This is a genomic window from Anoxybacillus eryuanensis (assembly GCF_051200995.1).
Lineage (GTDB): Bacteria > Bacillota > Bacilli > Bacillales > Anoxybacillaceae > Anoxybacillus > Anoxybacillus tengchongensis.
Window position 1 is genome coordinate 57,672 of sequence record NZ_JBPODS010000003.1, and the last position, 230,686, is coordinate 288,357.

Consider the following 230,686-nt stretch of genomic DNA (forward strand, 5'->3'; position numbering starts at 1 on the left):
TCTTGCATGCGGACACCGACTTCAACCGTCCGCTTTAATTTTTCATAATCGACAACTTTCTTTTCTTTATCGACCATATTCGCCAAATTAATCGCAGCTAAATTGCACACAGAATAAGGTGCGAGTGGTTGTTCTCCACACGGATTTGTTGCGACTACTTTTTGTCCGTACGCTCTGGCATTCGTCATGTCGTTGGCGTTGTCGATAAAGAAAATGCCTGGTTCTGCGGAATACGTTGCGCAAATGTTAATGAGCTTCCATAGCTCGCGCGCACGAATTTTTCGATAAACACGAACGCGATAGCCCATTTTCTCCCATTCGCGCACATCTCCAACTTCATGCCATTTTTCGTTGTAGATGCGCATTTCTTCTTCCGAGTACGTTTCAACATCTGGGAAGCGCAATTCGTATTCTTCATCGTTTTCTACTGCCTGCATAAACTCTTTCGTTAAGCAAACAGAAATGTTCGCCCCTGTTAAAAAGTCTGGGTTGTGCACACTATACGTGCCACCTGTTCGCAACTTTTCTTCTGCCTCTTGAATTATTTTTTCCGTGAAACCGCCGTAACCTGGGATGTTTTTGTAATTGACAATCCCTTGATACATCGCACGTTCTTGCTCGGTGAGCGGGGTAAACTTTAATTTCTCTTTCGCTGCTTTTTGAATGCCTTCATCTTCTGTATTTTCCAGCAAATAGCGCAAAATGCGCGGATTTTGCATTTTGGAAATAATGAATTCAATAATGTCCGGATGCCAATCGGCTAGCATAATCATTTGAGCGCCACGGCGCGAACCACCTTGTTCGACAAGATGGGTCAGTTTTGCAATGTCGTCTAGCCATGACACTGAACCGGACGATTTTCCGTTCACTCCGCGCGCGAGTGTATTGCGTGGGCGAAGGGTAGAACCGTTCGTTCCGACACCGCCACCGCGGCTCATAATTTCCATCACTTGTTTGCGATGTTCGGAAATGCCCTCGCGAGAGTCTTTCACAAACGGCATGACGTAACAGTTAAAGTACGTCACTTCTGTCCCAGAACCTGCCCCGTACAATACGCGTCCAGCTGGCACAAAATTTAGGCTGACGAGCTGTTCATAAAACTTTTCAAACCACTCTTGTCGTTTTTCTTCTGTTTGCTCCACAGCGGCTAGTCCGGTTGCGTTCCGCTTTGCAATTTGCTCATAAAAAATTTCAAGTGGCTTTTCAATGACATCGAGGGAACGAACAACAATGCCTGTTTTCGCTTCCTCTCCTTCCAACACATGACGATATTCTTCTTCAACAAGCACGTGTGCTTTTTTATTTTCCCAGTCCAACTCAACGATAAATCCAAGTCCACGCGCTGGAAACTTCGGATCTTCCTTTACGGTTAAAACGACAAAATCTCCGACGCTTAACGTCAACTTTTCCGTATCTTTAAACGAATAGCGATCAAGCATCACTAAACGCGACACACCCTTATATGTAATGTGCATCTCAGAAGTAATCGGGTGCACTTGTGGAAACAGGCGAATGTCTTCATTTAGTTTGTCCACATTCACCGTCATTTTTTCAGAAAACGCAACCGTCATTTTTACCTCTCCTCTACCAACATAATCTTACTACATTAAACTACCATATATCGACAACAAGAATCAATAAAAAAATCAATATGTAGTATGATTTTTTTAAAAACACATACTACATATTGATAATTAAGTCAAGCATTTTTTATTTGTCAAGAGAAAAATTTATCTTTTGAAATTCCATTCATCCGTTTCGTATTTGTTTTTCGCTAGCTGCTGAACGTAAAAAAGCTCATCGTCTGTTAATTCATATCGTTCAAGTTGAATGTTTAAACCTTTTTCAAATCCTTTGAAAAACGCTTCTTTCGCCTCATCGATCGTCACTTTTCGATCGGTTAATTCATTTATTGCGACCGCCTTATTTTTAAAATTTTGTCGTAACCGCTCTTTTACTCGTTCGTTCGGATACTTAAATAAACGAAAAAGCATCTCTTCATCTAAGTCTAATAAAATCGAGCCATGTTGTAAAATGACTCCTTTTTGTCGCGTTTGGGCGCTTCCTGCCACTTTTCTTCCTTCGACAACGAGCTCATACCAAGACGGTGCATCAAAACAAACAGCGGAGCGCGGATTTTTCAAATCTGCTTTTTCTTCTTCTGTTTTTGGCACTGCAAAATACGCATCAAGCCCGAGAAAGCGAAATCCTTCTAAAATGCCTTGCGAAATGACGCGATACGCTTCCGTCACCGTTTGAGGCATAGCTGGATGCGATTCAGACACGATAACGCTATACGTCAACTCTTGATCATGAAGCACACCGCGTCCACCGGTTGGACGTCTCACAAAACCAAGACCATACTTTTTGACCGCTTCCATATCAATTTCTTTTTCGACTTTTTGAAAATAACCAATCGAAAGCGTTGGTGGATTCCAACCATAGAAACGAATGGTTGGCGGAATTTTTCCTTCGCTATGCCATTCTAACAACGCTTCATCAAGCGCCATATTAAACGCTGGGGAACAATTGCCTGAGTCAATAAAACGCCATACTTCTTTTTCCATCTACCCCACCCTTTCCTCTATCATTTTATAGTGTAGCAAACACAATAAGTCAATGGAAAATGCTTTGCTTCTTGCCTAAAACATTTATATAATAGACATGGCAACGATGAAAAAAGGAGGGACACCATGACAATAGCTCTTATTATTCTCGGGGCAATTATTGTGTACGCGGTCATTACATACTTTTACCAGAAACGAGTCGTTCAAACGTTGACGGAAGAAGAGTTCCGTGCAGGCTATCGCAAAGCACAGCTCATCGATGTTCGCGAACCAGATGAATACGCTGCTGGTCACATTTTAGGAGCACGTAACATCCCGCTTTCACAATTACGTTTGCGCATGAAAGAGTTGCGCAAAGATCAACCGATTTACTTATATTGCCAAAGCGGAATACGTAGCGGTCGCGCTGCACAAATGTTGTATCGCAACGGCTATCGAGACTTATACCACTTAAAAGGCGGATTTAAAATGTGGACAGGGAAAGTGAAGAAAAAATAAGGTGCCAAGCAAAAACGCCTGGCACCCTGTTTATTTTTGATAACGTAAAATCGGTTTGCGAGCAGCCGTCGTTTCATCTAAGCGTCTCACGACCGTTGTATGCGGCGCTTCTTGAACGATTTCCGGCGTTTCCTCCGCTTCTTTCGCAATTTGAATCATCGCGTCAATGAACGCATCGAGCGTTTCTTTTGACTCGGTTTCCGTCGGCTCGATCATCATACATTCTTCAACGATTAATGGGAAGTAGATCGTTGGCGGATGGTAGCCGAAATCAAGTAGACGCTTTGCAATATCGAGCGTACGCACTCCTAATTTCTTTTGTCGCTTTCCTGATAACACAAATTCATGTTTACAATGACGGTTGTATGGTAAGTCGTAATATTCCGCTAAGCGACGCATCATGTAGTTAGCATTTAGTACTGCATATTCTGTCACTGCTTTTAAGCCATCTGGACCCATCGAACGAATATACGTGTACGCGCGAACATTAATGCCGAAGTTGCCATAAAACGGCTTGACACGCCCGATCGCTTGCGGTCTGTCATAGTCGAAATAGTAACCGTTTTCTCCCTTTTCTACCGTCGGCTTCGGTAAAAACGGAATGAGATCCGCCTTCACGCCGACAGGACCTGAACCAGGGCCACCGCCACCGTGCGGACCAGTAAACGTTTTATGAAGATTTAAATGAACGACGTCAAAGCCCATATCGCCAGGGCGTGCTTTACTTAACACCGCATTTAAATTCGCGCCGTCATAGTACAGCTTTCCGCCTGCATGATGTACGATTTCTGCCATTTCTAGAATGTTTTCTTCAAAAAGACCGAGCGTATTTGGGTTTGTAAGCATAAGCGCTGCCGTATCTGGACCGACGACGCGGCGTAAATCGTCTAAATCGACAAGCCCTTCTTCTGTCGATTTCACCGTCACCGTCTCAAAACCTGCCACCGTTGCCGACGCTGGGTTTGTTCCATGCGCTGTATCTGGAACGATCACTTTCGTTCGATTGTAGTCGCCATTCGCTTCATGATAGGCGCGAATCATCATGAGCCCTGTCCATTCCCCATGCGCACCAGCGGCTGGCTGTAACGTCACTGCATCCATGCCGGTAATTTCTTTTAAATGCTCTTGTAAGTCATACATTAATTCAAGCGCCCCTTGCACCGTTTCTTCTGGCTGAAATGGATGAATGTGGGCAAATCCAGCAAAACGAGCAACGTTTTCGTTTATTTTCGGATTGTATTTCATTGTGCAAGATCCAAGCGGATAGAAGCCCGAATCGACCCCGTGATTGCGCTTCGATAGCGCTGTATAATGGCGCATAATGTCAAGCTCCGACACTTCTGGGAGTTCTGGCGCTTCTTTTCGAATGTAGTCGGTTGGGATGACTTGTGCAACATCGATAGCTGGCACGTCTAATTCCGGCAAACTATATCCGATTCGCCCCGGCTTGCTTAATTCAAAAATAAGTGGTTGGTCTTTATGCATGACAATCCCCCAATTCTTTCACAAGCGTGTCGATTTCTTCTTTCGTGCGTAATTCCGTCACCGCAATTAACATACAGTTTTGTAGTTCTGGATAATCACACCCGAGATCGTATCCGCCAATGATTTCTTTTTCTAGTAACTTTTTATTTACTTCCGCTACCGGTTTGTTCATACGAACGACAAACTCGTTGAAAAACGGACCTGTAAATACGACATGAAAACCGTTGTTGACAAACGCCTCTTTTGCATAGTGTGCTTTTTGAATATTCATCGTTGCCATTTCTCTTACGCCATTTTTGCCGAGCGCTGTCATTGCGACCGATGCAGCAAGGGCGTTTAACGCTTGGTTGGAGCAAATATTTGATGTCGCTTTGTCACGGCGAATGTGTTGCTCGCGCGCCTGTAATGTCAAGACGAAGCCACGGCGGCCTTCTTCGTCCGTCGTTTGTCCGACAAGACGTCCTGGAATTTTACGCATAAGTGCCGATTTGACCGCAAAATAACCACAATGCGGACCGCCAAATTGCATTGGAATACCAAATGGTTGAGCGTCACCAACAACGATATCTGCACCACACTGTCCTGGCGGTGTTAATACCCCTAACGCGAGCGGATTGCTTGCGACAACGAACATTCCTTTATGCGCATGAGCAATTGGCTCAATCTCTTTTAGCGGCTCGATTTGTCCGAAAAAGTTTGGATATTGCACAATGACGCATGCGACATGTTCATCCATCTCTTTTTGCAATGCATCAACATCCGTCACGCCGTTTTTATACGGGATTTCTACGATTTCAAGCCCGGGACCTTTTGCGTACGTTTTCACCACGTCGCGATATTCGGGATGCACCGCATTTGATAATAGCACCTTTTTCTTTTTCGTATGCGCTGCGCTTAACAACGCTGCTTCTGCTAGCGCTGTTCCACCGTCATACATCGATGAATTCGCCACATCCATGCCTGTTAATTCACAAATCATCGTTTGAAATTCGAAAATAGCTTGCAGTTCTCCTTGCGAAATTTCCGGTTGATACGGTGTATATGCAGTATAAAATTCCGAGCGTGAAATGACATGGTCAACGATCGTCGGAATGTAATGATCGTACACCCCCGCTCCTAAAAACGACGTGTGTGTCTTCATATCCGCATTTTTTGCCGCTAGTGCCATCAACTCTTTCATTAACTCCGGTTCTGATTTTGCTCGTTTAATGTTGTACTCCCCTTGAAAACGAACGCTTTCGGGAATATCGGCAAATAGTTCGTCAATCGATTGTACCCCGATCGTTTGTAACATTTGTTGCTTATCTTCTTCCGTCATTGGCAAATAACGATGAAGCATGACTCTCTCTCCTCACATTATTTTGTGCGCTTATAAAACGGTGTTGCCACCACTTTCGCTTTTAATCGCTTCCCACGAACATCTACTTCTACTTCTGTATCAAGTACCGAAAACGCAGTAGAAATAAGCGCCAATCCAATATTCTTTTTGAGCGTCGGTGATTGTGTCCCGGTCGTGACAACTCCAACTTGCTCATCGTTTCGATATACGGCATATCCGTGACGTGGAATGCCCTTGTCGATCATTTCAATTCCGACAAGCTTCCGTGGCGCTCCTTCTTCTTTTTGTTTTCTCAACACTTCTTTTCCGAAAAAGTCGACATCTTTATTCGTTTTGACCGCAAATGCAAGCCCTGCTTCGATTGGCGTAATGTCTTTGGACAACTCTTGCCCGTAAAGCGGCAAGCATGCTTCAAAACGAAGTGTATCGCGCGCACCAAGCCCGCACGGAAGCACTCCATCTTCTTTTCCTGCCTCTAAAATTGCCCGCCAAAGCTTTTGAGCATCTTCTGCACGACAATATAACTCGAATCCGTCTTCTCCTGTATATCCTGTCCGCGACACGAGCGCTTGAACTCCAGCGACATCCACGTGATCGACAAAAGCAAAAAATTTGATTGCGGATAAATCGATGGTTGTCAATGACTGTAACACTTTTTCCGCAAGTGGTCCTTGCAGTGCTAGTTGTGCGATATCGTTTGACACATTGACTAGCTCGACATCACCGACGACATGCTCACATAGCCAAGCAAAATCCTTTTCAATATTTGCAGCATTTACGACAAGCAAATAATGGTCGTCTGCTTTTTTATAAATTAACAAATCATCAATTGTTCCGCCATCTTCGTAACACATGAGCGTATATTGAGCGCGACCATCTGTTAATTTGGCGACATCGTTTGTCATCATTTTTTGTAAAAAAGCAAGACTATCTTTTCCTTTGATCTCAAACTCACCCATATGGGACACATCAAACAATCCTGCGCGCGTCCGTACAGCTTCATGTTCTTCTTTGATGCTAGAAAATTGCACAGGCAACTCCCAACCGCCGAAATCAATCGTTTTTGCGCCGTACTCTGCATACAGAGGAAATAGCGGCGTTCTTTGTAACATATGCTTCCCTCCTTGTTCATAAAAAAAGACAGACGACTCCCATATTGTCATATGGTAGTCTCTGTCCTTTCACCTGAAAGTTTCCCTATATTGCATAGGTGTCCTCGTGGGTGGTTCACGTCTGTGAACGCTCTCCAGAGCCGCGTCAAACAAGAGTTCTTTTGCCTGAGAGATTCGTGTTGCCACTTGCTCCTTCGGCGCTACATCTCGTAGTCTCTCCCCTTGTTCTCATCCGCCCGTATACAATTGTCGTTCTTGTGCCACACTACATGTAAACATATAATGAAACAATTTTACAAACTTTCTTACGTTTTTTATTATCTTATAACTTCCCATTTGTCGCAATACCTTTTTATAAATAAAATACGTAAATTCATTTCGTTTTAACTAAAAATGTTCGGAAAATGAGGGATACTTTATGAACGTCACAATGCATTGGGAGAGAAGTTGGAAGGATGAATTTGCCACACGTATCGAACGTGACGGTCCGTGGTCAAACTGGGAGCTGTATGAATTAGCGCTTGAAGCAACGAAAGCGTTAACCATCCCTCAATTTGATGGGTTACAAGCGCCAAAACATTTGCCACATATCACTATTTTACCTCATCAATACGACGTTGCCCGTCAAGTGATCGAACAAATGAATGGAAAAGCCATTTTAGCTGATGAAGTCGGGCTAGGAAAAACGATTGAAGCGGGATTGATTTTAAAAGAATATATGATTCGTGGACTCGTGAAAAAAGCGCTTATTCTCGTTCCAGCTTCTCTCGTTTCACAATGGGTGCAAGAATTAAATGAAAAATTTTTTATTCCTGCTGTTGCCCAAAAGAAAAGTTACGTGTGGGAGCAGTGCGATGTTGTCGTTTCATCGATAGATACCGCGAAAAAACAACCACATCGGGACATCATTTATAGCCAAGCATACGACATCGTTATTATTGATGAAGCACACAAGTTGAAAAACAATAAAACGAAAAATTATGAATTTGTTCAAGGGCTGAAAAAGAAGTTTTGTTTATTGTTAACAGCAACGCCAATTCAAAATCGTGTCGAAGAAATTTTTCATCTCGTTTCTCTACTGAAACCGGGACATTTAGGAAATGCCGAACAATTTCAAAGGAGATATGGAAAATTGCGCACATTACACGATGATGCCCATTTAAAAGAGCTCATTCGCAAAGTGATGATTCGTCATCGTCGCCACGATACAGGAATTGAATGGACAAATCGACACGTTCAAACGATTTTCATTGATTTTTCGGAAGCTGAGCGAAATGTATATGAAAAAATTCGACAGCTCAAATCTCCTTTGTTAGATACATCGCTGTCACATATGACGTTATTACGTGAAATATGTAGCAGCAAAGAGGCTCTTTTTTGCACGTTAAAAAATATGCTTGAACGCCAACCTCATATTGAAGCAACAATTGGTGCATTGTTACAAATAATGAATGACATCACCGAACATACAAAAGCGAAAAAAGCGTTAGAGCTCATTCAAACAATAAACGATAAAGTTATTGTATTTACAGAATATCGTGCCACACAGTTATATTTGCAATGGTTTTTTAAACAGCATGGCATCTCTTCCGTACCGTTCCGCGGCGGATTTAAAAGAAGCAAAAAAGATTGGATGAAAGAACTATTTCAACATCGCGCACAAGTGTTGATTGCCACAGAAGCAGGGGGGGAAGGGATTAACTTACAATTTTGCAATCACGTCATTAACTACGATTTGCCTTGGAATCCTATGCGTCTAGAACAGCGAATCGGACGCGTTCATCGTCTCGGACAAACGAAAGATGTCCACATTTATAATTTTGTCGTGCGCAATACGGTCGAAGAACATATATTTACGTTACTGTATGAAAAAATTCGTCTGTTTGAACGGGTCGTCGGTGAACTGGATGATATTTTAATGAATCTACAATCCCCCACATTTTCAAGCCATTTAGAACGCATAATTGCTCAGTCCAAAAGCGAAGGGGAATTAAAAATTAAAATGCAAAATTTTGTGGAGATTTTTACAAACATGGAGGATAGTGCTCATGCAGCAACATGATATCCAATCTTTTCTCGAACGTTTTTTTACAGCTACCCATTGCCATATTTTAGAACGCAGCGACGGACATATACGCGTTCAACTCACCGCCGCAATGGATAAACAATTAATGAATCGTCCATTTTATTGGCATTACATGGAACGCATCGGTGCCGTAGGCGAACCATTGCAATTATCACTTATTACGAAACCATCAGCTACGAAAGAAGGAGAATATATTCATTTTGGTTCACCACGGCTTCACCAAATTTTTTCGATTGCTAAAATGAACGGGCGATTCATTCGCCTGTATGAACAAGTATCCGAACGATCAGTCGCTCTTCATCCATGGCTTCATACGAACATACTGCTTTCATATGAGTGCGATCGGAAACAAGATCGCCTACTATCATTAGGCATTCATCTCATTAGTGGAACGATTGTTGAATCATTTTACAGCATGTTAAAAGAGAAGCAATGGACAGCAACAGTACCTGATTATTGCTTTACCATTTCTCCGCTCATTAAACCGCTCAGCGGACTGGCGCGACTCGAAGCCTTTGTTGAACGTCTGGTCGCATCTGAAACGCATCATTGGGCGGATGAGGCACGAACTCGTTGGGAAGAAGAATTAGCATTACTGAAACATTTTTACGAGGGCATCGAAGAAAAACAAGAGGAGTATGAAAAAGAAAAAGAAGCATTGCGCCAAAGATATGAACCGAGAATTCATATGTCAGTCATCAATGGTGGATTGTTTTATTTGCAAGCGAAATAAGGCTAACACAAGCCTTATTTTCGCTTAAATAAAAGGATAATCGCATAAGGAATGACACCGAACCAACGATATAAAAACGGTTGCTTTTGTTGTTTTTTAAACTCCTTTTTTTGTTGCCTTTGTTTTTTCCGTTCGTCTTTCGGTTGGTCTAAATATTTCACAACTTGTTCGGTCATAAATTTCACATAGTCGTTTCCTGCCATCGTTCATCACCTCGATACTAGTATCGTCAAAAACGGGACGATTTAAGCAACGACACGATGGTTTCTACGATGTCATTAACCGTACGATTTGTTGTATCAATTGTTATATGGGCTTCATGATACCACGGAAGCCTCTGTTCAAATAGCTGTTTCATTTGACTTTTTTTATTTTCCATCAGTAAAGGTCGGGTTGTGTCACCCATTAAGCGACGAAACAATTCATGGAGCTCACAATGTAAATAAATGACGATTCCATGCTTGCGCATAAATTGCCGATTTTCTTCTTGAATAACAATTCCACCACCTGTTGTGATGACGATATGTTCCGTTGGGAGCTTCTTTAATACTTCCCGCTCATACGCACGAAACGCCTCTTCCCCCTCTTCTGCAAAAATGGCCGCTATCGTTTTTCCGACTTGTTGTTCAATATATGCATCCGTATCGATCACAGGTAGCTGTAATACTTCTCCTAATCGTTTTCCAATTGTCGTCTTTCCTGCCCCCATAAATCCTGTTAAGTAAATCGCTTTCATGTTCTCTCTCCTCTCTAGTACAGTTCTTTCCATGCCGATATGCTGTTCGTTAAGGAATGATACTGAAATTGAACGTCATAACGAAATTGTCTACTCGTTACGCATGATACGGTTACAGACCACATCGTAGATCCGATTCGTGTTGCGTGATACGCTGCTTGTCCATGAACAAATAAAATTGTTTGGCTTAATGATGACACGTTTTCTGGTGCGTTGACAAGCGCTTGTTTCACATACATGAGCGTTTGTTTCATTAAATAATCCGCTTCATACCATTTCTCTTCCTCTTCAAAAAACTGTATTTCTGCATCGTACAATGTAACAGAATGAAGAAAAAGAGCGCTAATCAATAATGCACACATAATGGTGAACGGAAAAATAACGCCTTGTTCATTTTTTATGTTAACGAAAAAATGGGATAAACGCTTCATATAATTCTCCTTTATCCGTTAATACACGAATACGAATGCCTGTTTGTTCTTGTTCATACGATACTTGTTGAATAGATTGAAGCATGATTTCATGGCCGGTAGCATTCACACGCCGCCGAATGATCGTTCCATATTTTTCGTACGTCACACGCTCACCTGTCCATTTATCGAATTGAATCGTCGTTCCGTATATACGAACGTCCTTCGATTCCCTTAGCTCAATTTTTGCTTGTTGAATAAAAACAAGCCATTCAAAATAGTGAAAGTTTCCATGCTTTACAGTATAATTCGAAGCTAAATGGAACGATGTGGTCAATAAAAATAAAATGATAAAGAAAACAGTAAGCGACATGAGTACTTCAACTAACGTAAATCCTTTTTCTTTTTGCATCATTGCAACAATGTCTCACATCTTTCTTTTGTTCGTTTCAACCTATCTTCCCAGCGAACACATCGCTTATTTGAACGTATAAATAATGAAAATGTGTGTGCACCTCGTACAATGACCGTTTCGTTTTCAACGCGCTCGTTCATCATTGCCTCATATAACATTTGATTGGCGATCGTTTCTACTTTTTTGTTTTCTCTTTCTATTAAAATCACCGTCCAATGAGCAACGATGACGGCGATTAAACCACTCCATAAACTAAGTGAGACGAGCAGTTCAAAAAATGTAAAGCCGTTACAATTTTTGGACATACAATCTCCCTTTCCCTAATTGAAAAACTATTTTATATTTTTTCCCACCGTATGCGATAAGCAACGTTCCAGCCTTGTTGATATTACCATTTGGATAATAAAACAACGGTGGAGATAGTGTAGCCATTTGAAACTGGAAAGGAGATGGAAAGGAACGAGCGATCAGTTCCTTTCCAAACGTCCCTCCTTCTCTTACTTGATAGCGACACGTATCAAAATAAAACATAATAGCTACCGTCTTTTTCCGACTGATGGCATACTGTTGCGCATATAACATATCGTTACTAAACTGTTCTAAAAAATATTGTAGTTGTCGTTCAGCTAACACTTGTTGAAGTGGTGGAACGGTAAAAATCGTAATAGTTGTCACAATAAAAAGAACGATTAACATTTCTACGAGCGTAAATCCTCGTTCATTCACTCTCTAAAACGTTCCCTTCATTCGTAATGACGATCGTTTTTCCGTTCGGACAACGATTGCTTTCAATATATTTTCCATCTACTAACTGTTGTACAGTCGGGATCGTTCCATGCTCCATTTCATATGCTTTCACCTGAGACTGAACCATTTTGATAAACGCTGAACATCCTTTATTGTTAATCATGCTGTTATGTTTTGTCACATTTGGGATTGTAATTAAAATTAAAATCGTGATCACCATTAACACAATTAACATCTCGATTAATGTAAATCCTTTCTCATTTCGCATATGCATCCCCCATCATATGTGATTTAACAATTGAAAAATAGGCCACAGCATAGCCATATACATAAGAACAACGAAAATACCAATAAAACTAAGCAACAGTGGTTGAATGATATATACAATTTTTTTCAGACGGTTTTCAAGTTTTTGCAATGAAAACTGGCTGTAATGAAATAATTCTTGAACTAATTCCCCATTCGACTGACCGTGACGAATGACGAAAGGTAGTTCTTGTTCGTAATACTTCCGTTGCTGAACGATTTCATCCAACTTTTCGCCTGCACATAACTGCTGTTTCATGATTTTCGCTTCCTCTTTCAGTAGCGGGAGGTGGGATTGGTGTTCAAAAATTTGCAGCGCCTCATAAATAGATAACCCTCCTTTTAACAAATGACTTAATTGCAACGAAAATACTTGTGTATGGAAGGAAACGACCCATGAGCGCACGAGTGGAATTTTCATAAGCGTATTCATTTTTTTATGAATAGGCCATGAACGAATGAAAAAAAAGTAAAACAATCCGAACAAAATGAGCATCGTGAACACAATAGAAAATATACGAGGAAGCCATACAGCAACAGAAAAAATGAAGGTAGAAAAAGCAGAGCGAGCATGAAACGAAGAAAGAAGATGGGAAAACTGCGGAGCTAACACTTGCTGAAATATGAAAAACATTGCCATACAAAAACTAAAGAGAAACAACGGGTAGCGTAACATCCGCTTCACTTGCTCGACGTAACGTGCTCTCATTTGTCCGATTTCCCCGGCCTCAATAAATCCGTGAGCAAGTTGACCGTGTTGTTCAGCAAAAAACACATATCCTAAAAGATGAGAATGAAATTGCATGCGTGAAAAAGCTTCATGAATGGGCACACCAGCTCGCAATGCATGCATACAATCATCTAAATCTTTTTGTTTTGCTGCAGATTGTTGAATTTGTAAAAACTCAATGGCTTGAGCAAGCGAATATCCTTTACTAAGCAATTTCCCTAATTGAATGAAAAACGAACTTTGCTCTTGTAACGACCAATTACAACGTCGCTTCATCTAACAACCAACTTTCAATAACACTCTCATGTAAAAAACCGAGCGCAATCCCTTTTTTCATGACATCTTTTAGCCGAGTGTACACGTATGTCGCTTGCTCTCCTTTTGCTGCTCGCATCGCTTGCGCCAGTTCACTTCCGTATAGTAATTCATAAACACCGACTCGGCGAACAGGTCGATACTGTCGGCAAAAAGACGAGCATTCTCCTACACAGAACGGACATTTCAGTTGCACAAGACGTTGGGCTGTCACAGCGACTAGCGTTTGCGCCATCTCTTGAAATGGTACACCAAACTCAAGAAGACGATAAATGGCTCCAACAGCATCTTTCGTATGCATCGTCGTCAAGACAAGATGTCCCGTTAATGCAGCACGCACAGCAATTCGTGCAGTTTCAGCATCACGAATTTCCCCTACCATAATCACATCTGGATCGTGTCGCAAAATTGCTTTTAACCCTGCAGCATACGTAATCCCAGCTTTTTCATTAACTTGTACTTGCAACACGTCTTCCGCTCGCTTTTCAACCGGATCTTCTAATGTAATGACATTTCGTTGAAAATGATGGCGACATACATTTAACAAACTGTATAACGTCGTCGTTTTACCAGATCCTGTTGGCCCTGTGAAAATAATAAGCCCATGGGAATAATTTAATAACGCGAGCAACTTTTTTACTGTTGAAGGAAATAGCGCGAGTTGGTTGAGCGGAAGAAATGAGTGTAACGGAAGCAAGCGAATGACTAAACTTTCGTCATAAATGGTAGGCAATGTTGACAAACGAAGATGTACAGTGGTGTGGGCAACGTTCATTTCCATCGCTCCGCTTTGTGGGCGGCGACGTTCACCAATATCCATATCAGCCAGAAATTTAAAGTGTGCAAGCAAACGTTCACACGTCTGTTTTGATAACACATGTTTTGTAACGAGCATCCCTCCTAATCGAAATTGAATAAGCGCATCTTGCTTACGCGGAACGATATGAATGTCAGAAGCTTGAAGAATGTAAGCGTCTTCAATTAGTCGATCCGCCAACTGCTCGATTGTTTGCAATGCCATCCTCCTTTCTTTATTTTTCGCCTTCATTATTCAACATTTTTCGTCAAATTCCTTCTTCTTTCGTAAAAAATTCAAAAAAAATATTCACCCATAGGGTGAACGTTACGAGACACAAATACGCCGATATTTTTTTGCGATGTTTTTTAACGCTGACGGATTATAGCCGACAACGAGCCGTTTGCCATCGGTGACGATCGGACGACGAAGAAGACGAGGTTCTTTCACAAGCAACTCAACGACCTTTGATAAAGGCCACTCTTCAACATTTTCACCAAGTTGCTTAAATGACTGGCTGCGGGTAGCTAAAATTTCATCGATTCCTTCCGTTGTTAGCGATAACAAATGTAATAGTTCTTCGCGCGTCGGTGTTTCACGAAATAAATGACGCTCATGAAATTCAATATTGTTTGTACATAACCACTTTTTTGTTTTTCGACACGATGTGCAACTCGGATACATATATACAGTAAGCATAACCACACACTCCTTTCTTCACCTATGTTATACATATTGTATAACTTTTGTTTAATTTTTGTACAGTAATTTGTTTTAAAACTTTGTGAACGTTGCAAAAAGATAGGAATAAAGTTGTATATATGCATTTCCATTGTGAAAATACATGTATTATAATGTAAATGAATGAACATATAGGAGTGAGACATAATGGACCAAGTACTAAAAATTACAAGCGTCCTTGCTGATCCGACTCGTTACGACATTTATCAGTATATCGCTAGAAAACATCAAGAAGTAACCGTTCAAGAAATTGCTGATGCTTTTCATATTCATCCAAACGTTGCTCGTCTCCATTTAACGAAGCTAGAAGATGTAAATATGCTTGTATCCGAAACGAAAAAAACAGGAAAAGGTGGAAGACCGAGCCGATTATACCGTCTATCCGACGATGTCATACAGCTTCACTTTCCGTTTCGGGATTACCAATTATTATCAAAAATCGCTATTCAGGCGATGATGAAACTCGGAGATGCAGGAAAACAAGCATTGTATGAAACAGGGAAGCTATTCGGACAAGAACTTGTACAACAGCACGTGCAATCGATGCAATCACTTGAGCAGTTAAGCGTGGAAGAAAAAATGAACATTTTACAAAAAGCAGCCGAAGCCGCTGGATTTTATCCGACATTCCATTACAGTGAAAATCAAGGGAAAATTTACTTTGAAATTTTCAACTGCCCATTTAAAGAACTTGCTTTTACACATCCAGACTCCGTTTGCTATATGCATAATGCCTTTTTAAAAGGAATGCTAGAAGTATTATTTACAAACGCTGAACTTGTGACAGAAGAAATTATGCCGTCAGGATGTAATTCGTGCACGTATCAAGCCATTCTTAAAAAATAGAACGTTTACACAACCATTTCAATTACATTATAATAAGTAAGGGAAACGGTCAGAAAAGGAGGGATACATATGGATCGTATGTTCCGCGTCTTGTCATTTTGGACAGGGATTTTTGCTGTCATGTTCTATCTTGGCCATATGCATACAACGTCATTATTGTTCCTCGGCCAAACAGGATTCTTTCTTTTGTTAAGCTACTTAAAATTAACAGAAAGAATGTACATTTACATTTTCGGTGCGTACTTAACGGTCTTTTTTGCCGGATTTACGTACTGGACAACATTTATGATGGTTCCTGGCATGGGCGAATAAGAAAAGCGATGAGCATACCTCATCGCTTTTTTATGTAAAAATAGGAATATTCATATTCTTTTGTTGCACCATTACTTGAAACGCTCTGCCGATATCACTCATCACTAGCGAGCGAATGGCGCGATTGTGGCGATGTTGTTCGGAAAACGGATTCGGATCATGATGAGCGATCAAATGATTCAAGATGCCCGCCTCCAATAAAAATTCATCTTGACGCCATAAATGAGTAAATGTCCATCCTGCTTGTTCTCCGTAAAACCGTAACGCATCCCATTGAATATGTGTAGTGATATCCATCTCCCCTGGATAACGAAGCGGATTGTCAATAAACTGATGACGATAATAACCACGCAAACTGCCTTGTTTTCGTTCCGGATGTTTCCATTCTTCATCTGTATATCCATAATCGACCGTAAAAATAATCGCCTGCTCAAGCGCTTGATCAAGCTGAAAAATAAATTTTTTCATCGCTAACGGAATTTCAAATCGTTGACCATCAACGAGCTGAATGTCCCGCTCTTCTAAATAGTGAATGATCTCCTCGTTTTCAAGTACATAACGTTGTTCAACAAGCTGATCGTCTTCTACTACAACGAAACATTCATATATTTGACCGTTTCGTTTCTCAATGACATGAACAGGAAAAGCATCAAATAATTCGTTACTACATACAATACCAGAAAAAGGAGAAGAAAGTTCAGTCAAACTAGAGATGATACGTACGTGATCCATAAACGGAGCGAGTATTTCCGCTTGCTTTTCTCGATGATATGGACTCGTTTCAACAATTATATATTGTCCTTGTGAAAACGTTTGTGGCGATTGACGTTTCCATTGTTCTAAAACAGCATAAGCAAATCGACCTGTCCCTCCGCCGATTTCACATATAAGCGGCGGAACATCATATGTTTCTATGAAACGAATAAACACATTCGCGAATACATGCCCAACGATATGTCCTACGTTGCTCGTTGTAATAAAATCTCCTTCACGTCCAATTTTTTCTTTTCTTCTCATATAATATCCATACTGTTCATCATACAATGCCAATTCCATATATTGTGCATACGATAAACGTTTATTTCTCATTTTTTCTAACATTTTTTTATTCGCACCCTTTTTCACTATTGACATAGTGTTAAATTTGTTATATTGTTAATTTAGTAGCTTAACTATATCCCCTCCCATTATAGGAAATAAAACATCCCCCAAACCCCCTTCTCTGTATAGAGAAGGGAATTTTTTTTGCTTAAAACCCGTTTAAAAATGGATTCGTATCCATCTCCGCTCCTATCGTTGTTTCAGAGCCATGCCCACATAAAACAACTGTTTCTTCAGGAAGAACGAGAAGCTTGCGATGTATACTTTGTAGCAATTGTTCGTAACTTCCTCCAGGTAAATCCGTACGACCTATGCTTCCTGAAAATAGTACATCCCCCGATACGATTACTTGGGCGTCTTCGATATAGTATGACACACTGCCCGGCGAATGCCCTGGTGTTTCAAGCACTTGAATACAAAAAGGACCAATCGTCAACATGTCCTCTCCTTCAAACAACACGTCAGCATCGTTTGTAGTAATCGCTTCCCCCATAAATAATAAAGACCCGTTTTTCATTGGATCAGTTAGCCAATGTTGTTCTTTTTTATGTACATACACAGGAATAGACCAACGATTTCTTACATCATCAACTGCCCCAATATGATCAAAATGAGCATGTGTAAGCAAAACAGCTAGTGGCGTCCAACTGTTTGCTTCAATATGCTGAATAAGCTTTTCCCCTTCACTACCCGGATCAAAAATTAAACATGTCCCATTTTCATGGACAAGCACATACGCGTTTGTTTGCAACGGTCCTAAAGGAATTCGTTCCCACCTCATCACATTTCCTCGCTTTCCACATATATTCTATCTTTATTGTACACGAACAACATACGTTTTGCACCTCGACAAACGTAACAAAAACGATTACAATGGAAAAGGAATAATCGGTATACATAAGGAGGGGAAGTTATGCCAACAGGGATTATTTTAGTTGTGATCTTTACGTTAGTCACGTTGCTTGCAGCTTACGGCGTAGTCCGTTCGTTGCGCGAAAAAAATTTCCTCGGCGTATTGTTCGGCATAGGAACAATTGCTGTATTCGGTTGGTTTACAATTATGACTGTTATTCATCACGGATATCCAGTTGCCCATTAAAAAGACGCCAACGTATTGGCGTCTTTTTACGTACGGGCAAGGGCAGTAATAAAAATACCGATGCTTTCGTTGTAAATAGAAGGAAATTGAGAAAAAGGGAGCGGATTTACCCCTTCACCAAGTTCAATCGTATACCCACATCGCTTCCAATTGAAAATAAACCAATCACGATATCCAGCATGGCTGTCAATATACCGAACTGGTACATAACCACTCCATTTCGCAAATTCATTTACTTCTTCTTCCGCTTCAGGTGGTTCACATTGTTCATATCCCCAATAAATTTCTTTTCCTTGCGTATGAAATGCGAGCACTTTAAAAAAATTCCGTTCTTTTGTCAATGCTACCATCGCTTGCACTTCGGGTTCAGTTAGCGAAAAAAAACCAGGAAAATCACGCGGTGCAGGTGCTTTCGGAATTTTCCTTTCTTTCTCTACTTCCCACTTTACAGGAAATTGATTGTTTAAATCAACCCCTCGAATATTCGCTTTCCATTGTGAAAAATCTTCACTTCCCCCATTTATGCGCACCACTTCATCTTCATAATGTTGTGCCGCTTTTTTTCCATGTAACACAAGATCTACTCCATCTGGATTTACCATCGGAACAACGGATAAAGTTGTTTTTTCATATAATCGTTGTACATCATAGCCAAGAAGATGCTGCTTGTTCTGTAAGGCTTGCACATAGTCACGAACAAGCGCCATCACAACTGCGGAAGTAATCCATTCGTTCGCGTGGAAAGATGCATTCATATGCACATATGTTTCACCTTCACCAATTTGTAATTCCACAAGCGGTTTGTTTAATACACTTCTTCCGATTTCATGTATGCGAACGAGCGAATGATGTTGCAATTGATCAATATCATGCATCAATGTCGAAAAATCGTACATTTCTCTCTCCTCCCTTACTTCATTGTATGAATGATGAATTTGTCTGTATGTATATTCTCCGTCAAGGGATTTCACGAACCCTTTGCATAAAAAAAGCTAGCCCTGTCGTCAGAGCTAGCTTATCGTTTATTTTCCTGTTGTTTATTGTAGAAGCGCAACAAGTCTCCGTATACAATTTTGTCAGAGTAATCAAGCTCCTGGCGCGCCTTTTCCATGTACGGTTCACAGTAAGATCCATCGACTTCTGTTCCTGTTTTCTTATCGTAACATGCGTTTTTTGTGTATACGTAGTCTTTCGTTACGAAGCTACCGTCACGAAGAACGACAAAGTCAAGCTTATCTTTTGAAAATAAATCCTCACCAAAATGAATTTGATTGCGTGTATCAATACCAAGCAAGTGAAGCAGTGTTGGCTTGACATCAATTTGCCCAGACACTTTTGAAATCACTTTCGGATGTTTATCTGTTACACCCGGGATATGAATGATCAATGGAACACGTTGTAATTGAACGTGGTCAAATGGTGTAATTTCATCCTTACCTAAATATTGAGCCATCGCTTTATTATGGTTTTCAGAAATACCATAATGGTCTCCATAAAGAATGATGATCGAGTTTTCATACAATCCTTCTTTTTTGAGCTGCTCAATAAATACTTTTAACGCCTCATCCATATATCGAACCGTCGGGAAATAACGGTTTAACGTCCGGCTATTTGATGTATACTCTGGAACCATTTTATCCTCTTCCCCTAATTCAAATGGGAAGTGGTTCGTTAATGTAATAAACTTTGTATAAAATGGCTGTGGTAACGTTTTTAAATGTTGTACAGATTGCTCAAAAAACGGAATGTCTTTTAAACCCCAACCAACTGAATTTTCTTCTGTAATGTTATAGTCTGTCATCGAGAAGAAACGATCGTATTTCATTGATTGGTACATCACGTCACGGTTCCAAAAACTTTTATTGTTCGCATGGAACACCGCTGAATAGTACCCATAGTTTTTCAATATTTCTGGCGTGGCGTTGTACTCATTTGTCGCGTGTGTGAAAAAGACTGCACCACGACCAAGAGGATACAATGAGTTTTCAATAATAAACTCCGCATCTGATGTTTTTCCTTGTCCTGTTTGATGGTAAAAGTTATCAAAATAATAACTTTGTTTAATAAAGTCATTTAAAAACGGCGTGATTTCTTGTCCATTCACCGTATTATTAATGACGAAGCTTTGTAACGACTCCATCGAAACGATGATTACATTGCGACCTTTTGCAATACCGAACAATTGTTTATTCGGTGCTTTCTCGTTTGCATTAATGTAGTTTTGAATATCCGCTAATTCACTACTATCCGCTAATGCACGTTGCGCTTTTGAACGCGACTGCAAAATAATATCATATACGTGATAGTTGTATATACCTAAGTTTTTAATTAACATTTCACGGTCAAACGTGCGCGTTAACAGCTCTGGACGCTCTGTTTCCGCTAATCCTAGGTTAAATAGAGCAATGGCCAATGTCGCAAGAAAATACGTGCGACGAAAACGTTTTGTCGCTGGCACATATTGTGCAATAGATACTTTTTTATACGCCATCCAAGCAAGCAACGCAACATCAAGGAAAAAGAAAATGTCAGAAACGTTCATCAGTTCAAATACGCTATTTCCTAAATCCCCCATGTTGTTCGTTTGGAACAGCACAGGAATGGTGATAAAGTCACTAAAAAAGCGATAAAACATCACGTTCGCATACAAAACAAAAGAAATAATGAAACTCGTAATGACAATATAGCGATTGCGTCTTTTCTCGCTCATAAACAAAGCAAGCCCAAAAATAAATAACAGGAAGCTTAATGGACTAATGAATAAAATAAACTCCTGCTTCCATGACTCAATTTTTATATCAAAACTATTTTTATACACTAAATATGTCTTCATCCATAAAAGTAATACCGCAAAAAGAATGAAACGGTATTTTTTCATATGTCTCCCTCCTTTAATCCATCCACATCCGATGTTTATTCTATGCTGTGTGAGGTACATCCGTTTTTTTACATTTTTTTATCTTAACCAATGACAATATTAATACTTTCTTAACAAAAAAGCAACTGTTATCTTAAACTATAAACAATATAATAGACAAGTCGCGCATCCACATATGACTGTTTTACACCTTTTCTTACAAAAAGGCAAGACGTTTTTTTCCGACAAATTTTCGACAAAAAAGACAGACGATCTCCTCGTCTGTCTTTATACGATATTTTCTTTCACTAACCATGCTCCACCGATTACACCAGCGTCATTTCCAAGGGTAGCAATGACAATGTCAGCAGCTTCGGCGACACGCGGGAACGCAAAACGTTTAAAATGACGAGCAACCGCTTGCGCTAACATGTCCCCTGCTTTCGACACACCGCCACCGATGACAATTTTCTCTGGATTTAAACCGTTTGCTAAATGAGCGAGGGCTAAACCGAGATGAAACGTCACTTCATCAACAATTTGTAGCGCTAACGTATCATTTTCTTTCGCGGCATCAAATACATCTTTCGCCGTAACGACTCCTGTTTGTTTCCATACGTCGCGCAACCGGCTTGGCTCATCGGTTTGTTGCAAGCGCTCTGTCGCGATACGTGCAATACCCGTCGCTGAAGCAATTGTCTCTAAACACCCTGTTTTGCCACAATTACAAGGAGCCCCTCCTTCTGGAATGGATGTGATATGACCAATTTCACCACCAGCACCGTTTGTTCCATGAACAATTTGACCGTTTACAATCACACCGCCACCAACACCTGTGCCAAGCGTAACGAGAATTAAATTTTTCGCGCCATCGCCTGCCCCTTTCCACATTTCTCCGATCGCTGCAATGTTCGCATCGTTATCAACAACAACAGGAAGTCCTGTTTCCATTTCTAATCGATCTTTCAAAGGGAAGTTTTTCCACCCTAAATTTACTGCTTCATAAATATCCCCTGTCGCCATATTAACAGGTCCTGGGGCACCAATCCCAATACCGATAAGTCGTTCTTTTGATTCATCTAATTCGCGCAATTTCTCATCAATTGCTTTGGCAATATGTGTTATAATATGTTTTCCTTGTTCCGATTTGTCTGTTGGAATTTCCCATTTACAAATGATTTCCCCATACATATTTACAAACGCTAATTTGACTGTCGTTCCACCTAAATCTACACCAACTAACCATTGTTCCATTGTTCCTTCATCCCTTTTCTCTTTTTTCTCGTTCGATTTGTGCTTCATGACGCAAAATGAGAAGCGCCATTTGGTAATCTTTCACGTCGACGAGCTGCGCTTGAAATAATTCTTTCAGTTCGTCTTCCATTAATTCTAAATCTGCAAGGCGATCACCGACATAAATAATCGTTCCGTATTTTTTTAATAATTGTTGTACATCATATACAGATTTCATTTTCTTCACCTGTCGTGTATAAGCGTTTTCAATTTACATATTTTAAATGTATAAGGAAAACAAAAGGTCGTCAAGAACTGAACAATGTCTTTGCGATATTTTTCACATTTTTACCGATCTGGATCTTTTGGATGTAAGACAGTTGGACGACGATTTTTCAATGGAATTGGGGAACGAATAAGTACATCGCGCATCCCACGATATGAAAATGGAATAAAAGGCCATAAATACGGAACGCCAAACGATTGCATGCGTGCAAGCATGACTAACCATGCAGTAATGCCTACAACATAGCCAACAACACCAAATAACGCTGTTACAATCAGCAAAGCAAGGCGAACGAGCCGATTGGCCAATCCAAGCTCATAACTTGGTGTCGCAAACGTCCCAATAGTCGCCATCGCAAAATATAAAATGACTTCATTAGAAAATAGCCCAACTTCAACGGCGATCCCACCGATCATTAATGCAGCAACAAGCCCAAGCGCTGTGGCTAAAGCAGATGGAGTGTGAATGGCTGCCATTCGCAACATATCTAATCCAAATTCAATAAGTAATATTTGACCAAACAACGGAATGTTTCCTTCACTTGATTTTGCAACAAATGATAACGAATGTGGAACAAGCTCTGGTGTTTTCATCCACATATACCAAAGCGGTAATAAAAAAATAGAAAGCCATACAGCAAGAAAGCGAACGAAGCGTAAATATGCACCAACAATTGGCTTATTTCGATATTCTTCTGCGTGTTGTAAATGATGCCAAAATGTTGCTGGTGTAATTAACACACTTGGAGACCCGTCAACAAAAATAAGAACGTGTCCTTCATATAAATGAGCAGCTGCCGTATCTGGTCTTTCTGTATATCGAACGACAGGATACGGATTAAAGTGTCTGCCAGAAATAAATTCCTCTACTGTTTTTTCTCCCATTGGTAAACCATCAGTATCGATTTTCGCCAATGATTGTTTCACTTCTTCGACAATCTGTTCATTGGCAATATCCTCAATATAACAAACACATACATCCGTTTTTGAACGACGACCAATTTGCATATATTCCATTCGTAATGAACGATCACGTACGCGCCGTCTTGTTAGCGCCGTATTAAATACAATTGTTTCTACATACCCATCACGTGCACCTCGAACAACTCGCTCCATGTCTGGCTCTTGAGGTCCACGCACAGGATATGTACGTGCATCAATTAAAATCGCTTTTGCCATGCCATCAACAAATAAAGCTGTCGGTCCTGCCAACACTCCATCAATGATACGTTCAAAATCGTCTGTTTGATCGAGTTCAACATACGGAAGATGCGTCCGTAACAATTTATCTAACGGTTGTTCATCTAACACATCGTTCGGCAATTCGGACAACAATTTCATTAAGTAATGGAGAATATCATCTTTGACAAATCCGTCAATCATAAATAAAGCCATATCTTTTCCTGCATAATGAACATCTAAATAAATAACGTCAAAACTTTTCCCTACTCCAAGCTTTGTTTTCATATATGAAACGTTTTCTGAAAGACGCGAAGATACGCGCTTCATTCCGATCACCTACCTTACATGGACTACCATCCATCTTTGACATATCGATATTCATTCATACATATTTCGGTTTGTATACACATACATTTTTTATAAATGTATGCTTGACCGGAGGAATGAGATGAAACGTTTCATATCGCTATTTATATTGCTATTCGTATTTATCGTCATCGTCCAAGTGTTTGAGCGGCCTGCTCGCGAGACGATTATGTTTTTTCCGATCGATCCGACCGTTCGCTTTACAACTGCCGAAACAAAATTATCACTACAACCCCAGAAAAAAGAAAACAATTATGTAATCGATTGGATCGTCACTTCATCGCTCGATCGAACCGCTTACTTACGGCAAGATATTTCGTTATTGTTTGCTAATGGGAGGCTCATTTCCACGCAATCAAAATGGAAAGAGAATGGGAAAAATCTTATTCAACAAAAACAACTCAAACAAAAGGGAAGTCGATTGTTTCAAGCTATTTCGTATCATCAAGGGGAGTTGCATAACGGAAACAACATTCGAAGCAGTCAAAAAATGAGTGGAGATGTATTATATGTCATCGACTCATCTTTTTCACCTCTTCAATCGTTTCGTAAACCAACGACAAATGAACAAAAAACATGGGCAAATACATTAAATAAACAAACGCAAACGATCGTAAACAAAGTTGCAGATCAAATGGGAGGCATATTGGAAAAAGATGATTATTATCATTTGTATTTACCTGAGCTTGTTCAATATAATGAGCAACCATTTATGGATTTAACGACAAATGAGACGGAAGTGATGGTCGGAAACTTATGGGAAGGTTTGTACAAAAATTATTTTCTAGGCATAAAAAAACAGAACGGTTCGATTGAATCACCAATCGGTAGTACCGTTCCGCTCATTTTAATTAAAAAAGATTACAGTAAACTGTTTGTCGTGACAGAAACAGCAGATGGAGAGCTCGTCATATTAAAACAACTGCTCGAGTTCACGAAATAATTGTTTATATTGTTCATCATTTGGTTTAAGCTGCAACGCACGTTCTGCAGCTTGTTTTGCTTGTTCATAATTTTTTTCTTCTGCATACAACAGTGCTAAATAATAAAAGGCTTCGTGGAAACGGTCGTTTTTATGAAGCGTAGCATATAAATATTGTTTTGCACCGTCGTAATCTTTTTGTTGTATACGAATATAGGCGCGTAGAAAATCTGCTTTATATGCTTCAGCATCTTGTTCATGAATGAGTGTTAACATGTGTTCTGCTTGTTCGTATTCTTGTTCATCAATATACTGCTTGGACAGCGCAAGAATGAGTTGTGCTTGATCTGCTGGCGGTCGTTGAAAGCCGATATATAGGCAAATGAGCGTAACGACCGCTGTAAATAGAGCAGCTAACCATTGTTCGAGACGAACACGTTCTTTTGGAAAATGGACGATGCTTGCAGCTAAAAATCCACCAATTAATCCACCAATATGGCCTGCGTTATCAATATTTGGAACAATGAGACCAAATGCTAAGTTAATCCCAATAACTGTTAGTACATTCATCCCAATCGTTCGAAAAAACACATGCGGATACGCTTTTCCAAAGTAAAGCAAAGCGCCAAAACATCCAAAAATGGCACCGGACGCTCCCGCAGATACGGACGGTGAAAATAAAAAACTAGCGAGCGAGCCTGCAAAACCAGCAAAAAGATAAATAAATAAAAATCGAAACGAACCGTACAATTTTTCAACGAGCGGACCTAAATAATATAGCGCAAACGTATTCATGACCAAGTGTAAAAAGCCAATATGCAAAACGATAGGAGTAAAAAAACGCCACCATTCCCCTTGCAAAATAAGCGGGTTAAATTTTGCACCGTATTGAATGAGCGTTAACGTATTTGTACTTCCACCGTTCCATTCTAAAATAAAAAACATTACCATTTGCAAAGCAATAAATACATATGTAAATCTTGCTTTTCCACGTTCAAATATGCGACGCTCATTTTCGTACATGCGCTCTGCAAACGATAAAACATGTTGTTTAAATACTTGTAACTCATTTTGCAACATCGGGGAATCATCAGGTACATATATTTTCAATGCGTGGTGAAACAACACACTTAGTTCATGTAATGTCTCATACATATTGTTTTTATGCATGATAAATGTTTGCATATGTACTCGTTCAGTCTTAAACGGACGATGAACGTACCATTCCCAATCGTCAACAGGAGGATCCATCATAACATATATGTTGATGACTTGTAATTGGCGGCGAAATTGGCTTTTTCGCCATTCATCAACGGCAATGAGCGCACGCTCCATATCATTTTTTAATGATACGCTCCAATCCATGTCTGCTCGAACGAGACGAATGAGTGGCGCTTTTCGTTCACGTGTAGATTGCAACCAAACTTCTTGTTCATCAGGCGACATATAGACGATAGTATAGTTTTCCTGCAAAAACTGAAATATCATTTGCCAATATACAAAATCGAAGCGAATGCTCAACCTTTCCTCTCCCTTCGCTATCATACCCTTCTTTTACCACACTCTTTTACAAAGTGCAACTATTTGTACTTTTGTAAAAATAATGTGGGCATCAGGCGATGGCGAATAAACGGAATGGACATCCCCCATTGTACAACTCGCTTTTGAATGGCTTCTCGTTTCAATATTTCATTCAATAACCGATAACGAAAGCGGTAGAGAACAAGTCCTACCATCAACGTAAAGATGAATGTTTTTCCATTCAATATGATCACCCTCCTCATTGTTACCGTTCCCTTTTCTCGTTGAATTTATAAAAAGGTTGCCTCATCATGAGACAACCTATTGCAACCCAACGCGTTTCATTACATCTTTTAACACATTGGCAGAGTGAGTAAATTTTTCTTTTTCTTCTTCATTCAATTGCAATTCGACGACTTCACGAATGCCGTTACGATTTACGATCGCTGGTACGCCAATGTACATATCGTTTTGACCATATTGTCCTTCTAAGTAAGCTGAGACAGTAAGGACGCTATTTTCGTTTTGTAAAATCGCCTTTGTTAGGCGAACAAGTCCCATCGCAATACCGTAGTACGTCGCACCTTTTCGTTCAATAATTTGATACGCTGCATCACGTACATTCACAAAAATGTTATCTAAATCTTCTTGCTTATATTGTGGCTTTTCTTTCATCATATCGGCAATTGGACGGCAACCGATAAATGCATGACTCCAAACAGGTAACTCTGTATCGCCATGTTCCCCAATAATATACGCATGTACGTTACGTGTATCGACGTCGAAATATTCACCTAATAAATATCGGAAGCGAGCTGTATCTAAAATCGTTCCTGAACCGATGACGCGCTCTTTCGGTAATCCCGAAAACTTCCATGTTGCATATGTTAAAATGTCAACTGGATTTGTTGCGACGAGAAAGATGCCATTAAATCCACTCGCCATGACTTGATCAATAATGTTTTTGAAAATTTTCGTATTTTTCTCCACTAAATCTAATCGTGTTTCCCCTGGCTTTTGATTTGCCCCTGCTGTTAACACAACAATGTCTGCATCTTTGCAGTCTTCATAATTGCCAAACCAAATTTTTGTTGGGGACGGTGCAAACGGCATGCCGTGGTTTAAGTCCATCGCATCCCCTTCTGATTTTTCTTTATTAATGTCAATAAGAACGAGCTCTTCTGTCACCCCTTGATTTAAAAGAGCAAACGCATAACTCGAGCCGACAAAACCTGTCCCAACTAAAACAACACGATTCACTTTATTTGACATATTTCTTCCACCTTTCGTTTATATTATTTTACAATATGTGCATTGTTTATCTGTTTCACACTTACATTGTACACTGTTTCACAAAGTTTATGAGGCATGAATTATTAACATTTTGTTAATTTTTTCTCCTGTATAATATGAAAACGCTTATGCTGTTTTATGATTCGCTTTCACAAACAATTATTCCTTTATTCGTAATCATCTTTTGAACAGGAATGTCATGTTGTTCAATCGGCAACGTAGAAACAATTTGACAATCATATGCAAGTGAAAGGGTGTCGTTCGGAAAATCGACTAAATAACGATCGTAATATCCTCCACCGTAGCCAAGACGATACCCTTGCCGAACGAAAGCAAGACCTGGAACGAATAGCAAATCGATTTCATGTTTTTGTACTTCTCTCGTTTCTTCTACAATCGGTTCATATAAATCAAAAAAAGTACGTTCTATTTGTTGAAAACAATCAATTTCTCGAAATGTCATTTGTTTCGTTGCTACCTCGCATTTCGGAATTGCAACCTTTTTTCCTTCTTTCCAAGCGCGTTCAATAATACGTATTGTGTCTACTTCTATTTGTCGTGAAATCGTAATGCCAATCATATGGGCCTTTTTCCAATAATGTTGCTGAAATAATATGTCGTGAATAATTCCCGCTTTTTGTGTACGTTCTTCTGTAGTCATATGTAAAATACGTTGTTTCATTTGCTGACGGAATCGTTTCTTATCCATTATCTTTCCCCCTCTTTCGCAAAAAAATAAGCAGCAGGAAAAAAATCCTACTGCTTACTTCGTTTCACGATGAACTGTTGCTTTTTTGTCTCGTGGGCAATACTTTTTCAATTCAAGGCGCTCTGGGTTATTGCGCTTATTTTTTGTTGAAATATAGTTGCGTTCGCCGCATTCTGTGCACGCTAACGTAATATTTACACGCATCGTTCTTTCCCTCCAAACAAAAGTATTGTAATCACACCTTTCCATGATATCATTTTTCTTAAACAATTTCCATATCAATTTTATACGTTTTGATATTGCCGAATTTTCTTTATATAGTATTTTGTATATTCTTTTGCTTTTTGAGCATTTTTTGCTTGAGAATAAATGGTCAACGTCGGTTCATCTACTTTGGGTAAGATGAGCGTCCATTCTCCATCTTCATGATACACTTTCATGCCATCTGTAAAATCTACATGCTTGTCATACGATTCTTCTAACAATTTACGCATAACAGCTGCCCGTTCATGCCATGGGCAATAAACATCACGGCATGATAAATGAATCGTTGGAATGGACGACACAATAGTGCGAAGCGAACAACGTTCAATAGACAACAAATGCAACAGCTGCACACATGCATACAGCCCATCAAAATAAAAATGAAACGGCTCATGATGATGTGCGAGCAAAAACTCTCTTCTCGTATCTTTTACATAAACAATATCGCCATATAGTCGTTCTGCTAACGTGTGTAACACAGACGGCGCCCAAGCAGGAACTGCTACTTTTTTCGTTTCACTACATAAAAGGGACACTAACACATGTAATGAGATCATTTCTTCTTTCGTCAATGCGATCCCTTGCCCATCAAAAATACGAAAACGTTCACCTGAATGATCAAAAACAATCGCAAACTGCGCTTGTTCATGCTTTATTTGCTCCCGAATATGTTCATCATCGCGATTTTCCGTCCAAATCACTTCAATAGCAAACAACTGAAGTGTATGATGAATGATGTCCCGAAATAGAAGAGGGCTAGCGACGACAACTTTCCATTGTTCCGATGCAGAAAAAGCAATCCATTGACGCAATGCGCGAATATACGTTTCATCGTTCTCCTTTTGCTTCATTGCTCCACCCATTTGAATCGCTGACATGTAATGTTCATGTTCCATTTGTTGTTCAATGGCTCGTTCCATCGTTCGATCAATAGGAAATCCGTATTCATCATGTATGTCAATAATAACCTCATCACCACGTTCGCCCATTGTTATAAATACTCCACCGTGATATCGTTTGTGGGGAATGATATAACGAAAAGCAGGCAAATATCCTCCATCGTATATATTCGTGTACATACCATACATATGCAAACATTGAGCAAACAACGTTCCAAGCGCTTTAGAAAACGGATGAGCGTCAAAGCCAATTAATATTCGATTCCCTTTTTCATGTAGACTGCTATACGCCAAAGCCAGTTGTGTGATAAATAGCGGATGGGCATCGACATGTGCACGCATGCTTATCCCGTTTTGACGGAACAATACGTTCGGGCGTTTCCCCCCCCATACGACCGAATCTTTCACTTTTGTTTTTTCTGCGATTGTTTTATTCGGCCAAATTTTAGCAGCATGCCGTACTTTCACTTTATTTTCTAGTCTGCACTTTGCTCCAATGACTGCATAATCAAATATTTCATTTTTTTTACCGATGTACACTTCATTTGCCACAACTGCTCCTCGTAATTCGCTATGCTCGTCAATATACACATCGGACCAAACAATTGATCGCTTTAACGATGCGTATTTACTAATGACTGAACGTGAACCAACTACCGTGTATGGTCCAATCGTTACATGCGCATCAATACGCACATCATCTCCAATAAGAAGCGGCCCTTCTAATTTTACTCCTTGTGCAATGTGAACTCGCTCACCGATCCATACACTAGGAGCTATCTCTTTATAATGAGAAGAAACGAAACGTTGCCGTAATAAATCGATATGTGTTTGATGATATTGTTCAATGACACCAACATCAGACCAATATCCATCCACTTCACATCCGTATATCGGGTGTTCGTGCTGAATGAGATATGGAAAAATATGTTGACTAAAATCGCAAGGCAGGTGTTCGGGAATATAATTAAAAATAGCTGGATGGCAAATGTAAATGCCTGTATTGACTAAATCGCTACACACTTCATTCCATTTTGGTTTTTCAACGAAATGAACGATTTTTCCGTGTCGATCTGTGACAATTCCACCGTATGAAAGAGGAGTAGTTTCGTGGTGCATAAGAACGGTAACTAATGCTTGTTTGGAGAAATGGAAATTGATCGCTTCCTGTAAATGAATTGTCGTCAACGTATCTGCGCTAATGACAACAAACGTATCGTCTAAAAAAGATTGAGCATGTTTTACACTTCCTGCTGTTCCAAGTGGCGTCGTCTCGTCAAAGTAATGAAGATGTACACCAAATCGACGTCCATCCCCAAAATATTCAATAATTTCATCGCTTAAATATTGAACGGTTACAGCAATATCCGTAATTCCATATTGTTTTAACCATTCAATACTATACTCCATTACAGGTTTATTCATAAGTGGTACGATGGGCTTTGGAACATGACAAGTTAACGGACGTAACCGTGTTCCTCTTCCCCCTGCCATAATGACCGCCTTCACAACGTATCCCCCCCAAGTGAAAGCACACTTTTTTCCATCATATCATGACAACTCTATGCGGACAATATACGAAAATTGTCGATTTTACATGAAAATGATGCATGATTGCTACATTCCTATGTATAATAAAGTGGGGTGACGAACATGATCGAATATACATTTATTGGGCTCGTTTCTTTTGCTATCATACTATTGTTGATTTCTTTTTTTCAAAAAGATCGTGTCAAAGAAGTAGAAGAACAAATCGAGCAGTTGACATTATCGACGATGCAGCAAATATACGAAGTAAAAAAGAGAGTCAAAGCGCTTGAAGAAGAATTGCTTGTCGGAATCGAGTCGTTTTCAAATGAAGAGCAAATATGGCACTTATATAAGCAAGGATGGGCAAAAGAGCAAATTGCTCGTAAGCTTAACATGTCGATAGATGAGGTAAACATCATGATCGCGAGGAATGATCGATGAAAAGAACAACACGTGCATTTGCGGCTGGGATGTTGTTTGCTACAACGATACTAGCTATCGTTCATTATACAAATGATGAACAACGACAAAACGATGCCATCAGACAAAAACAATATGAACAACTCATTGCTGAACGAAATGAATTAGCTGAAAAACTAGAAAAATTAAAAAATGAAATGAAAAAAGCAACTCCATCTCAAAAAGAAACGTACATTTATACGTTGACAATCGCTAAAGGTGAAGCAAGTCAAGATATTGCTAGACGTCTTGAACAAGCGCATATTATTGACAATGCTCAATCATTTTTAACGTACCTTGAAACACATCACTTAACGCGCGCATTGCGCCCCGGGACGTACGTTGTGACAAGCGACATGTCATATGAACAAATCGCACGAAACATAACAAAATGAGGATGTCCAACGCCGGACATCCTTTTGCTTCAATCGTTTAAATCATAATGTTTTCCTTTCACTAAATAAAACACGTTTTCGGCAATGTTTGTCGCATGGTCTGCAATGCGCTCGATGTAACGTGCTGTGAACGACAGTTGCGTAATTTGCGACATCGCATCTGGATGTGCTTTAGTACGCTCTAGCAACTCCCGAATCGTTTCACCGTACAAGCGATCGACTTCATCATCCATATCGGCTACCTTTTTAGCCGTAACAACATCTTCTTCGTAATATGCTTTTAGCGTTAACGAAAGCATATTCACTGCCATTTCATGCATTTTTTCTAACTTATTTAATGGCATAACAAACGGCTGTTCCCCGATTCGAATTGCTGATTTTGCGATATTAACAGCAAAGTCCGCCATCCGCTCAACGTCCGTTGCGATTTTAATGGCGACAATGATTCGACGTAAATCGATCGCAACCGGTTGTTGTTTCGCAATTAGTAAAATCGCAAAATCATTAATTTCTTCATCAAGCAAATCAATTTTCGTATCGTTCTCAAGCACTTGTAGAGCTAAATCGTTATTTTTTGTTTTTAATGCTTCAAATGACTGAGTTAATGCAATTTCAGCCAAACTCCCAATCTGTAATAATTGATCGCGCAACGTTTGTAAGTCGTAATCAAATTTTTCACGTACAGACATATTCACTCCCCCTTTTTATCATTTTGAAAAAATCGTGCGAGCGTACCCGCACGATTTTTTATCCGAATCGACCTGTAATGTAGTCTTCTGTTCGTTTATCGTCTGGATTTGAGAATAGTTTATCTGTGTCGCTATACTCGATGACCTCACCGTTTAAGAAAAATGCTGTTTTATCAGAAATACGCGCCGCTTGTTGCATATTATGTGTAACGATAATAATACTGTAGTTTTTCTTTAACTCTTGCACAAGCTCTTCTACTTTTAATGTTGAAATAGGGTCAAGGGCGGATGTCGGTTCGTCCATTAAAATAACATCTGGCTCAATCGCTAAACAGCGTGCAATACATAAACGTTGTTGTTGTCCACCAGACAATCCATATGCATTCGTGTGCAAACGGTCTTTCACCTCATCCCAAATTGCAGCACCACGTAAGCTTCTTTCGACGATCTCGTCTAAAATTTTCTTATCGCGAATACCATGAATACGCGGACCGTATGCAACGTTATCGTAAATTGATTTCGGGAACGGATTCGGCTTTTGGAATACCATACCAACTTGTGTACGCAATTCTTCAACACGGTACGATTTATCAAAAATATTGCGACCACGATACGTAATTTCACCAGATGTACGCACGCTTGGAACAAGCTCAATCATTCGGTTTAACGTTTTAATATACGTTGACTTTCCGCAACCTGACGGACCGATAATAGCTGTAACCTCATTTTCGTAAATATCTAAGTCAATATTTTTTAACGCGTGATGTTCCCCGTACCATAAATTTAAGTTTTTCGTCCGATACACTACATTTTTTTCGCTTCGTTCTTCAACTTGTTTATTTTTACGTTCTTTCACAACAGTTAATTCCATTAATAAGTTCCCCTTTCAACGCGCAATTAATAACGTTTTTGAAACTTGTTGCGAATAAAAATGGCAATCGAGTTCATAAAGATTAGCATAACGAGCAATACGACGATTCCTGCTGCCGCTACGTTTTGGAAGTCCGCTTGTGGACGTGACGTCCAGTTGTAAATTTGCATCGGCATTACAGTAAATGTGTCCAAAATGCCGCGTGGTAAATATGCTAAAAACGTCGGGATACCTAAAACAACAAGCGGTGCCGTTTCACCGATAGCACGGGATAAAGCTAAAATGCTACCTGTCAAAATACCAGGGATCGCCGCTGGGAGAACGATGCGATAAATCGTTTGCCATTTCGTTGCTCCCATACCATACGATGCTTCTCGCAATTGATTTGGCACGGCGCGGATCGCCTCTTGTGCCGCGACAACGATGACAGGTAAAACGAGCAAACTCATCGTTAAGCCGGCCGCGAGAATGCTACGACCTAAATTAAGTTCACGAACGAAAAGGGTCAATCCGAGCAAACCGAATACAATAGACGGAACACCAGCTAGATTTGAAATATTCGTTTGAATAAAATCTGTGAAGCGATTTTTTTTCGCATATTCCTCTAAGTAAATCGCTGTTCCCACTCCAAGAATAAGCGAAACAGGCGCAACGATAACCATCAGCCATAATGAGCCAACTAACCCAGCTTTGATTCCTGCATTTTCCGGACGACGAGACGGGAAGTTATTTAAAAAATCGAGATTTAGCCAGCCAATTGCTTGAGTGAGTATCCGATATAAAAGGATGACGAGAACAATTAATCCGAATACTGTAGCTAGAAAAAACAAAAATTTTAACACGTTATTGCGCAACAGGCGACCGTTCATATGTTGAACAACACGTTGTTTATCAATTAATTTCTCCATGATTAATACTCCTCCCTAAAGCGACGAGAAATGTATTGCGCGAGTAAATTCATGGCCAATGTAAACACAAATAGCGTCATACCGACCGCATAAATGCTGTAGTAAACAGTTGTACCGTATCCTGCATCTCCTGTCGTCACTTGGACAATGTAAGCAGTTAATGTTTGAATCGATTTCGTTACATCGAATGTAAAGACAGGAGATGAGCCACCCGCTACTGCTACAATCATCGTTTCACCAACAGCGCGAGAAATTGCTAGCATAAATGATGCTGCAATACCTGAAGTCGCTGCAGGAAGGACAACTTTTAATGCTACTTCTAGCTTCGTTGAACCGAGACCAAGCGCTCCTTCACGAATGGAGTTTGGCACGGAACTCATCGCATCTTCAGATAAAGAAGCAACCATCGGAATAATCATAATCCCCATCACAATTCCTGGGCTTAACGCATTAAAAATCCCCAAACTCGGAATAAATTTTTGTAAAAGAGGTGTAACAAACGTCAATGCGAAAAATCCGTATACAATCGTCGGAATTCCCGCCAACACTTCTAATATCGGTTTTAATATTTTCCGTGCTCTTTCAGATGCATACTCACTCAAGTAAATCGCTGATGCTAAACCGATCGGGATCGCAACGACCATGGCAATCGTTGTTGTTAAAAGCGTCCCTGTTACAAGAGGAGCAATACCAAATGAACCTGTTTTTTCATCCCATGGAAGCCATTCTTTGCTCGTTAAAAATTCAACGATCGACACTCGCTCAAAGAAAATAAACGTTTCAAATAACAGTGTAAATAAAATACCGATTGTCGTCAAAATTGAAATGATAGCTGTTAACAATAACAATTTTGGCATGAGCCATTCCATAACTTGTTGTCCGTTTTGTTTTTTCTTATTTTCTTTAATCATGTCACGGACGGAATATGAACGATTCCCATCTGTCATCGCCATAATATGAAAACCCCTTTCCAAATTCATGGCAAGATGAGAAGCGACCATTGTGTCGCTTCTCATCTTTACGTTTCGTTATTTTAATCCTTCAAGCTTTTTCAATTGCTCTTGATATTGCTCTTCTGGAAGCGCTACGTAACCAACTTCTTCAGCAAACTCTGCACCGTTCTCTAGCAAAAATTTCGCAAAATCATACACTTGCGCTTTTTCTTTTAACGATTTTACGTTCACGTACGTAAATAATGGTCGAGAAAGTGGCGCGTATTCACCGCTTTGGATCGTTTCATGTGTTGGCTCAACCGGACCATTTCCGTTATCAATTGGTACAGCTTTTAATTTATCTTTATTTTCAATGTAGTATGCGAATCCAAAGTAACCAAGCGCATTTTTATCTCCGGCAATCCCTTGAACAAGGACGTTATCATCTTCAGATAATTGTGCTGTTTTGTTCAACGGTTGTCCATCTAAAATAACTTCATCAAAGTAGTCAAACGTACCGGAGTCATGTCCTGGTGAGAATAATTTAATTTCTTCGTTCGGCCATTCTGGACGAATGTCTGACCATTTGACTTTGTCATCACCGTTCACCGCACCAGATGTAAAAATTTTCTTTAATTCATCAACTGTTAAATAATCGACCCAATCGTTATCCTTATTTACTAACACAGAAAGACCATCAAATGCAATTTGAAATTCTTCAAATTGAATGCCGTTTTGCTCAGCTGCTTTCTTTTCTTCTTCTTTAATTGGACGAGAAGCGTTTGAAAAGTCTGTTTCGCCTTTCGTAAACTTTTCAAACCCGCCACCTGTTCCGGACAAACCAACAGACACTTTCACATCTGGTTGTTCACCCCCATATGCTTCAGCGGCAGCCTCAACAATTGGATAAACAGTAGAAGATCCATCAACAACAACGTTACCACTTAATGCTTCGCCACCATCTTCACCGCCTTGTTGAGCGCCGCCACCACATGCTGTTGTAAATGCTAATACAGCGCTTGTCATTCCTGCGAGTGCAAACCATTTGTTTTTCTTCATCTTTTGATTTCCCCCTACTTTTTTTCAGTAATTTTTGCTTCACGAATTATAGAATAATGGACACGTATTAAATTCGTTTTAAACAAATGTTAAGCTTTTGTAAATTCGCTTTCTTCTATCTTTCCATTGTTTCCTCACCATTATTCAACGATTCAGTAGAAGATGGTTGTCCTAATTGGCGCTGTTTTTTTAATTCAAAATATGCATCTAAAATTTTTCTTCCGATGTAGTTATTGATCGGATAATGGTTTTTTGCATTTTGGTATACCCAAGGCACAACGACGGCAAACGCCACTTCTGGGTTGTTGTAAGGGGCAAACCCAACTAACGTCAAATTGTACGTTGGCGTCATCCGTCTTGATTTGATCGGTCCATCGTAAAACGCCTGTGCGGTTCCTGTTTTTCCTGCTGGATCATAAGGAGCATTTGCGAAAAAGGCACGTGCTGTTCCGTTTGAACCATGCATGACACGATAAAATCCTTCACGTACACGTTCAATGTACTCAGTTTTCATATCTACTCGGTTTAACACTTTCGGTTCAAACGAATAAATGACGTTTCCCATTTGATTTTTCTCGCTAATTGGCTCACGAATTTCTTTCACAACGTGCGGTTGAATGCGATATCCACCGTTAGCAATCGTTGAAACGTATTGCGCCATTTGAATTGGTGTATATACGTCAAACTGTCCAATAGCTAAGTCAAGCAAATGTCCTGGAAGCGTACTTTGTCCAGGCCATCCAATAATTTCACCAGGTAAATCAATACCTGTTTTCACTCCTAAACCGAACTGATTAAAGTATCGTCGCATAATCGAAAACGCTTCTTTTTTAATCGGTAGCGCTTGATGCGGACGATACGTAGAGCCAGCAATCGCAATTGCCGTCTTAAACATATAGACGTTCGACGACATTTCAAGTGCTTTTAAATCGTTCATCGGTCCTGGACGAATACCGCTATGCGATTTTTTCGTCGGCGTTCCTTTAATATACAACGGTTCATCAATAAGTACTGTACCAGGATGGATAACACCGGTTTGAAACCCTGTTAATACAGTAGCCCCCTTTACTGCTGATCCCATCGCATATGCTGATGTAATCGTTCCAAGAGCATAATCTTTTAATACTACTTTTCCATTTTCATCACGTGTATACCGTTTTCCAGCTAACGATAAAATTTCTCCCGTGTTCGGATCCATCATCACGACGAAAGCACGATCGAGTAATTCCGTTCCACCGCGCCGTTTCATTGTCATTAATTCTTCTTCAATAATTTTCTCGACACGTTGTTGTAATTCCATATCGATCGTTAATACGATGTCTTTGCCTCTTTGTCCTTGCGACATTTCAATTGTTTCAATAATATTTCCTGCTTTATCGGTCACATTTTTAATTTTTGCCTTTTGCCCGCGCAACACATCTTCATATTGAGCTTCAATGTAACTTTTTCCTACACGATCATTTCGGTTATAATCGCGCGCCAAATAATAATCAAGCTTTTCACGTGGCAATCCTTCTTCTGACGATGTAATATTTCCGAGCACTGTACGAAATGTATCGCCAAATGCATAATGACGATTCCAATCTGTTGTGACATCTACACCAGGCAGTTCTTCTAAATGTTCGCTAACAACCGCATATTCTTCGTCTGTTACTCCTTCATTTTTAATCATTTGAGGCGTCAGAGCGTATCCGCTATTCATTTCCCGAAAAATAGCAACAACTTCAAGTTCCTTTTCCTTAATCATTTTTACATCTTCTTCTGTAATACGTTCAAGTTGCAGCCGATAAATATCTTTATCTTTTAACTTTTTCGCGTGAAACTGTTTCCACTCTTTTTCTGTAATTTTTTGTTTTGCTTTTTCCTCATTCGTTAAAATCCAATAGTCTTTTATGTCCCGTTCTGTTACACGATCCGTCGGCTTTTCAATGTATGTCGCTAACTTTTTCGCTACTTCAATCATTTCAGAAGGTTTCGTTGTTTGCGTACGCGTATACGTAATCGCATGAAGAGGTTCATTGTCAACAACAACTTGATAGTTCCGGTCATAAATTTTCCCGCGTGGCGCCGGTGTATTGACAGTGACATTTTCCGTACGCTCTACTTCCTTGCGATATTGTTCCCCGTAAACGATTTGGATCACACCTAATCGTAAAATAAGCGCAGAAAATAATAAAAAAACAGCAAAAAATAACACATTTAATCGAAATGGCAACTGCGTTCGTTTTTTCTTTTTCTTTGCTTTTTGAGCTTGTTGTATTTGCTTCAAAACGAGCGAGCACCTCCTTTACTTGCTCCTTCATCATTGTAAAAGAAACGCTCGCAAATTTCTACATTGAAAGTTGAATACGTCGAACAAAAAAATAAATAATGAAATGACCGGCTCCAACAATTAGCATTAATGATGGAATAGCTTCTTTTGCATCAAATAGCGTAATGCCTAATAAAAACAATAGCACAGACGTTGCACGTCCACCGTTCAAAAACAATTCTCGAATGACAATATATTCAATTCGCCACTCTTTCGCCTGATTGCTTTGTCCAATCACGTCAAACGTAAGCGACAAATACGGAACAAGTAAAATCGGATAGCCGATTGCAATAAGCGCTCCATATATGATCAGCTTTGTGTACGATAAATCAAAAACGAGTAAAAAGACAGAGGCATATAACAATAAGCCACCAAATAAAATAGCGCGCAACCGCCATTGTCGTTTCATATATTTGGACGCAAACGAGTACGTAATAAACGAAACAATCGCGTTAATCAACCCAAATACACCAAGCGCTTTTTCTGTTCCTGTCGCCATAAACAAAAAAATGGAAACAATAAACACAAACGTTCCTTCGCGAAATCCTTGAAAAAAATGGGCGTTCGTGATCATTCTCCAGTTTTTATTTTTCTTTCTCTCATCATACACTGAACGAAGCGCAAAGCGCCCTGACGAACCTCTTCGATGCAAAAAAAAGCTAAGTATAACAGCAACAAGAAATAAACATAAGGAAGCTAAAAAAATCGCCATATACCCGGTAAACTTCTCACTTGAAGCGATAACCCATCCTGCCAGTGGTGGACCAATCATTCCAGCCACAGACGTCATCGCTCCAAGTAATCCATTAAATAAATCACGTGTGCTCGGTTCAGTAATTTCAAATGTTAATACGTTAAATGCGAGCCAATAAAAACCGTAACCAACACCTAGCAATCCGCCAAGTAAAAACAAATGGTTCATCGCCTTATTTCCGCTAAACAATACAACTAAAAAAAAGAGAGCTAAAAACGTAACGCCCATTCGTAAAACAATGACGCGATCAATCTTTTTCGCAATTTGCCCAGCAACAATAAACGCCAGTGGCTGCCATGTAACGATTGCTAAATTGTACACACCTAGCGCATGAAAACTGTTTACTTTTTTCCAAACATATACGTTCACAAACGTATTCGATAAAGCGATACTTAAAGAATACAATCCACCAATCGCCAATAGAAGAAACAATTGTCGATGCGCGCGAATATGCGCGATGATTCGTTTCCATCTGTTCATAAGCAAACTCCCTTTCTTGACAAGTAGTTTGCCTACTCTTTTATAGCGATATACAAAAAGAGCCCGACAAAATTTGTCGAGCTCTTCATCATTATTTTGCCGCCGCGTAGCGCTTCGCAACTTCGTCCCAGTTCACGACATTCCAAAACGCTGAAATATAATCTGGACGGCGATTTTGATATTTTAAGTAATACGCATGCTCCCACACGTCTAATCCTAAAATCGGTGTTTTACCTTCCATTAATGGTGTATCTTGGTTTGGTGTACTTGTTACTTCAAGTTGACCGTTATGGACGACAAGCCACGCCCAACCAGAACCGAAGCGCGTAGCTGCAGCTTTTGAAAATTCTTCTTTAAACTTCTCAAAGCTACCGAATGTGGCATTAATCGCTTCAGCTAATTCGCCTGTTGGTTCACCGCCACCATTTGGTGAGAGAATAGTCCAAAAGAGCGAGTGATTTGCATGTCCCCCTCCATTGTTACGAACAGCTGTACGGATGTTTTCCGGTACTGCATCTAAATTAGCCATTAACTCTTCAATTGTTTTGTTTTGCAATTCTGGATGACCTTCAAGCGCTGCGTTTAAGTTTGTTACATACGCGTTATGATGTTTTGTGTGATGAATGTTCATTGTTTCCTTATCAATATGTGGTTCTAACGCGTCGTAAGCATAAGGCAATTGTGGTAGTTCAAATGCCATACTTCATTCCTCCTCATTTATTATGTAATTGTTCACAAATGAAACGGATAAATTATATTTAGAAACAGAAAAGTTTCATAAGTGAACCTACTTTAAGAGTACCAAAATAAAACGAATGTTTCAAATTATTTGCAAAAAAACCTCGCTAATTTACTTAGCGAGGCAAATGGACCCTGCAGGACTCGAACCTGCGACCAGACGGTTATGAGCCGTCCGCTCTAACCAGCTGAGCTAAGGGTCCACTATATCCGATGGTAATTTTATCAAAAAAGATACATATCGTCAATACATGTTACACTTGAAACAAAATGGTTGTGTAGCGAACATAAAAAGAAGTAGAATGAGAAATGATGATGCGTAAAGGATGTGAATGATGATGTGGAAACGATTATTACAAAGTCTTTATTCTCCTGTACATATTGCTCGCTTTCGCTTTCATCCGATCGGAAAGGCGATTAGTTACGTGTTCTTTTTATCGCTTATTGCGACGTTGCCGATTGCTATTTACTTTACGATAAGTATAAACAAAATGATCGGCTCAACGCATCAACTATTGACCGAAGAACTTCCTCCTTTTGAAGTCGTTGATGGCGTATTGATAGCTAATGAAAAAGAACCGATTGAGATTATACGTCCTGACGTGACGATGTTATTGGATAGCACAGGTACACTAACAACAGATGATGTAGCACGCTATACAAATGCAGTGGCGTTTTTAAAAGAAGAATTTGCACTTGTGGCAAATGGACACGTTCAATCATATCCGTATAGTGTCATGCAAGTGGAGCGTTTTACAAACAAAGATGTATATGAATTTACGGGCACGCTACAATCGTTACTCCCTATCGTCATTTCGCTATCGTTTTTTGTTTTATACTTTTTCACATGTACGAGCAAATTTCTTTACGTTACCGTCCTAGCATTTATCGGTCTTATTTTTCGCGGCACGTTAAATAAACGTGGCTCATATCGCCACATGTGGAGCCTTTCCGCTTACTCCATCACACTAGCAACGATCTTTTTTACCGTTATGGAAGCATTACAAATTGTCGTTCCATACGCTGTCGCGTTAGATTGGTTCGTTTCTATCACCATTTTGTTCGTTTCCATTAAAGAACTTCCTTCCGTGAAAGAAGCAGGCTAATGAGCCTGCTTCTCACAATTTAAATGCTGTAGTTAGTGTAGATAGCGACTGAGATAATTCGTTTAATCGTTCACCAACACGATACATGTCGTTCATTTGCTTCGTTTGATCATACGAGACCGACATCATTTCTTCCGCGCTTGCTAACGTTTGTTGAGCAACCGAAGCAAACGCCACTGTGACTGTTTCGATCATAGGCAATAATTGCTGAAACTGCTCTAATTCACTTTCCATTTGTGCCACGTTGCGATTGACACGCTGAATCTCTTTTAATAAATGGTCAAACGAACGCTTCGCTTCATTTGCAGAAGCCAACTGATGCTGTAAATGCGTCACCATCCCTTGAAACTGGTTAGTCGCATGAATCGATACTTCTTCCATTGCAAAAATGGATGACGTAATTTCTTCCGTTGCTTTTGAAGCATGTTCCGCCAGTTTTCTCACTTCTGTAGCGACAACTGCAAATCCTTTTCCTGCTTCACCAGCACGAGCGGCTTCAATAGTTGCATTGAGCGCCAACAACTTCGTTTGCTCGGCAATTTGACGAATGACATCGACAACTTTTGTAATTAACATAGAATGATGTTTCACACTTTGAATCGTATCATTTACTTCTTTAAATTGCTCAGCAAATGAATGAATATCAGCAATTAAATGCGCCAGTCGCTTTTCTCCACCTTTCGATGATTCATTCATATCGGTCGCACTTGCTGAAATGTTTTGTACACTTGCTAACACATGTTGCATCCTCTTTTTCATCTCATCCACGTGATGAATGCTTTCATCTGAAGCATTTGCCGTTTCTTCTGCTCCTTGCTTTACAGTTGCAATAGCTGATATGAGTTGATCGTTTGATTCAATGATATGTTCAGAGACGTGCTCTAAGTCCCCTCCTGTAATAGCTAACTGTTTTGTTGTTTCGTTCATTTCACGAATGACCGTTTTCATGCTCGTCAACATTCGTTGAAAACTACGCGCAAGAGAATCGATCTCCGGCGTCGTCGAATACATATGTTCGTCAACCGTTAAATCTCCTCGCGATAATCGGCTCATTGCATGACGAAGTTGAGCAATCGGCTTCGTTAATCCACTAACTAACCATCTAATCATAAATGTTGCAACGATAACGCTAATCACAATGGCCATAAGTGTTAGATTGGCGAGTTGTTGAATAGGTTGCATAAACTGTTCATCAGGTACAGCTACAACGTATGTTCCTTTTAACTCTTGAATCGTTTTATACGCAAATGTATATGTACGTCCGTTCCACTCCAAATGCGACACACCATTTTTTTTCTTCGCAATCGTTTCTTGGATCGATTTCGGTACATGGAGTTGCTCATTTCGCTCAAATGTTTTGACTTTCTCATCTCGAATTAAAAATATATCTACACTTAGACCATCTTGCATAAGTTCTGCTTTTTGCTGTTTGATCGCAGAACGTAAACTTTTTTCAAATAGTTGTTCATTTCCTGCATGAATATACATAAGATTACGTGTCACTTCAAACATCATCGTCGCTTCTCTTTCCAGACGGTTTTCAATCGCTTTTACCGTCGCTTCTTTCGCTTGGTGATAAGCAATCATCCCAACAATGCTCAGCGAAGTAATTAAAACGCTAAAAAATAAAATGAATAAACGGTTTTGTAAACTAATTTTTAATAACCATTGTTTTACTTTTGGTGATAGCTGAGCATGAAATGTTCTCATATGTGTTTTTATATTTTTCAATGGCTGTTTCATTTGTGCACGCACGACACATCCCCCCTTCGACAAATACAGACAAAGAATACCAAAAAAATATAAATGTTACGTTAAGTGAATGTTAAGTGATGTAAAGGGAATGTAATTTTTACTCATATATCATGGGGACAAGCCATATGAATAGAGTAAAGAAGAAACACAGGTGGGGAATGGAATGAAAAACATGTTTATCTTTCTTATGTTCATTGCTATATGTGCCATCGCTTACCATGATCTCACAGACGGAACGATTCATACGATTCGTTCGCAAACAACGGTCAAGCAAACGAACGATTTACCGTATCGCGAAGTAACCGTCCAACGTGGCGATACACTCCTCTCCATTATCGAGCGTGAAATGAATAGTAAATTGCCGGTGTCTATCGATCAACTCATTACCGACTTTCAAGCGCTCAATCCACATGTGAACGCGCACTCACTTCAAGCAGGAAAAACGTATCGCATTCCACACTATAAGCAGAAATAGCAAAAACATTGTCAACAAATACGAAACATTGCTACAATAAAAAATGACTTGATCAATACGTTAAAGGAGCGATTGACGCGTGAGTGAAATCATTCATCGTTCAAAAACCCGTCCTGTTCGTGTAGGGAACATCACCATTGGCGGGAATAATGAAGTCGTCATCCAAAGTATGACGACAACAAAAACACATGATGTCGATGCAACCGTTGCCCAAATCCATCGACTTGAAGAAGCTGGATGCCAAATCGTTCGCGTCGCTTGCCCAGATGAAAGAGCAGCAGATGCGATCGCTGAAATAAAAAAGCGTATTAATATTCCACTCGTTGTTGATATTCATTTTGACTATCGCCTTGCTTTAAAAGCGATTGAAAACGGGGCCGATAAAATTCGCATTAACCCAGGAAACATCGGCAAGCGCGAAAAAGTCGAAGCTGTTGTGAAAGCAGCAAAAGAGCGTGGCGTACCGATTCGCATCGGGGTGAACGCCGGTTCGCTTGAAAAGCGCATTTTAGAAAAATACGGGTATCCTACTGCAGACGGAATGGTCGAAAGTGCTTTGCATCATATCCGTATTTTAGAAGACCTTGATTTTCAAGATATTATCGTGTCATTGAAAGCTTCTGATGTTCGCTTAGCGATTGAAGCATATGAAAAAGCGGCTCGCGCATTCGACTATCCGCTACACCTCGGCATTACGGAATCGGGTACGTTATTTGCAGGAACAGTAAAAAGTGCGGCCGGACTCGGCGCCATTTTAAGCAAAGGAATTGGTAACACGGTGCGTGTATCCCTTAGCGCTGACCCTGTTGAAGAAGTAAAAGTGGCTCGCGAGTTGCTGAAAGCATTCGGTCTTGCAGCGAACGCTGCAACATTAATTTCTTGTCCAACATGCGGACGAATTGAAATTGACTTAATTCGCATCGCAAATGAAATTGAAGAATATATCGCAAAAATTAAAGCACCGATTAAAGTAGCAGTTCTCGGCTGTGCAGTAAATGGGCCTGGAGAAGCGCGTGAAGCTGACATTGGTATTGCAGGGGCTCGCGGAGAAGGATTATTGTTCCGCCATGGACAAATTGTACGCAAAGTACCAGAAGAAACGATGGTTGAAGAATTGAAAAAAGAAATTGATAAATTAGCCGAAGAGTATGCATTGAAAGGAAAGCAAAAATAAGAGGGGGTATTCCCCTCTTATTTTACCAAAATCGGACGAAAAAGCTTAAAATAATGGAAACAGCACCAATTCCAATCGCCCAAGCACCTAGTGTTTCTGCTCCTCGACGGCGGGCGATAAACCCGAAAATAATGCCAGCTGCCCCCATAATGACTGGCATAAGAAAAAGGGAAACAACCGATAAAGCAAGCGCAAGCCACCCTACGCCACGACCGTTTTCTTCATGCTTTACCTCCCGATCAGAAAATCGAATCGGCTCAGCAATTTCACCTGCTGTTTCTTCCATAAAATCTCTTTCAACATTTGGAACAGTGTCGATTCGTGCATTGTCGTACGATTGTTGCTGACGTTCATTGTCCATGACAATTCCCTCGCTTTCGTAAAATGAGGAGCACTATTATTATGTAATAAGCGATACGTCATTATAGATGTTACTTTATGTCAATGTTATAATGGGCAAGAAACACCCACCATAGAAAGGATGAACAAACATGAGCAAGCAACGATTCGGCATCGATATTGACGGAACCGTTACATGTCCAAGCACATTTATCCCATACTTAAACAAGTCGTTCAAAAAAAATTTAACGCTCGATGATATTACCGATTACGATTTAGTCCCTTTTTTAGATACGACGGAAGAAAAATTAAATGAATGGATGGAGCGATATGAGCCGATTATTTACAGTGAAGCCCCTCTTGCGAATGGAGCGTTAGAGGTCATTAATAGCTGGAAAGATGAGTATGAGCTATATTACATTAGTGCACGAGGTCGCCACTTATATGAAGTCACGGAAAAATGGTTTCAACAATACGGTGTTCATTATCATCATATTGAGCTTATCGGTTCGCACAATAAAATTGAAGCCGTAAAAAAATATGGAATCGACATTTTTTTTGAAGATAAATACGATAACGCATGCGACATTGCGGAACAATGCCTTATCCCTGTCATTTTATTTGATACTCCGTACAATCGTGGTCCACTACCAAAAGGGGTCATTCGTGTGTACAACTGGCATGAGGCGAAACAACAAGTAGAAAAATTACTTACAACAACAAGCTGACATTACACGTCAGCTTGTTGTTGGCACATTGGACACGTTCCGTACACTTCGAATTTATGCCCTGAAATAGTATATCCTTGCAAATCTTCTATCAATTCGTTCATCGGACAAGTCACAAGCTCTTTCGTCTTACCGCACGACATACAAATAAAATGGTGATGATGATGGTGCATATTACATGTAAACCGAAAGTGCTTTTCTCCGGATAGCTCCGTCGTTTCTAAAATACCGAGCTCAACAAATAGTGCCAAGTTGCGATAAACCGTATCAAAACTTAGTCCCGGATACCTCTCTTTCATCACATCCAGCACATCTTTGGCTGTTAAATATTTATCTGTTTTTGCAAACAGCTCAAGCATTTCTTCGCGCTTTCCTGTATACTTAAATCCCTTCTCTTTCATTAACCGTAGCGCTTCAGAAACGTTCACGCTTCGTCATCCTCTCTTCCATTTTTTCCACATGATCGCCCCAATTAATATACAAACTGCTAATAAAACGATCGTTCCACCAGGAGCTAAATTCAAATAATAAGAAAGAAACAATCCGACAATAACTGCAAGCTCCCCGAATATAACCGACAACCATAGCGCTTGTTTAAATCCTTTCGCTATTCGAATGCTTGCAGCAACAGGAAGAGTCATGAGTGACGAAACAAGCAAAATGCCGACAATGCGCATCGACGCAGCAATGACAAGAGCTACTAACACAATGAAAACAAAATGGAGCGATTTTACTTTCACTCCCGATGCTTGCGCATATTCTTCGTCAAATGATAAAATAAACCACTCTTTATAAAACAGAAAAATGACAGTAAGCACGATGAAAAAAATGATGCTAATCGTCCATACGTCCGTCGTGCTGACTGCACTGACGCTTCCAAATAAATATGAAAACAAATCGGTATTAAAGCCATCCGCAAGTGAAATAAAAATGACACTTAAACCGATGCCTCCTGATAAAATGATCGGAATCGCTAATTCTTGATAATGCTTATATACCGTACGCAACTTTTCAATAAATAACGAACCTACGACAGAAAATGCCATCCCAATATAAATCGGGTTTAATGTCGCAAACGTTAAAAATTTTTTTTGTACAAGTAAGCTGGCTGCAATTCCCGCAAGTGTTACGTGGCTTAATGCATCAGCAATAAGCGATAGCCTTCTGACGACAATGAACACCCCTAAAAGAGGGGCGATAAATCCGATCAATATACCAACAATAAACGCGTTTTGTAAAAACTCATATTGAAATAAAGCTTCTAACATATACACCCCCCTTTCTACGCATGATCGTGAGCAAGTAAATGAAGATGATGCCCATAAAATGATGCGACATCTTCTGTTTTCAGCTGAGCAAACTGTTGCACACTGCCATGGAAATGTAAATGTTTGTTTAAACATGCGACATGTGTCACTTTTTCTGTAATCGTTCCAATATCGTGTGTCACAAGGAGTAATGTCATGCGATGTTGCTTATTTAACCGCTCAAGCATGTCGTAAAAACTTTGTACATGATGCACATCGACCCCGACAGTCGGTTCATCTAAAATTAAAAATTCTGGTTGTGACACGATGGCACGAGCGATAAATACACGCTGTTGTTGACCGCCCGAAAGTTCCCCGATATTACGACGAATAAACGGGCCCATGCCAACCGCATCGATCGCTTCATATACCGCTCTTTCATCACGTTTGTCTAATCGTCGAAATAAACCTAACTTTCCTGTTAAACCGCTTGCGACAACTTCATACACGGTCGCAGGAAATCCAGTATTAAAACTATTTGCTTTTTGAGATACAAAACCGATTTTATGCCAATCTTTAAACTGCTCAATTGGTGTGCCAAATAAAAAAATTTGTCCTGTTTGTGGTTTTAGCAACCGTAAAATACATTTTAACAATGTCGATTTTCCTGAGCCATTTGGCCCAACTAAACCAACGAACGCTCCTTTTGGAATGTGAAAATTAATATGTTGCAATACATCTTCATCATCATATCGAAACGATACGTTCTCAACACGTAAAATATCGTCCATCGTTTGACCACCTTAATTCAAAATAATTCCGATTCATAGTATAGCGCATTTGTTTTTATTAATGAATAGCGGACTTAAATTTCGCTCCACGTACTTCTTGTGTGTTCATAATGGTAATAAAGGCGTTTTGGTCAATTTCATATACAATCGACTTCAACTTCGTCACTTCCAAGCGAGTAACAACGGCATAAATGACTTCTTTTTGCTCGTCCGTATAACCACCTTTCCCCATCAGCTTCGTTGTCCCGCGTCCGAGTCGATTTAAAATCGCATCTGACACTTCCTCGTAATGGTCTGACACGATCAAAACCGCTTTTGTTTCATCTAATCCTTGAATGACGGTATCAATCGTTTTAAAAGCGATATAATAAGTTAAAACAGAATACATCGCTTGCTTTGGTCCGAATACAAACGCCGCCCAAGTAAAAATAAAAACGTTTGTAAACATAACAAATTCACCAACGGAAAACGGTAATTTTTTCGTCATTAAAATTCCTAAAATTTCCGTCCCATCTAGTGAGCCACCATGGCGAATGACAAGTCCCACGCCTGCACCAAGAATAGCCCCGCCAAACACTGTCGCTAAAATGGAATCTGTTGTAAATGGAGATACATGGTGAAATAACCGTTCCATAACAGCTAACACAACGATGGAATAAAGTGAGGAAAGCATAAACGTTTTCCCGATTTGTTTATAACCAAAATACATAAATGGTGTATTCAACAAAATGACAAGTGTCGCAAAGTTCAACCATGCGTAATTTGGAAGAATGCGATCAAGAATAAGGGAAATACCAATTACCCCACCATCGATAATTTCATTTGGCACTAAGAACAACTCGATGGATAACGCTGCGAGCGTTGCACCAATTGTCATCATGACAAGACGATACAGCAGATGGCTGATCGTCTCTTTTTTATGTTGTCTTTTCATTCCAATCTCTCCCTTCATCTATTTTATTATATCATTGCACATCTTCCTTTTCTTGTTCATATCGTAAACAAGGAGGGATGTGACGTGAACGTATATCATAAAATCGTTCAACATAAAATGAAATCCATCACCGCAAACGAGTTAATGACGTATGCAAAACAATATAACGTTTCGCTTTCTCCAAAAGATGCGGAAACGATTATTCAAATGATGCGCGAAAAGACGATTGATGTGTTTAATGAACAAGCAAGAAAAAACTGGATTCGCGAACTCGCCCATCGCACATCACCACAACTCGCTAAACAAGCCAATGATTTCATTCGCCAATTTATACAGTAAGAAGGCTGCCTACGGACAGCCTTCTTCTACTCAACAATTTTTTCGCGAACGTTCGGATCGAACTGTTGTGCACGCAACATGGCAATTTCAAATTTATATGGTGGCTTCGCAGATGCTTTCTCACCGACATATGGCGTTTCTAAAATCTTCGGCACATGCATAAGCTGCGGATGATGCACAATATAATTTAGCGCATCAAAACCGATATGACCGAAACCGATATTTTCATGACGGTCTTTACGGCTACCACACGGATTTTTACTATCATTAATATGCAATACCTTAAGACGGTCAAGCCCAATGATGCGATCAAATTGCTCTAATACGCCGTCAAAATCATTCACAATATCGTACCCTGCATCGTGCGTATGACACGTATCAAAGCAGACAGACAACTTATCGTTATGTGTCACACCGTCAATGATTTTCGCTAACTCCTCAAAACGACTGCCACATTCCGATCCTTTTCCTGCCATCGTTTCTAAAGCAATTTGTACTTGTTGGTCAGTTGTCATCACTTCATTTAATCCTTCAATAATTTTTTCAATTCCTGCTTCAATACCTGCGCCAACATGCGCCCCTGGATGAAGAACAAGCTGCTTGGCACCAATCGCTTCTGTTCGTTCAATTTCTGAACGTAAAAAAGAAACACCTAGAGAAAATGTATCGGCATTCATTGTATTACCGATATTAATGATGTACGGAGCATGTACGACGATTTCATCAATCCCATGTTCTTTCATATGGGCACGTCCTTTATCAATGTTTAGTTCTTCGATTGGTTTCCGTCTCGTGTTTTGTGGTGCTCCCGTATAAATCATAAACGTATTTGCCCCATACGATACCGCTTCTTTACTCGCAGCTAGCAGCATCTCTTTTCCGCTCATCGATACGTGTGAACCAATTTTTAACACTTTCTTCTCTCCCTTATTTCTTTTTCGCTCTTTGCTTTTGTAGCTGTTCTCGCAATTTTTTCTTATATCCCGGCTTTACTTTCTTTTGTTTTTTCGCTATTTTTTCAACGAGTTGCTCTACTTCATCAACTTTTTTCTCTTTTTTCCGTCCGTTCCATGCATCAAGTTCGATCCATTCGCCGTGGCGCAAATCACGATGGAGAAAATGAATGCCTTTCTTTTCTAACTTGACTAGCGCATGTTGATCTGATGACTCATAAATCGTTGCAGCAATGCCGGCATAACCTGCACGTCCTGTCCGACCAGTGCGATGAACATAAAAATCTACGTCTGACGGCAATTCATAGTTAATGACGTGGCTGACTCCCTCAATATCAATTCCACGCGCCGCTAAATCCGTTGCAACAATATATTGAAATTGCAAATCACGAATCGCTTTCATCATTTTTTTCCGTTCACGTGGCGTTAAATCTCCATGTAACACGCCTACTTTTAATCCTTTATCAATCAAACCGTTTGCTACTTCGTCAGCTGCTTTTCTCGTATTTACAAACGCGATAGCTAAATATGGGTTGTAGGCAACTAATATATCATGTAAAAGTTGCAACCGATCACGATGACGAAGCGGAATTAAAATATGTTCAATCGTTGATGCTGCGACTTGTTTTGGTGCGATATGAATATGAGTCGGATTCTCCATATACTTTTTCAAAAACGGCTTTAACTTTTCTGGAATTGTTGCAGAAAAAACTAACATTTGTAAATCTTCAGGCATACGGCCTGCGATGCGATCAACATCTGCAATAAACCCCATATCGAGCATAACATCTGCTTCGTCAACGACGAGCATGCGGGCTGTATGGACAAATAACGCTTGTTCGCGAACGAGATCATCAATGCGCCCCGGTGTACCAATGACAAGATGAGGCTGTGTTTTCAGTTTTTCAATCGACCGTAACTTATCCGTTCCGCCAACAAAACATCGGGCTGTAATGCGGTGATCATTCGGACAAAATTTTACAATTTTTAATACCTCATGATAAATTTGTGTTGCCAATTCACGCGTCGGTGCAGTAATTACCGCTTGTACTTCGTCTACACGTGGGTCAATACGCTGAATAATTGGCAATAAATAAGCATGTGTCTTCCCTGTTCCTGTTTGCGACTGGCCGATGACACTTTCACCACGCAACACAGCAGGAATGACACGCTCTTGAATAGGTGTCGGCTTATGAAACTTTAAATGTTGAATCGCCTCTATAATAAACGGATGAAACGGAAAACGTTCAAACATCGTTTCTCATCCCCTTTCTCATTCAATAAAAAATAGACCAGTTACATATTATATACGAACATAAACCGTTCATTCAACTATATGAGCTTTCTTGCATATCGTAATATAGATAAAATGAGCAAAAAGCTTTACCATGTAAAGAAAGGAGGAACTTCATTGCGACGTCCATTTATGTTTCCACCTTCGCGTCCACCGATACCACCCATGTGGCAACAACCAATGATGCGACAAGCACAAGGAGGCATGTTTTCGCGATTGTTCGGTAGCCAACTTCCTACACAAGCATTTGGTGCTGGTGGAGCATTGCCGAGTATTGATTCAATGTTAACAAATGTACAAAAAATGTTAAACATGGTTCAAACGATTACACCGATGGTACAACAATACGGTCCACTCATTAAAAGCGTGCCATCGATGATGCGAATTTTTCGTGAACTAAAACAAACTGACAATACAAACGAAACAACTAAAACGTCAAATGAAATAAGTGCGGCAACAACCGAAAAACAAACTGAACAGCAACCATCGAAAAAACAACGTCCTGTTCCAACAGCAAAAGAACGAGAACAAGAAAAAACGTATGAAAAAGGGAAATCCATTCCAAAACTATATATTTAACTTTTGTATGTTCGCTCCTTCTTTTATATAATGAATACGACAAACACGCCAAGAAGGAGCGATCCATTATGGAAGTCATTAAAATTACGCCACGCGGATATTGTTACGGAGTCGTTGATGCGATGGTTATCGCCCGCAACGCCGCGCTCGATCCGACGTTACCAAGACCGATCTACATTTTAGGCATGATCGTTCATAATAAACATGTAACCGATGCATTCGCTGAAGAAGGAATTATTACGCTTGACGGCCCGAATCGACTTGAAATTTTAGAAAGTATCGATCGTGGCACAGTCATTTTTACTGCCCACGGTGTTTCACCTGAGGTGAAACAGCGCGCAAGAGAAAAAGGACTTGTTACAATTGATGCCACATGCCCTGATGTCACGAAAACACATGATTTAATTCGCGAAAAAGTAGCGAACGGCTATGAAGTCATTTACATCGGAAAAAAAGGACATCCTGAACCTGAAGGAGCAATTGGCGTTGCACCACACGCTGTTCATTTAATTGAAAAACTTGAAGATGTAGAACAACTGAATATTCAATCGAAACACATTATTGTGACAAACCAAACGACGATGAGTCAATGGGATGTGGCACATATTATGGAAAAAGTGAAAGAAAAATATCCGCACGTCGAAATGCACCGTGAAATTTGCTTAGCGACACAAGTACGGCAAGAAGCCGTTGCTGAACAAGCAAAAGAAGCAGATGTAACGATCGTTGTCGGTGATCCAAGAAGTAATAATTCCAATCGACTCGCACAAGTATCTGAAGAAATTGCCGGAACGAAAGCGTATCGTGTTGCAGACGTGACTGAAATCGACATCGAATGGATTAAAGACGCCAAAAAAGTCGCAGTGACTGCCGGCGCATCCACACCAACACCCATTACAAAAGAAGTCATCGACTTTTTAGAGCAGTTTGATCCGAACAATCCTGAAACATGGAAGCGTGAACGAAAAGTACCACTAACCAAGATTTTACCAAAAGTGAAAAAAAGAGGCGAATAAGCCTCTTTTTTATATGAACGTAAATGGCTCTGTGTTCGTTTGCGACACGTATATATCGACATCGAATTTTTGTTGTGCACACATCGTTTTTAATACGTTCGCCACTCCTTCTTTCATCACCTTTTCGACATGATGCCCCGGGTCAACGACATTTAAACCGAGCATTAACGCATCATGTGCGACATGATAATATAAGTCACCTGTTACGTACACATCAGCACCGCTCATTTTTGCTTCATGAATATATTTATTTCCGTCACCACCAATGACTGCAACTTTACGAACACGACTCGCCAATTCACCAACGACACGAACAGCCGGTACATGCAATGATGTTTTCACATGTTCCGCAAATTGTTGCAACGTCATCTCTTCGCTTAATGTCCCGATTCGTCCGAGCCCATATGTCGTCCCCTTATTGTCAAGCGGATATACATCATACGCTACTTCTTCATACGGATGAGCTTGTAACATCGCTCGAATGACCTTTCGTTGCAAACGTGCAGGGACGATCGTTTCGATGCGTACTTCTTCTACTGTTTCTAACTTCCCTTGTTGACCGATAAACGGATTTGCTCCTTCTTCTGGTAAAAACGTACCTATGCCTTCGCTATTAAATGTACAATGGCTATAATTTCCGATATGTCCAGCACCGGCATCGCCCATTGCTTTGCGCACCGCATCCGCATGTGTGCGTGGCACATATACGACAAGCTTTTTCAGCGGCTCTTCGTACGTTGGTACGAGAACATCAACATTTTGTAATTGCAGTGCCTCAGCGAGCCAGTCGTTCACCCCGCCCTTAGCGATATCTAAATTCGTGTGCGCAGCGTAAATAGCAATGTTATGTTTGATACACTTTTCAATCATGCGACCATACGGCTGATCGGTAACAATATGTTTAAGCGGACGAAAAATCGGTGGATGATGCGCAATAATTAAATCAATTTCATGTGCAATTGCTTCATCGACAACATGTTCTAATACGTCTAACGTAATCATGACGCGTCGAATTGGCTTGTTTAACGTACCGATTTGTAAACCGATTTTATCCCCTTCCACCGCTAAATGTTTTGGAGCAAACTGTTCGAACAGTTGGATGATTTCATATCCGTTTGGGGTTTTCATCTGTTTAAAGCCTCCTCTACCATATGCAATGTTTCAACAAATTGTTGTTTCTTTTTCATTGCTTCTTCTGTTTTTGCATGTTTCAGTTGCTCGATGACATCCCGCCAATGTTTCATTTCTAGCGCCCATTTTTTTTCAAACACGTCATTTCGCTCTTTCAATAAAAACGGACCGAGCAACAATTCGACATGGAGCTGCGTATATGGCCGATAAGGATTGCCACGCTCCGCAACGAGCACTTCATAAATTTGTCCATCTTCTTCTAAAATGCGTTCATCTATTAGCTCCCACTCATTTTCTAACAGCCATCGCCGTACAATATGCGCACCGACATTTGGTTGTAAAATGAGCCGCTTCACAGCTGTTAATTTTCCTTTTCCTGCTTCTAAAATGTTTGAGATGAGCGTACCCCCCATCCCGGCAATTGTGACACAATTCACCTCATTTGGCGCAACAACTTGTAGTCCGTCCCCTTTACGAACGGAAATGACACGAGAAAGTCCGCATTTTTCCACTTGTTGCTTTGCTGAACGAAACGGCCCATCCGCTACCTCACCCGCAATCGCTTTTGTTATGTATCCGTGCAAATACGCATAGCATGGCAAATAAGCATGGTCTGAACCGATGTCTGCTAGTACGCTTCCTTTTGGAATGAATGAAACAACTGTTTGTAACCGTTTAGATAGCTGTAATTCGTTCAATGATAGTCACCACACTTTTTTCTTCAGTTTATCATGTTTTGCAAAAAACGAAAAATCCCTTCACCGAGGTAAAGGGACTTTTCTACTTCGTTTATTTCAATTCAGCAAGCCATTTTGCCATCTCTTCTGCTTGATCCGCAGGGACTAGTCCAGCTGGCATGCTTCCACGACCGTTTACTAATACATCTTTAATTTGATCAACAGATAGACGGTCACCTACACCTTTTAACGCTGGACCAACACCACCTTCATAGTTCGCACCATGACATGCTACACAGCTTTTTTTGTAAATGTCTTCTGGACCCGCAGCAGCTGTTTCTTCTGTCTTCGCGCCGCCTTCTTTCTCTTTCGCCACTTCTTTCATATCCCCGAGGCCTTTTACAGACAGAAAGAAAATGAGGCCGATTCCCATTACCATAATGAGTGCAAATGGGATTAATGGATTACGATTCATACTTTACCCTCCCTTATGTAATAAAGCATGTTTTTCAAAATGAAAACGTTACAAACAATTTTATTGTACTTTAAATTCCCATAAAGGAAAAGCCCTGTATGTAAATTTTTTTAAATGAAAAATGAAGAAAAAAGAAGAATGATGCCGACAACACCCGAAATGACGAAATACATAAGCGAAAAACGCCAACCGATCAATAGCCAAACAAAACAATTACACATAACTGTTATCGCCAATGCGCTCATATTTCCTGAAAAGTACACATCGCATGCACGAATGGAAAGAAGAAGAAGCGACAAAGCGCCTACAATTAGGGCGATATGGGTAAGCATTTTATGTTGTGCAAAAAAACGGACGGTCATCAAACAAATTATGACAAAAAGTGACAAAATGAGCGTTTGCAAAACGAACGACAATTCAGTAAAATAAATGACAAGAAGAGCAAAAGGTAAAAAGATGCCGATCAAAATCATCGTAAAACGAACGGCCCATGTCGGAACTTGCTTCGTTGGTTGATCAACATCGTCGTTATGGTTCCCTTCGGTATACAACGCAAGCAAAAAATCACAATATTGTTCCGGCAACAATCGCGTTTGTTTCCAATATTTAATTTCGTTAATAATAATTTCTTTTCGTTTTTGTTCCATTGAATACGCATTCCTTCCTAAATAAAGAAATAGCTTACTTCTATTGTAAGAAGTAAACTATTTCTTGTAAACGGTTATTCTAAAAAGTCTTTTAGACGCTTGCTACGGCTTGGGTGACGCAGCTTCCGCAACGCTTTTGCTTCAATTTGGCGAATGCGCTCGCGCGTTACACCGAACACTTTTCCGACTTCTTCAAGCGTTCGTGTACGGCCGTCGTCAAGACCGAAGCGAAGACGAAGAACATTTTCTTCCCGATCTGTTAGCGTATCTAACACGTCTTCAAGCTGTTCTTTCAACAGTTCATACGCCGCATGTTCGGCTGGAGATGTCGCATCTTGGTCTTCAATAAAATCGCCTAAATGGGAGTCGTCTTCTTCACCAATCGGCGTTTCAAGCGATACAGGTTCTTGAGCAATTTTTAAAATTTCACGCACCTTTTCCGGCGTCAAATCCATCTCTTCTGCAATTTCTTCCGGAGATGGCTCGCGACCGAGATCTTGTAAAAGCTGACGCTGAACGCGAATGAGCTTGTTAATCGTTTCAACCATGTGAACAGGAATGCGAATCGTACGTGCTTGGTCAGCAATCGCACGCGTAATCGCTTGTCGAATCCACCATGTTGCATATGTGCTAAATTTATATCCTTTGCGGTAATCGAACTTTTCGACTGCTTTAATTAAACCCATATTTCCTTCTTGAATCAAGTCAAGAAAAAGCATGCCACGACCAACGTAACGTTTGGCGATGCTCACAACAAGGCGAAGGTTCGCTTCAGCAAGACGGCGCTTTGCTTCTTCGTCACCTTGTTCGATCCGTTTCGCTAACTCAATTTCTTCTTCTGCTGACAACAATGGAACGCGCCCAATTTCTTTTAAATACATACGAACAGGGTCGTTAATTTTCACACCTGGCGGGACGCTTAAATCGTTTAAATCGAACTCTTCGTCTTTTAAATCGTCGAAGTCTGGATCATCTAGATCCTCATCATCTAAATCGGACTCACCGACGACTTCGATACCTTGCTCACTTAAATATTCATAATATTCGTCCATTTGATCAGAATCGAGATCAAACGGTGATAATCGTTCTGCGATTTCTTCATAGGTAAGAACACCACGTTTTTTACCTAGTTCAACTAATTGCTCTTTCACTTGCTCTAACGTTAAATCGGAATGTGTTGACTTTTCAGCCATTTATTCCCCTCCTTCCAAAATGCAAAGACTTTCGCATTGCGATGATTTCGCTAGCAATGCGTTTGGCGCGCTCATAATCTTTTTGGCGTTCCGCTTCGCGCAACTGCGTTTCTTTTTGCTTAAGCAACTGTTCTTTCGGATAATTGAGCACGCATTGAATATAATCTTGTAACTCCGCTGATGAAATATCTTCGTTAATCAGCATCATCGACAGCTCTGTCACAATGCGTTTTAGTTGTGGATCATGAATGCGTTCAAGCAACGAGCTTACATCGGGTTCGTGTCCTTCTTCGTAAAATGCATATAAATAAGCGACAATAGCGCGGTGTTCCTCGATGTTAAATGCGCCTTCGATCGCCTCTTGCACAGTTAATGCGATCTCTTTATCGCGCAACATATGAGCAATTAACATCCGTTCTGCTTTTTGAAAAGCAGGTAACAATTTTGTCTTCGCAGGTAGAATGACTGTCTCGCGACGCTCATGTTTTTTCCGTTCCGTTTGTTGCTTTTTCCCATGAAGCGTCATTTGTTCACGTAACGCATCCATAGAAATGGAAAACTCATCCGCTAGTTGTCGCAAGTAATAGTCAGCTTCAATGGCATTAGATAAGCGACTAATTTCTTTGACTGCTTCTTCAATGTAACGAAGTCGCTCGCTTTCATTTTGTAAATGACGCCCGCGCTTCAAATATTCTAACTTAAATGCAGTAAGCGATAAGCTTGCATCAAGCACATGATGACGAAAGCGGTCGGCACCATATTTTCGCACATATTCATCAGGATCGAGCCCATCTGGTATCATCGCCACTTTGACATAACAGCCAGCCTCCATAAGCGTCTCTGAAGCTCTGAGCGCAGCGTCTATTCCAGCTCGGTCGCCATCGTAACAAACGATGACAGAAGATGCGTTTCGCCGTAGCATGCGCGCCTGTTCTTCTGATAAAGCCGTTCCCATCGTTGCTACCGCATGGGAAATGCCAGCTTGCACAGCGGCAATTACATCCGCAAAACCTTCAAACAACACTACTTGCTGTTTTTGGCGCATCGGCACGCGCGCCTCATGAAAATGATATAAAATGTTTCGTTTGTTGAAAATAGGTGTTTCAGGACTATTCAAGTACTTCGGATCTTCGTTTCCGAGCGCTCTCCCTGAGAACGCAACCGTTTCTCCGTGATGGTTATGGATTGGAAACATAATGCGATGACGAAAACGATCAAAATATGAGTCCTCTCCTGATTTTTTTACGATTAATCCTGCTTGCTCCATCAGAGAAAGCGAAAAACCTTTGTTTGTTAAAAATGTAACAGCTGCATTCCAAGATGGCAAAGCGTAGCCAATTTCAAACTGTTCGATGATTTCGCGCGTAAATCCCCGATGAAGTAAGTAGCTTAATGCTTCCTCTCCTTCATTTGTATGCATAAGCAAATGATGATAAAACTTTTTTAGCAGCTCATGCGCAGCAATCATCGTTGCTGTTTCTGTCCGCTCGGCTGTCGGATGATCATCAACGATGTGCGACAGATCTACATTTGCCCGCGGTGCCAATCGCTTCACTGCTTCTATGAATGTAATTCCTTCGATGTCCATCAAAAACGAAAACACATTTCCGCCTGCCCCACAGCCGAAACAGTGGTAAATTTGCTTTTCTGGTGAAACAGAAAAAGAAGGTGTTTTCTCTCCGTGGAAAGGACATAAACCAAAATAGTTGCGTCCTTGTTTTTTAAGCGAGACATACTGTTGGATGATGTCTACAATATCGACTGAGCGACGAATGTGCTCAACCGTTTCTTCAGGAATGCGTTGTCCCATATTTCAACAGCTCCAAACATATTTCGACAAAACGTGTGGCTTTGATCCAATTGTTTTGTATGTTTTTATTCTCCATTGCGCGAAACAATCCTTCTTTTTGAGAAAAAAATATTGTCGAAAATCCCGATGCATTGTCACTTGACAATTAGCTATAAATAGTTTATTCGTCCTATGTTCAGTCTAAACCTGTTTTATCACAATTTTTTATTATAATATAAAAAACGTCAGTTGGCTATACAAATGCACAAACGTTTTTATGAAAAAGGAAAAGCACATATCACTTGTTGTGATTGTGCTTCGTTTGGTTATTTCTCTCTTTTGCGCATAATATTCATAATGACATTCGCTGTTTCTTCGACCGCTTTATTTGTCACATCAATGACTTCACAACCAATTTTCTTTACAACCCCATCAAAATATTGCAATTCTTCTTTAATTCGGTCAATGTTTGCGTAAATGGCGCGGTCATCTAAGCCGAGCGATTTCAAACGCTCCCGACGAATCTCATTTAACTTCTCTGGACTAATTTTTAGACCGAAACATTTTTCAGGCGGCACTTGAAACAATTCTTCTGGCGGATCGACTTCCGGAACGATCGGCACGTTAGCGACTTTAAAACGTTTATGAGCTAAGTATTGCGATAGCGGTGTTTTCGACGTGCGCGATACCCCGATTAAAACGATATCGGCTCGTAAAATGCCACGAGGGTCACGTCCATCATCGTACTTTACTGCAAATTCGATCGCTTCAATTTTTCGGAAATAGTCTTCATCTAACACGCGAATGGGGCCAGGTTCGCAGCGTGGTGCCATTTGAAATAGTTGCTCCATTTGTTCAATGAGCGGTCCAATAATATCGTACACAGGAACTCCTTCACGTGCTGCCTCAGCTAATAAAAATCGACGCATTTCCGGTATAACTAATGTAAAAACGATAATACCTCGGTTCATTTTTGCTAACGCGACAACTTCCGATAGCGTTTCAACATCTTCTACATACGGAACACGACGAAATTGAACGAGCGCCCCTTGGAACTGACTCGCCGCCGCTTTAACAACGAGCTCGGCCGTCTCTCCTGCTGAATCGGATACGACGTATACGATTTGACTCATATTTTTCCCCCTTTAAAGCACGTCTTCTTTTGCTAACGCGACAAGCACCTTTGTCATATTCGTTTTTGTAATACGCCCGATGACTTCATAACCTTTGTCCACTTTTCTGACGACTGGCATCGCATCAATTTGCTTTTCAATTAGCTTTTGGGCGACGTCAATAAGTAAATCATCTTTTTCACAGAACGTAATATTTGGCATTCGCGTCATAATGATATTGACAGGAATGGATGTTAATTCTTGTTTTCCGATGCTGGCGCGCAGCAAATCTTTTCGGGATAGCACACCGACAAGCAGCGACTCCTCATCCACAACAAACAACGTGCCGACATCTTCTAAAAACATCGTAACAATCGCATCATAGACGCTCATGTTTTCATGAATGACAACCGGAATGGACTGATAGTCGCTCACTTTAATTTTTCTAATTTTATCAGCAAGCAGTTGCGTTCCTGTTTTTCCTGTATAAAAATACCCAACACGAGGTCTCGCTTCCAAATACCCCGCCATCGTTAAAATCGCTAAATCCGGCCGTAACGTCGCACGTGTTAAGTTGAGCTTCTCAGCAATATGTTCCCCTGTAATCGGTCCGTGATCTTTGACGATTTGCAAAATTTGTTCTTGACGTTTATTGAGTTCGATTGTCGCTCACCACCTTACAATAGGCTACACTATAAGACCATATTATAATTCATCTTTATATTTTGCAAACAAAAGTGGGAAGCGGACAACATTATATTTGTCCGCTTTCACCTTTTAGCGTATGGAGCTGCTGTAAAAAACGTTTCGTCTTCAGCGAAAGACCCGAATATTCATCGTAATAAGCTGAAATAATCGTTTGTAATTGTTTTTTCGTTTCCTGCTTGACAGCGATTTGACCAATGCGGGACAAATCTACGTAGTAGAAAAGGCGAAGTAATTTTAAAACCGACGGAGTCATCGGGATACAGTGTGGATCGTGCTCAAAACAACGGTGACATAAAAATCCCCCTTGCGCAATCGAAAAAGCAAACGTGCCTTCTTTCTCTTCACAAACAGCACAGCCGTCTAACTTCGGATACAATCCGAATGCCGGAAGCAGCTTCATTTCGTATATGTACGTCAACACTTCCGCATCAAGTCCTTCGTTCATATACGTGAGCGTTTGTAAAAGAAGCTCAAATAAATATGGATTCGGACGTCGTTCTTCCACTGCTTTATCTGTCAATTCAACAATATACGAGGCGTATGCTGTTAAAAAAATGTCCTCACGTATATGGCGCATCGTTGAAAGCAATTCTCCTTGATGTAAACTTCCAACACCGCGACTTTTTTGAATCAAATAAATGCCGTATGTAAACATTTGCGTAACAGAAGAAAGGCGGCTGCTCGGCTTTTTCGCACCTCTTGCCATCGCAGCAACCTTTCCCCATTCGCGTGTAAATATCGTAACGATTTTATTTGTCTCTCCATAGTCAATCGTTCGAATAACAATCCCTTCACACTTTTCAAACATATAACATAACCTTCCAAATTTACAGGACGTGATAATCTCGTTCAGTTAAATGATACGTTGAATCGCTCGCTTGCTCTTGCGTTTCGCGTTCTAGCTCCTTAAATAACAGATACGTGTCAATATTCCCTGTTTGACTAAATAGCTTCCAGGTAAAATCGAGCATCGAACCACACCTTTCTCTCGTTAGTTGACGGTGATTGAGCAGCTCACTTGTAGTTTGCCCGTTTGTCGCTGTTACGATGTCTTTTAAAATTTTACAGTATTAATATTCATCTTCGCGATAGCCAAGGTCTCGCAACTGTGCCATTTTATTTCGCCAGTCTTTTTGTACTTTCACCCATAGTTCTAAAAACACTTTTGAACCGAGTAGTGCTTCAATATCGACGCGCGCTCGCTGGCCGATCTCCTTCAACATTTGACCGCGCTTGCCGATAATAATTCCTTTTTGCGAATCGCGCTCAACGATAATGGTCGCTGCAACATATACGGTATCGTTATTTTCCCGACGTTCAATCGAGTCGATGACAACCGCAATGGAATGTGGTACTTCTTCGCGCGTTAAATGGAGCGCTTTTTCGCGAATAAACTCAGCAATAATAAACCGCTCAGGATGATCCGTCACTTGGTGCGCAGGATAATATTGCGGTCCTTCAGGCAAGTAGTTTTTAATTTGTTGCAACAATGTCTCTACATTGTTGCCTTGCAACGCTGAAATAGGAATGACTTCGGCAAACGAATGGAGTGAGCGATATTGCTCAATCAGCGGCAATAAATCGTCGGGATGTATTTCATCAATTTTATTGATGACTAAAAATACCGGTGTTTGCACTTGTTTTAAACGTTCGATAATAAATTCATCACCGCGACCGAGCCCTTCTACAGCATTCACCATGAATAAAATTAAATCGACTTCTTGCAACGCACTTTGCGCTACTTTGACCATAAAATCGCCAAGCTTATGTTTCGGTTTATGAATGCCTGGCGTATCAATGAAAATAATTTGCGCGTCATCTGTTGTATATACACCTTGAATTTTATTGCGCGTCGTTTGTGGCTTATCGCTCATAATAGCAATTTTTTGCCCGATGACGCGATTTAAAAATGTAGATTTCCCTACATTTGGTCGTCCGATAATTGCTACGAATCCTGATTTATATCCTTCTCGAATCATAAAAACCTCCATCGCATAAATTATGCTTGCTTTTTATTTTACCAAAATATGAACATGATTTCACTACTATTTATGAAAATGTAAAGAATTTTTAAAAAATACATACAAATAAGGCGAGAAAATGGTAATTCCAATAATAACAGAAATAATCGCAAAAACGAGCACTGCGCCTGCCGCTAAATCTTTCGCTTCTTTCGCTAACGGTCGATACTCGTCCGTCACTAAATCGACCGTCCGTTCAATTGCACTATTGACGATTTCTAAGCTAATGACTGCCCCGATCGTCAAAAGCAACACGAGCCATTCCGTTCTCGTAATGCGAAACACCGTTGCAGCAACGATAACAGCAATCGTTGCTGCTAAATGAATGCGCATATTTCGCTCATAACAAACCGCCAGACGAATGCCGTGTAAAGCATATAACACGCTAGCGACAAATCGTTTCCAGCGCATAAGCGATCATCTCGTTAAGCCGAACTGTTGTAATAATTGCTCTTGTTTCGCAAACATCACTTTTTCTTCTTCTTCCGTTTCATGATCATAACCGAGCAAATGTAAAAAACCGTGCACCGCTAAAAAACCAAGTTCGCGCATGAACGAATGACCGTATTGTTCTGCCTGTTCGCGCGCTTTTGGAACGGAAATGATAATATCTCCTAACATCGGCGGAAAATCTGCACCGACAATTTCGATTTCTTCTTCACCCATTTCTTCGAGCGCAAACGAAATGACATCTGTCGGTTGATCTTTTCCGCGATAATCGCGGTTGATTTCGCGAATTTTTTCATTATCAACAAACGTGACGCTCACTTCTGCCCCATCTCGTACGTGTTCTTCCTTTGCAGCATGTTGCAATAACTGTTCAATAAGATCGATTTGTTGTTCTGTTATTTCATTCGTCTCATCAATAAAGTCAATCATTAACATATACTCTTCCCTCTCTTTATTAAAGTGCAAAAAGGACCTACGTGAGCGCAGGTCGCATTTACATTCCGGCATCTTCATATGCAGCGATAATTTTGCCGACAAGCGGATGGCGTACAACATCAGCTTGCTCTAAAAAGACAAATGAAATTCCGCTTACATTCGTTAAAATGTCTTTCGCAATCGCAAGTCCCGAACGAACACCTTTTGGCAAATCCACTTGCGAAATATCGCCGGTAATCACCATTTTCGAGCCAAAGCCAAGGCGCGTTAAAAACATTTTCATTTGCGAAGGCGTTGTATTTTGCGCCTCGTCTAAAATGACAAACGCATCATCTAACGTTCGCCCACGCATATATGCCAGCGGAGCAATTTCAATTGCACCGCGCTCAATTAATCGTTGGGTATGTTCATGACCAAGGACGTCATGAAGGGCATCGTAAAGCGGCCGTAAATACGGATCAACTTTTTCTTTTAAATCCCCCGGCAAAAAACCTAAGTTTTCTCCCGCTTCAACAGCCGGACGCGTTAAAATAATTCGCTTGACTTGTCCGTTTTTTAACGCTTGTACAGCCATAACGACAGCCAAATACGTTTTTCCCGTTCCTGCTGGCCCAATACCGAAAATTAAGTCGTGGCGCTGAATGGCAGAAACGTATTGACGCTGACCAAGCGTTTTGACGCGAATCGTTTTTCCTTTTGCATTTTTTCCAATTTCTTCATTGTACAACTCTACAAAATAAGAAATCGTACCATTCTTCGCCATTTGTAGCGCATAAAGCACATCTCGCTCGCTAATAACGATGCCTTTACGAATAACAAACAACAAATGACGAAGCAATTCATCAACAAGCTCAATATGTTGTTTGCTTCCTGAAACGCTGACTGCCTCTCCGCGCGTCACAATGGAAACACCGAGTTCTTGTTCAATGCGCTTTAAATGAATATCGTGCGCACCAAATAAGGCAAGCGCTTCATCTGCATTTTGTACGTTAGGGTAAATCGTGACAAACTGTTCCGACATTCCTCAATCTCCTTGAATAATTGGTTGTGGTGTCGCAATGTTTTCAATGACTTGGTAATGCATTTCTACTTTTACTTTACCATTCTCCTTCGTCTCATGCAAAACTTTTTCACCTTGGATGATCGCATCCGCAGGTAGCTGTCGCTTTAACTGGTCACGAGCAATTTGTTTTGCGGCCGTTTTTGCCTGTTCATATGAATATTCACGAACAGCAACTTCTTTTTCACGCCACACTACTTTTTCATAGCGAATCGGTAACGTCCACGTCAAGAAACGAAACGTTTTTTCGTCTACTTGTTTCTCAAATTGTGAAAACGGTTCTTTATGATTCCAAAAAACCGGAACTTTCCACGACCAAAAACGAACATAATGTGTTTCGCGCTTTTTCCCTGTCAACATATAAAACGTTGTTTTCATCGGAACGACCACCGTAGACTTGTACCACGTCTCCCCTAAAATTTGACCGCGCGCTGGCACGATCTCTGTTTGTCCTTCTTTCCCAATAAAACCAGAAACAAGCAACTGTCCTGGAACAACATGATCATTCACTTCTACAACCGCTTGACCTTGCTCAACAAACATATACGTAATGACCGCTTTTTTCTTCGCAACAAGATGTTGTGGCGCATTCGCTTTCGTTTGTGTCGGCTTCTTTTTTTCAACGACTTGGCAATATAACGTTGTCCCGCGCCATTCAACACCAATCCACGTAATCGTATCCATATTGTTCATTAACGTTCGCTGAATCGCTTCAGGGGTAGGGATGACAAACTGTAGGGCGCCACGTTCAACCCCTATTTTTTTTAATTGTTGTCTCACGGTATGTTCCACTTCTGGATTCGCCCCAGTTACTTCAATACGCCAAATCATATTAGATAATAAAAAAACGACGCACATAAAGGCAACTAATCCGACAACGATGCCGCTATTTTTCCATGACGTTTTCAACCAAAACGGTGCCCCTCGCCGTTCGAGAACATATAGCTTACATCCACTTTTTCGCATCGCTACTCGCACATGATGAATATCGCGAAGAAACATGTAACACGTGAGCGAGTTTTCATCCTCTCGCCTCACGTTCCATACGTATATTCCACGCCGTGTAAATTCATTTAATAACCGCTCTAATCCTTTTCCAACAATACGTATACGCAAATTTCCGGCCACGCGATACATCCATTCGTTTTTCACACTCGCCCCCCCTTATTCTTCCAAATACAACACTTGGCTAATCTTTCCCTCGAGCAAAATTTCTTCTGGCAAAATCGTTTTAATACTAAACGATTCCCCTTTGACAAGTAGCTGCCCGTTTTTTAACAACAAGCGCAATTCGCGGTCTGTAAACAAAAGTAAACCACGATGGTTTTCTATGTAGATATGAATATGCCCAATCATTGTAATACGGGGGAGGTCAGCGACAACATCTGCGGGTAATTCCATTTGATTTGTTAACCATTGTCGCATGTTGTTTTTCCATTTTCCGATCATAAATAAAACCCCCTTTCATCTCATATGTATGAGCGAAATGGGGGTTATATCACTTATTTTCTACTGTACGGACGCTTTGCTCGCGGTGGACCAAACACTTCTGAAAAAATCACACCTTGCACGAGCGGATGCGTCGGTAATTGTTTTACTTTTGCTTGTTGCTCGATCATTTGCTGTGGCACAATAATTTCTCGCTCTTTCTTCACTTCACGTCTCGTTTCTGGCTCTATTTCTTTCACAACGACGGTCGGTTGTTGTTCTTGCTGTTGTTTTTGTTCAATCGTTTCCTCTACTGTTTTCATTCGTTTTCCAATCCATGAAACAAATGTAACTAAAACAAAGACGACAAATAAGTTGTTAAGGAGCCAATCGATTAGCACCATCATTTATTCCTCACTTTTTCTCATCATCTGGTTGTTGCGTGAGTTTCCCAATCGAATCGCGCATATTCGTATCCGCCATAATGTTTTTTAAGTTCATGTAATCCATCACACCGAGCTTGCCAGAACGAAGCGCTTCCGCCATCGCAAGTGGCACTTGTGCCTCTGCTTCAATAACTTTTGCCTGCATTTCTTGCACGCGTGCTTTCATTTCTTGTTCAAGCGCAACGGCCATTGCACGACGTTCTTCTGCTTTCGCTTGCGCAATTTTCTTATCTGCCTCTGCTTGATCTGTTTGCAATTCTGCACCGATATTTTTTCCGATATCAATGTCCGCAATATCAATCGATAAAATTTCAAACGCTGTTCCTGAGTCTAATCCTTTAGCCAATACCGTTTGAGAAATCATATCTGGGTTTTCAAGCACTTTTTTATGATCGTCTTGAGAGCCGATTGTTGATACAATACCTTCACCTACACGTGCGATAATCGTCTCTTCCCCTGCTCCACCCACTAATCGATCAATATTTGCTCGTACAGTAATACGCGCTTTCGCCTTCACTTCAATACCATCCATTGCGACACCCGAAATAAATGGCGTTTCAATGACTTTTGGATTCACGCTCATTTGGACAGCTTCTAGTACATTTCGTCCTGCTAAATCAATGGCAGCACAACGTTCAAACGTTAAATTAATATTGGCGCGTTGTGCAGCAATTAAAGCATTAACGACGCGGTCGACATTTCCTCCTGCTAAATAATGGCTTTCCAACTGATTAATCGTTACATCTAATCCTGCTTTTTTCGCCTTGATTAACGGATTAATAACGCGCGATGGAATGACGCGACGTAATCGCATACCGATAAGCGTAAAAATGCTAATTGGAACGCCGGAAGCAATAGCTGAAATCCAAAGCATAACTGGAACGAACGAGAAAAACACAGCTAACAACACAAGCCCTAAAGCAAGTGCAATAATGAACAAAAATTGATCTGGTGTCATATGATCTCCTCCTCTTTTTTCCATTCACGAACAACAATTTTTAACCCATCGACATAAACGACTTCAATCGGACGATTTCGCTCTATATATTCTCCTTCTGTGACGACATCTACACGTTCTTCATCAATGAGTGCTGTTCCCGCTGGTCGCAAGACAGTAAGCGACACTCCACGCTTTCCAATTAAATCAACACGCGCTTCGTGAGAAACATACCCTTTTTCATTTCGCTGTTCATCAGTAAGCACGATTTTCTCGAAAAGCATCATCTTCTTTTTACTGACTCGACTTAACCACAATCCCATCATGAGCGCACTAACGACAGCTACGGCTAAAGAAACAGTGATAAAAGGGGAATGTTTGGCGGCTAAAAATAAACTCCAAACAAGCGTCCCGAGCCCAAGCAAGCCAATTACCCCACCCGGAACAAACAACTCAATGACTAACAAAATAAGACCAATAGCAAATAACATGATCGCTCCAAAAGTTGTTAAACCAGCCGCTAAATGCGCTGAGAAAAAAAGCAAAAAGCAAACGAGGCTTCCCGTTCCCTTCCATCCCCAACGCGCATCGTATAGCTGCCAAACAAACAGCACGCTGCCAACGATGAGTAAGAGAGCAGCAAGAAACGGATGCGTAAAAGCAATAATGAAATCGCCCATCGTTTTTCCTCCTTTCACCTTTTATATGTACGTATGAAAAGAAAAAAAGTTTCAAAAACAGAAAAACACCTTACGATGTCGTAAGGTGTTTTAACTCAAATGTTGTTGAACAAGTTTGTTTACGAGCGAGCCGTCTGCTTTTCCTTTCACTTTCGGCATGATCGCTCCCATCACTTTACCCATATCCGCTTTTGAGGAAGCGCCTACCTCGGCAATCGTTTCTTTTACGATTTGCACAAGCTCTTCTTCGCTCAACTGCTTCGGCATGTAAAGTTCAAGAACCGCAATCTCTTCCTTGACTTTATCAACAAGGTCTGTGCGACCAGCTTTTTCAAATTCTTGGAGGGAGTCTTTACGCTGTTTTAATTCGCGAGAAAGTACGGTTAATTCTTCATCCTCGGTCAACGTTTTGCCAAGTTTAATCGCTTCATTTTGTAAAGCGGATTTCACCATGCGAATGACCGATAATTTGTCCTTCTCTTTGTTTTTCATCGCTTGCTTCATATCATTGTTCAAACGTTCGAGAAGACTCATAAATACACCCTCTTTTAATATTTGCGCTTTCTAGCCGCTTCAGACTTTTTCTTGCGTCTTACGCTTGGCTTTTCATAGAATTCGCGCTTTCTTGCTTCTTGTAACGTACCTGTTTTGGAAACCGCACGTTTGAAGCGACGAAGAGCATCTTCAAGCGACTCGTTTTTACGAACGATCGTTTTCGACATCCTACTTCCCTCCCTCCGAACAAAACCGCTAATCCTTGGCACATGTTAGAACATGTACTTTCAAAGTATAATATAACCAAGTTCATAAGTCAACTTCTTTTTATGAGCTTAACCGAATGGCTTCATGGGCATCATCGATGACGCGAACAAATTCCCCTTCGTTATACGGATAGCCTGCTTTTGTAATTTTCACTTTCACAAGTTTACCCACCATTTCTTCTGTTGCTGGGAACTTCACTTTTAAATAGTTATCCGTATAACCGACGTATAATCCGCTCGCTGGATCTTCTTTATAAGGCTCTTCTGGAATGATTTCAAGCACTTGTCCTTCAAACTTTGAAGCGTACTCTTTCGCTAATTGATCGGAAAGTGCGATTAAACGATGTACGCGTTCGTTTTTTATTTCTTCCTCGACCTGATCTGGCATTCTCGCGGCCGGTGTGCCTGTCCGTTTCGAGTACGGGAAGACATGTAACTCAGAAAAACGCTGCTCGCGAATAAATTCGTATGTCTCCATAAATTCTTCTTCGGTCTCACCTGGGAAACCAACGATGACATCTGATGTAACAGCTAAGTCTGGAAATACTTCACGTAAACGTGCTAGTCTCTCCGCGAAAAATTCGGTTGTATATTTGCGACGCATCCGCTTTAACACCGTATTTGAACCAGATTGCAGCGGAATGTGTAAATGACGGACGATTTTATCGGACTGTTTTAATACCGCAATGACCTCATCTGTAATTTGGCTCGCTTCAATCGATGAAATACGCAATCGTTTTAATCCTTTCACTTGTTCATCGATATCGCGCAACAGCATGGCGAAATTGTAATCTTTCATATCTTCACCATATCCGCCTGTATGAATGCCAGTCAATACAATTTCTTTATAGCCTGCATCAACGAGTTGTTGCGCCTGACGAATAACTTCTTTCGGGTCGCGTGAGCGCATTAAACCGCGCGCCCATGGGATAATACAAAACGTACAAAAGTTATTGCATCCTTCTTGAATTTTCAGCGATGCGCGTGTTCGATCCGTAAACGCAGGCACATCAAGCTCTTCATATACGCGTGTTTTCATAATGTTGCGCACACCGTTAATTGGCTGACGTTGTTGTTTAAACTGCTCAATGTACTCTAAAATTTTGCCGCGATCTTGTGTACCGATGACAATATCGACGCCTGGAATCGCCATAACTTCTGCAGGAGACGTTTGCGCATAACAGCCCGTTACACAGACGACCGCATCAGGATTGCGGCGCACTGCACGACGAATCACTTGGCGACTTTTTTTATCCCCTGTATTCGTTACTGTGCACGTATTTATAACGTATACGTCGGCGTGGCTTTCAAAATCTTTTCGCTCGTATCCCGCTTGTTTAAATAACTGCCAAATCGCTTCTGTTTCGTAATGATTCACTTTGCATCCTAACGTATGGAATGCAACCGTTGGCATGTATATCACCTCACTTAAGTTCCCATTCATAAGATACTGCTGATAATGCGTATAACGGCGCCGTCTCCGCCCGTAAAATGCGCGGTCCAAGACTACATGCGACAAACCCATGTTCTTTCAATAGAGCAACTTCTTGCTCAGATAGTCCGCCCTCTGGTCCAAAAACGACGAGGAGAGTGTCCCCATTATTCATCGTTTGAAGAAGATGAGCAAACGAACGATGGTTTCCTTCTTTCGCCTCTTCTTCATATGCGATACATTTTTGATTGATATCGCGCGCCCATGCAACGAGTTCACGAATCGTCATCGGAGCATAAACAGATGGCATATAAGCCCTGTGCGATTGTTCAGCCGCTTCTTTCACGATTTTTTGCCAACGTTCCACTTTTTTATCGCCTTTTTTCTCGTCCCATTTGACGATCGAACGAGAGGTGATGAGCGGAAGAAATCCTTTTGCTCCAAGCTCTGTTCCTTTTTGCAAAACGAGTTCGTATTTATCTCCTTTTAACAATCCGCTTGCGATATATACGTGCACAGGAAGTTCAACGTTTGTCTCTATCCATTGTATAATACGGCATCGAACAAAATCATTGGAAATTTGTTCGATCTCGCAAAGCATCGTTTCACTACGTTCATTACAACAAAGAAGGCGATCACCTTCATTCATGCGCATCACCCGTCCGATATGATGGACGTCATCGCCAGAAATCATGACGTGATCGCCAACGATTTGCTTGTTACGTACAAAATATCGTTGCAACACGAACACCCTTTTTATTGTTTTTTTGCAATAAACGCAACCCAGTCTTCCATCGTTAACGTTTCTTCAATTGTAAAACCAGCGCGAAGAAGCCCTTCCTTTACTTCTTGTTTTTTTGTTTGAATAATACCTGATGTAATAAATACGCCACCTGAGCGCAACAAACGATACGCATCATCGACAAAACGAAGAATAATTTCAGCTAAAATGTTTGCCACGATAACATCTGCTTGTTCATCCATTCGATCAAGTAAATTATTTTGCGAAACGGTCACGACATCGTGTACTTTATTCAACTTCACGTTCAATTTTGCACTTTCTACCGCAACCGGATCTAAATCGAGCGCATGGACACGTTTGGCACCTAGCATCGCAGCAGCAATGCTTAAAATACCGGATCCTGTACCGACATCAACGACTGTATCTCCTTCTTTAACCGTTTTTTCAAGCGCTTGAATACACATGACTGTTGTCGGATGCGTGCCTGTGCCAAACGCCATGCCCGGATCTAGCTCAATAATTAATTCATCGCTTGAAACCGGTTCATACGTTTCCCATGTCGGAACGATCGTGAAGCGTTCAGAAATTTTAACTGGGTTGTAATACTTTTTCCACGCCGTCGCCCATTCTTCTTCATTCACTTCACTAATTGTAATTTTATTTCGTCCGATATCAATGTTATATAACATTAAGTTATTAATTGCTTGTTTAATTTCTTCGACCGTTTCACCTAAAAAACTATTCACCGGTAAATATGCTTTAATAATAACGCCTTCTTCGGGGTAATCGTCAGGATTGAGTTGGTAGATTTCCCCGTAAGTCGTTTCACGCTCTTTCGTTAGTTCAAATGGATCTTCAATGACAACGCCACCTGCACCTGCTTCATGTAAAATATTTGAAATCGCCTCGACCGCTTCGTGTGTTGTATGAATACTTATTTCTGACCATTTCATAATCTACCAACTCCTCCTTTACGTTACTCCCCTTTAAATGCTCGCTTCACTTTTGCAAAAAAGCTGTCTTCTTGGCCATTCCCTTGACTGAGTTGTTCAAATTCACGCAATAATTGTTTTTGACGTTCCGTTAATTTCGTTGGTGTGACGACACGTACGCGAATATGTTGATCTCCTTTTCCATACCCATGCACATTCGGTACTCCTTTTCCTTTTAAACGGAATTTTGTACCTGTTTGCGTACCAGCTGGAATTTTCAACTTTACTTTTCCGTACAACGTCGGCACTTCGATATCTGCACCGAGCGCTGCTTGCGTAAATGTAATTGGCATTTCACAATAAATGTCATCGCCATCGCGTTCGAAAAACTCATGTGGTTCAACATGGAAAACGATGTACAAATCCCCTGATGGTCCACCGTTGATTCCTGGTTCTCCTTGACCTGCTAAACGTAATTGCTGACCATCATCGACACCAGCAGGAATTTTGACATGAATTTTTTTTCGTTTTTTTACACGACCTGTTCCATGACATGTTGTACATTTCTCTTTAATCCACTGCCCTGTGCCGCCGCAATGATGACAAACGCGTCGATTTACGATGCGGCCAAATGGCGTTGCTTGTTCAATCGTTAATTGCCCTGTGCCGTGACAATGTGCGCACGTTTCTTTTTTCGTTCCTGGTTTCGCCCCTGAACCGTGACACATATCACACGTTTCTTCACGTGGAATTTCAATATTTGTTTCTTTTCCGAATACCGCTTCTTCAAACGTCAAACGCATCGTGTATTGCAAGTCTGCCCCTGCACGTGGCGCGTTCGGATCACGTCGGCGCCCACCGCCAAAAAAGCTACTGAAAATATCTTCGAAGCCACCAAACCCACCAAAATCAAAATCAGCACCGCCAAATCCGCCAAACTGCTGGTTCGGATCTGTATGACCAAACTGATCGTAGTGCGCGCGCTTTTGGTCATCGCTTAACACTTCATATGCTTCTTTAATTTCTTTAAACTTTTCTGCTGCATCGGGCGCTTTATTAATATCTGGATGATACTGTTTTGATAACTTCCGATATGCTTTTTTAATTTCTTCCTTTGTTGCGTTTTTGCTTACACCGAGCACTTCATAATAATCTCGTTTACTCATGATCACCCACTCCCGACTCGTTCACATGAACGTAATTTTATCATTGTCTCATCTTATTACGCAATATATTTGATATTTCCATAGCAAAAAAGTCAAAGCCAAGGCAGGCCTGACTTTGACTTTTTGTTTGTTTACTTATCTTCTTTCACTTCTTCAAATTCGGCATCGACGACGTTATCGTCTTTTTTGCCTTCGCTTTGTTGAGTTTGCGCTTGCTTAGCTGCTTGCTCGTATAACTTAATTGAAAGCTGTTGTACAACTTCTTGAAGCGCATTTTTCTTCGTGCGAATGTCTTCGATATCTTTTCCTTCAAGCGCTGCTTTCAACGCATCTTTTGCTTCTTGTGCTTTTTTCACATCCGCTTCGTCTACTTTTCCTTCTAATTCTTTTAATGTCTTTTCTGTTGTAAAAATGAGATGATCGGCTTCGTTGCGAAGTTCTACTTCTTCTTTCCGTTTCCGATCCGCTTCTGCATTTTCTTCTGCTTCTTTAATCATGCGTTGAATTTCTTCTTCAGAAAGACCAGAAGAAGATTTAATTGTAATAGACTGTTCTTTATTTGTACCTAAGTCTTTTGCACGCACGTGCACAATACCGTTTGCGTCAATGTCAAATGTAACCTCAATTTGCGGCACACCGCGCGGAGCTGGCGGAATATCTGTTAATTGGAAGCGACCGAGCGTTTTGTTGTCGGCAGCCATTGGGCGCTCACCTTGTAAAACGTGAATGTCTACCGCTGTTTGGTTGTCTGCTGCCGTCGTGAAAATTTGTGATTTACTTGTTGGAATCGTTGTGTTGCGCTCAATTAATTTTGTGAAGACGCCACCCATTGTTTCAATACCGAGTGAAAGAGGTGTTACGTCTAATAATACGACGTCTTTCACATCACCAGCAATAACGCCACCTTGGATCGCAGCACCAATTGCAACGACTTCATCTGGGTTTACTCCCTTATGCGGTTCTTTACCGATCTCTTTTTTGATCGCTTCTTGAACGGCAGGAATGCGCGTTGAACCACCAACAAGAATGACTTTGTCGATATCCGCAGGCGTCAATCCAGCGTCTTTTAACGCTTGACGAACAGGTCCCATCGTACGTTCAACTAAGTGAGCGGACAATTCTTCAAACTTCGCACGCGTTAACGTCATTTCTAAATGAAGTGGACCGTTTTCGTTTGCGCTAATAAACGGCAACGAAATTTGTGTTTGCATGACGCCTGAAAGTTCTTTTTTCGCTTTTTCTGCTGCATCTTTTAAGCGTTGCAACGCCATTTTGTCTTTCGATAAGTCAATGCCATGTTCTTTTTTGAATTCTTCAACTAAATAATCGATGATGACTTGGTCAAAGTCGTCACCACCGAGATGGTTGTCACCAGCCGTTGCTTTAACTTCGAATACACCATCACCTAATTCAAGAATCGATACGTCAAACGTACCGCCACCTAAGTCGTAGACGAGAATCGTTTGATCTTCATCCATTTTATCTAATCCGTACGCTAATGCTGCCGCTGTCGGCTCGTTAATAATACGCTCGACTTCTAAGCCAGCGATGCGACCCGCATCTTTTGTCGCTTGACGTTGTGCATCGTTAAAGTAAGCTGGAACGGTAATGACCGCACGTGTCACAGGCTCACCTAAATATGCTTCTGCATATGATTTTAAGTATTGTAAAATCATCGCAGAAATTTGTTGAGGTGTATATTCTTTTCCTTCGATTTGTACTTTATAGTCTGTACCCATATGGCGTTTAATTGAAATGATTGTATTTGGGTTTGTGATCGCTTGACGTTTTGCGACTTCACCAACTAAACGCTCACCGTTTTTAAACGCAACGACAGATGGTGTCGTGCGACCTCCCTCTGGGTTTGGAATAACTTTTGGTTCACCGCCTTCTAATACAGCGACGCAAGAGTTTGTTGTACCTAAGTCAATACCGATAATTTTGCTCATACATAATCCCTCCCTATTGATTTACTTTAACCATTGCCGGTCGAATGACACGATCTTTTAGTTTGTAACCTTTTTGAAACTCTTCAACGACGGTGTTTGGTTCATAGTTTTGATCGTCGACTTGCATCACCGCTTGATGCACATGCGGATCAAACGGTTTTCCGACCGATTCAATCGCTTCGACACCTTCTCTTTTTAGCGCTTCAATTAACGCGCGATAAACCATTTCCATTCCTTGCAGTAACGATTTTGCTTTTTCATCTTCTACTTGTACTTGTAATGCGCGTTCAAAGTTATCTAAAATCGGCAACAAATCAGAAACTAAGCTTTGAGCACGATATTTTTCAGCAGCTTCCATATCTAAACGCACACGACGACGATAATTGTCAAAATCAGCATGTAAACGAAGATAACGGTTTTCTGTTTCCGCTAACTTCGCTTCTAATTGAGCAATTTTCTCGTAAGCAAGTGATAACTCGTCTTTTTCTTCTTGTTGTACCTCTTCACTTTGCATTTGCTCTTCTTGCGCTTGCGCATTTTGTGCGTCTTCATTTTGTTGCTCAACCGTTTCATCATATGTACGCTGTTCTTTCTCCATCTTCTCACCTCCCTCAAACACTTGAAAAGCGGATGGGGAAATTCCCCATCCATAATATTGACATCGCTAATCTTTTTGATACCACATCGTTAATACGTTCGATAAGTCGGTCGCAACAAGATTCAACAATGAGATGACGCGCGAATATTCCATACGAGTTGGACCAAGAACAGCAATTGTGCCTAGTTTCTCTCCACCGACAGAATATGTCGCTGTAATCAAACTACAGTTTTCCATTCCTTCGACGTCGTTTTCCGTTCCAATTTTCACTTGGACGCCTTGTTGTTTATGCTTTCTTAACAAACGATAAAACTCTTTTTCTTGCTCAATGACGTTAAATAAAGCACGAAGCTTATCAATGTCATTAAATTCTGGTTGACGAAGCATATTCATTTTTCCGCTTAAAAACATTTGTGCAGGCGCATTTAAATCTAAAGAAGTAGAAATCATACGCAACATGTGGTCGTAGCTTCGGATGTGTTCACGCAGAACATGCGCAACTTCCGTTTGAATTTTATCTGTCAAATCTTCTAAAGGCACGCCCGCCAACCGATCGTTTAAAATGTTTACCATCTTTTCGACATCAGATGTCGGAATAGAAGGTGGGAGCGTGACGACATGCTTTTCGACATACCCTGTATCTGTCACAATGATCGCAACAGCTGTTTCCGCATTCAGTGGAACAATTTGAATTGTTTTTAATTTATGTTCTTTCACTGAGGGACCAAGCACAACCGTTGTATAGTTTGTTAAATCTGATAAAATTTGTGCCGATTTTTGAATAATTTTTTCCAGTTCATATATTTGCTCATTAAAAATCGAGCGAATCGTTTGTACATCTTTTTGTGTTAATCGGAAAGGCGGCAACAAATGATCAACGTAATACCGATACCCTTTCTGAGACGGAACGCGACCAGAGGAAATATGTGTTTTTTCGATAAAGCCAAGTTCCTCTAAATCAGCCATCTCATTGCGAATGGTAGCCGAACTAAACGTAATTTGTTCTTTTTTCGACAACGTTCGCGAACCAACCGGTTGTCCTGAACGAATAAAATCATCGACAATAATTTTTAAAATTAACAATTGGCGATCTGTTAGCAACGCTCATCACCTCTGTTAGCACTCTAATAAAGCGAGTGCTAAATCTACTATTAAGGTATCAAATTGCACTTGTCATGTCAAGATGAAACGCCAAGAAACGACTGAAATACTTCATTTCCTAGCAGTTTGCCGCGATGTGTGAGAAAAATAGCTTCATCTGTCTCCTCAAGTAATCCGTTTTGTTTTTGTAACGCAATCGCTTCATCAAAGACAGCATGTACCGTTTTTCCGTAACGTTGGAAAAATTCGACCTTGTTTATTCCCTCGATTTTCCGCAAACCGAGAAACATATGCTCTTCCATTTCTTCTTCTTTTGACACAACATGTGTATCTACATAAGGGAGTTGGTCTTGTTGAATGAGTTGAATATATTTTTTAATCGGTCCCGCGTTTACATATCTTACGCCGTTCATATAACTATGTGCTCCTGCACCAAATCCATAGTAGTACTCATTATTCCAATATGTCATATTATGACGGCTATAAAACCCGTTTTGTGCATAATTGCTTAATTCGTACTGTTTATACCCATGTTGTTCCATTTGTTCCATAATGATTTCGTACATATATGCTTCTTCTTCTTGACTCGGTAACGGCAATATATTTTTTTTCATTAAATTGTAAAAAACCGTTTTTGGCTCAATAATTAATGAGTAGGCAGAAACGTGTTGAATAGGTAATGAAAACGTCATGTGCAACGTTTTTTTTAGTTGAGCGATCGTTTGTGTTGGCAATCCGTACATTAAATCGATATTTATATTATGAAAGCCGATTTTGTGCGCCCGCTCAATTGTGGCAATTGCCGTTTCCTGCGTATGTGTACGTCCAATGCGTGTTAGCAGCTCATCATCAAACGTCTGCACCCCAAAACTTAGGCGATTGACTCCCCATTGTTTGAGCACATGCAACTGTTCGTCACTCACTCCATCTGGGTTCGCTTCAACGGTAAACTCGACATTCGAAGCGAGCGGAACAATGCGATGAATAGCGCGCAATAATCGATCGAATTGTTTAGCGGTAAGCGACGTCGGCGTTCCTCCACCGATAAATACCGTTTGTAATCGTGACGTCGGGAAACGTTCAAACGTCCGCTCCATTTCGATGATTAACGCATCAATATAAGCATCAACCGGTTGCTGATGTAAAAATACTTTATTGAAATCACAATAATGGCAAATGTGCGTACAAAACGGAATATGAATATATGCTGCTTGAATCACTTGTTTCACCCTTTTCTATATAAAAAACCGCAGAATCGTTCTGCGGTTTATTTTTGATCGTCCATCTTTAATACAGCCATAAACGCTTCTTGTGGCACTTCAACAGAGCCGACTTGCTTCATGCGCTTTTTCCCTTCTTTTTGCTTTTCAAGCAACTTGCGCTTACGAGAAATGTCACCACCGTAACATTTCGCTAATACGTTTTTGCGTAACGCTTTAATCGTCGAACGGGCGATAATTTTATTACCGATCGCCGCTTGAACAGGGACTTCAAACTGTTGACGCGGGATTAAGTCTTTTAATTTTTCAACGATCACTTTTCCTCGATCGTACGCCGAGTCACGATGAACAATAAACGATAAAGCGTCAACTTTTTCACCGTTTAATAAAATGTCCATTTTAACAAGCTTAGATGGCTTATAGCCGATTAATTCATAGTCAAACGATGCATACCCTTTTGTACTCGATTTTAAAATATCAAAGAAATCGTACACGATTTCAGCAAGCGGTAATTCATACATCAATGTGACGCGCCGCTCGTCTAAATATTGCATATCACCAAAAATACCACGTTTCTTTTGACATAATTCCATGACAGGACCAACGTAATCGTTTGGCACCATAATTGTCGCACGAACATACGGTTCTTCCACACGTTCAATTTTTTGCGGATCTGGCATATTTGACGGGTTATCGACAGCTAACTCTGTTCCGTCTGTTAAATATACTTTATATACAACGCTTGGTGCTGTTGCAATAATGTCAATGTTAAATTCGCGCTCTAGACGTTCTTGAATAATTTCCATATGCAAAAGTCCTAAAAAGCCACAGCGGAAACCGAAGCCGAGCGCTTGTGACGTTTCCGGCTCAAACTGCAACGCCGCATCGTTTAATTGTAGCTTTTCTAATGCCTCACGTAAATCATTGTAGCGCGCTGTATCGATTGGATACAACCCGCAAAACACCATCGGATTTAATCGGCGATACCCTGGAAGCGGTTCGCTCGCTGGATTGTCCGCATGCGTAATCGTATCCCCGACGCGCGTATCGCTGACGTTTTTAATCGAAGCCGTTAAATAACCAACATCACCGACCGTTAATTCATCCACAACTTTCGCTTTTGGCGTAAATACGCCAACTTCAACAACTTCAAACTCTTTTCCTGTCGCCATCATTTTAATTTTTTGACCTGCTTTTACCGTTCCTTCGACAACGCGAATATATGCGACAACCCCACGATACGGGTCGTACAACGAATCAAAAATGAGCGCTTTAAGCGGTGCATCTGGATCTCCGGATGGAGCAGGGATTTTTTGAACAATTTGTTCTAAAATTTCGTCGATCCCAATGCCAACTTTTGCTGATGCCAACACCGCTTCGGATGCGTCAAGACCGATGACATCTTCAATTTCTTGTCGAACTCGTTCAGGGTCGGCACTTGGTAAATCAATTTTATTAATCACAGGCAAAATTTCTAAATTGTTATCAATCGCTAAATATACGTTCGCAAGCGTCTGTGCTTCAATACCTTGCGCCGCATCAACGACTAAAATCGCACCTTCACACGCCGCTAAACTACGCGAAACTTCGTACGTAAAATCGACGTGGCCAGGCGTATCAATCAAATGTAAAATGTAATCTTCTCCATCTTTTGCTTTGTAATGAAGCTGAACAGCGTTTAGCTTAATCGTAATGCCACGCTCTCGTTCTAACTCCATTGAATCAAGCGCTTGTTCCTTCATTTCGCGTTCAGATAGCGCACCTGTCTTCTCGAGAATGCGATCAGCAAGCGTTGATTTGCCATGATCGATATGTGCAATAATCGAAAAGTTACGAATGCGATCCCTTCTTTTTAATCTTTCTTCACGATTCATCTATATTCCACTCCTATAATTTCCGAAATACGCTAGCTTTGATTATAACAACAACGTTTGCAATATTCAACGCAAAAAAAGAAAAGGCGGAGTGCTATCCTGCCTTTTGCATAAATGAGAGCATATGTTCAACGAGCGAATGAACGAACATGGCTAGCTTTTGACCTGCCTTTGAAAACATGTTAAACGCCTCAATTTGTTGCAGTTTTTCTTTTTTCTCCTCGATGGATTGACCAAGGACGGTCGTTTCTTCTTTTGATACGTGTACAACCCTCTCAAGCGACGGATCGTTATACCCTTTCATTTTCCGCATTCCTTCGTTCGCTTGTTGCATGCCGAGCAATACCCCGACTAAAAAGATGACGGCGATGAGTAAACTTTGTATCGTGAATTTCACCATCTTACTCACCTACTTTTTTTCTGCTGGTTGTGTCGCATTCACTTTTTCCGCCTGCCAATAATATTCACTAAACACGTCAGCAACAGCCGATACTGTTCGATACAACTCTTGAAACGTGTTATCCACACCACCAAACTCAATTAAAATGGCGTTTTCCGATAAATCTTGATTGAATTTTCCATTTGTACCGACTCCTTTTTTCTCAAACGTGCCACGGCTTAACCCTGGATATTTTTTTTCTAGTAACTCATGCAATTTCGTCACAAGCTGTAAATTTTTTTCATACTTCGCATTTTCCCCGCCGATAATAAACGACACTCGTGCATAGTCCACTCCGTTAATCGTCACCGTCGTATCATTGCGGCGCCGAGAGTCGCGGTGAATATCAATCAAGTATTGCACGTCACGATTGTTTGCCATTGCTTCAATGACTGTTTTACGCGACATATCATATGCTTGATAATATTCCATGTTATTTTTCAATAACTTACCTATAAAATCAGTCGTATCAACAACGGTACCAATGCCGCGCTTTTCTAACTCTTCCCCTAGTTTTTTACCGACTTTCGTCACATTCACAGTCGGATGATGAGCGAAGTTTGGATTCGTGACTCCTTTTAACGCTGGCAAATACGATTCTTGTGTATGTGTATGATAAATGTATACTACTTTTTTTCCTCCCGTCGTTTGAGAAGGAGCAGGCGTCGATGGCGTTTCTTCCTCCTGAAGCTGTTCTTGCGCAGCTTCACGTTCAGCAAGCAACACTTCTAAAGGAGGGGGCGATTCATATGGGATATTTGTAAAGTCCGTTCCTTCCCCAGCTAAAATAATTTCACTATCATACAACGAAAAACCAGGAAGCTCTCGCCCGAGCAAACTGCGCGGATCGTTCAAATTGACACTTGTCGTCATTTGAAAAAAATATTGAGAATACGACAATTGTTGTTTATCTTTCGGCAACGTTTGACGAAAGTACACATTTTCAAAAGAGAGCAAATGTACAAGCGATTCCGTTGAAAACCGATTCGTCACTTCATGAACAGAAGAAGAAGAAAAGCGATATGTCGATGTCGCTGTCATCGTGGCGACAACTGTCAACGTCCCCATAAATGTAAACAAGATAAATACAAGCCACTTTTTTATACTTGTTCCGTGAACGGTCACCATCATTTTCATCACTTCACCCTTTCAAAGCTTGTCTACTCTATCAATATGACAACGCTTTGAAAGATAGAACCGAAAAACTAATGCGTATATGCCCCAACGTTTTCTTGATCAATCCGATGATGCAAAGCAGCGTTCAACCCGCTCGCCAATATGTTCGCCATTTCCTCGATAAATACATCCACTTCTTTTGGTGTAACCATTAAATTATGACCGATCGGAGCAAGCACTTCATAAATCAACCGCCGTTTTTCTTCTTCATCAAGCATACCTACCATGCCTAAAAAAACAGAGCGATCCGCTTCGCTTGGTAAATCTTCTTCCGTTAACTTTTTTTTCTTTCCAAATACGAGACTCGCTGGAGCAAGCGCACGAGCAGCTCGCTCGCCTTCCTTCATCTCGCGACCGAGATGTTTTAATAACAAATCAATCGTATCGCTTGCAATCGATACGGCATCAACAACAGTTGGTACACCGATAGCAATAACAGGAATACCTAACGTTTGTTTACTTAGCTCTTTTCGTTTATTTCCTACTCCTGATCCCGGGTGAATACCTGTATCTGAAATTTGAATCGTGGCGTTTACTCGTTCGATTGAACGGGCAGCTAATGCATCAATAGCAACGATAAAATCCGGTTTAATTTTTTCTACGATACCTGCAATAACATCGCTCGTTTCGATTCCGGTCATTCCCATCACCCCTGGGGCGAGAGCGCTCACCGAGCGAAATCCGTCTTGAACACTTTCAGGTTGTAACTGAAATAAATGACGCGTCACCAATAAGTTAGACACAGCTAGTGGTCCGAGCGCATCAGGGGTGACTTCCGCATTCCCTAACCCAACGACGAGACAACTGGCTTCTTGAGGAATATCAAGCTGCTGTAAAAAAGCATGAAAATGTTTCGCAAATAGTTTTTCTACTTTTTGTTGTAAGTCAGTGTCTTGCGTTCGAATGCCTTGCGCTTCAATTGTTAAATACTTTCCTTCTTTTTTTCCTAACGTTTTTGCGCCTTCTTCCATCACTTCTACAAATGAAAAATGAACACCATCTTCTTCCCAATCGCGAATCAATACCCCTTCAAGTGAAGTTTCCTGCTTGCTTTGCAATCGTTCTTCAATCGCTATTTCATGCGCTTCAATCGCTAAATCCGTTCGTACACTATACGGTCGTAAATCGATCATACGATCCCCTCCATCACTTATCACTTTCATTACTTTTTATCATTTGTTTTATCCATTTTCCTCCTTTTTCATACAATCATACTTTTCCGGCTTTGCCCTATTGCATAATTAAGAGCAGTTTGGTAGAATATCACTTGTTCTTATTGTTCATCGAACTGTCGCGTATTGAACGTATATATTGGCGATCGGTTAACGGAGGTGAAAAAAATGGCAAACATTAAATCAGCAATTAAACGTGCAAAAACAAGCGAAAAGCGTCGCGCTCATAACGCATCTATGAAATCAGCAATGCGCACTGCAATCAAAAAATTTGAAGCGCTTGTTGAATTAAAAGACGTGGAAAAAGCAAAAGAAGCTTTCGCATTTGCAACGAAAAAAATCGACAAAGCGGCTAGCAAAGGCTTAATCCACAAAAACGCTGCAAATCGCTATAAATCACGTTTAGCGAAAAAATTAAACAGCATTACAGCATAATGAAAAAACAGCTTGTCATACGCGGCAAGCTGTTTTTTCCATTTTGGGAGGGGATATATATGTTTCATTGGGTAAAAGAACAGTTAAAAACGATTTCGCTATTTTCTCAACTATCCGATGAGGAATTAGATGCAATTATACATATTGCGACCGTCCGCACATACAAACCGAAAACGCTTGCCTTTATGCAAGGGGATCCGCTCGATCGCGTCTTCTTTATCGCTTCTGGAACAGTAAAAATTTATAAAACTGATGTTAGCGGAAAAGAGCAAATTGTATCCATTTTGCAAGAGGGGGATATGTTTCCGCACACCGGCTTTTTCCGACGTGGCACATACCCAGCACACGCTGAAATGATGAGTGAAACGACCCTCATCATTATTCCAATCGAACAATTTGAACAAACACTTATTTGTTATCCACAACTATGTGTAAAGCTGTTTCGCATCATGGGTGAAAAAATTATTGAATTACAAACACGTTTAGAAGAACTTGTTTTTCACAATACAACTGAACAATTAGCCCGACTTTTCATCCGATTAGCAACAACAAATGGGGTGTATATCAATGGCCGTTATCGGCTAAAAGCAACGCTCACAACTCGCGAATTAGCGAATATGATCGGCACTACACGGGAAACAGTCAGTCGCGTACTCAGCCAATTGAAACAGCAAGGTGTCGTAACAACGGATGACGGGGGCTACTATATTATTGATGTCGATGCGCTGCAACAAAAGCGGTAGATTGTTCTCTACCGCTGTAACTTCAAAAAAAATAACTGCAACAATAACTGTTTATCCATCGCGCTACTTTTTAGTGCATAATCCGTTTCAGCTAAATCATATAAAATGTGCATCAACTGCTGTTCTGAAAATCCGCTCGCATAACTTGCTGCCATTTTTACACGAAACGGATGAACACCTAACATCGAGGCGATTTGTTGTTGTCCGTACCCTGTTTTCATCAATTCTTTCACCTCATAAATAAGCCGAAATTGACTAGCCAATAATGCGACAAGCTTGATCGGCTCTTCATTTTGGCGCAATAAATCTTGCAATGTTTGTAATGCAGCTGAAATGTTGCGCTTAGCGATTTGCTCTACAAGGGTAAATACGTTTTGTTCAAGTGTACGTGATACAAGCAGCCGAACATCGTCAGCTGTAATGGAACGACGCTCAGCAAAAAGCATAAGCTTTTCTATTTCGTTTGCTAATGTCGCTAAGTCGGTACCAGCTAATGTAAGCAATACATCAATTGCATCATCATCAATTTGACATTGCCCTTTCACCCATTGTTTTAATTCTTTTTCATTCAACGGTTTCGCAACGATGACATGCGCTTTTTTTAATAACGCTTTCGTCACTTTTTTTCGTTCGTCGAGTTTTTCATACGAACCGACAAAAATGACGCTTGAAAACGGTGCTGGTTGCTCAATGTAAGCTTCTAACCGTTTCACGTCGTGCTCTACTTTTTCTTTTCCTTTTTCCGTCGTTAAAAAATACGGTTGCTTGACGATCACAACTTTTCGTTCACCGAGAAACGGAAGCGTTTCTGCGTCTTCAAGCGCTACTTCAATCGGCGTTTCTTCGCAATCATATGTACTGACGTTCCATTCACGCTCTTCATCCGATAATGCTCGTCGAATGATTTGCTCATGCGCTTGTTTTATTAAAAAATGCTCCGTACCATATATGACATATAGTTGTTCCATGTTCTCTTCCCCATTCTTCATCGACTTTCTTTAAAGAACATACAATGTTTCGGAGCATTTTACAAGGGAGTTAGCAAACGAAAGTTGCCAACTCCCATTTATTTAAACGTTGGAAAACAAGCCCTAGGAACTCATTTGTCCAACGGGTATCATTATCTTTTCCGATCTGGCGCGAACTATTTGTGACAACTGTTGTCAACGATGTAGATTTTCTTTCATTTTTCCCTTATACTAATGGTGAGAAAATAGGAGGGATGGTCATGAACGAATTTGAAAAAAACGTTCAATGTACGCGCAACGATGCCGTTGACTCGGCAGTTGGCTTCATCGTATCATTCGGCTTTTTCGCCACTATGTTCATTATCGCCACACTTGTAAAATTTTTCGGTGCATAATGGACGTCCAAAAGAGATTGCTTGTTGCAGTCTCTTTTTTCTTGTATGTTATGGTGAAAACGTCTGAATGGTGCTTATCCGCTTATGAAAACGAATCACGATCGCCCCTTGTTCATCCGTTCGAAATATGCGCACGTCATAGTGACGTAAACGTTCGATGACTTCACGATGCGGATGACCATATCGATTGCGTCGTCCGACTGAAATAAGCGCCCATTTCGGACGTATATGTCGTAAAAACGGTTCAGATGTTGACGTTTTACTCCCATGATGCCCTACTTTTAAGATGTGAACAGGCAATGACCGATATGTGCTTATTATTCGCCGCTCCCCTTCCTCTTCCAAATCGCCGGTAAATAGCCAGTATGCTCCCCCCATCAATGCATACAACACAATCGAACCGTCGTTTGTCGTTTCTTCATTTCCAAATGGAGAGAGAATGTAAAATTGCGCTTTCCCAACCGTCCAACGATCACCACTTTTCACCATTTGTACACGTGTTCCTTTATTTATCGCTTGCTTCATCACCGATTGTATGAAATCATTTCGTTGCATGCCAACGATTAATTTTTGCACACGAACGGCATCGAATATATCGTTTGCATCCCCTATATGATCAAAGTCGCCATGTGTTGCAATGAGCGCATCAAGCGTGCGAACTCCTTTTGCCTTTAAAAATGGCACGATCACATCTTCTCCAACACGAAACGATTGTTTCCGTTTTTTCCAATGTTCATCGCTAAACGACATCGTTCCACCCGTATCAATTATATAAACCGCTTTTCGATATGGCAGCTCAATATATATACTATCCCCTTGCCCAACGTCTAACATCACGACTTCACCAGTCGGGCGAAAAAATGGCCAAATAAAATGTGCGATCATAACAAAAATAAATGAAAAACGAAAAATAACCGCGCACTTTCCGTATTCGAAAGAAAGAAAAAAAAGGAAAATCGAGATGATATAAGCAACAAGCAACAATAGTGGCGGACGACCGAGCGTGAGCACGAATGTATCGGCTAGTGCAACAACAAGGGCGTTCGCACGTTCAATGACAATCGCTAGTACATATATGATGAGGGGACTAGCAAATGGCATAAACAAGTGGATGAGCAACGCTAAAAAGGAAAGCGGCAAAATAATAAACGAGTAAAGTGGAACAAAAATGATGTTTAACGGAATAGATAAAAAAGACACTTCGTAAAAATGATAAAGCAAAAGCGGTAATGTACTTATTTGTGCAATAAAGGATGTCATGAACAATTGACGCACAACAGATGGTTCGTTTTGAATGAATGTAGAGCATATGATTAATGCAAAACAAACGAGAAAAGATAATTGAAAACCGAGATGAAATACTGTATACGGGTCTTTTACTAATAAAACGAGGCAAGCGATACTTAACGTATCAAGTGTACGGAGACGAGATGAAAAAAGGAGAAAACAACTTGTCATGATGGCCGCGCGCATCACCGACGGAGCAGCACCAGCTAAAACAGCATATAGCGGAATGCATCCAAGTAATATCATCGTCGCTCGTTCCCTCGGGATGCCGAAGCGAATAAATAAGTAAAAACAACCACCGACGAGCAACGTCATATGCAAACCTGAAATCGCAAGTAAATGAATAAGCCCTAACTTTTGATAACCCGCCAACACCGTTGGCTCTATATCACTCCGTTCACCGTAAATCAACGCTTGCATAAACGCACTTACGCCATCTGGAAAATAATGTTGAATGTAGCGAATGCCTTGTTGTCGAATCATTTGTAATCGTTCTATCCATGTCACATTTGTACGCGTACAACGTTCAAGTGAAGCTGGGCGAACGATCCAATGAATGTGTTGGTAAAACAAATAACGACGATAATTGAAGGCATACGGGTTTGTTGGTAAAGAAGGGCGTTCAATCGTTCCTTTTAATAAGCACGCTGTCCCAATTTGAATGTCTTCCCATTTTCGTTTTTCCTCTTCTGTTCGAAGACGGTAGGCGAGTTGCAATCGTTCCTTTTGCCATTGAACAATCGTTTTCACTTGATCGCCGTCAATATAAATCGGGGCAATAAATCGGACAAAAAATGTCGTTTCATTACCTGAAAGCGTTGTCACATTATGTGCATCGACCCATTTGCTCCATAACGAGAAAAACAAATAACAACATACACAAGCGAAAAACAACTCCCGCTTCCTCCAAAGTAAAAAGAAACTGTACACAAATGATAATACAAAACAAACAGGTGATTTCGTTAGCATAGACAAGACGGCCAAAACGGCCGCCATCGCCACATAAACGATACGTCATCTCCCCTTTGCGTGTAAAAATGTTGGAATCGAGTTAACATCAAACGGAACGTGTTTTACCGTTACCCCCGCTTGTTCGAACAATTGCAAAGCAAACGGGTGGTTTTTATAGTCGTTCGCATAATACACAGCTTTCATCCCGCTTTGAATAATCGCTTTGCAACATTGTAAACAAGGAAAGTGGGTAACGTATATTTCCGCCCCTTCCGTTGGCACACCGAACTTCGCACATTGTAAAATGGCATTCATTTCTGCATGAATGGTGCGCACGCAATGATTGTCGATCACATAACATCCTTCATCGATACAATGCGCTCCACCTGCGATCGAACCGTTATATCCCCCAGCAATAATACGCTTATCGCGCACAATTGTTGCCCCGACAGCTAGCCTCGTACACGTGCTACGCAACGCTAATAAATGGCTTTGGGCCATAAAATATTGATCCCATGTAATTCGCTCCATCTATTTCTCCCCCTTGTCCATTATGCCTTTAGTTTATCGTCAATTTTAACGAACGACAATTTGTTCTTTTATTTTTTCAAGCGATTTTGGGCCGATTCCACTAACATTCAACAAATCTTCGACGTTTTGAAACGGTCCGTGTTCCTCCCGATATGCTATAATCGCGGATGCTTTCACAGGACCAATTCCTTGTAATGTTTGTAGTTGTTCAATCGTTGCTGTGTTAATGTTGATTTTTCCACTTGAACTGCTCGTTTGACTAGCTGTTTCCACAAGGATGTCCTCACCTTTTTTCGGCACGTAAATGACCATTTCATCATGCACTTTCATTGCAAAGTTCACTTTCGTCTCATCTGCTTCGTCTGTTAATCCTCCTGCCAGTTGAATAACGTCATGAATACGACTTGTCGGCGCCACTTCATATACTCCCGCTCGTTTCACTGCTCCTTTCACATCGACAACAACGGATGATTGCTCCTCTACTTGCTTTTCTTGCTGTTCTTGTTGTTCTACCTGTTCGAAAGGAAGTGGTTGTATCGGCGTTTCCTCTTGTTGTTGAACGATCCAAATGATCGCTCCAATAACAATCGAGCCTACATATATCCAACGTTCATATGTTTTTATCCACTTCATGCTTTCATCCTTTCATAAAAAGCATTATTCGCGCATACATATGACGTATAGTGGTGACGGATAAGGGGGGAATGCCGTTGAATATAGGGTTTATTGGAACAGGAAACATGGGAACGATTTTAATTGAATCGTTTATTAACGGAAATGCGGTAAAACCAGAACAACTGTTCATTACAAACCGAACGCTTGAAAAAGCATACAATATACAAAAACGTTACCCGGACGTTCACGTCATGGCGACGAATGAAGAAGTAGCAAAACACGCGACCATCCTTTTCATTTGTACAAAACCGTTGCATATGCCTGCCGTTTTAAAGAAACTACGTCCACACTTGACCGATCATCACTGTATCGTATCGATTACGAGCCCAATTTCCGTGCAGCAACTTGAATCACTCGTGCCATGTCATGTCGTCCGCGTCATTCCGAGCATTACAAATCGAGCACTCGCCGGAAGTACGTTAATTACTGTAAGTGAACGTTGCACAGAGGCAAATCGGACAACGATTGAGCAGCTATTCCGCTCCATTTCTCGTCCAATATACATAGACGAGCCTATTACGCGCATCGCTTCTGATTTAACGAGTTGTGGTCCTGCTTTTTTCAGCTATTTAATTCAAAAGTTTATCGATGCAGCCGTTCAACAAACGTCCATTACGAAAGAACAAGCAACAACGTTAGCGACAGACATGATCATCGGGCTTGGGGCACTACTTGAGCAACAATTATACACCCTACCGACATTACAGGAAAAAGTGTGCGTGAAAGGCGGTATTACAGGAGCGGGCATTGAAGTGTTGGAAAAAGAAGTTGGGGACTTGTTTGTCCATGTTTTTCAAAAAACGCACGAAAAGTTTTATGAAGAAACGGAAAAGGTGCGCCAACAAATCGACAATATTCGCGATTAACAAAAAAAATCCTGCTTATTTGTTAAAGAAAAATCCCAAAAGTAAGGCACTTTTGGGATTTTATTTTTGCGCGATGAAGAAAATGCGCTCGCTTTCTTTTGTCGGTTGCTGTTCTGTAAAATCCGCCCATACATGCAACAGGCGAAACCCTGCTTGTTTTAACCACATCACATATTGATCCACATCATATGTTCGCTGTACGTGCATTTCATCAACTCGCTCATACACGCCTTCTTCTAATTGAACAAAAAACGTGAGCTCATGTTCAACGCTATGCGGCCACTGTCCTTCATAACAATTCCATATGTAACTCACTTGTTCATCGTTGCTCGCAAACGTTCTATGATGTAAAAAGACGTTTTCCATTTTAAATAAAGAATGCACATCAAATAAAAACAAGCCACCCGGACGCAATTGATCATATGCACGCGAAAACGTGGCGATCACGTCTTCTTCCTGTAATAAATAATTGAGCGAATCACAAAAAATAACGATCGTATCAAACGGCTCAAACGGACCAAATTCACGCATATCTTGCTGAAAAAACGAGAGAGCGACCCCGCGCTCTTCTGCTTTCATTTGCGCAATAGCTAGCATTTGTTCTGACAAGTCGACACCGGTCACTTCAAACCCTTTTTCTGCTAACCGAATCGCAAGCTCTCCCGTACCACATCCGAGATCAAGCAACCGTTTTCCAACGTGATAAGAAGCAACTGTTCGTTCAACGAGTGCACACCACGCATCATACGGGGCATCACTCATTAATTGATCATACCAACTCGCAAATCGTTCGTACGTCATGCTCCGAGATCACTCTCAATTTGTTCAAGTGGCGCATCGCCCCATAATCGTTCGAGATTGTAATATTCACGATCTTCTTTATGGAACACATGGACGACAACATCTCCTAAATCGACTAAAATCCAACGTGCTTCATCAAAACCTTCAACACGTTTTACTAAAACGTCATGTTCTTCCGCCTTTTCTTTAATTTCGCGCGCAATGGCTTGCACTTGTTTATCTGAATTGCCATGACAAATCATAAAGTAGTCGGCAACAAGCGAAATGCCTTTCATATTTAATGCCACGATGTTCTCTGCTTTCTTTTCATCAGCTGCTTGTACAGCAATGCGTAAAATATCTCGTTCCGTCATGATGAAACCCCCTTCAATTTTTGTGCTATATCATTATACGTATGAAACGTATCTGGATAAATCGGTTCACGTTTGTCCATTAAAAATTGAATTGTATTTTGCAACGCACGAAAAAGCGCAACATCCAAATGTTCTCGCGCTAACGCTCGCACTTCGTCAACACCTGGAAACGAACGATTTGGCTCAATATAATCGGCGATATATACAATTTTCTCAAGCAACGTCATATGTGGACGTCCTGACGTATGATAACGAATCGCTTGTAAAATGTCTTCATCTTGAATACCGACTTCCGTTTGAACTAAGTATGCCCCGACCGGCGCATGCCATAACTCTGGGCTATATGCTAACAAATCTCGTGGCATTTGTTGTTCAATAATGATGCGCTTCATTTCTTCTTTTGTACGGAATTTAGCATAGTCATGAAAAATCGCAGCTAATTCCGCCTTTTGAACATCCGCGCCATATATTTTCGCAAGTTCAATCGCTGTTTCCATCACGCCTACTGTATGAATGTAACGTTGTTCTTTTAATTGCTTGCGCACGATCGCTAACGCTTCTTCACGTTTCATACAACCGATTCTCCTTTATATATAATTGAACGGCTTCGGGCAACAAGTACGTGACACTTTTCCCACTTTGAATACGTTCACGAATGAGCGAAGAAGAAACCGCAAATACCGGCACATCGACTTCTATTATTGGATACGATGTACGAAGGGAGTAGCCCGGTCGTTTCACTCCAACAAATTGCACAAGCTGAACGAGCTCATCAATACGATACCAATGTGGCAAATATTCGACCATATCCCCGCCAATAATAAAATAAAATATCGTATGAGGATGTTTTTTCTTTAACAAAACGATCGTATCGTACGTATATGACCGTTCTTTTCGTTCAAGTTCGATCGTTTCAATGCGAAAGTGCGGCTGATTGGCAACCGCCGCATGCAACATATTGACGCGATGCACATGATCTGTCACTTTTTTGTCTTTATGTGGCGGAATGTAGTTTGGCATAAACCATATTTCATCGAGTTGCAACTCCGTTCGTACATCGTCCGCAATTAATAAATGCCCGTAATGAGGCGGATCAAACGTCCCACCTAAAATGCCTACTTTTTTCACCGCGTCGCTCCTATTTTGGTAACACAATTTGTTTGTGTTCACGTGATTCTTTATATAACACGATCGTATGTCCGATCAGTTGGACGACTTCCGCCCCTGCACCTTGCGCTAATTGCTCTGCAACAACTTCTTTTTCTTCATCGCAATTTTTTAATACACTTACTTTAATAAGCTCTCTCGCTTCGAGCGCATCCGCAATTTGTTTAATCATGTTTTCATTGACGCCACCTTTTCCTACTTGGAAAATCGGTGTTAAATGATGAGCTAAAGAACGTAAAAACCGTTTTTGCTTTCCTGTTAACATGTTTTTCCTCCTAACTGTTGAATAACAAGTTGTTCCATTCGTTTCGTATCGGGGAAGATGCCTGTCCATTTTTCAAACGCTAGCGCCCCTTGGTAGACAAACATCCCAACGCCGTTTTGCACGCGCGCCCCTTTTTCTTTCGCTTCTTGCAACCATTTCGTCATCAGTGGATTATAAATGATATCGCTGACGATTGTACCTTTTTTTAAATTTCGAAGAGAGATTGGCATCGCATCGACATGCGGATACATGCCTACGGACGTCGTGTTAATGACGATGTCATACTCTCCTAAACGCTCTTCCGCTTGTTCAAGCGAATACACAGCTGACTTTTCTTTTTTAACAAACGCTTCCGCTCTTTCTAATGTGCGATTACATATATCAATAGTGGACGCTTGATGGTTTAAAAGAGTAAAATAAATGCCACGCGCGGCTCCACCTGCACCGACAATGAGTATGCTTGCGCCGGATAATTCCATGTTCATTTGCTCGCATAACGCCCGAACGAATCCTTCACCATCTGTATTATAGCCAACCCATTTCCCATTTTCATTAACAACTGTATTCACTGCCCCTATTTGTGTAGCCGTTTCATCAAGCTCATCCATATATTCCATCACCGCTGTCTTATGCGGGATCGTCACATTAAACCCGGCACATTGTAACGCCTTTAAACCTTCTACCGCCTCTTTTAACATATGTGGCTCGACATGAAACGCATGATAATGCGCATCGATATGTAACGATTGAAACGCATCGTTATGCATAAGCGGCGATAACGAATGATGAACAGGGCAACCGATAAGCCCAAATAGTTTCAAATCCCTCTCCCCCTCTTCTGTTAAATGAGCGATTTGCGCAACATCACACCAACACCTTTTGGGGCATATGCAATGACTTGTGCCCCCGGTTCGTGACATGTCACCCAACCGAGCCCTGAAAAAACGATATCTGTTTTTGGTTCTTTTAACGTAAAATGATGGGCGACAAGTGGCGGCAATTGCTCGCAATAGCTTTTGCGCGGCGGCTGCAACAATTCACCAAGATGTCTCTCATACAATTCATCGGCATGCTCACGTTTCGTTCGATGAATAAATAGTTCATTTGACATATAACATACAAATGGACGTCTTCCCCCGCTCACATAATCTAGCCGCGCAAGTCCGCCGAAAAATAACGTTTGTTGTTCGTTTAATTGATATACTTTTGGTTTAATTTCTTTTTTCGGTGTAATCACTTTTAAATCTTTTTTATCGACAAAATGTGCCATTTGATGATGATTTATAATGCCTGGCGTATCATAAAGCGCTGATCCGTCATCGAGCGGAATTTCAATCATATCTAATGTCGTTCCCGGGAAATATGACGTCGTAATGACGTTTCCTTTTCCTGTCGCTTCTTTAATGATATGATTAATAAACGTTGATTTTCCGACGTTTGTACAGCCGACGACATATACATCTTTTCCATTGCGATACTCATCAATCGCAACCATCACTTCCTTCATTCCATCACCTTTATTGGCGCTGACTAAAAAGACATCGCGTGGCTGCAATCCGAGTTCACGCGCTGTTTGTTTCATCCAACGCGTGACTTTTTCATGTTTCACAGACTTTGGCAACAAATCAACTTTATTGCCGACAAGTAGCACATCTTTTTTTCCGACAAATCGATGTAAGCCCGGCAACCAACTACCATTGAAGTCAAAAATGTCAACAATTTTCACTACAAGTCCATCCGCTTGTCCGATACCATGCAAAATGTTTAAAAAGTCATCATCTGTTAAAGATACATCTTGCACTTCGTTGTAATGTTTTAATCGAAAACAGCGCTGGCAAATAATCGGATCACGTTCAAGCGCTGAAGGAGGCGCATATCCAATTTTCGTTTCATCTTCGGTTTGAATTGTTACTCCACACCCAATACAAATCATTCGTTCACTCATTATCATCACTCCCAATGAATCATACCTTTTTTTCGCATCATATTTAAAATTTTTCGTTCAATATTTCGATTTATACGAGTAAAAAAGCCATCTGTTTGCGCGACAGGAACGACTAAAATCGTATGTAATCCGAGACGATTGCCACCAAATACATCGGTAAGAAGCTGATCACCGATGACGACGACTTCTTCGTTTTTTAACTTCATGTCGCGCAACGCTTGTTGAAACGCCCTCGTTAACGGCTTGCGCGCTTCGAAAATGAACGGGATGCCAAGTGGTTTGGCAAACGCCTCGACCCGTTTTTTATTGTTGTTCGATACAACTGTCACTTGAATGCCGTTTTGTTTCATTTGTTCAAACCAACGGGCAACATCTGGCGTTGCTAGCGGACGATCCCATTCAATTAACGTATTGTCTAAATCGGTAATAATCCCTTTCATTCCTTTTTGTTTCAAATGTTCTGGGGTAATTTCAAAAATACTTTTCGCATGTTCGTTCGGTAAGAAATATTTTAACATACTTCCTCATTCCTTCTTCGTTTTTTACATAAATAAACAAATTGTAAAATTTTTCGACAAAATCCGACGGCTTTCGTATATTGTGGATAACTTTATACACATTACCCACACATATTTATCAACTTTTTCTACACGTTATAAACAATTCATCCACACTTTATCCACGCCACTTGTGGATAATTAGAACAATTGTTCTTATTTTTGATTTATGGTAAAGTGAAGATAAACCTACCATTATATGTATACACGTATTGATGTATACCTTAGGAGGCGAAAAAAATGAAATGTTTGCCTGACGACTTATTAATCGAATCATACTACAAAGCGAAAGAGTTGCAATTAAGTAAAGAGTTTATTCAACTGATTGAACGTGAAATTTTCCGTCGCCGTCTTGAACATAAACTAAAACAATCATCATCGGCTTGAGCCTTTATTGGCTCTTTTTCTTTTGTGTCAAAAAACCGATCCGTTGTCCCATTTTCACTTCAAGTGGCGGAACGATTTGTTCGTCTAACGTAAATACATCTTTTTCAAACAATAACACAACGGTTGAACCGAACGAAAAATATCCGATTTCTTCTCCTTTTTTTACGTAATCATGCTCATGCGTTAATTCAATGCTGTTGACAAACATCGCCCCGACTTTCACAATAGCCGTATACATGCCATTTGTACACAGTTCCGTAATTCTTCTGTAATTTTTAGAAAGGGGCGCCTTGCCATATTTCAATCCAAGGCGGTTTACCGGATATGACTTGTTGCCGAGCTCCCACTGCTTTACAACCTCCCCACATATTGGGCTATGAATGCGATGATAATGACTCGGACTTAAATACAAAATAATAAACGTTCCATGCAAATATTTTTCAGCTATTCGGTCATCGCCGAGCATTTCACGAATGGAGTACGTTTTCCCTTTGACGATGATTTCTTTTTGATCCGTAATGATGCCGACATCTTCGATGACTGCATCGACAGGGCTGACGACGCTATCTGGATGCGCATCAACTGGACGAAGACCTTCTTTTAATGTGCGAACGAACAGTTGTTGGAGCGTTTCGTATTCGTGCAACTTTTTTTCCATTTCTTCTTCATTAACTTTATATACTTTCGCATAAGATGGAATGACTAACCGACTCCATTTCGAACGTGTGAACGAAGCGAGACATTTCGATGTCAATGGCTGATTTGTCAATTCAATAAATAGTCGATATAACCACTTCACCAACGACTTTCCCTCCTAAAGTAAAGAATGTCCTTTACTAGTTTGCTTATTATCAATAAAATATTAGTAACCGAGTGATATTTTTGGCAAGTGGGTCGGCACGATTTTAATAAAGGAGTGAATTTATATGTTTTTATCGGATTATATTGATCATACCATTAAAAAACTTAAAGCGCATACGGCAAACGTATTGACGTTAACAAACTTAAGCTTAGGCGGTTTCGCAATTTTATTTGCGGTGAAAGGCCAGCTGAACGTTTCTGTATTATTTATTTTTTTAGCAGCACTTGCCGATCGTTTTGACGGGACAGTCGCTCGGAAAATGAACATCGAATCGGACTTAGGGAAACAATTGGACTCAATGAGTGATATTATATCATTTGGAGTAGCACCTGCACTATTACTTTATCAAGGATTATTGCACGAATTTGGTGCACCTGGCTCATTTTTTACGATTTTTTATATCGGTTGTGGAGCCTTTCGCCTAGCGCGATTTAACATTACTGAAAGCAACGGATATTTCACCGGTTTGCCGATTACAGCGGCAGGTTGTTTATTGACGCTCAGCTATTTAACGATTCATTACTTCCCGCCTTATGTCTTTATTTTTATTATTTTTACGCTTTCTCTTTTAATGGTTGGTCCATTCAAGCTAAAGAAAATTTAACCCTTGAAGTTTTCCACTTCAAGGGTTTTTTTCGTACAAATTTCCCTTTTCAAACATTCGGATAAATTATATGATAAACTTGGATTTATTTTTCAATCTACAACTACAACTAGAGGTGATATCATGGACCGTACGTCCTTAATCGGGCTCATTCTTGGCATTATCGCTGTCGGTGTCGGAATGGTGTTTAAAGGTGTAAGCCCATCTGTGCTCATTAACCCTGCTGCGATTTTAATCATTTTATTAGGGACAGCGGCAGCCGTTACGATCGCCTTTCCAACGAAAGAAATTTCGAAAGTGCCGAAACTGTTTGGAGTTATTTTTAAAGAATCAAAAACACCAAAAATTGAAGAACTCATCCCGCTGTTTGTCGAGTGGGCAAACATCGCTCGTCGCGAAGGATTGCTCGCTTTAGAGGCAAAAATTGCTGAAATCGATGACCCATTTTTACGCAACGGATTAAGTTTAGCCATTGACGGACAGTCACAAGAATTTATTCGCGATGTCATGACAGAAGAAATTGAAGCGATGGAAGAACGCCACTTAGCGAATGCTACCATTTTTACACAAGCCGGCACATATGCCCCAACGCTCGGGGTACTTGGTGCCGTCGTCGGATTAATCGCTGCGTTGCAAGATATGTCTGATATTGAGCGTCTCGGTCACGCCATTAGTGCGGCGTTCGTTGCGACACTTATGGGGATTTTTACAGGATACGTCCTTTGGCATCCCTTTGCGAACAAATTAAAACGGAAATCAAAAGAAGAAATTAAAGTGCGACAAGTAATGATCGAAGGTGTGCTTTCCATTATTGAAGGACAAGCACCTCGAGCGATTGAGCAAAAATTAGCTTCTTATTTACCGATGAGCGAACGTCAAAAACTTTTAGGACAAGGAGCTCAAAATAATGGCGAAAAAGCATAAAAAACATCATCATGAAGAACATGTCGATGAAAGCTGGCTCATTCCGTACGCCGACTTATTAACATTGTTGCTTGCGCTATTTATCGTATTGTTCGCAAGTAGTCAAATTGATTCAAAAAAGTTTATGGAAATTGCGCGCGCGTTTAATAGCGTATTTACAGGCGGGACAGGGGCGTTACAATATTTAAGCCCGATCGAAAGAGAAGAGATGGACTCTGTCATTAAAGACTCGCCAAATCAAAAGCCGTACGTTAAAATTTCAAAAGAAGAATACGAGGAATTAAAAAAGATTCAAAGTAAATTTAACGAATACGTCAAAACGAATCAATTGAGTGGAGAATTATCTGTAGCGATGACAGAGGAAGGGTTACTTGTTACGATCGCAAACGATGTGCTGTTTGATTCGGGCAGTGCTGACATTAAACCGCAATATCGCGATGTCGCCAAAAAAATATCAAACTTGCTTGTCATGAATCCACCGCGCAACATCGTCATTAGCGGACATACGGACAACGTACCGATCAACAATGCGAAGTTTGCTTCAAACTGGGAATTAAGCGTCATGCGCGCCGTTAACTTTATGAAACTGTTGCTTGAAAATACAAAGTTAAATCCACAATTATTTAGCGCAAAAGGATACGGTGAATTTAAACCGATCGCTTCCAACGCCACACCAGAAGGACGCGCCAAAAACCGACGTGTAGAAATTTTAATTATGCCACAAGAGCCAGCACGATAAAAGCGAGGGACGCTCCCTCGCTTTTATCATCCTGTCAATATATCGCCATTCGGATAACGAATATTTGTTTTTTTCGGTTTCGCAATCGAATACACGAGCGTTAACGGACCTAACTTTCCAAACAACATAACGCCAATAATGAGCATTTTCCCAACCGTTGATAAATGCGGCGTCAAATTCATCGAGAGTCCAACGGTCCCAAATGCAGATACTACTTCAAATAAAAGAGCAAGAAGCGAGGCGTCTTCTGTAAGTGTCAACATCATCGTCACAACAAAAATAAACAACATACTCATCGATGCAATCGCTAACGCACGCAAAATGATCGTATGGCGAATCGTTCTCATCCCAATCACTGTTTCTTCTTTTCCTTTTAGAAAACTCATCACCGCAAACACGATGACCGCAAATGTTGTCAGTTTAATTCCTCCACCGGTCGATGTGCTTCCTGCTCCGATAAACATAAGAAAAATCATAAGCATCGCTGTCGGCTGTTCAAGTGATCCAATATCAATCGTATTAAACCCTGCTGTTCTTGGTGTAATGCCTTGAAAATATGCAGCCCATAACTGTTCAAAAAGCGAAAGTGAACCGAGCGTTTTCGGATTATGACGTTCAAATAAAAATATGGCAACAATCGCCACAACATTCACAACAAGCGTCATGATTAACATGAGTTTCGTATGGAGAGACAGTTTTCTCCAACGCCGTTGATACAATACGTCAAACACAACGGTAAAACCAAGACCTCCGATGATCACGAGCAAAGAAACGGTAACGTTGACGATCGGGTCACCGACAAAACGTGACAAATTATCCGGCCATAATGCAAACCCTGCATTATTAAACGATGCGATGGTGTGAAAAAGACTGTAATACAATCCTTTTGCCCACCCCATTTTCGGAACCCAATCGATCGCTAACAACGCCGCTCCGACAACTTCCATGAATAAAGCAAACAACAATAAATTGCGCGCCAAACGAATGACGCCGCCAAGCGATGGTTGATTTAGGGCTTCCTGCATCAACATGCGCTGCTTCATTCCGATTTTTTTTCCGAGCACAATGACAACGAGCACCGCAAAGGTCATAATCCCAAGCCCACCCACTTGAATGAGCACCATTAAAACGACTTCTCCAAACAACGTGAACGTAGAGCCGGGATCAACTGGCGCTAGTCCAGTTACTGTCGCTGCGGACGTGGATAAAAAGAATGCATCAAGCCAGCTAATATGTTTATTTGTTGCGATCGGCAACTTCAACAACACCCCACCAATAACGACGAGAAAAAGAAACATAAACGCTAATAGTTGCGGCGGTGTCAGTTTTAACGGTTTCATCATCGCCCTTCTCACGATTCATCCTTCTTTCTTATGTATATTTACAGTTTCCAATTATACGTCATTTTCTTTCACAAAACAAAAAAATCGTGTGTCCAAACACGAACAAGTTTTCTAATGCATATACATACATAAGCAACAAATGACCACCTGTGAGGTGAACGATGATGGGCACTATTTTTTCTGCACTTGCTTTGTTTATAAAAGAGCTTGTCTTTTTAGTTTCTTATGTGAAAAACAATGCCTTCCCGCAACCGCTCGATGCAAAAGAAGAAGCGATGTATTTAAAACAGATGGCTAAAGGAGACGAACACGCCCGAAATAAGCTAATCGAACATAATTTACGTCTCGTTGCGCACATTGTAAAGAAGTTTGAAAACACTGGAGAAGATCCAGAAGATTTAATTTCAATCGGCACAATCGGCTTAATTAAAGCGATCGAAAGCTACTCAACCGGAAAAGGGACGAAACTCGCCACTTATGCAGCGCGTTGTATTGAAAATGAAATACTTATGCATTTACGTTCGCTCAAAAAAACAAAAAAAGATGTATCTCTTCATGATCCAATCGGGCAAGATCGCGACGGAAACGAAATTAGCTTGCTAGATGTATTAAAGTCGGAAGATGAGGACATCAGCGATATGATTGAAAAAAATAATGAGCTTGAAAACATCGCCCAACATTTGCACGTCCTTGACGATCGTGAACGCCAAGTCATTGTTAGTCGTTTCGGCTTAAACATGCAACCTGAACGCACCCAACGCGAAATCGCCAAAGAACTCGGCATTTCTCGCAGCTACGTCTCACGTATCGAAAAACGCGCATTAATGAAGCTATTTCATGAATGTTATAAACATGATAAAGGAAAAAAAGGATCATAAACAAAAGGTGTCCCACACAATCGGGACACCTTTTTTCATACACGAACCTGTCGTCTATGACGCATCCGTTTTTCCATGTAGTAAACAGGAACAATAACAACTGCCCAAAATGTAAAGTGACCAAAAATAACAAGTAGCGGATGGCTGCTGCCGTGACGTTCTTTATGAGGAAACTCCCCTTCGCGAAACTTTTCGGGTGGTGGAAATGCTTTGCTCGCTTGTGCTACTTTTTGCTCAAACTTCGGCTTAAACGCCTCCTCATTCGGTTTTACATTGACTGCTAGCCACTGCATGCTTCCGAAAAATAACGCAAGCACCAACGCAGCAGCCACAAGCGCTCCTTTCCGCCAACTTCCTTCTTTTGTTTTAAACATTTTCCGAAACATACCCATAATCCATTGCCAATGTAATGCAATGTGAACGCCGACAAGCACAAGCGTCACATTCGAAAAAACATCATGAAGCTCTCGCAAAACGTGATTCTCCCCACCTGCAATATGCGGAAAAACGACTTTGGAAATAAGAATGCCTGTCACAATAATTCCCGTCATCGATATAAACAACAATATATTTAGCAAAAAACTAAATCTCGTCTTCCCCGAAAGCGAACGATCAAACATTTTTTTCACCGTATGGACAACCCATTTATAGTTTAATGCAACATGAACCAAAACAGCCACACCAATCACTAACCCCGTCACTTCATGAAACGGCAACCCATTAAACACCCTCGGATTCATTAACAACACAAACATAATCGCCAACGATACATCTAATATGATTTTTACAATATTTTTCTTCAACACATATCCCCCGCATTCACATATCATTTACCGTATATCGTAAATGTACTAGCCGATGGTGAAAATTAAGTGAAAGGGGGAGGGTTTATCCCACTACGTTCAAATAAAACAATAAGCATTTTTTCATGCGTTTTCACGATCGCGCGCCCCTTTACATCCCACTACGTTCAAATAAAACTCCGACGTCACATTTGTTGAAACAAAAATCATTAATCTTTACATCCCACTACGTTCAAATAAAACCAAACAGATATGAAGTATATTGAAAAGGCTCGAATTTACTTTACATCCCACTACGTTCAAATAAAACTGCTTAAAGAAGGACAGCAAATTCCAGGATGCGAGCCTTTACATCCCACTACGTTCAAATAAAACATAATAGGCGCTTTTGTACCACTTGTTGTATCGCTCTTTACATCCCACTACGTTCAAATAAAACTGAAACTATCCGCCGAAATATTCGAGCGCAACAGGAGTACTTTACATCCCACTACGTTCAAATAAAACTTTGCAAGTTTTGAAGTAAACGTGCGCTCCAAATTGTCTTTACATCCCACTACGTTCAAATAAAACGCGCTTGCTTTTGTGAATCGCTCGATCTGCCCCCACATGTCTTTACATCCCACTACGTTCAAATAAAACCTCCCATTCGGCTTCGTTCCATTCGGGAAGCAGTTGATCTTTACATCCCACTACGTTCAAATAAAACCCAAAGTTCTTCCGCTTCTCTAGCCGTATAGACAAGGCTTTACATCCCACTACGTTCAAATAAAACTTAATACCTGTCTAACACACTAGGTTAATAGCCATCGTTCTTTACATCCCACTACGTTCAAATAAAACGTAATTCAACACATCCGTGTCATCGTACTCAACAAGTTGCTTTACATCCCACTACGTTCAAATAAAACCACGAACTGTTCCTGCTGTCGTCGTGATGACAGTAAGCTTTACATCCCACTACGTTCAAATAAAACCTGGAAGATTGTCGTAACCATTGTCGTCTACGTTCGTTCTTTACATCCCACTACGTTCAAATAAAACTAGAAAAAATATACAAATAGCACGCCAGCTTGCTTTAGAACTTTACATCCCACTACGTTCAAATAAAACAGGTGGGTCGAATTTTCGAAGTGGCACGGCTAGTTACAGCTTTACATCCCACTACGTTCAAATAAAACTATACATCTTCTTAATGCCATCAGCGCCTTCTTTGTAGCTTTACATCCCACTACGTTCAAATAAAACAAATATAAACAAAAGAAAAATCATGAGATTGTGACGCCTTTACATCCCACTACGTTCAAATAAAACGTTGTCGCTGTTATTGCGTTCACCCACATGATCATGCTTTACATCCCACTACGTTCAAATAAAACTATCAAAGAAACGTCGAACACCATATGAAATCAAGCTTTACATCCCACTACGTTCAAATAAAACGAAGAAGCTATTCGGCTTCTGTATTCCGAGCGGACTTTACATCCCACTACGTTCAAATAAAACACCCACACTTCCTGTCGCATTTCGGATCGCCAAAGCGTCTTTACATCCCACTACGTTCAAATAAAACAAATATTAAATACACTTATATATCTATTCGTATTAAACTTTACATCCCACTACGTTCAAATAAAACCTGCAACAACTGCAGCTACAGCTAAACCAATAGGACCTTTACATCCCACTACGTTCAAATAAAACGTAATTGATTAGCTTTAAACGCATATTCACCTCTTTCGTCTTTACATCCCACTACGTTCAAATAAAACACGTTTGTTTATATTCTTTTAAAAGTTCCTCCATCTTTACATCCCACTACGTTCAAATAAAACTTTTTCATCTTCCAACACCACATCGCTCACATTCAATCTTTACATCCCACTACGTTCAAATAAAACTTGGCACAATTCGGATTTGATGTGACAACAAAGGAACTTTACATCCCACTACGTTCAAATAAAACGAGGAAAAATCAAGTATTTTCTTCAACTCACTCTTGACTTTACATCCCACTACGTTCAAATAAAACGTTGGTCAACAAGTGCGAACATAGGTCGGAATGTGTCTTTACATCCCACTACGTTCAAATAAAACGCCAACTGTGTGACGATACGATCAAGTACGTGTGACTTTACATCCCACTACGTTCAAATAAAACTAAACTTCTTCCCCTCATGCGACGAGTTTCTTCAAAACTTTACATCCCACTACGTTCAAATAAAACCACCCTTGCGCTCACCTCCAATGGCGACCTCTTTGCGCTTTACATCCCACTACGTTCAAATAAAACGTTGGAATGTACACAACCCCTTTAGCTGTACACGACTTTACATCCCACTACGTTCAAATAAAACCAAATCCGCTACTGAAGTGTACGATACAACATCAGCGACTTTACATCCCACTACGTTCAAATAAAACTTACTGGCTCCGTTCCTGGTTCTGTTCCTGGCTCTGTCTTTACATCCCACTACGTTCAAATAAAACTTGGGTTCGTTGTTCTTTTCGAAAGGTGCATTTGACTTTACATCCCACTACGTTCAAATAAAACTTCTCCTTGCCATATCGCTATTTGTTGAGCGACAGGCGCCTTTACATCCCACTACGTTCAAATAAAACGGTTGGCTCGATCCGCTTTACAGTTATGAAGGAGATACTTTACATCCCACTACGTTCAAATAAAACTATCAATATGATTTTTTTTTCTGATGAGTTCATGCTCGACTTTACATCCCACTACGTTCAAATAAAACAAAAGATATAAAATTAAAAAAATCGAAAGGTATAGAAAACTTTACATCCCACTACGTTCAAATAAAACTTACGAGTGGTGCAGAGAGATACAACGTAGGTACGAGGCTTTACATCCCACTACGTTCAAATAAAACTTCATGCACAGAGTAATTGCTAATACTCCAGATGATACTTTACATCCCACTACGTTCAAATAAAACTGCGCCTCCTCCTTTTTTGACCTGCCTCGTCAGCGCGCTTTACATCCCACTACGTTCAAATAAAACTTCTAATGAGATTATCGAAAAATTTGTTTATTATCAGTCTTTACATCCCACTACGTTCAAATAAAACTACACCGTCAAAGCAGAAAGTAAGACTCCTCTATACACTTTACATCCCACTACGTTCAAATAAAACCAACGCTGCGAAGCGACAGGAGAAATTTTAAATGGCTTTACATCCCACTACGTTCAAATAAAACTTTATTTTTTATTTATTTTTTGAGTGGAGCGGGATGGTTCTTTACATCCCACTACGTTCAAATAAAACTTGTTCGCAAATCCGACCGATCCCTTTTTCTTTCCACTTTACATCCCACTACGTTCAAATAAAACCATAGCGGTGTTCGCCCATGAAAGTCTTGCGGAACGCTTTACATCCCACTACGTTCAAATAAAACAAACGCTAACCAAAGAAATTAGTATTGATGAAGCAACTTTACATCCCACTACGTTCAAATAAAACTTGTTTTAATAACTTTCTTGCGACCGCTTCATGACACTTTACATCCCACTACGTTCAAATAAAACATCAAAACAGTATTCAAACGGTTAAAGATTCGATTAAACTTTACATCCCACTACGTTCAAATAAAACTCCATACATATGTACCGCGCTTCGCGAAGACACATCTTTACATCCCACTACGTTCAAATAAAACAATACGGCAAGCCATTAATTGCATTTAACATCGCCTTGTCTTTACATCCCACTACGTTCAAATAAAACCAGGTTTGACTTCTTCTACCAAAAGTTGTTGTGTTCGCTTTACATCCCACTACGTTCAAATAAAACCAAACTCCAACGGGCGCAAGGCTTTCACGCATCCCCCTTTACATCCCACTACGTTCAAATAAAACTTTTTCAGCGCTTTTCGAAAATGATAATGAACAAGTTTCTTTACATCCCACTACGTTCAAATAAAACGTGAACTTCGCCAAGAAAATTCACTTTCCAAACCCATTTCTTTACATCCCACTACGTTCAAATAAAACGTTAGCTGAAAGAAAAGCGGCGGGAAAGCAAATTGCTTTACATCCCACTACGTTCAAATAAAACTTCGATCCAGCCAATAGCTTTTTCAATAGTACGATCCTTTACATCCCACTACGTTCAAATAAAACTTGAAGAGCGTCAAGAAACGCTTTTTGTGAAGGTGCCTTTACATCCCACTACGTTCAAATAAAACGAGGACACCCCCCCTTATGCCCCTTGCGTCGCGTTATCTTTACATCCCACTACGTTCAAATAAAACACTGATTGCCGTATGTACCGAGTGCAAAGCAGAACATGCTTTACATCCCACTACGTTCAAATAAAACCAACTACAAAAACAGTATGCCAATCCATTCTATGTTCAACTTTACATCCCACTACGTTCAAATAAAACGACCTTTGTATACACGCACTTTCCTTTTTCGTTTTTTCTTTACATCCCACTACGTTCAAATAAAACTTGTTTTTTCAACTCTTGCATCAACTCGTCATACGTTTCTTTACATCCCACTACGTTCAAATAAAACAAACAAGAAGATTTTGTTACTGACGCAACGCTGTATTTCTTTACATCCCACTACGTTCAAATAAAACGGGAACTAGACTCATTCGATAACATCTATCCTCTTGAACGTCTTTACATCCCACTACGTTCAAATAAAACACCGAACGAGAACGAGAAGTGTATCTCATGTCACGCTTTACATCCCACTACGTTCAAATAAAACGAAATGAAATTGTATATGCGATTGCTGAGCTGTTAGGGCTTTACATCCCACTACGTTCAAATAAAACTTTGACCGTAAATGGACAGCTTGTCCATGAGTTCTTTCTTTACATCCCACTACGTTCAAATAAAACACGGAACCCTGTCGGTATGCCGTTTATCCCTTGCTTTGCTTTACATCCCACTACGTTCAAATAAAACGCATAATGGAAATTATTTATTCACCGATCGTACCCGACTTTACATCCCACTACGTTCAAATAAAACTATTAGCGACAAATCCAAAAATCCCATACACAGACACCTTTACATCCCACTACGTTCAAATAAAACAAACAACAACTTGGCACAGATAAAGACATTGAACATCTTTACATCCCACTACGTTCAAATAAAACCTTACTCGATTTTTACAGCAAACGCCGTAAAGGACGCTTTACATCCCACTACGTTCAAATAAAACTAGTAATACACGCATTTTTGCGTCGTCGTGCGCCTCTTTACATCCCACTACGTTCAAATAAAACTCAAACTCCATACCTAAGTGTTTCGCTATTTCTTCATCTTTACATCCCACTACGTTCAAATAAAACCCCCTAAAATCAAAAAATAAAAAGTGCTGTCATATCAACGATTTTTAGAAATCGTTGATATGACAATCTTCTGCGTTTTGCAGTAAAGTGCCAGTTGTGTTTTTCTTCTTCTTTAAAAGTACCGCATTTTTCATTGATATATCAAGCGTTTTGACCCATTTTTTAAAATTCGAGGTTCACTGCAAATGTTAAAGAAACAATTCATCAAAGTTTTTTTCTTGTCCAAACACTTGCTTTTTGATGCTCTTCGGATTAGCCACCTCGTAAATATAAATGGAATCCTCATCTTCATCAATGATTTGATCAATTTCATTTAAACATTTCATCAACAAACTTTTAGTAATTTCCCCCTCGAACACGGAGTTTTGCGTCCATGTTAAGTATTCTCTTAATTTTTTGCACACTTTATTTACACGCTTTTCTCCAACATCGTAGGTAATGATTACAAACATAACTACCACCATGCCTTCAATGGTTTATAAGGTTCATCGCCAATGAAATGCTTGATAAGCTTATAACATTCTAGGCGAATAAAATATCGATAACTTACTTTTCGCTTCAGTTTTCGATGTTGTACTGTTGTTGATAGTTTCTCATCCCACTCTTTAATAAAACGCTTTTTGCCTTCTTCATTTAACAAAACCATTCCATCTAGAAAATCAAAATGCTTCTGGGTGATGATACGGTTATTAATACAAGAAATAATCACGACATCAACAAGCAATGGCTTGAAAATCTCCGCCAAATCTAGACATAACGAAAATCTCTTCGTTGACGGTTCGTGCAAAAAGCTAATCGTCGGATCTAATTGTGTTTTATAAATTTCCGACAAAACAGTCGTATAGCAAAGCGAATTTCCAAACGAGATAAGGGCATTAAGTGGGTCTTGCGGTGGTTGTTTCGTTCGTTTTTCAAAGATAAAATTTTGCTTCAAAATCCCATTAAATGACTGATAATAATGCTGGCGAATGCGACCTTCTATCCCCATCAGTTCTTGGATCGTGGTAGCACTATCCATTTTCTTTACTTCTTCTTCGATAGTTTGCACATATGTCTCTGTTTTTTCTTTATACCGCCGAATATTCCGTAACATATGATGAACAGCACTTTGCAAAAATGCCTTCGCCATATATAACCGTTTTTCCAAGTCGAGATAATGGGCGCTTTGTTGTACTACAGTAAATCCTGAAACTTTTTTATTTCTTGGACAAAACGTTCCCGCATAAAAACCATAATAATTAAATACATGAAGGTGAACATCGTGCTGACTCAATAAATTTAATAGCGATGAGTTTAAATCTATTTCTCCAAATACATACAAATTGTCCGTTTGATGAACGGGAAGGCTTTTTTTATTTTCTTCTTCATCGAAGAAGTATAACGTATTGTCTTTTCGCTTCAGCCTCCCGTTAGAAAAAATATAGTGGTCTCTTAGCATTAATCATCACCCTCTAACGCAAAACAAAATTCATAATACGCGCATTTTGTACAATAAGGCAGTTTTTTTAACTTGGGTGGGGAGGACGAATGAACGATTGCATAAATTTCCTTTATCGCCTTTTCAATCGCTTTTTCATCTTTTTCTGTTAGTTCTACCTCTTCGGTTTTCCGCTCTTTCGTATAGCTGATTAGCCCCTTCTTCTCAATGCCCCGCTTCTTCAGCTCATACAAGTAATACAGCATTTGAAATCGATCGGCTTCTGACATTTTACTTGAAAGCTTAATTTCTCGAACGTACTCCCCATCCAAAGCATCTAACTTAAATGAATCGTCTATCAAAATCTCCCTTTCTTCCAACCGTGGATAAGCTCGATCGTGTAAAATCTTTCCCTCAATAACACGTTCATGTTCGTTTTCCATCGCAATTCCTTTGGAAAATAACCATAGCTTCCGTTTACACACTTTGTAATACTGCATTTGCACACCGCTAACCATGAATATAAACTCCCTCTTAATGTTGATTGGAAGAAGGTTTATCCAGTAAAATTCCCTTTCCTTTCAACTGTTCTCGATTAAAGTCGTATTCAACTTCGGCAATATATATGTGATTAAATGGCCTTGGCAGCCGCTCCGACACATATTTTTCTGCTACATATCGCTGAACGCTAACCGTCTTCTTTTCGATTTCCATTCGTAATTGCAATCGCTTTTTCCATTCTTTCTCTTTTTTATATTGCTCAAATAAATGCTCGATTCGATCATACATCGCTCGTGTGATGATTGGAATGTTTTGAATATCACGTAGTTTTTGTTGCGCTTCTCGTTTATCCATTCCGTATGGATCAAGATTGTCAAACATGTATAAAGCATCTTCAAATTCTTTCAAAAATGATGTTCCAGCTAATCGTTTTCGGTCATACAGTTTCGCTACCATCTCTACCTTTGCACGTTCGTCGATAATTTGGTAATTATACCGTCCTAACAGCCGAATACTTTCATTTACAAGATGTTCGTTATACACTCTTGGAATACCAGAGATATTTTCAGTGAAAATATGAATATTGCAACTGTCGTGATCTAGCGCTCTTTTGCGATAGCAGCGCCCAAACCGTTGAAATAAGCTATCTAATGTCGACATTTCCGTAAACAAATAATCAAAATCAATGTCAATGCTCGCTTCGACAAGTTGCGTCGTAATCCAAATTCCTCGTTCATTGTCTTCATTGAATTGTTTAATGCGTTTTTCTAACAACTGACGGTCTTCTTGTGTGAATTGTGAATGAAGTAAGGAAACAGGGACTTGTGCATCACTATCCAAAAATTTATCGTAAAGGCTCATCGCTTTACGAACAGTATTGACAATGACAAGTACTTGTGATGTTTCTCCCAAGTCCAATATCTCCCCAATCGCTTCCTCTATCCCCTCGGCACGCATGCAAATCCGATGACGATAGATGCTCGTATCTATAAACTCCCCAATAGCAATTTTGTCATCAGCAATAACTTTTCGCTGTTTTAGTTCCTCCAAATATAACGTCGGGAGTGTTGCAGTCATAATCATAAATCTTCCGCCTACACGATGGATCATTTCGAGCGACTTAATTAACATCGCCGCAATCCGTGGTTCATATGCTTGTATTTCATCAATGACCACTTTCGCATTTGCCATCGCTGCTAACTCTTTTTCAAAACCTTTATAATAAAATGGGAATTTTAAAATTTGATCGATTGTTGTAAGCAGCAGCTTCTTTGCAAAATGTTCAGACTGTTGCTTCAATTCTTCCCAATTTTCTTCCCCCTTCTCCATCAAATATTGCAAGCTCGTTGAGTGCAGTAACCCAACCGCATCGTAACCCATTTTCTCTTTTATTCTGTCGTATATCGCATTTATGCTTACCCGAAGCGGTAATGTAAAAAATGCTTTATCCTCTCGAATCCATAGCAGTGCCGCTTCGGTTTTCCCCATTCCTGTTTGAGCAATCGCAATGACGTGTTTATCATGATGTTGTTCAGCAAATTGTTGCAAATCGTTTTTATGAAACCTTTGTTTTTGCATATATTCATTTACATTTATGTAGATCGACTTTTCCACATCTCTTTCAACATCAATGTGCGCAGACGCGGCATGGTCTAAACGGTGCAATAACCCTTTCAACATGACATATTTCCAAAATGACTCTCCGTCATGATACGTATATCGATTTAATAGTCGATCCACGAACCGATACGAAAATTTTCCCGTCATCGGTAAACGCATATGCTCACTTAATTGAGGAAGCTGCTGTTTTATATCGTTTTCTAAAACGTGACGAATCATTTCTTTTTCTGGAAGTTGGTCACGCTCATGATGATAACCAACCGCGTGAATGAGTAGTCGCTCTTCTTCTTTCGTGAGGTCTAGCTGCTTTAGTGGGATACATCCTACTGACAAATAATTGTGAGGTACATTTGTTTCTACATCTGTTTCTAACGCGGATTCATGAATCGCCTGACGAATTTTGTTTTGAAATACTGTATTTGCTTTACCGACATCATGGTATTGAACAGCAACTTCTAACAACTTCCACATTTGCTCATCCATTAACATAAATCTATGACCGTAAGCATTTTTTAACAAATTTAAATTATGAAGGAGACGATCCGTATGTTCACGAATCGTCTCTTTTCCTTCTGATTTTGCATAAAAAATCATCGCTGTCCCTCCTGCAGATGATAAAAGACTAATTCCCCGTCTTCATCCATCCATGTCCCTTCTGGAGCTTCAATCCCTTTTTGTACATATCCAACGTTGATTTTTTCCCACTGCCGAATCCCGTTAACAATTTCATATTTCCAGTTGAGTTGATAAGGAATGCTTTTTGTTTCTCGATCAAGAAGATAACTAGGAATATAAGCATTCCATTGTAAAGTTTCCTCTTCCTCAAGCTCTTGCACTTCCACGAGTTTATATTCATCAATCCGAACTAAATCTTCCCAACGACCAAGGCTGTAATGAGTCGCACTATGCTCGATAGCATGAATGATTTTCTCCAAGATGTGTTGCTCTGCTTCGACATGGATTAATAAATGGACGTTGTGCAATAAATGCGTGTACATTGGCATCGTTGTTATTTCGTTTTTATCGTAAGAAAATTCCATTCGCGCCAATCCATCTAGGACAAGTGGGAAGCTTGATAGTTCTTTCTTTTTGAAAAAATAGTATCGCTGATAATCAAGTAGCTTCGCTTCATACGTCCCCTGTACACTCAATCGCATCGGGATAAACTGATTGGCATCAAGCAAAGCATGAATCATTCCTTTTACGGTTGAGTATGGCGGAAGCGGGTATGTTTCCGCCACTTTGGAAGCAAACGGCTTTTTATAGCACGCTGTTTCTTGAAATAGCTTTAATCGTAACGCTTTCATACTTAAACACCGTAATGAGCTTGGATTTGTTTGGAGACATATTGGAAAAACTGTTCGACAGGCATCACTTGTTCGTTAAATAAATCGTAAAGTTCTCCTTCATTAGCAAACACACCACTTAATATGCCAATTCGTGTATCTTTACCGATTGCTTCCCCAGCAAATGTTTGTTCCATCGTTTCTTTAATCTGCTTTGTTTGTATACCCCATCCATTCCCTGTCGCACTCAATTGTACACGTCCAAGGAAAAATGGATTTGCCACGTTATACATTCCACCGATGACGAAAAGCGGAGCTAAATTTTCCTGTCTTCCACGGATGTTGCGGTTTAACACTTTTAACACTTCAAGCAGCTGAAGTACACGATTCGCTTTTTCTTCATTTGGAAGTTCAATCTCTCCATCTACACCGACACGGTTTAAATCAATGGTAAGCGTATATGTGTAAAAACTATGATGTTGTTCAATATTGGCTAAGTTAGCATCTTGTCCAATGCGGTTTGCAAGTCCCATGTTGTTTAAAAATTCCAAATCACTTTTGTACGGCTCAAGCGAAATCGCATGGCTTAATCGAACAACCGCAGGGCGTTTTTGCGAATTTTTATCTGTTTTTAAATACCCGAATAAGTCCATTTCCACAGAATCGTTGATCGATACATCTTTTTTAAATTGAACAACTCCGCTCGCTTTATCGACTGTATCTAAATTCCACCCAAACAGTTCATTTCCAAGGCGAACAATATCATAGCGGATGCTCTGGCGTGATGCGTACGTATATACTTCCCCATCGCCGCGATGAAATTTCTTTAACTCTGAAATATTAGCAATTCCTTCTCCATAGTTTAATGAGTTTGCTTGAAAAACGGTGGTTAACGTTAACGCTTTTTTCATGCTTGAACTTCCTCCTGTTCTTCTTTATATTGATTGGCTAATAACCCAGCAATAAATGCATTTGCCACTGTCGCAAAATCTAAATCCCGTTCGTGTAACGCATTTAAGAAAATAGACGAAATTGGGCGATCTGCCGACATATAAATGCGCAAAAGCGTGTCCATAAAACTTTCTCTATTTCCTGCTTTTGCAGCGTTTAATAAGCGGTACGCAATACTTGTTACTTTTTTCTCCGAACCGCTTGAACGCATAATCGCTTCGCGAATTTCCCGACCTTGCATAAACAACGCCCATACTCTTTTATCTGTCGTGGCCATATCTCTCACTCCCTTTTTAAACTGCAAAATTCGACTCCGTTCCCGCACCGCAATGTACGGACCCATCGTACTTCTTTCATTTTTGATACAATCACGCAAATAGCTATGGATAACATGAATTGGATCTGCCCCACGCAACACATATTGCACAAACTGCTCGCTATAGTCATATGGTTTAATGCGATCTAGTCTATCGGCATATTGTTTGAAATAATGAGCTAAATACATAGGCAGATGATAATAATGTAAATGTGTTTTTTTGCTACTATAATCAGAGAAGAATTCTAAGAAAAACAAATGATCAACTGTATACTCCGATTCTTTTTTTACACTTTGAACAAGTTGGCTAATAATCTTATTGAAAGGCTCTCTTTTTTTCTTTAATTGCTTAAAATGATTGTTTTTCTGTAAAACTTCCGCGAAAGTTGCATCCGTCTGAACAAAACCTGCGTACAACCGTCGTTCTGTTTGTTCATTTATTCCTTCATTTTTAAAGTAAATGGTCGATCCAATAGGTGCGAATAAAAGCACAAGTTTCGCTAATGAAGATAATGGTTTAGGTTGCTGACTATCAAAATGCCAACTGAAGTTAAACGCGTTATCTTTCGCAACACCGATTGGGGAAAATACCATTTCTTCAAAGTTGTAAAAAGCAAAACGTTCATTAAAGAGCAAACACCTATTTATTTTTTTCTTGATATATTCTTGGACTTCTTCTAACTTTTTTTTCTTCCATTCCCGTTTTAATTGTTTAAAGGGCTGATATTCACTCTGTCTCTCTAAAAAAGAAATTATCTTTTCAACCGAGTGGCTATTCTCAAGAACGTATTCCAACTGTAAATCATTAATTACAGGAAAAACATAACTTCTATAAAACTCTTCTACATGACCATTTAAATCCAAACTATTTTTTGTGACATTTAAAAAAGATACTTGTCCAAAAAAGGATTGTAATATAGCTGCTTTAAAATAATTAAAAGTCAATTTTTCGTTAATTTTTTCTTCATTAACAACGTTTTTGAATTCATGAATATGTTCTAAAAGCTGGCTCATATGTTCGTACTTTTTAATTTCCTTCATCTTCTCAATGATGTCTTCTAATTTAGGATTAGGGAAATATTTAAGAACTTTTTTTCCTGTATCTGATATAATTTTCTTTATCATTGACAAATGATTTTTAAACTGCTCTATATTTTTCAATTTCTCTATGTAGTCATCTAATCTTTCACATTCCCTTCTAGCAACACTATACTCCTCCAACAAATACAAAAAATATGCCTTTGGCAATTGCGGAAGTACATCTGTATCAAGTTCAATTCCCCATGGTTTAATAGTCACGCTATCTTTGTACTCATCGCCAATGATTCCGTTTTTTCGTCCATATTCAAATACACGATATAGCCCCACAAGCCCCATGTTGATCATCCATTCGCCCATGTGCAGTTCAATTCTCATTCCTTCACCTCCTCCACTTCGAGCATTCCAAATCCTTGATTGCGTCGTTTTGACAAACCAAGTTGATAAAGCAGTTGTAGATCAACAGGATCTCCGCTTACCTTAAACAGACCATGATAAGCTGTAAAATATAAATGCTTTCCTTCCCCATACTTTTCAGCAAATTGACGATTGGACTCTTTTATAACCATTTTTTTAAATTGAATAGGTCGTATCTCCAATGGTTTGTATAATCCCTTGCCACGATATTCACATAAAATCGTATCGGCTAAGTAATTGATATGTTTTTCATAGTTCGGATCATCTGGCGCGATTGGTACTTTATTTTCATCTTCTATTAACAAAGGGGAGAGCGTTCGAAAAACAACAGTAGATGATGTAATCTTTTTTTCATCCCCCGTGACTATTTTTTTACGAATCAATTCGTATCCTTTGTACTCGAACTTTTTTCTGCTTTGCAAACCATTATAGACATGAAGCAAAAATTCATAATCAGGCGAACTAATAATAACGCGTAGTTCATCTAACTCAATTTCATCACCTTTGAAGCGGAAATTTTTTAAAAAGGGCGAGAAAACGAACGGTTTTGTTACATTTGCCTGTGCATATAACTGCTCGTAATATTCCTCACTGGATGCTCGTATACTTTCTTTAAGGATTGAAACAATTACCATCCGATAATGAACCGGAATTTTTTTTACTTGAAATGAACAAATAATTCTCATAATACACCTCCTTTTGCCCCATTTTATCGAAAAACAAAAGAAAATGTTGTCGTTTTTTGTCAAATAGACTTAAATTTCAAGGAAATTTTACAATTAAAAACATATCACATCCAATCATTATATTGAGCAATTTAAAATTAAAAGCTTACAAATATTCATCTGTTCCCCTCATTTTCTTGACATAATATTTAAATATACAAATAATAGGAACGGGAGCAAAAAATATAGAGGACGAAGGAGGAAGTCATTTTGTTTAGAGCTATATTTTCTTTTCTCATTGCTTTCATTTTTTTATTTACTTCTTCTGCATACGCCCATCCAGGAAAAACAGATGCAAACGGCGGGCATACTTGTCGAACAAATTGTGAAAAATGGGGGCTCAAAACTGGAGAGTATCATTATCATGATAAAAACGGCAACATTATTCGCCAAAAAAGTAAAGCCACGGGTGTTCCTGCTATTCGTGTAAATTCAAAACATATCGTAAAAGTCATTCGTGTAGTAGATGGCGACACGATCGATGTACGCTTCTCTAACGGTGCAACATCGCGTGTTCGTTTCATTGGCGTTAATACACCAGAAACCGTCCATCCTCAAAAACCAGTCGAGAAATATGGGAAAGAAGCGTCTAACTATACGAAAAAACGATTAACTAACAAGACTGTCACACTCGAATTTGATGTCGGGGTAAAAGATAAATACGGTCGATTCCTAGCGTACGTTTGGGTTGGAAAAGAGCTTTACAACGAAACGCTCGTCAAAGACGGATACGCACGCGTGATGACAATTCAACCCAATGTCAAATATCAACAACGCTTTCTTGAGGCTGAACGAAAAGCACGCCAACAAAAGAAAGGTCTCTGGAACGTATAAACAACATAAAAGCTGTTCCGAACAACACTTCGGAACAGCTTTTTAATCCTTATAGGTACGATAAAAACTATCAAAATGTTTTTTGGCTAACATTTTTTTATTGATATTTCAATTCCTCATAGGTACGATACAAACCCCAAAAAGTGTTGATATATCAACACATGGAAAAGCTATACAACATCATTATACATAAATTTGAAAATTCAGTCAATAGTCTATATCCGTTGATACAACTGAAAGAGTGGCAAAATACAAACTGTCGTCGATCCCCCGGGGTTTTTGCAAGATTGGAGGTCGACGACAGTCGTGAAGTTTATCACAAGTGAATTGTATTAAAAACAGTCTCCTGTTTAGAGACTGTTTATGCTTCGGCATTCACTTCCGCGATAATAACAAAACCGATGACGGCTGTAATGACTAGGCCTGTAATCATCCACATCATCATACATTCCCCCTTTGCCCATTTTCTTTTATTTTACACGTTTTTGTTTCATTCGAAAATGGGGTAAAGTAAATTATATATCCTCTTCAACTTTACGTACGTATACGTTTGAGCGGTGGGAGAAAAAAATAGAGGCGAGCATGAGAATAAACACCGCTCCGAGCACAAGTGGTCGCTTTGCTTCGTCGATGGCGTTTGGAATCCATGTTCCGACATATAAAAACGCACTAAGCGCAAATAAAACGAGACTGTATGCTTTATAGTCACGCGCTTTTCCTAACCAATGTCGCTTTTGTTCATCCAACATAACCGTCCCCCTTTCCTTCTTTCAATGTATCATAGAAAAGAAAAAAGGGGACGATGTAATTTATGCCAAAGCTTGTGCTAAGTCTTCCATTAAATCGTCGGCATCTTCTAACCCGACGGAAATGCGAATGAGGCCGTCGGTAATGCCTAGTTCATTGCGGCGCTCTTTCGGAATAGAGGCGTGCGTCATTTTTGCTGGGAGTGAAATTAAACTTTCTACCGCTCCTAAACTTTCCGCTAGCGTAAAATAGCGAACGCGCGTTAATACTTGTTCCGCTTTTTCAGCGCTGCCAACGTCAAATGACACCATGCCGCCAAAGCCGCGCATTTGTTTTTTCGCTACATCATGGTTTGGATGTGACGGAAGCCCAGGGTAATACACGCGCGTAACAGCTGGATGATTCGTTAAAAATTCAACGATTTTGCGCGTATTTTGTTCATGCTCTTCCATGCGGATGCCGAGCGTTTTTATGCCGCGCATCAATAACCACGAATCTTGCGGACCGAGAATGCCGCCTGTCGAGTTTTGAATAAAATGAATATCTTTTGAGAGTTGCTCGTTATTGACGACGACAAGCCCAGCGACAACATCGCTATGGCCACCTAAATATTTTGTCGCGCTATGAATGACGATGTCTGCGCCAAGCGCAATTGGTGTTTGCCAATATGGTGTGCTAAACGTGTTATCGACAATCGTTAACAATCCATGACGTTTCGCAATCGCTGATGCCCCTTGTACGTCTGTAATTTTTAAAAGCGGATTTGTCGGTGTTTCGATATAAATGGCTTTCGTGTTTGGTTGAATGTGCGCCTCAATGTTCGCTAAGTCACTCGTATCGACAAACGTTGATGCAATGCCCAAGCGGTTTAATACTTTCGTCATGACGCGATACGTGCCACCATATACGTCGTCAGTTAAAATGACGTGATCGCCGCTATTGAACAACATCATGACGGCAGTAATGGCTGCCATGCCTGAGCTAAACGCAAAGCCAGCATATCCTTCTTCCACATCTTTAATAAGTTCCTCTAAAGCATGGCGGGTCGGGTTGCCTGTGCGTGAATATTCATATCCTTTATGCACGCCGACCGCTTCTTGTTTATACGTGCTCACTTGATAAATGGGAACAGAGACAGCCCCTGTATGCACATCTCCGGCAATGCCGCCATGAATCAATTTCGTTTTTCTTCTCACATTACATCCCGCCTTCATAAATATGTTTACTTAAATATCGTTCGCTGCTATCTGGAAAAACGACGACGATGTTCGTTCCTTCTTCCGCCTGTTCCGCTTCTAATAAAGCGGCATGAAACGCAGCACCAGACGAGCTACCGACAAGCAGTCCCTCTTTTTGCGCAAGCTCCTTGACGCGACGAAACGCATCGTCATCTAAAATCGTATGGATGGCATCAAAATAGCTCGTATCCATATATGGTGGCAAAAATTCCATGCCGATGCCTTCGGTGCGATGTGGACCCGATGCTCCACCGTTTAAAATCGACCCTTCTGGTTCAACGATGACCGTTTTTATCCGCTCATTTTTTTCTTTTAAAAATTTCGCCGTTCCCATAAATGTGCCACCTGATCCAGCACCAGCAACGAAAATGTCAATTTGTCCGTCTAGTTGCTCCCAAATTTCTGGACCGAGCGTTTTATAGTACGTGCGTGGGTTCGCTGGATTTTCAAACTGTTGCGGACAATAGGAGTTTGGAATTTCAGCGGCGAGCTCTTTCGCTTTCCGAATCGCCCCTGCCATTCCTTCGTTCGTTGGTGTATGGATGATGGTTGCGCCAAGTGCGCGCATCAGTTGTTGCTTTTCGATGCTAAATTTTTCTGGCACGCAAAAAATGACGCGAATGTTTTTCCCGATCGCAGCAAGCGCAAGACCGATTCCTGTATTGCCTGCCGTTGGCTCAATAATTGTTCCGCCTTCTTTTAACTTTCCTGTCGCTAGCGCATCGTTTAACAATTCTTGTCCGAGACGATCTTTCACGCTTCCGCCCGGATTCAAATATTCTAATTTCGCAAATATGCGCACCCCTTTTGGAAGCGGAAATTGTGTAATTTCAACCATTGGGGTACGTCCAATTAATTCATGCACGCTTTTCGCTACTTTCATGCTGTAACCTCCTAAAAGATGAAAAGAAGGAGAGGGGGGCTCTCCTATTTGTTTAATTCATTCACCATTAATTGAACAAGTTCAGATGAATGAAGGGCTGCTTTTTGTAAAAATTGTTCAAACGATATGTTTGACTCTTTGCCAGCGATGTCTGATAACGCGCGAATGACGACAAACGGGACGCCAAATTGGTGGCATACTTGCGCAATCGCAGCCGCTTCCATTTCGACGGCATATAAGTCTGGAAATTGCGTGCGTACAAAATCGACGCGCGCTGGATCGTGCATAAATGAATCGCCTGTCGCAATTAATCCTTTCGCCACTTGAATGTCGCGAATGTGCGCTGCGCTCGTTTCAGCTGCTTGCACTAATCGCTCATCAGCAACATATCGCGCTGGCATGCCTGGCACTTGACCGTAAGCGTAGCCGAATGCGGTGACGTCGACATCATGATGAACAACTTCGGTCGAAATGACGATATCTCCGACGTTTAATGATGGGGCAAAACCGCCAGCAGAGCCTGTATTAATTACAACATCTGGCGCAAAACGTTCTAATAAAATCGTTGTCGACATCGCCGCATTCACTTTCCCGATGCCTGATTTTAATAAAACGACGTTTGCCCCGTCTAACGTACCGCTGTAAAACGCGCAATTCGCTACTGTCGTTTCTGTTCGATTGGCTATTTTTTCGCGCAAAATCGCCACTTCTTCTTCCATTGCTCCAATGATTGCTATTTTCATCGTTTCAACCTCTTTCACTTATTGTTTGACAGCTTCCATCAACCAGACGAAACGATTCATCGGCGTAAAGGTGACGGTAAAACCGTTTGTTGTAAACGCGCGCTCAAGAATAGGAATTGTCGTGTAATATTCGCGCTGTAAGTCCTCTGCTAAGTCAACAAATCCTTTTTGTTTTGCTTCTGCAATCATCGCCTCATACGCTTCGCGATCAATGAACGCTGTATCAGCAAACACTATTTTACCACCTTTCCGAAGAAGTGCGCTATATTTGCCGATCGCTTCTTCTTTTTCCTTATCTGTTAAATGGTGAAATGCATATGTGCTCACGATCGTATCGACCGGTTCATTTGGCAAGGGAAACTGTAAAAAGTCTCCGTCTTCAATCGTCACATCACCGAGTTTTTCTTTGGCGAGCTCACGCATCGGTGCGGACGGTTCAACGCCATATACCGTTTTTTTCGCTTCGATCAATTTTTTTGTTAAATTTCCTGTTCCAACGCCAAACTCTAAAACGACGTTGCCGCTTTTTTCAACGACTGTATTTAAAATCGTCTCATATCCGTCAAATACGTCACGGTATTGTTCATCGTGCCCGTATACAGACGAATCGTACGACTGTGCCCAATTCTCAAAGATGTCTAAAAATTCACGTCCCATGATGTCACACTCCATAAAATATAATAATTCCTATAAGTATAGTATGAATTTAATGTACTGCTGTTCTCAATCTACCACATTTTTTTTAGATGTTCAATGGAAATATGTTAAACTACGTGTAGAAAGGAGGAAGACGATGATTACGTTTGATCTCATTCAAGATAAAGTGGAATTTTTCGAAGCGACGGACTTAGCGACGTTAGAGAAAAAAATTAATGAGCAAATTGAACATAACAAAGCGATTATGCTTGAAGTACATCATGTTTCGTATCACATGCAACTGTTAGAAAACGGACAACGTCTTTATAGTGCGATGGTGCATTTTAAAGCAAAAAAATAGAGCGTCACGGACGGCGCTCTATTTCTTTTAATTGTTGCACTTTTGTTGGCTTCCACCCTTCATTTGTCACCCATTCGATAAACACTTTATAATGTTCCGTTTTATCTTTTTTGGAGACCGTAGCAACAGCATGATTCGGACTTCCGCCATTTCCAATAAACCAAACGATTAAATCAGAAGAAGAAATGCCTGTCGCATAGCTAATCGCATCAATCATTTCTTTCCAGTCAACCGAGTTTTTATCGTACGTTGTTACATGCGGTTCCGATTGCGTTGTACCGATCGGTTGCCATGATGGGTTAACAATTTCACGAATGACATTGGAATTTGGGTCATCGACAACCGTTTCTTCTACTTTCTCATTGTTTTCTTGTTGTTCTGATGGTTGTTCTGACGGTTGTTCATTCGCTTCTGATTCGTTTGTTTCGACTTCAACTGGTTGCGGAGATGTGTTTGTTTCTTTTACTGAACGTTCGTTAGCAAACAACCATTTCCAGCCGAAAAATAAAATAAGCGCAAATACAATCGCAATCAACGTATTCAATATACGATTTACTTTTCTTTGTTTTGAACGTTTCGCAAAACGGCTGCTCACTCTTCGTTCATTCCTTTCTGTTCCAACTCATATGTGGCACGAACGATATCGGCAAAAATGGCGTTCGTGACAGAGGCAGCTGATGCTGTTTCTAATTGTACCACAACGAGCGCATATTTTGGACGGTCAGCTGGAAAATAACCTGCGAACCATTTGTTTACGAGTTTTTCTTTCCCCGTTTCTGCTGTTCCTGACTTTCCTGCTACGGCATAAGGCAATGATTGAAATGCACGACCTGTACCTTCTGGATGCATCACAACAAGTTGTAACAGCTCTTGTAGTTTGTCGATCGTCTCTTGGCGCAAGGAGTCGGTTGTTAATCGCTTTTCGTCAAAAGTGAAAAACGTTGTACCATTTTTATACATCATTTTCCGAGCGATACGCACTTGTTTTGCCTCACCGCCGCGAGCAATGGTTGCCATCATATTCGCTACCGCAAGCGGTGAAACACGGACATCTTTTTGACCGATCGCCGTTTGGGCAACAGCAAGCGGAACGTGTTTATCTCGTTCATCCGTCCAAATTTTCCCTTCTTTCTCTTCGCGAAGTGGACGAAACGATTCGAAATGATATACATTCCCTTCCCAACCAACGCGCGGAAACAAACCGAGCTTTTGAGCATATATATCAAACATATTTTTGTCCATCGCAAGAAGCTGTTTTCCTAACTCTCCAAACGTTCGATTACAACTGATTGCAAAACTCTCTTCAAATGACCGCATGCCTTTCTTTTTTTCTTCCGGCTCACCGTTAATTTTCCGGTCACAGTTAAACGTTTGTCCGTGAATAAGCCCGTTTTCAAGTGCTGCTGCTGCAACGACCACCTTAAACACAGAACCCGGCACTTGAGGAAGGAGCGCTCTGTTTTGTGCCGCTCCGTCTTTATACGGATTTCGTTCATCAATCGCTGGGGCGCTTGCCAGCGCAACAACGTCGTTTGTTTCGACATCGAGCAAAACGACAGCTCCTTTTTCCATCCCATGTTGGGCAATGATTTGTTCGACACGTTGTTGCATGGTACGGTCAATGGTTGTTTGTACGGTAATCGGATAAAATGGATTTGCTTGCTCTGTATATTTTACATCCATGCCAAATAGCGGTTCACCGCGAGCATCTACGTGATACAGTAGCTTCGTTTCCCCATCAGGAATTAAAAACTCGTCAAACGAACTTTGTAAACCTGATACACCTATTTTTTTTGCTGATAACTTTCTATCCCCGTATCGTTCCTTGAGCAACTTCTCATTTTCACCAAGTAAACCGATCACATGTTGGGCGTATTTTTCCTTTAGTTCATATTGTTTATGAACAGCGATGACACCGGGAATATGCAACTCATTAATACGTTCCATTTGCCACGATTGAAGCTGAATGGGCCGTTGTCCGTTATGCAAAATGATTGGACCTTTCGCCTCTTCAAGCTGTCGTTTGATCATCTCTTTTGGCATGGAAACGATCGCAGCAATTTGATCGATTGGCCAGTCCATTTTTCTTAAAAACGGAAATAGGACGAGCGTTGGAATGTACTCGTATGTAAGCGGCTGACCATAGCGATCAACGAACATCCCGCGCCCATCATCGATAATGAGCTGTTCCGTTCGTTGGGCGACGCTCGCTTCAATTAAATTAATCCCATGAAACGACTCGGTGCTTACAAGTTGTAGTTGAACGAGCCGACCGATCAAACTGAATATGGCTAGTTGAATGATTGTTAATATGATGACCATCCGTTTTTTTACCATAAAAAACACCTCGTCTTCATTGTCGACGAGGTGTCGTATTTTAAAACCTATTTCACTGCGATGATTTTTACAACCATGTCTCCGCCAGGCGTGTGAACTGTCACTTCTTCACCAACACGGCGACCGATAAGCGATTTAGCAATTGGAGAGTCGTTTGAAATTTTTCCTTCAAACGGGTCCGCTTCTGCACTACCGACGATCGTATACGACTCTTCTTCCCCATCTGGAAGTTCGACAAATGTCACTGTTCTTCCAAGCGATACGATGTCTGTACTTTCTAAATCTTCTTCAATAATTTTCGCATTGCGAATCATATTTTCAAGCATTTGAATGCGCGATTCAACGAACGCTTGCTCATCTTTTGCCGCATCGTACTCGGAGTTTTCAGATAAGTCCCCGAAGCTGCGCGCAATTTGAATGCGCTCTACGACTTCTTTTCGCTTCACTGTTTTTAAATATTCAAGTTCTTGCTCGAGTTTCTCCTTCCCAGCTTTCGTCATTGGGTATTCTTTTTCCATTGACATGTCATTCACTCCTTTTATTTATGTATGGAAAATGTACGAACGGCTCGTTCGTACAAAGACAAAAAGTTTACATATTATCTATGCTATGGTATTACAAAATAGAATTTTGTTCAAGAATCGTTTGAATTTTTGTAACCATTAAGTCGATGGCAACGTGATTATGGCCGCCTTCTGGGATGATGATGTCGGCATATCGTTTCGTCGGTTCAATAAATTGATTGTGCATCGGACGCACGACATTTACATATTGCTCGATGACCGACTCAAGCGTGCGTCCACGTTCTTTAATGTCGCGCAGTAAACGACGGATGATGCGAATGTCGGCATCCGTATCAACGTACACTTTAATATCCATTAAGTTGCGCAATCGTTCATCTTCTAATACAAGAATGCCTTCTAAAATGATCACGTCTTTCGGTTCAACGCGAATAACTTCGTTTGAGCGCGTATGAAGCGTATAATCGTATACAGGCTTATCAATTGGTTCGTAATTCAACAGTTTATTAATATGTTCAATAAGCAAGTCATTGTCAAAAGCGAGCGGATGATCGTAGTTTGTTTTTAATCGTTCTTCAAACGGTAAATGACTCTGATCTTTATAATAAAAATCTTGTTCAAGCATTAAAATAGAATGTCCTTGAAAATGTTCATAAATCGCTTTTGTAACGGTCGTTTTCCCCGAACCGGAGCCTCCTGCAACTCCGATGACAACCGGTTTCTTCCTCATGTTAGTGCCCCTTTCTCATCATGTTGTATGGGAAAACTTCTCGATCGACTTTAAAACGAACAATTTGGAGCGGATGACGGGCAGCATCAAGCTCGTTCCCTTCTTCATCCCAAATTTTTTCAATAACTTGTGTAAAGTTTTCAATTTCAGGTCCGAAAAATTCAACTTCATCGCCTGGTTTGAAGAAGTTGCGCTGTTGCAACGTCACGATGCCTGTTTGTTTGTCATAATCAAGCACAAGACCGACGAAATCGTACGTTGTTTTTTTGCTATGAACACCAAACATTTGCTCTTTATAGCCTGGAACACCTTCAAAAAAGGCTGGTGCGGTGTCACGATTAGCGCATTTATCGAGCTCATCTAGCCACTCTTTTCGAATGACGAAATTGTCGGGGTCTGCGCAATAAGCATCAATGACTTTGCGATAAACACTAACGACCGTTGCCACATAGTGAATCGACTTCATACGGCCTTCGATTTTTAAACTATCAATACCGAGTTCAATCATTTTTGGAATGGATTGAATTAAGTTTAAATCTTTCGGGCTCATCGCAAACGGATCGTCCGTTTCGTCAAATAACGCCAGCGCTTGATCTCCTTCAAGCTTGTACAAATCGTAATCCCAGCGACACGATTGACAACAGCCACCACGGTTAGAATCACGCGCAGTCATATGATTGCTTAATACACATCGACCGGAATACGCAATACACATCGCACCGTGAATAAACGTTTCAATTTCAATATCGACTTTTTCTTTTATTTCACGAATTTCTTCTGCGCTAGTTTCACGGGCTAAAACGACGCGCTCAAGTCCTTCTTCTTTCCAAAATTGTACCGCTTTCCAGTTCGTAAGCGACTGTTGGGTACTTAAATGCACTTCAAGTTTCGGTGCAACGCGACGCGCGGTTTCAATAATAAGCGGGTCAGCAACGATAATGCCGTGCACACCAACGCGCTCTAAACCGCGCAAATAATCTTCAAGGCCAGGAATGTTTTCGTTATGGGCGTAAATGTTCGTCGTCACGTAAATTTTCGCCCCATATTGTTTCGCAAATTGCACACCTTCTGCCATTTCTTCAAGCGTAAAGTTGTCGGCATTTGAGCGGAGACCGTATTCTTGTCCACCGATAAACACAGCGTCTGCCCCATAATGAACCGCCACTTTTAGCTTTTCTAAGTTGCCAGCTGGGGCAAGTAGCTCTGGTTTTTTCACAATGACACGCTTGCCGTCAATGATTTGTGATATGCTCATATGTCTCCCTCCTTTTTCAATATACCGTTTCTTTAAAGAAAAAGCCGGTGTCTAATGGACGATGCTTCGGTTGAATCGCCTCAATGCGCGCAAGCAGTTCACCTTTTTCTTCTTCGTATTGTTCGCGGTTTTCTGCGCACAAATCGATGGCTCGTCGATATAGTTTCGTTACCTCTGTAATATACTCTGGCTCATGAAGCACACCGTCAATTTTAAAGCTATCGATTTCTGCGTCAATCATGTCCCCTAGCTCGTCAATAATACAAATATCATTTGGGCTCATAATGTGCGTACCGTTTTCATCTTCGAAAATCGGATATTTATTGTCGCGTTCTTTATCGTATAAAAAGAGCCCTTTCGCATACTTCATTTGTTGTACTTCCATAAACTTTCCTTGATATCCAAAATAGTTGCCGATGAGAGAACGTTTCGATTGAAACATGCACGTCATCCCATGCACTTGCACTTCAATTTCCACTTCCGCATGGTGTTTAATATCAATAATTTCTTCCATATTTAATTCTCGGGCAAGAACAGCACGTTTCGCTCCTTTTCGTCCCCAATAGTTGCACGCATACCAGTTTGTTGCTGTCGTTTCTGTATTCCAATGAAGCTTCATATGCGGTGCCACTTCTCGCACCGTCATTAACACCGCTGGGTCGCCAAATACGATGGCATCCACTTGTTGTTCTGCTAAAAAGCGAACATAATCACTCAGTTCATCGACTTTATCGTTATGAAACAACGCATTCATCGCAACATACACGCGCACACCGTGCTTGCGTGCCACATGCATCGCATCTGCCACGTCTTGACGTGAAAACTCGCCTGCTAAACGCAAACCGTACCGTTGTTCACCAATGATGACGGCATTCGCTCCCGCTTGAGCAAGTTGTTCGATATGAGCAACGCTCGTTGGCGTAACAAGCAATTCTGGTTTTTTCATTTTACTCACCTCGTTTTCTCGATATCGCCATTCCGTCACCGATCGGAATGATGATCGTTTCATAGTGCGGATGCGCCATCAACCATTCGTTATATGCTTGAATTTTTTTTACGAGCTGGCGCATCCGTTTTTGTTCAATTGGTTCATTTGTGGCGACAAGTCCTTTAAACAATACGTTATCTGTTATAATGATTCCTTGTTCGCTTAAAAGTGGCTCGTACAACTCAAAAAAGCGGCGATATTGTCCTTTTGCCGCGTCAATAAACAAGACGTCAAACGGAGCATGTTTTTTTACTTCATCGCTCATGTCAAGCGCATCGCCAAACAATAGCGTCATTTGCCCATCCGTATTCGTTTGCGCAACATAACCGAGCGCTTGTTTGTAGCGCTCTTCATCTCGTTCGATCGTAACAATTTTCGCATTCGGCAACGCTTTTGCCATCCGAATAGCAGAGTAGCCAATCGCAGTGCCAATTTCTAAAATGCGCTTCGGTTGGATGAGTTTTAATATATGCAACATCGTTTCGATGCTCAGCGCATCCATAATCGGAACGCCGTGTTCACGCGCATATTGTTCCATCGCTACAATTGCTTCCTCTTTTTTAGGAAGCAATGATTCCATATATTGAATGATTTCCTGATTTACCAACGAACCGTCCTCCTCGCAAAAACAAGAGTTCAAACGAGTTGAACTCTTGTTTCGTCACGATCCATAACTTTATATATACTACCATAAATCAAAACAAAATGCGAACGTTTTATTGCTTTCCGATATATTTTGCCTTTTCCCGATTATGTTCGTCAAGTGTTTTTGTAAAAATCACTTCTCCTGCTGGTGTAGCTAAAAAGTAAAAATAATCTGTCTCCGCTGGATGAAGAGCTGCGTGAAGGGACATTTCTCCTGCATTCGCAATCGGTCCCGGTGGAAGTCCTTTGTGTATATACGTATTGTACGGTGAGTTTACTTCTAAGTCTTTGTAATATACACGTTGCTTATGCTTGCCGAGCGCATATAAAACCGTTGGATCGGTTTGGAGCGGCATACCTTTTTCTAATCGATTGTAAAACACGCTTGCAATTTTTTCACGATCTGCTTTTTCTGTTGCCTCTTCTTCAATGAGTGATGCCATCGTTAACAATTGATGAACCGTCATGCCGCGCGCTTCCATATCTTCTGTATATTGCGCCAACACTTCTTCCGTTTTGGCAATCATCGTTTCAATGATTTCTTCGAGCGCAGGTTTTTCTTCTGTAAAGGAATATGTCGCTGGGAATAAATATCCTTCAAGCGCATAGCGAATGTTTTTATTTAAAATATCCGTTGTTAAAACGGAGGGATATTTTTTTATTAGTTCATCAATATAGACACGATTAGTTAATTTCGCCATAATGTCTTCTGATGAATAGCCTGTTTTTTGCGAAATGATCGTTGCAATTTGCGTCAGCTGTTTTCCTTCTGGAATCGTAATTTTTAATTTCGCTTCTTTGACGACTTTTCCTGTTTTTAGCTTGTCTACAATTTGCGCTAACGTCATGGCTTTTGTAAATGTATAATTGCCCGCTTGAAAGTCAGCGTGGTTTTTAAATTTCACATAATAGCGAAAAATGTTCGCATTTTTAATCAAACCGTTTTTTTCTAATGCATTCGCAATCGTATATACCGATGAACCGATTGGAATTTCTACTTGAATTGGTGTTTTATCGTTTGGATCAACCGGCTGCAAGGCAGAACGAATATATACAAACAAGCCAATGCATGCAGCAATCATCACTAATAACAAAGGCGTGGTAATATACAAGACAATTTTCCGTACCGTTTTCGCTTCGTGTTCTTGTAACATGCGTCATCCTCCCCTCACTTTTGACATTATACTACAAATAATGACATGACATAAATAAAAAAAGAAGCTGACGTATAGCCAGCCTCTTATTCTTCTCCTTCTTCCTCTTCACCGAGAAATGTGTTTAACATTTCTTCGATCATATCCCATTCTTCCTCTGTTTCGATCGGCTGCAATTCTCCTGCTTGCCCATCTTCTCCTGGAATAAAAGAAGATGCATGAATTTCAATTTCTTCGTTGTCATCTTCTTCTGCACCAATTGGATAGTACAGAACGTAAGATTTTCCAAATTCTTCAGATTCGAATGTAAATAATACTTCGCAAAGTTGCTCATTGCCGTCTTCATCAACGACTGTAATGTGTTTTTCACCGTGTTCCATCATGTTCACCTCAATTGTTTATAGTCCAAATACGATTGTAAAATCATCACTGCGGCCATTTTGTCGATCACTTGTTTTCGTTTTTTTCGACTAACGTCCGCAGCGACTAACATGCGCTCTGCCGCCATCGTGGACAATCTTTCGTCCCACAGTACGACAGGAAGTGAAAACGTTTGTTTCACTTGCTCGGCAAAGCGTTTTGTCGCCTCGCCACGCGGTCCGATCGTGCCGTTCATATTTTTCGGAAACCCGATCACGATTTCTTCAACCGCATATTGCTCAATCAATTGCCGCAAACGTTCAAAGCCGTACTCTCCGTGTTCTTCGTCGATGCGAATCGTCTCGATGCCTTGAGCCGTCCACCCTAGCTCGTCGCTCACGGCAACACCGAGCGTTTTTGTTCCAAAGTCTAATCCTAAAATACGCATGTGTCTATTCCTCACGATGTGTTCGTAAATAGAATTTCACTAATTCTTCAATTAATTCGTCGCGATCGACTTTGCGAATTAAGTTTCTGGCATCTTTATGGCGAGGGATGTAAGCTGGATCACCAGACAATAAGTAGCCGACAATTTGGTTAATCGGGTTATACCCTTTTTCCTGCAATGCGTCGTATACGGTAAGCAACACTTCCCGAACATCGACATCCATCGGTTCTTCCGGAAAGTTAAATTGCATTGTATTATCAAACGAACCCACCGTTCTTTTGCACCCCACTCTCACGTTCCACGAAATCTGGCATATCCATCCTTACATCCATTGTACACGATTTCCACCGTTTATTAAACAGATTTTACCCACTGTTCGACAAATTTAAGCGCTTCGTCTACTTTATTCGCATCTTTTCCGCCTGCTTGTGCTAGATCTGCACGGCCACCGCCACCACCGCCGCAACGCGTCGCTACTTCTTTAATGAGTTTCCCTGCGTGATAGCCACGGTCGATTAAATCGTTTGTTACACCAGCAATTAAGTTTACTTTATTTTGTTGTACAGAAGCAAGCACAATGATTGCGGATCCTAATTTTTGTTTTAAATCGTCAACCATTGCACGCAAGCTGTTCATATCTGCGTTATGGACTTTGCTTGCAACAAGTTGAACGCCGTTCACTTCTTTTGCTTCGTTCGCTAAGTTTTCTGCTTCCATGTGGCTTAAACGTGCAGAAAGCGATTCGTTTTCGCGCTGCAATTCGCGCATATCGTTCATGAGCGTATCAATGCGCGTTAATACATCTTTCGGATTTGCTTTTAATTTTTCCGCTGCTTCTTTTAATAATGCAATTTGATCGTTCATTAAACGATACGCCGCTTTTCCTGTGACCGCTTCAATACGTCGTGTACCTGCCCCAATGCCCGATTCAGAAACGATTTTAAATAAACCGATTTCGGCTGTATTTTTCACATGGCAGCCACCGCAAAGTTCTAAACTATAATCACCTACTTGTACAACGCGCACGATGTCGCCATATTTTTCACCAAACAGCGCCATCGCCCCCATTGCTTTCGCTTCGTCAAGTGGTTTATAGTCGATCGCAACAGGGAGATTGCGCCAAATTTGCTCATTGACAATCGCTTCAATTTGTTCAAGCTCTTCTTGTTTTACTTGACCGAAGTGCGTAAAGTCAAAACGTAAACGATCAGGCGCAACAAGCGAACCGGCTTGGTTGACATGTACACCAAGCACATCTTTTAACGCTTGATGCAACAAGTGTGTCGCTGTATGGTTTTTCACGATATCAACGCGCGCTGCCTCATCGACACGTGCTGTATATGTGCCGTTTGTTTGAATGACCCCATGTTCGACGACGATATGATGCAAATGTTGACCGTTTGGTGCTTTTTGTACGTCTTTTACGTACGCTTTTCCTGTTTCTCCTTCAATCCAGCCACGGTCCGCAATTTGTCCACCGCTTTCTGCATAAAACGGCGTTTCACGTAAAATAATTTGCGCTTCTTGTCCTTCGCTTACTTCGTTCACAAGTTGACCGTCTTTCACGATCACTTCGACAACAGACGAAACAGAAAGTTGATCGTAGCCGACAAACATACTTTCTACTTTAATGTCGCCTAATACGCCACCTTGTACTTGCATCGAATCGACATCTTGACGTGCAGCACGCGCTCGTTCACGTTGGCGCTCCATTTCACGCTCAAAACCATCATGGTCGACTTTCATTCCTTCTTCTGCCGCATACTCTTCCGTTAATTCAACAGGGAAGCCGTATGTATCGTACAAGCGGAATACATCTTCACCGCTAATCGTATCGCTACCACGTTGTTTTTCTTTTTCAATGACGCTTGCTAAAATGGCAAGTCCTTCGTTTAACGTTTCGTGGAAGCGCTCTTCTTCATTTTTAATAACCTTTTGAATAAACGCTGCTTTTTCTTTCACTTCCGGATAATAGTCGACCATAATTTCACCGACAACCGGAACGAGCTCATACATAAATGGACGTTGAATGTTTAATTGTTTCGCATAGCGAACGGCACGACGCAATAAGCGGCGCAACACGTAACCGCGTCCTTCGTTTGATGGCAGCGCGCCGTCGCCAATCGCAAATGTTACAGTACGAATATGGTCTGCGATGACTTTAAATGCCACGTCTTTTTCAGCATTTGTACGATATGTTTCACCTGAAATTTGTTCGGTTGCGCGGATGATTGGCATAAATAAATCGGTATCAAAGTTTGTCGGAACGTCTTGTAAAATTGAGCACATCCGCTCTAATCCCATGCCTGTATCAATGTTTTTCTTCGGAAGCGGCGTATACGTACCGTCAGGATTATGGTTAAATTGCGAAAAGACGAGGTTCCACACTTCTAAATAGCGCTCGTTTTCCCCCCCCGGATATAATTCCGGATCGTTCGGGTCGTTGCCAAATTGTTCACCGCGATCATAGAAAATTTCTGTATTTGGTCCACTTGGACCTTCCCCGATATCCCAGAAATTCCCTTCCAACCGAATAATGCATTCTTCCGGCAGACCAATTTCGTTATGCCAAATGTCAAACGCTTCTTCATCTTCTGGATGGATCGTGACAGAAAGACGATTCGGATCAAAGCCGATCCATTTTTCGCTCGTTAAAAACTCCCATGCCCAATGAATCGCTTCCCGCTTAAAATAGTCGCCAATCGAAAAGTTTCCGAGCATTTCAAAAAACGTATGATGGCGTGCTGTTTTTCCGACATTTTCAATATCGTTTGTGCGAATCGATTTTTGTGCATTACAAATGCGTGGATTGTCTGGAATGACGCGACCATCGAAATATTTTTTTAATGTGGCCACACCGCTATTAATCCATAACAACGATGGATCATCAATTGGAATGAGCGATGCGCTCGGCTCAACGGCGTGACCTTTTTCTTTGAAAAAGTCTAAAAACATTTGACGAACTTGAGCAGATGTTAGCTTTTTCACGTTTCCTTCCTCCCTTATAAAATATAAAAAACTCCCATCCCTGCTCAGGGACGAGAGCTTGCTCGCGGTACCACCCTGTTTATGGACAAACGTCCATCACCTCAACCGCCGTAACGTGGCTTCGTCGGCAGGGTTTGCCTGCACTCAGGATTAGCGTTCTGTTACCCTTCATCTGGAATTTCTTTCAGCCGCGGAAATTCCTCTCTGTGCGCCAACATGCGCTTTAAGATGGACTGTAACATACTCGATCCGTCATCGTTTTTGTATGTATTACTCTTGTGAAAATTATAGACAAGCCCCTTTTTTTTGTCAATTTGTTTTCAATGAACGAATATGCACAAATGTCGCCTTACCAATCGCAACGATCGGAACAGCAACAATTAAACCGATGATACCACCGATTTCCCCGCCAACAAATAGGGAAAACATAATGATCAGCGGATGTAAATGTAAGCTTTTCCCTACAATAAGTGGAGATAAAATGTTTCCTTCAATAAACTGCAATAAAAAGACGATGCCTACAGTAAGCAGTAATTTGTTTACCGATATGGTTGCAGAAATAATCGCTGCTGGAATGGCGCCGATAATTGGTCCGAAATACGGGATCACATTTGTGACCCCAACGATGATGCCAAGCAAAAGAGGATATTTCATATCAATGAGCCAAAACGAAAGCGTAGCAGCTGTTCCGATCAATAAACAGACGAGCAGTTGTCCACGAATATATCCACCGAGCGTTTGATCGACATCACGTAAAAATTGCATACCTTTATTGCGCCACTTTTTCGGCGTCCATTCCCATGCCGCTTTTTTTATAAGCTCCACATCTTTTAACATGTAAAATGCGATAAACGGAATAATAAAAAAGACGATGACTCGATTAATTAGCTGTTTTAACCCGATAATTGTTCCCGTAACCGCCCCGCTAATAAACGTTTCTGCTTCTGTAATCATCGCTTCAATTCGTTTATGAACATCGTAAGGCCATGTGGCCGTTTCTTCATGAATATAATTCGTCCATTGTTCATACGTGCGGACAAATATCGGTAAACTTTTATTTAAATCTTCAAGCTGGGCAATAAATAATGGCGTGCCTTTATAAACCGCAAAACCGATTCCTCCAAAAAATAACGCATAAATAGAAAGAATAGCGAGCGCTCTCGGCATCCCACGTTGATGAACATACTCTACGACAGGATGCAATAAGTATGTAATGAACGCAGCGATAAGAAAAGGGGTTATAACTTTAATAAACATATGTAAAAATGGCAACCATACGGATTTGAGTTTCACAACGAAGTAAATAAAAATTAAAACTAATAACATTTTCATTAAGCGAACGAAAAAATGAAGATGTGGATGTTCCAAACTGATCCCTCCTTTACTTCTATAGTGTGAGGACAAATAGAAGATGTTATACGAAAAACGGCAACCTCAAATGAGATTGCCGTTTTTCGTTACATAAATGGACGTAACATTTGTTTGCCGACTTTTCGCATGTTGCGCATGTTCATGCCACCGTTTCGTTGCGCTAATTGGTATGCTGCCACTCCAGCACCGATCGCAATTAAAGAAGCGATTGTTCGATTCATCGTCATTCTCCTTTCATTACGAAAACAAAGTTCGTTCATGTTCGCTAAATAAATCGTCAAGGGAGCTAAGCGTTCCGTCTTCTTCGACTTGATGCGTATAAATCATTCCTTTTTGAACGGTTAGCTCAATAAAGCAATTCCAACAATAATACTGATTGACGCCGATTTTCCCTAAATCTTTACTTTGACAGTTCGGACACTTTAACATAAAAAGGCACGCTCCTTTTTATTTTTTTCTTCTATCTTTGTCATTTTTTTACGCAAACATACATCATTGCAAAAGAAGCGTACCGATATGTGTGTCCATTGTTATGTTACGTCATTTTCCATGAAGTCATACGGGGTAACACCTTCCATTCCGATGTTTGCATCTTCCATTGGGAGCAGTTGTTGTTCAGGAGAAATGGTAGCTGTTAATTTTTCGTATAGCGTTGTTTGCCTCGTCCCGTCATCTGTTCGCATCACCCCAAGTTGGAACGCTTCTTCTTCACCGCATAAAATTAAGTACTGCTTACTGCGCGTAATGGCTGTGTATAGTAAATTGCGTCGCAGCATACGATAATAACTTTTCACAACAGGCAAAATAACGATTGGAAATTCACTTCCTTGCGATTTATGAATCGAACAACAATACGCGTGCGTAATTTGGTGCAATTCTTGTTTCGGATACGTCACTTCATTTCCATCAAACGAAACGACAACGAGATCTTGTTTTTCGACATTTTCATTTGCATAAAAAATAGCAACGATCTCACCGATGTCTCCATTAAAGACGTTTTCATCTGGCTGATTGACAAGTTGCAACACTTTATCCCCTACACGATAAACGACATCACTAAAAGTAATCTCTCTTTTATTGTCGTGTTTTGGATTAAATAATTGTTGCAACGTTTCATTCAGTCGATCAATTCCCGCATGACCGCGATACATCGGAGCGAGCACTTGAACGTCTTTCGCCCGATATCCTTTTTGTTTTGCACTTTCAGCTACTTTTTTTACAACGTCAACGACTTGTCCACTCGTGCAACGAATAAACGAACGATCTTTTTGCGGAATCGTCAAATCTTGAGGAATGTTTCCATCTTTAATCGCATGAGCAAGCGAAATGATCGACGAACCTTCCGCTTGACGATAAATGTCTGTTAGTCGAACGGTCGGAACGACATTTGCGCGAAGCAAATCTTTTAACACTTGTCCTGGTCCGACAGACGGCAGTTGATCCTCATCGCCAACGAAAATAACTTGCATCGATGATGGAACAGATTTTAACAACTGATTCGCTAGCCACGTATCAACCATAGACATTTCATCAACGATTAACAGCTTTCCGCAAATCGGCTCATCTTCTCCGCGCTGAAATCCATCACCACTCCAACCGAGCAAACGGTGAATCGTCATCGCAGGCAAGCCTGTCGATTCCGTCATGCGCTTCGCTGCACGTCCTGTTGGAGCAGCAAGCAAAATAGGAAATGGCTCTTCCGTATCATAACTCGTCGGGTCAAGCGATAGTCCATGCAATTTCGCAAACAAATGAACAATGCCGTTAATGACCGTCGTTTTTCCTGTGCCCGGTCCGCCCGTTAAAATGAACAACGGGGAACAAAGTGCTTGTTGAATCGCCTCTTTTTGTTTTTGCGAATATTGGATATTTGCTTCTTCTTCCCATTCACCAAGCGCAAGTAAAAATTCCGCTTCAGAAAATGTTGATATATCGGATTGTTGCAATAGTCGCTTGACGTTTGATACAATACCCTTTTCGGCGAAATATAACGAAGGGATATAAAAACGATCTTCTTCAACGATTAATTTCCCTTCTTCAGATAAATGAACCATTTCACGAGAAATGCAAGCGACATCAACAAGTTCTGGACGTTTTGCTTCTAACAGTTGTTTTACCTCTGTAAGCAGCTGTTCATACGTCATATACACATGTCCTTCTTGCATGCAATGTTGTTCAATGACGTATAAACAACCAGCCCGAATGCGATCCGGATGATTCCCGGAAATGCCGAGCTGCAAGCCGAGATCATCGGCACGTCCAAATCCGATTCCTTCAACATCTTCCACAAGTTGATACGGATTTGTGCGAATGATTTGTAACGTTTCATCTTTGTACACTTGATAAATTTTCATCGATAATTGTGGTCCGAAGCCAAATTGCGATAAAGCGATCATAATTTGTTCTAATCCTTCATGTTCGCGCAACGTTTCATATAGCTGTTTCGCTTTTGCTTTTGTCAATTTCGGAACGTTGGCAAGCACGTCGGGATCTTCTAATATTTTTGAAATCGCTCGCTCTCCTAACGTTTCAACGATCGCAGTGGCTGTTTTTTTACCGATTCCTTTAAACATGCCGCCCGATAAATATTGAATGACTCCTTCTTTCGTTTCAGGAAACTCTTTTCGAAAATGATCGACAACATATTGTTTCCCAAAGCGCGGATGTTCTTTAAATGAGCCGAAAAACGTATATGTATCATGCTCACCGAGCAAAGGGAAATAGCCTGTCACAACAACATCTTTTTCGATATGCGCTTCATTTGTTTCTTCCACACGCACACGAATGACCGAATATAAATTGTCTTCGTTATGAAAGATTGTACCGACATGGACGCCTTTAATAAACGATCGTCCGTCTAAATCTAACTGTTGTTGCAACGCCATCCCCCCCTTTTTTACTGTAATGCTTGTTCCATTAGCTTTTTCCCATGACCTGCTAACAAATGATCCGGCTGAATGATAAGCGCCTTTTCAAACATCGCATGTGCCGTTTTCGGATCGTCTTTGTATGCATACGCGACACCTAAATTGTAATACGCATCCGCATGTTGATCGTTTAAATGAATCGTCCGTTCAAAATACGTCATCGCCTCATCGACAAACAGCAATTGAGCTAAGCAAAGTCCGAGCTGAAACGTCGCTTCCACATCGCGCTCGTTTAATTCTACTGCCCGCTGAAAATACGGCATCGCTAAACGTGGTTGCTCTAAATACATGAGCGACATGCCGAGCATAAAAAACACATCCCCGTCCGTTAATCCAGCTTGAATTGCTCGTTCAAATTGTTCTTTCGCACGTTCGAACTGTTGGCGATTGTAATACATCGATCCGAGCCCGTAATATGCGGTTGCAGCTTTTTCATCAAGTTCAAGCGCTTTGTGAAAAAAGCGTATCGCTTTTTCTTCTTCTCCGACAGCTGCTAATACGTTCCCGAAATTAATGTAACCAACAGGATCGTTCGGTTGCCGTTCAATTGCTTCGTGAAAGCATTTAACCGCTTCTTCATATTTTCCCTGCTGCATATATTGAATGCCTTGCGCATTGTAATCCATCTCTATCACCTCATATTCAATATTATAACAAAAAAGCCTTCAACTCGTCTGTTGAGTTGAAGGTTAGCCAACGTATGTCAATCTTTCACCGTTGCGAAAGACTTGATCGATCGTTCCGCCACCGAGACATTGTTCACCGTTGTAGAAAACGACCGCTTGACCTGGAGTCACTGCGCGCACGCGTTGCTCAAATGACACACGCGCTGTCGTCTCATCAATCATTTCTACTGTTACCGGCACATCCGGCTGACGATAACGGAATTTCGCTGTACATGACATCGGTTCACTCGGCTTTCGACCGCTTACCCAATTCACATTCGTCGCAATGATCGCATCAGAATAAAGCAGTTCATTATCAAACCCTTGCGCCACGTATAAAATGTTATCTTTTACATTTTTCCCGACGACAAACCAAGGCTCTCCGCTACCACCGATACCAAGTCCGTGGCGCTGTCCGATCGTATAATACATTAATCCGTCGTGCGTGCCTTTCACTTGTCCATCGAGCGTTTGCATCTTGCCCGGTTGTGCAGGTAAATAATTGCTTAGAAACTGTTTGAAATTGCGTTCGCCGATGAAACAAATGCCTGTGCTATCTTTTTTTCCTGCTGTCGCAAGCCCCGCTTCTTTTGCGATTTCGCGCACTTTGGACTTTTGTAATTCGCCGATTGGAAACAACACTTTTGATAATTGTGCTTGCCCGAGCTGATTTAAAAAATACGTTTGATCTTTGTTTGCATCTAATCCGCGCAACAATTGATATTCTCCATCACGATACGCAACGCGCGCATAATGGCCTGTTGCTAAATAGTCGGCACCAAGCGCCATCGCATGTTCTAAAAACGCTTTAAATTTAATTTCTTTATTGCACATCACATCTGGATTCGGCGTGCGCCCTGCTTTATATTCATCTAAAAAGTACGTAAATACTTTTTCCCAATATTGCTTCTCAAAATTAACTGCATAATACGGGATACCAATCTGATTGCACACACGCACAACATCTTCATAATCTTCTGTTGCGGTACATACCCCGTTTTCATCGGTATCGTCCCAGTTTTTCATAAAAATGCCGATGACATCATATCCTTGTTGTTTTAACAATAATGCTGCTACCGATGAGTCAACTCCACCGGACATGCCTACTACTACTCTTGCCATCGTTTTCCCTCCTTTCACGCTTTTGTTAGTCGCTTCACAATTTTTGCAATATCATACGCAGCACGTTCTATTTGTTCCAACGTATTTCCATATCCAAAGCTAAAACGGACAGAAGAACGAATACGCTCGGAATCATTTCCGTACATCGCTACTAACACATGTGACGGATCAATTGAGCCAGCCGTACATGCTGATCCGCTTGATGCAGCAATACCTGCTAAATCTAAATTGACAAGCAATGCTTCTACATTTGTTCCGAAAAACACAACATTCAATACATGTGGCAAGCGATTTGTTTCATGACCGTTGACCGCGTAATGAATGCCTTCTCGTTCAAATGTCGCAAGCATAGTACGTTGAAATTGCTCATACAACGTTCTTTTTTCAGCCATTGTTTGTTGTGCGAGTTCAGCTGCTTTTTGCAATCCGACAATGCCTGGTACGTTTTCTGTCCCTGCACGTCGCTTTCGTTCTTGTTCTCCCCCGTATATGTGTGGTGTAAGACGAACACCTTCACGTACGTATAAAAAGCCTACTCCTTTTGGTCCGTTCACTTTATGGCTAGATACGGAAAGTAAATCAATGCCGAGTTCACCTACATGAATCGGAACGAGACCATATGCTTGTACCGCATCTGTATGAAAATACGCATCATGGTCGCGAAGTAATTGGCCAATGTCGTGAATCGGTTGCAATACGCCTGTTTCGTTGTTACCAAACATAATGGATACAATAATTGTATCATCGCGCAAAGCACTTTTTACTTGTTCAACTGAAATCATACCATGCTCATCCACAGGCAAATACGTCACATCAAATCCTTGCTTTTGTAAAAATTTGCACGTATTTAATACGGCGTGATGTTCGACAGACGTTGTAATGATGTGTCGTCCTTTTTCGCGATTCGCCATCGCCACACCAATGATCGCTAAATTATCCGCCTCTGTCCCACCGCTTGTAAAAATGATTTCGTTTGCTTTTGCTCCAACCGTTTTTGCAATCGTCTCCCGTGCCTCATCAAGTGCTCGGCGACTTTCACGCCCGAACGAATGAATGCTTGATGGGTTGCCGAAATATGTTGTCATGTACGGTATCATTGCTTCCACGACTTGCGGATGGACAGGAGACGTTGCTGCGTGATCTAAATAAATGCGCTCCAAATACATTCTCCTTTCTTAAATGTAAAACATATATGCATCACCATGGTCGTCTGTATGGCTTGCTAAGTCTTCTAGCGTCGTGCTATCTAACACTTCTTTTACCGCATCGCGAATGCGCATCCATAGTTCACGCTTCGCTGGTTCTTCATCTTCGAGTTCTTCAACGACTTGCAACGGTCCTTCCAACACACGAATGACATCACCTGCTGTAATGTTTGACGGTTCATCTGCTAAAATATAACCGCCATACGCTCCACGAATACTTTTTACTAAACCAGCATTTCGCAATGGGGAAATGAGTTGTTCTAAATAATGCTCGGATAAATTGTTCATTTGAGCAATCGATTTTAATGAAATCGGTCCCTCTCCATATCGTTTAGCCAACTCAATCATAATCGTTAAACCGTATCGACCTTTTGTAGATATTTTCAAACGAATCATCCCCTCATCAACTGTCAAAAGAAACACAAGCCATTATAACATAAAAATGCGAAACAAAGGAACGTTACTGCTTTTTTCGTTCGTTTAGCCGTTCGTACACATGAGCGAGCTGTTTTTCTTCTCCGTTTTGTTTCGGTTGATAATATTGCACTCCGATTAAGTCATTAGGCAAGTATTGTTGTGCCACCCAACTGTACGGATAATCGTGCGGATATTTATATCCTACTCCACGACCAAGAAGTGTGGCGCCTTTATAATGGGCATCTTGTAAATGAAGCGGAATAGATTGGCCTTTGCCGCTCCGCACATCCATTAGCGCTTGATCGATTGCCTTATAGGCGCTATTTGATTTCGGCGATAAACACATGTCGATCGTCACGACTGAAAGTGGAATGCGCGCTTCTGGCATACCGAGACGTTCGGCTGCTTCGATCGCACTCATCACTTTCACTCCGATCAGTGGATTCGCTAACCCAATATCTTCATAAGCAATGACCGCAAGACGACGACAAACAGCGGTAAGATCTCCTCCTTCAAGCAGTCGTGCCAAATAATGAAGCGCAGCATCAACATCGCTACCACGAATGCTTTTTTGAAAAGCGGAGAGTAAAGAATAATACGTATCTCCTTGTTTATCATACGTCAATGCCCTTTTTTCTACACAAAACGAAACGGTATGTAAATCTACGACGGCGCATTGATCGTCTTGCTTCGTTGCATATACCACTTCCTCCAACAACGTTAACGCTGTGCGCGCATCACCGTTTGCCCCTTCTGCAATCATAGACAGCGCCTCATCGCTAATTTCAACGTGCCAATGACCTAATCCTCGTTCGCGATCCGCTAAAGCGCGGCGTAATAACTCGATCGTCTTCTCTTTTGTCAATGGCTGCAATTGTTTCATTTGCCCTAGACGACTTCGAATAGCAGGGTTAATTGAATGAAACGGATTTTCAGTCGTTGCTCCAATAAGCGTAATCAAGCCGTTTTCGACATGTGGCAATAAATAGTCTTGCTGCGCTTTTGTGAAACGATGAATTTCATCAATAAATAAAATGACGTTACCTTCAAAGCGAGCATCTGCCACAATTTCTTCGATTTCTTTTTTTCCTGCCGTTGTCGCATTTAGCGTATAAAACGGACGTTGCATCGTTCCAGCAATCGCATAAGCGAGCGATGTTTTGCCAACGCCAGGCGGTCCGTAAAGCAACAACGATGGCACATAGCCATTTTTAATCATTCGATATAATGCTGTATGTGAACCAATGACATCGTCTTGTCCGATGACTTCATCGATCGTGCGTGGACGCATACGATAAGCAAGCGGCTCTTGAGCAAACAACATTTTTTCTCACCTCACAATGCTAGCGCTGCACGTAAGGCAGGAACAAACTGGCACATATTACTATGTTGTAAATATAAAAGAAACGCATCAATAATCGCTTTTCGCGGTTCATCTCGTTCTACTTCTGTTTTTAATTGTTTTAGTAGCTCCACGATATCATGATCACCTGCTTCTTCGATCATCTCCTCAATAAGCACAAGTGCACGTGTTTTTTCCGCTTGAGCATCGTGACTAAGGAGCGGTATGGCGTGCTGTAAACTGTCGACAAGAGTATCAAGTCGCTCGATTAAAAAAGGGGCTAATCGTTGAAAAGGAAACGGCTTTTGTTCAAAAAGGGCAAAAAATAAATATTCTTTTAACATGCCATTTAACATCACAGCACAATCAAGTACATACGGACGAATACGCTCCCCGTATACATCTATGAGTGATTGAACGTACCAGTCAAATAAATGGGAACGAATACGTAAAACGAGCGCATGAACGTCTTCGCTAACTTTTTGTGCATGATCGCCCATATGCATTTGCACAATTTCTTTATGTTGCTCAAACGCTTCAATTTGTAGAGAAAGTTGCTTTAAAAATTTTTCACGTGCCGTTAACGAACGATCAGAAGCGATACGTGCAAATTGTTGAAACAGCTGATCGTAATGATATTGAAAAATTGACAATACAATTTCCTCTTTTGACTTAAAGTAATTGTATAGCGATCCTTTTGCTAACTGGCTATGCTCAGCAATTTCTTGCATCGTTGTGGCGTGATATCCTTTTTCAGCAAACAGTTTCATCGCCACTTCAATAATTTGCTCTTTTCTGCTCACTCGACCTCATCCTTATTGTTCATTTCTCGTTCTATTATAACATAACAGGCTGACCGAATTTCAGTCAGCCTGTTATCCATTATGCTTGTCGTTCTTTTTTCGCTTGACGGAAGAAAAATAGTTCATATACAACAGGAACGAGAATTAACGTTAATAACGTTGATGACGTCAATCCACCGATGACCGTAATCGCTAATCCTTTGGAAATGAGCGTTCCCGATGATTTCGTAAGCGCAAGCGGAATGAGTGCGGCAACCGTCGCAAATGCTGTCATTAAAATTGGACGTAAGCGTGTTTTTCCTGCTTCAATGAGCGCTTGACGAATCGTCATTCCTTTTTGCTCACGATTTTGCCCGATGCGGTCAACGAGAACGATCGCATTCGTTGTAACAATTCCAATGAGCATGAGTAAACCGATCATAACGCTGACAGACATCGGTTCATTCGCGATAAATAAGCCGAGCAACGAGCCGATTGGAACGAATACAAGCGATGATAAAATAATAAACGGTATGCGCGCTTTTCCGAACGTAATAAGCATCGTAATATACACAAGCCCAATGGCTACAACCATCGCTAAACCGAGTTGTTGGAACGTTTCTACCGTTTCATCACTTCCACCGCCGCCTTCAAATGAGACGTCTTTTGGTAAATCAATTTCTTTTTTCACGCCATTGATGACATCTTGTGTGACTTTTTGAATGTTGTCACCAACGACTTGAGCTGACACACGTGCGAACACTTTTCCGTCCAATTTTTGAATCGATGTAAATGTATCGACTTCTTGCACATCTGCCAATTGTTTTACTGGCACTGGACCGAACTTTGTGAAAATAAGTGTGTTTTCTAACTCTTCTATCGATGCCATTTGTTTATCATACGACAATTGTACCGTCCGTTCTTCATCGTCTAACGTCAACGTACCGACTTGAACCGGACGAGTTTGATCGGCGATTGTACCGAGAATTTGAAATCCTGATACACCGTATTCCATTGCTTTGTTCGTATCAATGTTAACGACGACTTGCTTTTGTTTATCTGTAAAGTTATTTGTGACATATTTCAAATCGTCGCGCGTCTTTAAGTACGCTTCTACATCTTTCGCTGCCTGTTGTAACGCATTTAAGTTCGTCGAGTACAAGTCAATATTTACGTTATTGTTTGACGGCGGCCCGCCTGTTTGCAACTCTTGAACACCGATTTTTGCACCTTTTACTTCCGTTTGAGCGATCGTTTCCATTTCTTTTTCTAACGTTTTAATAAATGCGCTCACGTTCGTGTCTTCTTTCAACGTGATAAAATAGTTCGCTTGGTTTTTCCGCTTTAATCCGCTACGGAAATCGCGGCTACCGATTCCTGCAGTAACTTCTTCAATCTCCTTCATTGAAGCAAACATATTTTCAATTTTCAACGATACATCGTTCGTTTTTTCTAATGGAGTAGACGATGGAAGTTCGACGGCAGCGATTAACGATTTTTGTTCTTCGTTTGGAATAAATGTAAAGCCTAACTTCGGTACAATAGCGAATGAACTACCGAGCAATAAAACAGACAAAAACAAGACTGTTTTTTTATGATTCAACGCCCATTCAATCGCTCTACCGTAAGCTCGTTGCAATGCCCCTTCTTTTTCTTCTGGCGGCACTTTTTTAAACGAAAATTTCGCTAAAATTGGAACGATCGTAATGGCAACAACGAGCGACATTAAAAGCGAAAACACAATCGTTAACGCAAATGGTAAGAAAAACTCACCTGTCACACCACCAACAAGGCCGAGAGGTAAAAACACAACGACTGTTGTAATGGTCGACGATGTAATTGCCTTCAAAATTTCTTTCGTTGAGTCTTCAACAAGTTCATCTGTCATCCCCGTTTTCGATTTGCGCACGCGTCGGAAAATGTTTTCGATAACAACGATGCTGTCGTCAACTACTCGCCCGACCGCAACCGCCATTCCACCTAACGTCATAATGTTTAAAGAAATATCCATCCGCTGTAAGAAAATAGATGCGACTAATAATGAAAGTGGAATGGAAACAATTGCAATGATCGTTGCACGCACGTTTCTTAAAAAGACAAGCACTGCGATGGATGCAAACAATGCACCGAGCAATCCTTCTCTCACAAGCGTTTCAACGGACTTTTTAATTCCTTCAGCAGAATCAAATCCTATGGCATAGTCGATTTTGTCTTTATATTTGTCAAGCACGTTTAGCACTTTCTCCGCCACTTCAACCGTGTTCGCATCTTGCTTTTTCGTAATAGCCATTGATAAAGATGGTTTTAAGTTGTAGCGTGTAATTTCTCCTTGTTCTTTCACTGCTTCAATCGTTGCAACATCTTTTAACGTAATTTTTGCAGAAGCTTGCTGGCCACTTGCTGGTGCCCCTGGTGATGCGTTCATCATTGGCGAAGACAACGGTAAATTTTCAAGTTGTTTTATCGTTTCAATTTTTTGTTGTACGCGAATCGGAATTTGTACCGTTTCTGTTTGAACATTTCCAGCAGGGAACGCTAAAAACTTTTCATTAATTTGTTCTTTAATTTGCGTTAAACTTAAGCCATACTGTAATGCTTTTTGTTTATCAACTGTAATTTGAACAATGTCTTCTTCCATTCCACCGACAGAAATGGAGTTAATGCCATTAATTTTTTTCAACTCTGGAATAATTGTATCATCTAACAACTGCTGTACGTTCGTATCCCCTTTTGCAAACAAAGAAATGTTATAAATCGGGAACGTACCAAACGAGAACCGATTCACTTTTGTTTGCACGTTTTCTGGTAAATTGGCCTCTTTCATTAGCGATTCAACTTGTCGTTCAACTTCGTCCATATCCGTGTTGAACGGAAACTCTAGGTTAATAATGGAAATACTTTCAAATGATGTACTCTGAAGCTTCTTCACCCCTTCGATTGCTTTAAACTTTTCCTCTAACTTTGTCGTCACTTGCTCGTTCATATCTTCTGGTGAAGCGCCTGGATAAATGACTTCCACAGATAGTTGTGGAAACTCAATATTTGGCAACAAATCGACTTTTAAAGAAGAAAATGAATATAGTCCGCCTAATATGAGTAGAAATGAAATAATAAATACGGCGACCGCATTTTTTAAACTAAACCTCGTTAAAAAGTTCATCCCGCTCTTCCTTTCTTTCTCAAAATATGACCAAACAGTCGTTTTATTACGACCATACAGTCACATTTTCACTATAATTCAATTTCCTTTCCTTTGCAACTAATAATGTGCTATAAAGAAGCGCAAAGGATTTTTTCCCTTGCGCTTATTGTTGATCCACACGTTGAATCGGAATGTCTTTTAATAATTGTTGTATGACATGTGCAGCCATAATGAGACCTGCAACAGATGGAACGAACGCATTCGATGACGGCGGCATTTTCGCCTTGCGAATCGTTGCTTCATCGTTTCCTACTTCTTTGCGAACGTCTTCTCGAATGACGATTGGGCTTTCATCTGAGAAAACAACGGTAATACCTTTTTTAATTCCTTCTTTTCGCAATCTTGTGCGAATGACTTTTGCAATCGGATCCGTATGCGTTTTTGAAATATCAGCGATACGAAAGCGAGTTGGATCCATTTTATTTGCTGCTCCCATACTTGAAATGATTGGAATATTGCGTTCTAAACATTGTTTCATTAAATGGATTTTATACGAAATTGTATCCGATGCATCAATGATATAGTCAATGTCATACGAAAAAATTTGTTCGTACGTTTCTTCCGTGTAAAACATTTTTAACGCAATCACTTCACACGCTGGATTAATGTCAGCAATGCGCTCTTTCATCACTTCCACCTTCGGACGTCCGACAGTTGACAATAAGGCATGAATTTGACGATTGATGTTTGTAATGTCAATATCATCTTTGTCAATTAAAATAAGACGTCCAACGCCTGAGCGAGCAAGCGCCTCGACTGCGAACGAGCCGACACCACCGATACCGAGAATCGCAACGGTACTTTCACTTAGTCGTTTTAATCCGTCTTTTCCGATCGCAAGTTCGTTACGAGAAAATTGATGTAACATGTTTTTCCTCCTAATATGTAAGTATTTCAATCGGATATACATGCATTATGGCACAAAAAAAGCCTCAACGTAAAGCATGTTCTTTACGTCAAGGCTTTATTCGTTTTTGTTGCTTAAGTCCCAATCGTGCCGTCGCTGATGGCCTTTGTTTTGAACCCGCTCTCTCACAGGTGGGTGCCCTGTTTCAAGCTTATGTACGTCCTCGGTATGTAAATGAGGCATGTACGCCACCTGAAAACCCGGACTCCCGTATCACACATTGTTCGGTCAAAACAATAGGTGATACGACAAACACATCAGGACTTGTTGTTACTTGTATGTTAGCATACTTCGCATGCATTTGCAACGTTACAAATTTAGTCTACTTTTTGAACGCCCTTCACTTGTAAATGCAATTCATCTAATTGCGCTTCACTTACTGCGCTTGGTGCTTCTGTTAACAGACAGCTAGCACTTGCTGTTTTCGGAAAGGCGATCGTATCACGCAAGTTAGAACGACCCGCTAGCAACATAACAAGACGGTCTAATCCAAGGGCAATTCCACCGTGCGGAGGTGTACCGTATTCAAACGCTTCAAGCAAAAAGCCAAACTGTTCTCGCGCTTGTTCTTCAGTAAAACCGAGCGTTTTAAACATTTTTTCTTGTATATCGCGCTCGAAAATACGGAGCGATCCTCCACCTAACTCATATCCGTTTAACACAAGATCATACGCTTGTGCACGAACGCTTGCTGGATCTGTTTCAAATTTTGGCACATCTTCACGAACAGGCATTGTAAACGGATGATGTGCCGCATAATAGCGACCTTCTTCTTCATCGTACTCAAAAAGCGGCCAGTCTGTAATCCATAAGAAATGAAACGCTGATTCGTCAATTAACTTCAAATCTTTTCCTAATTTTAAGCGCAACGCACCGAGCGCATCTGCCACGACTGATTTCTTATCAGCAACAAATAACAACAAATCACCTGTTTCTGTCTCAAGCGTTTGCATCATTTGCTTTTGCTCATCTTCATTAAAAAACTTCGCGATTGGCCCTTTTAGTCCATCGTTTTCAACTTTCAACCAAGCTAATCCTTTTGCCCCGTAGCGAGCGACATATTCTGTTAACGCATCAATATCTTTGCGAGAATATTTGTCCGCTGCGCCTTTGACGTTGATCGCCTTCACTTGTCCACCGTTTTGCACTGCACTGGCGAACACTTTAAAGCCACAATCTTTCACTTGCTCAGATAGATCGACAAGCTCAAGTCCAAAGCGCGTATCTGGCTTGTCCGAGCCGAAGCGAGCGATCGCTTCATCATATGACATGCGCGGAAATGGAATAGAAATGTCGATACCTTTTGCGACTTTCATGACGCGCGCCATCATTCGCTCAATCATTGCTAAAATATCGTCTTGACTCATAAATGATGTTTCAATATCGACTTGTGTAAATTCTGGTTGACGGTCAGCACGTAAATCTTCATCGCGGAAACAACGAGCAATTTGATAGTATCGTTCAAAGCCAGCGACCATTAATAGTTGTTTAAAAATTTGTGGTGATTGTGGCAACGCATAAAACTCGCCTGGATGTACACGGCTTGGCACTAAGTAATCGCGTGCTCCTTCTGGCGTACTTTTCGTTAAGATTGGCGTTTCTACTTCTAAAAACCCTTCTTCATCTAAAAAGTCGCGAATTGCTTTCGTTACTTGATGACGCAATTGAAACGTTTGAAACATGACGGGACGACGCAAATCTAAATAACGATATTTTAAGCGCACATCTTCCGATACGTCCGTTTTGTCCGAAATCGGAAACGGCGGTGTTTTCGCTTCACTTAAAATCGCCACGTGCGTTGCATGTACTTCAACTGTTCCTGTCGGTAAATTTGGGTTCACTTGCCCTTCTTCACGTTGAACGACCGTTCCTTCTACGTCTAACACGTATTCGCTGCGAATCGTTTCTGCGACTTGCAACGCCTCTTTCGACACATCTGGGCTAAACACAATTTGAACAATGCCTGTGCGGTCGCGCAAGTCAATGAAAATAAGCCCTCCTAGGTCGCGACGCTTTTGCACCCATCCTTTCAAGCGCACCGTTTGACCAATCGCTGTATCTGTTACTTCTCCACAGTAATGCGTCCTTCCGAACATACTTTCCCCTCCTATTGCAATACGTTTTTCATATGTGAAACAAATATGTCAAGGGATACTTCTTGCTGTTCCCCTGTTGCCATATGTTTGACGTTAATGACACCCTTTTGCAATTCATCTTCGCCTAAAATAGCAACGTATGCCGCATGCAAACGATCGGCTGCTTTCAGCTGTGCTTTTACTTTTCGATCTTGATAATCTTTTTCTGCCGCGATGCCTTCTTGACGAAGGGCAGCGACGAGAGCAACCGCTTCTTCTTTTGCTTGTTCTCCTAATGCCACAACATAACAGTCAATTCCTTCTGAAATCGGTAATGAAATACCCTCAGCCTCTAATGCAGCAAGCAAGCGCTCAATGCTTAAAGCGAATCCGATACCTGGCGTTTCAGGCCCGCCAATTTCTTGAACGAGACCGTTATAACGTCCACCACCGCATAATGTCGTAATGGCTCCAAATCCTTCTGCCTCACTCATAATTTCAAACGCTGTATGATTGTAATAATCTAGACCACGTACAAGCCGAGGATCGACTTCAAATGCGATGCCAAGCTTTTGTAAATACATTTGCACTTTTTCAAAATATGTGCGCGACTGTTCATTTAAGTAATCAAGAATCGACGGAGCTGTGCGCATAAGTTCGTGGTCGCGATCTTTTTTACAGTCTAAAATACGCATCGGATTTTTATGTAACCGCGCTTGGCAATCATCGCAAAACTCATGAATGCGAGGTTGGAAATGATCGATGAGCGCTTGTCGGTGCGCTTTTCTACTTTCAACATCGCCTAAACTATTGATCACAAGTTTCAGTTTTTTCAGTCCAAGTGAGCGATATATATCCATCGCTAAAGCAATGACTTCAGCGTCAATCGCTGGATCGTTACTTCCGAGCGCTTCGACACCAAATTGGACAAACTGACGAAAACGCCCTGCTTGCGGACGTTCGTAACGGAACATCGGCCCCATGTAATACAGTTTCACCGGTTGATTCGGATATCCGTACATTTTATTTTCAACAAATGAACGGACGACCGCTGCTGTTCCTTCTGGACGAAGCGTTAAACTGCGACCGCCACGATCTTCAAACGTGTACATTTCTTTTTGAACAATATCCGTTGTATCGCCGACACCGCGTAAAAATAGTTCCGTATGTTCAAAAATTGGCGTACGAATTTCTTGATAGTTATAACGCCGACAAAGTTCACGCGCAATTTGTTCAATATATTGCCATTTTGCCGCTTGTTCTGGCAAAATGTCTTGCGTCCCGCGCGGAATTTGAAATGACATATCATTCCCTCCTTTAGTTTTTATGCAAACAAAAATCTCCCACCCCTAATAAATTAGGGACGAGAGATGAATTCCCGTGGTGCCACCCTAGTTGAAGCGCATGCTTCCACTTTCATCCGATAACGCTCGGAAAGCGTTCTCTCCTACTAACGATCGCGCGTTCAAAGAGAAACCTACGGAGTGTTCGTTCGTTAAGTCATCATGGAGAAATGCTTCCAGCCTACGGCATTTCCTCTCTGGCCATGTGTACTCTTAACTACTTTTCTCCATCATCGGCGAGATGTTGAATTTTCTTTTATATTACGTACGAACAAACCATTTGTCAAGACGACCTTTATTTTTCGAAATAACGAAGCAATCCGCTACAAATCGCTTCTATCGCTGCCTGTTGATATGTTGGGGATACGACGAACAGTTCCTCATTCGGATTGCTTAAATAGCCGAGCTCAAGCAATACAGAAGGACGGCTATTTTCGCGCAAAACATGATAGTTTCCTACACGAACCCCACGTTGCTGAATGCCTGTTAAGCGACTGAGGGGATCAAAAAGCGCATCTGCAAGCGACCGATCGATTGATTTATAGTAATATACCGTTAATCCGCTCGCCGTGCGATTTAACGCGCTGTCGTAATGAATGCTAATGAACGCATCTGCTTTATTGTTCGTAGCTATTTGTACTCGCTCACTTAACGATAAAAATCGATCATCTGACCGCGTTAAAATGACGTTAACCCCCATTTGTTTCAGTTTTTCGCTTAGCAACAGCACGGTCTGTAACGTTAACATTTTTTCAATTGTTCCATTGACACCCGTTGTCCCATAATCTTTGCCGCCGTGTCCTGCATCAATAACAACTGTTTTTCCTACTATTGTTTGATTTTGAGAGGGAGCGGATGTTTGCGTCACTTGAACGACCCATTCGGCTACATATCCGATCGTTTTGGCATCCACTTGAATGACATACCATTGCCCTTCTTTTCGAATGACTCCGAACTGATCACCACGTTTTGCTTTCGAAATCACAGGCGATTGGGTAGAAGGGGAAGAACGAATATTTGTATTGTCGTATAACATTTGAACATATGTATCGTATGTCATTTGTTCACTATTTTGCTCAGCATTTGCTACATACGCCCGATTCACCCATCCTTCTTTTCCTTCCCAGCGTACGTATATCCAATCACTTTGTGTCATCGTCGCCGTTCCTTTCTCGTTGCGGTTGACATAACCGATGACCGCATATGTCGTTCCTGGTCCTTTGCGAATACGTAAACCATCTACTTGGCATACGACAAGTTGTTGTATTTGTTTTTTCGCTTCAACCGATTCGTTTTGCATTTGAACGTATTTTCCATGCACCCAACCTGTTCGATTTGAGGCAAGCCGGATTTGTAGCCATTCTCCTCGCTTTTGAACGACAGCATATTGCTTTCCTTTTGCTACTTTTTCTTGTACCGCAAACGTAAATCCTGGGCCGGTACGGACATTGAGTTGGTTAACAGCTATGCGCACATTCATCGCTGCTTCCGCCGTTTGTACGATCAGTAACAAACAAAAAAAAACGAACAGTAACGTCATAAGCGATTTTTTCATGTTGCAAATCCCCCTACGTTGTCAATGGTCGCTACTTTATTTCTTCACAAACAAAAAAAATCCTTCTTTGAATGAAAAGGTAGAAAAATTGGGAATAATACGAACGATATTTGACGCGAAAGGAGCTTAATGATGCGCCATAGTGAAAAAGGGGAATTTATTCATTCACAATCACCACTTATGCACGTCGATTTTCATGCATTTGTTCAAAAAGAAAGCGAGCTCACATCGTTCGAACTCGCTTCTGAATTTGGGCTTACTCTTCGTGATGTACAAAAAATAAAAAAATATTTAGCACGAGGATAAAAAAAACCGAGCTCGTCCACATGCGAGCGCGGTTTTTATTTGCTTTCAACAATTAATGTCACCGGTCCAACGTTTGTCAGCTCCACATCCATCATTGCACCAAATACACCTGTTTCTATGTGAATTCCTTTTTGGCGTAATTGCTCATTAAACGCCTCATAAATATGTTTCGCGTGCTCTGGTTTTGCCGCATCCATAAAATTTGGTCTTCGTCCTTTGCGACAGTCTCCGTACAACGTAAATTGTGAAATCGATAAAATCGAGCCCCCTACATCTAAAAGGGAAAGGTTCATTTTACCGTGTTCATCTTCAAATATGCGCAAATGAGCAATTTTGTCGGCAACAAATGCCGCATCCTCCTCCGTATCATCATGAGTAATGCCAACTAACAATACAAGCCCGAAATCAATTTTCCCGACCACTTCGCCAGCTACTGTTACTTTTGCATGTTTTGCTCGCTGAACAACGACTCTCATTGCGTCAACCCTTTCTAGTTCATAATCCGTCTCACTGAATAAATGTCTGGAATTTGTTTAATGCGTTCCACTACTTTTTGAAGATGGCTCACATTATGAATAAAAATCGTCATATGAATCGTCGCCATTTTGTTGCGATGATCTGTTCTTCCAGAAACAGCAGAAATGTTCGTTTTCGTCTCATTGACAGCTTGCAATACTTCATTAAGCAAGCCACGTCGATCATATCCAGTAATTTCAATATCGACTGTATATTCACGCTGGCAGTTTGCGCTGCTCTCCCATTGAACAGGAATGAGTCGCTCTCTTGCTTCTTCTGCGAGTACATTCGGGCAATCGGCACGATGAACCGAAACACCGCGTCCTTTTGTAATAAAACCGATAATTTCATCACCAGGCACCGGATTACAACAGCGCGACAAACGAATAAGTAAATTATCTACTCCTTCGACGCATACCCCAAAATCGCGCTTTTTCATTGGGGTAATGGTCTTTGCCTCTTGGAGCATGTCCGACAAACGTTTCGCTTGCTCTTCTAAATCGCGTTGTTTTCGCCACTTTTCTGTTAAACGATGCGCGACTTGGGCAGCTGTAATGCCGTTATATCCTACAGCCGCATACATATCTTCTTCATTAGCAAAGTTAAATTTTTCTGCCACCCGCTTCATATTTTCAACGGTGAGCACTTCTTTGACATCAAAACCCATGTTGCGAATTTCTTTTTCAACAAGCTCTTTCCCTTTTTCCACATTTTCTTCCCGGCGTTGCTTTTTGAAAAATTGGCGAATTTTATTTTTCGCATGCGATGTTTGTGCAATTTTTAACCAATCTTGACTCGGACCGTATGAATGATTGGACGTTAAAATTTCAACAATATCTCCAGTTTGTAGCGGGTGATCGAGCGGAACCATTTTTCCGTTTACTTTTGCCCCAATCGTTTTATTTCCGATTTCTGAGTGAATGCGATACGCAAAATCAATCGGCACTGAACCAGCTGGAAGCTCGATGACGTCACCTTTTGGTGTAAAAACAAACACCATGTCAGAAAATAAATCCATTTTTAACGTTTCGACAAACTCTTCTGCGTTGTTCGTTTCGTTTTGCCATTCTACAATTTCGCGAAACCATGATAGTTTTTCTTCAAATGTATTTGGGCGAATGGTCTTTCCTTCTTTATATGCCCAATGAGCAGCAATTCCAAATTCTGCGATATGGTGCATGTCGAACGTCCGAATTTGCACTTCAAGTGGCTCGCCTTTTGGACCGACAACGGTCGTATGAAGCGATTGGTACATATTCGGCTTCGGCATGGCAATATAATCTTTAAAACGCCCCGGCATCGGCTTCCAACATGTATGGATGATGCCAAGTACCGCATAACAGTCTTTAATACTTTCAACGATAATGCGTACAGCAAGCAAATCGTAAATTTCGTTAAATTGTTTATTTTGCAAAACCATTTTGCGATAAATGCTATAAATATGCTTCGGACGTCCAGAAATTTCAGCTTGAATACCGACTTCATGCAACCGTGTACGCATTTCTTGAATGACTTCTTCTAAATATTGCTCACGTTCCGCCCGCTTTTTTTTCATTAAATTGACGATGCGATAATATTGTTGCGGGTTCAAATAACGAAGGGCTGTATCTTCAAGCTCCCATTTGATTTTTGAAATTCCAAGTCGATGCGCGAGTGGAGCGAAAATTTCAAGCGTTTCATTCGCAATGCGGCGTTGCTTTTCAATCGGCAAATGTTTTAACGTGCGCATATTGTGCAAACGGTCCGCCAACTTAATTAAAATGACGCGTATATCTTGCGCCATCGCCAAAAACATTTTGCGATGATTTTCTGCTTGTTGTTCTTCATGTGATTTATATTTAATTTTTCCGAGCTTCGTTACACCATCAACGAGCATCGCTACTTCTTTTCCAAATTCTCTTTCTAAATCTTCTTTCGTCACATGTGTATCTTCGACGACATCATGCAAAAATCCAGCTGCAATTGTCGCAGGGTCCATTTCTAAGTCAACTAAAATACCTGCTACTTGAATCGGATGAATGATATACGGTTCTCCTGACTTCCGATATTGCTCACGATGTGCTTCTTTCGCAAACTTATATGCCCGTTCGATAAACTGTACGTCGTCTTCCGACAAATAACGGCTCGCCTTTTCAATGACTTGTTCTGCCGTTAATACTTGTTCATTTGCCATGCAATCACCTTTTATTTTAAACGTATTTACAATATTATCATGAAAATTTTTTCAAATGTAAAGAGCAACATGCGAAAAAGAGGAGCGTTGTGCCCCTCCTTCATTAAAATTGCATTAACGTTAAAATATCGTATCCTTTTAATTTTTCGCGACCTTCTAAATACGTTAACTCAATTAAAAATGCAATGCCTGCAACAACACCACCGAGCTGTTCAACAAGCTTAATCGTCGCCTCGATCGTACCACCGGTTGCTAATAAATCGTCTGTAATAAGGACGCGCTGTCCTGGTTTAATCGCATCTTTGTGCATCGTTAATACATCCTTGCCGTATTCTAAACCGTATTCGACACGAATGACTTCGCGAGGCAGTTTTCCTTCCTTACGAACAGGAACAAATCCAACACCAAGCGCATAGGCAACTGGACAACCGATAATAAATCCGCGGGCTTCTGGTCCCACAACCACATCAATTTTCTTTTCACGTGCATAATTGACGATTTGATCTGTTGCGTATTTGTACACTTCCCCTTTGTCCATAATGGTTGTAATATCTTTAAATTGAATACCTGGTTTTGGGAAATCAGGAACAATCGTGACGTATTGTTTTAAATCCATTGATATTTTCCTCCTCATACAATGAATCAAACCAACGTTTCAGTTGGGAATAAGATGAGTATAAAAACATATGCTCAAGTTCGGCCTGCGCTTGCTTTAATCGGTAAGAAGGCGATTCTGTTAGATCCCGCTTTTGCACATGACGGGCTAAAGAGACGATCCCGTTTTCAATTGTAATAAATCCAAGCTCTTTAAACACTTGAATCATAAACAAAATCGTTTCTTTTGTCCACCCACGCGAGCGAGCCAAATCGTCAGCGTAACGCCGTACATCAAAAGGGCTACGCTTATGCAAAAAGGAATACAACCACTTAAAATGTTCACGCGTCGGCAACACACTAAAGAAGTGATTCTCCCTTTGATAGAATAACGCATAAATGCGTTCAGGTAAACTACAACTTAATAAAACTTTGACGATTTGCTGGGACGGAGGCAAATCAAGAAAAACGACATATTTTCCACTCACATCGATCGTCGCTTCTTGCTCGCTTAGTACATATACAATTTCGTCGGCATACGCCCCTAATTGCAGCACATCTACTGTATCGTGATGGAAAGCGATGAATAACCGTTTTTCTTTTGGAAGCGATGCCATGAACTTACTTGGATGACGAATATGGCGCATATCAAATAATTGCCATTCCTCCACAGCTACATCTTGAATCATTAACTGTGGTTTGCGAAAGTTATTCCATTCGTTAATGGCCAGTTCTCCGACGATCGAGAGACGAGCGTTCGGCGCAATTTCATCTCCAATATGCCCGAAGCCAAATCCGATCGCTTCTAATGTTTTTCCGTTTTCTGTTAATAACAATTTTAAGTGATTTTGATCTGTTCCAATTTTTCGTAACGTATCTAGTTGCACATGTTGGAAAAGGACGCGCGGTTTCGGATTTCCCATTCCAAACGGTGCAAGCCGATTCATTTGTTCAATTAATTCCAATGAAACATCACTAATCGAACAACGCAAATCGACATGCGTAACAGGAATAAAATGTTCTGCTGTCAGTTGTTGCTTCGCCGCTTCGTTTAGGCGACGACGTAATTCATCTACATTATGAAAAGAGAGCGTCATACCCGCAGCCATCGGATGTCCACCGAAATGAGGTAAAATGTCGCGACAGTTTGATAAATTCGCAAATAAGTCAAATCCCTCAATACTTCGCGCTGATCCTTTGGCTATCCCTTTTTCTTGATCAATGCTTAACACGATCGTTGGGCGATAAAACCTTTCGACTAAACGAGACGCCACAATGCCAATGACACCGACATTCCAGCCTTCTTTCGCTACAACTAACACGCGATCATCTCTATAATACTGCTCGACAAGTTGAATCGCTTCTTCCGTTATCTCGTTGACGAGTTGCTGACGTTCGCGATTCATCGCATCAATTTGCTCAGCCAGCATGTCCGCTTCATTTGCATCTGTCGTCAACAACAGCTGAACAGCTGGATCAGCGCAATCGAGACGTCCAGCGGCATTAATGCGCGGACCAATCATAAACGCAATCGTATCTTCCGTCACAGCTGTATAGGATACACCACATTGTTTACAAAGCGCTTGTAAACCGAGACGTTTCGTTTGGCGAAATTGTTCAATCCCTAATCGAGCAAGTAAATGATTTTCGTCTTGAAGCGGAACGAGATCAGCAATCGTTCCAATCGCGACAACGTCCAGCCATTCGTATGGCACGCGCCCGATGAGCGCATGAGCAAGCTTAAATGCTACTCCGACGCCCGCTAAATGTTTGAACGGATAGTTTGGACTAATTTTCGGATGAATCGTTGCATATGCTTCCGGCAATACCGGACCAGGCTCGTGATGGTCTGTAATAATTAAATCGATACCGAGCTGTTTGGCTACGTTGGCTTCATGTAAAGCAGAAATACCTGTATCAACTGTAATAATTAACGATACCCCTTGTTCCTTCGCAAATTTGAATGCTTGTTCATTTGGCCCATACCCTTCAGAAAAGCGATTCGGAATGTAAAAGGACACATTTGCTCCTTTTTCTCGTAATGCGCTGACCATCACAACAGTACTGCTTACGCCATCAGCGTCATAATCACCGAAAACAAGAATACGTTCGCCGTTTGTAATCGCTTTCTCTATTCGCTCGACCGCTTTTTCCATGTCGTTTAACAAAAATGGCGAGTGAAACGATTGCTTTCGTTCAAAAAAAGAACGAGCGGCTTCAACGGTATGATAGCCGCGGCCGACGAGCAATGAAGCAACGAGCGGAGCTATATGTAACGCTTGCGCAATCATTTGCACTTGTTGTTCGTTTACTTGTTTGATGTTCCAACGGGTTTTCGATGCTAACATATCATTCACCCCTCAACCTTTTTATTATACAAAACAATACGCTGAGGGGCAATTTATTGTTCATCATATGGATTCATATGCACCATCACATTATGCACTTGTGGAAGCGATAAAAGCTTTTCTTTTACCCTCTTCCCAATTTCATGTGCCTCTGAAACGGTTAAATGTGGTGCGACAGCAATTTTTAAATCAACAACGACGTAATGACCGTGTTGGCGTGCAAAAAGGGAATCGATACGTTTAACTTCTGGAAACGAAAGAACAGCTTCGCGCAAATGCACCGTTTCTTCTTCGTGCCACACATGATCAAGTGCATGATGAATCGACTCTGCTCCTAGTTTCCACGCCATTTTTAAAACGAGCAACGAAACGAATAGCCCTGCAACGGGATCAGCATAAACGAGCCATGGTGCTTGTAAGGTTTCACCTAACATCGCAGCAATAATGCCAATGCATGCTGCAATGGAAGAAAAAACATCCGAACGATGCTCATACGCATTCACAATAATGGCATCGCTTTTAATTTTCTTTCCTAAAGCATACTTGTAGCGAAACATAGCCTCTTTCACAACAATGGACAAAACGACAGCATAGACAGCGAGCATTTTCGGCGGTTCAATGGGTTGAAAAAAAGAAGAAAAAGAAGAAGTACCAATTTCTACCCCGACGAGAAAAAGTAAAACTGCCACAATAATCGCAGCGATCGATTCCGCCTTCCCATGTCCATAAGGGTGGTCATCGTCGGGTGGCTGTTTTGCGACACGCAACCCGATCCATACAGCAAGCGATCCTGCTACGTCAGAAGCAGAATGTACCGCATCAGCAATCAACGCCTTACTGTTTGCAATCACCCCAATCCATCCTTTGATTACTGCTAAAACGACGTTGCCAACAACGCCAACCATCGCGGCAAATTGAGCTTGTCGAAAGCGCGCTTGTTCATTCACCCCATTCGCTTCCTTTCCCTTTTGTTTTTTTTTAGTGTATCCTATTCACGCTATGAAAAAACGTCGCGGCATGCGCCACGACGTTTATAACTCTGGTTCTGCTTCTAATTGATCGCGTTTTTGTTTTCCTTTTTTCAATTGCTTTGCTTTCCAAATGAGCCATAATTGCGCGGCAATAAATAGTGAAGAATATGTGCCGGAAATTAAACCAGCAAGCAATGCGAATGAAAAATTGCGAATCGCTTCACTACCGAACAATAAAAGTGCGACAACGGTAAACACAACGGTTAAAACCGTATTTACAGAGCGTCCAAATGTTTGTTGTAATGCTTTGTTGACGATGTCTTTTAAATCGTCGACCGTTTTTACTTTCCGCTTTTTCATTAAATAACGAATGCGATCAAACGTCACGATCGTATCGTTAATTGAATAACCAACGATCGTTAACACAGCCGCAATAAACGTTAAATCGACTTCTAAACGAGTTAAACTGAAGAAAGCGATGATGAAAAATGCATCATGCAATAGCGCAACAATAGCTGCAATTGCCATATACATTTCAAAGCGAACTGTTACATAAATGATGATGCCGATAGACGCAATGAGTACGGAAATAAACGCATTACGCGCTAATTCTTTTCCGACTGTCGGCGATACGGTGCTTACGTTCGGCTCTATTCCGTATTTTTCTTTAAAATGTGATTTTAATTGTGAAATTTCTTTTTGGTCAAGTACCCCAAGAAAACGTACAATGGCCATTTCATTGTTATTGCCAGACAAGACGACATCTTTCGGTTCGAGTTGCAATTGTTTTAACTCTTGCTTCACTTCTTCTGTTGTCAGTGGTTTTTCGCTCATTAAATCAACGCGCGTACCGCTAGAGAAATCAATCCCTAGATTTAATTTTGCAGTTAGCAATAATACAAGCCCGATGGCGAACATTGCTCCTGAAACGATAAAAAATAGCTTACTTCGTTTCACAAAATCGAGACGTGCAAACTTTGTCGGCACATCCGTATCATCTGTCACTTTCGCAATATCTAACACATCTTTTGGATTAACGCCAAAATAATGTAGTTTTTTATCAAACACGCGACTTTTCACAAGCAAACCGAGCAATACACGCGTTCCATATACTGCTGTAATAAAGCTCGCTAAAATACTAATAATGAGCATTGTCGCAAACCCTTTAACAGAGCTCGTCCCGTATGCAAACAAAACAACACCCGCAATAATCGTTGTAATGTTTGCATCTAAAATGGTACCGAAAGAACCGCGATTTCCGATGCGATATGCTGACATGAGCGATTTGCCAAGCTTTAACTCATCTTTAATACGCTCGTATGTAATAATGTTAGCATCGACTGCCATGCCAACCCCGAGAATGAGTGCTGCAATTCCCGGTAGCGTCAATACGCCGTTCATCCAATCAAAGACAAGCAAGATGAGATAAATATATACGCTTAATGTAACGACAGCGACAATTCCCGGCAAACGATAAAAAATAAGCATAAACAAAAAGACGAGCGCAATGCCGATGACGCCAGCAAAAATCGTTTTTTGTAACGCTTGTTCACCAAACTGCGCACCGACCGATGTGGAATAAATTTCTTTTAACTCAACAGGGAGCGCGCCTGCGTTTAATAAATCAGCTAATTGTTTTGCTTCTTCAACAGTGAAATTTCCAACGATCGAAACATCTGTCTGATTGAACACTTCGTTGACTTGTGCTGCCGAAATAAACTTCGGATGCTCTTTTCCTACTTCTTTTGCGTACGAGTCAACACCTTCGTTGAAATCAAGCCAAATAACAAGCACGTTGTTTGGTGCCATACTTAGTACTTTTTGCGTGACTTCTTTAAACTTATTGGCATCTTTTAATTTAATTGCAACGCTTGGTTTTCCTTTATCGTCAAACGTTTGTTTTGCGCCTCCTTCAACGAGGTCGCTCCCATCCATCAATACGTTATCATGTACATCGCGAAACGTTAACTTCGCCTCTGTAGATAAAATTTCACGAGCTTTATTTTGATCCTTCACCCCTGCTAATTGAACGCGAATACGATCGTTCCCTTCTACGTCAATGCGTGGTTCGCTCACCCCAAGCACGTTAATGCGTTTATTTAACGCGCTTACCGTACTAAGCAACACGTCTTTCGTAATTTTTTCTCCTTCTTTTGTCGGCTTCACTTCGTATAAAATTTCAAAGCCACCTTGCAAGTCTAAGCCGAGCTTAATGTTTTTTACGATTTTCTCTGCTGTTGTTCCCATCATGCCGCCTAGTAAAACGACAAGAAGGAAAAAAGCAATGATGCGACTACGTTTTACCATAAAAATCCTCCTCTATTCTGGCACTTGCCAGAATTTTTACCAACAAAACAAATTATGAATGACAGTACACTTTCTGTCAATTTACAAACAAACAATTAAAACAATTGTTCTAATTCTGAAAGCCCCTCTTCCGTAAACCAACGGTCGTGCTTTTGCTCCTTTTGGACAACATACGCCATATAATCGCTTGCACGCAACGATAAAACGTCGTTTACAAACTCATACAACCGCTTCTCTTCTTTGTTTTTTTTCCATTTTTTCACCATTAAACAATTCCATACATCTTCAATCGTTGCTTGTTCATAACCGAGCAACTTTAACTCATCTACTTTACTTTGTAGCGCTGGCATTAATTGTTCTCGATCCACATTCATCTCCTCCATTTTGTCATGCTTGGCCAACATGTGCATATATTTCATTGTATAAAAGATGACCTCATTTGAGAAGGTAGGGAGGAACATGTCCAAATTTTTGAAAGGAACGATCATTTTAATTGTTGCAGGATTGTTAACACGCATACTCGGTTTTATTAATCGCATCGTCGTTGCTCGTCTCATTGGTGAAGAAGGCGTCGGTTTATATATGATGGCAGTTCCGACACTTGTATTAGCGATTACGATTACACAGTTCGGCCTCCCTGTCGCTATTTCAAAGCTTGTCGCTGAAGCGGAAGCAGTGGGCGACAGACGAAAAATAAAAAAAATATTAGTTGTATCCCTATCTATTACGATTGTTTTAAGTACGATCTTTTTTCCAGCCCTACTCGCCATCGCTCCCATTCTTTCTAACACATTGTTTACAGATGCGCGCGTTTATTACCCGCTCGTTGCCGTTGCACCGGTCGTCCCAATTGTCGCTGTGTCTTCCGTTTTGCGTGGATATTTTCAAGGAAGACAACAGATGAAACCATATGCGTATTCTCAATTACTTGAACAGGCAGTGCGCATCACGCTTATCGCTGCTTTTACAACCGCTTTTTTGCCATACGGGGTTGAATATGCAGCAGCAGGGGCGATGGTTTCTGCAGTCGTTGGGGAATTTGTATCACTCGGTTATTTATTCATTACGTTTAAACGAAAAAAACCGATTCGCATTCGTTATCGCTTTTTCGCTTACGTAAAAGAAGGAAAGGATACGTTCGTTTCACTCATGCGCATTGCTGTGCCCACGCTTGGAAGCCGAATGATTGGATCCATCGCCTGGTTTTTTGAACCGATTGTTGTTGCACAAAGTTTGGCTCTTGCCGGCATTACTGCCATCCATGCGACAAAACAATACGGCGAGCTTACTGGGTATGCGCTGCCCCTTTTGATGCTTCCATCATTTATTACATATGCGCTCGCCACTTCACTCGTTCCGGCTATTAGTGAAGCGGCTGCCCAAAAACAATATCGTTTAATCGAATATCGCTTACATCAAGCTGTACGGTTATCACTTTTAGCCGGGGGACTGTCTATTGTTGTGTTGTACGTATTGGCAGAAGAAATGATGCAACTCATGTATGGGGCAAATGAAGCGGCGATTTTTGTCAAAGTGATGGCCCCGTTTTTCATCTTTTATTACTTACAAGGTCCGTTGCAAGCTGTATTGCAAGCGCTCGATTTAGCAAAAGAAGCAATGACAAATAGCTTGATCGGTGCTATCGTCAAAACAGCGCTTATTTTTTGGCTCGCCTCCCAACCATCGCTTGGCATTATGGGGGCTGCGCTAGCTATCACGGTTGGTATCATGATTGTTACATTGTTACATGCAGCAACGATCATGAAAGCCATTTCTCCTTCTTTGCACGTAAAACTATACGTCGCACATTTCATCGTCATTATTTCTGTGGCGACGGTTGGGCATTGGATCGTTCCGTTTTTACCATTTTCATTGCTTGTCAAAACCATTGTCGCCATCACGATCATGACGTTCATATATCTCACTCTCGCTCAAGCGTTTCGCCTAGTTGAAAAAGATGAGTTTCGCCAATTGTTCCGATAGTCACTCATCTTTTTCGTCAATATAAAACGTTCCATTTTCATATGTACAATACGAAATGTCGTCCATTCGCTCATATCCGCGCTTTTTTAGTTGCTTCATTAACCATGCGCTCGTTCGATTGATGAGCGCTAAATGTTCTTCTTGAATGATACCGTCTTTAATAAGCGGCAACGCTAAAGACGGTGTTTTCTTTTTTCCTTTTTCTTTTTCAAATACGGACAGTTTGCCAGACGGCTCTAAAATGGCAAATTCGACATCCGCAATGTTTTTAATATTTTTTTCACGCAATTGAATAAGCAAATCGTCAAAGTTGTATCGTTGTTTTCGCATCGCTTTTTCATCAATTTTTCCGTTGTTAATAATGATCGTCGGTGACCCATCAACGAGACGACGAAACATTTCGCTTTTTAAAGAAAAATATGCAAAAGCAATCTGGGCGATCGTTAATACAATCATCGGCACGATCGTGTGAAAAATCGAGTCTTTTGGCTGTTCAATCGCAATGACCGCCATTTCCCCAATCATGATAAAAACAACTAAATCTAAAATGCTCAACTCACCAATTTCTCTCTTTCCCATGATACGAAAAATAAATAAAATAACGCCATACAACAATAACGTCCGTAAAATAATCGTTACGTACTCCACGACGATTCCCCCTTATTTGTTCTACGTTTTTATTCTAAACAAATGGACGACCGAATATGTTTGTACTAAATGCAGGAAGGAGGGGGACGAATGATTCGTGCTATTTTTCATGGGGTCATAACGATTTTTATAAGCTCTATCTTATGTAGCTTTATATTCGCTCTTTTGTTGAAGTTGACAAATTATGATGAAACATCGTTGCAATGGGTCATGCACGTTCTCGCATTTTTATCGTTGTTTTTTGGTGGGTTTATTGCAGGTGGGAAAGGAAAAACGCGCGGTTGGATGCTTGGTGGAGCAACGGGCATCATCTTTACAACAATCATTTTTTTATTTCAATTTCTCGGCATGGACCGAACGTTTTCAATCGAACAGTGGGGATACCACGCAGGGTTTCTCGTCACAGCTATCATCGGCGGGATGATTGGTGTTAACGTAGCGACATCTCGTTCACGAAGCACATAAAAATAAGACAGGCAACAAACCTGTCTTATTTTTCATTCACGACTTCACGAATGGCTGCACGGTCGTATGTAAGACGTGAGCCGTCACCCGCGCGAATGACGACCGTATTTTCATCAAGTGAATCGATGATGCCGTGCAATCCGCCAATCGTAATGACTTTGTCTCCTTTTTGCAAGTTCGCCTGCATTTGTTGAACAGCCTTTTGGCGTTTTTGTTGCGGGCGGATCAGCAAAAAGTAAAAAATCGCAAACATTAAAATGATTGGTAGTAAGCTCGCTACAGTTTCCATATTTTCACCCCTTTCTAAAAGTTTTTCGCATTCGGCTTATTAAAACCGTATTGTTCAAAAAACTGTTCACGGAAATCGCCAAGGCGATCTTCCCGAATCGCTTGTCGCACTTGCTCCATTAATTTTATCAAAAAGTACACATTATGGTAAGATGTAAGGCGGATACCAAATGTTTCATCGCATTTAATTAAATGGCGAATATATGCACGCGTATAATTACGGCACGTATAACAATCACAGTTCGGATCAAGCGGTGAAAAATCACGCGCATATTTGGCATTTTTAATGACGACCCGACCTTCACTTGTCATGACCGTTCCGTTGCGACCAATGCGCGTCGGTAACACACAGTCAAACATATCAATGCCGCGAATCGCTCCGTCAATAAGTGAATCAGGAGAGCCTACCCCCATTAAATAACGTGGTTTATTTGCTGGCAGTAATGGCGTTGTAAATTCTAATACGCGATTCATCACTTCTTTCGGTTCGCCAACAGACAAGCCGCCGACCGCATATCCTGGGAAATCGAGAGACACTAAATCTTGCGCACTTTGTTTACGCAAATCTTCAAACTCTCCGCCTTGTACGATGCCGAATAGTCCTTGCTCATTCGGACGTTGATGTGCTTTTAAGCACCGCTCTGCCCAGCGGCTTGTCCGTTCGACAGATTGCTTTATATACTCATACGTCGCAGGATATGGTGGACATTCATCAAACGCCATCATAATATCAGAACCAAGCGCATTTTGAATTTCCATTGCTTTTTCTGGCGATAAAAATAATTTATCACCGTTTAAATGATTTCGGAAATATACGCCTTCTTCTTCAATGCGGCGAAATTCGCTTAAACTAAACACTTGAAACCCACCAGAGTCCGTTAAAATGCCACGATCCCAGTTCATAAATGAGTGGAGACCACCGGCTTCTTTGACGATGTCATGCCCTGGTCGGAGCCATAAATGATACGTATTGCTTAAAATGACGCCCGCTCCCATTTCTTTTAATTCTTCAGGCGAAAGCGTCTTTACAGTCGCAAGTGTCCCAACAGGCATAAACATCGGTGTTTCAAAAGATCCATGCGGCGTATGAAGAATGCCAAGACGCGCGCCCGTTTGTTTACATGTTTTAATGAGTTCGTAACGAATTGGTGTCACGTATAGTCTCCTTTCTCAACTTATATAATAAGCATGGCATCGCCGAAGCTAAAAAATCGGTAACGCTCTTTTACTGCTTCTTCGTAAGCGTGCAACACATTCTCCCGACCAGCTAACGCACTAACAAGCATAATGAGCGTTGACTTAGGCAAATGGAAATTTGTAATCATTCCATCAATGGCACGAAACGTATAGCTCGGATAAATAAAAATATCCGTCCAACCGCTTTCAGCAACAAATGTGCCATCGTGACGGGATGCGATCGTCTCCAATGTACGTGTTGAAGTCGTCCCGACAGCGATAATGCGTCCGCCTTTTGCTTTTACATCGTTCAGCAATTGAGCAGTGCCTTCTGACATTTGATAAAACTCTGCATGCATATCATGTTCTTCAATGTTTTCTACGTTGACCGGACGAAACGTCCCTAATCCGACGTGCAACGTAATAAAGGCAAGATGCACCCCTTTTTTCCGTACATCTTCAAGAAGTTGTTCTGTAAAATGTAACCCTGCTGTCGGAGCCGCGGCTGAGCCTGCTTCACGTGCATAAACCGTTTGATATCGTTCTCGGTCATGAAGTTGTGCTTTAATGTACGGAGGAAGCGGCATTTCGCCAAGCGACTCAAGTACTTCAAGAAAAATGCCATCATATGAAAACGAAAGAATGCGTCCCCCATGTTCTAGCTCGGCTACACATGTTGCACGTAAACGACCATCACCAAATGAAAGCGTCGTTCCGATTTTCACTCGCTTCGCTGGCTTGACAAGCGTCTCCCATTGATCGCCATCGAGCTGTTTTAATAAGAGCACTTCAATATGTGCCCCTGTTCCTTCTTTTTCTCCGTACAGGCGAGCTGGCAATACGCGCGTATCGTTCAAAACAAGGCAATCGCCTTCTTTCAAATAAGATAAAATGGAACGAAATGTTGGCTCATGCGTCACTTCGCCTGTTCTTTTATCGAGCACCATGAGACGTGACGCTTCTCGATTTGGAAGCGGGGTTTGGGCAATGAGTTCTTCCGGCAAATAAAAATCAAATAAATCGATTTTCATATCCACGTTCCTTTCTTTATTCCATTAGCGAAAACGACCGATAATGTAAAAAATAAGCGATAAAACGACACTTAAAATGATTGATGTCATGATCGGGAAATAAAATGTTGCATTTTCTTTTTTAATGACGATGTCTCCTGGCAAACGCCCAAGTTTAATAAATTGCATCAAAAAACCGACAATGATAAGAACAACACCAATGAGCATAATTGTTTTTGGTAAGTTCGTCATTGCGGCACCTCCAAACCGAAATGGTTGTATGCAAGCGGTGTAACGATTCGTCCACGCGGTGTTCGTTGTAAAAAGCCGATTTGCAACAAATACGGTTCATATACGTCTTCAATCGTTTGCGCTTCTTCCCCAATGGTTGCTGCAATCGTTTCTAATCCGACTGGGCCACCTCGGAATTTTTCCATCATGCTTTTTAGTAGTTTATGGTCAAGATGGTCTAATCCTAAACGGTCGACTTGTAATTGCTCGAGTGCTTCCTTTGCTAAGAGAAACGTAATTGTTCCATCACCGCGCACTTGAGCAAAATCACGTACACGTCGCAGCAATCGGTTTGCGATACGCGGTGTACCTCGCGAGCGACGTGCAATTTCAAACGCCGCCTCTTCCTCGATTTCTACCGCAAAAATGTGCGCTGTTCGTTTTACAATATGGGCGAGCTCCTCGGAAGTGTAATATTCTAAACGACTTAACACACCAAAACGATCACGAAGCGGAGCTGAGAGTGCACCAGATCTTGTCGTTGCCCCTACGAGTGTAAATGGCGGCAAATCGAGACGTACGGAACGAGCAGCTGGTCCTTTGCCGATGACAATATCTAAACAAAAATCCTCCATCGCTGGATACAATACTTCTTCCACCGCCCGCGGCAAACGATGTATTTCATCAATAAATAGTACATCACCAGGCTCAAGCGTTGTTAAAATGGCAGCTAGATCCCCAGGGCGCTCAATCGCTGGTCCGGCTGTTGTACGCAATTGTACACCCATTTCATTTGCAATAATAGCGGCAAGCGTCGTTTTTCCAAGCCCCGGCGGTCCATACAACAACACATGATCAAGCGTCTCTCCACGCATTTTCGCCGCTTCAATAAATACGGTTAAATTTTCTTTTACTTTTTGCTGTCCAATATATTCCCGCAACTGTTTGGGGCGAAGACTGTATTCAAGCGATGCATCATCATAGTCGGCTACGCTTGAAATGAGACGCTCTTCCATCATGCATCCCCCTTACTTCAGTAGTTTTTGTAAAGCGAGCTTAATATATCCTTCTGTCGATAACCGCTCTTGTTTTAAAATCGGCACGACTTTTTGAATTTCTTTGTCCGAATAACCGAGCGCCTTTAACGCTTCAAGCGCTTCAGAAAGCGAGTCTATCGCTTCAAACGGTTCTGTAAATAAATTTGGGAAAGCATCAGGCACAATGGCTTGCAGTTTTCCTTTTAAATCTAAAATCATTTGTCGCGCTGTTTTCTTTCCGACACCTGGAAACTTACATAAGAACTTGTCATCTTCTGCTTCGATCGCTTCAACAAGCTGTTCAAGCTGACCAGCCGCTAAAATGGCGAGCGCCCCTTTTGGTCCAATGCCTGATACTTGCAATAGTTTAGCAAATAACATTCGCTCTTGGCGAGTGTGAAATCCGTAAAGTGCAAGCACATCTTCACGTACGTACTGATATGTATAAATGATGATTTGTTCCTGTTTGTTGATTTGAAATGAAAACGGATTTGGGGTAAATATTTGATAGCCTATGCCATTATTTTCAACGACGATATATTCCGGGCAAACGTAATCAACGTATCCACGAATAAATTCAATCAACATCTCGTCCTCCTTTTCTCACGCCTTTCATTTTAACATAAGACGAGAAAAGCGGAAAGCGTAGGGTAAGGCACAATCAAACATATAAGAAAGCCCGCTGATGTGCGGGCTTATTTTCCAAACGGCTCGTACGCTTCAATGACACGTTTGTAATTTCTTTTCGAACGAACAGAAATGCCTTTTTCTAATTTCTCCCGTTCGTGACTTTCAAGTTTTTTTACATCGATTTGAAAAAACGATTGAATGACGCGAGATGATTCACCTGGCTTTCCTTCAAAAATAGAAAGTGTACCATCTTTAGTAAGACCGAAATATCCTGCTTTCGTTAATGGGGATAAATCGTCAACATATCGTTGAAAAACAATTTGCTCATCATCCATATTGATCAGATGCCAATCTTTATATTTGTTCCAAATGTCTTTCATCGATGTCACCGTTTCTTCCTTTATTTCCTCACTCACTTCCCCATCCATATATACTGTTTCTAAAATGATTGTCATATGCACAAAGGTCGTATGTTGTGCAATAGATAAGCTAAACAATAGTGGAAGTATCATATACATCATCCTCACCTCATTCATATGTTGACCATTTTCTCCAAAATTAAACGGTCTTGCTACCGCAAGACCGTTATTCTAACATGGATTCATCTAAATTATGGTAAATTTCTTGTACATCGTCATCATCTTCAAGCATATCAATCAGTTTTAACATTTTCGTTAAATCGTCACCCGTTAACGTTGTATACGTTTGCGGAATCATTGTTATTTCAGCTGTCGCAAACGTAAATCCTTGCGCGGCTAACGTATTTTTTACTTGCTCGAACTGTTCTGGGGATGTATAAATTTCAAATGAGTCTTCCGTCGTCTCCATTTCATCTGCGCCAGCTTCAATCGCTTGTAACAACATCTCATCTTCATCTATATCTAAACCTTCACGTGCGATGACTATTAATCCCTTTCGATCAAATAAATACGAAACGCATCCCGTCTCCCCTAAGTTTCCACCATTTTTTGAAAATGCTACACGAACGTTGGAAGCCGTCCGATTTTTATTATCAGTTAAGCAAATAACCATGACCGCTACGCCGCCTGGTCCATACCCTTCATAACGAATTTCTTCATAATGTGTATGCTCTTGATTTCCTGTTGCTTTTTTAATTGCACGTTCAATATTTTCATTCGGCATGTTCGCTGATTTTGCTTTTTCAATCGCAAGGCGCAACGTAGCGTTTGTTGTCGGATCGCCACCGCCCATTTTTGCCGCCACATAAATTTCCTTCGCCAACTTCATAAACAGTTTTCCACGTTTCGCATCTTGTGCGTTTTTGCGACGTTGAATATTTTTCCACTTAGAATGTCCTGCCATTCGGATCCCCTCTCATATGTGAAAAATGTCCATAAAAACTATATCAAAAATGTATAAAAAAGAACAGGGGGAGCCCCTGTTCTTTTATCCACGATTCATGAATGGACGTTCGATCACGTCGCCCATATCGTTAAATATGTCGCGAATATCACGCTCTAGTTGATCCATTGGACCACCGTCGCGAATATCGTTATCGAGCGTACGAATACGGTTGTACATGCTTTCATTTGCAACCACGCGGACATTTTTGCCCGCCGTATATGGAGCGATCGCTTGACGGACGAGACGTTCAATTTGCGTTGTATTCTTTTCTGTCGTTGATACTGCAACAACGACACGTTCCCCTGAAACGACGGCACGGGCGTCTTTCACTTTAGCAACGCTTGCGGCACGTTTCGCAATTTTTTCAGCTAACGCTCCGTTATAGTTACGGTAATACGATGGGCGCGTACGTTCATCCATCGCATTTAAATGCCCGTGATAGTTGCGATCAGCACGACTGAAATTGCGATCCACTTGCGGTGTTCGCATCGTTCGATCCATGCCGCGATCGAGCATTTCTGTAATCGGTCCGTCGTTGTCACGCACTTGACGAACGTTTCCGTTTAGGCGCTCTGTACCGTAACGGCCGTATTGAAATCCAGTCATATCGTTTTCGTTTGAGTAATATCCAATCGGACGTGCGCGATCGGTATAACGTGTATCAAACGCTTGGTTATTACAAGCAACTAACCCGCTAAGTGCGATGACTGCACTAAGAACGAAAATTCGCTTCCGCAAAGGAAAAACCCCCTTTTTGCTTTTGTAGACCACCGTCTACATCATTAGCTTGTCGCAAAAAAGAGGTTTTATCGCTGTTAAAATTTTGGCGGGGCGATCGCTAATTGCCGCTTATGATGCGAACGTTCATGAAGCCGTTCGATAATCGCGCGGTCGCGTTCAGGAATAGGCTCGCCTTTTAAGTATTTATCAATCATATCATATGTTGTACCCATTTCGTTTTCATCTGTCTGTCCTTCCCAAAGACCTGCGCTAGGCGCTTTTGTAATAATTTCTTCAGGTACACCAAGAATACGAGCCATTTCACGCACTTCGCCTTTTGTAAAATGGACGAGTGGGACTAAATCAACGCCACCGTCACCGTATTTTGTGAAATATCCTGTATGCCATTCTGCCGCATTGTCCGTTCCGACAACAAGATAGCCGTAATTGTTAGCCACCGCATACAACGTCGTCATGCGCAACCGTGCGCGTGTATTCGCATCACCAAGGCGAGCGGCTTGCTCGTTCCATTGTCCTTTTTCTTTTAACTGCTTCTCGATTTCACCAAATAACACACGATGCGTTTCGGTTAAGTCGATGACATGATAGTCAATGCCGCAACTTTCCACAACTTTTAATGCATCTTCTTGATCTTTTGGATTGCTTTTACATGGCATAATAAGCCCTAACGAGTGATTAGGAAACGCTCGCTTAATTAAATGAGCAACAACTGCCGAATCAATGCCACCACTAATGCCGACAATGGCTCCGTTCATCCCTGCTTCTTGTACACGTTCACGAAGCCATGCAATTAATTTTTCAATTTTTTGTTCCATGTATGTACATCCCTTTCTTTTTCACATCATCATGTTCATTTTATCACACAAACAACAAAAAGAAAAAGAGGCGACTTATTGCCCCTCTTCTTCCTCACGATAAGGAACAGAAAAATATGGATTCATTCCATGCGGTTGCCCCTGCCACCCTTGTTGCCATCCGTATGGACCATATGGCATAGCTGGCTGTGGCATATACATTTGCTGTGGCATCATCGGCACATTTTCACCATACATTTGTTGTGGATATGATGCTTGTTGCGATTGTTGTGAATACTCCCCTGCACCTGTTGGCATCTGCGGCATCATCGGTTGCGACTGTTGAGAATATTCACCTGTTGGCATTTGTGGCAGATAAGGTGTCGGTGTCGGTTCACCACATCCACAATCATCGTTGTTTGCCATGTTTTGTGGATATGTCCACGGCATCATTGGATACATCGGTGGAATCCATGGATAAAAACCATATCCTGGCATGATTGGTGAAATAGGAATGCAAGGCATCGGCACTGGCAACGGCATCGGAACAGGCTGCGGCTGCATCGGTTGTTGTGGTTGCTCCTCCATCATTGGCGCTTGTGTTGGTGGAATCGGTGGAATATCTGGAAATGGTGGTATTTGCATATCTTCGTCATGTTCCATCATATTTGGCATAATATTTGGCGGCTTTGGTGGCAAAAGCGGCATCTCTTGTTTCGGTTCTTCTTTTTTCTCCGGTGTCTTTGCAATTGGAATTTCTTTTGCTATCGGTTCAACGTTTTGCGGTTGTTGTAATGGTTGCTCTTTTTTGTTTACATGAATATCCACATCAACTGAAACTTTCGGTGTTTCCTTTTTGACAGGTTTTACTGGTGTGGCTGGTGTTGGTACTTTAATTTTCATACCTGGCATAATGTAATTCGGATCGCTTAAATGAGCGTTCATTTTTTTTAGCTCTTCAAAATCAACCCCATATTTTTCTGCAATTTTCCAAAGTGTATCCCCTTTTTGAACGATATGAATTTTCACGTGTTTCCCCCTCCTATGTTCAGACGTGACGTGTATGTCATGTTCAGCTTGTCGCTACTAGGCTTCAACATAACTTATGAACGGAAAGCTTTTTTTATGATAAAAATAAAAAAGACCGGCAAAAAAAATGCCGATCTTATGCACGGGCTAACATGCGCTCAAGTGCTAACATCGCTCCTTCCGCTACATCGTTTGGCACGGTAATACGGTTTACAACTTTTCCTTCATGAAGCGATTCGAGCGCCCAAAGTAAATGCGGTAAATCAATGCGGTTCATCGTTAAACATGGACACATATACGGGTTTAACGACACGATTTCTTTATCTGGATGTTGCTGAATGATGCGATTCACTAAATTCATTTCTGTTCCGATCGCCCATTTGCTTCCTGCTGGTGAGTTAGCAATCGTTTCGATAATGTATTTCGTCGACCCCGCATCATCCGCTTGTTGCACCACTTCCCAGCTACATTCTGGATGAACAATAATTTTCATATCTGGCTTTGTTTTTCGAATATGTTCAATATGTTTCACTGTAAAGTTTTCATGAACAGAACAATGACCCTTCCATAAGATTACTTTAATCTGTTGAACATCTCCCTCGTATTGTAATGTATTTGTAGCCGGGTCCCATACAGCCATTTGTTCTAACGGAACGCCAAGATCGTATGCTGTATTTCTTCCTAAATGTTGATCGGGCAAAAAGAAAATACGCTCTTTTTGTGTAAACGCCCATGCGACCATTTTTTTCGCATTTGATGATGTCACTGTTGCCCCGCCATGCAAACCGACAAACGCTTTAATTGCAGCTGTAGAGTTGACGTACGTTAACGGTAAAATCGTATCTCCGAACAATTGTTGCAATATTGGCCACGCTCGTTCAACTTGTTCAATTTCTGCCATATCAGCCATCGAACAGCCTGCGCGCATATCTGGTAAAATGACGATTTGTTCGTCACTCGTTAAAATATCAGCAGTTTCCGCCATGAAATGCACGCCACAAAATACAATATATTCAGCTTCTTTATTTTTCGCTGCCACTTGCGCCAATTGTAATGAATCGCCTGTCGCATCTGCAAATTGAATGACTTCGTCCTTTTGATAATGGTGACCTGGGATAAATAAACGAGCGCCGAGCTTTTGTTTGACACGAGCCACTCGTTCTTCCATTTCTTCAACCGACAACTGTTTATACGTCTCTGGCATCGCATCTTGTTGTTGCATCAATTGTAATACGTTCATTCTTTATTCCTCCTACTGCACGTTTAAACTAATGTCTAGCGCTTTTGCTGAGTGCGTTAACATGCCTAATGAAATGTAGTCAACCCCTGTATCCCGGTATTGTGCAATATTTTCAAGCGTAATTCCGCCTGAAGCTTCTGTGATGATCGACGATGGAACGAGTTGGACAAATTCACGAATTTCTTCTGGTGTACGGTTATCAAACATAATGATATCCGCTCCAGCTTCAACCGCTTCGATGACTTGCTGTTTCGTTTCCGTTTCTACTTCAATTTTTACCATATGACCAAGTTGAGAACGAACACGTTCTACTGCTTTTTTAATCGATCCGCAAAACGCAATATGATTATCTTTAATCATCACTCCATCATATAAACCGAAGCGATGATTATATCCACCACCGCATGTCACCGCATACTTTTCTAACATGCGAAGCCCTGGTGTTGTTTTTCTCGTATCACAAATGCGTGTATGATTGCTGTTAAGTGCTCGGACGGCTTGGTTTGTCAATGTGGCAATACCACTCATGCGCTGAAGTAAGTTTAAAATGACGCGCTCACCTGATAAAAGCGGAATCATTGGACCGGAAACAACAGCAATCGGTTCCCCTTTTTTCACACGTTCTCCATCTCGTTTATACAATTGACATGCGATCGACGAGTGTAATAACTTATACCCGATTTCAATAATCGATACACCTGCGATCATTCCATCTTCTTTGGCAACAAATATCGCCCTTCCTTCATCCATCGGTGAAAAAATCGTTTCGCTCGTCACATCACGTTCTCCAATATCTTCTAAAAAAAACTGTTTGAGTAGTTCTTTTAACTTTAACTCATTCAACGGAACCCCTCCTTCGTGAAATGCTCTGCTTTCGTGCGTATGATACGTCGTTTTTCCCAATACATTTTTTCAAACGGTTCATCGCTTCGATAGTGAGCACCGCGACTTTCTTTTCTTTGCAAAGCGGAAGTCGTGATAAGCCATCCAACGATTAACATATATATGATCGTCCGCTTCTCGTCGTCATGCTCAGGTGCCACGTTTACAAGTTCATGAATGGAATATTGTTCAAACCATCGTTTTGCTTGAAACAATTGGTCATAATCGCGAACAATGCCGACATATTGCGTCATTACATGCTGAATTTCGTCTTTCGTTGGTAACACGATACGTAAGTGATTTTCTTTTCTTTCACTTTTCTTTAACGTCCGATGTTGCCCTGTTTTTTGCAATAAGTGAAAAGCCAATCTTCTACTAAAGACAAGCGCTTCAAGCAACGAATTGCTCGCTAAACGGTTTGCACCGTGTACACCTGTACATGCCGCCTCTCCAACTGCATACAATCCCGGTAGCGTCGTTTCCCCATCCATATTTACAACGATCCCTCCCATTAAAAAATGGGCTCCCGGAACAACAGGGATGAGTCCGCTACGCCAATCGACGTGATAGCGCTCACAAAGGGATGTGATCGTCGGAAAACGGGTTGGGAAGTGTGGAATCATAGAAATATTTAAAAATACGCAATGACCGTTTTTGATTTCATTGTCAATCGCTCGGGATACGACATCACGTGGAGCTAAATCTTTTTGTGGATGCACCCCATCCATCACTTGACGACCGTCATCGGTCACTAAAATGGCTCCTTCACCACGCACCGCTTCGGAAATGAGACCAACCGCCTTTCCATTCACGTAGAGCATCGTCGGATGAAACTGCACAAACTCCATATCCGTAACAGCTGCACCTGCGCGATACGCCATGGCAATTCCATCACCTGTTGCCGTTTCAACGTTCGATGTAAACGTGTACAACTGTCCAATTCCACCTGTTGCAATAACCGTTGCATTGGCGGTATACGTTCTATGTTTCGTTTGTACACCCACACAATGTCCATCGGAAACGAGTAAATCAATGACAGGATCGTTTTCGATAAACGTCACGCGTCCGGAAAGCTTCTTAAATAAAAATGATACCATATTTTTTCCAGTCGCATCGCCTCCAGCATGTAAAATACGCTTCATGCGATGCGCACCTTCTTGCCCAAAAAGGAGCTGTCCGCGTTCATCCACATCAAATGAAAAACCGATGTTCATAAAATGTTGAATTGCCTCACGTCCTTCTTGAACTAAAATACGTACCGCCTCATCATTATTGTGTTCACATCCTGCGATGATTGTATCTTCATAGTGAGACAACCAATGATCATTCGGATGAATGGCAGCAGCCACTCCCCCTTGAGCAAGCCAAGAATTACTTGTTTCTTTATTTGACTTCGTGAAAATAATCACATTTTTATACTCACATAAATGGTAGGCAACCATTAACGCCGCAAGGCCGCTACCAACAATAATCACATCCGCTTCACGCATGGATGTTCCTCCATTTCATACTGTCTTGACACCTATATTGACATATATTTAAACTGATGACAAGACTTTTGTTTTGGAAGTTGGTGAACGTGATGATTTATTTAGATTATGCTGCAACGACGCCAATGAGTGAAGAAGCATTAGCCGTCTATGTAGAAAGTGCAAAAAAATATTTCGGAAACGCAAGCAGTCTTCATGACATCGGAACAGCGGCAAATGAGCTGCTTACCGTTTGCCGAAAACAAATCGCTCAACTCGTTGGTGGTGAAGAAAAAGGAGTATATTTCACAAGTGGAGGAACAGAAGCAAACATTCTCGCCATTCGTTCGCTCGCCTATGCCTACTGTCATAAAGGGAAACATATTATCACTTCAACCGTCGAACACGCTTCTGTTCATGCTGTATGCGCTCAGCTTGAACAAGAAGGATTTACCGTTACGTACGTGCCCGTTGATCGTTTCGGGCAAGTAAATATTGAAGCGCTTGAACGGGCATTGACAGAGGAAACGATTCTTGTGTCTATTCAACATGCGAATTCCGAAATCGGTACGATTCAGCCGTTAAAACGAGTTGGGGAGTTATTAAAGAAAAAACAAATCATCTTTCATAGCGATTGTGTACAAACTTTTGGTAAAATACCGATAGATGTGAAACAGTTCCATCTCGATAGCATATCTATCTCTAGCCATAAAATTTATGGTCCAAAAGGGGTGGGTGCTGTTTACATGAACCCACGCGTGCGTTGGCACATGTGGCTACCAAACACAACACATGAAGGCGGATTTCGACCGGGAACTGTCAACGTGCCGGGCATCGCTTCATTTACAACCGCTGCGCATGAAGCCGAAAACAAGCGAAAAACAGTTCAACAACACATGAGTGAATTGCGTCGGTACTTTGTTGAACAAATCGCCCAAAAACAACTGCCGATAACCGTGTTTGAGCATCCAACTGACCAATTGCCACAAATCGTTGGCTGTCTCGTTCACGGCTTTGAAGGGCAATATGTCATGTTGCACTGCAATCGTCATGGAATTGCGATTTCTACTGGCAGCGCATGTCAAGTTGGAAAGCAAGCACCTTCAAAAACGATGATTGCGATCGGCAAGGAGGAAGATGAAGCGAAGCAATTCATTCGTCTATCGTTTGGTGTACGTACAACAAAAAATGATGTAGAAACGGTTGTTTCTGTACTTGAACAGCTTCAAAAAGAAAGGATGTCAACATGAAAAAAGAAAAAAAATTACTAGGGGAAGAACGACGGGCGCTTATTTTGCAATGGCTAAAGGAAAATCACCGCCCAATGACAGGCACGGAATTGGCAAATAAAACAAACGTAAGTCGTCAAGTCATTGTTCAAGATATTTCCTTATTAAAAGCAAGAAACGAACCGATTATTGCAACAAGTCAAGGGTACTTATATTTATCATCATCTTCTACTCATATGCACACGCGCGTGATCGCTTGTTGTCACACACCCGAACAGACGAAAGAAGAACTGTATATGATTGTCGACCATGGCGTCACGGTTAAGGACGTCAAAATTGAACATCCGGTATATGGTGACTTGACAGCATCCATTATGGTCAGCAATCGGTTAGAAGTGGATGAGTTTATTCGAAAAATTAACGAGACGAAATCCGCCTATTTATCTCAACTGACGGACGGCGTGCATTTGCACACACTTGAAGCCGATTGCGTAGAAAAGTTAGATGAAGCATGCGCTGCTTTAAAACAAGCAGGATTTTTGATCGAATAAAAAACATCCCTTTTACACGAGGGATGTTTTTTTCACCGTATAATACGGATAACTACCTAATAGTTGCACCGTACAGCCAAGTGCTTCTAGTTCTGCAATCGCTCCAGGGATTAAAACGTCATCCATTTTTTGATCGATATCAATGATAAAAAAGTAATTTCCAAGTCCTGTTTTTGCTGGTCGTGATTCAATTTTTGTTAAGTTGAGCTTTCGCCACGCAAACGCCGATAACACTTGATGAAGCGCTCCTGCTTGATCTTTCGGCAACATAACCATCAACGTTGTCTTAAAACCGTCTTCTTGATCTTTTACAGGCAATAAGCAACGTTCACGATGCAAAACAATAAAACGCGTATGGTTGTAGTCATAATCATGAATGTTTTCTTTCGCAATCGCTAAACCGTATTGTTTTGCAGCAAGACGATTGCCAATCGCTGCGATTTTTTCGTTCGGATGTTCGCTCACATATTTAGCTGCTGCACTTGTTGAAGTGACGTATTCGTACGTTGCATGCTTTAAATGGCGATGCAAAAACTTATGGCATTGTGCAATGGCATGTGAGTGTGAATAAATGCATTCAACATGTAACCAATGTTCCAATTGGGATGGATGAACAAGCAAATGTTGCTCAATTGGTGCGATAATTTCCCCCACAATTGGCAAATTGCATTCATGAATTAAATAATCAATCGTCAAGTTGACAGAACCTTCAAGCGCATTTTCTAACGGAACGACGGCCAGCTCTACTTCGCCGTCACGCACAGCGTCCATGCATTGCGGAATCGTATGATATGGAACGTTCGGGATATGAGGGAAAACGGCTTCAACAGCCGCATGCGTGAACGTCCCTTTTGGTCCTAAATATCCGATTTTCACATGTCTTCTCCTCTCTACGCCCCTGATCCAAGAATCTCTACTTTTTCAACAAAAGGTAGCTGTTTTAGTTGCGAAAGTAGCTCATCAATTGTCATCGTCATCTCGCTTGTACTGATCGATAGCGTCACATTTGCACGCCCTTGAAGCGGAATCGTTTGATGAATCGTAAGCACGTTACAGTTGGCTGCTGCAACAACGCTTAATAGCTTTGAAAGGGTGCCTGAGCGGTCTTCTAAATGGAAAAAAAGCGTAATAATTTGTTCACGAACCATCGTATGAAATGGAAAAACGGCGTCGCGGTATTTATAAAAAACGCTTCGGCTCACATCAACAAGTTGCACAGCGTCAGCGACGGAATCGACTTTTTTTCGCTCAATTAATTCTTTTGCAGCCAATACTTTTTTCATCGCCTCAGGCAATACATCTTCACGCACTAGGTAAAACTTTTTATCCACCGCACAAGCGCCCCCTTTCGCATTAATCAACAAATTCAAATTCGTAATTCAACAGCTTCACAATATCCCCATCTTTTGCTCCGCGAGCGCGCAGCGCATCATCCACCCCAAGTGAGCGCAACTGACGCGCAAAACGACGCACGGACTCTTCTCGTGAAAAATCGGTCATTTTGAACAGCTTTTCAATCTTTTCCCCTGATAAAATAAACGTTCCATCATCATCGCGCGTAATATGAAACGGGGCTTCTTCTTTTTCGAGCTTGTAAACAACGCGATGAATCGCTTCTTCTTCTTGTGGATAAAGAGGAAATTCTGGCGTCGTCTCAAGCAAATCAGCAATGGCAAATAACAGTTCACGAATCCCTTGACGAGTGACTGCTGAAATAGGGAAAATCGGCACATCTTCATTTAATTTTTCTTTAAACTGTTGCAAATGTTCCTCCGCATGTGGCATATCCATTTTATTCGCCACAATAATTTGCGGTCGCTCTGTTAGACGTAAATTATATTGTTTTAATTCTTCGTTAATGACTACATAATCTTCGTACGGATCTCGTCCTTCGATAGCAGCCATATCAATGACATGAACAATGACGCGTGTTCGTTCAATATGACGTAAAAATTGATGACCTAGTCCAACTCCTTGATGAGCACCTTCAATGAGACCTGGTAAATCAGCCATAACAAAGCTACGACCATCTTCTGTTTCAACGACACCTAAATTCGGAACGATCGTCGTAAAATGATAGTCTGCAATTTTCGGTTTCGCTGCTGAAACGACGGACAATAACGTCGATTTACCAACACTTGGGAAACCGACAAGTCCGACATCGGCAAGTAGTTTTAATTCTAACGTCACGTATCGTTCTTGTCCCGGCTCACCATTTTCAGCAATTTCTGGTGCCGGATTCGATGCGGTTGCAAATCGAGTATTTCCTCGTCCTCCGCGACCACCTTTTGCTACGACAAATCGTTGTCCATGTTCTGTTAAATCAGCAATCACTTCTTTCGTCTCATCGTCAATAACAACCGTTCCTGGTGGCACTTTGACAATTAAATCTTCGGCGTTTTTTCCATGTTGATTTTTCGACATGCCATGTTCACCACGTGGCGCCTTAAAATGACGTTGATAGCGGAAATCCATTAACGTTCGCAATCCTTCATCAACAACAAATACGACATCCCCGCCTTTTCCACCGTCTCCTCCCGCTGGACCGCCTTTTGGAACGTATTTTTCGCGCCGAAACGCGACCATTCCGTTTCCACCGTCGCCACCTTTCACATATATCTTCACTTGATCAACAAACATCGTTTTCCTCCTCCGATCTTTTCACCTTTTATTTAAAAAGATGAAATAGTTACACATATCGTTAGTTCGTGTTCTTGAATGACGCAATCACAAAGTGTGAGCGCATCATATTGCTTATGGTTTTGAATCCATGTTTTTACCGTCTCTAGTTTTTGAAGCATGCCACGATAATCAAAAAATAATCGTACATTTTTCTCTGTTAAATCGATCGTAATCGTTATATAGTTTTCAACATGTGGTGAACAACATTCCTCAAGCATATGTAAAAATGTTTGACACCATGTAACGAGCATATGATCATATGCATGTAATGAACGTGGCTCTCCTAACACTTCATACTCCAGTTGAATATGACGTGCTTGCCAATGGTACGTCATAAGCAATTCAGCGAACTGCTCTATTTGTAAATTCGTTAGCTTCGCTTCATTTTCTGCCTCAATGATAATTTGTTGAATGATCTCATTCACCCGATCAATCCGTTGCAAAGATAAATTTCCTTTAATTAACTGAATTTTATTGAGCCAATCGTGCCTGGAATGACGCAATGCTTCCACAACCGTCCACCGCTTCTCCATCATTCATTCTCCCATAAACAGTTTGACTATAATTATAGCATACGTGAACAAAAAGAAAACCCTAACCAGGTCGGTTAGAGTTTTCCACTTCTTTATGCTTCTTTTACAACAGGATAAACGCTCACTTTTTTACGATCGCGACCCATGCGCTCAAAACGAACGATGCCGTCAACTTTCGCGTAAAGTGTGTCGTCGCCACCGCGTCCTACGTTCAATCCTGGGTAAATTTTTGTTCCGCGTTGACGGTAAAGAATAGAACCGCCTGTGACGAATTGACCGTCTGCACGCTTCGCGCCAAGACGTTTTGCGATCGAATCACGACCGTTCTTTGTTGAACCTACCCCTTTTTTCGATGCGAAAAACTGAAGATCTAAACGCAACATGTCGTGTCACCTCCTACAACGTTTTCGTCGTTATGTTGACGTATTTACCGTAATCACGCTCAATCGTTTGGAGCGACACGATCATTCCTTCAAGAAGAAGTTGCACATCGGCTAGCACTTTCGCATCTTCAATTGTCGGAAGCTCGCAATGAAGATAGCCGTCCTTTCCTTGTTGAATGATCGGTTTCACATTCGTCAAGGCGACGATTGCATTGACCGCACCAAACGAAACAGCTGATACACCTGCACATACAATATCTTGTCCACGCTTCGCAAACTGAGCGTGTCCGCTAATGGTAAAGGAACGGATCGTCCCTTCTGCCGTTCGATTAATCGTTATACGAATCATCGCTTACGCCTTATGCGTTAATTTTTTCGATGACAACTTTTGTGTATGGTTGGCGATGACCTTGCTTACGACGATAGTTTTTCTTTGGCTTATATTTGAAAACAATGATCTTCTTTTGACGACCATGTTTTTCAACTTTCGCCGTTACTGTTGCGCCAGCGACTGTAGGATTACCAACTTTTACGTTTTCGCCACCTACAAATAACACTTTGTCGAATGTTACTGTTTCGCCTTCCGCTGCATCGATTTTCTCGATGTAAATCGCTTGGCCTTCTTGCACTTTAATTTGTTTTCCACCAGTTTCAATAATCGCGTACATATTTGCACCTCCTAAGTTAGACTCAGACTCGCCAGCTGCGAGGCGGTTCAAGCGAACGCTTAAATAGCCTTAGCTGAGCGGTTGTAGCACGGGTGCTACACAACATAGAAGATGATAGCATAAAAAGAAAACAATTGTCAATACATATAAATTAAATGGCCGATCGGTTCATTCGTTCGTTTCTCATGGAAATAAGCATACAACAATTCATTTTCATCGAGCTCCATTTCCATTTGATTTTTCTTTACGAGGATCGCATGTTTTTTTCCGCGATGAAACAAAAGAAGAACGCGAAATAACGGATCATTTGCATCGACGACAAGACGCTTTAACGCCCGATATTCGATTCGTTTTCCGTAGTAACGTTCAAGTAAAAAACGGATCCATACGTACGTTCGTTGCTTCCATTCAACCCAAATAGCATGTGCTAAAAAAAGACCGATGATCCATAAATTGATTTGCAACGGCACAAAAATAAATAAAGCAATAAAACATGCGATTAAAAACAAGGATGACGCATAAAGCGTTTGTTCATGCGCGCGTCGAAACGATGTACGCATTGTGCGGTAAAGGAACAATAACTTTCCTCCATCGAGCGGCCAAATCGGTAATAAGTTAATGAGTAAAATAGATAAATTGTACTCAAGCAGTTGCTTATACCACTCATCCGATAACATGTTGGCGCTATGTGCTATATATGCAATAAAAAAAATAACAATATGCTGAAATGGACCTGCCAGTATGACGATTAATTCTTCATGGAACGGACGATTCCCATGCTCATCCATCTCAGCTACCCCACCAAACGGCAAAAGTAAGATGCGTTTCACGCGCCACGAAAATAAATGTGCCGCTATAACGTGTCCCAGTTCGTGCCAAAGCACAATCCAAAACAACAAAAGGAGCATCTGAAATTGAGCAGTCATAATCGCCATAAGCGCAATGAACCAAAAAAGCGGATGAATATGAATGTTCATGAAAATAGATAGCCATTTATTCAAAGGAAATCACCTGAACCGGATCAATAAAATGATCCCCTTGTTTAACAGCAAAATAAAATATACGCTTTTGATCATTCTCCTCCGCTTTTCCTACTTCTTTCCCCGCCTCAATAAAATCATATAGCTTTACAGAAATAGCTGATAATTTTCCATACCACGTTTCACTTCCATCTGCATGTTGAATAATGACTGTTTTTCCATGCGGTTCTTTCACTCCTGCAAATACGACAATCCCTTCTTCGACTGCTTTAACCGTTTCATCAGTTTCGATAACAACGCCTTGTCCATTATGTTCAAACGTTTCTACAACGCGCGCTGAAGCAGGGAAAGCATATGCTGCTGTTGTTTCTTGTTGCTTTTTTACTGGAAAAAACGCAAGAGGCTTGCCGAATGTTTTTTCATACCATTGAGCAACGGTTGCAAATTGAAAATCTTTTTCCATCACTTGTTTGACAAACGTACGAGCTCCTTCCATTCTCGGTGAGTCATATTGAAATAAAATCGCAACACTAAAAAATAATAGTGCCGCTAGGAAGCTTTTAAATAAAAATATATCTTTGCGAAACAGCGACGATTCACGCTCCCCTTCGTACGTCACAACCGTTGGACTCCCGTATTTTTCATCTTCGTTCCAATTCGTCAACATCGTTTGAACGTAACGTTCACGCTCCTTTTTCCGCTTGGCGATTCGTTTTCGAATATGTTCAATTCGATCGCTCACACTCCCACCCCTCTCGTCCTATTTGTATTATATGTATGGAGAAATCGGGAAGATATGAATGAAAAAAGCACCTCCAACCGGAAGTGCTAGCGAGCGCTAAACAATTTTCTAATTTTCGAGAAAAAGCCTTTTTGTTCTTCATCATCAAGCGACATGAGCGGCACTGATTCGCCGAGCAGGCGCCGAGCAATGTTGCGATATGCTAACGATGCTTTGCTGTTTGGGTCGAGAACAATCGGCTCACCATTGTTTGACGCTTTAATAACGTGTTCGTCATCAACAATAATACCAAGTAAATCAATAGATAAGTGCATGACAATTTCATCAATATCTAACATATCATGATTTTTTAACATATGGCTACGAATACGGTTAATAATTAAACGCGGTCGCTTCATATGCTCTTCTTTTTCAAGCAGACCGATAATTCGGTCAGCATCGCGAACAGCCGAAATGTCTGGCGTTGTAACAACAATCGCTTCATCCGCTCCCGCAACAGCATTTTTATATCCTTGTTCAATGCCTGCAGGACAATCAATTAAAATATAATCGTAATCTTGTCTCAAATCGTCAATGAGCTGTTTCATTTGTTCCGGCGTAACCGCAGATTTGTCGCTCGTTTGGGCAGCTGGTAATAAATACAGACGATCTTCAAACCGCTTATCTTTCACGAGCGCTTTTTGCACGGTGCAACGCCCTTCGATAACATCGACAAGATCATAAATGATGCGATTTTCTAACCCCATAATGACGTCAAGATTGCGCAAACCGATATCGGTGTCAACAAGACAGACACGCTTTCCTAATAGTGCTAGCGCCGTTCCGAGATTTGCTGTCGTTGTTGTTTTGCCAACGCCACCTTTGCCAGAAGTAATAACAATCGCTTCTCCCACTGTCAAAAACTCCCTTCTAACCGAGTTAAATGCGGACGTAAATGCATTAATAGTTGGAGTCGATCGACAACAATTTGATCATGTTCGTCAATATAAGCACACTCCATTTCATTTCCTTCGTCAGTACGATAGTCTGGTGCTCGATTCATCACATCGCTAATGCGCAACTGTGTTGGCTTCATGACTGAAGCAGCAATGATCGCTTGACGATTTCCATCATACCCTGCATGAGCAATGCCACGTAACGCTCCTAACACAAAAATATTTCCTGTCGCAATGACGGTTCCGCCAGGATTTACATCACCGATTAAAAGCAAGTCCCCTTCGATATGTAGCACTTGTCCAGAACGAACAATTTTCGCAACAGACACAATTTCATTTTTCTTTTTCCACTCCAACGCCTCTTGTTTCGCCATGACATTGCTTACAATCGAGTGGACGATTAAATTTTTTCTCTTTCGGATAACATCGCGCAATCTCTCTTCTTGTTCACGCGTCAAATATCGGTTGCCAATATGCACGTGCACCGCAACAAGCGGACCTTCCTCGTCACGGGTTGTCGTCACCAACAATTCGTCCACTTGTTTTAATAGTTCGTCATAGGCGCACGTATCATCGAGATGCAACGTCAACCCTTCTTTCGTCCCTTTCATCGACACATATGCTCTTTTCTCTTTGCCAGCCACGACTTTCACCTCAATACATATTTCTCCGCATTTTTTTTGTATTCCTTCACACTGGCGACGATTCATCCCGTTTCTCATGCCACTTTAACAACGTTTGCTTTAGCGGATAGGCGATGATCAAAATGACAATTGTATGAATAAACAACGTTGGCAAAAAGCGTGCTTGAAAAAACGTTGAAACAGACATAGTCGTTCCACCAATAACGAGCTGAATGGCGTATACATACCATTCCACACATGCGATCGCCACAATGGCAAAAAAAGAAGCTGTCCATGCGTTTTTATGCAAAACGTTCATCGCTTTTGCAATTAAATAAGCAATGAGCGAAAAGGCAAAGGCATAAGCACCTAATAGTTCCGTATATACTACATCGTATAATAGACCGAAGATGAATCCGTACATCATTCCTTCTGTTTGTCCAATAAAAATCGTAATAAACACGATAAAAACGAGCAACATACGCGGCACAAGCACATAAACATCAAATAATGGCTGTGAAACCAATTGAACAATAATGCTTTCTAATAAAAACATAACGGTCACAAGGGAAGGAAGAAACAAGCGACTCATTGTCCTTCCTCCTCTTGCGACATTTCAATTTTTCGTTTCACAATAATCACATCATCAATGTCATAAAAATTCGCTGCTGGCTTGATATAGGCAATTTGTGTAAGCCCGTATTCATCCGCAACGACTTCTTCAACTTCTCCGATAAACAATCCTTTTGGAAAAATCCCACCAAGTCCTGATGTAAATACGCGCTGCCCTTTTTCTATTTTTGCATCATATGGAATGCGCTTTAACAGCAACGCTTCTCTCTCTTCATCGTATCCTTCTATTAAGCCGAATACGTTTTCATCTCCTTGAATAAATGCGGAAATGCGGTTTTGTCGATTTTTTGCGCTCAGCAGTTGCACCGTTGCGCTAAATGGGGAGACGCTACGCACTTTGCCGATTAACCCTTGAGGTGTAATAACAGCCATATCTTTTTTCACACCGTGCTGCGACCCTTTATTGACAATTAACGTCTCTTCCCAACGATCTGGATTGCGCCCAATGACTGTCGCTTGAATAGCAACAAAGTCACGTAAACTTTCCTTTTTATTCAAAAGCTCACGCAAACGTTCGTTTTCTTTTTTTAGAGACTCCACTTCTGATTGCAAAAGAACGTATTGCTCTAAATGTTCTTTTAAACGCTTGTTTTCTTCATATGTATGGCGCAAATCATTCACATTTTCAAAGAAGCCCGCAACAAACTGTGCGGGCTTATGCACGATCGATTGCATAAAAACAACGGTGTCTTTCACGAAATTTTCCATCCAACTTAGTTCGTTTCGCTCTTTTAATGAAAAGCCGATCAAGGCGACGAGAACCATGATGCTGACAAGTAATATAATGAGCCGTTTATTTAAGAAAAACTTCGGCATGAGAACACCTTCTTACACATTAGCGATGGTCTCGCGCTTTATTTTTAAATAAATGGATATGATCAAGCGCTTTTCCTGTACCGATTGCGACGCAGTCGAGCGGATTTTCAGCAATAATGACTGGCATGTTCGTTTCTTGGCTAATGACTTTATCTAAATTCCGTAACAACGCTCCCCCACCTGTTAAAACGATTCCGCGATCCATAATGTCGGCAGCAAGCTCTGGAGGCGTTTTTTCTAGCGTATTTTTCACAGAATCAACAATCGCATATACGGTATCACGCAACGCTTCAGCAATTTCCTCCGCATGAATTTCAATCGTTTTTGGCAAGCCTGTTAACAAGTCGCGACCGCGAATTTCCATGCTTCCGATTCCTTCTGGATTTCCTGCTGAACCAATTTCAACTTTAATCGCTTCCGCTGTACGCTCCCCGATCATTAAATTGTACGTTTTGCGGATATATTGGATAATTGCTTCATCCATTTCGTCACCCGCAACGCGAATCGATTGGCTCGTCACAATGCCACCTAAAGAAATGACAGCAACTTCCGTTGTGCCACCCCCGATGTCGACAACCATGCTTCCTGTTGGCTCCCATACTGGTAAGTTTGCCCCGATTGCCGCTGCAAACGGTTCTTCGATCGTATAAGCATCGCGAGCACCTGCTTGTCTAGTCGCATCGATGACTGCACGCTCTTCTACTGCCGTAATCCCTGACGGTACGCACACCATGACGTATGGTTTTCCAGCAAACAATCCGCTATTTTTCGTTGCTTGTTTAATGTAGTATTTCATCATAATCGCTGTCGTTTCGTAATCTGCAATGACCCCGTCTTTCATCGGACGAAGCGCAACAACATTTCCTGGCGTACGTCCGATCATTTGTTTTGCTTCATTTCCAACCGCCACAATTTGTTTCGTATCTTTTTGAAGCGCGACAACAGAAGGCTCGCGCAAAACAATTCCTTTTCCTTTGACGTATACGAGCGTATTTGCAGTGCCTAAATCTATTCCGAGATCTCTTGATCCAATGCCAAACATATTCGTATCTTCCTTTCTGAAACAAAATGCTTTCAAAAACTCATGACATTTATTATAACGCAATTGCAATGAAAAGAGAATGATTTACACATATCCTTTTTCTTTTAAACTTACATATGTTTTGTCGCCAATAATTAAATGGTCAAGCAACTCAATGCCAACGAGACGACCGCATTCTGCGAGCCTGCGCGTCACTTCAATATCTTCGCGGCTCGGCGTTGGGTCCCCTGACGGATGATTATGAATACAAATAATGGACGCTGCCGAACGTTTAATCGCTTCTTTATACACTTCGCGCGGATGAACGATCGACGCATTTAAACTGCCAATGAATACTGTTTTTTTATGCATCACTTGGTTTTTCGTATTTAAATATAACACAACGAAATGTTCTTGGCTTAAAAAACGCATATCTTCCATGACATAACGCGCACCGTCTTCTGGCGAACGAATGACGTAGCGATCATCGTATTGAAGTTGATGCACACGCCGACCGAGTTCAAGTGCTGCAATAATTTGAATCGCTTTTGTTTTTCCAATGCCTTTAATGCTTGTCATTTCTTCAATGGTCGCATCTTTTAGCTGGCGGAGTCCTTCGAAATGGGTGAGTAAATGTTGTGCGAGCGTGAGAACGGAATATTGTTTCGTCCCCGTGCGAAGCAAAATAGCTAACAATTCTTGATTTGATAAGCTTTGCGGTCCTTCAGAAAGCAAGCGTTCACGCGGGCGTTCATCGGGCGGAACATGACGAATAAGCATACGTTCCCCCCTCTATTTTAACCTTTTTTTAACGAAATGGATAAAATCCGAATTTTTTTAATTCGCGAGCGAGTTTTGCGACCGGCAAACCAACAACAGAAAAATAATCGCCGTCAATTTTTTGAACAAAAAGTGCCCCGCGCTGTTGAATGCCATATGCCCCCGCTTTATCAAGCGGCTCCTTTGTCGCAATATACGCCCAAATGTCTTCATCTGAAAGCGGCCAAAATGTAACGTTCGTTTTTTCAGCAAACGTCACGCACTCTTTTGCTGTACAAATCGCTACACCTGTCCACACTTCATGTGTCGTTCCGGATAAACGTTTTAACATCCGAAAGGCGTCTTGTTCATTTGCTGGCTTTCCAAGCACTTCTCCTTCACATACGACAATCGTATCAGCACCGATGACGCACGCATCACTTGCTTGTTGCCATACCGCATTTGCTTTTTTATACGCGAGCTGTTGTACAATTTCATTTGGGGATAAGTTCGCATCAAATGATTCATCGACATCGCTGACGAGGATGTCAAACGGAAGTCCAAGCATACGAAGAAGTTGTTTACGGCGAGGAGAACTAGAAGCTAATACAAGTTGCATCGTCATCACCTTTCTGTCATGAGCGTTTGTTTCAAGGAAGATACACTTGTATCGTACCAAATTTATACACAATATACAACGGTTCGACAAAGAAAAAAAGAAGCAAATCGCTTCTTATTGTAAAACGTTTAATATATATTGTTGTGCTTTCCATAGTTGTGCGTCATCGTTTGTTTGTTGAAAAGTTTGAAGCGCTTCATACGCTTTTTTCATATGTTCGTTATGAAACGAATACGACTGTAGCTGTTTCCACTGTTCATTAACAAGTTGTTGCCCAGCTAGCAACTTGCTAATAAAAGAAACGATCGTAAAAAACGCTTCTTTTTCTTTTTCATCGATGGATACATTCCACGGTTTCACGTATGTGTCAATTCCGAGCGGTTCATATAATCTTGCCATTTGTTTCGCTTCTTCTTTTGTCAATGCCATCCCTAAAAACACGTAAACAGGATTTTTTCCAACCGTAACACTCGGACGATGTTGTGCTTCTATTTTTTGTACATATGCACTCGCTGCTTCGTCGTCTTGAAACGCTCCTCCTTGAACGACAAAAACCGCCTCCGTTATTTGTGCACTCGACACTGCCGTTTTTTGCTCTTGTTGTAACGTTGCTGTCGATGCCGGTTTACTTTCTGTTGTTGGAATGATCGTTAACACAAATAACCCGAAGCTTGTCCCAAGAACGATAGCTAAAGCAATCGCAAACGCAAACGAACGCCAAGGTGATCGTTTTGTTTTATATTGTTTATCCCATTCAATGAAATCATGTTGTTCTTCGCTTTGTTCCTCATTTTGCTCACTTGACCATTGCGGTAACGTGCTCATCGCAGTCGTGTACGGTTGCTCTTTTCCGTTCACTTTAATCACGATCGCTTTTTTCGCTGGCTTGTCCATTTTTTTCCCTCCCGCTGTCATTCTTCGCCCATCGTAACATAAAAAAAGAAAAAAAAAACGAGACATTTGTCGTCTCGTCGTGGAAGGTTTTCGTCAAATTTCGCACTATCGCTCTTGAATATCATTTACCGACAATTGGTCAACTGGTATACCACCTTCTTTACAAATTTGCTTCGTTTCCCCTTTTAAACAAACAGCATATGTGATCGTACCATCACTTTGCTTTGTCACAATGACATACGAATCATCATTTGGTGGCAAACGTTTCGATGTGTATGGATCTATCATCCCTTCAAGAACCCCATCATCGACTAATTGTTTGTACGTCAACGTTTCGCTTTGATTCGGCGTTAAAAACTCGACTTTTTGCGCACCAACATGAAGCCGTGCCGCTTCATACAGCGTATACGCATTCGCAACAAACGCTTGATCGCGCGACTTTTTAATGACCTCAACGACAGACACAGTCGCAATCATGACTAAAATACTTAAAATGACGATGACAGCTAACAGTTCGATCAGCGTCATTCCCCGTTCATCTTGCATCCGACCGACCCCTTTATTGTTCCGTTAATGAAGGAAACGGATTTCGCTTTTCGCTCGGTTGCGGTAAATCAAGCGGTGGCAATTGCTCAATCCATTGGCGCAACTCTGGTGCATAAAACGTTGAAACCGTAAGAGAATAAGACAGTTCTGGCACTTCATCGGTGACTGTCGTCCATTCTTCATATCCTGTGAACGATAAAAAATCAACTGAAACGATGCGCTTTGATCGCTCTAACACATCGATAAATTGTTCGAGTGCAAAATAGGAAGGAGAACGAACAGATAGATTGACTGTCAATTTTTGAATCGGCGTTGGAGGTCCTTCAACATTTTCTCCTTCTTGAAAAGTAAGCGACAATACCTCACTATTTGAGACGACCTCTGCTTTTTCAATGTCTAATAAAAATTGTTCAACAAACGGTTGAACAGGAATACGTTTTTGTAGTTCGACGATGCTCGTGCGTAATTCGCCCGACGTTTGTTTACTTTGTAACGTTTGTAACAACTTTTTTTCCGTTTGTAATTCTGTTTGTAATTGCTCCCGGCGATCATCGAGCGGTTTATATACATACATATAAAGCGCAAATGATAGTAACACAAACAACAAGAGAGAGAGGCTGATCATTAAAGTTTTTCTCATGTTCCCCCTCCTTGTTGCTGTTTTTTCCATTCTTCCATGTTTAATTGAATAGAAAATTGACCGATATATCGTGGCATTGTTCCTTCTTCTTCCGTCTTTCCTTCTGTTGCGGTTAAACTCGTCAGTTTCACATCAGCGATAAACGATGCATCTTTTAACGCTTGTAAATAGGCGGCGCTTTCACGTGTTGTATCAAATTGAGTCGTTAATTGAATGGCCCCATCGCGGGCATACGAAACATTGATTAAAAAGCCGCGCTCAGGCAACCGTTCAATAAATTCATGCAACAGCGCGACCGTATGAATCGGATATTGTTCTGCCCATTGAATCGCTTCTTGTAATTGGACTCCGACAGATGCGTTCGTTGCTGTTTTTTGTTTTTCTTCTTCAGCGATGCGCAGCGCTTTCGTTTGATCGAGCTCCGTTTTCAATTGCTCAATTTGCTGTTCCATGCGCTGGACAATGAAATAAAATGTTATTGCACTAACAATGAATAAGACCGCCACCACAATTGATAAAAGCGGAATGAAGCGCGATTTCCGTTCTCGCTTTGGGAGTAAGTTAATTTCTACTAACATGTGCATTACCCTCTTTTAATCCGAGTCCAATTGGTAAGTAGTAAGCAGGGTCGATCGAAAGCGGCAACGTTAACGTTTCCACCGCCACATCAAGACGCTCTTGTAATAAGTGGGAAAACGTATGAATGAGCGGATGATCGCCAGTCATAACGATACGCGTAATTTGCGCCTCGCCTTTTTGTAGTGAAAAACGATAAAAATTCATAACACGCTCTAGCTCTTTGTATACATCTTCAAGTTGACGTTCAGGTTGTCCTTCTTTTAACCATTTCCATCCTTCATTCGTTTTTTCCCAATATGTCCATTGTGAATCAAACGCTAACTGACGAGTAAATATCGGACGATGCTGATGAAAGACACTGACATTTAACGATGATAAATCAAATTGAACAAATAAAAAGTGATCGACGTCGTTCGCTAAATCAAACGTGTAAAATAAGCGATACAAACTAAGCGGAGAAATATCTGCTACAATCGGTTTTAACTTAACTGCTTCAAACAGCTCCGCATATTGCATCACGTTTGCTTCCGGAGCTGCAAATAATAAAACGTGAAGTGCTTCTTTCGTTTTCTCAAGCACCGCATAATCAAATACGGCATCTTCAAACGGAAGTGGAATGGTCGCACCAATTTCCATAAATAAATAACTGCGTATATCTTCATGCTCAATTTCTTTCGGTAATGGAATTTTACGAATGACGATAAGCGGATCAGGCACGAGAAAACGGACGCGACGACGTTTTATGTTCCACATATCGACACATTGCTCCATAATGTGAGCAAGTTGCTCTTCATCAGCAATTTTCCCGTCGCGCACAATCCCTTCTGGAAGCGGCCATTCCTCGCATGTATGCCATATGAGCGGTTGTTGTTGTTTTAACTCTACATAGCGAATGACGTGATCTTTTATGACAATGTTGCCCACTTTATTTTTCATCGAAAAAAGCCGCATAGTTTGTTCTCCTTACATCATAGCCTTTACATACATATCAATCATCGCTTCACCAAAAAAATAGGCGATCAGTGTACCAACAACAATGGCTGGTCCAAATGGCATCGGTTCGCCACGCTTCACACGCCCTATTGCCATGCCAATCAGACCAAACATCGTTCCAACGAACGTCGATAAAAAGAACGCTAAAATCGTTAATTTTACCCCAAGCGCCAAACCGATCACTGCAAATAGTTTAATATCTCCACCACCCATTCCACCTTTACTCACAAGAGCAATAAGAAACAACATCATCAATCCAACAAAACTACCAAGCAAACTATCCCACCAAGGAGTAAGCGGCACAAGCCATATGCGCTCAATGAAAAGAAGTGGCGCAAAAAATAATAAAACACGGTCTGGAATAATCATATAATGCACATCAGAAACGAAAATAATAACGAATAAAGAAATGAGCGTCCAACTAACGGCTACTTCCGCTGACCAACCGACAAGAAATGGAGCGAGCGTAAACAATATAGCCGTGGACAGCTCAACGAACGGATAAACAAAGGAAATGCGCGCACAACACGCGCGACATTTCCCTTTTTGCAACATATACGAAACGACCGGAATTAACTCTAACGCTGTCAACGTTCGCTTACAAGATGGACAATGCGAACGCGGCGCAACAATCGACTCCCCTTTCGGCACCCTTAACCCAACAACGTTATAAAACGAGCCGAGAAGAAGACCAAGGAGGAAAGAAATAAAAAACAACATATGCGATCACTCTAATTGTAAATTAAAATTTGTTTATTTATTAATCATTATTCTGTTGCTGAATTTCGTTTACTGCATCACGTTTTAAGTCTTTTTCTTCTACAGCAGTTCCATCTGTTCCAAATACACCACGTGAGCTATTAATTAGTTTCACATAATATTTTAATTTTGTGTTTTCATTTTTTATAAGTACATAGGAATATGCTGCTTTTGGATCACCAGATTGGCCGGTAATTGGTTTGCCATCATATGAACTAGGTCCTTTTGTATATGTTGCAGTATTCCCGTCTGGATCTTTTACTGTCTCTAGATAGCCCTTGTTTTCTAAATAAGCAAGTGGAAGAACTGTATATTTACCATTAGCTGAAATTAAATCTTTATCCGCCGTTACAGCAATTTTTGCTGCGTTAATCATTTGTTGTGCATTTGCTACGTGCGCATCTTTTTTCGAGTTGTCGATTAATCCCCCAATACTCGGAATCGCAATGGCAGCAATAATTCCTAAAATAACGATTACTGCCAGCAATTCAATTAATGTTAACCCTTTTTCGTTGCGAATGAATTTCTTTAACATAATTCCTCTCCTTTGCAATTTTTTGTTTTCTCTCATCATTTTACACGATAACCAATCTAGTTGAAAAGTACTAGTTTTATTGTTGAATATGATTAAATATATCAAACATCGGGACTAAAATGGATGTGACGATTGTCCCGACGACGCTAGCGAGCAACACGATCATGAGCGGTTCAATTAATGATTTTAATCGATCGGTCGCTGCTTCGACTTCCGCTTCGTAAAAGTCAGCTACTTTCGCAAGCATCGCATCTAATGAACCCGTTTGTTCTCCAATCGCAATCATTTGCGTCACAAGCGGAGGAAATGCCCAATGTCGCTTCATCGGTTCCGTTAACGATTCTCCGCGCTCAAGCGCATCACGTGATGTGCGAATGACGCGAGCAACGACTTCATTTTCAACGACTGCTTCAACGATCGCAAGCGCTTGTAAAATAGGGACAGCGCTTGAAAAAAGGGAACTTAATGTGCGTGTCATACGAGCAAGCACTGCTTTTTGCATCATGCTGCCGAAAATCGGCATGCGTAATACGATCACATCTAAATAATATTTCGTCTTTTTTTGCTTCTTTAACAACAGAAGTAAGCCGTACATCATAAACATAAGTAAAATAACGCCCCACCAGTACGTTTGCATCACTTCACTTGCACGTAGCACAAACTTCGTAATCGCTGGCAACTCCGCTCCAAAATCTGCAAACATCGAAACAAACGTCGGTACGACACTAACGAGCAAAAAGATGACAACGATGACCGCAATGATTCCAACAACAACAGGATATGCCAAAGCGGAAACAATTTTTTGGCGTGTCCGATGCACTTTTTCAAAATGATCAGCAAGCCTCTCAAGCGTTTCTTCCATACTTCCGCTCGCTTCTCCCGCCCGAATCATATTAATAACGAGCGGAGGAAAAATGTTTGGGTGATTAGTCATCGCTGTAGATAACGGTTGACCGCTTCTTAATTGTTCTTCAATGTGAACAAGCGCTTTTTTTAACGCTTTACTTTCCGTTTGTTCGGCTAAAATACGAGTGGCGTCAACAATCGTTACTCCTGCTTTTAAGAGCGTCGCAAATTGACGCAAATAAATAACGAAATGTTGCAGTTTGACGGGATTACCGAACGTAATTTCTTTTGTTAATAGCGTCTGCGGCATTTCACGCACATCAATGACTTTTAATCGCTGTTCGCGCAGTTTCATCATGACATCTCGCCGCGACGAAGCAACGATCGTTCCTTTTTTCACCCGCCCGCGCACGTCGCGTGCTTCATAGCGAAATTGCGCCATTTATCATCATCCTTCCTGCAAGTACGGCTCGACCGATTCTTTTGCGATCAATCCTTGCTGCACAAGCTCTTTAATGCTCGCCTCAAGCGTATGCATGCCAAGTGCGCGATTCGTTTGCATGACGCTTGGAATTTGATGAATTTTCCCGTTGCGAATTAAATTGGCAACAGCTGCATTGTTTATTAAAATTTCTGTCGCTGCAATTCTTCCATTTTTTTGTGCGCGCGGAAATAATCGTTGCGAAACAATCGCAACTAAAACGGTCGCCAACTGAATGCGAATTTGTGCCTGCTGTTCTGGTTGAAATACGTCAATGATTCGATCAATGGTTGCAGGCGCACTCGATGTATGAAGTGTACCGAATACGAGATGTCCTGTTTCTGCAGCGGTAATTGCTGTTTGAATCGTTTCTAAATCGCGCATTTCGCCGACTAAAATGACGTCCGGATCTTGCCGAAGTGCTGCCCGCAAACCGTTTGCGAAATTGTTCGTATCGGTCCCAACTTCGCGCTGATCGATGATACATCCCCCATGTTTATGCACATATTCAATCGGATCTTCAAGCGTAATAATATGTTTGCGCATCGTTTTATTCATATAGTCAATCATCGCGGCTAACGTCGTCGATTTTCCGCTTCCCGTTGGTCCTGTGACAAGAATGAGTCCTTGAGGTTTTGTTACCATCTTTTTCAACACATCTGGTAGTTGCAATTCGTCAAGCGTCGGAATTTTTGTCGGCACAATACGGATCGCAAGCGAAATGCAGCCTCGTTGTTTAAACACGTTAACACGAAAGCGCGAAACGCCCACGAGGCTATACGACAAATCTAACTCCCCGTTTTCTTCAAAATAAGACCACATCTTCTCAGGAACGATCGCTTTTGCCATTTGTTCCGTATCAGTTGGTGACAATACGTCTTGCCCATATCGCTTCAAATCTCCATTGATGCGAAAAATAGGGGGAATACCGACCGTCAAATGAATATCAGATGCTTTTAACTCAAATGCAGTACGCAACATCGCATCTACTTTTTGTTTCATCTTCATCACCCTAGCCAATGCTTACGCGCAACACTTCTTCTGTTGTCGTCAGCCCTTGCTTTACTTTTAATAGACCATCATCAATTAAAAAAATCATTTTATTTTTTATTGCTAATTCACGTAATTTCGAAAGCGGTTCTCCATTTAAAATGACTTTTCTCATGTCATCAGACATGACCATTAACTCATGTAGTGCAATACGTCCTTTATATCCGGTCATATTGCACGTCGGACAGCCTCGACCGCGCATCACTTTCTCAATTTTCAAACCGCGCCGTGCAAAAATATCTATTTCTCGCTTCGTCGGTTCGTGTTCTGCTTGGCAATCGCGGCAAACTCGGCGCACGAGACGTTGTGAAACAACTCCTGAAAGTGATGTCGCAACTAAAAACGGTTCAACGCCCATATCAATTAAACGAGCGACCGTGCTTAATGCATCGTTTGTGTGCAACGTACTTAACACAAGATGCCCCGTTAAAGATGCACGAATGGCGACTTCCGCTGTTTCGCGATCACGAATTTCCCCGACCATAATAATGTTCGGGTCTTGCCGTAAAACCGAGCGCAACCCTTCTGCAAACGTCATCCCGACATTTGGATTCACTTGAATTTGGTTAACCCCCTCAAGCTGATATTCGACAGGGTCTTCAATTGTAATAATGTTCACATGTTCGCCGTTTAATCGGTTTAACGCCGCATAAAGTGTCGATGATTTTCCTGAACCCGTCGGTCCCGTAATTAACACGATGCCCGTCGGCTGTTCAATGAGTTGAATAAACCGTTGCAAGTTTACTTTATTAAATCCGAGTTTATTTAAATCATTTAATGCTGCACCTAAATCAAGCACGCGCATAACAATTTTTTCACCGTAAATCGTCGGCAACGTCGATACGCGCAAATCAATCGGATGAAAATCAATATTCATTTTAATGCGCCCATCTTGTGGCACGCGATGTTCTGTAATATCCATATTTGCTAAAATTTTAATGCGTGCCGTTAACATCCCTTGCATATGTTTCGGCAACGCTCGTTCTGTACGTAAAATCCCGTCAATTCGATAACGAATGACGACTTTTGTCTCATGGGGGTCGATATGAATATCGCTTGCTCGCTGTTCTACAGCCATTTGTAAAATTTGATTAACGAGCCGCACAATCGGCGAATCGTCTTCAACAAGTTTCTCTTGTTCGCGAGGCTCTTGGACCGATGCAATGTTTAAAAATTCTTCAACCGAATCATCAATATCGTAATATTTATTAATTGCCCGTAAAATATCATCTTTTGATGCGATCGCCACTTCAATATGAAAGCCGGTCGATAGACGCAAATCATCAATCGCAAAAAAGTCCATCGGGTCTGCCATGGCGACAAATAGCCGATCCCCTTCTTGCTTTAAAGGAATGAGCATATTGCGTTTCGCAAATTCTTTTGGTACAAGGTTCATTAATTTCGGATCAATCGGATACCGATATAAGCTGACGTGCGGGATGCCGAGCTGAAACTCTAATACTTCAATTAATTGTTGTTCGGTAATATAGCCGCGTTGCAATAACGCATCGCCTAATTTTTGCCCAGGAGCCTTTTCTTTTAACGTTTCTTCAAGCTGTTCTTTCGTAATGAGCCCTGCTTCAATTAACAAATCACCTAATCGTTTTCGCTCTTGTTTTTTCATGAGGTCTCATCCTCATTTCCTTTGATTTGCTCGTTTTCATTTCCCCATATATCTTCTTGTTGTGATGGTTGTGCTGAAGGTGTCTCACTTGGGGTTGGACTCGCTTCGTTATTTGCTCCCGCTCGTAATCCACGCACTTCGACGCGATGAATCGGCGGGTAAAAATCTTCTGAAACGAGAACCGTTTCAACTAACGTGCGGTTTCGATCGTACACTTCTTTATATAAGCGAATAAGCATTCCTTTTTTTCCTTCTTCTTTTATTCGCTTTTCGTTCGGCTTCAGCAATGCGCTATATTGTACAATTGTTTTCGGATCATAGTACTCAATAGGATCTGTTTTTAATACGTATTGATATATAAATGGTGCACCGATCAAAGACGCTCGCATGTCATTCCCTTCGATCACCCATTCAAAAGTGTATGCCCGATCGTTTGGATTAAAGAAAATAAAATCTTTTTTGTCTTGTTCAACAGCTGCTTCAAATCCTGCTTTGACTCCGTTTGGCAATACGGTGCTCGTATGTCGTTCAACAATTTCAAAGTTCGTCGGTACAATCGCTTCATATAAAACTGACGCAAATAACGTCATTGCTTCTTTTGATAAACTTATTCCTTGTTTTTTGAAAAAGCCCAAAACAGAAAATATTTGCTTTGGCTCAATAACCATTGTTGTTGTCGGAATTATACGAAGCTCTTCATGTAAAGGAATAACAGCTTGCGACAATATTGTTTGTTGTTGCATGTCTTCCCGCACGTATTGAACAAGCGATAGTTGAGTAGATGTGAGTGAGGCAGCTGCTTGTTCCAAATGAGTTTTCACCTTTTCCACATCAATCCAGTCGTTTGATGCACCGATAGAAGAAATGGCATCTTGCAATGCTTCGGCATCAACAGAAACGAGGAGAGGGGCGTGCTTCCCGCTCACCGCCTGTTTCATGCTCTCCTCAATATGAAACGTAAAATGATTCGTTTGTACCGTTACCTCTTTTCCTTCCAGTACAAGCGCCATCTTTGCTGATTGCTTCCATTCGTTCACTTTTTGACTCATTTGTTCATGCGCTTCTTCATATGAACGATTGGATACGTCAATCGGTCCGATCATCGTTCCTTCGGCAAATTTGTCTCCGCTAGCAAACGACTCGTACGCCCACGTTGCCAATTTTGTACTAGCAAGTAAATATGAAACGGTAATGAGTAACGTAAAAAATAGCTTGAATGAAACGATTCGGCGCACGGCATACGCCTCCTTATTCGACGTTCATAGACAATTCAATAACAACATCAGGTCCTTCTTCTTGCGCGCGCATGACGTCTTCTTTCGTTAAAATTGTATCTTTTGAAATGAGCACTTGACCATTTGCGTCAAAAATATCTTTTAATACTCGTTTTCCTGTTAACATGTCGATTTGTTTTTGACGTAATTCATCAAGCTCATTTTCAAATGACTTTGGCGCAATTTGTTCAATGAGCGGTTGTACTTGTGTTCCCTTTAGCGACAATAACGCATCAACATCGGAAACGAGCGTTTGTTGCGCATCTTCATGAACAATTAATAAATCTTTTCCGTATGTAATGACATGATCGGCACGAACGACGCGAGAGTCGTTTCCGATTTGTACTTCAATACCTGTAATTTGTCCCGTCTCTTCGTCAATATAAAATTCTGTTGCTTCTCCAAGCAATTGACCTTTTCTCGTCATCACTTTCGCTTGTTTAATCGCAATTTTTTTATTGACAAGCTCATTCGCAATAGGAATGACGTTTAAATCGAGAACAGCTCTTTCTTCTTCAACCGTTACCGCAAATTCCCCAATTCCGATCACATTTCGAAACGGAATCGCTTTCATACTAATTTCCCAATTTTCTTGATCAACAATTAAAAAGTCGACTGTTCCTTTTTCTGGGTTTATGACAAGCGACTTCACTTGTCCAAGTTGAACCCCGGTTTGAATGCTAATTACTGGAAGACCGATAACTTGTGCACTACTTTTCATTTTTTCCACCCCATTTTTTGTTCAGCGTAATGAATCATGTGTGCTAATTGTTGTTGAATGATTGGATAAGGCTCATATTGCCCGTACAATTGTTTCGCCACATCATATAACTTTTCATATTGTTTCGAAGCAACGTAATGCTCCATTAATACATTCGCAAATGTATAATAATCTTGTTCATGTAAACGAGGATGTAAATGTTTATAAATCAACTGTTCATATTCCTCGTCCGATAACAACGGACGCATGGCGTATAAAGAAGCTAGTAAATTTTTTATGAACGGTTTTGGAAGCATGCGTATCGCTTCATCGTCTTCTTCTATCGCTATTGTTTCATCATATATAGATGGTTCTTCGTCCACATACACGATGGCTTCTTCGACAATCGGTATGCTTTCTGCTTCATCTTGCTGTTTTTCACCAATAGCATCTCCTTCGATGACTGGAATCATTTCCATCTCATTTTTCTTTTCATCTACTATGCCATCATCTTCTATAACTGTCTCGATTTCATTTTTTTCATCGACAAAATACTCAGTCATCTCGTCAACAACAAGCTCGTCCATGTTAAGCAACTCATTTTCTTCTGTTTCAAACAAAGGTTGATTATATGTTAGCTCATCGTTTTCTTCGTCTGACAAATCAACCCATTGTTCATCGTTCAGCTCATGATGTTCGTTATTTACATCTGTACTGTCATTGTACACTATATGTAGCGGTTCAATCACATCGTCCATTTCGGTTAATGGTTCAATGATATGATCGTATTCATTATTGCGAAGAGGCTCAACGGAACCATGTTGTTCAACCTCTTCTAGCCCGTTACTTTCAAGCCACTCGAATTCCATTTCTTCCGTTTGTTTTTGTTGGAGGTCACGTTCTTCTTCCTGCTTTTCTTCTACCACTTCTTTGATCATAAATATCGGTTCTTCGTTTTGCTCACCTTCTACATCGTTCACTACAATTAAATCGTGCTCATGAATACGTGCATAAAATAAATGACCGAGCTTTTGTTCAAGTAAATATGTGCTAGCAATCAATAAAAGTAAAAGAAATAATACCGCTTGCCAAAGTGGAAATTGTTTTACAGCAATCATGCCAAAGACGCTTAATAAACAAGCGACCGTTAATAAAACCACGATCCCTTTTTTTGTCCACCCAAAAGGCAACCGAATATAGATGGGGATTAAGATGAGAAAGAAGATAGTGAAAAATAAATATGACAACTTGTTCCCCCCGTTCACAAATGATACAACACCTAACTCTAACATATTGTATAATAAAGTTATGTATTTTAAAAGAAGGGGAAGGAAAATGTGTCAAAAGAAAATGAATATTTTTTATGATAAACATGGTTTTACGTTAATTGAAGTACTATTATCCATTGTTATTTTATCATTTGTTGTGAGCGGCATGTTCATGTTTTTCACTAATGCGATGACATACACAGCGTATAGCCAATCAAAAACCGTTGCCGTCAATATCGCTCGTGGGGTTATTCATTATATGGAACGTCTCGATTTCCAAACGATCAACGCCTATGTTCATGACCATATGACAGAACAAACACCGTTCATACGCTTCGATGCTTCGTCATGTTCCAATACATCGTTATTTCCTAACGAAGACGTATGCCAAGCTGTTTTTGCACCAACGGTTAACAACGTAACATATGATGAAGAAGACGTACAAGCTTGGTTAATTCCATACGATCAAGCCATATGGTCAAACATAAAAACAAACCCGCCAAGCGAATTTCCTGACCCTTTAAAACAAACGATTCAAAACGAGAAAGATATAAAAGAAAATGTAAGCGACTATTTACTTCGTTTATATGTCACTGTCCGTTCAAATAACGAAGTGATCGTATTAAAAGGGGTGATCGCCAATGAAAGTATTCGCTAATGAACGAGGACTAACGCTTATTGAACTACTTGTCGGTTTAGCGATCACATCGATTATTGCTGCTTCTGCATATGGCGTATTTACAGCCGGAACGAAGGCGTATAAACGAATTGGCATTGAAAGTCAATTACGAAGTGAAGCAGATATATTGATGACAACGATTTTTAACGAACTATACACCCTTGCGCCAGACGGCTTAAACAAAAATGAATCAAACGAACATACATTAACGTTTGTCAATCACATAAAAAAAGAAATTGATACAAATACAGGTCTTGTCGAAGAAAAAGAACAAGAAGGACAAACGTTACAAATTAAGATAGATGAGGCAACAGGAACATTACAAATAAATGATAAACAAATCACATCAAGTAATTTACGCATCGTCCCAGAACAATCAACGTTCACTTATACGTGCGTACAAGAACAACAAAATGTATGTAAAAGCGGGGTCATTTCGATTCGTTTATCTGTTCAAGACAATGACCATCGCGACCTAGACGATCCATTATACATTGAACCGTTTACGTTGCAATCACAATTTGGGTTTTAAAGGGGGGAGAGAGAGGTGAATGAAAAAGGATATAGTCTTGTGCTCGTCATGTTAACAGTCACTATCTTTTTTATTATTGGACTTACGATTTTATCCGTCAGCATATATCAAGCAAAATTTACTCAAGTGCGCGTAGAAGATGTCACATCGCTTCACGATGCCGTCAAAAACGTAGAAGAAACAGTTGCTGAGCTGAAAGCGAAAGTCGAACAGTTAACGTTATCAACCCCGACACAGCTTGATCTCGATTTAGGAAATGCGCAAGCCGGCTTTTTAAGTGAACTCATGGAACGCCATAGCGTCACAATTGAAGATATCACCGATGCAAAAGGAATCGTGCGCAATAAACTATTTACACGTGTTTTTCGTATATCCGCCCCATATGGAAGCAAAACGGTCACACGTGAAGTGATTGTTACGAATGCACCGAGCTTTTTAAAATATGCCCTTGGTTCGCGTGAAAACGTTACGTTAAATGGCGGAGCATATATTGACGGCAATATATATGCTGAAAAAGATATATACGTCACAAACGTTGCCAACTATATTTACAACTCGACACTTTATTCCGTACAAACGAGCTTTCCGACGACAAGTGAAAAAAGTATATTGTTTGTTGAAGGCAACCGTTATGCGTGCGATCATGGAAATGGAGCAAGAAGTTGTTACACCGTATCAACTGCATTTACAAAAAACATGAACGATTTTACATCGGATTCACTGTTGTTTCAATACCAAGGACCGAGCGTTCAAAAAGAACAAGATGACTTTATTGACGTAAATTTTGATTTGACATTAAAAGACAAACTACTATCAGCGGCTGGCATTGATGGATTTGATCCGAGCAAACAAGCGCAATATCAAAGTCTTATTTCTTTACCATTATCCGAGCTTGTCGAACAAATAAAATCGTCATTTGCGACTGTTGTCGTTAATGACCCTGTCGATTTACCAACCGCATTAGAAGGCGCGATTGCCAGTGGAAAATCCATTTTCCTTGATACAAGTACCGTTCCGTATTTCGATATTACATCGTTAACTCTAAACGATGGGCAATGGTTCATTGTAAACGGTGACTTGACTTTAGAAAATGCAGGGAATTTACCTTTACAAATGAAAGGAAATATCATTGTGCTCGGCAATTTAACGATTACAGGACAAGTGGCGTTCGATTCTACCGTATACGTCAATGGAAATACGTCCATTTACAATACGACAATTAGCGGCTTAAATGGGAAAGAAGTTGTGTTACTCACAAAAGGCGAGCTAGAAATTGCTCGTGTCAATGAATTTACAAACCATTTTTCGTTCACAACACCAAACTTAAAAGGATTTTTCTATACAGACAGCAATGCAGTGATTTATGCTGTCGGATCATATATAAATATTGAAGGAGGGCTATTCGCTCGCGGCAACAGCTCTATGATTCCTTACACAGATGAAAACGGGTTGATCGTTAATACGTATCGTGGTGAAACGAATGATAGCGGAACAAATCTTTCGTTTCAAATGCTCATATCATCAGAAGAAGAGCAAAAGCAATATGCTCGTTTCGTCGTGAAACATAATAAAGATGTATTTATTAACCGTGGGCTTGGTTTACCGCTTGTTAAGCAGCTTGCCGTTATTGTCGATGAAATACGGGTACAATGAAAAAAAGGAGCTACTTGGCTCCTTTTTCCTTTAGCTGTTTTATAATGTTTTCGTGTTTCCAATATTGCGCAAGAGAAAGTGCGGTGTTTCCGGTTTTGTCTTTCACCTGCACATCGGCTCCATAGCGAAGCAAGAGCGTCACTAATTTATCGTAACCATACTCAGCTGCAACCATTAACGGTGTTTTTCCGATGGTTGTTTGCGCGTCTACCTTTGCTTTTTTCTCTAATAAATATGTGGCTACGTCAATAAAATTTCGTTCAACGGCTTTATATAGCGGGGTTTCACCAGCTTTATTTGCGATCTCTACGTTCGCGCCATGTTCATATAAAAAGCGAACAACATCGATATTTCCAGCCTGCACCGCAAGCAATAACGGCGTTTCACCATGTTTATTTATCGCATTGACATCGACGTCGTATTGACAAACGAGTTGTACAAAAGCAAGATTCCCACTCCCTGCCGCAATATGCAAGGGAGTATTATTTTCTTTATCTTTCTCTCGCACCGTCTGTTCATTCACTATTTGTTTCACAATTTCAATATTTTCTTCATTCCCTTGAGCTAAAGAAGAAGCGAGCGCGAAATGAAGGGGAGGAAGCGGCATAACAGCCGACTTTCCTCCAGATTTTAATAGTTTTACCGCAATGTCACGCTGACCGGTACGCATCGCCACATCGAGCGGTGTTTCATTTTTTATTTTGAAATTAATATTTTTTTCTTTTTTCATATATTCGCGCACTGCTTCAACGTTTCCTTGCTCAATCGCCCGGATAAATTTTTGTTGCTTTTCTTCTTGCGACGGAAAGCACCCACTTAACAAGCTGATGATGACAAATAGCATCACCACTTTTTTCATACATGTTCACATCCTTCGTTAGTACAACCAGCCGTTTTTATTTCCGCCTTTCGTTGGATCTGTCGCATGTTCTACGACACGAATGACCGTTGATGCCGTCCACGCTTTTCCGTTTTCATCGATCAATTTTACCGTCAGCGGTGTTTCACCGAGACGTTTCGCAGTCACTTCTCCATTTGAATCAACAACCGCATAATAACTATTACTGATAGTAAATGAACGGCTCACAATTTTTGTCGTCGCATTTGCTGGGATTGGTGCAATATATGGTAATACATTAATTGTTTTTCCTTTTTGCACAACGAACGTTGAAGGGAGCGAAATACCTGTTAACGGTGAACCAACATGAACAACGGCTGTTCCAATGACACCGTTATGCGCTTGCGCGGTAATTGTCACTTGTCCTGTGCTCACACCTGTAATCTTTCCATTTTCATCAACCGAAGCGATATTCGGATTCGATGACCGCCATGTAATCGTCTTATACGTTGCATTGTTTGGTGCAACTGTTGCTGTGAGAGTAGTTGTTTCACCGATATTCATATGGACAACAGTTGGTGATACGACAACTGCAGTGACCGGGATGGCTTGAACGGTGACAGTAACCGTTTTTTCAATCAGCTCATCATTTCTGTTAAACGCTTGAATAGTTAGCGTTGTTACTCCTTCTTTTAATCCGGTAATTGTGCCGTTTGCACCATTCACTTCAGCATACAAGCTATTTCCTAGTGAATAAGATACCGCTTTTTTTGCATCTGCTGGCGATACGGTAATTGGAATTGGAATTGTTTCACCCACATGAACAGTAAAATCGTTTATTGTCATCGAATCAACTGGGATGCGTACGATCACTGTCATCGTTGCTGTTTTTACGTTACCGAACACATCTTTTACACGCGCTGTCACTTGTGCTGTTCCTTCTTGTAATGCGGTAATGACGCCGTTTTGATCAATTGAAATGATTTGCCCGTTACTATTTTCGCTCCACTCCACTGAGGCGATCGTTGCTTCTTGTGGCAAAACGTTTAACAATAAACGCGCATTTTTCGGCACGCCACGATTTACAAACATCGTACTTGGTAGCGTGACATCTGTAATTTTGTAATCAGAAACAAACGACAAAGCATTAAATGACAAATTGACGACTTGCGTATTAATATCTTTATACGTCAATTTTGCTTGCGACAGTGAGAACGTTCCTTTTGTCATTGGCTTTACTTGAATGACGAACGTTTGTGGTTCAGCTACATACGTTGTTCCTGATTTTACAAACGAAATGTCTGGTAACATTCCTTTAATTGTATATCCTTCTGTGATTGTCCCTTGTTTTGTAAATCCATTCGGTAAAGAAACGACCTCAATACCTGCTGGCAATTTTTCTTCAAATGCCATGTTCGTTACTTTTAACAACGTATTCGTTAATAATGACAACGGTTTTGGTGTGAGTGTATATTGTATCGTCACCGGCTCATGAACTGGGGCGATCGTCGTTGAAATCGTTCGACTGACTTCAATATTTGCCGATACTTTTTCAATGACGACTTGAAATTCTTTCGTTACTTTTGCTCCACGTGCGTCTGTTGCTTCAATTTTTATTTTCGCTGTTCCACCGTTTGGCATATTGTGCGGAAGCGATTGAATAATTGTTGTGCCGTTTGGTACGTTGTTTTGCGCATACACTTCTTGATCGTTTAACCATACTTTCGTAGAAAATGTTCGATCTACTAAGTCTAAATCTTCCACTTTATACGAGAGTTCAATCGGCTGATTGCTCGGAATTTTTTCGTTTTCTCTCGGTGTGATAACTGTTAATTGCGGTGCATGGTTTGATCCGAAAAACGCACGGTACATTGTATTGACAAATAATTTTTGTTCATCTTCTGGGAATGCTGATGTTGTCCCTACATGCCCTGTTCCTGAGTATGTGACGTTTCCATTGGAATACGTATAATAATGGTTCCAGCTATCGTGTACATCACGAGGAGATCCATTAATATTGTACCAAGGGATTACATTCTCATTTTCTAAATTAAGCGTATAATATTGATTGTGCGTTGTTGCGATTGTAATGCTGTCACCTAATGCAAATGGATAGTTTGTCATTAAACCGCTATTCACTTGTTTTGTACTTGTCGATGCATTTGGTGCACCGTTTCCTAAATCCGTTTGCGGTTGAATTTGTTGCACAATCGGACCGAATTCATTTACCCATACGTTATTTGCTCCAAACATCACATCATGTGTAAACATGACGCTTTGACCAGATTGAATAAAGTTTTTGACGGATTGAACGGTATTTTGATTTAAAGAAATAACAGAACCACATCCGTTATAACAATCTGCAAAACCAAAAATAATCATATCATATTTTCCATTAATGACTTCATGTGAATAATTTGGTTCGTACACCTTGCTTTTTTGAAAATCTGCTAATGTTGTTACGTCAATATTAATATGATATTCATTTGTACGACTTAAAAAACTCGGATTCATATTTTTCGTATTTAATAAAGAACTTGCATCGTTCCCTTTCCGAATTTGTAATACTTTAATATTGGCAACAACATCTTGAAACTTCACAAACCCTTTTTCATAATCTTTTAACGCGCTTGTTTCATCAACAATTTCTACTTTCCAATAACGTGGTCCAGAATAGCCAGCTGGAAGAGTGTATGAAATCGTTCCTGTTGCTCCTTGCACTTGCTTTGATGCAACAATTTCTTCACTCGTATATTTGTCGTTAAAATCAGAGTCGATATATAAGTTGACAGTCAATAATTTATTTTGAAATTGTGTATAATTCGTAATTTGATATACAAATGACAGCGTATCTCCTTTTGTATACACCTGTGTCGAAGACGGGGCATTTGTTAACACAAAATGAGGACGTTTCGTGCCATTTGTCGCAAAATAGTTTTTCATGTTCGTATTCGTTGTAAAGAAAATGACGTTTGTTTTTGACTTCCATGCATTGGATTGAGAGTAACTATACAATTTACTTGTCGGATACTTTTTTACGCTGCTGTCATGAAGAAAAACAGGCAATCCTTTGTCAATATAAAATTGTTTGATTTGTCCAGCTTTCAAATCTGTCACATCGTTTAAAATATTCGTCGTATTATGCGATGCACTTCTATTGCTGCTCGTTGTCATGCCTAGTTTTGTCGGGTTATAATCGCCACTCGAAATCACAATCGCATCATATTTACCGTCTAATTCATCACGCAAAGCAACAAAACGTTTCATCGTCATCGTTGTCACATTGATATTCGACGTGCTCCCTAATTCTTGTTTTAACGGTGATGAAGATAATTGATTGGCATGACTAACAATTTCAAGAACATTGTATGTGATATTGTCATTCGCACGTACAGTGATGACAGGAATGAATAACGGAACGAGTAAAAGAAGCGTTAAAAATACCGAAACAGCTCTTTTCACCTATCTCTCCCCCTTTCAAAAATCCTACTTTTTATCTATTATACCAGCAATTTTCGTCTTACTTATATTTATTTTTTATAAAATTTCGTACATTTGAGATGAAATAAAGTGAACCTGTAATTAAAATAATATCATCTTTGGCGACTTGTTTCCGTTTCTCTTTTAACCATTGTTTCCAGTCATTTGTGTATTGTACATTCGGATGCGTCGCTTGTTCCGCAAGTTGCTCGGCGGAAAGGGCACGTGGAAAATCAAACGTTGTAAACGTCATCGTTTCGGCAATCGATTGTAGCTTTCGAATCATCGCTGTGACCGGTTTATCACCTAGCGCTGTAAAGAGCACGTGCACACGACGATTCGGATAGTGAACGTTCATCGTCGCAACAAGGCTATCAATTCCTTCTTCGTTATGTGCTCCATCAATGATGATCAATGGACGATCGTTCATCTTTTCAAATCGTCCGAGCCACTCCGCTTTTCGAATACCGTGATACACATGTTCACGTTCAATCAAAAACGAATAATACGTTCGTAAATAATCGGCGACCATAAGCGCGAGCGCAGCATTTTTTACTTGATGTGCCCCAAGCATCGTTGTCGTTACATGATGATATGTCGTAAACGGTGTTTGTAACGAAAAACGTTCCCCACTTGCTGTTGGTTCATGAGAGAAAAGCGTGAAATCACGACCAAGCGCATACGTTTTTGCCCGCACAGATGCTGCTTTTTCTTCTACTACTTGTAGCGCCTCGGGCTGATCGATCGCAGTAACAACAGGAATTCCTGCTTTAATAATTCCCGCTTTTTCAAACGCAATTTGTTCGAGTGTATCCCCTAATATATGTATATGATCGTAGCCGACATTTGTAATCACCGATAAAAGCGGATAAATGATGTTCGTTGAGTCTAAGCGACCACCAAGTCCAACTTCAAAAATGACAACGTCTTGCACGTTCATTTTACCGAAATAATAAAGCGCCATGGCGGTAATAACTTCAAACTCTGTCGGCCCACCTAATTCCGTCTGTTCTAACTGTTCTGCTAAAGGCTGAATGACTTGCACAAGTTTGATCAGATCGACATCGCTAATCGGTTGTCCGTTTATGCTAATGCGTTCATTAAACTGTTCAACGTACGGTGATGTAAATGTTCCAACACGATATCCTGCTTCTTGTAATATATGACGTAAAAAGCAAACGGTTGATCCTTTTCCATTCGTCCCACCCACATGAATCGCTTTGATGCGACGCTCTGGATGATCGAGCTTTTCCATCATCCATTCCATTCGTTTTAGTCCCGGTTTGACCCCTAACTTTAACCGTCCATGAATCCATTCAACTGCTTCTTTATATGTACGAACCATGAAAAATCCCCCTTCTATCAAAGTGAAAGACGAATCCAAAATGGATTCGTCTTCATCATAAAACTATTGTTTTAATTGTGCAAGACGGGCGCGAACAGCTTCGCGTTTTTCGATGTAGTCGCGCTCTTTTTTCCGCTCCTCTTCCACAACGTGCGCTGGCGCTTTCGCTAAAAATCCTTCGTTGCTTAATTTCTTTTGCACACGCTCGACTTCTTGATCGAGTTTTTGCAGCTCTTTTTCAAGACGTTTCACTTCTTCTTCAATATTAATTAACCCTTCGAGCGGCAAGCTTAGTTCTGCCCCTGTCACAACAGCGGTCATCGCTTTCTCGACCGTTGGAATCGTCGTGTCGATGACAAGCTCACTAGGGTTACAGAAACGCTCGATATATGAGCGGTTTTTCTGAAGGGTATTCGCAATTTGCTCGTCTTTTGCTTTAATGTGCAGCGTAATTGGCTTGCTTAGCGGCGTATTCACTTCAGCGCGAATGTTACGCACCGCGCGAATAATATCAACAAGCAAACGCATTTGTTCAGCCGCTTCATGATTGCTTAGTTCAGGACGAACTTGCGGCCACGGAGCAACCGTAATCGATTCTCCTTCATGCGGAAGTTGTTGCCAAATTTCTTCGGTAACAAACGGCATAAACGGATGAAGGAGACGCATCGTTTGATCAAGCACGTAAGCAAGAACGGAGCGAGTCGTTTTCTTCGCTTGTTCATCGTCACCGTATAGTGGCAATTTCGCCATTTCGATATACCAGTCGCATAAGTCGTCCCAAATGAAGTTATATAACACGCGACCAACTTCACCAAACTCGTATTTATCTGCGAGTTTTGTCACCGTCTCAATCGTTTCATTTAAGCGTGTTAAAATCCAATGATCCGCAACAGATTTTTCGCCATGTAAGTCGATGTGTTCATACGTGAATCCTTCCATGTTCATGAGCGCAAAACGGGAAGCGTTCCAAATTTTATTGACGAAGTTCCATGTCGCTTCAACTTTTTCTGTACTAAAGCGCAAGTCTTGACCAGGGGCACTTCCCGTCGCTAAAAAGTAACGAAGCGAGTCGGCACCGTACTGATCAATCACATCCATCGGATCGACGCCATTGCCAAGCGACTTACTCATTTTTCTTCCTTGTGCATCGCGCACTAGTCCGTGAATAAGAACATCTTTAAACGGGCGTTTTCCTGTAAATTCAAGCGCTTGGAAAATCATGCGCGATACCCAGAAGAAAATAATATCGTAGCCTGTAACAAGCACATCTGTTGGGTAATAACGGTTATAATCTGCCGCTTCTTCGTCTGGCCAGCCCATAGTTGAAAACGGCCAAAGCGCAGAACTAAACCACGTATCTAATACATCTGGGTCCTGTTCCCAATTTTCAATATCTGCTGGTGGCTCGTGTCCGACATACACTTCGCCTGTTTCTTTATGATACCATGCTGGGATGCGATGCCCCCACCAAAGTTGGCGAGAAATGCACCAATCGCGAATGTTTTCCATCCAATGTAAATACGTTTTTTCAAATCGCTCTGGAACGAAATTCACTTTTCCTTCTGTTTTTTGTAGTTCAATGGCAGCTTCAGCAAGCGGCTTCATTTTGACAAACCATTGTGTCGATAAATACGGTTCTACGACTGCACCGCTCCGTTCGCTATGACCGACAGAATGCATATGCTCTTCGATTTTAAATAGCACACCTTGTTCTTGTAAATCTTTGACGATTTGTTTGCGGCATTCGAAACGATCGAGTCCCTTATATTGAAGCGCATTGTCGTTCATTGTGCCGTCTTCGTTCATCACAAGAATGCGCGGTAAGTGATGACGGTTTCCGATTTCAAAGTCGTTTGGATCATGTGCTGGCGTAATTTTCACCGCTCCGGAACCGAACGACATATCGACATACTCGTCACCAATAATCGGAATTTCACGACCGACGATCGGTAAAATGACTGTTTTTCCGATCAGGTGTTTGTAGCGTTCGTCTTCTGGATGAACGGCAACCGCTGTATCACCAAGCATCGTCTCTGGACGAGTCGTTGCCACTTCGATATAGCCAGAGCCGTCTGCAAGCGGATAACGCATATGATATAGCGCACCTTGCACATCTTTATACACGACTTCAATGTCCGATAATGCTGTTTTTGTTACTGGATCCCAGTTAATAATGTATTCGCCACGATAAATAAGTCCTTTTTCATATAACGATACAAATACTTCACGCACCGCTTTTGATAATCCTTCATCAAGCGTAAAGCGCTCCCGCGTATAATCGAGGCCAAGTCCAAGCTTCGCCCATTGAGAGCGAATATGTCCTGCGTATTCTTCTTTCCATTTCCACGTCTCTTCAACAAATGTTTCACGCCCTAAATCGTAGCGTGTTTTTCCTTCGTTGCGGAGCTTTTCTTCCACTTTTGCTTGCGTCGCAATCCCCGCATGGTCCATGCCCGGAAGCCATAACACGTCATACCCTTGCATGCGCTTCATGCGCGTAATGATGTCTTGTAACGTCGTATCCCATGCATGTCCTAAATGAAGTTTCCCTGTCACATTTGGGGGTGGAATGACGATCGTAAATGGTTTCTTCCTTTCGTCACTTGTTGCTTCAAAAAACTTTCCTTTTAACCACCATTCATAACGATTTGCCTCAACAGTACGGTGGTCATATTTTGGCGATAACATAAAAATCCCTCCTTCAGTCAAATAAAAAACTCCTTCCATCCGAAAAGGACGAAAGGAGACTCTTTCGCGGTACCACCTTTTTTCTTAAGCAACGCTTAAGCACTCAAATCGATAACGGCGATGCACCGGCTTCTTCTACTTTCGTTCGAAGAAACAGCTCCAGGGCGACCTTCCGACGACCACAAACCTAGGAAATCTCGCAGCTACTGATTTCCCTCTCTGCAAGGCGGGTTGCGCCGTACTCTTCCCTATCTTCGCTTTTTTCTATTCATACATAATACTATATAAAAATCATATGAATCGTCAATAAGGTTTGCCACATTTTCACTCCTTTATACATATGATAAAAAAGAAAAGCTCCAACATGTGGAGCTAACCATTTGAAAAGGAAGTGAACATATGCGTAAACGTTTCAACCCGTACGCTTGGCCACCGTGGTTGAGAAAGCTGCGCTTTATTGCTGAACAATGCATCATCCCGATTACCGTTGTTCAAGCGATTCGCACCATTTTATTTCCAACAACAATCGACGTTATTTTACTCGCTATTTTCATTTTTCTTTCCTTCGCTTTACATTACGATTGGATTTGATTTGTTTGTTTTTCTTCTTCCCATTTTCCGATGACATATTCGATATTTTTCATTTGCCAATATGCCTGCTGCCAAGTAGCGGTGAATTGTCGCTCATGTCGTTGTTGTTCGTACCGATGAATGAGACGAACAAAACGATGTGGATCAACAAGTAAATGAAAAAATAAAAGCCGTTCATCTTCTTCAAGCGCCAATGTTTGTTCATACTGTGAAAGCCATTGTACTGCTTCATCACATACAATCGGATACGTATGCAAATATTGGCGAAAAAAGAAAAGTAAATCATGAAATGGAGGAGCCCAACGCGCTTGTTCAAAACTAATAAAATACGATGTACCATCATCTCGTTCGACATAATGGCGAAACGACGGGCGACCGTGAATATAGCAAATGCGCACCGTCTTTTTTTCTCGCATTCGCTCACGCCATTCATTTAACGTATGTTCAGAAAAAGAAATGGCGCGCATAACGTCAAGAAAATGGATGCAACATTGCAGTTGAAACGGCGACATATACCATTGTTTTTCACATTGTTCAATATACTGAGTTAATGTTTGTTTTGTCTTTTCAAGTGAGCTTTTTCGTTCCTTATAATACGATTCGATTTCCGTTTCCATCGTTTGCATTTCTTTTAACGAATGTTTATGCCATCGCGCCAAATCGTGAAAAAATGACGATGTTGGATCCGTTTTTTCTTTTAACCAAGGCATCATATAATACCATTGCCCATCTCGCTTTTTCGTTTCGTAAATCGGAATGGCAAGCGGTATACGGAGACGATGCGCTTGTTCAATCGCTTGCCAATGTGCCAATGAAGCGATTCGTTTGAGCGCATATGTTCTATTCGCTATTTCCCATTTTTGTATACGCTCATGTTGTAATTGCACCGTTTTCATCATCGTACAACCCTTTTACACTTTACTTGGCGTTGGAATGTATAGCAACTGTCCTTCGTGTATATCCGAACCGCTTTCTAAATGATTTGTACGCAACAACTGTTGGACAGATACGTCGTATCGCTCGGCAATCTTGTCCAACGAATCACCTTGTTGGACGATACAAATTTTCAAACGAGCAAACGTCTGTTCTTCATTTTTACCAAATAGTTTTGTTAAATATAACGCATTTTCATTTCGCTTTTCGTTCGTATCTCTCCCTTTCATTTCAAGTTGAAATGATTGTTTTTCCTCTTTTTGTTCTTCAGCTCGTTTATCTTCATGTTGCTCATCATCTAATAGCTGTTGTTCAACATGATTACTTTCTTCATGAAACATATAAAACGGTGGAACGTTGACGATACTTCCTTGATCCTCTTCCGTTTCTTCCTGTTGATATACTTCTTCTCTTGCGACCACTTCAAACGGTTCGAAATCGTCTACATTGTATGGCTCCCATTCATCATCTTCGCGATCATCGTCCATTTGAATACCATGAATGGCCACTTCTGCAATAAGACGTAATTCATGTTGCCTTAAATCATAATCAAATGATTCAATAAACACATACACTTGTTCGAGGTCATCAATTCGCTCTTTCGGTACGGTGACGTCAATCGGAAATTGATGCAAAAATTCACCAACTTGTTCATCGTTTATACGGACATGCTCAACGTAGCGAACGGCTTCAATCGATAGATCGTCCTCTCCATCTTCTTCCCGCTTCGCATACTCCCCTGACAGTTCCAACACCCCGCGAATATACACATAATCTCCTTGTTCCTCAATCGTAATGGTTGGTTGTAGCGAAATCGATAATAACTGATCAACGTGATGTTCACGCCGAAAGGCAATCGCTTCTTCAATTGAAAAACGCAACATGCTCATCTCTCCTTCAACGTCCAAGTCATTTCACATTACTATGATTATGAAGTGGAAAAAAGAAGTATGCATAAAAAAAGCGACGCCTTATAGGCAATCGCTCATTTTCGCAAACGCACGGCGCGCTGCTTCAATTGTTTTTTCGATGTCTTCATCGGTATGTGCAGTTGATAAAAACATGCCTTCAAACTGCGATGGTGGCAAGAAGATGCCTTCATTCGCCATTTCTTGATAATAACGAGCAAATAAGTCTAAATCGGACGTTTTTGCTGTTTCGTAGTTTGTGACACGCTCATTTGTAAAGAAGATGCCGATCATTGAGCCAGCTTGATTAATTGTATGTGGAATGCCGTACGCTTTTGCCGCTTCGCTTAATCCTTCCGCTAACCGATTCACTTTTTTCTTGAACGTTTCATATGTTTCTGGCGTCAATTGTCGCAACGTTTCATAACCAGCTGTCATCGCCATCGGATTCCCTGATAACGTACCCGCTTGATAAATCGGACCACTCGGCGCAATGTTCTCCATAATATCAGCCCGACCACCGTACGCCCCAACCGGTAAACCGCCACCGATCACTTTTCCAAGACACGTTAAATCTGGTGTAACTCCGTAATATCCTTGTCCGCTATAATAGTCGACACGGAACCCTGTCATCACTTCGTCAAAAATAAGAAGGGCACCGTATTCGTTCGTCACATCACGCAATCCTTGTAAGAAACCTGGTTCTGGCGGAACAACTCCCATGTTCCCCGCAACAGGCTCGACAATAACCGCCGCGATATCTTCTCCGAACTTTTCAAACGCATAACGCACGCTTTGTAAGTCGTTGTACGGTACAGTAATCGTATGTTGCGCAACCGTTTCCGGCACCCCTGGGCTATCTGGCAAACCGAGCGTCGCAACACCTGATCCTGCTTTAATTAAAAGCGAATCGCCATGGCCGTGATAACAGCCTTCAAACTTTACAATTTTATTCCGTCCTGTATAGCCGCGCGCTAAGCGAAGAGCGCTCATCGTCGCTTCTGTTCCCGAGCTAACCATACGAATGATTTCAACAGAAGGCATACGCTCCATGACAAGTTTAGCAAGTTCATTCTCGATTAACGTTGGCGCGCCAAAACTTGTTCCTGTTTCTGCTACTCGTTTTAGCGCCTCAACGACTTGATCATTTGCGTGACCTAAAATGAGCGGTCCCCACGATAAAACGTAATCAATGTATTCATTGCCGTCGATGTCGTAAATTTTCGAACCTTTTCCGCGCGCCATAAAAATTGGATCCATTTTCACCGCTTTAAACGCGCGCACCGGACTGTTTACACCGCCAGGCATAAGCTTTACGGCTTCGGCATATGCCGCTTTTGAACGTTCATAGCTACGCATTATTTTTCCTCCTTTAACCAACGAGCAACGTCTTTTGCAAAATACGTTAAAATTAAATCCGTTCCTGCTCGTTTCATGCTCGTTAACATTTCCAGTACAACTGCTTTTTCATCAATCCAGCCGTTTTGAGCGGCCGCTTTCACCATCGCATATTCCCCGCTTACGTTATAAGCGACAATCGGCAAATGGAAATGGTTTTTCAAATCGCGAATAATATCTAAATACGCTAACGCTGGTTTCACCATTAAAAAGTCGGCACCTTGATCCACATCCGCTTGCGCTTCACGAAACGCTTCTAGGCGATTAGCTGGATCCATTTGATACGTTTTTCGATCGCCAAACTGCGGTGCGCTATGGGCTGCATCTCGAAACGGTCCGTAAAATGCTGAGGCGTATTTCACCGCATAAGACATGATCGGCACATATGTGAATCCTTCTTCATCTAACGCTTGGCGAATGGCTGCGACAAATCCGTCCATCATATTAGACGGTGCGATAATGTCCGCTCCAGCTTTTGCTTGGCTTACTGCTGTTTTCGCTAATAATTCAAGCGTGTCGTCATTGACAATCGTTCCGTTCTCCACAACGCCACAATGGCCATGGCTCGTATAATGGCATAAACATGTATCCGCAATAACAACAAGTTCTGGAAATTCGTTCTTCATGGCACGAATGGCGCGTTGAACGATTCCGTGTTCACAATATGCTTGTGAAGCGATCTCGTTTTTTTCGTTTGGTACACCAAATACAATAATGGAACGTACACCTAATTGAACAGCTTCGCGCACGTCTTCAAGAGCATAGTCAAGCGACTGCTGATACACACCGGGCATCGACGGTACTTCATTTTTTATTTTTTCTCCTTCGACGACAAAAATCGGATAAATCAAATCTTCTATATGCAAATGTGTTTCACGTACCATCGCTCGTAAATTAGCCGTTTGACGCAAACGACGATGACGGGCAAATTGCATATTTACTCACCTCTTATCTTCAAATATTGATTAATCTCTTCAACCATTGCATCAATTGTATATGTATGTGGACAAACGTGAACAGGAATGCCTAAATCAAGAGCTGTTTGTTTCGTGATTGGACCGATGCATGCGATCGTAACAAAAGACAAATTGATGTCTTCCCCTGCGATCGCGTGCGCAAAACTATGTACCGTCGATGAACTTGTAAACGTAACGACATCAATCATTCGTTGTTGAAGGAGCGCAATGAGTTGTGGCTTCGCTTCTTCATTCATCGTCGTTTCGTAGACGATCCAATCTGTCACGTCTGCCATGTTACTTAATTGCTCTCGCAACGTATCGCGCGCTAAGTTCCCTTTCACAAGCAACACGCGCGTGTCGGTAGAAAGCAAAGGTTGTAACGTTTCCGATAAGCTTTCGGCAACAAATTCGTTTGGAATCAGATCGACAACAACGTTTCGCTTTTGCAATGCTTTCGCTGTTTTTTCTCCTACCGCAGCCACTTTCGGCCACGCTGGTGGCTGCGCGTCTTTCACCGCCTCAAAAAAATATTTGACACCGTTTTGACTTGTAAATACGATCCAATCGAACGTATGCCATTCATGTAATAAGTTATGATCCGCTTGTTTCGCTCGTCCAATGCGAATCAACGGCAATTCAACTGGAATCGCACCGTATCGTTCCAACGTTTGCGACAACGCTTTTGCTTGCGCTTTCTCACGCGTCACGAGCACCCGTTTCCCCCTGAGCATTTACTACATCTCCTTTAACACACGTGCAATCAGTTGTTTTGCACCACGTTCAATTAAACGTTGTGCCGCTTCAACCCCCACTTGTTCTGTCTCTGTTCCACGCACAATTTCTTTTAACACGTCTGTTCCATCCGGCGTAGCAACGAGGGCTGTTAGTACCACTTCATCTCCATCAACATATGCATATCCAGCAACAGGTACTTGACAACCACCTTCAATGCGCTGTAAAAATGCCCGTTCGGCGCGCACAGCACGTTCCGTTTGTTCATTGGTTAACTTATTTAACCAATGCAATAATTCCTCATCACTTTCTCGACACTCAATCGCCAACGCCCCTTGTCCAACCGCTGGGACACATATGTCCGTTGGTAAATATTGAGTAACTACTTCTTTTGCCCAACCCATGCGATGTAACCCAGCAGCTGCTAATATAATAGCATCGTACGCATCTGTTTTTAACTTCGCTAAACGAGTATCAATATTGCCGCGAATCCATTGGATTTGTAAATCTGGACGAACGGCTAACAGCTGCGCGGAACGCCGTAAACTGCTCGTTCCAACAACCGCCCCGCTTGGCAGTTGCTCAAACGGAACATGACCTTTCGAAATGAGCACATCGCGATGATCTTCACGCTTTGGTACGCATCCGATCATTAATCCGTCTGGTAAAACAGCAGGCATATCTTTCATACTATGAACTGCAAAATCAATTTCGCCATCTAGCATCGCCTGTTCAATTTCTTTTACAAACAGTCCTTTGCCCCCTACTTTCGATAACGTCACATGTAAAATTTGATCGCCTTTTGTGACGATTTCTTTCACTTCAAATTCAAACGGGGCACCGAGTTGTTTCAGTTGTTCAATGACCCAGTTTGTTTGGGTTAGCGCTAACTTGCTTCGACGCGAACCAACAATAATTTTTCTCATCTTTCTTTCCTCCAACAATCGCTAAAAATGAAATTGCGATAACGTACCAAACAAAAAGAAATTAATTAGTAAAATTAGAAAAGAGCCAATGTTCCAAAATGCCATTTCTTTTCCTTGCATCCCTTGAACAGCTCGCTTATATAAATAAAAACTGTATGTTGCAAATACAGTAAACGAACCGAGTACTTTCGCATCATATAAAACGAAATGATCTACTTTCATATATGCCCAAACAATGCCTAAAATTAAACTTAATAATAGTACCGGAACACCGACGCCGTTTAACACATAGGAAAGATCGTCAAACTTAGCTAAATCGCCAAGCCGCCATAATCGTTTTCCCCACTTTTTTTTCTTCAATAACTCATATTGAAGTAAATATAGAAGGGAAAACATAAACGAAATCGAAAACGCTCCATACGATAAAATGGCCATCGTAATATGAATAAACAACAGTTCAGACATCAATTGCTCTGCAATGCCAACAGTGTACGGTGTCGGTGCGAACGTATGCAATGAAAGAATAAAAAACGCTAATACGTTTGTGAAAAAGACGAGAAAATCAACGCGCAGCCATCCGTTAATCGCAAGCGATAACGTAATAAGTAGCCACGCGTAAAACGACAGCCCCTCCGCAAGCGTTAAAACAGGAAATCTTCCTGTCTCCACCATTCTCGCAAAAAAGAAAAATGTTTGCATCCCCCAAACAATAGAAAGCAACCCGAAAGCAATGCGATTTGCCTTCCGGTTGTGATGAAGAAAATCGATAAAATAAAACAAAACGGACGATGCATGTAAAAGAAGCGAGAGTTCGTACCATCTCGTCATGTCAAACATATTAGCTCTTCCTTACGATTGAAAAGATGGTTCTGCCGCTCGCTCGTGAACACAGCTTATCTCTTTTTGTTGCTGCTTCACTTGCTGTTCAATGTTGAAAATTTTCATAAACAACTGAAGCGCTTCTTCTGCATTGTCCTCTGCAGCCAATTCTTTTGCGCGCAAAATTGGATCGCGCAACAATTGGTTGACGATACTTTTCGTATGCTTGTTTAATACTTTTTTATCTCGTTCTGATAAATGTGGCAACTTTCGTTCTAAACTTTTCATCGTCTCTTCTTGAATGAGCATCGCCTTTTCACGCAAAGCTGCGATAATTGGTACGACACCAAGCATATGCAGCCATTGTTGAAACTCGTCCATTTCCTCAGCAATCATGCGCTCAATTTGCTCCGCTGCTTTTTTCCGTTCGGCTAAATTCGCTTCAACAATATCTTGTAAGTCGTCAATATCATATAAAAAGATGCTATCTAGTTCAGCAAGCGCAGGATCTAAATCGCGCGGCACTGCAATATCAATCATAAAAAACGGACGTCCTTTGCGCATTTTTTCAATGACTGCCATCGTTTCTTTTGTAATGACATATTGTTTTGCACCCGTAGAACTAATTAAAATGTCCGCCTCTAATAATGCGCATTGCAATTGTGATAACGGCTTAGCATCTCCGTTAAATCGTTCAGCAAGCTGCTGTGCTTTTTCAAACGTGCGGTTTACAACCGTCACGCGTTTAACGCCACTTCCGTACAAGTTTTGTAGCGCCAATTCACCCATTTTTCCGGCACCTAACACGAGCACATGTTTATTCTTTAAATCGCCAAAAATTTTTTTCGCCAGTTCCACCGCTGCATAGCTGACAGATACCGCATTTGCACCGATTTCTGTTTCCGCATGCGCGCGTTTAGCAAGCGTAATCGCTTGTTTAAATAGTTGTTTAAACACCGTGCCTATTGTGTTTTCTTGTTGCGCTAAAAGAAAACTTGTGCGCACTTGCCCAAGAATTTGTGTTTCACCTAAAATCATAGAATCAAGCCCGCAAGCGACGCGGAATAAATGTTCAATCGCTTCACGCTCTTCATAAATGCGCAAATACGGAGCGATTTGTTCTTTATCAAGCCCAAACCAATCCGCTAAAAATGTTTTTATATAATAACGCCCTGTGTTTAATTGATCGACAACCGCATAAATTTCCGTCCGATTACATGTCGATACGATGACGTTTTCTAACATGCTCTTTTGCTTTTGTAGCGCTTTCATCGCTTCAGCAAGTTCCGTTTGATTAAACGTCAATTTCTCACGAATTTCGACAGGGGCTGTACGATAGTTCACGCTGACAACAACGACATACATTCCCATCACCCCGAAGTTTAAAGTCATCTCATTTCATTATAGCACGTCTATGTTGTTTTTTCCTTATAAAGTGTGAATACAATTTGACAACTTTCGATCTTTCTTAAATGGCGCTCATTTAGTAAACTAGTGAACAGATGCTGTTTTAAGTGTCGCACGGAATTGGGGGAATTTCAATGAAAAAACGTGGTATTTTTTCCGGCATCATTTTAATTGGTTTTGGGACATACTTTTTACTTGAACGCTTTTTGCTTTTTCCATCTTTTCATACGTGGTCAACATTGCTGTTTATTATCGGGATCGCTTTTTTAGGTCAGGCGTATATCGGAAAAGATTATTCCGCCATTTTATCCGGTGTTGTGTTTACAGGGGTTGGCGTTCATTTTCATCTTTCTTCTCGTCTTTCATCGTGGCCAGATGATATAAGCGTATTGACGTTAATTATAGCGCTTGGTTTATTTTTGCAATACGTAAAAACGAAACAAGCTTTACTTCCTACCATTTTACTTTTTGCTTTATCATTCATTTTTTTATTTTCTCATCCGTTACAACAAGCGGTGACATTCGTAACGTTTGATTCACTCATCCACATTTGGCCATTGGCGTTCATTTTACTTGGATTGTACTTATTGTTCGTGAAAAAAGGATAATTATACAAAAAATGTGGGCGATTTCACCCACATTTTTTCTTTATATCCATTTTTGTAGTGCGCCCCATACCTCATCTTTCCCTTGTCCTGTTTCCGCTGAAAAAATAATGAGTTCATCCTCTGGAATGAGACGTAATGTTTCTTTTGCTATTTTCGCATGTTGTTGCCATTTTCCACGCGGAATTTTATCCGCTTTCGTCGCAATGACGAGCGTCGGAATGTTGTAATGCTTTAAAAACTCATACATCATCACATCATCTTTCGTCGGAGGATGACGCAAATCAACAATCAGCAACGCGGCTTTCAATTGTTCGCGCGTTGTAAAATACGTTTCAATCATTTTTCCCCATGCTTCGCGCTCTGCTTTTGATACTTTCGCAAAGCCATATCCCGGTACATCAACGAAATAAAAAGCATCATTAATACAATAAAAGTTTAACGTTTGTGTTTTCCCCGGTTTTGACGATGTGCGCGCAAAATTTTTTCGGTTAATCATTTTGTTAATAAACGATGATTTTCCGACATTCGAGCGCCCAGCAAGCGCAAACTCCGGGAGCTGTCCTGCTGGGTATTGTTCTTGCTTCACAGCGCTAATGACCATTTCTACGTTTGTAATTTTCATTTATCTCCACCTACCAAAGCATGTTCAAGTACATCATCAATATGTGAAACGAGAACAAACTGCAATTGTTTTTTTACGATCTCTGGAATATCTTCTAAATCTTTTTCGTTTTCTTTCGGTAAAATGACTTTCTTTAATCCGGCACGATGAGCGCTCAACACTTTTTCTTTCACCCCACCAATAGCGAGCACACGACCACGCAACGTAATTTCTCCCGTCATGCCGACAAAACGGCTGACCGGTTTCCCTGCCAATGCGGAAATGAGCGCTGTTGCCATCGTAATCCCTGCAGATGGACCGTCTTTTGGTACCGCCCCTTCTGGCACGTGAATGTGAATGTCTAGTTTTTCATGAAACTCTGGATCAATGCCTAATTGTTTTGCTTTCGAGCGAATGTATGTAAATGCCGCTTGAGCAGATTCTTTCATCACATCGCCCAATTGACCCGTCAACGTCAGTTTCCCTTTTCCTTGCGCAATTGACACTTCAATCGCTAGCGTATCTCCGCCAGCTGCCGTATATGCAAGCCCTGTCGCTACGCCGACTTGATCTTCGCTCTCCGCCTGTCCGTAATGATATTTCGGTTTTCCTAAAAACTCGCTCACATTTTTTTCTGTGATAACAATTCGTTTTCGCCCTTCTGATACGATTGTTTTCGCTGCTTTGCGGCAAATGGAAGCGAGCTGACGTTCTAAGTTGCGCACACCTGCTTCACGCGTATAATAACGAATAACTTGCATCATCGCCTCATCGCGCATATGAAGCATTCGTTTTTGTAAACCGTGCGCTTCCATTTGTTTCGGCAATAAATGTTCCTTTGCGATATGCAGCTTTTCCATTTCCGTATAGCTTGGAATCGTGATGACTTCCATTCGGTCGAGCAGCGGGCGTGGAATTGTTGCGAGCGTATTCGCTGTTGCAATAAACATGACTTTAGATAAGTCATATGGCTCCTCAATATAATGATCGCTAAACGAATGATTTTGCTCGGGGTCTAGCACTTCTAATAAGGCGGCAGACGGATCACCGCGAAAGTCGCTCGACATTTTATCAATTTCATCAAGTAAAAATACAGGGTTAATCGTTCCTGCTTTTTTCATTCCTTGAATGATACGACCTGGTAAAGCACCAACGTACGTGCGACGATGACCACGAATTTCTGATTCATCGCGCACGCCACCAAGCGATATACGAACAAAATTTCGATTTAACGTTTTTGCGATCGAACGAGCAAGAGATGTTTTTCCAACACCAGGTGGACCTACTAAACAAAGAATTGGTCCTCGCAACGAATGTGTTAATTGCTGAACAGCTAAATATTCCAACACGCGTTCTTTTACTGTTTCAAGTCCATAATGTTCTTCGTTTAAAATTTTTTCAGCGCGATGAATATCGTGAATATCTTCTGTTTGTTTTGTCCACGGCAACGCCAACAACCAATCTAAATAGTTGCGGATGACTCCGCTTTCAGCAGAGGCAGCTGGCACTTTTTCATATCGTTCTAGTTCTTTTAATGCCGTTGCTTTCACGTGTTCCGGCATGCCTGCTTGCTCAATTTTTTCACGCAACATATCAACTTCGCCAGTCTTGCCTTCTTTCTCACCGAGCTCTTTTTGAATCGCCTTCATTTGTTCGCGTAAATAATATTCTTTTTGCGTTCGTTCCATCGATTGTTTGACGCGCTGGCTAATTCGTTTTTCTAAATGCAAAATTTCTTTTTCATTATGAAGAATTTGAATGATTTGATGGACGCGTTCTTTCACATCGACCGCTTCAAGCAATTTTTGTTTTTCTTCAAGCTTTAACGGCAAATGTGACGCAATAATATCCGCCATGCGTCCCGCTTGCTGAATGTCCATGACAGACGTATAAATATCTGCAGATAATTTTTTGGACAGCTTTATGTACTGCTCAAAATATTCAAGCATCGTCCGGCGCAACGCTTCAAATTCTATATCTTCTTTTTCGTTATCAACAAACGGCTCCACTTGCACGACGTAACACGGCTCTTCGCTGACCCACTTCACTACTTTTCCGCGCGAGACCCCTTCAACGAGCACACGAAACGTTCCGTTCGGTAGCTTTAACAATTGCTTCACACGTGCAATCGTTCCCATTTCGTATACATCTTCAAGTTCTGGATCATCAATTTGTACATCTTTTTGCGATGTTAATAACACGAGATTTTCTTCAACCATTGCTTTTTCTAACGCTTGTACGGATTTTTCTCGCCCAACGTCTAAATGTAATACTGTCGTCGGAAACACAAGTAATCCTCTTAACGGCAAGAGTGGAATGACTTTATTTTTCTTTCTCGCCACAACCCCGCACCTCCATCATACTTCTATTGCCCTATTGTATAGTACATTATAGCGTTTGTAAAATCTTTCATCGTAAAAAATCGACTTCAACGCTCGGTTGAAGCCGATTGCCTTCACATGAGTTCTGTTTTCGGTAAATGATGACGCATCGGGATAGAACGAACGTGTTCGTGAAATAAAAAAGAAAGAACGTCGCCAATGTGATCGACTGGAACGATTTCAATGCCTGTCACTTGTCTTAAAATCGACTGCATATTTTCGCGTGGAATAATGACCGTTTTCGCCCCAGCTTGTTTTGCTGCCTTCACTTTTGGAAAAACGCCGCCAACGGGCTTCACGTTCCCATGTACACCAATTTCTCCTGTCATCGCTATGGTTGGATTAATCGGTAAATGATAAATGGCAGAGTAAATACCAACCGCCATCGCCACACCAGCAGAAGGACCATCAATTGGGACACCACCTGGAAAGTTTACATGAATATCGTATTGATCTGCCGGCACACCGAGCGAACGTAAAACAGTAATGACGTTTTCGATCGAGCCGCGCGCCATACTTTTTCGGCGAATCGACTTGCCTTGACCACCAATTTGTTCTTCTTCGACAATACCGGTCATATTGATCGACCCTTTTTCTTTCGTTGGCAATGCTACAACTTCAATTTCTAACAGCGATCCGCTATTCGGACCGTAAACCGCTAATCCGTTTACTAACCCAACTTTCGCTTCCTGTCCCACTTTTTTCTCATAACGTGGCGATAATTGACTTGATTGAATGACCCATTCAATATCTTGACGTAAAATTTTAGAGCGTTTCTCAGAAATGACAATACCAGCTGCGATTTGTAACGTATTGACCGCTTCCCTTCCGTTGCGAGCATACATCGCCAGTTCATCAACCGCTTGTTCTTCAATCGGAAGGTTTACTTTTTCTGCTGCTTTTTCCACAATTTTAGAAATTTCTTCTTGTTCTAACTCTCTGAAAAAGACTTCCATACAGCGTGACCGAATCGCTGGCGGTATTTCATTTGGCGTTCGCGTTGTTGCACCAACGAGCCGAAAATCAGCAGGCAATCCGTTTTGAAAAATGTCATGAATATGGTTTGGAATGTTCGGATTTTCTTCGCTATAGTACGCGCTTTCAAAAAATACTTTTCGGTCTTCTAACACTTTTAACAACTTGTTCATTTGAATCGGATGCAATTCACCAATTTCGTCAATGAATAATATGCCACCGTGCGCGTTCGTCACTGCTCCTTGCTTCGGTTGTGGGATGCCAGCTTGTCCCATCGCACCCGCTCCTTGATAAATTGGATCGTGCACAGAACCGATCAGCGGATCAGCAATACCACGCTCATCAAAGCGTGCTGTCGTTGCATCCAATTCAATAAAAACAGCATCTTTTCGAAATGGAGATAACGGATTTTTTTTCGCTTCTTCTAACACGAGACGAGCGGCCGCTGTTTTCCCGACACCTGGTGGTCCATAAATAATGACATGTTGCGGATTCGGTCCACACAATGCCGCTTTTAATGCTTTTATGCCATCTTCTTGACCAACAATATCATCAAACGTTTTTGGACGCACTTTTTCAGCAAGCGGCTCCGTGAGTGAAATGGAACGCATTTTCCGAAGTTGTTCCATCTCTTTTCTCGCTTCTTTATCGATCGAAATTTTTTGCGTTCGTTGACTTTTTAACAGGTTCAAAAAATATAGGCCGATAATAATCCCGAAAAACAACTGAATAAGTAGAGCAATGTTTGTCCAGTTCATGGCCGTTCCTCCTGCATATGTATTGTACGCATAGTATCTCCGAGCAAAGAGAGAAATAAACAAAAAAAGATCGACTTTCCGATTCGGAAAATCGACCTTTTTTCCATTTACGCAGATGTTTTTCGTTCGTACTCGACAATTGTTCCATCTTGTAAAATAAGCAGCGGCGCTCTTTCTCCGCGCACCGTTTCTGCTGTAATCACGCATTTTTGTACATCTTCACGCGACGGCAATTCAAACATGACATCAAGCATAATGCCTTCAATGATTGAACGTAAACCGCGCGCTCCTGTTTTTCGCTCAATCGCACGTCTCGCAATTTCACGAAGCGCCTCTTCTTCAAATTCAAGCTCGACATCGTCAAGTTCGAGCATTTTTTGATATTGCTTTACGAGCGCATTTTTCGGTTTGACTAAAATATCGACAAGCGCGTCTTCGTCAAGCGGTTGTAAGCTTGTAATCACAGGAAGACGTCCCACAAACTCTGGAATTAATCCGAATTTTAATAAGTCTTCTGGCAACACTTTAGACAATAAATCTTTTTCTTCAACTTCCGCTTGCACATCTGAGCTAAAGCCGATCACCTTTTTACCGAGACGGCGCTTAATAATCGGCTCTAATCCGTCAAATGCTCCACCACAAATGAATAAAATGTTCGTCGTATCAATTTGAATGAACTCTTGATGCGGATGCTTTCGTCCTCCTTGTGGCGGCACGCTTGCAATTGTTCCCTCTAAAATTTTTAATAACGCTTGCTGTACACCTTCACCTGATACGTCGCGCGTAATGGAAGGGTTTTCTGATTTGCGCGCAATTTTATCAATTTCATCAATGTAAATAATTCCTTTTTCTGCCCGTTCAATATCATAATCGGCAGCCTGAATGAGCTTTAATAAAATATTTTCGACGTCTTCACCGACATACCCTGCTTCTGTCAATGATGTTGCATCCGCAATCGCAAACGGTACGTTTAAAATGCGCGCAAGCGTTTGAGCGAGCAACGTTTTTCCGCTCCCTGTCGGTCCGATCATTAAAATATTACTTTTAGATAATTCGACATCATCAATTTTGCTGTTTGAATTAATGCGCTTATAATGGTTGTATACCGCCACAGAAAGTGCTTTTTTCGCCTCGTCTTGTCCGATGACGTACTCGTCTAAAATGTCACGAATTTCCTTTGGCTTTGGTACATCTTTAAACTCTACTTCTTCTTCCGATCCAAGCTCTTCTTGCACAATTTCTGTGCATAATTCAATACACTCATCGCATATGTATACACCTGGGCCAGCAACAAGTTTGCGTACTTGTTCTTGCGTTTTGCCGCAAAACGAGCATTTTAACTGCCCTTTTTCATCATTAAACTTAAACATGATTTCACCCCTTATTTCTTTACGATCATATGTACACGAAAAAGAAAAACGTTATGTATTCGTCATTTTATCATAAATCTTTAAAAGTATGCCAATAAAAACGTAAATGTGTACGAAAAGTTAGAAAACTTCCATTACTGCAACTATATGTGGAAAGAACAAGGCACATCATGCACCTTGTTCTTTCTCTTCTCATTATGCAACAACTTTGCTGTTCTCGACAAGGAAATCGATCGCTTTACGCATTTTTAAATCTTCTTTTAAGCCGTCCACTGTGCCTAAAAGCTCTTTTAACTTATCAACAGATAGGCTGTATAAGTTCGCCATTTCTTGCAATTCTTTTTCTACTTCTTCTTCTGTGACGTCGATGTTTTCTGCTTTGACGATCGCTTCAAGCGTCAATGTTACGCGAACACGTTTTTCTGCTTCTTCTTTCATTTGTTCGCGAAGTGCAGCTTCATCTTGTCCAGAGAATTGATAGTATAAGTCAAGGTTTAATCCTTGCATTTGTAAACGTTGTTCAAACTCGCGAATCATGCGATCTGTTTCATTTTTCACCATCACTTCTGGAATATCCATTTGTGCGTTTTCTGTCGCTTTTTGAACAACCGCATCGCGAAGTGCTGCTTCGGCTTCTTCTTTTTTCTCTTTTGTTAAGCGCTCTTTAATTTTTTCTTTTAGCGCATCTAATGTTTCGACTTCTTCATCTACATCCTTTGCAAATTCGTCATCAAGCGCAGGAAGTTGTTTTGTTTTAATTTCATGCAATTTAATTTTAAATACCGCTGGTTTACCAGCTAATTGCTCTGCATGATATTCTTCTGGGAATGTTACTTCAATATCTTTTTCCTCCCCAGCAGCCATGCCGATTAATTGCTCTTCAAATCCTGGGATAAATGTGCCTGAACCGATGACAAGGGAATAGTTTTCCGCTTTGCCGCCTTCAAACGCCTCACCGTCAACGAATCCTTCGAAATCGATGACAACTGTATCACCGTTTTCTACTGTTCCTTCTTCTTTCACAACAAGCTCAGCGTGACGCTCTTGCAAGCGTTTTAATTCTTGTTCTACATCTTCATCTGTTACAGTGTCATCTAACTTTTCAACTTCAAGCCCTTTATATTGGCCAAGTGTTACTTCTGGCTTCACAGTCACTTTCGCAGTGAAAATTAAGCTTTTTCCTTTTTCCATTTGCTCGACGTCGATTTCCGGACGATCAACTGGTTCAATACCTGTTTCTTCAACAGCTTTTGCGTATGCCTCTGGCAATAAAATATCTAACGCATCTGCGTACAATGATTCAACGCCGAAACGTTTTTCAAATAAAGAGCGAGGAATTTTACCTTTACGGAATCCTGGAATTTGTACTTTTTTCACTACTTTTTTAAACGCTTCATCTAATCCTTCATTCACTTTTTCAGCGTCTACTTCTACTGTAAGAACGCCTTGGTTGCCTTCGAGTTTTTCCCATTTCGCCGACATGCTTCTTTCCCTCCAACTTCAAAAATTCATGTAAATGAACTACATATATGTAGGCATACACGGTTTTATGTGTAATACAACCACTATATTATACCATACAATTATATACTTTCAACAGAGAGCCATAATTTTTCTGCTTCATAAAGTTTGGAAACGAGCGGATTTGTCCATATCGTTTGCCCTGTTTCACATTGCTCAACATATGTGTATAGCGCATTCGCCCATTGTTGTGCCGACTCTGTTGGAAGAAATGGATACATCACAAACATATAACGAAGCCATATTTGTTCACACCATTCATACATTGTCGGATTTTGTTTCGACCACGTTTGTTCAACAATGTCAAGCACTTGTTTCGTCCATTGTTTTTGTTTTTGTTCATCAATTCCGGCTGGAACAACAGTCATCGTTTGACCGAATTTTTTTACGGTCATCGGTTCTGTCACTTGTTCTCTCTTTAATATGTGTAACATTGTCGTTTTCACAATCGGGTGTTTCGCTTCATCACGCAAATAACGAACGAATATTGGCACTAGATGTGAAACGAGACGCAAATCAAGTTGCTGAAGGATACGAAGTTGTTTCGTCCATTCATTGCCTTGAAAAATCGATTCGTATTGTTTTGTCAGATGATCGTCATGCGAATGAATCATTTTTTCACTAAACTGTAAGAGCGGTAAAAACGGAGTGCAATCGATTCCTTTTCGTTGAAGTTTGTGAATAACTGCAACCACCTCGTCGTATCGTTGTAAATGAACGAGCATCGAAATGTATATCGCCCAATCCCCTTTGCCACGCTCTAACAGCTGTTCACATCTTTCTTTCGCTTCTTCTGCCTGTCCCATTTCAAACAAACAAACGACAAGCGCCATTTGTATATCATCATCATGTAATTGGAGTTGCTCTAACTGTACGAAATACGTATACGCTTCTTTATATCGCTTTCCTTTTAACGCACCCATTCCTTCCGCTAACAACCGCTCTTTTAAATAAGGATGCGGAACGATTTTTCGATTTTTCACATATACTCACCTTCGTTCACATTTGTCTTTAAGTGTAGCAATGTTTGCCGACAAACTCAACGAAAAACGCTCTCGACGAGTCGTCAAGAGCGTGCTTTTTCGTAGGCGATAATATATGGCTCATATACGAATGTTAAATCAATTTCGTCCCACCCTTTTAAAAGAAGCTGTTTTCGATACGGATCGATGTCGAATGAGCTCGTAAATCCTTCTTCATCAAAAACAACTTGTTGTTCAAGTGAAATCGTCAGTTCGTAATCTGATCGCTCCGCTTGTTTTAACAAATAAGCAACGTCTTCTTTTGGTAGTTTAATTGGAAGCAAGCTATTTTTTAAACAGTTGTTATAAAAAATATCGGCAAATGAAGGAGCAATAACAGCACGAAACCCGTAATCTGCAAGTGCCCAAGGTGCGTGTTCGCGCGATGAACCACATCCAAAATTTTCGTTTGCCACTAAAATCGTCGCTCCTTCGTTTTCAGGACGGTTTAACTCAAAATGTGGGTTTGGTGTTCCGTCCGGCAAATAACGCCAATCGTGAAAAAGAAATCGACCAAATCCAGTGCGCTCAATTCGTTTTAAAAATTGTTTCGGAATAATTTGATCGGTATCTACATTGGCTCGATCTAAACCAGCTACTTTTCCTTTATGAACGACGA

238 protein-coding genes, 1 tRNA gene, 1 other RNA gene, 1 pseudogene, 1 CRISPR repeat array, 1 riboswitch and 3 other annotated features (2 of these 246 only partly in view) are annotated in these 230,686 nt (G+C 41.0%); of the genes and pseudogenes, 37 read left to right on the top strand and 204 right to left on the bottom strand.

Translation table 11 applies throughout. The features are described from left to right. A pseudogene (locus HNQ84_RS04850) lies at positions 1–1,571 on the bottom strand (vitamin B12-dependent ribonucleotide reductase); its annotated part reaches 382 nt to the left of the window's first position; the annotation flags it as partial. Positions 1,572–1,730: 159 nt separating this feature from the next. Further along, positions 1,731–2,567, bottom strand: a complete 837-nt coding sequence (locus HNQ84_RS04855; protein ID WP_435621354.1) for a lipoate--protein ligase family protein — start codon at positions 2,565–2,567, stop codon at positions 1,731–1,733. Between the two features lie 126 nt (positions 2,568–2,693). Between HNQ84_RS04855 and HNQ84_RS04860 the strand changes: the two genes are divergently transcribed. Further along, positions 2,694–3,065, top strand: coding sequence for a rhodanese-like domain-containing protein (locus HNQ84_RS04860; RefSeq protein ID WP_183240797.1), 372 nt, complete (start codon positions 2,694–2,696; stop codon positions 3,063–3,065). Positions 3,066–3,095: 30 nt separating this feature from the next. Here HNQ84_RS04860 and gcvPB read toward each other — a convergent pair whose 3' ends face one another. Genes gcvPB through gcvT form a run of 3 tightly spaced genes read right to left on the bottom strand, consistent with a single transcriptional unit; the run spans position 3,096 to position 7,001 of the window. Continuing rightward, positions 3,096–4,550: an aminomethyl-transferring glycine dehydrogenase subunit GcvPB gene (gcvPB, locus tag HNQ84_RS04865; RefSeq protein WP_435621355.1), complete on the bottom strand. Its 1,455-nt coding sequence runs from the start codon at positions 4,548–4,550 to the stop codon at positions 3,096–3,098. Then, complete coding sequence (gene gcvPA, locus HNQ84_RS04870; RefSeq protein ID WP_435621356.1) at positions 4,543–5,889, bottom strand: aminomethyl-transferring glycine dehydrogenase subunit GcvPA; 1,347 nt, start codon at positions 5,887–5,889, stop codon at positions 4,543–4,545. The genes gcvPB and gcvPA overlap by 8 nt, the downstream gene beginning before the upstream one ends. A 17-nt stretch (positions 5,890–5,906) precedes the next feature. Then, entirely contained in the window at positions 5,907–7,001 is a 1,095-nt protein-coding gene (gcvT, locus tag HNQ84_RS04875) for a glycine cleavage system aminomethyltransferase GcvT (protein WP_183240802.1), read from the bottom strand. A 143-nt stretch (positions 7,002–7,144) separates the two neighbouring features. Further along, a riboswitch (glycine riboswitch) is annotated at positions 7,145–7,233 on the bottom strand. A 186-nt stretch (positions 7,234–7,419) separates the two neighbouring features. On the opposite strand from gcvT, the gene HNQ84_RS04880 reads away from it, so the two are divergent. Continuing rightward, a complete protein-coding gene (locus HNQ84_RS04880; RefSeq protein ID WP_435621357.1) occupies positions 7,420–9,063 on the top strand; it encodes a DEAD/DEAH box helicase in 1,644 nt (547 codons plus the stop codon). Then, positions 9,050–9,820 (top strand): YqhG family protein, encoded by a 771-nt coding sequence (locus tag HNQ84_RS04885; protein WP_435621358.1) that lies wholly within the window; start codon positions 9,050–9,052, stop codon positions 9,818–9,820. Before HNQ84_RS04880 ends, HNQ84_RS04885 begins: the two co-directional genes overlap by 14 nt. 14 nt (positions 9,821–9,834) lie before the next feature. Here HNQ84_RS04885 and HNQ84_RS04890 read toward each other — a convergent pair whose 3' ends face one another. The 10 genes from HNQ84_RS04890 to HNQ84_RS04935 all read right to left on the bottom strand — a co-directional run bounded on the left by HNQ84_RS04890 (position 9,835) and on the right by HNQ84_RS04935 (position 14,974). Continuing rightward, on the bottom strand, positions 9,835–10,023 hold the full coding sequence (locus HNQ84_RS04890; protein ID WP_055440955.1) for a YqzE family protein: 189 nt from the start codon (positions 10,021–10,023) through the stop codon (positions 9,835–9,837). 26 nt (positions 10,024–10,049) lie between these two features. Next, positions 10,050–10,556 carry a shikimate kinase gene (locus HNQ84_RS04895; protein ID WP_435621359.1) on the bottom strand — a complete coding sequence of 169 codons (507 nt, stop codon included), beginning with the start codon at positions 10,554–10,556 and terminating at the stop codon, positions 10,050–10,052. 14 nt (positions 10,557–10,570) lie between these two features. Further along, complete coding sequence (comGG, locus tag HNQ84_RS04900; protein WP_435621360.1) at positions 10,571–10,987, bottom strand: competence type IV pilus minor pilin ComGG; 417 nt, start codon at positions 10,985–10,987, stop codon at positions 10,571–10,573. Continuing rightward, a complete protein-coding gene (gene comGF / locus HNQ84_RS04905) occupies positions 10,959–11,381 on the bottom strand; it encodes a competence type IV pilus minor pilin ComGF (protein ID WP_435621361.1) in 423 nt (140 codons plus the stop codon). Before comGF ends, comGG begins: the two co-directional genes overlap by 29 nt. Next, positions 11,378–11,686, bottom strand: coding sequence for a competence type IV pilus minor pilin ComGE (gene comGE / locus HNQ84_RS04910; protein WP_435621362.1), 309 nt, complete (start codon positions 11,684–11,686; stop codon positions 11,378–11,380). Before comGE ends, comGF begins: the two co-directional genes overlap by 4 nt. Next, positions 11,670–12,107, bottom strand: coding sequence for a competence type IV pilus minor pilin ComGD (gene comGD, locus HNQ84_RS04915; RefSeq protein WP_032100040.1), 438 nt, complete (start codon positions 12,105–12,107; stop codon positions 11,670–11,672). The genes comGE and comGD overlap by 17 nt, the downstream gene beginning before the upstream one ends. After that, entirely contained in the window at positions 12,100–12,402 is a 303-nt protein-coding gene (gene comGC / locus HNQ84_RS04920; RefSeq protein ID WP_167338095.1) for a competence type IV pilus major pilin ComGC, read from the bottom strand. The genes comGD and comGC overlap by 8 nt, the downstream gene beginning before the upstream one ends. 6 nt (positions 12,403–12,408) lie before the next feature. Next, complete coding sequence (gene comGB, locus HNQ84_RS04925) at positions 12,409–13,440, bottom strand: competence type IV pilus assembly protein ComGB (RefSeq protein ID WP_435621363.1); 1,032 nt, start codon at positions 13,438–13,440, stop codon at positions 12,409–12,411. Continuing rightward, the gene (gene comGA / locus HNQ84_RS04930; RefSeq protein ID WP_435621364.1) at positions 13,424–14,494 is read right to left on the bottom strand and encodes a competence type IV pilus ATPase ComGA; all 1,071 of its coding nucleotides are present in this window, start codon (positions 14,492–14,494) and stop codon (positions 13,424–13,426) included. Before comGA ends, comGB begins: the two co-directional genes overlap by 17 nt. Before the next feature lie 108 nt (positions 14,495–14,602). Then, the gene (locus HNQ84_RS04935; RefSeq protein WP_183240824.1) at positions 14,603–14,974 is read right to left on the bottom strand and encodes a Spx/MgsR family RNA polymerase-binding regulatory protein; all 372 of its coding nucleotides are present in this window, start codon (positions 14,972–14,974) and stop codon (positions 14,603–14,605) included. Positions 14,975–15,163: 189 nt separating this feature from the next. Here HNQ84_RS04935 and HNQ84_RS04940 point away from each other — a divergent pair, with 189 nt between their 5' ends. Both HNQ84_RS04940 and HNQ84_RS04945 read left to right on the top strand, forming a co-directional pair. Then, on the top strand, positions 15,164–15,862 hold the full coding sequence (locus tag HNQ84_RS04940; RefSeq protein WP_435621365.1) for a helix-turn-helix transcriptional regulator: 699 nt from the start codon (positions 15,164–15,166) through the stop codon (positions 15,860–15,862). 69 nt (positions 15,863–15,931) lie between these two features. Further along, the gene (locus tag HNQ84_RS04945; protein WP_004889537.1) at positions 15,932–16,174 is read left to right on the top strand and encodes a DUF2626 domain-containing protein; all 243 of its coding nucleotides are present in this window, start codon (positions 15,932–15,934) and stop codon (positions 16,172–16,174) included. 30 nt (positions 16,175–16,204) lie between these two features. Here the strand turns inward: HNQ84_RS04945 and HNQ84_RS04950 are convergent, their stop codons facing one another. Beyond that, positions 16,205–17,308 (bottom strand): class I SAM-dependent methyltransferase, encoded by a 1,104-nt coding sequence (locus HNQ84_RS04950; RefSeq protein ID WP_435621366.1) that lies wholly within the window; start codon positions 17,306–17,308, stop codon positions 16,205–16,207. Positions 17,309–17,423: 115 nt separating this feature from the next. Beyond that, positions 17,424–18,056, bottom strand: coding sequence for an MBL fold metallo-hydrolase (locus HNQ84_RS04955; protein WP_435621367.1), 633 nt, complete (start codon positions 18,054–18,056; stop codon positions 17,424–17,426). Between the two features lie 132 nt (positions 18,057–18,188). On the opposite strand from HNQ84_RS04955, the gene HNQ84_RS04960 reads away from it, so the two are divergent. Further along, positions 18,189–18,374 carry a DUF2759 domain-containing protein gene (locus HNQ84_RS04960; RefSeq protein ID WP_032100047.1) on the top strand — a complete coding sequence of 62 codons (186 nt, stop codon included), beginning with the start codon at positions 18,189–18,191 and terminating at the stop codon, positions 18,372–18,374. 26 nt (positions 18,375–18,400) lie between these two features. Here HNQ84_RS04960 and HNQ84_RS04965 read toward each other — a convergent pair whose 3' ends face one another. The 5 genes from HNQ84_RS04965 to HNQ84_RS04985 form a co-directional block, all read right to left on the bottom strand. Beyond that, the gene (locus HNQ84_RS04965; protein WP_435621368.1) at positions 18,401–19,270 is read right to left on the bottom strand and encodes a M14 family metallopeptidase; all 870 of its coding nucleotides are present in this window, start codon (positions 19,268–19,270) and stop codon (positions 18,401–18,403) included. A 119-nt stretch (positions 19,271–19,389) separates the two neighbouring features. Beyond that, entirely contained in the window at positions 19,390–21,252 is a 1,863-nt protein-coding gene (locus HNQ84_RS04970; RefSeq protein ID WP_435621369.1) for an LTA synthase family protein, read from the bottom strand. A 267-nt stretch (positions 21,253–21,519) separates the two neighbouring features. Further along, positions 21,520–22,485, bottom strand: coding sequence for an ROK family glucokinase (locus HNQ84_RS04975; RefSeq protein WP_435621370.1), 966 nt, complete (start codon positions 22,483–22,485; stop codon positions 21,520–21,522). A 7-nt stretch (positions 22,486–22,492) separates the two neighbouring features. Continuing rightward, a complete protein-coding gene (locus HNQ84_RS04980) occupies positions 22,493–22,702 on the bottom strand; it encodes a YqgQ family protein (protein ID WP_055440968.1) in 210 nt (69 codons plus the stop codon). A 110-nt stretch (positions 22,703–22,812) separates the two neighbouring features. Then, positions 22,813–24,258 (bottom strand): spore germination protein, encoded by a 1,446-nt coding sequence (locus tag HNQ84_RS04985; RefSeq protein ID WP_435621371.1) that lies wholly within the window; start codon positions 24,256–24,258, stop codon positions 22,813–22,815. A gap of 121 nt (positions 24,259–24,379) precedes the next feature. Here HNQ84_RS04985 and HNQ84_RS04990 point away from each other — a divergent pair, with 121 nt between their 5' ends. Beyond that, complete coding sequence (locus HNQ84_RS04990; protein WP_435621372.1) at positions 24,380–25,240, top strand: hypothetical protein; 861 nt, start codon at positions 24,380–24,382, stop codon at positions 25,238–25,240. Here HNQ84_RS04990 and HNQ84_RS04995 read toward each other — a convergent pair. The 6 genes from HNQ84_RS04995 to HNQ84_RS05020 form a co-directional block, all read right to left on the bottom strand. Then, the gene (locus HNQ84_RS04995; protein WP_435621373.1) at positions 25,211–26,740 is read right to left on the bottom strand and encodes a rhomboid family intramembrane serine protease; all 1,530 of its coding nucleotides are present in this window, start codon (positions 26,738–26,740) and stop codon (positions 25,211–25,213) included. The two genes, HNQ84_RS04990 and HNQ84_RS04995, sit on opposite strands and share 30 nt — an antisense overlap. A 59-nt stretch (positions 26,741–26,799) precedes the next feature. Then, positions 26,800–26,985, bottom strand: coding sequence for a protein YqgO (yqgO, locus tag HNQ84_RS05000; RefSeq protein ID WP_055440972.1), 186 nt, complete (start codon positions 26,983–26,985; stop codon positions 26,800–26,802). Between the two features lie 76 nt (positions 26,986–27,061). After that, entirely contained in the window at positions 27,062–28,012 is a 951-nt protein-coding gene (locus tag HNQ84_RS05005; protein WP_021095204.1) for an L-lactate dehydrogenase, read from the bottom strand. 157 nt (positions 28,013–28,169) lie between these two features. Then, complete coding sequence (locus HNQ84_RS05010; protein ID WP_435621374.1) at positions 28,170–28,742, bottom strand: 5-formyltetrahydrofolate cyclo-ligase; 573 nt, start codon at positions 28,740–28,742, stop codon at positions 28,170–28,172. 54 nt (positions 28,743–28,796) lie between these two features. Then, positions 28,797–28,946: a 50S ribosomal protein L33 gene (rpmG, locus tag HNQ84_RS05015; protein ID WP_004889517.1), complete on the bottom strand. Its 150-nt coding sequence runs from the start codon at positions 28,944–28,946 to the stop codon at positions 28,797–28,799. An 80-nt stretch (positions 28,947–29,026) separates the two neighbouring features. Continuing rightward, positions 29,027–31,414: a sugar phosphate nucleotidyltransferase gene (locus tag HNQ84_RS05020; protein ID WP_435621375.1), complete on the bottom strand. Its 2,388-nt coding sequence runs from the start codon at positions 31,412–31,414 to the stop codon at positions 29,027–29,029. 144 nt (positions 31,415–31,558) lie between these two features. On the opposite strand from HNQ84_RS05020, the gene HNQ84_RS05025 reads away from it, so the two are divergent. Next, entirely contained in the window at positions 31,559–31,876 is a 318-nt protein-coding gene (locus HNQ84_RS05025) for a hypothetical protein (RefSeq protein WP_435621376.1), read from the top strand. Further along, complete coding sequence (locus tag HNQ84_RS05030) at positions 31,873–32,289, top strand: endolytic transglycosylase MltG (protein ID WP_183240860.1); 417 nt, start codon at positions 31,873–31,875, stop codon at positions 32,287–32,289. Before HNQ84_RS05025 ends, HNQ84_RS05030 begins: the two co-directional genes overlap by 4 nt. Positions 32,290–32,318: 29 nt before the next feature. On the opposite strand, the gene phoU is transcribed toward HNQ84_RS05030, so the two are convergent. The 9 genes from phoU to HNQ84_RS05075 all read right to left on the bottom strand — a co-directional run bounded on the left by phoU (position 32,319) and on the right by HNQ84_RS05075 (position 41,234). Next, positions 32,319–32,978: a phosphate signaling complex protein PhoU gene (gene phoU / locus HNQ84_RS05035; RefSeq protein ID WP_183240862.1), complete on the bottom strand. Its 660-nt coding sequence runs from the start codon at positions 32,976–32,978 to the stop codon at positions 32,319–32,321. Positions 32,979–33,036: 58 nt separating this feature from the next. Continuing rightward, positions 33,037–33,849 carry a phosphate ABC transporter ATP-binding protein PstB gene (pstB, locus tag HNQ84_RS05040; protein WP_032100059.1) on the bottom strand — a complete coding sequence of 271 codons (813 nt, stop codon included), beginning with the start codon at positions 33,847–33,849 and terminating at the stop codon, positions 33,037–33,039. A 26-nt stretch (positions 33,850–33,875) separates the two neighbouring features. After that, positions 33,876–34,757, bottom strand: coding sequence for a phosphate ABC transporter permease PstA (gene pstA / locus HNQ84_RS05045; protein WP_435621377.1), 882 nt, complete (start codon positions 34,755–34,757; stop codon positions 33,876–33,878). Positions 34,758–34,759: 2 nt separating this feature from the next. Then, entirely contained in the window at positions 34,760–35,710 is a 951-nt protein-coding gene (gene pstC / locus HNQ84_RS05050; RefSeq protein WP_183240867.1) for a phosphate ABC transporter permease subunit PstC, read from the bottom strand. Positions 35,711–35,785: 75 nt separating this feature from the next. Continuing rightward, complete coding sequence (locus HNQ84_RS05055) at positions 35,786–36,748, bottom strand: PstS family phosphate ABC transporter substrate-binding protein (protein ID WP_435621378.1); 963 nt, start codon at positions 36,746–36,748, stop codon at positions 35,786–35,788. 115 nt (positions 36,749–36,863) lie between these two features. Next, positions 36,864–39,017, bottom strand: coding sequence for a peptidoglycan D,D-transpeptidase FtsI family protein (locus HNQ84_RS05060; RefSeq protein WP_435621379.1), 2,154 nt, complete (start codon positions 39,015–39,017; stop codon positions 36,864–36,866). Positions 39,018–39,078: 61 nt separating this feature from the next. Next, complete coding sequence (locus HNQ84_RS05065; protein ID WP_435621380.1) at positions 39,079–40,293, bottom strand: MFS transporter; 1,215 nt, start codon at positions 40,291–40,293, stop codon at positions 39,079–39,081. Between the two features lie 91 nt (positions 40,294–40,384). Next, complete coding sequence (gene sodA, locus HNQ84_RS05070; RefSeq protein WP_183240877.1) at positions 40,385–40,993, bottom strand: superoxide dismutase SodA; 609 nt, start codon at positions 40,991–40,993, stop codon at positions 40,385–40,387. 167 nt (positions 40,994–41,160) lie between these two features. Then, positions 41,161–41,234: transfer RNA gene (locus tag HNQ84_RS05075), tRNA-Ile, on the bottom strand. A 129-nt stretch (positions 41,235–41,363) separates the two neighbouring features. On the opposite strand from HNQ84_RS05075, the gene HNQ84_RS05080 reads away from it, so the two are divergent. After that, on the top strand, positions 41,364–42,137 hold the full coding sequence (locus HNQ84_RS05080; protein WP_183246240.1) for a DUF1189 domain-containing protein: 774 nt from the start codon (positions 41,364–41,366) through the stop codon (positions 42,135–42,137). 12 nt (positions 42,138–42,149) lie between these two features. Here HNQ84_RS05080 and HNQ84_RS05085 read toward each other — a convergent pair whose 3' ends face one another. Next, entirely contained in the window at positions 42,150–43,892 is a 1,743-nt protein-coding gene (locus HNQ84_RS05085; RefSeq protein ID WP_183246238.1) for a methyl-accepting chemotaxis protein, read from the bottom strand. 163 nt (positions 43,893–44,055) lie between these two features. Here HNQ84_RS05085 and HNQ84_RS05090 point away from each other — a divergent pair, with 163 nt between their 5' ends. Both HNQ84_RS05090 and ispG read left to right on the top strand, forming a co-directional pair. After that, entirely contained in the window at positions 44,056–44,367 is a 312-nt protein-coding gene (locus HNQ84_RS05090) for a type IV pilus assembly protein FimV (protein WP_435621381.1), read from the top strand. 79 nt (positions 44,368–44,446) lie between these two features. Beyond that, entirely contained in the window at positions 44,447–45,541 is a 1,095-nt protein-coding gene (gene ispG, locus HNQ84_RS05095) for a flavodoxin-dependent (E)-4-hydroxy-3-methylbut-2-enyl-diphosphate synthase (protein ID WP_032100067.1), read from the top strand. A 22-nt stretch (positions 45,542–45,563) separates the two neighbouring features. Here the strand turns inward: ispG and HNQ84_RS05100 are convergent, their stop codons facing one another. Continuing rightward, complete coding sequence (locus HNQ84_RS05100) at positions 45,564–45,902, bottom strand: DUF4190 domain-containing protein (protein ID WP_435621382.1); 339 nt, start codon at positions 45,900–45,902, stop codon at positions 45,564–45,566. 130 nt (positions 45,903–46,032) lie between these two features. Between HNQ84_RS05100 and HNQ84_RS05105 the strand changes: the two genes are divergently transcribed. After that, positions 46,033–46,608 carry a 5' nucleotidase, NT5C type gene (locus HNQ84_RS05105; protein ID WP_435621383.1) on the top strand — a complete coding sequence of 192 codons (576 nt, stop codon included), beginning with the start codon at positions 46,033–46,035 and terminating at the stop codon, positions 46,606–46,608. A gap of 2 nt (positions 46,609–46,610) precedes the next feature. Here HNQ84_RS05105 and HNQ84_RS05110 read toward each other — a convergent pair whose 3' ends face one another. Genes HNQ84_RS05110 through HNQ84_RS05125 form a run of 4 tightly spaced genes read right to left on the bottom strand, consistent with a single transcriptional unit; the run spans position 46,611 to position 49,580 of the window. Further along, the gene (locus HNQ84_RS05110) at positions 46,611–47,036 is read right to left on the bottom strand and encodes a transcriptional repressor (protein WP_183240893.1); all 426 of its coding nucleotides are present in this window, start codon (positions 47,034–47,036) and stop codon (positions 46,611–46,613) included. Positions 47,037–47,042: 6 nt separating this feature from the next. Next, the gene (locus tag HNQ84_RS05115; RefSeq protein WP_183246227.1) at positions 47,043–47,876 is read right to left on the bottom strand and encodes a metal ABC transporter permease; all 834 of its coding nucleotides are present in this window, start codon (positions 47,874–47,876) and stop codon (positions 47,043–47,045) included. 14 nt (positions 47,877–47,890) lie between these two features. Beyond that, positions 47,891–48,646, bottom strand: a complete 756-nt coding sequence (locus HNQ84_RS05120; RefSeq protein WP_435621384.1) for a metal ABC transporter ATP-binding protein — start codon at positions 48,644–48,646, stop codon at positions 47,891–47,893. Positions 48,647–48,704: 58 nt separating this feature from the next. Next, entirely contained in the window at positions 48,705–49,580 is an 876-nt protein-coding gene (locus tag HNQ84_RS05125; protein ID WP_435621385.1) for a YitT family protein, read from the bottom strand. A gap of 84 nt (positions 49,581–49,664) precedes the next feature. On the opposite strand from HNQ84_RS05125, the gene HNQ84_RS05130 reads away from it, so the two are divergent. Next, positions 49,665–49,919: a DUF2624 domain-containing protein gene (locus HNQ84_RS05130; RefSeq protein ID WP_435621386.1), complete on the top strand. Its 255-nt coding sequence runs from the start codon at positions 49,665–49,667 to the stop codon at positions 49,917–49,919. Positions 49,920–49,945: 26 nt separating this feature from the next. Here HNQ84_RS05130 and HNQ84_RS05135 read toward each other — a convergent pair whose 3' ends face one another. Both HNQ84_RS05135 and HNQ84_RS05140 read right to left on the bottom strand, forming a co-directional pair. Continuing rightward, complete coding sequence (locus HNQ84_RS05135; RefSeq protein WP_435621387.1) at positions 49,946–50,833, bottom strand: deoxyribonuclease IV; 888 nt, start codon at positions 50,831–50,833, stop codon at positions 49,946–49,948. 13 nt (positions 50,834–50,846) lie between these two features. Next, positions 50,847–52,127, bottom strand: coding sequence for a DEAD/DEAH box helicase (locus tag HNQ84_RS05140; RefSeq protein WP_435621388.1), 1,281 nt, complete (start codon positions 52,125–52,127; stop codon positions 50,847–50,849). A gap of 156 nt (positions 52,128–52,283) precedes the next feature. Here HNQ84_RS05140 and vrrA point away from each other — a divergent pair, with 156 nt between their 5' ends. Both vrrA and HNQ84_RS05150 read left to right on the top strand, forming a co-directional pair. Further along, a complete protein-coding gene (vrrA, locus tag HNQ84_RS05145) occupies positions 52,284–52,745 on the top strand; it encodes a VrrA/YqfQ family protein (protein ID WP_435621389.1) in 462 nt (153 codons plus the stop codon). 68 nt (positions 52,746–52,813) lie between these two features. Continuing rightward, entirely contained in the window at positions 52,814–53,761 is a 948-nt protein-coding gene (locus HNQ84_RS05150; RefSeq protein WP_435621390.1) for a 4-hydroxy-3-methylbut-2-enyl diphosphate reductase, read from the top strand. Positions 53,762–53,770: 9 nt separating this feature from the next. On the opposite strand, the gene HNQ84_RS05155 is transcribed toward HNQ84_RS05150, so the two are convergent. The 33 genes from HNQ84_RS05155 to gpr all read right to left on the bottom strand — a co-directional run bounded on the left by HNQ84_RS05155 (position 53,771) and on the right by gpr (position 83,473). Further along, a complete protein-coding gene (locus HNQ84_RS05155; RefSeq protein WP_435621391.1) occupies positions 53,771–54,889 on the bottom strand; it encodes a Nif3-like dinuclear metal center hexameric protein in 1,119 nt (372 codons plus the stop codon). Continuing rightward, entirely contained in the window at positions 54,886–55,590 is a 705-nt protein-coding gene (locus tag HNQ84_RS05160; protein ID WP_183246209.1) for a tRNA (adenine(22)-N(1))-methyltransferase, read from the bottom strand. Before HNQ84_RS05160 ends, HNQ84_RS05155 begins: the two co-directional genes overlap by 4 nt. Before the next feature lie 91 nt (positions 55,591–55,681). Continuing rightward, positions 55,682–56,044 carry a cytochrome c550 gene (gene cccA, locus HNQ84_RS05165; RefSeq protein WP_032100080.1) on the bottom strand — a complete coding sequence of 121 codons (363 nt, stop codon included), beginning with the start codon at positions 56,042–56,044 and terminating at the stop codon, positions 55,682–55,684. Positions 56,045–56,154: 110 nt separating this feature from the next. Next, a complete protein-coding gene (locus HNQ84_RS05170) occupies positions 56,155–56,691 on the bottom strand; it encodes a hypothetical protein (protein ID WP_435621392.1) in 537 nt (178 codons plus the stop codon). 74 nt (positions 56,692–56,765) lie between these two features. Beyond that, the gene (gene rpoD, locus HNQ84_RS05175) at positions 56,766–57,884 is read right to left on the bottom strand and encodes an RNA polymerase sigma factor RpoD (protein WP_435621393.1); all 1,119 of its coding nucleotides are present in this window, start codon (positions 57,882–57,884) and stop codon (positions 56,766–56,768) included. Then, the gene (gene dnaG / locus HNQ84_RS05180; protein WP_183246203.1) at positions 57,877–59,694 is read right to left on the bottom strand and encodes a DNA primase; all 1,818 of its coding nucleotides are present in this window, start codon (positions 59,692–59,694) and stop codon (positions 57,877–57,879) included. Before dnaG ends, rpoD begins: the two co-directional genes overlap by 8 nt. A 305-nt stretch (positions 59,695–59,999) precedes the next feature. After that, positions 60,000–60,806 carry a pyruvate, water dikinase regulatory protein gene (locus HNQ84_RS05185; protein ID WP_183240921.1) on the bottom strand — a complete coding sequence of 269 codons (807 nt, stop codon included), beginning with the start codon at positions 60,804–60,806 and terminating at the stop codon, positions 60,000–60,002. Between the two features lie 12 nt (positions 60,807–60,818). After that, entirely contained in the window at positions 60,819–61,448 is a 630-nt protein-coding gene (gene ccpN / locus HNQ84_RS05190; protein WP_435621533.1) for a transcriptional regulator CcpN, read from the bottom strand. 91 nt (positions 61,449–61,539) lie between these two features. Then, positions 61,540–62,301: a DNA repair protein RecO gene (recO, locus tag HNQ84_RS05195; protein WP_032100086.1), complete on the bottom strand. Its 762-nt coding sequence runs from the start codon at positions 62,299–62,301 to the stop codon at positions 61,540–61,542. A gap of 19 nt (positions 62,302–62,320) precedes the next feature. Next, positions 62,321–62,464, bottom strand: coding sequence for a YqzL family protein (locus tag HNQ84_RS05200; RefSeq protein WP_072242680.1), 144 nt, complete (start codon positions 62,462–62,464; stop codon positions 62,321–62,323). 99 nt (positions 62,465–62,563) lie between these two features. Continuing rightward, positions 62,564–63,472 carry a GTPase Era gene (era, locus tag HNQ84_RS05205; RefSeq protein WP_435621394.1) on the bottom strand — a complete coding sequence of 303 codons (909 nt, stop codon included), beginning with the start codon at positions 63,470–63,472 and terminating at the stop codon, positions 62,564–62,566. A gap of 66 nt (positions 63,473–63,538) precedes the next feature. Beyond that, positions 63,539–63,925 carry a diacylglycerol kinase family protein gene (locus HNQ84_RS05210; RefSeq protein WP_055441006.1) on the bottom strand — a complete coding sequence of 129 codons (387 nt, stop codon included), beginning with the start codon at positions 63,923–63,925 and terminating at the stop codon, positions 63,539–63,541. Between the two features lie 6 nt (positions 63,926–63,931). Continuing rightward, on the bottom strand, positions 63,932–64,399 hold the full coding sequence (ybeY, locus tag HNQ84_RS05215) for an rRNA maturation RNase YbeY (protein WP_435621395.1): 468 nt from the start codon (positions 64,397–64,399) through the stop codon (positions 63,932–63,934). 58 nt (positions 64,400–64,457) lie between these two features. Beyond that, positions 64,458–65,420 (bottom strand): PhoH family protein, encoded by a 963-nt coding sequence (locus HNQ84_RS05220; protein WP_435621396.1) that lies wholly within the window; start codon positions 65,418–65,420, stop codon positions 64,458–64,460. 3 nt (positions 65,421–65,423) lie between these two features. Then, on the bottom strand, positions 65,424–66,611 hold the full coding sequence (gene yqfD, locus HNQ84_RS05225) for a sporulation protein YqfD (protein WP_435621397.1): 1,188 nt from the start codon (positions 66,609–66,611) through the stop codon (positions 65,424–65,426). A 12-nt stretch (positions 66,612–66,623) separates the two neighbouring features. Then, a complete protein-coding gene (yqfC, locus tag HNQ84_RS05230) occupies positions 66,624–66,908 on the bottom strand; it encodes a sporulation protein YqfC (protein ID WP_055441010.1) in 285 nt (94 codons plus the stop codon). 53 nt (positions 66,909–66,961) lie between these two features. Beyond that, positions 66,962–67,291, bottom strand: a complete 330-nt coding sequence (locus HNQ84_RS05235; protein ID WP_246348795.1) for a YqfB family membrane protein — start codon at positions 67,289–67,291, stop codon at positions 66,962–66,964. A gap of 10 nt (positions 67,292–67,301) precedes the next feature. Next, the gene (floA, locus tag HNQ84_RS05240; protein WP_032100093.1) at positions 67,302–68,291 is read right to left on the bottom strand and encodes a flotillin-like protein FloA; all 990 of its coding nucleotides are present in this window, start codon (positions 68,289–68,291) and stop codon (positions 67,302–67,304) included. Beyond that, a complete protein-coding gene (locus tag HNQ84_RS05245) occupies positions 68,288–68,950 on the bottom strand; it encodes an NfeD family protein (protein ID WP_183246189.1) in 663 nt (220 codons plus the stop codon). The genes floA and HNQ84_RS05245 overlap by 4 nt, the downstream gene beginning before the upstream one ends. A gap of 90 nt (positions 68,951–69,040) precedes the next feature. Then, the gene (locus tag HNQ84_RS05250) at positions 69,041–69,484 is read right to left on the bottom strand and encodes a GatB/YqeY domain-containing protein (RefSeq protein WP_032100095.1); all 444 of its coding nucleotides are present in this window, start codon (positions 69,482–69,484) and stop codon (positions 69,041–69,043) included. A gap of 14 nt (positions 69,485–69,498) precedes the next feature. Further along, entirely contained in the window at positions 69,499–69,672 is a 174-nt protein-coding gene (rpsU, locus tag HNQ84_RS05255) for a 30S ribosomal protein S21 (protein WP_003393897.1), read from the bottom strand. Positions 69,673–69,772: 100 nt separating this feature from the next. Next, positions 69,773–71,125: a tRNA (N(6)-L-threonylcarbamoyladenosine(37)-C(2))-methylthiotransferase MtaB gene (gene mtaB, locus HNQ84_RS05260; RefSeq protein ID WP_435621398.1), complete on the bottom strand. Its 1,353-nt coding sequence runs from the start codon at positions 71,123–71,125 to the stop codon at positions 69,773–69,775. A gap of 10 nt (positions 71,126–71,135) precedes the next feature. Further along, positions 71,136–71,885: a 16S rRNA (uracil(1498)-N(3))-methyltransferase gene (locus HNQ84_RS05265; RefSeq protein ID WP_435621399.1), complete on the bottom strand. Its 750-nt coding sequence runs from the start codon at positions 71,883–71,885 to the stop codon at positions 71,136–71,138. A gap of 14 nt (positions 71,886–71,899) precedes the next feature. Continuing rightward, on the bottom strand, positions 71,900–72,838 hold the full coding sequence (gene prmA, locus HNQ84_RS05270) for a 50S ribosomal protein L11 methyltransferase (protein WP_435621400.1): 939 nt from the start codon (positions 72,836–72,838) through the stop codon (positions 71,900–71,902). 23 nt (positions 72,839–72,861) lie between these two features. Continuing rightward, positions 72,862–73,983, bottom strand: coding sequence for a molecular chaperone DnaJ (gene dnaJ / locus HNQ84_RS05275; RefSeq protein WP_435621401.1), 1,122 nt, complete (start codon positions 73,981–73,983; stop codon positions 72,862–72,864). Between the two features lie 131 nt (positions 73,984–74,114). Beyond that, on the bottom strand, positions 74,115–75,932 hold the full coding sequence (gene dnaK / locus HNQ84_RS05280; RefSeq protein WP_183240959.1) for a molecular chaperone DnaK: 1,818 nt from the start codon (positions 75,930–75,932) through the stop codon (positions 74,115–74,117). Positions 75,933–75,945: 13 nt separating this feature from the next. Further along, entirely contained in the window at positions 75,946–76,530 is a 585-nt protein-coding gene (grpE, locus tag HNQ84_RS05285) for a nucleotide exchange factor GrpE (RefSeq protein WP_183240961.1), read from the bottom strand. A 66-nt stretch (positions 76,531–76,596) separates the two neighbouring features. After that, positions 76,597–77,631: a heat-inducible transcriptional repressor HrcA gene (gene hrcA / locus HNQ84_RS05290; protein WP_183240963.1), complete on the bottom strand. Its 1,035-nt coding sequence runs from the start codon at positions 77,629–77,631 to the stop codon at positions 76,597–76,599. Between the two features lie 77 nt (positions 77,632–77,708). Then, positions 77,709–78,851 (bottom strand): radical SAM family heme chaperone HemW, encoded by a 1,143-nt coding sequence (gene hemW, locus HNQ84_RS05295; RefSeq protein ID WP_435621402.1) that lies wholly within the window; start codon positions 78,849–78,851, stop codon positions 77,709–77,711. A gap of 47 nt (positions 78,852–78,898) precedes the next feature. Next, positions 78,899–80,725, bottom strand: a complete 1,827-nt coding sequence (lepA, locus tag HNQ84_RS05300; RefSeq protein WP_435621403.1) for a translation elongation factor 4 — start codon at positions 80,723–80,725, stop codon at positions 78,899–78,901. Between the two features lie 94 nt (positions 80,726–80,819). Then, a complete protein-coding gene (locus HNQ84_RS05305) occupies positions 80,820–81,125 on the bottom strand; it encodes a YqxA family protein (protein ID WP_435621404.1) in 306 nt (101 codons plus the stop codon). A gap of 9 nt (positions 81,126–81,134) precedes the next feature. Continuing rightward, positions 81,135–82,304, bottom strand: coding sequence for a stage II sporulation protein P (gene spoIIP, locus HNQ84_RS05310; protein WP_435621405.1), 1,170 nt, complete (start codon positions 82,302–82,304; stop codon positions 81,135–81,137). 65 nt (positions 82,305–82,369) lie between these two features. Next, on the bottom strand, positions 82,370–83,473 hold the full coding sequence (gpr, locus tag HNQ84_RS05315) for a GPR endopeptidase (protein ID WP_435621406.1): 1,104 nt from the start codon (positions 83,471–83,473) through the stop codon (positions 82,370–82,372). 207 nt (positions 83,474–83,680) lie between these two features. Between gpr and rpsT the strand changes: the two genes are divergently transcribed. Together rpsT and HNQ84_RS05325 are read left to right on the top strand one after the other, a co-directional pair. Continuing rightward, positions 83,681–83,947 (top strand): 30S ribosomal protein S20, encoded by a 267-nt coding sequence (rpsT, locus tag HNQ84_RS05320; protein WP_004889444.1) that lies wholly within the window; start codon positions 83,681–83,683, stop codon positions 83,945–83,947. A gap of 59 nt (positions 83,948–84,006) precedes the next feature. After that, entirely contained in the window at positions 84,007–84,690 is a 684-nt protein-coding gene (locus HNQ84_RS05325; protein WP_435621407.1) for a Crp/Fnr family transcriptional regulator, read from the top strand. 8 nt (positions 84,691–84,698) lie between these two features. On the opposite strand, the gene holA is transcribed toward HNQ84_RS05325, so the two are convergent. Beyond that, positions 84,699–85,679, bottom strand: coding sequence for a DNA polymerase III subunit delta (holA, locus tag HNQ84_RS05330; RefSeq protein ID WP_435621408.1), 981 nt, complete (start codon positions 85,677–85,679; stop codon positions 84,699–84,701). A 239-nt stretch (positions 85,680–85,918) separates the two neighbouring features. Between holA and HNQ84_RS05335 the strand changes: the two genes are divergently transcribed. Beyond that, positions 85,919–86,053 carry a YqzM family protein gene (locus HNQ84_RS05335; protein ID WP_003393868.1) on the top strand — a complete coding sequence of 45 codons (135 nt, stop codon included), beginning with the start codon at positions 85,919–85,921 and terminating at the stop codon, positions 86,051–86,053. 48 nt (positions 86,054–86,101) lie between these two features. Here HNQ84_RS05335 and HNQ84_RS05340 read toward each other — a convergent pair whose 3' ends face one another. Genes HNQ84_RS05340 through HNQ84_RS05350 form a run of 3 tightly spaced genes read right to left on the bottom strand, consistent with a single transcriptional unit; the run spans position 86,102 to position 89,455 of the window. Beyond that, positions 86,102–88,336: a DNA internalization-related competence protein ComEC/Rec2 gene (locus tag HNQ84_RS05340; protein WP_435621534.1), complete on the bottom strand. Its 2,235-nt coding sequence runs from the start codon at positions 88,334–88,336 to the stop codon at positions 86,102–86,104. An 18-nt stretch (positions 88,337–88,354) separates the two neighbouring features. Next, positions 88,355–88,822, bottom strand: a complete 468-nt coding sequence (locus HNQ84_RS05345) for a ComE operon protein 2 (RefSeq protein WP_032100105.1) — start codon at positions 88,820–88,822, stop codon at positions 88,355–88,357. Positions 88,823–88,867: 45 nt separating this feature from the next. After that, a complete protein-coding gene (locus HNQ84_RS05350; protein WP_435621409.1) occupies positions 88,868–89,455 on the bottom strand; it encodes a helix-hairpin-helix domain-containing protein in 588 nt (195 codons plus the stop codon). A gap of 77 nt (positions 89,456–89,532) precedes the next feature. Here HNQ84_RS05350 and comER point away from each other — a divergent pair, with 77 nt between their 5' ends. Continuing rightward, a complete protein-coding gene (gene comER / locus HNQ84_RS05355) occupies positions 89,533–90,363 on the top strand; it encodes a late competence protein ComER (protein WP_435621410.1) in 831 nt (276 codons plus the stop codon). A gap of 60 nt (positions 90,364–90,423) precedes the next feature. On the opposite strand, the gene HNQ84_RS05360 is transcribed toward comER, so the two are convergent. Genes HNQ84_RS05360 through HNQ84_RS05395 form a run of 8 tightly spaced genes read right to left on the bottom strand, consistent with a single transcriptional unit; the run spans position 90,424 to position 95,412 of the window. Further along, entirely contained in the window at positions 90,424–91,164 is a 741-nt protein-coding gene (locus HNQ84_RS05360; protein WP_435621411.1) for a class I SAM-dependent DNA methyltransferase, read from the bottom strand. Then, positions 91,161–91,517: a ribosome silencing factor gene (rsfS, locus tag HNQ84_RS05365; RefSeq protein WP_055441030.1), complete on the bottom strand. Its 357-nt coding sequence runs from the start codon at positions 91,515–91,517 to the stop codon at positions 91,161–91,163. The genes HNQ84_RS05360 and rsfS overlap by 4 nt, the downstream gene beginning before the upstream one ends. Further along, on the bottom strand, positions 91,514–92,089 hold the full coding sequence (gene yqeK / locus HNQ84_RS05370) for a bis(5'-nucleosyl)-tetraphosphatase (symmetrical) YqeK (RefSeq protein ID WP_435621412.1): 576 nt from the start codon (positions 92,087–92,089) through the stop codon (positions 91,514–91,516). Before yqeK ends, rsfS begins: the two co-directional genes overlap by 4 nt. Continuing rightward, positions 92,079–92,645, bottom strand: a complete 567-nt coding sequence (locus HNQ84_RS05375; RefSeq protein WP_435621413.1) for a nicotinate-nucleotide adenylyltransferase — start codon at positions 92,643–92,645, stop codon at positions 92,079–92,081. Before HNQ84_RS05375 ends, yqeK begins: the two co-directional genes overlap by 11 nt. A 10-nt stretch (positions 92,646–92,655) precedes the next feature. After that, positions 92,656–92,949 carry a ribosome assembly RNA-binding protein YhbY gene (gene yhbY / locus HNQ84_RS05380; protein WP_055441033.1) on the bottom strand — a complete coding sequence of 98 codons (294 nt, stop codon included), beginning with the start codon at positions 92,947–92,949 and terminating at the stop codon, positions 92,656–92,658. Next, a complete protein-coding gene (aroE, locus tag HNQ84_RS05385) occupies positions 92,943–93,770 on the bottom strand; it encodes a shikimate dehydrogenase (RefSeq protein ID WP_435621414.1) in 828 nt (275 codons plus the stop codon). Before aroE ends, yhbY begins: the two co-directional genes overlap by 7 nt. Positions 93,771–93,790: 20 nt before the next feature. Continuing rightward, positions 93,791–94,894, bottom strand: coding sequence for a ribosome biogenesis GTPase YqeH (gene yqeH, locus HNQ84_RS05390; protein ID WP_435621415.1), 1,104 nt, complete (start codon positions 94,892–94,894; stop codon positions 93,791–93,793). 5 nt (positions 94,895–94,899) lie between these two features. Next, on the bottom strand, positions 94,900–95,412 hold the full coding sequence (locus HNQ84_RS05395) for a YqeG family HAD IIIA-type phosphatase (RefSeq protein ID WP_435621416.1): 513 nt from the start codon (positions 95,410–95,412) through the stop codon (positions 94,900–94,902). 279 nt (positions 95,413–95,691) lie between these two features. On the opposite strand from HNQ84_RS05395, the gene HNQ84_RS05400 reads away from it, so the two are divergent. Continuing rightward, entirely contained in the window at positions 95,692–95,838 is a 147-nt protein-coding gene (locus HNQ84_RS05400; protein ID WP_032100116.1) for a sporulation histidine kinase inhibitor Sda, read from the top strand. A gap of 4 nt (positions 95,839–95,842) precedes the next feature. Here the strand turns inward: HNQ84_RS05400 and HNQ84_RS05405 are convergent, their stop codons facing one another. After that, entirely contained in the window at positions 95,843–96,640 is a 798-nt protein-coding gene (locus tag HNQ84_RS05405; protein WP_183246149.1) for a phosphatidylserine decarboxylase, read from the bottom strand. 124 nt (positions 96,641–96,764) lie between these two features. On the opposite strand from HNQ84_RS05405, the gene pssA reads away from it, so the two are divergent. The 3 genes from pssA (at position 96,765) to motB (ending at position 98,967) form a co-directional block, all read left to right on the top strand. Next, complete coding sequence (gene pssA / locus HNQ84_RS05410) at positions 96,765–97,304, top strand: CDP-diacylglycerol--serine O-phosphatidyltransferase (protein WP_032100118.1); 540 nt, start codon at positions 96,765–96,767, stop codon at positions 97,302–97,304. A 123-nt stretch (positions 97,305–97,427) separates the two neighbouring features. After that, positions 97,428–98,228: a flagellar motor stator protein MotA gene (motA, locus tag HNQ84_RS05415; RefSeq protein WP_183241007.1), complete on the top strand. Its 801-nt coding sequence runs from the start codon at positions 97,428–97,430 to the stop codon at positions 98,226–98,228. Next, the gene (gene motB / locus HNQ84_RS05420) at positions 98,212–98,967 is read left to right on the top strand and encodes a flagellar motor protein MotB (protein ID WP_032100120.1); all 756 of its coding nucleotides are present in this window, start codon (positions 98,212–98,214) and stop codon (positions 98,965–98,967) included. The genes motA and motB overlap by 17 nt, the downstream gene beginning before the upstream one ends. A 26-nt stretch (positions 98,968–98,993) precedes the next feature. On the opposite strand, the gene HNQ84_RS05425 is transcribed toward motB, so the two are convergent. Beyond that, positions 98,994–100,307, bottom strand: coding sequence for a TrkH family potassium uptake protein (locus HNQ84_RS05425; protein WP_435621417.1), 1,314 nt, complete (start codon positions 100,305–100,307; stop codon positions 98,994–98,996). A 167-nt stretch (positions 100,308–100,474) separates the two neighbouring features. Here HNQ84_RS05425 and sigK point away from each other — a divergent pair, with 167 nt between their 5' ends. After that, the gene (sigK, locus tag HNQ84_RS05430; RefSeq protein ID WP_055441040.1) at positions 100,475–101,188 is read left to right on the top strand and encodes an RNA polymerase sporulation sigma factor SigK; all 714 of its coding nucleotides are present in this window, start codon (positions 100,475–100,477) and stop codon (positions 101,186–101,188) included. Positions 101,189–101,223: 35 nt separating this feature from the next. Here the strand turns inward: sigK and HNQ84_RS05435 are convergent, their stop codons facing one another. The 9 genes from HNQ84_RS05435 to cas6 form a co-directional block, all read right to left on the bottom strand. After that, a complete protein-coding gene (locus tag HNQ84_RS05435; RefSeq protein ID WP_435621418.1) occupies positions 101,224–101,994 on the bottom strand; it encodes a DUF4405 domain-containing protein in 771 nt (256 codons plus the stop codon). 78 nt (positions 101,995–102,072) lie between these two features. Beyond that, positions 102,073–107,325: direct repeats of the CRISPR family, unit length 29 nt; unit sequence CTTTACATCCCACTACGTTCAAATAAAAC. 188 nt (positions 107,326–107,513) lie between these two features. Then, complete coding sequence (gene cas2 / locus HNQ84_RS05440; RefSeq protein WP_435621419.1) at positions 107,514–107,777, bottom strand: CRISPR-associated endonuclease Cas2; 264 nt, start codon at positions 107,775–107,777, stop codon at positions 107,514–107,516. A gap of 2 nt (positions 107,778–107,779) precedes the next feature. Continuing rightward, positions 107,780–108,763, bottom strand: coding sequence for a type I-B CRISPR-associated endonuclease Cas1b (gene cas1b, locus HNQ84_RS05445; RefSeq protein WP_435621420.1), 984 nt, complete (start codon positions 108,761–108,763; stop codon positions 107,780–107,782). Then, positions 108,763–109,260: a CRISPR-associated protein Cas4 gene (gene cas4 / locus HNQ84_RS05450; RefSeq protein ID WP_435621421.1), complete on the bottom strand. Its 498-nt coding sequence runs from the start codon at positions 109,258–109,260 to the stop codon at positions 108,763–108,765. The genes cas1b and cas4 overlap by 1 nt, the downstream gene beginning before the upstream one ends. Positions 109,261–109,276: 16 nt before the next feature. Next, complete coding sequence (gene cas3, locus HNQ84_RS05455; protein WP_435621422.1) at positions 109,277–111,457, bottom strand: CRISPR-associated helicase Cas3'; 2,181 nt, start codon at positions 111,455–111,457, stop codon at positions 109,277–109,279. Further along, positions 111,454–112,170 (bottom strand): type I-B CRISPR-associated protein Cas5b, encoded by a 717-nt coding sequence (cas5b, locus tag HNQ84_RS05460; RefSeq protein WP_435621423.1) that lies wholly within the window; start codon positions 112,168–112,170, stop codon positions 111,454–111,456. The genes cas3 and cas5b overlap by 4 nt, the downstream gene beginning before the upstream one ends. Positions 112,171–112,172: 2 nt before the next feature. Further along, positions 112,173–113,060 carry a type I-B CRISPR-associated protein Cas7/Cst2/DevR gene (cas7i, locus tag HNQ84_RS05465; RefSeq protein WP_435621424.1) on the bottom strand — a complete coding sequence of 296 codons (888 nt, stop codon included), beginning with the start codon at positions 113,058–113,060 and terminating at the stop codon, positions 112,173–112,175. Beyond that, positions 113,057–114,832 carry a type I-B CRISPR-associated protein Cas8b1/Cst1 gene (gene cas8a1 / locus HNQ84_RS05470; RefSeq protein ID WP_435621425.1) on the bottom strand — a complete coding sequence of 592 codons (1,776 nt, stop codon included), beginning with the start codon at positions 114,830–114,832 and terminating at the stop codon, positions 113,057–113,059. Before cas8a1 ends, cas7i begins: the two co-directional genes overlap by 4 nt. Then, positions 114,829–115,557, bottom strand: a complete 729-nt coding sequence (gene cas6 / locus HNQ84_RS05475; protein WP_435621426.1) for a CRISPR-associated endoribonuclease Cas6 — start codon at positions 115,555–115,557, stop codon at positions 114,829–114,831. Before cas6 ends, cas8a1 begins: the two co-directional genes overlap by 4 nt. Before the next feature lie 249 nt (positions 115,558–115,806). Between cas6 and HNQ84_RS05480 the strand changes: the two genes are divergently transcribed. After that, on the top strand, positions 115,807–116,430 hold the full coding sequence (locus tag HNQ84_RS05480) for a thermonuclease family protein (RefSeq protein ID WP_435621427.1): 624 nt from the start codon (positions 115,807–115,809) through the stop codon (positions 116,428–116,430). A 515-nt stretch (positions 116,431–116,945) separates the two neighbouring features. Here HNQ84_RS05480 and HNQ84_RS05485 read toward each other — a convergent pair. The 5 genes from HNQ84_RS05485 to HNQ84_RS05505 are packed head-to-tail and all read right to left on the bottom strand — an operon-like array spanning position 116,946 to position 120,698. Next, entirely contained in the window at positions 116,946–117,179 is a 234-nt protein-coding gene (locus HNQ84_RS05485) for a YrhC family protein (protein ID WP_435621428.1), read from the bottom strand. A 60-nt stretch (positions 117,180–117,239) separates the two neighbouring features. Then, on the bottom strand, positions 117,240–118,373 hold the full coding sequence (locus HNQ84_RS05490) for a bifunctional cystathionine gamma-lyase/homocysteine desulfhydrase (RefSeq protein ID WP_435621429.1): 1,134 nt from the start codon (positions 118,371–118,373) through the stop codon (positions 117,240–117,242). 1 nt (position 118,374) lies between these two features. Beyond that, positions 118,375–119,298, bottom strand: coding sequence for a PLP-dependent cysteine synthase family protein (locus tag HNQ84_RS05495; RefSeq protein WP_435621430.1), 924 nt, complete (start codon positions 119,296–119,298; stop codon positions 118,375–118,377). Between the two features lie 44 nt (positions 119,299–119,342). Next, positions 119,343–120,041 (bottom strand): 5'-methylthioadenosine/S-adenosylhomocysteine nucleosidase, encoded by a 699-nt coding sequence (mtnN, locus tag HNQ84_RS05500; RefSeq protein ID WP_435621431.1) that lies wholly within the window; start codon positions 120,039–120,041, stop codon positions 119,343–119,345. Positions 120,042–120,059: 18 nt separating this feature from the next. Further along, the gene (locus HNQ84_RS05505) at positions 120,060–120,698 is read right to left on the bottom strand and encodes a class I SAM-dependent methyltransferase (RefSeq protein WP_435621432.1); all 639 of its coding nucleotides are present in this window, start codon (positions 120,696–120,698) and stop codon (positions 120,060–120,062) included. Positions 120,699–120,834: 136 nt separating this feature from the next. On the opposite strand from HNQ84_RS05505, the gene HNQ84_RS05510 reads away from it, so the two are divergent. Continuing rightward, positions 120,835–121,038 (top strand): DUF2536 family protein, encoded by a 204-nt coding sequence (locus tag HNQ84_RS05510; RefSeq protein ID WP_032100156.1) that lies wholly within the window; start codon positions 120,835–120,837, stop codon positions 121,036–121,038. Positions 121,039–121,042: 4 nt separating this feature from the next. Here the strand turns inward: HNQ84_RS05510 and HNQ84_RS05515 are convergent, their stop codons facing one another. The 28 genes from HNQ84_RS05515 to HNQ84_RS05650 all read right to left on the bottom strand — a co-directional run bounded on the left by HNQ84_RS05515 (position 121,043) and on the right by HNQ84_RS05650 (position 151,377). Next, positions 121,043–121,633 (bottom strand): YrrS family protein, encoded by a 591-nt coding sequence (locus HNQ84_RS05515; RefSeq protein ID WP_435621433.1) that lies wholly within the window; start codon positions 121,631–121,633, stop codon positions 121,043–121,045. Next, complete coding sequence (locus tag HNQ84_RS05520) at positions 121,630–123,375, bottom strand: peptidoglycan D,D-transpeptidase FtsI family protein (RefSeq protein ID WP_435621434.1); 1,746 nt, start codon at positions 123,373–123,375, stop codon at positions 121,630–121,632. Before HNQ84_RS05520 ends, HNQ84_RS05515 begins: the two co-directional genes overlap by 4 nt. A gap of 47 nt (positions 123,376–123,422) precedes the next feature. Further along, positions 123,423–123,899, bottom strand: coding sequence for a transcription elongation factor GreA (greA, locus tag HNQ84_RS05525; protein ID WP_035019996.1), 477 nt, complete (start codon positions 123,897–123,899; stop codon positions 123,423–123,425). Positions 123,900–123,990: 91 nt separating this feature from the next. After that, positions 123,991–124,626, bottom strand: a complete 636-nt coding sequence (gene udk / locus HNQ84_RS05530; protein ID WP_183241097.1) for a uridine kinase — start codon at positions 124,624–124,626, stop codon at positions 123,991–123,993. Between the two features lies 1 nt (position 124,627). Further along, positions 124,628–125,881, bottom strand: coding sequence for a peptidase U32 family protein (locus HNQ84_RS05535; RefSeq protein WP_435621435.1), 1,254 nt, complete (start codon positions 125,879–125,881; stop codon positions 124,628–124,630). 16 nt (positions 125,882–125,897) lie between these two features. After that, a complete protein-coding gene (locus tag HNQ84_RS05540; protein WP_435621436.1) occupies positions 125,898–126,827 on the bottom strand; it encodes a peptidase U32 family protein in 930 nt (309 codons plus the stop codon). A 1-nt stretch (position 126,828) separates the two neighbouring features. Next, positions 126,829–127,476: an O-methyltransferase gene (locus HNQ84_RS05545; protein ID WP_055441937.1), complete on the bottom strand. Its 648-nt coding sequence runs from the start codon at positions 127,474–127,476 to the stop codon at positions 126,829–126,831. Between the two features lie 109 nt (positions 127,477–127,585). Then, positions 127,586–128,668, bottom strand: coding sequence for an endolytic transglycosylase MltG (gene mltG, locus HNQ84_RS05550; RefSeq protein ID WP_435621437.1), 1,083 nt, complete (start codon positions 128,666–128,668; stop codon positions 127,586–127,588). 86 nt (positions 128,669–128,754) lie between these two features. Beyond that, complete coding sequence (locus tag HNQ84_RS05555; protein ID WP_032100163.1) at positions 128,755–129,048, bottom strand: DUF1292 domain-containing protein; 294 nt, start codon at positions 129,046–129,048, stop codon at positions 128,755–128,757. Positions 129,049–129,053: 5 nt separating this feature from the next. Continuing rightward, positions 129,054–129,476, bottom strand: coding sequence for a Holliday junction resolvase RuvX (ruvX, locus tag HNQ84_RS05560; protein WP_435621438.1), 423 nt, complete (start codon positions 129,474–129,476; stop codon positions 129,054–129,056). A gap of 4 nt (positions 129,477–129,480) precedes the next feature. Then, positions 129,481–129,747, bottom strand: a complete 267-nt coding sequence (locus HNQ84_RS05565; RefSeq protein ID WP_435621439.1) for an IreB family regulatory phosphoprotein — start codon at positions 129,745–129,747, stop codon at positions 129,481–129,483. Between the two features lie 83 nt (positions 129,748–129,830). Then, positions 129,831–132,464, bottom strand: coding sequence for an alanine--tRNA ligase (gene alaS / locus HNQ84_RS05570; protein WP_435621440.1), 2,634 nt, complete (start codon positions 132,462–132,464; stop codon positions 129,831–129,833). Between the two features lie 309 nt (positions 132,465–132,773). After that, positions 132,774–133,832, bottom strand: coding sequence for an AI-2E family transporter (locus HNQ84_RS05575; protein ID WP_435621441.1), 1,059 nt, complete (start codon positions 133,830–133,832; stop codon positions 132,774–132,776). 89 nt (positions 133,833–133,921) lie between these two features. Then, complete coding sequence (locus tag HNQ84_RS05580) at positions 133,922–134,062, bottom strand: YrzQ family protein (protein WP_080730253.1); 141 nt, start codon at positions 134,060–134,062, stop codon at positions 133,922–133,924. A gap of 10 nt (positions 134,063–134,072) precedes the next feature. Continuing rightward, a complete protein-coding gene (locus tag HNQ84_RS05585; RefSeq protein ID WP_032100167.1) occupies positions 134,073–134,264 on the bottom strand; it encodes a YrzR-like zinc ribbon domain in 192 nt (63 codons plus the stop codon). A 101-nt stretch (positions 134,265–134,365) separates the two neighbouring features. Next, complete coding sequence (gene recD2, locus HNQ84_RS05590; RefSeq protein WP_435621442.1) at positions 134,366–136,720, bottom strand: SF1B family DNA helicase RecD2; 2,355 nt, start codon at positions 136,718–136,720, stop codon at positions 134,366–134,368. An 11-nt stretch (positions 136,721–136,731) separates the two neighbouring features. Beyond that, entirely contained in the window at positions 136,732–137,388 is a 657-nt protein-coding gene (locus HNQ84_RS05595; protein ID WP_435621443.1) for a tetratricopeptide repeat protein, read from the bottom strand. A 63-nt stretch (positions 137,389–137,451) separates the two neighbouring features. Next, the gene (mnmA, locus tag HNQ84_RS05600) at positions 137,452–138,549 is read right to left on the bottom strand and encodes a tRNA 2-thiouridine(34) synthase MnmA (protein ID WP_435621444.1); all 1,098 of its coding nucleotides are present in this window, start codon (positions 138,547–138,549) and stop codon (positions 137,452–137,454) included. A gap of 14 nt (positions 138,550–138,563) precedes the next feature. Further along, positions 138,564–139,709 (bottom strand): cysteine desulfurase family protein, encoded by a 1,146-nt coding sequence (locus tag HNQ84_RS05605; protein WP_435621445.1) that lies wholly within the window; start codon positions 139,707–139,709, stop codon positions 138,564–138,566. Between the two features lie 15 nt (positions 139,710–139,724). After that, entirely contained in the window at positions 139,725–140,141 is a 417-nt protein-coding gene (cymR, locus tag HNQ84_RS05610) for a cysteine metabolism transcriptional regulator CymR (RefSeq protein WP_032100512.1), read from the bottom strand. Positions 140,142–140,214: 73 nt separating this feature from the next. Next, entirely contained in the window at positions 140,215–141,495 is a 1,281-nt protein-coding gene (locus HNQ84_RS05615; RefSeq protein WP_435621446.1) for a replication-associated recombination protein A, read from the bottom strand. A gap of 11 nt (positions 141,496–141,506) precedes the next feature. Next, on the bottom strand, positions 141,507–142,316 hold the full coding sequence (locus HNQ84_RS05620; protein WP_435621447.1) for a TetR/AcrR family transcriptional regulator: 810 nt from the start codon (positions 142,314–142,316) through the stop codon (positions 141,507–141,509). Positions 142,317–142,395: 79 nt separating this feature from the next. After that, positions 142,396–145,455: an efflux RND transporter permease subunit gene (locus tag HNQ84_RS05625; RefSeq protein WP_435621448.1), complete on the bottom strand. Its 3,060-nt coding sequence runs from the start codon at positions 145,453–145,455 to the stop codon at positions 142,396–142,398. Positions 145,456–145,600: 145 nt separating this feature from the next. Continuing rightward, complete coding sequence (locus tag HNQ84_RS05630; RefSeq protein WP_435621449.1) at positions 145,601–146,365, bottom strand: tRNA threonylcarbamoyladenosine dehydratase; 765 nt, start codon at positions 146,363–146,365, stop codon at positions 145,601–145,603. 113 nt (positions 146,366–146,478) lie between these two features. Beyond that, positions 146,479–146,671: non-coding RNA, 6S RNA (ssrS, locus tag HNQ84_RS05635), on the bottom strand. A 50-nt stretch (positions 146,672–146,721) separates the two neighbouring features. Next, positions 146,722–148,500 (bottom strand): aspartate--tRNA ligase, encoded by a 1,779-nt coding sequence (gene aspS / locus HNQ84_RS05640; RefSeq protein ID WP_435621450.1) that lies wholly within the window; start codon positions 148,498–148,500, stop codon positions 146,722–146,724. A gap of 11 nt (positions 148,501–148,511) precedes the next feature. Next, a complete protein-coding gene (gene hisS / locus HNQ84_RS05645; protein WP_435621451.1) occupies positions 148,512–149,783 on the bottom strand; it encodes a histidine--tRNA ligase in 1,272 nt (423 codons plus the stop codon). Positions 149,784–149,835: 52 nt separating this feature from the next. After that, positions 149,836–150,065: a binding site (T-box leader), on the bottom strand. Between the two features lie 52 nt (positions 150,066–150,117). Beyond that, the gene (locus tag HNQ84_RS05650; protein WP_435621452.1) at positions 150,118–151,377 is read right to left on the bottom strand and encodes an N-acetylmuramoyl-L-alanine amidase family protein; all 1,260 of its coding nucleotides are present in this window, start codon (positions 151,375–151,377) and stop codon (positions 150,118–150,120) included. Between the two features lie 132 nt (positions 151,378–151,509). Here HNQ84_RS05650 and HNQ84_RS05655 point away from each other — a divergent pair, with 132 nt between their 5' ends. Continuing rightward, entirely contained in the window at positions 151,510–151,683 is a 174-nt protein-coding gene (locus tag HNQ84_RS05655) for a hypothetical protein (protein WP_183241150.1), read from the top strand. Positions 151,684–151,718: 35 nt separating this feature from the next. On the opposite strand, the gene dtd is transcribed toward HNQ84_RS05655, so the two are convergent. From dtd to HNQ84_RS05690, 7 genes are all read right to left on the bottom strand, one after another. Further along, positions 151,719–152,159: a D-aminoacyl-tRNA deacylase gene (dtd, locus tag HNQ84_RS05660; RefSeq protein ID WP_435621453.1), complete on the bottom strand. Its 441-nt coding sequence runs from the start codon at positions 152,157–152,159 to the stop codon at positions 151,719–151,721. Positions 152,160–152,173: 14 nt separating this feature from the next. Then, positions 152,174–154,372: a RelA/SpoT family protein gene (locus HNQ84_RS05665; RefSeq protein ID WP_435621454.1), complete on the bottom strand. Its 2,199-nt coding sequence runs from the start codon at positions 154,370–154,372 to the stop codon at positions 152,174–152,176. Positions 154,373–154,475: 103 nt separating this feature from the next. Continuing rightward, the gene (locus HNQ84_RS05670) at positions 154,476–154,988 is read right to left on the bottom strand and encodes an adenine phosphoribosyltransferase (RefSeq protein WP_003396235.1); all 513 of its coding nucleotides are present in this window, start codon (positions 154,986–154,988) and stop codon (positions 154,476–154,478) included. Next, positions 154,954–157,314, bottom strand: a complete 2,361-nt coding sequence (gene recJ, locus HNQ84_RS05675) for a single-stranded-DNA-specific exonuclease RecJ (RefSeq protein ID WP_435621455.1) — start codon at positions 157,312–157,314, stop codon at positions 154,954–154,956. Before recJ ends, HNQ84_RS05670 begins: the two co-directional genes overlap by 35 nt. Positions 157,315–157,367: 53 nt before the next feature. Continuing rightward, positions 157,368–158,261, bottom strand: coding sequence for a cation diffusion facilitator family transporter (locus tag HNQ84_RS05680; RefSeq protein WP_435621456.1), 894 nt, complete (start codon positions 158,259–158,261; stop codon positions 157,368–157,370). Between the two features lie 84 nt (positions 158,262–158,345). Beyond that, complete coding sequence (gene secDF / locus HNQ84_RS05685) at positions 158,346–160,592, bottom strand: protein translocase subunit SecDF (protein ID WP_435621457.1); 2,247 nt, start codon at positions 160,590–160,592, stop codon at positions 158,346–158,348. Between the two features lie 95 nt (positions 160,593–160,687). Then, positions 160,688–160,960, bottom strand: coding sequence for a post-transcriptional regulator (locus tag HNQ84_RS05690; protein ID WP_435621458.1), 273 nt, complete (start codon positions 160,958–160,960; stop codon positions 160,688–160,690). A 91-nt stretch (positions 160,961–161,051) separates the two neighbouring features. On the opposite strand from HNQ84_RS05690, the gene spoVB reads away from it, so the two are divergent. Then, positions 161,052–162,575: a stage V sporulation protein B gene (gene spoVB / locus HNQ84_RS05695; RefSeq protein WP_435621459.1), complete on the top strand. Its 1,524-nt coding sequence runs from the start codon at positions 161,052–161,054 to the stop codon at positions 162,573–162,575. On the opposite strand, the gene HNQ84_RS05700 is transcribed toward spoVB, so the two are convergent. Further along, entirely contained in the window at positions 162,576–163,229 is a 654-nt protein-coding gene (locus HNQ84_RS05700; RefSeq protein WP_435621535.1) for a DUF421 domain-containing protein, read from the bottom strand. It abuts the gene before it with no gap. A gap of 84 nt (positions 163,230–163,313) precedes the next feature. On the opposite strand from HNQ84_RS05700, the gene HNQ84_RS05705 reads away from it, so the two are divergent. Continuing rightward, entirely contained in the window at positions 163,314–163,688 is a 375-nt protein-coding gene (locus HNQ84_RS05705; RefSeq protein WP_435621460.1) for a TIGR04086 family membrane protein, read from the top strand. A 25-nt stretch (positions 163,689–163,713) separates the two neighbouring features. Here HNQ84_RS05705 and yajC read toward each other — a convergent pair whose 3' ends face one another. The 14 genes from yajC to nadB all read right to left on the bottom strand — a co-directional run bounded on the left by yajC (position 163,714) and on the right by nadB (position 175,601). Next, complete coding sequence (gene yajC, locus HNQ84_RS05710) at positions 163,714–163,977, bottom strand: preprotein translocase subunit YajC (RefSeq protein WP_032100188.1); 264 nt, start codon at positions 163,975–163,977, stop codon at positions 163,714–163,716. 14 nt (positions 163,978–163,991) lie between these two features. Further along, entirely contained in the window at positions 163,992–165,131 is a 1,140-nt protein-coding gene (tgt, locus tag HNQ84_RS05715; RefSeq protein ID WP_435621461.1) for a tRNA guanosine(34) transglycosylase Tgt, read from the bottom strand. Positions 165,132–165,151: 20 nt separating this feature from the next. Beyond that, entirely contained in the window at positions 165,152–166,183 is a 1,032-nt protein-coding gene (gene queA, locus HNQ84_RS05720; protein ID WP_435621462.1) for a tRNA preQ1(34) S-adenosylmethionine ribosyltransferase-isomerase QueA, read from the bottom strand. A 24-nt stretch (positions 166,184–166,207) separates the two neighbouring features. Beyond that, the gene (locus HNQ84_RS05725; protein WP_032100191.1) at positions 166,208–166,414 is read right to left on the bottom strand and encodes a DUF2905 domain-containing protein; all 207 of its coding nucleotides are present in this window, start codon (positions 166,412–166,414) and stop codon (positions 166,208–166,210) included. Beyond that, positions 166,411–167,409: a Holliday junction branch migration DNA helicase RuvB gene (gene ruvB, locus HNQ84_RS05730; protein ID WP_435621463.1), complete on the bottom strand. Its 999-nt coding sequence runs from the start codon at positions 167,407–167,409 to the stop codon at positions 166,411–166,413. The genes HNQ84_RS05725 and ruvB overlap by 4 nt, the downstream gene beginning before the upstream one ends. 12 nt (positions 167,410–167,421) lie before the next feature. Beyond that, positions 167,422–168,015, bottom strand: a complete 594-nt coding sequence (ruvA, locus tag HNQ84_RS05735; protein ID WP_435621464.1) for a Holliday junction branch migration protein RuvA — start codon at positions 168,013–168,015, stop codon at positions 167,422–167,424. 110 nt (positions 168,016–168,125) lie between these two features. Beyond that, positions 168,126–168,581 carry a BofC C-terminal domain-containing protein gene (locus HNQ84_RS05740; RefSeq protein WP_435621465.1) on the bottom strand — a complete coding sequence of 152 codons (456 nt, stop codon included), beginning with the start codon at positions 168,579–168,581 and terminating at the stop codon, positions 168,126–168,128. 64 nt (positions 168,582–168,645) lie between these two features. Beyond that, entirely contained in the window at positions 168,646–169,383 is a 738-nt protein-coding gene (locus tag HNQ84_RS05745; protein ID WP_435621466.1) for a YebC/PmpR family DNA-binding transcriptional regulator, read from the bottom strand. Between the two features lie 84 nt (positions 169,384–169,467). Beyond that, complete coding sequence (locus HNQ84_RS05750) at positions 169,468–170,163, bottom strand: YhcN/YlaJ family sporulation lipoprotein (protein ID WP_435621467.1); 696 nt, start codon at positions 170,161–170,163, stop codon at positions 169,468–169,470. Between the two features lie 77 nt (positions 170,164–170,240). Continuing rightward, the gene (gene nadE, locus HNQ84_RS05755) at positions 170,241–170,981 is read right to left on the bottom strand and encodes an NAD(+) synthase (protein ID WP_435621468.1); all 741 of its coding nucleotides are present in this window, start codon (positions 170,979–170,981) and stop codon (positions 170,241–170,243) included. A gap of 75 nt (positions 170,982–171,056) precedes the next feature. Further along, complete coding sequence (locus HNQ84_RS05760; protein ID WP_435621469.1) at positions 171,057–171,989, bottom strand: LysM peptidoglycan-binding domain-containing protein; 933 nt, start codon at positions 171,987–171,989, stop codon at positions 171,057–171,059. 136 nt (positions 171,990–172,125) lie between these two features. Continuing rightward, entirely contained in the window at positions 172,126–173,229 is a 1,104-nt protein-coding gene (nadA, locus tag HNQ84_RS05765) for a quinolinate synthase NadA (protein ID WP_435621470.1), read from the bottom strand. A gap of 12 nt (positions 173,230–173,241) precedes the next feature. After that, entirely contained in the window at positions 173,242–174,072 is an 831-nt protein-coding gene (nadC, locus tag HNQ84_RS05770) for a carboxylating nicotinate-nucleotide diphosphorylase (RefSeq protein ID WP_435621471.1), read from the bottom strand. Next, positions 174,069–175,601 (bottom strand): L-aspartate oxidase, encoded by a 1,533-nt coding sequence (gene nadB / locus HNQ84_RS05775; protein WP_435621472.1) that lies wholly within the window; start codon positions 175,599–175,601, stop codon positions 174,069–174,071. The genes nadC and nadB overlap by 4 nt, the downstream gene beginning before the upstream one ends. A 92-nt stretch (positions 175,602–175,693) precedes the next feature. On the opposite strand from nadB, the gene HNQ84_RS05780 reads away from it, so the two are divergent. Beyond that, positions 175,694–176,830, top strand: a complete 1,137-nt coding sequence (locus HNQ84_RS05780) for an IscS subfamily cysteine desulfurase (protein ID WP_435621536.1) — start codon at positions 175,694–175,696, stop codon at positions 176,828–176,830. Then, positions 176,827–177,360: a transcription repressor NadR gene (locus HNQ84_RS05785; protein WP_183241196.1), complete on the top strand. Its 534-nt coding sequence runs from the start codon at positions 176,827–176,829 to the stop codon at positions 177,358–177,360. Before HNQ84_RS05780 ends, HNQ84_RS05785 begins: the two co-directional genes overlap by 4 nt. Before the next feature lie 12 nt (positions 177,361–177,372). Here the strand turns inward: HNQ84_RS05785 and pheA are convergent, their stop codons facing one another. The 29 genes from pheA to HNQ84_RS05930 all read right to left on the bottom strand — a co-directional run bounded on the left by pheA (position 177,373) and on the right by HNQ84_RS05930 (position 200,835). Next, a complete protein-coding gene (pheA, locus tag HNQ84_RS05790) occupies positions 177,373–178,236 on the bottom strand; it encodes a prephenate dehydratase (protein ID WP_183241199.1) in 864 nt (287 codons plus the stop codon). A gap of 14 nt (positions 178,237–178,250) precedes the next feature. Beyond that, positions 178,251–178,691, bottom strand: coding sequence for an ACT domain-containing protein (locus tag HNQ84_RS05795; protein ID WP_183241201.1), 441 nt, complete (start codon positions 178,689–178,691; stop codon positions 178,251–178,253). 22 nt (positions 178,692–178,713) lie between these two features. Further along, positions 178,714–180,000 carry a GTPase ObgE gene (obgE, locus tag HNQ84_RS05800; RefSeq protein WP_183249599.1) on the bottom strand — a complete coding sequence of 429 codons (1,287 nt, stop codon included), beginning with the start codon at positions 179,998–180,000 and terminating at the stop codon, positions 178,714–178,716. 32 nt (positions 180,001–180,032) lie between these two features. After that, on the bottom strand, positions 180,033–180,575 hold the full coding sequence (locus HNQ84_RS05805) for a Spo0B C-terminal domain-containing protein (RefSeq protein ID WP_435621473.1): 543 nt from the start codon (positions 180,573–180,575) through the stop codon (positions 180,033–180,035). Positions 180,576–180,667: 92 nt separating this feature from the next. Beyond that, positions 180,668–180,958 carry a 50S ribosomal protein L27 gene (gene rpmA / locus HNQ84_RS05810; RefSeq protein WP_003396301.1) on the bottom strand — a complete coding sequence of 97 codons (291 nt, stop codon included), beginning with the start codon at positions 180,956–180,958 and terminating at the stop codon, positions 180,668–180,670. 13 nt (positions 180,959–180,971) lie between these two features. Next, complete coding sequence (locus HNQ84_RS05815) at positions 180,972–181,307, bottom strand: ribosomal-processing cysteine protease Prp (protein ID WP_435621474.1); 336 nt, start codon at positions 181,305–181,307, stop codon at positions 180,972–180,974. A gap of 10 nt (positions 181,308–181,317) precedes the next feature. After that, on the bottom strand, positions 181,318–181,626 hold the full coding sequence (rplU, locus tag HNQ84_RS05820) for a 50S ribosomal protein L21 (protein WP_003396311.1): 309 nt from the start codon (positions 181,624–181,626) through the stop codon (positions 181,318–181,320). 14 nt (positions 181,627–181,640) lie between these two features. Continuing rightward, positions 181,641–181,719: a sequence feature (ribosomal protein L21 leader region), on the bottom strand. A gap of 44 nt (positions 181,720–181,763) precedes the next feature. Then, positions 181,764–182,627 carry a M50 family metallopeptidase gene (locus tag HNQ84_RS05825; RefSeq protein ID WP_435621475.1) on the bottom strand — a complete coding sequence of 288 codons (864 nt, stop codon included), beginning with the start codon at positions 182,625–182,627 and terminating at the stop codon, positions 181,764–181,766. Beyond that, entirely contained in the window at positions 182,620–183,348 is a 729-nt protein-coding gene (locus tag HNQ84_RS05830; protein ID WP_183241212.1) for a peptidoglycan DD-metalloendopeptidase family protein, read from the bottom strand. The genes HNQ84_RS05825 and HNQ84_RS05830 overlap by 8 nt, the downstream gene beginning before the upstream one ends. A gap of 86 nt (positions 183,349–183,434) precedes the next feature. After that, positions 183,435–184,241, bottom strand: a complete 807-nt coding sequence (minD, locus tag HNQ84_RS05835) for a septum site-determining protein MinD (protein ID WP_435621537.1) — start codon at positions 184,239–184,241, stop codon at positions 183,435–183,437. Positions 184,242–184,243: 2 nt separating this feature from the next. Next, positions 184,244–184,894 carry a septum site-determining protein MinC gene (gene minC, locus HNQ84_RS05840; RefSeq protein WP_435621538.1) on the bottom strand — a complete coding sequence of 217 codons (651 nt, stop codon included), beginning with the start codon at positions 184,892–184,894 and terminating at the stop codon, positions 184,244–184,246. Between the two features lie 79 nt (positions 184,895–184,973). Further along, positions 184,974–185,498 carry a rod shape-determining protein MreD gene (gene mreD / locus HNQ84_RS05845; RefSeq protein ID WP_435621476.1) on the bottom strand — a complete coding sequence of 175 codons (525 nt, stop codon included), beginning with the start codon at positions 185,496–185,498 and terminating at the stop codon, positions 184,974–184,976. Continuing rightward, positions 185,495–186,355 carry a rod shape-determining protein MreC gene (gene mreC / locus HNQ84_RS05850; protein ID WP_435621477.1) on the bottom strand — a complete coding sequence of 287 codons (861 nt, stop codon included), beginning with the start codon at positions 186,353–186,355 and terminating at the stop codon, positions 185,495–185,497. The genes mreD and mreC overlap by 4 nt, the downstream gene beginning before the upstream one ends. A gap of 19 nt (positions 186,356–186,374) precedes the next feature. Further along, positions 186,375–187,397, bottom strand: a complete 1,023-nt coding sequence (locus HNQ84_RS05855; protein ID WP_006320433.1) for a rod shape-determining protein — start codon at positions 187,395–187,397, stop codon at positions 186,375–186,377. A gap of 84 nt (positions 187,398–187,481) precedes the next feature. Then, entirely contained in the window at positions 187,482–188,156 is a 675-nt protein-coding gene (radC, locus tag HNQ84_RS05860) for a RadC family protein (protein WP_009361735.1), read from the bottom strand. Positions 188,157–188,184: 28 nt separating this feature from the next. Further along, the gene (locus tag HNQ84_RS05865; protein ID WP_183249612.1) at positions 188,185–188,754 is read right to left on the bottom strand and encodes a Maf family protein; all 570 of its coding nucleotides are present in this window, start codon (positions 188,752–188,754) and stop codon (positions 188,185–188,187) included. Positions 188,755–188,868: 114 nt separating this feature from the next. Further along, positions 188,869–189,648 (bottom strand): SPOR domain-containing protein, encoded by a 780-nt coding sequence (locus HNQ84_RS05870; RefSeq protein ID WP_183249614.1) that lies wholly within the window; start codon positions 189,646–189,648, stop codon positions 188,869–188,871. Positions 189,649–189,753: 105 nt separating this feature from the next. Continuing rightward, positions 189,754–190,194, bottom strand: coding sequence for a type IV pilin protein (locus tag HNQ84_RS05875; protein WP_183249616.1), 441 nt, complete (start codon positions 190,192–190,194; stop codon positions 189,754–189,756). Between the two features lie 13 nt (positions 190,195–190,207). Next, positions 190,208–190,834: a type II secretion system protein M gene (locus tag HNQ84_RS05880; protein ID WP_183249618.1), complete on the bottom strand. Its 627-nt coding sequence runs from the start codon at positions 190,832–190,834 to the stop codon at positions 190,208–190,210. Further along, on the bottom strand, positions 190,831–191,412 hold the full coding sequence (locus HNQ84_RS05885; protein ID WP_183249620.1) for a PilN domain-containing protein: 582 nt from the start codon (positions 191,410–191,412) through the stop codon (positions 190,831–190,833). Before HNQ84_RS05885 ends, HNQ84_RS05880 begins: the two co-directional genes overlap by 4 nt. Next, positions 191,396–192,364: a type IV pilus biogenesis protein PilM gene (gene pilM / locus HNQ84_RS05890; protein WP_435621478.1), complete on the bottom strand. Its 969-nt coding sequence runs from the start codon at positions 192,362–192,364 to the stop codon at positions 191,396–191,398. The genes HNQ84_RS05885 and pilM overlap by 17 nt, the downstream gene beginning before the upstream one ends. 12 nt (positions 192,365–192,376) lie before the next feature. Further along, complete coding sequence (locus tag HNQ84_RS05895; RefSeq protein ID WP_435621479.1) at positions 192,377–193,126, bottom strand: prepilin peptidase; 750 nt, start codon at positions 193,124–193,126, stop codon at positions 192,377–192,379. 40 nt (positions 193,127–193,166) lie between these two features. Further along, positions 193,167–193,700, bottom strand: coding sequence for a prepilin-type N-terminal cleavage/methylation domain-containing protein (locus tag HNQ84_RS05900; RefSeq protein WP_435621480.1), 534 nt, complete (start codon positions 193,698–193,700; stop codon positions 193,167–193,169). 76 nt (positions 193,701–193,776) lie between these two features. Then, positions 193,777–194,988, bottom strand: coding sequence for a type II secretion system F family protein (locus HNQ84_RS05905; RefSeq protein WP_435621481.1), 1,212 nt, complete (start codon positions 194,986–194,988; stop codon positions 193,777–193,779). Positions 194,989–194,994: 6 nt separating this feature from the next. After that, positions 194,995–196,029 (bottom strand): type IV pilus twitching motility protein PilT, encoded by a 1,035-nt coding sequence (locus tag HNQ84_RS05910; protein WP_435621482.1) that lies wholly within the window; start codon positions 196,027–196,029, stop codon positions 194,995–194,997. 10 nt (positions 196,030–196,039) lie between these two features. Then, positions 196,040–197,701: a GspE/PulE family protein gene (locus HNQ84_RS05915; RefSeq protein WP_435621483.1), complete on the bottom strand. Its 1,662-nt coding sequence runs from the start codon at positions 197,699–197,701 to the stop codon at positions 196,040–196,042. Beyond that, complete coding sequence (locus tag HNQ84_RS05920; RefSeq protein ID WP_435621484.1) at positions 197,698–198,936, bottom strand: VanW family protein; 1,239 nt, start codon at positions 198,934–198,936, stop codon at positions 197,698–197,700. Before HNQ84_RS05920 ends, HNQ84_RS05915 begins: the two co-directional genes overlap by 4 nt. Positions 198,937–198,949: 13 nt before the next feature. Continuing rightward, the gene (locus HNQ84_RS05925) at positions 198,950–199,696 is read right to left on the bottom strand and encodes a PRC-barrel domain-containing protein (protein ID WP_435621485.1); all 747 of its coding nucleotides are present in this window, start codon (positions 199,694–199,696) and stop codon (positions 198,950–198,952) included. After that, positions 199,693–200,835, bottom strand: a complete 1,143-nt coding sequence (locus tag HNQ84_RS05930) for a hypothetical protein (RefSeq protein ID WP_435621486.1) — start codon at positions 200,833–200,835, stop codon at positions 199,693–199,695. Before HNQ84_RS05930 ends, HNQ84_RS05925 begins: the two co-directional genes overlap by 4 nt. Before the next feature lie 175 nt (positions 200,836–201,010). Here HNQ84_RS05930 and HNQ84_RS05935 point away from each other — a divergent pair, with 175 nt between their 5' ends. Genes HNQ84_RS05935 through HNQ84_RS05945 form a run of 3 tightly spaced genes read left to right on the top strand, consistent with a single transcriptional unit; the run spans position 201,011 to position 203,807 of the window. Further along, positions 201,011–201,601 carry a prepilin-type N-terminal cleavage/methylation domain-containing protein gene (locus HNQ84_RS05935; RefSeq protein ID WP_435621487.1) on the top strand — a complete coding sequence of 197 codons (591 nt, stop codon included), beginning with the start codon at positions 201,011–201,013 and terminating at the stop codon, positions 201,599–201,601. Beyond that, positions 201,585–202,154: a PulJ/GspJ family protein gene (locus HNQ84_RS05940; RefSeq protein ID WP_435621488.1), complete on the top strand. Its 570-nt coding sequence runs from the start codon at positions 201,585–201,587 to the stop codon at positions 202,152–202,154. Before HNQ84_RS05935 ends, HNQ84_RS05940 begins: the two co-directional genes overlap by 17 nt. A 15-nt stretch (positions 202,155–202,169) precedes the next feature. Further along, entirely contained in the window at positions 202,170–203,807 is a 1,638-nt protein-coding gene (locus tag HNQ84_RS05945; protein ID WP_435621489.1) for a hypothetical protein, read from the top strand. A gap of 10 nt (positions 203,808–203,817) precedes the next feature. Here the strand turns inward: HNQ84_RS05945 and HNQ84_RS05950 are convergent, their stop codons facing one another. From HNQ84_RS05950 to HNQ84_RS05965, 4 genes are all read right to left on the bottom strand, one after another. Then, positions 203,818–204,666, bottom strand: coding sequence for an ankyrin repeat domain-containing protein (locus HNQ84_RS05950; RefSeq protein WP_435621490.1), 849 nt, complete (start codon positions 204,664–204,666; stop codon positions 203,818–203,820). 18 nt (positions 204,667–204,684) lie between these two features. After that, positions 204,685–208,107 (bottom strand): Ig-like domain-containing protein, encoded by a 3,423-nt coding sequence (locus tag HNQ84_RS05955; RefSeq protein ID WP_435621491.1) that lies wholly within the window; start codon positions 208,105–208,107, stop codon positions 204,685–204,687. A gap of 58 nt (positions 208,108–208,165) precedes the next feature. Next, complete coding sequence (locus tag HNQ84_RS05960) at positions 208,166–209,470, bottom strand: bifunctional folylpolyglutamate synthase/dihydrofolate synthase (RefSeq protein WP_435621492.1); 1,305 nt, start codon at positions 209,468–209,470, stop codon at positions 208,166–208,168. A gap of 63 nt (positions 209,471–209,533) precedes the next feature. After that, entirely contained in the window at positions 209,534–212,158 is a 2,625-nt protein-coding gene (locus HNQ84_RS05965) for a valine--tRNA ligase (RefSeq protein WP_435621493.1), read from the bottom strand. 41 nt (positions 212,159–212,199) lie between these two features. Continuing rightward, positions 212,200–212,422, bottom strand: a binding site (T-box leader). Positions 212,423–212,557: 135 nt separating this feature from the next. Between HNQ84_RS05965 and HNQ84_RS05970 the strand changes: the two genes are divergently transcribed. Further along, entirely contained in the window at positions 212,558–212,749 is a 192-nt protein-coding gene (locus HNQ84_RS05970) for a YszA family small membrane protein (RefSeq protein WP_183249657.1), read from the top strand. Here the strand turns inward: HNQ84_RS05970 and HNQ84_RS05975 are convergent. The 8 genes from HNQ84_RS05975 to hemA all read right to left on the bottom strand — a co-directional run bounded on the left by HNQ84_RS05975 (position 212,734) and on the right by hemA (position 220,789). Then, positions 212,734–213,648, bottom strand: coding sequence for an aminoglycoside phosphotransferase (locus tag HNQ84_RS05975; protein WP_435621494.1), 915 nt, complete (start codon positions 213,646–213,648; stop codon positions 212,734–212,736). The two genes, HNQ84_RS05970 and HNQ84_RS05975, sit on opposite strands and share 16 nt — an antisense overlap. A 12-nt stretch (positions 213,649–213,660) precedes the next feature. Continuing rightward, positions 213,661–214,566, bottom strand: a complete 906-nt coding sequence (locus tag HNQ84_RS05980) for a LysM peptidoglycan-binding domain-containing protein (RefSeq protein ID WP_435621495.1) — start codon at positions 214,564–214,566, stop codon at positions 213,661–213,663. Between the two features lie 87 nt (positions 214,567–214,653). Further along, the gene (gene hemL / locus HNQ84_RS05985; protein WP_183249663.1) at positions 214,654–215,949 is read right to left on the bottom strand and encodes a glutamate-1-semialdehyde 2,1-aminomutase; all 1,296 of its coding nucleotides are present in this window, start codon (positions 215,947–215,949) and stop codon (positions 214,654–214,656) included. Beyond that, the gene (gene hemB / locus HNQ84_RS05990) at positions 215,949–216,923 is read right to left on the bottom strand and encodes a porphobilinogen synthase (protein WP_183249665.1); all 975 of its coding nucleotides are present in this window, start codon (positions 216,921–216,923) and stop codon (positions 215,949–215,951) included. Before hemB ends, hemL begins: the two co-directional genes overlap by 1 nt. Positions 216,924–216,925: 2 nt before the next feature. Then, positions 216,926–217,678, bottom strand: coding sequence for a uroporphyrinogen-III synthase (locus HNQ84_RS05995; protein WP_183249667.1), 753 nt, complete (start codon positions 217,676–217,678; stop codon positions 216,926–216,928). 3 nt (positions 217,679–217,681) lie between these two features. Continuing rightward, positions 217,682–218,605, bottom strand: coding sequence for a hydroxymethylbilane synthase (gene hemC, locus HNQ84_RS06000; RefSeq protein ID WP_435621496.1), 924 nt, complete (start codon positions 218,603–218,605; stop codon positions 217,682–217,684). Positions 218,606–218,626: 21 nt separating this feature from the next. After that, complete coding sequence (locus HNQ84_RS06005) at positions 218,627–219,442, bottom strand: cytochrome C assembly family protein (protein WP_055440006.1); 816 nt, start codon at positions 219,440–219,442, stop codon at positions 218,627–218,629. A 12-nt stretch (positions 219,443–219,454) separates the two neighbouring features. Further along, positions 219,455–220,789, bottom strand: coding sequence for a glutamyl-tRNA reductase (gene hemA, locus HNQ84_RS06010; RefSeq protein ID WP_435621497.1), 1,335 nt, complete (start codon positions 220,787–220,789; stop codon positions 219,455–219,457). Positions 220,790–220,965: 176 nt separating this feature from the next. Between hemA and HNQ84_RS06015 the strand changes: the two genes are divergently transcribed. Beyond that, entirely contained in the window at positions 220,966–221,439 is a 474-nt protein-coding gene (locus HNQ84_RS06015) for a LiaI-LiaF-like domain-containing protein (protein WP_435621498.1), read from the top strand. A gap of 40 nt (positions 221,440–221,479) precedes the next feature. Here HNQ84_RS06015 and yihA read toward each other — a convergent pair whose 3' ends face one another. The 7 genes from yihA to leuD all read right to left on the bottom strand — a co-directional run. Next, positions 221,480–222,061: a ribosome biogenesis GTP-binding protein YihA/YsxC gene (gene yihA, locus HNQ84_RS06020; RefSeq protein WP_435621499.1), complete on the bottom strand. Its 582-nt coding sequence runs from the start codon at positions 222,059–222,061 to the stop codon at positions 221,480–221,482. Next, positions 222,058–224,382, bottom strand: coding sequence for an endopeptidase La (lon, locus tag HNQ84_RS06025; protein WP_435621500.1), 2,325 nt, complete (start codon positions 224,380–224,382; stop codon positions 222,058–222,060). The genes yihA and lon overlap by 4 nt, the downstream gene beginning before the upstream one ends. 113 nt (positions 224,383–224,495) lie before the next feature. Next, positions 224,496–226,154, bottom strand: coding sequence for an ATP-dependent protease LonB (gene lonB / locus HNQ84_RS06030; protein WP_435621501.1), 1,659 nt, complete (start codon positions 226,152–226,154; stop codon positions 224,496–224,498). 107 nt (positions 226,155–226,261) lie between these two features. Continuing rightward, a complete protein-coding gene (gene clpX / locus HNQ84_RS06035; RefSeq protein WP_435621502.1) occupies positions 226,262–227,524 on the bottom strand; it encodes an ATP-dependent protease ATP-binding subunit ClpX in 1,263 nt (420 codons plus the stop codon). 195 nt (positions 227,525–227,719) lie between these two features. Continuing rightward, complete coding sequence (gene tig / locus HNQ84_RS06040) at positions 227,720–229,006, bottom strand: trigger factor (protein WP_032100248.1); 1,287 nt, start codon at positions 229,004–229,006, stop codon at positions 227,720–227,722. A 101-nt stretch (positions 229,007–229,107) separates the two neighbouring features. Continuing rightward, positions 229,108–230,028 carry a DUF3196 family protein gene (locus HNQ84_RS06045; RefSeq protein WP_435621503.1) on the bottom strand — a complete coding sequence of 307 codons (921 nt, stop codon included), beginning with the start codon at positions 230,026–230,028 and terminating at the stop codon, positions 229,108–229,110. A gap of 83 nt (positions 230,029–230,111) precedes the next feature. Then, positions 230,112–230,686: the 3' portion of a 3-isopropylmalate dehydratase small subunit gene (gene leuD, locus HNQ84_RS06050; protein ID WP_435621504.1), read on the bottom strand. 10 nt of this gene lie beyond the right edge of the window; only the last 575 of its 585 coding nucleotides appear in the window; its start codon lies off the right edge, out of view; the stop codon is at positions 230,112–230,114.

Bases quoted from the DNA above. Each gene is read 5' to 3' on its own strand.
- HNQ84_RS05615 (WP_435621446.1), bottom strand. From the start codon at position 141,495: ATGTTGTTTGCTCAAGAGCCGCTTGCTTATCGTATGCGTCCACGCACG.
- HNQ84_RS05150 (WP_435621390.1), top strand. From the start codon at position 52,814: ATGGAAGTCATTAAAATTACGCCACGCGGATATTGTTACGGAGTCGTT.
- HNQ84_RS05350 (WP_435621409.1), bottom strand. From the start codon at position 89,455: ATGAAGTGGATAAAAACATATGAACGTTGGATATATGTAGGCTCGATT.
- HNQ84_RS05555 (WP_032100163.1), bottom strand. From the start codon at position 129,048: ATGGAACACGGTGAAAAACACATTACAGTCGTTGATGAAGACGGCAAT.
- phoU (WP_183240862.1), bottom strand. From the start codon at position 32,978: ATGTCTGTACGTGAAAAATTTGATTACGACTTACAAACGTTGCGCGAT.
- HNQ84_RS05965 (WP_435621493.1), bottom strand. From the start codon at position 212,158: ATGTTATCGCCAAAATATGACCACCGTACTGTTGAGGCAAATCGTTAT.
- mltG (WP_435621437.1), bottom strand. From the start codon at position 128,668: ATGTTACAAGAACACGAAGCGAAAACGGTACGGAAAATTGTCTTGTAT.
- cas1b (WP_435621420.1), bottom strand. From the start codon at position 108,763: ATGCTAAGAGACCACTATATTTTTTCTAACGGGAGGCTGAAGCGAAAA.
- udk (WP_183241097.1), bottom strand. From the start codon at position 124,626: ATGAGGAAGAAACCGGTTGTCATCGGAGTTGCAGGAGGCTCCGGTTCG.
- HNQ84_RS05105 (WP_435621383.1), top strand. From the start codon at position 46,033: ATGAGCAAGCAACGATTCGGCATCGATATTGACGGAACCGTTACATGT.
- HNQ84_RS05540 (WP_435621436.1), bottom strand. From the start codon at position 126,827: ATGAAAAAACCAGAATTGCTTGTTACGCCAACGAGCGTTGCTCATATC.
- HNQ84_RS05220 (WP_435621396.1), bottom strand. From the start codon at position 65,420: ATGTCGGAACAGTTTGTCACGATTTACCCTAACGTACAAAATGCAGAT.
- HNQ84_RS05055 (WP_435621378.1), bottom strand. From the start codon at position 36,748: ATGAAGAAAAACAAATGGTTTGCACTCGCAGGAATGACAAGCGCTGTA.
- ruvB (WP_435621463.1), bottom strand. From the start codon at position 167,409: ATGGAAGAGCGTCTCATTTCAAGCGTAGCCGACTATGATGATGCATCG.
- HNQ84_RS05345 (WP_032100105.1), bottom strand. From the start codon at position 88,822: ATGGAGCGAATTACATGGGATCAATATTTTATGGCCCAAAGCCATTTA.
- HNQ84_RS04965 (WP_435621368.1), bottom strand. From the start codon at position 19,270: ATGTACGATTTTTCGACATTGATGCATGATATTGATCAATTGCAACAT.
- HNQ84_RS05910 (WP_435621482.1), bottom strand. From the start codon at position 196,029: ATGAAACAAAAAGTAGATGCGATGTTGCGTACTGCATTTGAGTTAAAA.
- cas7i (WP_435621424.1), bottom strand. From the start codon at position 113,060: ATGAAAAAAGCGTTAACGTTAACCACCGTTTTTCAAGCAAACTCATTA.
- era (WP_435621394.1), bottom strand. From the start codon at position 63,472: ATGATTCGAGAAGGATATAAATCAGGATTCGTAGCAATTATCGGACGA.
- rsfS (WP_055441030.1), bottom strand. From the start codon at position 91,517: ATGACGGAACGAGATATTTTACGCATTGCTGTACAAGCAGCTGATGAA.
- nadE (WP_435621468.1), bottom strand. From the start codon at position 170,981: ATGGAACAAAAAATTGAAAAATTAATTGCATGGCTTCGTGAACGTGTA.
- gcvPA (WP_435621356.1), bottom strand. From the start codon at position 5,889: ATGCTTCATCGTTATTTGCCAATGACGGAAGAAGATAAGCAACAAATG.
- rplU (WP_003396311.1), bottom strand. From the start codon at position 181,626: ATGTACGCGATTATTGAAACTGGTGGAAAACAAATTAAAGTGCAAGAA.
- rpoD (WP_435621393.1), bottom strand. From the start codon at position 57,884: ATGGCTGAAAAGTCAACACATTCCGATTTAACGTTAGAGCAAGTGAAA.
- cas3 (WP_435621422.1), bottom strand. From the start codon at position 111,457: ATGATTTTTTATGCAAAATCAGAAGGAAAAGAGACGATTCGTGAACAT.
- mreD (WP_435621476.1), bottom strand. From the start codon at position 185,498: ATGAGTCGCTTGTTTCTTCCTTCCCTTGTGACCGTTATGTTTTTATTA.
- mtnN (WP_435621431.1), bottom strand. From the start codon at position 120,041: ATGAAAATAGCAATCATTGGAGCAATGGAAGAAGAAGTGGCGATTTTG.
- HNQ84_RS04860 (WP_183240797.1), top strand. From the start codon at position 2,694: ATGACAATAGCTCTTATTATTCTCGGGGCAATTATTGTGTACGCGGTC.
- HNQ84_RS05100 (WP_435621382.1), bottom strand. From the start codon at position 45,902: ATGGACAATGAACGTCAGCAACAATCGTACGACAATGCACGAATCGAC.
- comGF (WP_435621361.1), bottom strand. From the start codon at position 11,381: ATGATGCAAAAAGAAAAAGGATTTACGTTAGTTGAAGTACTCATGTCG.
- queA (WP_435621462.1), bottom strand. From the start codon at position 166,183: ATGAAAATCGATTTATTTGATTTTTATTTGCCGGAAGAACTCATTGCC.
- HNQ84_RS05360 (WP_435621411.1), bottom strand. From the start codon at position 91,164: ATGACGTACGAACGATTTGCGAGTTGGTATGATCAATTAATGAGTGAT.
- HNQ84_RS05815 (WP_435621474.1), bottom strand. From the start codon at position 181,307: ATGATTCGTATAACGATTAATCGAACGGCAGAAGGGACGATCCGTTCC.
- HNQ84_RS05935 (WP_435621487.1), top strand. From the start codon at position 201,011: ATGTGTCAAAAGAAAATGAATATTTTTTATGATAAACATGGTTTTACG.
- HNQ84_RS05335 (WP_003393868.1), top strand. From the start codon at position 85,919: ATGAACGAATTTGAAAAAAACGTTCAATGTACGCGCAACGATGCCGTT.
- radC (WP_009361735.1), bottom strand. From the start codon at position 188,156: ATGCTTATTCGTCATGTTCCGCCCGATGAACGCCCGCGTGAACGCTTG.
- dnaG (WP_183246203.1), bottom strand. From the start codon at position 59,694: ATGGGACAACGCATTCCTGAAGAAACGGTTGAGCACATTCGTCGCTCA.
- HNQ84_RS04935 (WP_183240824.1), bottom strand. From the start codon at position 14,974: ATGCTTACTGTATATATGTATCCGAGTTGCACATCGTGTCGAAAAACA.
- HNQ84_RS04890 (WP_055440955.1), bottom strand. From the start codon at position 10,023: ATGGCAGGAAACGACTATGTGAAATTTATGACCGAACAAGTTGTGAAA.
- motA (WP_183241007.1), top strand. From the start codon at position 97,428: ATGGACCGTACGTCCTTAATCGGGCTCATTCTTGGCATTATCGCTGTC.
- HNQ84_RS05425 (WP_435621417.1), bottom strand. From the start codon at position 100,307: ATGAAACCGTTAAAACTGACACCGCCGCAACTATTAGCGTTTATGTTT.
- HNQ84_RS05725 (WP_032100191.1), bottom strand. From the start codon at position 166,414: ATGACGAACTTACCAAAAACAATTATGCTCATTGGTGTTGTTCTTATC.
- HNQ84_RS04980 (WP_055440968.1), bottom strand. From the start codon at position 22,702: ATGAAATCTGTATATGATGTACAACAATTATTAAAAAAATACGGAACG.
- HNQ84_RS05485 (WP_435621428.1), bottom strand. From the start codon at position 117,179: ATGTTGGATGAACAAAAGCGACATTGGTTAGGAAAAGCGCGTGACTAT.
- holA (WP_435621408.1), bottom strand. From the start codon at position 85,679: ATGAAGAATGGGGAAGAGAACATGGAACAACTATATGTCATATATGGT.
- pilM (WP_435621478.1), bottom strand. From the start codon at position 192,364: ATGCGGCTTTTTTCGATGAAAAATAAAGTGGGCAACATTGTCATAAAA.
- HNQ84_RS05900 (WP_435621480.1), bottom strand. From the start codon at position 193,700: ATGTTAAAGAAATTCATTCGCAACGAAAAAGGGTTAACATTAATTGAA.
- HNQ84_RS05665 (WP_435621454.1), bottom strand. From the start codon at position 154,372: ATGGCAAATGAACAAGTATTAACGGCAGAACAAGTCATTGAAAAGGCG.
- ruvX (WP_435621438.1), bottom strand. From the start codon at position 129,476: ATGCGTATTTTAGGATTAGACTTTGGAACAAAAACGCTCGGTGTTGCC.
- HNQ84_RS04985 (WP_435621371.1), bottom strand. From the start codon at position 24,258: ATGAAGCGCGTATCTTCGCGTCTTTCAGAAAACGTTTCATATATGAAA.
- grpE (WP_183240961.1), bottom strand. From the start codon at position 76,530: ATGGAGAAAGAACAGCGTACATATGATGAAACGGTTGAGCAACAAAAT.
- HNQ84_RS05870 (WP_183249614.1), bottom strand. From the start codon at position 189,648: ATGGACAAGCCAGCGAAAAAAGCGATCGTGATTAAAGTGAACGGAAAA.
- HNQ84_RS05400 (WP_032100116.1), top strand. From the start codon at position 95,692: ATGAAATGTTTGCCTGACGACTTATTAATCGAATCATACTACAAAGCG.
- pstC (WP_183240867.1), bottom strand. From the start codon at position 35,710: ATGGCGATGACAGATGGGAATCGTTCATATTCCGTCCGTGACATGATT.
- HNQ84_RS04940 (WP_435621365.1), top strand. From the start codon at position 15,164: ATGGACCAAGTACTAAAAATTACAAGCGTCCTTGCTGATCCGACTCGT.
- HNQ84_RS05115 (WP_183246227.1), bottom strand. From the start codon at position 47,876: ATGTTAGAAGCTTTATTTCAATATGAGTTTTTACAAAACGCGTTTATT.
- HNQ84_RS05120 (WP_435621384.1), bottom strand. From the start codon at position 48,646: ATGGACGATATTTTACGTGTTGAGAACGTATCGTTTCGATATGATGAT.
- greA (WP_035019996.1), bottom strand. From the start codon at position 123,899: ATGTCAATGGAAAAAGAATACCCAATGACGAAAGCTGGGAAGGAGAAA.
- sigK (WP_055441040.1), top strand. From the start codon at position 100,475: ATGGGCACTATTTTTTCTGCACTTGCTTTGTTTATAAAAGAGCTTGTC.
- pstB (WP_032100059.1), bottom strand. From the start codon at position 33,849: ATGGAATTAACTGTTGTGAAAGAACGTAAAAATAAACAAGTTGAAGAA.
- lepA (WP_435621403.1), bottom strand. From the start codon at position 80,725: ATGAATCGTGAAGAAAGATTAAAAAGAAGGGATCGCATTCGTAACTTT.
- HNQ84_RS05980 (WP_435621495.1), bottom strand. From the start codon at position 214,566: ATGTTGCGTTTTTCAATTGAAGAAGCGATTGCCTTTCGGCGTGAACAT.
- HNQ84_RS04975 (WP_435621370.1), bottom strand. From the start codon at position 22,485: ATGGAACAATGGTTAGTTGGTGTAGATTTAGGTGGAACGACAGTCAAA.
- HNQ84_RS05245 (WP_183246189.1), bottom strand. From the start codon at position 68,950: ATGGGCGATTTCATTATTGCTTTTACGCATCCGTTTCTTGCTGCTCTC.
- HNQ84_RS05340 (WP_435621534.1), bottom strand. From the start codon at position 88,336: ATGGCGGCCGTTTTGGCCGTCTTGTCTATGCTAACGAAATCACCTGTT.
- HNQ84_RS05325 (WP_435621407.1), top strand. From the start codon at position 84,007: ATGTTTCATTGGGTAAAAGAACAGTTAAAAACGATTTCGCTATTTTCT.
- HNQ84_RS05235 (WP_246348795.1), bottom strand. From the start codon at position 67,291: ATGGTGCTAATCGATTGGCTCCTTAACAACTTATTTGTCGTCTTTGTT.
- HNQ84_RS05030 (WP_183240860.1), top strand. From the start codon at position 31,873: ATGAAAAGAACAACACGTGCATTTGCGGCTGGGATGTTGTTTGCTACA.
- HNQ84_RS05585 (WP_032100167.1), bottom strand. From the start codon at position 134,264: ATGTTAAAGTGTCCGAACTGTCAAAGTAAAGATTTAGGGAAAATCGGC.
- HNQ84_RS05670 (WP_003396235.1), bottom strand. From the start codon at position 154,988: ATGGATTTAAAACAATACGTCACGATTGTTCCTGATTTCCCAAAACCA.
- lonB (WP_435621501.1), bottom strand. From the start codon at position 226,154: ATGAACTGGACAAACATTGCTCTACTTATTCAGTTGTTTTTCGGGATT.
- HNQ84_RS05895 (WP_435621479.1), bottom strand. From the start codon at position 193,126: ATGTTGTTTTTTATTTCTTTCCTCCTTGGTCTTCTTCTCGGCTCGTTT.
- mreC (WP_435621477.1), bottom strand. From the start codon at position 186,355: ATGCCGAAGTTTTTCTTAAATAAACGGCTCATTATATTACTTGTCAGC.
- HNQ84_RS05535 (WP_435621435.1), bottom strand. From the start codon at position 125,881: ATGAGCATATCACAAATCATTGACGGCAAGCGTGTCATTGTGAAAAAA.
- HNQ84_RS05010 (WP_435621374.1), bottom strand. From the start codon at position 28,742: ATGGATAAGAAACGATTCCGTCAGCAAATGAAACAACGTATTTTACAT.
- yqeK (WP_435621412.1), bottom strand. From the start codon at position 92,089: ATGAAACGTGAAGAAGCGTTAGCGATCGTGCGCAAGCAATTAAAAGAA.
- HNQ84_RS05305 (WP_435621404.1), bottom strand. From the start codon at position 81,125: ATGGTGAAATTCACGATACAAAGTTTACTCATCGCCGTCATCTTTTTA.
- gcvT (WP_183240802.1), bottom strand. From the start codon at position 7,001: ATGTTACAAAGAACGCCGCTATTTCCTCTGTATGCAGAGTACGGCGCA.
- obgE (WP_183249599.1), bottom strand. From the start codon at position 180,000: ATGTTTGTTGATCAAGTGAAGATATATGTGAAAGGTGGCGACGGTGGA.
- HNQ84_RS05745 (WP_435621466.1), bottom strand. From the start codon at position 169,383: ATGGCAGGACATTCTAAGTGGAAAAATATTCAACGTCGCAAAAACGCA.
- HNQ84_RS05780 (WP_435621536.1), top strand. From the start codon at position 175,694: ATGATTTATTTAGATTATGCTGCAACGACGCCAATGAGTGAAGAAGCA.
- rpmA (WP_003396301.1), bottom strand. From the start codon at position 180,958: ATGTTGCGTTTAGATCTTCAGTTTTTCGCATCGAAAAAAGGGGTAGGT.
- HNQ84_RS05580 (WP_080730253.1), bottom strand. From the start codon at position 134,062: ATGACGATGAATCGAACAATCGCTTCTTTAATTGCGATCGGTGCTGGA.
- dnaJ (WP_435621401.1), bottom strand. From the start codon at position 73,983: ATGAGTAAACGAGATTATTATGAAGTGCTCGGTGTAAGCAAAAACGCA.
- cas5b (WP_435621423.1), bottom strand. From the start codon at position 112,170: ATGAAAGCGTTACGATTAAAGCTATTTCAAGAAACAGCGTGCTATAAA.
- HNQ84_RS05250 (WP_032100095.1), bottom strand. From the start codon at position 69,484: ATGAGTCTTCTCGAACGTTTGAACAATGATATGAAGCAAGCGATGAAA.
- ybeY (WP_435621395.1), bottom strand. From the start codon at position 64,399: ATGTTAATGATTGACTTTATTGATGAGACGAATGAAATAACAGAACAA.
- HNQ84_RS05925 (WP_435621485.1), bottom strand. From the start codon at position 199,696: ATGAAAAGTAGTGCACAAGTTATCGGTCTTCCAGTAATTAGCATTCAA.
- floA (WP_032100093.1), bottom strand. From the start codon at position 68,291: ATGACACCAGATCAATTTTTGTTCATTATTGCACTTGCTTTAGGGCTT.
- rpsU (WP_003393897.1), bottom strand. From the start codon at position 69,672: ATGTCGAAAACGATCGTTCGTAAAAACGAGTCGCTTGAAGATGCTCTT.
- HNQ84_RS04880 (WP_435621357.1), top strand. From the start codon at position 7,420: ATGAACGTCACAATGCATTGGGAGAGAAGTTGGAAGGATGAATTTGCC.
- spoVB (WP_435621459.1), top strand. From the start codon at position 161,052: ATGTCCAAATTTTTGAAAGGAACGATCATTTTAATTGTTGCAGGATTG.
- comGG (WP_435621360.1), bottom strand. From the start codon at position 10,987: ATGAAGCGTTTATCCCATTTTTTCGTTAACATAAAAAATGAACAAGGC.
- HNQ84_RS05975 (WP_435621494.1), bottom strand. From the start codon at position 213,648: ATGATGAAAACGGTGCAATTACAACATGAGCGTATACAAAAATGGGAA.
- minC (WP_435621538.1), bottom strand. From the start codon at position 184,894: ATGAAAGGGACGAAAGAAGGGTTGACGTTGCATCTCGATGATACGTGC.
- HNQ84_RS05865 (WP_183249612.1), bottom strand. From the start codon at position 188,754: ATGCAACTTGTATTAGCTTCTAGTTCTCCTCGCCGTAAACAACTTCTT.
- cas6 (WP_435621426.1), bottom strand. From the start codon at position 115,557: ATGAGAATTATTTGTTCATTTCAAGTAAAAAAAATTCCGGTTCATTAT.
- HNQ84_RS04970 (WP_435621369.1), bottom strand. From the start codon at position 21,252: ATGAAAAAATACCGTTTCATTCTTTTTGCGGTATTACTTTTATGGATG.
- yqeH (WP_435621415.1), bottom strand. From the start codon at position 94,894: ATGAGTGAACGAATGATTTGTATTGGGTGTGGAGTAACAATTCAAACC.
- HNQ84_RS05885 (WP_183249620.1), bottom strand. From the start codon at position 191,412: ATGTTAGTAGAAATTAACTTACTCCCAAAGCGAGAACGGAAATCGCGC.
- comGC (WP_167338095.1), bottom strand. From the start codon at position 12,402: ATGCATATGCGAAATGAGAAAGGATTTACATTAATCGAGATGTTAATT.
- HNQ84_RS04955 (WP_435621367.1), bottom strand. From the start codon at position 18,056: ATGAGGTGGGAACGAATTCCTTTAGGACCGTTGCAAACAAACGCGTAT.
- sodA (WP_183240877.1), bottom strand. From the start codon at position 40,993: ATGGCATTTGAACTACCACAATTGCCTTATGCTTACGACGCGTTAGAA.
- HNQ84_RS06005 (WP_055440006.1), bottom strand. From the start codon at position 219,442: ATGTTTGACATGACGAGATGGTACGAACTCTCGCTTCTTTTACATGCA.
- HNQ84_RS05395 (WP_435621416.1), bottom strand. From the start codon at position 95,412: ATGTTAAAATATTTCTTACCGAACGAACATGCGAAAAGTATTTTTGAA.
- motB (WP_032100120.1), top strand. From the start codon at position 98,212: ATGGCGAAAAAGCATAAAAAACATCATCATGAAGAACATGTCGATGAA.
- comGB (WP_435621363.1), bottom strand. From the start codon at position 13,440: ATGAAGCGACGTTGTAATTGGTCGTTACAAGAGCAAAGTTCGTTTTTC.
- HNQ84_RS05705 (WP_435621460.1), top strand. From the start codon at position 163,314: ATGATTCGTGCTATTTTTCATGGGGTCATAACGATTTTTATAAGCTCT.
- nadB (WP_435621472.1), bottom strand. From the start codon at position 175,601: ATGCGTGAAGCGGATGTGATTATTGTTGGTAGCGGCCTTGCGGCGTTA.
- HNQ84_RS05785 (WP_183241196.1), top strand. From the start codon at position 176,827: ATGAAAAAAGAAAAAAAATTACTAGGGGAAGAACGACGGGCGCTTATT.
- HNQ84_RS05495 (WP_435621430.1), bottom strand. From the start codon at position 119,298: ATGAAAGTAGCGAAAAGCGTGCATGAATTAATTGGACGTACCCCAATG.
- gpr (WP_435621406.1), bottom strand. From the start codon at position 83,473: ATGATCGATTTACGACCGTATAGTGTACGAACGGATTTAGCGATTGAA.
- HNQ84_RS05155 (WP_435621391.1), bottom strand. From the start codon at position 54,889: ATGAAAACCCCAAACGGATATGAAATCATCCAACTGTTCGAACAGTTT.
- pstA (WP_435621377.1), bottom strand. From the start codon at position 34,757: ATGGAGAAATTAATTGATAAACAACGTGTTGTTCAACATATGAACGGT.
- rpmG (WP_004889517.1), bottom strand. From the start codon at position 28,946: ATGCGTGTAAATATTACGTTAGCGTGCACAGAATGCGGCGAACGCAAC.
- hemA (WP_435621497.1), bottom strand. From the start codon at position 220,789: ATGTATGTCGTTGTTGTCAGCGTGAACTATCGTACAGCCCCTGTCGAA.
- comGE (WP_435621362.1), bottom strand. From the start codon at position 11,686: ATGTCCAAAAATTGTAACGGCTTTACATTTTTTGAACTGCTCGTCTCA.
- HNQ84_RS05940 (WP_435621488.1), top strand. From the start codon at position 201,585: ATGAAAGTATTCGCTAATGAACGAGGACTAACGCTTATTGAACTACTT.
- mtaB (WP_435621398.1), bottom strand. From the start codon at position 71,125: ATGCCAACGGTTGCATTCCATACGTTAGGATGCAAAGTGAATCATTAC.
- pssA (WP_032100118.1), top strand. From the start codon at position 96,765: ATGTTTTTATCGGATTATATTGATCATACCATTAAAAAACTTAAAGCG.
- HNQ84_RS05210 (WP_055441006.1), bottom strand. From the start codon at position 63,925: ATGCGCTGGAAACGATTTGTCGCTAGCGTGTTATATGCTTTACACGGC.
- hemC (WP_435621496.1), bottom strand. From the start codon at position 218,605: ATGAGAAAAATTATTGTTGGTTCGCGTCGAAGCAAGTTAGCGCTAACC.
- HNQ84_RS05905 (WP_435621481.1), bottom strand. From the start codon at position 194,988: ATGGCGCAATTTCGCTATGAAGCACGCGACGTGCGCGGGCGGGTGAAA.
- HNQ84_RS05880 (WP_183249618.1), bottom strand. From the start codon at position 190,834: ATGAGAAAAACTTTAATGATCAGCCTCTCTCTCTTGTTGTTTGTGTTA.
- HNQ84_RS05915 (WP_435621483.1), bottom strand. From the start codon at position 197,701: ATGAAAAAACAAGAGCGAAAACGATTAGGTGATTTGTTAATTGAAGCA.
- HNQ84_RS05995 (WP_183249667.1), bottom strand. From the start codon at position 217,678: ATGCTCAGGGGGAAACGGGTGCTCGTGACGCGTGAGAAAGCGCAAGCA.
- recO (WP_032100086.1), bottom strand. From the start codon at position 62,301: ATGTTTGAAAAGTGTGAAGGGATTGTTATTCGAACGATTGACTATGGA.
- gcvPB (WP_435621355.1), bottom strand. From the start codon at position 4,550: ATGCATAAAGACCAACCACTTATTTTTGAATTAAGCAAGCCGGGGCGA.
- yihA (WP_435621499.1), bottom strand. From the start codon at position 222,061: ATGAAAATTACAAACGTAGAAATGGTCATTAGCGCTGTGAAGCAAGAA.
- clpX (WP_435621502.1), bottom strand. From the start codon at position 227,524: ATGTTTAAGTTTAATGATGAAAAAGGGCAGTTAAAATGCTCGTTTTGC.
- yhbY (WP_055441033.1), bottom strand. From the start codon at position 92,949: ATGTTAACAGGAAAGCAAAAACGGTTTTTACGTTCTTTAGCTCATCAT.
- mnmA (WP_435621444.1), bottom strand. From the start codon at position 138,549: ATGGCAAGAGTAGTAGTAGGCATGTCCGGTGGAGTTGACTCATCGGTA.
- cas8a1 (WP_435621425.1), bottom strand. From the start codon at position 114,832: ATGAGAATTGAACTGCACATGGGCGAATGGATGATCAACATGGGGCTT.
- HNQ84_RS05630 (WP_435621449.1), bottom strand. From the start codon at position 146,365: ATGTTACATCAATTTTCTCGTAACGAACTTGCGATCGGAAAAGACGGA.
- HNQ84_RS05625 (WP_435621448.1), bottom strand. From the start codon at position 145,455: ATGAACTTTTTAACGAGGTTTAGTTTAAAAAATGCGGTCGCCGTATTT.
- HNQ84_RS04990 (WP_435621372.1), top strand. From the start codon at position 24,380: ATGAAACGTTTCATATCGCTATTTATATTGCTATTCGTATTTATCGTC.
- HNQ84_RS04885 (WP_435621358.1), top strand. From the start codon at position 9,050: ATGCAGCAACATGATATCCAATCTTTTCTCGAACGTTTTTTTACAGCT.
- cas2 (WP_435621419.1), bottom strand. From the start codon at position 107,777: ATGTTTGTAATCATTACCTACGATGTTGGAGAAAAGCGTGTAAATAAA.
- cas4 (WP_435621421.1), bottom strand. From the start codon at position 109,260: ATGGTTAGCGGTGTGCAAATGCAGTATTACAAAGTGTGTAAACGGAAG.
- HNQ84_RS05520 (WP_435621434.1), bottom strand. From the start codon at position 123,375: ATGGTAAAAAAACGGATGGTCATCATATTAACAATCATTCAACTAGCC.
- yqfC (WP_055441010.1), bottom strand. From the start codon at position 66,908: ATGATCGGAAAATGGAAAAACAACATGCGACAATGGTTAACAAATCAA.
- HNQ84_RS05080 (WP_183246240.1), top strand. From the start codon at position 41,364: ATGATGATGTGGAAACGATTATTACAAAGTCTTTATTCTCCTGTACAT.
- HNQ84_RS05125 (WP_435621385.1), bottom strand. From the start codon at position 49,580: ATGAAAAGACAACATAAAAAAGAGACGATCAGCCATCTGCTGTATCGT.
- HNQ84_RS05595 (WP_435621443.1), bottom strand. From the start codon at position 137,388: ATGGATTACAATGCGCAAGGCATTCAATATATGCAGCAGGGAAAATAT.
- HNQ84_RS05140 (WP_435621388.1), bottom strand. From the start codon at position 52,127: ATGTTTGAACGTTTTCCGTTTCATCCGTTTATTATAGAGGCGATTCAA.
- tig (WP_032100248.1), bottom strand. From the start codon at position 229,006: ATGTCGGCGAAATGGGAAAAACTCGAAGGCAACCAAGGCGTTCTTACA.
- HNQ84_RS05510 (WP_032100156.1), top strand. From the start codon at position 120,835: ATGATTACGTTTGATCTCATTCAAGATAAAGTGGAATTTTTCGAAGCG.
- HNQ84_RS04960 (WP_032100047.1), top strand. From the start codon at position 18,189: ATGCCAACAGGGATTATTTTAGTTGTGATCTTTACGTTAGTCACGTTG.
- dnaK (WP_183240959.1), bottom strand. From the start codon at position 75,932: ATGAGCAAAATTATCGGTATTGACTTAGGTACAACAAACTCTTGCGTC.
- HNQ84_RS05090 (WP_435621381.1), top strand. From the start codon at position 44,056: ATGAAAAACATGTTTATCTTTCTTATGTTCATTGCTATATGTGCCATC.
- cccA (WP_032100080.1), bottom strand. From the start codon at position 56,044: ATGAATCGTAATCCATTAATCCCATTTGCACTCATTATGGTAATGGGA.
- HNQ84_RS04895 (WP_435621359.1), bottom strand. From the start codon at position 10,556: ATGAAAGCGATTTACTTAACAGGATTTATGGGGGCAGGAAAGACGACA.
- HNQ84_RS05025 (WP_435621376.1), top strand. From the start codon at position 31,559: ATGATCGAATATACATTTATTGGGCTCGTTTCTTTTGCTATCATACTA.
- HNQ84_RS05950 (WP_435621490.1), bottom strand. From the start codon at position 204,666: ATGAAAAAAGTGGTGATGCTATTTGTCATCATCAGCTTGTTAAGTGGG.
- HNQ84_RS05970 (WP_183249657.1), top strand. From the start codon at position 212,558: ATGCGTAAACGTTTCAACCCGTACGCTTGGCCACCGTGGTTGAGAAAG.
- HNQ84_RS05170 (WP_435621392.1), bottom strand. From the start codon at position 56,691: ATGGAACAAAAACGAAAAGAAATTATTATTAACGAAATTAAATATTGG.
- HNQ84_RS05960 (WP_435621492.1), bottom strand. From the start codon at position 209,470: ATGGTTCGTACATATAAAGAAGCAGTTGAATGGATTCATGGACGGTTA.
- rpsT (WP_004889444.1), top strand. From the start codon at position 83,681: ATGGCAAACATTAAATCAGCAATTAAACGTGCAAAAACAAGCGAAAAG.
- hemB (WP_183249665.1), bottom strand. From the start codon at position 216,923: ATGCAATTTGCCCGTCATCGTCGTTTGCGTCAAACGGCTAATTTACGA.
- HNQ84_RS05805 (WP_435621473.1), bottom strand. From the start codon at position 180,575: ATGGAGAAGCGGTGGACGGTTGTGGAAGCATTGCGTCATTCCAGGCAC.
- hemL (WP_183249663.1), bottom strand. From the start codon at position 215,949: ATGCGTAGCTATGAACGTTCAAAAGCGGCATATGCCGAAGCCGTAAAG.
- recD2 (WP_435621442.1), bottom strand. From the start codon at position 136,720: ATGGCGTTGCAACAACAGTTAGATTTAGACGGACGATCGTTTATTAAA.
- HNQ84_RS05005 (WP_021095204.1), bottom strand. From the start codon at position 28,012: ATGTCAAATAAAGTGAATCGTGTTGTTTTAGTTGGGACAGGTTTTGTC.
- HNQ84_RS04950 (WP_435621366.1), bottom strand. From the start codon at position 17,308: ATGTCAATAGTGAAAAAGGGTGCGAATAAAAAAATGTTAGAAAAAATG.
- recJ (WP_435621455.1), bottom strand. From the start codon at position 157,314: ATGTTAGCATCGAAAACCCGTTGGAACATCAAACAAGTAAACGAACAA.
- secDF (WP_435621457.1), bottom strand. From the start codon at position 160,592: ATGGTAAAACGTAGTCGCATCATTGCTTTTTTCCTTCTTGTCGTTTTA.
- HNQ84_RS05855 (WP_006320433.1), bottom strand. From the start codon at position 187,397: ATGTTTGGCATTGGATCAAGAGATCTCGGAATAGATTTAGGCACTGCA.
- aspS (WP_435621450.1), bottom strand. From the start codon at position 148,500: ATGTTCGGAAGGACGCATTACTGTGGAGAAGTAACAGATACAGCGATT.
- HNQ84_RS04855 (WP_435621354.1), bottom strand. From the start codon at position 2,567: ATGGAAAAAGAAGTATGGCGTTTTATTGACTCAGGCAATTGTTCCCCA.
- HNQ84_RS05200 (WP_072242680.1), bottom strand. From the start codon at position 62,464: ATGCTCGATTTTACCTGGAAGCTATTTAGTCAAACAGGGAATATTGAC.
- HNQ84_RS05650 (WP_435621452.1), bottom strand. From the start codon at position 151,377: ATGAAAAAATCGCTTATGACGTTACTGTTCGTTTTTTTTTGTTTGTTA.
- HNQ84_RS05065 (WP_435621380.1), bottom strand. From the start codon at position 40,293: ATGAACAGATGGAAACGAATCATCGCGCATATTCGCGCGCATCGACAA.
- prmA (WP_435621400.1), bottom strand. From the start codon at position 72,838: ATGAAATGGTCAGAAATAAGTATTCATACAACACACGAAGCGGTCGAG.
- HNQ84_RS04945 (WP_004889537.1), top strand. From the start codon at position 15,932: ATGGATCGTATGTTCCGCGTCTTGTCATTTTGGACAGGGATTTTTGCT.
- HNQ84_RS05505 (WP_435621432.1), bottom strand. From the start codon at position 120,698: ATGGGACGTGAATTTTTAGACATCTTTGAGAATTGGGCACAGTCGTAC.
- nadA (WP_435621470.1), bottom strand. From the start codon at position 173,229: ATGAACGTATTACAATTGATGCAACAACAAGATGCGATGCCAGAGACG.
- HNQ84_RS05185 (WP_183240921.1), bottom strand. From the start codon at position 60,806: ATGAGTCAAATCGTATACGTCGTATCCGATTCAGCAGGAGAGACGGCC.
- HNQ84_RS06015 (WP_435621498.1), top strand. From the start codon at position 220,966: ATGAAAAAACGTGGTATTTTTTCCGGCATCATTTTAATTGGTTTTGGG.
- HNQ84_RS05740 (WP_435621465.1), bottom strand. From the start codon at position 168,581: ATGATGTATATGATACTTCCACTATTGTTTAGCTTATCTATTGCACAA.
- HNQ84_RS05875 (WP_183249616.1), bottom strand. From the start codon at position 190,194: ATGCAAGATGAACGGGGAATGACGCTGATCGAACTGTTAGCTGTCATC.
- HNQ84_RS05655 (WP_183241150.1), top strand. From the start codon at position 151,510: ATGCGCCATAGTGAAAAAGGGGAATTTATTCATTCACAATCACCACTT.
- yajC (WP_032100188.1), bottom strand. From the start codon at position 163,977: ATGGAAACTGTAGCGAGCTTACTACCAATCATTTTAATGTTTGCGATT.
- hisS (WP_435621451.1), bottom strand. From the start codon at position 149,783: ATGTCATTTCAAATTCCGCGCGGGACGCAAGACATTTTGCCAGAACAA.
- dtd (WP_435621453.1), bottom strand. From the start codon at position 152,159: ATGAGAGTCGTTGTTCAGCGAGCAAAACATGCAAAAGTAACAGTAGCT.